Annotated in this window: 188 protein-coding genes, 1 tRNA gene and 1 pseudogene (2 of these 190 only partly in view); 100 read left to right on the forward strand and 90 right to left on the reverse strand. The window is 62.2% G+C overall.

Annotated elements, in window-relative coordinates; all coding sequences use genetic code 11:
• The 14 genes from ACR9Y2_RS07495 to ACR9Y2_RS07560 all read right to left on the reverse strand — a co-directional run.
• Nucleotides 1-1,850: the 5' portion of a Gfo/Idh/MocA family oxidoreductase gene (locus ACR9Y2_RS07495; protein ID WP_435040448.1), read on the reverse strand. It extends 331 nt beyond the left edge of the window; the window shows 1,850 of its 2,181 coding nt (coding positions 1-1,850); the start codon lies at nucleotides 1,848-1,850; its stop codon lies beyond the left edge, outside the window.
• Complete coding sequence (locus ACR9Y2_RS07500; RefSeq protein ID WP_435040449.1) at nucleotides 1,847-3,229, reverse strand: hypothetical protein; 1,383 nt, start codon at nucleotides 3,227-3,229, stop codon at nucleotides 1,847-1,849. The genes ACR9Y2_RS07495 and ACR9Y2_RS07500 overlap by 4 nt, the downstream gene beginning before the upstream one ends.
• Before the next feature lie 30 nt (nucleotides 3,230-3,259).
• Entirely contained in the window at nucleotides 3,260-4,276 is a 1,017-nt protein-coding gene (locus ACR9Y2_RS07505; protein WP_435040450.1) for a hypothetical protein, read from the reverse strand.
• 17 nt (nucleotides 4,277-4,293) lie between these two features.
• Entirely contained in the window at nucleotides 4,294-5,253 is a 960-nt protein-coding gene (locus ACR9Y2_RS07510; RefSeq protein WP_435040451.1) for a hypothetical protein, read from the reverse strand.
• Nucleotides 5,250-5,936 (reverse strand): hypothetical protein, encoded by a 687-nt coding sequence (locus ACR9Y2_RS07515; RefSeq protein ID WP_435040452.1) that lies wholly within the window; start codon nucleotides 5,934-5,936, stop codon nucleotides 5,250-5,252. Before ACR9Y2_RS07515 ends, ACR9Y2_RS07510 begins: the two co-directional genes overlap by 4 nt.
• Nucleotides 5,929-6,390, reverse strand: a complete 462-nt coding sequence (locus ACR9Y2_RS07520) for a hypothetical protein (RefSeq protein WP_435040453.1) — start codon at nucleotides 6,388-6,390, stop codon at nucleotides 5,929-5,931. The genes ACR9Y2_RS07515 and ACR9Y2_RS07520 overlap by 8 nt, the downstream gene beginning before the upstream one ends.
• 289 nt (nucleotides 6,391-6,679) lie before the next feature.
• Nucleotides 6,680-8,164, reverse strand: coding sequence for a hypothetical protein (locus ACR9Y2_RS07525; RefSeq protein ID WP_435040454.1), 1,485 nt, complete (start codon nucleotides 8,162-8,164; stop codon nucleotides 6,680-6,682).
• 214 nt (nucleotides 8,165-8,378) lie between these two features.
• Nucleotides 8,379-9,311, reverse strand: coding sequence for a hypothetical protein (locus ACR9Y2_RS07530; RefSeq protein WP_435040455.1), 933 nt, complete (start codon nucleotides 9,309-9,311; stop codon nucleotides 8,379-8,381).
• 1,028 nt (nucleotides 9,312-10,339) lie between these two features.
• A complete protein-coding gene (locus ACR9Y2_RS07535) occupies nucleotides 10,340-11,203 on the reverse strand; it encodes a hypothetical protein (RefSeq protein ID WP_435040456.1) in 864 nt (287 codons plus the stop codon).
• 42 nt (nucleotides 11,204-11,245) lie between these two features.
• Entirely contained in the window at nucleotides 11,246-11,773 is a 528-nt protein-coding gene (locus tag ACR9Y2_RS07540) for an RNA polymerase sigma factor (RefSeq protein ID WP_435040457.1), read from the reverse strand.
• A 50-nt stretch (nucleotides 11,774-11,823) separates the two neighbouring features.
• Nucleotides 11,824-14,916 carry a CHAT domain-containing protein gene (locus tag ACR9Y2_RS07545; protein ID WP_435040458.1) on the reverse strand — a complete coding sequence of 1,031 codons (3,093 nt, stop codon included), beginning with the start codon at nucleotides 14,914-14,916 and terminating at the stop codon, nucleotides 11,824-11,826.
• A gap of 12 nt (nucleotides 14,917-14,928) precedes the next feature.
• Complete coding sequence (locus ACR9Y2_RS07550) at nucleotides 14,929-15,084, reverse strand: hypothetical protein (RefSeq protein ID WP_435040459.1); 156 nt, start codon at nucleotides 15,082-15,084, stop codon at nucleotides 14,929-14,931.
• A 1,335-nt stretch (nucleotides 15,085-16,419) separates the two neighbouring features.
• Nucleotides 16,420-17,436, reverse strand: coding sequence for a hypothetical protein (locus tag ACR9Y2_RS07555; protein ID WP_435040460.1), 1,017 nt, complete (start codon nucleotides 17,434-17,436; stop codon nucleotides 16,420-16,422).
• On the reverse strand, nucleotides 17,433-18,917 hold the full coding sequence (locus ACR9Y2_RS07560; protein WP_435040461.1) for a hypothetical protein: 1,485 nt from the start codon (nucleotides 18,915-18,917) through the stop codon (nucleotides 17,433-17,435). Before ACR9Y2_RS07560 ends, ACR9Y2_RS07555 begins: the two co-directional genes overlap by 4 nt.
• A 1,504-nt stretch (nucleotides 18,918-20,421) precedes the next feature.
• Here ACR9Y2_RS07560 and ACR9Y2_RS07565 point away from each other — a divergent pair.
• Together ACR9Y2_RS07565 and ACR9Y2_RS07570 are read left to right on the forward strand one after the other, a co-directional pair.
• Nucleotides 20,422-21,042, forward strand: coding sequence for a hypothetical protein (locus ACR9Y2_RS07565; protein ID WP_435040462.1), 621 nt, complete (start codon nucleotides 20,422-20,424; stop codon nucleotides 21,040-21,042).
• Nucleotides 21,043-21,073: 31 nt separating this feature from the next.
• A complete protein-coding gene (locus tag ACR9Y2_RS07570; RefSeq protein WP_435040463.1) occupies nucleotides 21,074-21,211 on the forward strand; it encodes a hypothetical protein in 138 nt (45 codons plus the stop codon).
• A gap of 252 nt (nucleotides 21,212-21,463) precedes the next feature.
• Here ACR9Y2_RS07570 and ACR9Y2_RS07575 read toward each other — a convergent pair whose 3' ends face one another.
• Nucleotides 21,464-22,321 carry a hypothetical protein gene (locus ACR9Y2_RS07575; RefSeq protein ID WP_435040464.1) on the reverse strand — a complete coding sequence of 286 codons (858 nt, stop codon included), beginning with the start codon at nucleotides 22,319-22,321 and terminating at the stop codon, nucleotides 21,464-21,466.
• A gap of 935 nt (nucleotides 22,322-23,256) precedes the next feature.
• On the opposite strand from ACR9Y2_RS07575, the gene ACR9Y2_RS07580 reads away from it, so the two are divergent.
• Nucleotides 23,257-25,818 (forward strand): hypothetical protein, encoded by a 2,562-nt coding sequence (locus ACR9Y2_RS07580; RefSeq protein WP_435040465.1) that lies wholly within the window; start codon nucleotides 23,257-23,259, stop codon nucleotides 25,816-25,818.
• A gap of 2 nt (nucleotides 25,819-25,820) precedes the next feature.
• The gene (locus ACR9Y2_RS07585; protein WP_435040466.1) at nucleotides 25,821-27,350 is read left to right on the forward strand and encodes a ComEC/Rec2 family competence protein; all 1,530 of its coding nucleotides are present in this window, start codon (nucleotides 25,821-25,823) and stop codon (nucleotides 27,348-27,350) included.
• Nucleotides 27,351-28,918: 1,568 nt separating this feature from the next.
• Here ACR9Y2_RS07585 and ACR9Y2_RS07590 read toward each other — a convergent pair.
• From ACR9Y2_RS07590 to ACR9Y2_RS07605, 4 genes are all read right to left on the reverse strand, one after another.
• Nucleotides 28,919-30,133: an MFS transporter gene (locus ACR9Y2_RS07590; RefSeq protein ID WP_435040467.1), complete on the reverse strand. Its 1,215-nt coding sequence runs from the start codon at nucleotides 30,131-30,133 to the stop codon at nucleotides 28,919-28,921.
• A 5-nt stretch (nucleotides 30,134-30,138) separates the two neighbouring features.
• On the reverse strand, nucleotides 30,139-31,026 hold the full coding sequence (locus ACR9Y2_RS07595) for a dihydrodipicolinate synthase family protein (protein WP_435040468.1): 888 nt from the start codon (nucleotides 31,024-31,026) through the stop codon (nucleotides 30,139-30,141).
• Between the two features lie 10 nt (nucleotides 31,027-31,036).
• The gene (locus ACR9Y2_RS07600; RefSeq protein WP_435040469.1) at nucleotides 31,037-31,669 is read right to left on the reverse strand and encodes a GntR family transcriptional regulator; all 633 of its coding nucleotides are present in this window, start codon (nucleotides 31,667-31,669) and stop codon (nucleotides 31,037-31,039) included.
• A 65-nt stretch (nucleotides 31,670-31,734) separates the two neighbouring features.
• On the reverse strand, nucleotides 31,735-32,649 hold the full coding sequence (locus ACR9Y2_RS07605) for a dihydrodipicolinate synthase family protein (protein ID WP_435040470.1): 915 nt from the start codon (nucleotides 32,647-32,649) through the stop codon (nucleotides 31,735-31,737).
• 139 nt (nucleotides 32,650-32,788) lie between these two features.
• Between ACR9Y2_RS07605 and ACR9Y2_RS07610 the strand changes: the two genes are divergently transcribed.
• The 7 genes from ACR9Y2_RS07610 (at nucleotide 32,789) to ACR9Y2_RS07640 (ending at nucleotide 43,415) form a co-directional block, all read left to right on the forward strand.
• Nucleotides 32,789-35,932 (forward strand): TonB-dependent receptor domain-containing protein, encoded by a 3,144-nt coding sequence (locus ACR9Y2_RS07610; RefSeq protein WP_435040471.1) that lies wholly within the window; start codon nucleotides 32,789-32,791, stop codon nucleotides 35,930-35,932.
• Entirely contained in the window at nucleotides 35,933-37,144 is a 1,212-nt protein-coding gene (locus tag ACR9Y2_RS07615) for a sialidase family protein (RefSeq protein ID WP_435040473.1), read from the forward strand.
• A 112-nt stretch (nucleotides 37,145-37,256) separates the two neighbouring features.
• A complete protein-coding gene (locus tag ACR9Y2_RS07620; protein ID WP_435040474.1) occupies nucleotides 37,257-38,585 on the forward strand; it encodes a DegT/DnrJ/EryC1/StrS family aminotransferase in 1,329 nt (442 codons plus the stop codon).
• Nucleotides 38,586-38,605: 20 nt separating this feature from the next.
• Nucleotides 38,606-39,928, forward strand: a complete 1,323-nt coding sequence (locus ACR9Y2_RS07625) for a putative oxidoreductase C-terminal domain-containing protein (protein ID WP_435040475.1) — start codon at nucleotides 38,606-38,608, stop codon at nucleotides 39,926-39,928.
• Nucleotides 39,925-41,274: a hypothetical protein gene (locus tag ACR9Y2_RS07630; RefSeq protein WP_435040476.1), complete on the forward strand. Its 1,350-nt coding sequence runs from the start codon at nucleotides 39,925-39,927 to the stop codon at nucleotides 41,272-41,274. The genes ACR9Y2_RS07625 and ACR9Y2_RS07630 overlap by 4 nt, the downstream gene beginning before the upstream one ends.
• Nucleotides 41,271-42,614, forward strand: coding sequence for a neutral/alkaline non-lysosomal ceramidase N-terminal domain-containing protein (locus tag ACR9Y2_RS07635; protein WP_435040477.1), 1,344 nt, complete (start codon nucleotides 41,271-41,273; stop codon nucleotides 42,612-42,614). Before ACR9Y2_RS07630 ends, ACR9Y2_RS07635 begins: the two co-directional genes overlap by 4 nt.
• 264 nt (nucleotides 42,615-42,878) lie before the next feature.
• The gene (locus ACR9Y2_RS07640; protein WP_435040478.1) at nucleotides 42,879-43,415 is read left to right on the forward strand and encodes a PIN domain-containing protein; all 537 of its coding nucleotides are present in this window, start codon (nucleotides 42,879-42,881) and stop codon (nucleotides 43,413-43,415) included.
• 12 nt (nucleotides 43,416-43,427) lie between these two features.
• Here the strand turns inward: ACR9Y2_RS07640 and ACR9Y2_RS07645 are convergent, their stop codons facing one another.
• Nucleotides 43,428-44,405 carry a replication protein RepA gene (locus ACR9Y2_RS07645; RefSeq protein WP_435040479.1) on the reverse strand — a complete coding sequence of 326 codons (978 nt, stop codon included), beginning with the start codon at nucleotides 44,403-44,405 and terminating at the stop codon, nucleotides 43,428-43,430.
• 806 nt (nucleotides 44,406-45,211) lie between these two features.
• Between ACR9Y2_RS07645 and ACR9Y2_RS07650 the strand changes: the two genes are divergently transcribed.
• Nucleotides 45,212-45,661, forward strand: a complete 450-nt coding sequence (locus tag ACR9Y2_RS07650; protein ID WP_435040480.1) for a DUF6223 family protein — start codon at nucleotides 45,212-45,214, stop codon at nucleotides 45,659-45,661.
• Nucleotides 45,658-46,653 (forward strand): RNA polymerase sigma factor SigJ, encoded by a 996-nt coding sequence (gene sigJ, locus ACR9Y2_RS07655; RefSeq protein WP_435040481.1) that lies wholly within the window; start codon nucleotides 45,658-45,660, stop codon nucleotides 46,651-46,653. The genes ACR9Y2_RS07650 and sigJ overlap by 4 nt, the downstream gene beginning before the upstream one ends.
• Nucleotides 46,654-46,696: 43 nt before the next feature.
• On the opposite strand, the gene ACR9Y2_RS07660 is transcribed toward sigJ, so the two are convergent.
• The 4 genes from ACR9Y2_RS07660 to ACR9Y2_RS07675 all read right to left on the reverse strand — a co-directional run bounded on the left by ACR9Y2_RS07660 (nucleotide 46,697) and on the right by ACR9Y2_RS07675 (nucleotide 51,117).
• Complete coding sequence (locus ACR9Y2_RS07660; RefSeq protein ID WP_435040482.1) at nucleotides 46,697-47,176, reverse strand: DinB family protein; 480 nt, start codon at nucleotides 47,174-47,176, stop codon at nucleotides 46,697-46,699.
• Between the two features lie 46 nt (nucleotides 47,177-47,222).
• On the reverse strand, nucleotides 47,223-48,899 hold the full coding sequence (locus ACR9Y2_RS07665) for a carboxylesterase/lipase family protein (protein WP_435040483.1): 1,677 nt from the start codon (nucleotides 48,897-48,899) through the stop codon (nucleotides 47,223-47,225).
• A gap of 153 nt (nucleotides 48,900-49,052) precedes the next feature.
• Nucleotides 49,053-50,228 (reverse strand): acetyl-CoA C-acyltransferase, encoded by a 1,176-nt coding sequence (locus tag ACR9Y2_RS07670; RefSeq protein WP_435040484.1) that lies wholly within the window; start codon nucleotides 50,226-50,228, stop codon nucleotides 49,053-49,055.
• Nucleotide 50,229: 1 nt separating this feature from the next.
• On the reverse strand, nucleotides 50,230-51,117 hold the full coding sequence (locus ACR9Y2_RS07675) for an SDR family NAD(P)-dependent oxidoreductase (RefSeq protein WP_435044833.1): 888 nt from the start codon (nucleotides 51,115-51,117) through the stop codon (nucleotides 50,230-50,232).
• Between the two features lie 95 nt (nucleotides 51,118-51,212).
• On the opposite strand from ACR9Y2_RS07675, the gene ACR9Y2_RS07680 reads away from it, so the two are divergent.
• Complete coding sequence (locus ACR9Y2_RS07680) at nucleotides 51,213-52,565, forward strand: acetyl-CoA hydrolase/transferase family protein (RefSeq protein WP_435040485.1); 1,353 nt, start codon at nucleotides 51,213-51,215, stop codon at nucleotides 52,563-52,565.
• Between the two features lie 48 nt (nucleotides 52,566-52,613).
• A complete protein-coding gene (locus ACR9Y2_RS07685) occupies nucleotides 52,614-53,285 on the forward strand; it encodes a TetR/AcrR family transcriptional regulator (protein WP_435040486.1) in 672 nt (223 codons plus the stop codon).
• A 5-nt stretch (nucleotides 53,286-53,290) separates the two neighbouring features.
• Here the strand turns inward: ACR9Y2_RS07685 and ACR9Y2_RS07690 are convergent, their stop codons facing one another.
• From ACR9Y2_RS07690 to ACR9Y2_RS07705, 4 genes are all read right to left on the reverse strand, one after another.
• Entirely contained in the window at nucleotides 53,291-54,916 is a 1,626-nt protein-coding gene (locus ACR9Y2_RS07690; RefSeq protein ID WP_435040487.1) for a carboxylesterase/lipase family protein, read from the reverse strand.
• Nucleotides 54,913-56,208 (reverse strand): spinster family MFS transporter, encoded by a 1,296-nt coding sequence (locus tag ACR9Y2_RS07695; RefSeq protein ID WP_435040488.1) that lies wholly within the window; start codon nucleotides 56,206-56,208, stop codon nucleotides 54,913-54,915. Before ACR9Y2_RS07695 ends, ACR9Y2_RS07690 begins: the two co-directional genes overlap by 4 nt.
• Before the next feature lie 112 nt (nucleotides 56,209-56,320).
• The gene (locus ACR9Y2_RS07700; RefSeq protein ID WP_435040489.1) at nucleotides 56,321-57,871 is read right to left on the reverse strand and encodes an MFS transporter; all 1,551 of its coding nucleotides are present in this window, start codon (nucleotides 57,869-57,871) and stop codon (nucleotides 56,321-56,323) included.
• A gap of 2 nt (nucleotides 57,872-57,873) precedes the next feature.
• Nucleotides 57,874-58,986 (reverse strand): peroxidase family protein, encoded by a 1,113-nt coding sequence (locus ACR9Y2_RS07705; protein ID WP_435044835.1) that lies wholly within the window; start codon nucleotides 58,984-58,986, stop codon nucleotides 57,874-57,876.
• Nucleotides 58,987-59,485: 499 nt separating this feature from the next.
• On the opposite strand from ACR9Y2_RS07705, the gene ACR9Y2_RS07710 reads away from it, so the two are divergent.
• Nucleotides 59,486-59,962 carry a carboxymuconolactone decarboxylase family protein gene (locus ACR9Y2_RS07710; RefSeq protein ID WP_435040491.1) on the forward strand — a complete coding sequence of 159 codons (477 nt, stop codon included), beginning with the start codon at nucleotides 59,486-59,488 and terminating at the stop codon, nucleotides 59,960-59,962.
• Between the two features lie 76 nt (nucleotides 59,963-60,038).
• On the opposite strand, the gene ACR9Y2_RS07715 is transcribed toward ACR9Y2_RS07710, so the two are convergent.
• The 7 genes from ACR9Y2_RS07715 to ACR9Y2_RS07745 form a co-directional block, all read right to left on the reverse strand.
• On the reverse strand, nucleotides 60,039-61,193 hold the full coding sequence (locus ACR9Y2_RS07715; protein WP_435040492.1) for a sigma-54 interaction domain-containing protein: 1,155 nt from the start codon (nucleotides 61,191-61,193) through the stop codon (nucleotides 60,039-60,041).
• Nucleotides 61,194-61,415: 222 nt separating this feature from the next.
• Entirely contained in the window at nucleotides 61,416-61,844 is a 429-nt protein-coding gene (locus ACR9Y2_RS07720; RefSeq protein ID WP_435040493.1) for a DoxX family protein, read from the reverse strand.
• Between the two features lie 229 nt (nucleotides 61,845-62,073).
• Entirely contained in the window at nucleotides 62,074-62,688 is a 615-nt protein-coding gene (locus ACR9Y2_RS07725) for a response regulator (protein ID WP_435040494.1), read from the reverse strand.
• Nucleotides 62,685-65,705 (reverse strand): sensor histidine kinase, encoded by a 3,021-nt coding sequence (locus ACR9Y2_RS07730; protein WP_435040496.1) that lies wholly within the window; start codon nucleotides 65,703-65,705, stop codon nucleotides 62,685-62,687. Before ACR9Y2_RS07730 ends, ACR9Y2_RS07725 begins: the two co-directional genes overlap by 4 nt.
• Nucleotides 65,680-66,690, reverse strand: a complete 1,011-nt coding sequence (locus ACR9Y2_RS07735) for a glycoside hydrolase family 16 protein (protein ID WP_435040497.1) — start codon at nucleotides 66,688-66,690, stop codon at nucleotides 65,680-65,682. Before ACR9Y2_RS07735 ends, ACR9Y2_RS07730 begins: the two co-directional genes overlap by 26 nt.
• A gap of 207 nt (nucleotides 66,691-66,897) precedes the next feature.
• Nucleotides 66,898-67,161, reverse strand: a complete 264-nt coding sequence (locus ACR9Y2_RS07740; protein ID WP_435040498.1) for a hypothetical protein — start codon at nucleotides 67,159-67,161, stop codon at nucleotides 66,898-66,900.
• 149 nt (nucleotides 67,162-67,310) lie between these two features.
• Nucleotides 67,311-73,148, reverse strand: coding sequence for a sigma 54-interacting transcriptional regulator (locus tag ACR9Y2_RS07745; RefSeq protein ID WP_435040500.1), 5,838 nt, complete (start codon nucleotides 73,146-73,148; stop codon nucleotides 67,311-67,313).
• Nucleotides 73,149-73,512: 364 nt separating this feature from the next.
• On the opposite strand from ACR9Y2_RS07745, the gene ACR9Y2_RS07750 reads away from it, so the two are divergent.
• Together ACR9Y2_RS07750 and ACR9Y2_RS07755 are read left to right on the forward strand one after the other, a co-directional pair.
• On the forward strand, nucleotides 73,513-74,019 hold the full coding sequence (locus ACR9Y2_RS07750) for a hypothetical protein (RefSeq protein ID WP_435040501.1): 507 nt from the start codon (nucleotides 73,513-73,515) through the stop codon (nucleotides 74,017-74,019).
• 2 nt (nucleotides 74,020-74,021) lie between these two features.
• Nucleotides 74,022-75,284: a hypothetical protein gene (locus ACR9Y2_RS07755; RefSeq protein ID WP_435040503.1), complete on the forward strand. Its 1,263-nt coding sequence runs from the start codon at nucleotides 74,022-74,024 to the stop codon at nucleotides 75,282-75,284.
• Between the two features lie 33 nt (nucleotides 75,285-75,317).
• Here the strand turns inward: ACR9Y2_RS07755 and ACR9Y2_RS07760 are convergent, their stop codons facing one another.
• Both ACR9Y2_RS07760 and ACR9Y2_RS07765 read right to left on the reverse strand, forming a co-directional pair.
• A complete protein-coding gene (locus ACR9Y2_RS07760) occupies nucleotides 75,318-75,986 on the reverse strand; it encodes a hypothetical protein (RefSeq protein WP_435040505.1) in 669 nt (222 codons plus the stop codon).
• A gap of 1 nt (nucleotide 75,987) precedes the next feature.
• Nucleotides 75,988-77,727: a CHASE2 domain-containing protein gene (locus ACR9Y2_RS07765; protein WP_435040506.1), complete on the reverse strand. Its 1,740-nt coding sequence runs from the start codon at nucleotides 77,725-77,727 to the stop codon at nucleotides 75,988-75,990.
• A 76-nt stretch (nucleotides 77,728-77,803) separates the two neighbouring features.
• On the opposite strand from ACR9Y2_RS07765, the gene ACR9Y2_RS07770 reads away from it, so the two are divergent.
• Entirely contained in the window at nucleotides 77,804-78,799 is a 996-nt protein-coding gene (locus ACR9Y2_RS07770; RefSeq protein WP_435040508.1) for an alpha/beta fold hydrolase, read from the forward strand.
• Here the strand turns inward: ACR9Y2_RS07770 and ACR9Y2_RS07775 are convergent.
• A complete protein-coding gene (locus ACR9Y2_RS07775; protein WP_435040509.1) occupies nucleotides 78,796-79,485 on the reverse strand; it encodes a MarC family protein in 690 nt (229 codons plus the stop codon). The two genes, ACR9Y2_RS07770 and ACR9Y2_RS07775, sit on opposite strands and share 4 nt — an antisense overlap.
• Nucleotides 79,486-79,516: 31 nt before the next feature.
• Nucleotides 79,517-80,209 carry an L-ribulose-5-phosphate 4-epimerase AraD gene (araD, locus tag ACR9Y2_RS07780; RefSeq protein WP_435040510.1) on the reverse strand — a complete coding sequence of 231 codons (693 nt, stop codon included), beginning with the start codon at nucleotides 80,207-80,209 and terminating at the stop codon, nucleotides 79,517-79,519.
• A 60-nt stretch (nucleotides 80,210-80,269) separates the two neighbouring features.
• On the opposite strand from araD, the gene ACR9Y2_RS07785 reads away from it, so the two are divergent.
• Entirely contained in the window at nucleotides 80,270-81,850 is a 1,581-nt protein-coding gene (locus tag ACR9Y2_RS07785) for a ribulokinase (protein WP_435040511.1), read from the forward strand.
• A 57-nt stretch (nucleotides 81,851-81,907) separates the two neighbouring features.
• Here ACR9Y2_RS07785 and ACR9Y2_RS07790 read toward each other — a convergent pair whose 3' ends face one another.
• Entirely contained in the window at nucleotides 81,908-82,525 is a 618-nt protein-coding gene (locus ACR9Y2_RS07790) for an outer membrane beta-barrel protein (protein ID WP_435040512.1), read from the reverse strand.
• 138 nt (nucleotides 82,526-82,663) lie between these two features.
• On the opposite strand from ACR9Y2_RS07790, the gene ACR9Y2_RS07795 reads away from it, so the two are divergent.
• From ACR9Y2_RS07795 to ACR9Y2_RS07835, 9 genes are all read left to right on the forward strand, one after another.
• Complete coding sequence (locus ACR9Y2_RS07795; RefSeq protein ID WP_435040513.1) at nucleotides 82,664-83,476, forward strand: glucose 1-dehydrogenase; 813 nt, start codon at nucleotides 82,664-82,666, stop codon at nucleotides 83,474-83,476.
• 9 nt (nucleotides 83,477-83,485) lie between these two features.
• Nucleotides 83,486-84,181, forward strand: a complete 696-nt coding sequence (locus tag ACR9Y2_RS07800) for an SDR family NAD(P)-dependent oxidoreductase (protein ID WP_435040514.1) — start codon at nucleotides 83,486-83,488, stop codon at nucleotides 84,179-84,181.
• Between the two features lie 16 nt (nucleotides 84,182-84,197).
• Nucleotides 84,198-84,419 carry a hypothetical protein gene (locus ACR9Y2_RS07805; protein WP_435040515.1) on the forward strand — a complete coding sequence of 74 codons (222 nt, stop codon included), beginning with the start codon at nucleotides 84,198-84,200 and terminating at the stop codon, nucleotides 84,417-84,419.
• 141 nt (nucleotides 84,420-84,560) lie between these two features.
• Nucleotides 84,561-85,592: a Rieske 2Fe-2S domain-containing protein gene (locus tag ACR9Y2_RS07810; RefSeq protein WP_435040516.1), complete on the forward strand. Its 1,032-nt coding sequence runs from the start codon at nucleotides 84,561-84,563 to the stop codon at nucleotides 85,590-85,592.
• The gene (locus tag ACR9Y2_RS07815; protein ID WP_435040517.1) at nucleotides 85,579-86,301 is read left to right on the forward strand and encodes a hypothetical protein; all 723 of its coding nucleotides are present in this window, start codon (nucleotides 85,579-85,581) and stop codon (nucleotides 86,299-86,301) included. Before ACR9Y2_RS07810 ends, ACR9Y2_RS07815 begins: the two co-directional genes overlap by 14 nt.
• 44 nt (nucleotides 86,302-86,345) lie before the next feature.
• A complete protein-coding gene (locus ACR9Y2_RS07820; RefSeq protein WP_435040518.1) occupies nucleotides 86,346-88,112 on the forward strand; it encodes a lysophospholipid acyltransferase family protein in 1,767 nt (588 codons plus the stop codon).
• On the forward strand, nucleotides 88,099-88,518 hold the full coding sequence (locus ACR9Y2_RS07825; RefSeq protein WP_435040519.1) for a DoxX family protein: 420 nt from the start codon (nucleotides 88,099-88,101) through the stop codon (nucleotides 88,516-88,518). The genes ACR9Y2_RS07820 and ACR9Y2_RS07825 overlap by 14 nt, the downstream gene beginning before the upstream one ends.
• A gap of 64 nt (nucleotides 88,519-88,582) precedes the next feature.
• Complete coding sequence (gene msrP / locus ACR9Y2_RS07830; RefSeq protein ID WP_435040520.1) at nucleotides 88,583-89,518, forward strand: protein-methionine-sulfoxide reductase catalytic subunit MsrP; 936 nt, start codon at nucleotides 88,583-88,585, stop codon at nucleotides 89,516-89,518.
• Nucleotides 89,519-89,523: 5 nt separating this feature from the next.
• Nucleotides 89,524-90,150, forward strand: coding sequence for a sulfite oxidase heme-binding subunit YedZ (locus ACR9Y2_RS07835; protein ID WP_435040521.1), 627 nt, complete (start codon nucleotides 89,524-89,526; stop codon nucleotides 90,148-90,150).
• On the opposite strand, the gene ACR9Y2_RS07840 is transcribed toward ACR9Y2_RS07835, so the two are convergent.
• From ACR9Y2_RS07840 to ACR9Y2_RS07850, 3 genes are read right to left on the reverse strand one after another with little or no spacing between them, the layout of a single operon-like run.
• Nucleotides 90,084-91,766 (reverse strand): VTT domain-containing protein, encoded by a 1,683-nt coding sequence (locus tag ACR9Y2_RS07840; RefSeq protein WP_435040522.1) that lies wholly within the window; start codon nucleotides 91,764-91,766, stop codon nucleotides 90,084-90,086. The two genes, ACR9Y2_RS07835 and ACR9Y2_RS07840, sit on opposite strands and share 67 nt — an antisense overlap.
• On the reverse strand, nucleotides 91,763-92,494 hold the full coding sequence (locus ACR9Y2_RS07845; protein WP_435040523.1) for an NRDE family protein: 732 nt from the start codon (nucleotides 92,492-92,494) through the stop codon (nucleotides 91,763-91,765). The genes ACR9Y2_RS07840 and ACR9Y2_RS07845 overlap by 4 nt, the downstream gene beginning before the upstream one ends.
• Nucleotides 92,494-93,066, reverse strand: a complete 573-nt coding sequence (locus ACR9Y2_RS07850) for a hypothetical protein (RefSeq protein ID WP_435040524.1) — start codon at nucleotides 93,064-93,066, stop codon at nucleotides 92,494-92,496. Before ACR9Y2_RS07850 ends, ACR9Y2_RS07845 begins: the two co-directional genes overlap by 1 nt.
• Before the next feature lie 144 nt (nucleotides 93,067-93,210).
• On the opposite strand from ACR9Y2_RS07850, the gene ACR9Y2_RS07855 reads away from it, so the two are divergent.
• The 9 genes from ACR9Y2_RS07855 to ACR9Y2_RS07895 all read left to right on the forward strand — a co-directional run bounded on the left by ACR9Y2_RS07855 (nucleotide 93,211) and on the right by ACR9Y2_RS07895 (nucleotide 103,879).
• Complete coding sequence (locus ACR9Y2_RS07855; RefSeq protein ID WP_435040525.1) at nucleotides 93,211-94,053, forward strand: MIP/aquaporin family protein; 843 nt, start codon at nucleotides 93,211-93,213, stop codon at nucleotides 94,051-94,053.
• A 66-nt stretch (nucleotides 94,054-94,119) separates the two neighbouring features.
• Nucleotides 94,120-95,688 (forward strand): GMC oxidoreductase, encoded by a 1,569-nt coding sequence (locus ACR9Y2_RS07860; RefSeq protein WP_435040526.1) that lies wholly within the window; start codon nucleotides 94,120-94,122, stop codon nucleotides 95,686-95,688.
• A gap of 1 nt (nucleotide 95,689) precedes the next feature.
• Nucleotides 95,690-96,694 carry a VOC family protein gene (locus ACR9Y2_RS07865; RefSeq protein WP_435040527.1) on the forward strand — a complete coding sequence of 335 codons (1,005 nt, stop codon included), beginning with the start codon at nucleotides 95,690-95,692 and terminating at the stop codon, nucleotides 96,692-96,694.
• Between the two features lie 49 nt (nucleotides 96,695-96,743).
• Nucleotides 96,744-97,142, forward strand: coding sequence for a hypothetical protein (locus tag ACR9Y2_RS07870; protein WP_435040528.1), 399 nt, complete (start codon nucleotides 96,744-96,746; stop codon nucleotides 97,140-97,142).
• A gap of 114 nt (nucleotides 97,143-97,256) precedes the next feature.
• A complete protein-coding gene (locus ACR9Y2_RS07875; RefSeq protein ID WP_435040529.1) occupies nucleotides 97,257-97,946 on the forward strand; it encodes a sigma-70 family RNA polymerase sigma factor in 690 nt (229 codons plus the stop codon).
• Complete coding sequence (locus tag ACR9Y2_RS07880; protein ID WP_435040530.1) at nucleotides 97,943-98,812, forward strand: anti-sigma factor family protein; 870 nt, start codon at nucleotides 97,943-97,945, stop codon at nucleotides 98,810-98,812. Before ACR9Y2_RS07875 ends, ACR9Y2_RS07880 begins: the two co-directional genes overlap by 4 nt.
• Before the next feature lie 156 nt (nucleotides 98,813-98,968).
• The gene (locus tag ACR9Y2_RS07885; protein WP_435040531.1) at nucleotides 98,969-101,599 is read left to right on the forward strand and encodes an MGH1-like glycoside hydrolase domain-containing protein; all 2,631 of its coding nucleotides are present in this window, start codon (nucleotides 98,969-98,971) and stop codon (nucleotides 101,597-101,599) included.
• Nucleotides 101,600-101,601: 2 nt separating this feature from the next.
• Nucleotides 101,602-103,632 (forward strand): amylo-alpha-1,6-glucosidase, encoded by a 2,031-nt coding sequence (locus ACR9Y2_RS07890; RefSeq protein ID WP_435040532.1) that lies wholly within the window; start codon nucleotides 101,602-101,604, stop codon nucleotides 103,630-103,632.
• Nucleotides 103,633-103,771: 139 nt separating this feature from the next.
• On the forward strand, nucleotides 103,772-103,879 hold the full coding sequence (locus ACR9Y2_RS07895; RefSeq protein ID WP_435044836.1) for a hypothetical protein: 108 nt from the start codon (nucleotides 103,772-103,774) through the stop codon (nucleotides 103,877-103,879).
• Nucleotides 103,880-104,924: 1,045 nt separating this feature from the next.
• Here the strand turns inward: ACR9Y2_RS07895 and ACR9Y2_RS07900 are convergent.
• Entirely contained in the window at nucleotides 104,925-106,436 is a 1,512-nt protein-coding gene (locus tag ACR9Y2_RS07900) for a sulfatase family protein (protein ID WP_435040533.1), read from the reverse strand.
• A gap of 143 nt (nucleotides 106,437-106,579) precedes the next feature.
• Between ACR9Y2_RS07900 and ACR9Y2_RS07905 the strand changes: the two genes are divergently transcribed.
• Nucleotides 106,580-107,401: a DUF4159 domain-containing protein gene (locus ACR9Y2_RS07905; RefSeq protein ID WP_435040534.1), complete on the forward strand. Its 822-nt coding sequence runs from the start codon at nucleotides 106,580-106,582 to the stop codon at nucleotides 107,399-107,401.
• Here the strand turns inward: ACR9Y2_RS07905 and ACR9Y2_RS07910 are convergent.
• From ACR9Y2_RS07910 to ACR9Y2_RS07925, 4 genes are all read right to left on the reverse strand, one after another.
• Complete coding sequence (locus ACR9Y2_RS07910) at nucleotides 107,398-108,450, reverse strand: sialidase family protein (RefSeq protein WP_435040535.1); 1,053 nt, start codon at nucleotides 108,448-108,450, stop codon at nucleotides 107,398-107,400. The genes ACR9Y2_RS07905 and ACR9Y2_RS07910 overlap by 4 nt on opposite strands.
• Nucleotides 108,447-109,553 carry a sialidase family protein gene (locus tag ACR9Y2_RS07915; protein ID WP_435040536.1) on the reverse strand — a complete coding sequence of 369 codons (1,107 nt, stop codon included), beginning with the start codon at nucleotides 109,551-109,553 and terminating at the stop codon, nucleotides 108,447-108,449. Before ACR9Y2_RS07915 ends, ACR9Y2_RS07910 begins: the two co-directional genes overlap by 4 nt.
• 94 nt (nucleotides 109,554-109,647) lie before the next feature.
• Nucleotides 109,648-113,136, reverse strand: coding sequence for a TonB-dependent receptor domain-containing protein (locus tag ACR9Y2_RS07920; protein ID WP_435040537.1), 3,489 nt, complete (start codon nucleotides 113,134-113,136; stop codon nucleotides 109,648-109,650).
• A gap of 296 nt (nucleotides 113,137-113,432) precedes the next feature.
• The gene (locus ACR9Y2_RS07925; RefSeq protein WP_435040538.1) at nucleotides 113,433-114,380 is read right to left on the reverse strand and encodes a dihydrodipicolinate synthase family protein; all 948 of its coding nucleotides are present in this window, start codon (nucleotides 114,378-114,380) and stop codon (nucleotides 113,433-113,435) included.
• Nucleotides 114,381-114,477: 97 nt separating this feature from the next.
• Between ACR9Y2_RS07925 and ACR9Y2_RS07930 the strand changes: the two genes are divergently transcribed.
• From ACR9Y2_RS07930 to ACR9Y2_RS07945, 4 genes are all read left to right on the forward strand, one after another.
• Complete coding sequence (locus ACR9Y2_RS07930) at nucleotides 114,478-115,335, forward strand: IclR family transcriptional regulator (protein WP_435040540.1); 858 nt, start codon at nucleotides 114,478-114,480, stop codon at nucleotides 115,333-115,335.
• A 17-nt stretch (nucleotides 115,336-115,352) separates the two neighbouring features.
• The gene (locus ACR9Y2_RS07935; protein WP_435040541.1) at nucleotides 115,353-116,177 is read left to right on the forward strand and encodes an HAD family hydrolase; all 825 of its coding nucleotides are present in this window, start codon (nucleotides 115,353-115,355) and stop codon (nucleotides 116,175-116,177) included.
• Nucleotides 116,178-116,262: 85 nt separating this feature from the next.
• Entirely contained in the window at nucleotides 116,263-117,252 is a 990-nt protein-coding gene (locus tag ACR9Y2_RS07940) for a bifunctional heptose 7-phosphate kinase/heptose 1-phosphate adenyltransferase (RefSeq protein WP_435040542.1), read from the forward strand.
• Between the two features lie 7 nt (nucleotides 117,253-117,259).
• On the forward strand, nucleotides 117,260-117,826 hold the full coding sequence (locus tag ACR9Y2_RS07945) for an SIS domain-containing protein (RefSeq protein ID WP_435040544.1): 567 nt from the start codon (nucleotides 117,260-117,262) through the stop codon (nucleotides 117,824-117,826).
• Between the two features lie 76 nt (nucleotides 117,827-117,902).
• Here ACR9Y2_RS07945 and ACR9Y2_RS07950 read toward each other — a convergent pair whose 3' ends face one another.
• The 3 genes from ACR9Y2_RS07950 to speA form a co-directional block, all read right to left on the reverse strand.
• Nucleotides 117,903-118,700, reverse strand: a complete 798-nt coding sequence (locus ACR9Y2_RS07950; RefSeq protein ID WP_435040545.1) for an ABC transporter permease — start codon at nucleotides 118,698-118,700, stop codon at nucleotides 117,903-117,905.
• Entirely contained in the window at nucleotides 118,663-119,604 is a 942-nt protein-coding gene (locus ACR9Y2_RS07955) for an ABC transporter ATP-binding protein (RefSeq protein ID WP_435040546.1), read from the reverse strand. Before ACR9Y2_RS07955 ends, ACR9Y2_RS07950 begins: the two co-directional genes overlap by 38 nt.
• A gap of 196 nt (nucleotides 119,605-119,800) precedes the next feature.
• Nucleotides 119,801-121,747 (reverse strand): biosynthetic arginine decarboxylase, encoded by a 1,947-nt coding sequence (speA, locus tag ACR9Y2_RS07960; protein WP_435040547.1) that lies wholly within the window; start codon nucleotides 121,745-121,747, stop codon nucleotides 119,801-119,803.
• Nucleotides 121,748-121,868: 121 nt separating this feature from the next.
• On the opposite strand from speA, the gene ACR9Y2_RS07965 reads away from it, so the two are divergent.
• On the forward strand, nucleotides 121,869-122,639 hold the full coding sequence (locus ACR9Y2_RS07965) for an SDR family NAD(P)-dependent oxidoreductase (protein WP_435040548.1): 771 nt from the start codon (nucleotides 121,869-121,871) through the stop codon (nucleotides 122,637-122,639).
• A 53-nt stretch (nucleotides 122,640-122,692) separates the two neighbouring features.
• Entirely contained in the window at nucleotides 122,693-123,766 is a 1,074-nt protein-coding gene (locus ACR9Y2_RS07970) for a mannonate dehydratase (protein ID WP_435040549.1), read from the forward strand.
• Here the strand turns inward: ACR9Y2_RS07970 and ACR9Y2_RS07975 are convergent.
• Together ACR9Y2_RS07975 and ACR9Y2_RS07980 are read right to left on the reverse strand one after the other, a co-directional pair.
• Nucleotides 123,753-125,120, reverse strand: coding sequence for a hypothetical protein (locus ACR9Y2_RS07975; protein WP_435040550.1), 1,368 nt, complete (start codon nucleotides 125,118-125,120; stop codon nucleotides 123,753-123,755). The two genes, ACR9Y2_RS07970 and ACR9Y2_RS07975, sit on opposite strands and share 14 nt — an antisense overlap.
• 4 nt (nucleotides 125,121-125,124) lie before the next feature.
• On the reverse strand, nucleotides 125,125-126,078 hold the full coding sequence (locus tag ACR9Y2_RS07980; RefSeq protein ID WP_435040551.1) for a P1 family peptidase: 954 nt from the start codon (nucleotides 126,076-126,078) through the stop codon (nucleotides 125,125-125,127).
• 77 nt (nucleotides 126,079-126,155) lie between these two features.
• Between ACR9Y2_RS07980 and ACR9Y2_RS07985 the strand changes: the two genes are divergently transcribed.
• From ACR9Y2_RS07985 to ACR9Y2_RS08000, 4 genes are read left to right on the forward strand one after another with little or no spacing between them, the layout of a single operon-like run.
• Nucleotides 126,156-126,914 (forward strand): MlaE family ABC transporter permease, encoded by a 759-nt coding sequence (locus tag ACR9Y2_RS07985; RefSeq protein WP_435040552.1) that lies wholly within the window; start codon nucleotides 126,156-126,158, stop codon nucleotides 126,912-126,914.
• Nucleotides 126,915-126,921: 7 nt separating this feature from the next.
• On the forward strand, nucleotides 126,922-127,737 hold the full coding sequence (locus tag ACR9Y2_RS07990) for an ABC transporter ATP-binding protein (protein ID WP_435040553.1): 816 nt from the start codon (nucleotides 126,922-126,924) through the stop codon (nucleotides 127,735-127,737).
• 37 nt (nucleotides 127,738-127,774) lie between these two features.
• Nucleotides 127,775-128,848 carry an MlaD family protein gene (locus tag ACR9Y2_RS07995; protein ID WP_435040554.1) on the forward strand — a complete coding sequence of 358 codons (1,074 nt, stop codon included), beginning with the start codon at nucleotides 127,775-127,777 and terminating at the stop codon, nucleotides 128,846-128,848.
• A complete protein-coding gene (locus tag ACR9Y2_RS08000; RefSeq protein ID WP_435040555.1) occupies nucleotides 128,848-129,678 on the forward strand; it encodes a ChbG/HpnK family deacetylase in 831 nt (276 codons plus the stop codon). Before ACR9Y2_RS07995 ends, ACR9Y2_RS08000 begins: the two co-directional genes overlap by 1 nt.
• A 240-nt stretch (nucleotides 129,679-129,918) precedes the next feature.
• Here ACR9Y2_RS08000 and ACR9Y2_RS08005 read toward each other — a convergent pair.
• Nucleotides 129,919-130,113, reverse strand: a pseudogene (locus ACR9Y2_RS08005) (helix-turn-helix transcriptional regulator); the annotation flags it as partial.
• A gap of 93 nt (nucleotides 130,114-130,206) precedes the next feature.
• Here ACR9Y2_RS08005 and ACR9Y2_RS08010 point away from each other — a divergent pair.
• From ACR9Y2_RS08010 to ACR9Y2_RS08020, 3 genes are all read left to right on the forward strand, one after another.
• Complete coding sequence (locus ACR9Y2_RS08010) at nucleotides 130,207-130,995, forward strand: SDR family NAD(P)-dependent oxidoreductase (RefSeq protein ID WP_435040556.1); 789 nt, start codon at nucleotides 130,207-130,209, stop codon at nucleotides 130,993-130,995.
• A 25-nt stretch (nucleotides 130,996-131,020) separates the two neighbouring features.
• On the forward strand, nucleotides 131,021-131,398 hold the full coding sequence (locus ACR9Y2_RS08015) for an MmcQ/YjbR family DNA-binding protein (RefSeq protein ID WP_435040558.1): 378 nt from the start codon (nucleotides 131,021-131,023) through the stop codon (nucleotides 131,396-131,398).
• A gap of 73 nt (nucleotides 131,399-131,471) precedes the next feature.
• The gene (locus ACR9Y2_RS08020) at nucleotides 131,472-133,916 is read left to right on the forward strand and encodes an ABC transporter permease (protein WP_435040559.1); all 2,445 of its coding nucleotides are present in this window, start codon (nucleotides 131,472-131,474) and stop codon (nucleotides 133,914-133,916) included.
• Between the two features lie 8 nt (nucleotides 133,917-133,924).
• Here the strand turns inward: ACR9Y2_RS08020 and ACR9Y2_RS08025 are convergent, their stop codons facing one another.
• Entirely contained in the window at nucleotides 133,925-135,781 is a 1,857-nt protein-coding gene (locus ACR9Y2_RS08025; protein ID WP_435040560.1) for a tetratricopeptide repeat protein, read from the reverse strand.
• 158 nt (nucleotides 135,782-135,939) lie between these two features.
• Between ACR9Y2_RS08025 and ACR9Y2_RS08030 the strand changes: the two genes are divergently transcribed.
• The 10 genes from ACR9Y2_RS08030 to fliD all read left to right on the forward strand — a co-directional run bounded on the left by ACR9Y2_RS08030 (nucleotide 135,940) and on the right by fliD (nucleotide 147,395).
• Nucleotides 135,940-137,460, forward strand: coding sequence for a cobyric acid synthase (locus ACR9Y2_RS08030; RefSeq protein WP_435040562.1), 1,521 nt, complete (start codon nucleotides 135,940-135,942; stop codon nucleotides 137,458-137,460).
• A 47-nt stretch (nucleotides 137,461-137,507) separates the two neighbouring features.
• Nucleotides 137,508-138,587 carry a Gfo/Idh/MocA family protein gene (locus ACR9Y2_RS08035; RefSeq protein WP_435040563.1) on the forward strand — a complete coding sequence of 360 codons (1,080 nt, stop codon included), beginning with the start codon at nucleotides 137,508-137,510 and terminating at the stop codon, nucleotides 138,585-138,587.
• A complete protein-coding gene (locus tag ACR9Y2_RS08040) occupies nucleotides 138,584-139,435 on the forward strand; it encodes a sugar phosphate isomerase/epimerase family protein (protein WP_435040564.1) in 852 nt (283 codons plus the stop codon). Before ACR9Y2_RS08035 ends, ACR9Y2_RS08040 begins: the two co-directional genes overlap by 4 nt.
• A 60-nt stretch (nucleotides 139,436-139,495) precedes the next feature.
• Nucleotides 139,496-140,101 (forward strand): sigma-70 family RNA polymerase sigma factor, encoded by a 606-nt coding sequence (locus tag ACR9Y2_RS08045; protein ID WP_435040565.1) that lies wholly within the window; start codon nucleotides 139,496-139,498, stop codon nucleotides 140,099-140,101.
• Entirely contained in the window at nucleotides 140,098-140,871 is a 774-nt protein-coding gene (locus tag ACR9Y2_RS08050) for a hypothetical protein (RefSeq protein WP_435040567.1), read from the forward strand. The genes ACR9Y2_RS08045 and ACR9Y2_RS08050 overlap by 4 nt, the downstream gene beginning before the upstream one ends.
• A 118-nt stretch (nucleotides 140,872-140,989) precedes the next feature.
• A complete protein-coding gene (fliS, locus tag ACR9Y2_RS08055; RefSeq protein WP_435040568.1) occupies nucleotides 140,990-141,529 on the forward strand; it encodes a flagellar export chaperone FliS in 540 nt (179 codons plus the stop codon).
• 88 nt (nucleotides 141,530-141,617) lie between these two features.
• A complete protein-coding gene (fliW, locus tag ACR9Y2_RS08060) occupies nucleotides 141,618-142,070 on the forward strand; it encodes a flagellar assembly protein FliW (RefSeq protein WP_435040570.1) in 453 nt (150 codons plus the stop codon).
• A complete protein-coding gene (locus ACR9Y2_RS08065; protein WP_435044837.1) occupies nucleotides 142,070-142,372 on the forward strand; it encodes a carbon storage regulator in 303 nt (100 codons plus the stop codon). The genes fliW and ACR9Y2_RS08065 overlap by 1 nt, the downstream gene beginning before the upstream one ends.
• A 154-nt stretch (nucleotides 142,373-142,526) precedes the next feature.
• Nucleotides 142,527-145,628 (forward strand): flagellin, encoded by a 3,102-nt coding sequence (locus tag ACR9Y2_RS08070; protein WP_435040572.1) that lies wholly within the window; start codon nucleotides 142,527-142,529, stop codon nucleotides 145,626-145,628.
• A 66-nt stretch (nucleotides 145,629-145,694) separates the two neighbouring features.
• The gene (gene fliD / locus ACR9Y2_RS08075; protein WP_435040573.1) at nucleotides 145,695-147,395 is read left to right on the forward strand and encodes a flagellar filament capping protein FliD; all 1,701 of its coding nucleotides are present in this window, start codon (nucleotides 145,695-145,697) and stop codon (nucleotides 147,393-147,395) included.
• A gap of 361 nt (nucleotides 147,396-147,756) precedes the next feature.
• Here the strand turns inward: fliD and ACR9Y2_RS08080 are convergent, their stop codons facing one another.
• The gene (locus ACR9Y2_RS08080) at nucleotides 147,757-149,931 is read right to left on the reverse strand and encodes an alpha-amylase family protein (protein ID WP_435040575.1); all 2,175 of its coding nucleotides are present in this window, start codon (nucleotides 149,929-149,931) and stop codon (nucleotides 147,757-147,759) included.
• Nucleotides 149,932-150,024: 93 nt separating this feature from the next.
• Here ACR9Y2_RS08080 and aac(3) point away from each other — a divergent pair, with 93 nt between their 5' ends.
• From aac(3) to ACR9Y2_RS08095, 3 genes are all read left to right on the forward strand, one after another.
• Complete coding sequence (gene aac(3), locus ACR9Y2_RS08085; protein WP_435040576.1) at nucleotides 150,025-150,807, forward strand: aminoglycoside 3-N-acetyltransferase; 783 nt, start codon at nucleotides 150,025-150,027, stop codon at nucleotides 150,805-150,807.
• A 32-nt stretch (nucleotides 150,808-150,839) separates the two neighbouring features.
• Nucleotides 150,840-151,523: a hypothetical protein gene (locus ACR9Y2_RS08090; RefSeq protein ID WP_435040578.1), complete on the forward strand. Its 684-nt coding sequence runs from the start codon at nucleotides 150,840-150,842 to the stop codon at nucleotides 151,521-151,523.
• Nucleotides 151,524-151,593: 70 nt separating this feature from the next.
• Nucleotides 151,594-153,021 (forward strand): radical SAM protein, encoded by a 1,428-nt coding sequence (locus ACR9Y2_RS08095; protein WP_435040579.1) that lies wholly within the window; start codon nucleotides 151,594-151,596, stop codon nucleotides 153,019-153,021.
• Nucleotides 153,022-153,431: 410 nt separating this feature from the next.
• Here the strand turns inward: ACR9Y2_RS08095 and ACR9Y2_RS08100 are convergent, their stop codons facing one another.
• From ACR9Y2_RS08100 to ACR9Y2_RS08115, 4 genes are read right to left on the reverse strand one after another with little or no spacing between them, the layout of a single operon-like run.
• A complete protein-coding gene (locus ACR9Y2_RS08100; protein WP_435040581.1) occupies nucleotides 153,432-153,806 on the reverse strand; it encodes a VOC family protein in 375 nt (124 codons plus the stop codon).
• 57 nt (nucleotides 153,807-153,863) lie between these two features.
• Nucleotides 153,864-155,153 carry a Gfo/Idh/MocA family protein gene (locus ACR9Y2_RS08105; RefSeq protein WP_435040582.1) on the reverse strand — a complete coding sequence of 430 codons (1,290 nt, stop codon included), beginning with the start codon at nucleotides 155,151-155,153 and terminating at the stop codon, nucleotides 153,864-153,866.
• 43 nt (nucleotides 155,154-155,196) lie between these two features.
• Entirely contained in the window at nucleotides 155,197-156,276 is a 1,080-nt protein-coding gene (locus tag ACR9Y2_RS08110) for an acyltransferase family protein (protein WP_435040583.1), read from the reverse strand.
• 6 nt (nucleotides 156,277-156,282) lie between these two features.
• Nucleotides 156,283-157,305, reverse strand: a complete 1,023-nt coding sequence (locus ACR9Y2_RS08115; protein WP_435040584.1) for a sugar phosphate isomerase/epimerase family protein — start codon at nucleotides 157,303-157,305, stop codon at nucleotides 156,283-156,285.
• A gap of 135 nt (nucleotides 157,306-157,440) precedes the next feature.
• Here ACR9Y2_RS08115 and ACR9Y2_RS08120 point away from each other — a divergent pair, with 135 nt between their 5' ends.
• Nucleotides 157,441-158,682, forward strand: a complete 1,242-nt coding sequence (locus tag ACR9Y2_RS08120; protein WP_435040585.1) for a Reeler domain-containing protein — start codon at nucleotides 157,441-157,443, stop codon at nucleotides 158,680-158,682.
• 43 nt (nucleotides 158,683-158,725) lie between these two features.
• Complete coding sequence (locus ACR9Y2_RS08125; protein WP_435040586.1) at nucleotides 158,726-160,600, forward strand: choice-of-anchor V domain-containing protein; 1,875 nt, start codon at nucleotides 158,726-158,728, stop codon at nucleotides 160,598-160,600.
• 72 nt (nucleotides 160,601-160,672) lie between these two features.
• Here the strand turns inward: ACR9Y2_RS08125 and ACR9Y2_RS08130 are convergent, their stop codons facing one another.
• From ACR9Y2_RS08130 to ACR9Y2_RS08150, 5 genes are all read right to left on the reverse strand, one after another.
• The gene (locus ACR9Y2_RS08130; protein ID WP_435040587.1) at nucleotides 160,673-161,662 is read right to left on the reverse strand and encodes a c-type cytochrome; all 990 of its coding nucleotides are present in this window, start codon (nucleotides 161,660-161,662) and stop codon (nucleotides 160,673-160,675) included.
• Nucleotides 161,663-161,788: 126 nt separating this feature from the next.
• Entirely contained in the window at nucleotides 161,789-163,210 is a 1,422-nt protein-coding gene (pyk, locus tag ACR9Y2_RS08135; RefSeq protein WP_435040588.1) for a pyruvate kinase, read from the reverse strand.
• Between the two features lie 87 nt (nucleotides 163,211-163,297).
• Nucleotides 163,298-164,122 carry an undecaprenyl-diphosphate phosphatase gene (locus ACR9Y2_RS08140; RefSeq protein WP_435040590.1) on the reverse strand — a complete coding sequence of 275 codons (825 nt, stop codon included), beginning with the start codon at nucleotides 164,120-164,122 and terminating at the stop codon, nucleotides 163,298-163,300.
• Nucleotides 164,123-164,187: 65 nt separating this feature from the next.
• Entirely contained in the window at nucleotides 164,188-165,399 is a 1,212-nt protein-coding gene (locus tag ACR9Y2_RS08145) for an MFS transporter (protein ID WP_435040591.1), read from the reverse strand.
• Nucleotides 165,383-166,294 carry a dihydrodipicolinate synthase family protein gene (locus ACR9Y2_RS08150; protein WP_435040592.1) on the reverse strand — a complete coding sequence of 304 codons (912 nt, stop codon included), beginning with the start codon at nucleotides 166,292-166,294 and terminating at the stop codon, nucleotides 165,383-165,385. The genes ACR9Y2_RS08145 and ACR9Y2_RS08150 overlap by 17 nt, the downstream gene beginning before the upstream one ends.
• A 138-nt stretch (nucleotides 166,295-166,432) precedes the next feature.
• On the opposite strand from ACR9Y2_RS08150, the gene ACR9Y2_RS08155 reads away from it, so the two are divergent.
• From ACR9Y2_RS08155 to ACR9Y2_RS08180, 6 genes are all read left to right on the forward strand, one after another.
• Complete coding sequence (locus ACR9Y2_RS08155) at nucleotides 166,433-167,833, forward strand: DUF6298 domain-containing protein (protein ID WP_435040593.1); 1,401 nt, start codon at nucleotides 166,433-166,435, stop codon at nucleotides 167,831-167,833.
• A 5-nt stretch (nucleotides 167,834-167,838) separates the two neighbouring features.
• Nucleotides 167,839-169,074, forward strand: a complete 1,236-nt coding sequence (locus ACR9Y2_RS08160; protein ID WP_435044838.1) for an FG-GAP repeat domain-containing protein — start codon at nucleotides 167,839-167,841, stop codon at nucleotides 169,072-169,074.
• A 64-nt stretch (nucleotides 169,075-169,138) separates the two neighbouring features.
• Complete coding sequence (locus tag ACR9Y2_RS08165; protein ID WP_435040594.1) at nucleotides 169,139-169,618, forward strand: rhodanese-like domain-containing protein; 480 nt, start codon at nucleotides 169,139-169,141, stop codon at nucleotides 169,616-169,618.
• 78 nt (nucleotides 169,619-169,696) lie between these two features.
• On the forward strand, nucleotides 169,697-172,186 hold the full coding sequence (locus ACR9Y2_RS08170) for a DNA translocase FtsK (protein ID WP_435040595.1): 2,490 nt from the start codon (nucleotides 169,697-169,699) through the stop codon (nucleotides 172,184-172,186).
• 223 nt (nucleotides 172,187-172,409) lie between these two features.
• Nucleotides 172,410-173,030 carry a PRC-barrel domain-containing protein gene (locus tag ACR9Y2_RS08175; RefSeq protein WP_435040596.1) on the forward strand — a complete coding sequence of 207 codons (621 nt, stop codon included), beginning with the start codon at nucleotides 172,410-172,412 and terminating at the stop codon, nucleotides 173,028-173,030.
• A 47-nt stretch (nucleotides 173,031-173,077) separates the two neighbouring features.
• Nucleotides 173,078-173,899, forward strand: a complete 822-nt coding sequence (locus ACR9Y2_RS08180; protein ID WP_435040597.1) for a hypothetical protein — start codon at nucleotides 173,078-173,080, stop codon at nucleotides 173,897-173,899.
• Nucleotides 173,900-173,903: 4 nt separating this feature from the next.
• Here the strand turns inward: ACR9Y2_RS08180 and ACR9Y2_RS08185 are convergent, their stop codons facing one another.
• From ACR9Y2_RS08185 to ACR9Y2_RS08210, 6 genes are all read right to left on the reverse strand, one after another.
• On the reverse strand, nucleotides 173,904-174,275 hold the full coding sequence (locus tag ACR9Y2_RS08185; protein WP_435040598.1) for a hypothetical protein: 372 nt from the start codon (nucleotides 174,273-174,275) through the stop codon (nucleotides 173,904-173,906).
• A 35-nt stretch (nucleotides 174,276-174,310) separates the two neighbouring features.
• Nucleotides 174,311-175,834, reverse strand: a complete 1,524-nt coding sequence (gene amaB / locus ACR9Y2_RS08190; protein ID WP_435040599.1) for an L-piperidine-6-carboxylate dehydrogenase — start codon at nucleotides 175,832-175,834, stop codon at nucleotides 174,311-174,313.
• A gap of 51 nt (nucleotides 175,835-175,885) precedes the next feature.
• Nucleotides 175,886-176,347, reverse strand: coding sequence for a hypothetical protein (locus ACR9Y2_RS08195; RefSeq protein WP_435040600.1), 462 nt, complete (start codon nucleotides 176,345-176,347; stop codon nucleotides 175,886-175,888).
• Nucleotides 176,348-176,373: 26 nt separating this feature from the next.
• The gene (locus ACR9Y2_RS08200) at nucleotides 176,374-176,835 is read right to left on the reverse strand and encodes a hypothetical protein (RefSeq protein ID WP_435040601.1); all 462 of its coding nucleotides are present in this window, start codon (nucleotides 176,833-176,835) and stop codon (nucleotides 176,374-176,376) included.
• A 76-nt stretch (nucleotides 176,836-176,911) separates the two neighbouring features.
• On the reverse strand, nucleotides 176,912-179,278 hold the full coding sequence (locus tag ACR9Y2_RS08205) for a prolyl oligopeptidase family serine peptidase (protein ID WP_435040602.1): 2,367 nt from the start codon (nucleotides 179,276-179,278) through the stop codon (nucleotides 176,912-176,914).
• Nucleotides 179,279-179,410: 132 nt separating this feature from the next.
• Nucleotides 179,411-181,633, reverse strand: coding sequence for a penicillin acylase family protein (locus tag ACR9Y2_RS08210; RefSeq protein WP_435040604.1), 2,223 nt, complete (start codon nucleotides 181,631-181,633; stop codon nucleotides 179,411-179,413).
• A gap of 34 nt (nucleotides 181,634-181,667) precedes the next feature.
• Between ACR9Y2_RS08210 and ACR9Y2_RS08215 the strand changes: the two genes are divergently transcribed.
• The 7 genes from ACR9Y2_RS08215 (at nucleotide 181,668) to ACR9Y2_RS08245 (ending at nucleotide 188,201) form a co-directional block, all read left to right on the forward strand.
• The gene (locus ACR9Y2_RS08215) at nucleotides 181,668-183,026 is read left to right on the forward strand and encodes a hemolysin family protein (RefSeq protein ID WP_435040605.1); all 1,359 of its coding nucleotides are present in this window, start codon (nucleotides 181,668-181,670) and stop codon (nucleotides 183,024-183,026) included.
• A gap of 120 nt (nucleotides 183,027-183,146) precedes the next feature.
• On the forward strand, nucleotides 183,147-183,962 hold the full coding sequence (locus tag ACR9Y2_RS08220; protein ID WP_435040606.1) for a hypothetical protein: 816 nt from the start codon (nucleotides 183,147-183,149) through the stop codon (nucleotides 183,960-183,962).
• Between the two features lie 15 nt (nucleotides 183,963-183,977).
• A complete protein-coding gene (locus ACR9Y2_RS08225) occupies nucleotides 183,978-185,027 on the forward strand; it encodes a type III polyketide synthase (protein WP_435040607.1) in 1,050 nt (349 codons plus the stop codon).
• Nucleotides 185,028-185,031: 4 nt separating this feature from the next.
• Nucleotides 185,032-186,144 carry an NAD(P)/FAD-dependent oxidoreductase gene (locus ACR9Y2_RS08230; protein ID WP_435040608.1) on the forward strand — a complete coding sequence of 371 codons (1,113 nt, stop codon included), beginning with the start codon at nucleotides 185,032-185,034 and terminating at the stop codon, nucleotides 186,142-186,144.
• A 14-nt stretch (nucleotides 186,145-186,158) separates the two neighbouring features.
• Nucleotides 186,159-186,737: a YceI family protein gene (locus ACR9Y2_RS08235; protein WP_435040609.1), complete on the forward strand. Its 579-nt coding sequence runs from the start codon at nucleotides 186,159-186,161 to the stop codon at nucleotides 186,735-186,737.
• A gap of 1 nt (nucleotide 186,738) precedes the next feature.
• Nucleotides 186,739-187,011, forward strand: coding sequence for an acyl carrier protein (locus ACR9Y2_RS08240; protein WP_435040611.1), 273 nt, complete (start codon nucleotides 186,739-186,741; stop codon nucleotides 187,009-187,011).
• Nucleotides 187,008-188,201, forward strand: a complete 1,194-nt coding sequence (locus ACR9Y2_RS08245; protein ID WP_435040612.1) for a beta-ketoacyl-[acyl-carrier-protein] synthase family protein — start codon at nucleotides 187,008-187,010, stop codon at nucleotides 188,199-188,201. The genes ACR9Y2_RS08240 and ACR9Y2_RS08245 overlap by 4 nt, the downstream gene beginning before the upstream one ends.
• 4 nt (nucleotides 188,202-188,205) lie before the next feature.
• Here ACR9Y2_RS08245 and ACR9Y2_RS08250 read toward each other — a convergent pair whose 3' ends face one another.
• Complete coding sequence (locus ACR9Y2_RS08250) at nucleotides 188,206-188,529, reverse strand: hypothetical protein (RefSeq protein WP_435040614.1); 324 nt, start codon at nucleotides 188,527-188,529, stop codon at nucleotides 188,206-188,208.
• A 100-nt stretch (nucleotides 188,530-188,629) separates the two neighbouring features.
• On the opposite strand from ACR9Y2_RS08250, the gene ACR9Y2_RS08255 reads away from it, so the two are divergent.
• Nucleotides 188,630-188,863: a hypothetical protein gene (locus ACR9Y2_RS08255; protein ID WP_435040616.1), complete on the forward strand. Its 234-nt coding sequence runs from the start codon at nucleotides 188,630-188,632 to the stop codon at nucleotides 188,861-188,863.
• Between the two features lie 43 nt (nucleotides 188,864-188,906).
• Complete coding sequence (locus ACR9Y2_RS08260; protein ID WP_435040617.1) at nucleotides 188,907-189,413, forward strand: class I SAM-dependent methyltransferase; 507 nt, start codon at nucleotides 188,907-188,909, stop codon at nucleotides 189,411-189,413.
• Here the strand turns inward: ACR9Y2_RS08260 and ACR9Y2_RS08265 are convergent.
• From ACR9Y2_RS08265 to ACR9Y2_RS08305, 9 genes are all read right to left on the reverse strand, one after another.
• Entirely contained in the window at nucleotides 189,410-191,680 is a 2,271-nt protein-coding gene (locus tag ACR9Y2_RS08265; RefSeq protein WP_435040618.1) for an SBBP repeat-containing protein, read from the reverse strand. The two genes, ACR9Y2_RS08260 and ACR9Y2_RS08265, sit on opposite strands and share 4 nt — an antisense overlap.
• A 130-nt stretch (nucleotides 191,681-191,810) precedes the next feature.
• Complete coding sequence (locus tag ACR9Y2_RS08270; protein ID WP_435040620.1) at nucleotides 191,811-194,315, reverse strand: ABC transporter permease; 2,505 nt, start codon at nucleotides 194,313-194,315, stop codon at nucleotides 191,811-191,813.
• Nucleotides 194,316-194,382: 67 nt separating this feature from the next.
• The gene (locus ACR9Y2_RS08275) at nucleotides 194,383-195,567 is read right to left on the reverse strand and encodes a mandelate racemase/muconate lactonizing enzyme family protein (protein ID WP_435040621.1); all 1,185 of its coding nucleotides are present in this window, start codon (nucleotides 195,565-195,567) and stop codon (nucleotides 194,383-194,385) included.
• Nucleotides 195,564-196,799 (reverse strand): MFS transporter, encoded by a 1,236-nt coding sequence (locus ACR9Y2_RS08280; RefSeq protein ID WP_435040622.1) that lies wholly within the window; start codon nucleotides 196,797-196,799, stop codon nucleotides 195,564-195,566. Before ACR9Y2_RS08280 ends, ACR9Y2_RS08275 begins: the two co-directional genes overlap by 4 nt.
• A 17-nt stretch (nucleotides 196,800-196,816) precedes the next feature.
• The gene (locus tag ACR9Y2_RS08285) at nucleotides 196,817-197,728 is read right to left on the reverse strand and encodes a dihydrodipicolinate synthase family protein (protein WP_435040624.1); all 912 of its coding nucleotides are present in this window, start codon (nucleotides 197,726-197,728) and stop codon (nucleotides 196,817-196,819) included.
• Between the two features lie 143 nt (nucleotides 197,729-197,871).
• Entirely contained in the window at nucleotides 197,872-200,067 is a 2,196-nt protein-coding gene (locus tag ACR9Y2_RS08290; RefSeq protein ID WP_435040625.1) for a hypothetical protein, read from the reverse strand.
• 15 nt (nucleotides 200,068-200,082) lie between these two features.
• Nucleotides 200,083-201,966, reverse strand: coding sequence for a hypothetical protein (locus ACR9Y2_RS08295; protein WP_435040626.1), 1,884 nt, complete (start codon nucleotides 201,964-201,966; stop codon nucleotides 200,083-200,085).
• 229 nt (nucleotides 201,967-202,195) lie between these two features.
• A complete protein-coding gene (locus ACR9Y2_RS08300; RefSeq protein ID WP_435040628.1) occupies nucleotides 202,196-202,618 on the reverse strand; it encodes a bacteriohemerythrin in 423 nt (140 codons plus the stop codon).
• A gap of 261 nt (nucleotides 202,619-202,879) precedes the next feature.
• Nucleotides 202,880-203,302 (reverse strand): bacteriohemerythrin, encoded by a 423-nt coding sequence (locus ACR9Y2_RS08305; protein ID WP_435040630.1) that lies wholly within the window; start codon nucleotides 203,300-203,302, stop codon nucleotides 202,880-202,882.
• Nucleotides 203,303-203,513: 211 nt separating this feature from the next.
• Here ACR9Y2_RS08305 and ACR9Y2_RS08310 point away from each other — a divergent pair.
• The 5 genes from ACR9Y2_RS08310 (at nucleotide 203,514) to ACR9Y2_RS08330 (ending at nucleotide 207,747) form a co-directional block, all read left to right on the forward strand.
• Nucleotides 203,514-203,602: transfer RNA gene (locus tag ACR9Y2_RS08310), tRNA-Leu, on the forward strand.
• A gap of 172 nt (nucleotides 203,603-203,774) precedes the next feature.
• Complete coding sequence (locus ACR9Y2_RS08315; protein ID WP_435040631.1) at nucleotides 203,775-205,340, forward strand: alpha-N-arabinofuranosidase; 1,566 nt, start codon at nucleotides 203,775-203,777, stop codon at nucleotides 205,338-205,340.
• A gap of 45 nt (nucleotides 205,341-205,385) precedes the next feature.
• Complete coding sequence (locus tag ACR9Y2_RS08320; protein WP_435040632.1) at nucleotides 205,386-206,117, forward strand: SDR family oxidoreductase; 732 nt, start codon at nucleotides 205,386-205,388, stop codon at nucleotides 206,115-206,117.
• A gap of 60 nt (nucleotides 206,118-206,177) precedes the next feature.
• Complete coding sequence (locus ACR9Y2_RS08325; RefSeq protein ID WP_435040633.1) at nucleotides 206,178-206,723, forward strand: hypothetical protein; 546 nt, start codon at nucleotides 206,178-206,180, stop codon at nucleotides 206,721-206,723.
• A gap of 151 nt (nucleotides 206,724-206,874) precedes the next feature.
• Complete coding sequence (locus tag ACR9Y2_RS08330) at nucleotides 206,875-207,747, forward strand: sugar phosphate isomerase/epimerase family protein (protein ID WP_435040634.1); 873 nt, start codon at nucleotides 206,875-206,877, stop codon at nucleotides 207,745-207,747.
• On the opposite strand, the gene ACR9Y2_RS08335 is transcribed toward ACR9Y2_RS08330, so the two are convergent.
• Nucleotides 207,721-208,257: a GNAT family N-acetyltransferase gene (locus ACR9Y2_RS08335; RefSeq protein WP_435040635.1), complete on the reverse strand. Its 537-nt coding sequence runs from the start codon at nucleotides 208,255-208,257 to the stop codon at nucleotides 207,721-207,723. The two genes, ACR9Y2_RS08330 and ACR9Y2_RS08335, sit on opposite strands and share 27 nt — an antisense overlap.
• Nucleotides 208,258-208,260: 3 nt before the next feature.
• A complete protein-coding gene (locus ACR9Y2_RS08340) occupies nucleotides 208,261-211,176 on the reverse strand; it encodes an alpha/beta hydrolase family protein (RefSeq protein WP_435040636.1) in 2,916 nt (971 codons plus the stop codon).
• 106 nt (nucleotides 211,177-211,282) lie between these two features.
• On the opposite strand from ACR9Y2_RS08340, the gene ACR9Y2_RS08345 reads away from it, so the two are divergent.
• Nucleotides 211,283-212,590, forward strand: coding sequence for a citrate synthase (locus tag ACR9Y2_RS08345; protein ID WP_435040637.1), 1,308 nt, complete (start codon nucleotides 211,283-211,285; stop codon nucleotides 212,588-212,590).
• Between the two features lie 54 nt (nucleotides 212,591-212,644).
• Nucleotides 212,645-213,820: an ankyrin repeat domain-containing protein gene (locus ACR9Y2_RS08350; RefSeq protein WP_435040638.1), complete on the forward strand. Its 1,176-nt coding sequence runs from the start codon at nucleotides 212,645-212,647 to the stop codon at nucleotides 213,818-213,820.
• 118 nt (nucleotides 213,821-213,938) lie between these two features.
• On the opposite strand, the gene ACR9Y2_RS08355 is transcribed toward ACR9Y2_RS08350, so the two are convergent.
• Nucleotides 213,939-214,658, reverse strand: a complete 720-nt coding sequence (locus tag ACR9Y2_RS08355; protein WP_435040639.1) for a hypothetical protein — start codon at nucleotides 214,656-214,658, stop codon at nucleotides 213,939-213,941.
• On the opposite strand from ACR9Y2_RS08355, the gene ACR9Y2_RS08360 reads away from it, so the two are divergent.
• Nucleotides 214,657-215,523 carry a CPBP family glutamic-type intramembrane protease gene (locus ACR9Y2_RS08360; RefSeq protein WP_435040640.1) on the forward strand — a complete coding sequence of 289 codons (867 nt, stop codon included), beginning with the start codon at nucleotides 214,657-214,659 and terminating at the stop codon, nucleotides 215,521-215,523. The two genes, ACR9Y2_RS08355 and ACR9Y2_RS08360, sit on opposite strands and share 2 nt — an antisense overlap.
• Here the strand turns inward: ACR9Y2_RS08360 and ACR9Y2_RS08365 are convergent.
• Entirely contained in the window at nucleotides 215,516-216,778 is a 1,263-nt protein-coding gene (locus ACR9Y2_RS08365; protein ID WP_435040641.1) for a trans-sulfuration enzyme family protein, read from the reverse strand. The two genes, ACR9Y2_RS08360 and ACR9Y2_RS08365, sit on opposite strands and share 8 nt — an antisense overlap.
• Before the next feature lie 252 nt (nucleotides 216,779-217,030).
• Here ACR9Y2_RS08365 and ACR9Y2_RS08370 point away from each other — a divergent pair, with 252 nt between their 5' ends.
• The 3 genes from ACR9Y2_RS08370 to ACR9Y2_RS08380 all read left to right on the forward strand — a co-directional run bounded on the left by ACR9Y2_RS08370 (nucleotide 217,031) and on the right by ACR9Y2_RS08380 (nucleotide 218,196).
• Complete coding sequence (locus ACR9Y2_RS08370; RefSeq protein ID WP_435040642.1) at nucleotides 217,031-217,255, forward strand: hypothetical protein; 225 nt, start codon at nucleotides 217,031-217,033, stop codon at nucleotides 217,253-217,255.
• A gap of 79 nt (nucleotides 217,256-217,334) precedes the next feature.
• The gene (locus ACR9Y2_RS08375) at nucleotides 217,335-217,808 is read left to right on the forward strand and encodes a DinB family protein (protein WP_435040643.1); all 474 of its coding nucleotides are present in this window, start codon (nucleotides 217,335-217,337) and stop codon (nucleotides 217,806-217,808) included.
• A gap of 31 nt (nucleotides 217,809-217,839) precedes the next feature.
• Entirely contained in the window at nucleotides 217,840-218,196 is a 357-nt protein-coding gene (locus ACR9Y2_RS08380; protein ID WP_435040644.1) for a cupin domain-containing protein, read from the forward strand.
• Between the two features lie 75 nt (nucleotides 218,197-218,271).
• Here ACR9Y2_RS08380 and galU read toward each other — a convergent pair whose 3' ends face one another.
• Nucleotides 218,272-219,156, reverse strand: a complete 885-nt coding sequence (galU, locus tag ACR9Y2_RS08385) for a UTP--glucose-1-phosphate uridylyltransferase GalU (protein ID WP_435044839.1) — start codon at nucleotides 219,154-219,156, stop codon at nucleotides 218,272-218,274.
• Between the two features lie 69 nt (nucleotides 219,157-219,225).
• Here galU and ACR9Y2_RS08390 point away from each other — a divergent pair, with 69 nt between their 5' ends.
• The 6 genes from ACR9Y2_RS08390 to ACR9Y2_RS08415 all read left to right on the forward strand — a co-directional run bounded on the left by ACR9Y2_RS08390 (nucleotide 219,226) and on the right by ACR9Y2_RS08415 (nucleotide 224,198).
• Nucleotides 219,226-219,747, forward strand: a complete 522-nt coding sequence (locus ACR9Y2_RS08390) for a tetratricopeptide repeat protein (RefSeq protein ID WP_435040645.1) — start codon at nucleotides 219,226-219,228, stop codon at nucleotides 219,745-219,747.
• Nucleotides 219,748-219,847: 100 nt separating this feature from the next.
• Nucleotides 219,848-220,108 carry a 4Fe-4S dicluster domain-containing protein gene (locus ACR9Y2_RS08395; RefSeq protein ID WP_435040646.1) on the forward strand — a complete coding sequence of 87 codons (261 nt, stop codon included), beginning with the start codon at nucleotides 219,848-219,850 and terminating at the stop codon, nucleotides 220,106-220,108.
• 136 nt (nucleotides 220,109-220,244) lie between these two features.
• Entirely contained in the window at nucleotides 220,245-220,832 is a 588-nt protein-coding gene (locus ACR9Y2_RS08400; RefSeq protein WP_435040648.1) for an RNA polymerase sigma factor, read from the forward strand.
• Entirely contained in the window at nucleotides 220,829-221,563 is a 735-nt protein-coding gene (locus ACR9Y2_RS08405; protein WP_435040649.1) for a hypothetical protein, read from the forward strand. The genes ACR9Y2_RS08400 and ACR9Y2_RS08405 overlap by 4 nt, the downstream gene beginning before the upstream one ends.
• Nucleotides 221,564-221,634: 71 nt before the next feature.
• Nucleotides 221,635-223,161: a HEAT repeat domain-containing protein gene (locus ACR9Y2_RS08410; RefSeq protein ID WP_435040651.1), complete on the forward strand. Its 1,527-nt coding sequence runs from the start codon at nucleotides 221,635-221,637 to the stop codon at nucleotides 223,159-223,161.
• Nucleotides 223,158-224,198 (forward strand): HEAT repeat domain-containing protein, encoded by a 1,041-nt coding sequence (locus ACR9Y2_RS08415; protein WP_435040653.1) that lies wholly within the window; start codon nucleotides 223,158-223,160, stop codon nucleotides 224,196-224,198. Before ACR9Y2_RS08410 ends, ACR9Y2_RS08415 begins: the two co-directional genes overlap by 4 nt.
• Nucleotides 224,199-224,264: 66 nt before the next feature.
• Here ACR9Y2_RS08415 and ACR9Y2_RS08420 read toward each other — a convergent pair whose 3' ends face one another.
• The 4 genes from ACR9Y2_RS08420 to ACR9Y2_RS08435 form a co-directional block, all read right to left on the reverse strand.
• Entirely contained in the window at nucleotides 224,265-226,916 is a 2,652-nt protein-coding gene (locus ACR9Y2_RS08420; RefSeq protein ID WP_435040654.1) for an ADOP family duplicated permease, read from the reverse strand.
• A gap of 10 nt (nucleotides 226,917-226,926) precedes the next feature.
• Complete coding sequence (locus tag ACR9Y2_RS08425; RefSeq protein WP_435040656.1) at nucleotides 226,927-227,262, reverse strand: PadR family transcriptional regulator; 336 nt, start codon at nucleotides 227,260-227,262, stop codon at nucleotides 226,927-226,929.
• A gap of 190 nt (nucleotides 227,263-227,452) precedes the next feature.
• Entirely contained in the window at nucleotides 227,453-227,857 is a 405-nt protein-coding gene (locus ACR9Y2_RS08430; protein ID WP_435040658.1) for a type II toxin-antitoxin system MqsA family antitoxin, read from the reverse strand.
• A gap of 225 nt (nucleotides 227,858-228,082) precedes the next feature.
• Complete coding sequence (locus ACR9Y2_RS08435; protein ID WP_435040659.1) at nucleotides 228,083-229,021, reverse strand: bifunctional helix-turn-helix transcriptional regulator/GNAT family N-acetyltransferase; 939 nt, start codon at nucleotides 229,019-229,021, stop codon at nucleotides 228,083-228,085.
• A gap of 139 nt (nucleotides 229,022-229,160) precedes the next feature.
• Here ACR9Y2_RS08435 and ACR9Y2_RS08440 point away from each other — a divergent pair, with 139 nt between their 5' ends.
• Nucleotides 229,161-230,686 carry the 5' portion of a nitrite/sulfite reductase gene (locus tag ACR9Y2_RS08440; protein ID WP_435040660.1) on the forward strand. The gene runs 724 nt beyond the window's last position, so 1,526 of the gene's 2,250 nt are visible here — the first part of the coding sequence; its start codon is at nucleotides 229,161-229,163; the stop codon falls past the right edge of the window.

The raw sequence follows: 230,686 nt of genomic DNA on the forward strand, positions 1-230,686 counted from the left end.
ATTCCCTTCCCGGCACAAAAGCTGGCGCCCAAGAAACCACTTCCATAGTCCCTGATCCGGCAACGGCCGGCCAAACCGGTTTCGTTATCGAATTGGGAGCAATCGAGCGGATCGTATTGAATCGCGCACAGGACCCGGACCAGATCGACGTCGTTCAATGGGCCCAGCAAGACCAGCAGCGCGGCAAAATGGGGCAGCAGATCCATGCCGAGCCCCAGGCTCAGAGTTCGCTCACGTTCGGGCTCGACCGGATTCTTCTCCGTCATCTCAAAAGCTACATCCTCAAGTCCGTCGCCCAGCGCCGTCAAGATCGGGCCGAAGTATCTGAGGAGCGGGCTCAGACGCAGCAGGTAGTGGTCGATACCGACGACAGCAGTTTTGTAGGCGCCCTCCACCTCGCTGAGCGCCATGGAATAGAGAAGGCCGCGAAAACGCTCCGCCTCGGTGTCGAACGGCTTTTCCACGAAGATGACGGGGGTCTTGCCGAGCCAGTGCTTTGCAATTTCGACGTGCGTGACGTCCGGCGTAACAATGAAAACGGCGTCCACCTCTCTGAGGTGCTCATACTGCCTAAAGTCGACAGGGTCCGCCTTGTTCCAATAGTGTTCAGAGAGCCATGGCATCTCTTTGCTCCCTCGGGAGCGTAGCGACGAGCGCCATGCCGGGGCGGCGGCCCAGGTTTCATCGTTGGCATAGAAGATGTTGAATCTCCGCGTCGCGTGTTGGGCTATGTCCCGCGCCGCGGGCCGGTAGACTTTCTCGGCCCACTGACCGACTCCCTCAATGACGATATTGAACGGCCGTCGCCGATCTGGCCTTTGATCCACGAGGCGACTGGCAGCATGAAGTCTTGCTTTGAGCTTCTTCTCGAAACCATGTCGCCACGACGGCGTCGGCTTCACGGCTATTCTGTCGCCGAAGAGGTAGGAACGAGCCAGCGAGCCAGATTCCGGCTCATCTTTCAACCGACCGGAGTAGTGGATGGGAGTGGGGAAGTCTTGGGCGCGTAGCGGATCTTCCGGCAGGATCGCTTCCGAAGTGGCGTGGCGCAAACGCAGGCCGAGGGACCGGAAACGCATCACCAGATCCAAGTTGGTCGTCAACTCGCGATGGAGGAATGGCGCGAGGGCCATCCTGCCGCTCCGCGGCACACGCACGGACCTGGCCTCGGGACCAGGTTTGGCCGGCAACCGAACGCCGAACCGATGCGCCCGGGAATTCACGCAAAGGCGGTTCAGCAGGAAATGCGCTTGATCGCGATCGTAGTAGAGAAGAAGAGGCGGTCCCGACTGACTCAGGCAATTCCGCCATTCGTGATCCGGTTCAGGGACAGGGCCGTCATTTGCCAGTTCGAGTGTGATCAGAGTTTCTCCGGCGCAATAGAGCGCGCAGTATGCGCGAGCCGGAATCAGCAGCTTGTCGCCCGGTTCCGCCAGCCAGAGATCGAGAAGTCCATTGCCCATGTCTATCACGGCCATTCCGAACGTCTGGAACTCGCAGAGCCGGTCGATGGGGGAGGTCGGCGCTTTCGCCGGGAAGCGATCCACGCGCGCGCCACAGAGGACGGGATCCGGATCACCCGGGCAGATTTCGGGGACTACTTCGATGCGGAAGCTTCGGTTCCAGGCGGCGGCGTATGACGGAGCGGCCTGCGGACCTCCGCGACCCAGAATGCATGGGTGCAGGGCAGCCCAATCGTGCCAATCACCGTTTAAGTACGGCACCAGCGCCGTTTCGAGGCTGACTTGGGTGTGATCATATCCGGGCGGCACTCGGATCAGGCATCCGACGCCGTGCCCGCATAGGGTAGTTTCCTTCGCGCGGTAGGAAACGCCTTCAGGAAGATTCATGATCGCTCGCTCCCTCCATCGATAGCCGGCTCGCGTTCGGCGACTACAAAACAAGCCCTGACCCTGCGCCGGTTCGGCCGCGGGATCTGGTCCACTCCATTCACGATTTGGAATGCATCTTCCCCCTCGTCGATCAGCAGAGCTTCGGCCGCCCCCGCCCCACAGAATATGGCGGCAGCTTCCTCTAACGTGTAGCCGCGTTGTTCCCCGGGAAAGCCTTTACATGCGAGCGCCAGCACGCGCCGGCCGTCCGCGCTGACGCCAACCAACGTCCACCCGTAGCAGTTGCGGCGAAAGCAGATTTCCAGGCCGACGACCGTCCTGCGTTCGTGGCGGAAGCGCCATTCGCCCGGGCGGAGGAGGCGGCTTGTGCCCCCGACCTCGGAGTATCGGCCGAGCATCAAAGCCCCACGCACCTGCTGCTCGGTGGCGCCGCCGATGGGCCACGGCAGGACCACAGGGCCGGAAAGCGCGGCGCGCAGCAGGTTGCGATTCAAGTCCGCGATGAACTCGTTTTCGCCGAGCCAGATGTGATCCGTCTGGTCATGATCGAAGAACCTGCGCGGCAAATAACGGCCGCAAGTCGGCCTTTCTCCGGGGTAGAGCGGCCCGGGCGGATTCAGGGTCGGCGTCTGGAGAAGGTGCCGCACATCGCCAAACTGCTCACAGCTTTCCAAGGCCGGGACCACCTCACTGTCGCGAAGGACTCGCTGATTCGAAATTGCGAACTCGATCTCGCTGCTGCGATCGAACCAATGTCCATCCCGGAGGACCTCCGCGGTGACGTCCAGACCTTCCGTGTGGGCAAATCTCATCTCTTCGATGGACACCAGTTGCCGCGTTGTCACACGCGCCTTCCATTTGACAAGACAGGTGTAAACCCGGCCCAGAACGTGTTCGCCCCGCAGACATACGAAGTGGCGCCCGGGGGCCAGATGGCCATTGAGGTAGGCGACATTCCAGTAATTCATGGTCAGGTCGCCGCATCCTTGCATACCCTTGATTCGCCACTCTGGAAAGAGATAGGGAAAGAGAAGTTGATGGCAGTTATTCCATTCCTTGTCTCGCAGCATGGCTTCGAGGTCGGCCTTCAGCAATGGGTCAGCCGCTTTGCCGAGGCGCTCGCGCGTTATCATGTGATCCGCAGCTGCGTCCCCGTCCCAGATGAACCAGGCGCCCCGTCGTTGGGCGTGCGGGTCGGTGATGCGGTGGGGCGGGTCGAGCCAGTCCACGGTGGGAGGGCGGTCGCCGGTCCGCTCAATACCGGTCCCGTAATCGCCCACCCCAGAGAGGCGCATGGTCAGAAACAGTTCTTCACCAGCGTCAAACTCCACGACACTCAGCGGAACGGGATTCTCCAGCTTCAGCACGGTCTTCATAAAACTGAATCTGTGAATTGGTCTCGTGACCTACTGTAACCCCGCCGGGCAACCGTCCTCGGAGAAGTGAATATCGTCCAGATAGACTACGGCGCCATTCGGATTGCCGGCGCGCTCCATCACGATCGTGAACGCCGAGACCACGTTCCTCAGCTTTTTGTCCCGAAGGCTAAGACAATATTCCGTCCATCTCGGCGTCAGCGGCCGGAATTGATCAACTACTTCATAGGATGCCCGCTGACCTTCCGGCAGGCCCCGCTTGGTTCCGCCTCCGGATTTGAATTGGACGACCGGTGGCTTTCCGGAAGTGAGATCTCCCCTTGCCCAGATGCGGAGTGACCGAAAGCGGGAAGACTCGTCGACGCCGCTCTCGAGATCTTTGCCTGGGGAATCGCCGAAGTTGGGCTCTCCGTTCGTGAACTGCCAGGCAATGGCGAACCACGTCACTTTGCTCTGTGGCGAAGCCGATTGCGCGGGCTCCGGCGTGTAAGCAAGCCTGATGCACGTCGGCGGTGAGTGCGGGTCTTCCGGGTGGCCCTGATTCAAGTCGACGGTAGCGCCTTCCTGGGCGGAGCCCATGAATCCGGCGGGAATAAACCCAAGTTGCTCGATGTAGCCATCGGTACTGGGCGCCGCGTGTTGCGGTGGAGGATCGATTGCCGGCTTGACGGAGCCGGGCGGCGGGACGACTGCCGGTGAAGCCGTCGATGCCGAGACGGAACCGGAACCGCCAGCCTGGAGCTTGATCTGGGCAATCGCCTCTTTTTTGGAGCCGTGCAAAGGGACAATGACGCATACCACGATGATGTCTTCCGAGGCCGCGTCCGGAGTGAATTCGATCGTCCTCGGATCACTTCCAACGCGGATGGTCCCCTTGCCGCTTTTGGTTGCCCAGGAAAGCACGTCGCCCTTGCCGCCGGCTCCCACCAGTTTCAGGGTGATCGTCTGTCCCGGCTTCGCGTTGTCGGTCTTGTCAGGAACAATCTTCTGGGCGTAGATCGCCGGCGCCAGAAACAGCGCGAGCGTCATATTAAACTTGCTTTTCATTGCTGCCTTTCTCCATATCAATGCACAAACGCTTTCGCGACCACTGTTACAGAGTCGCGTCGAAACAGAGTCAGTTCCATCTGCAGATCCAACGACCCCTCGGCTGAGCGCCAGAAATCGATGGTGGCAGTCCCGGCGCGCACGGGTTTGAGGGTGACCAGGCCAGGCTCGACCCGGGGGTCGGGCGCGACCACGCAGCCTGAAACTTCGCCCAGGGAGAGCGCCTGAAGCCTCCGATAGACGCGTGGAAAATCGGCGGGGAATGTGGTGAGCCAGCCTAGGGGGAACTTCGCTGGTGATTGGATGTACCACTCGTTCTCGTCGCCTTTTGCCAGCAAGTCCTCCTCGATCAGCCCGATCTTGGCATCTACGCGGCCCACCTTCATTCTCTCGACGCCTGCCGGCCTGTCCGCGAGAATAGCAGCGAGCGTCTCCATCGGAGGCGAAGAGAACGGACTACACAGATACACCAGGAGGGTCGGAAACCAGGCAAGGGCTAGCGCATGCCGGAAAGTTCTCCGCCAGACGCGCGGAAGCTGCGGGCGCGGGAGAGGGCCAACCCCCGCCCCATAACGGACCAACAGCCGCGCCTGCCAGCGCAGGAAGCTTCCCAGCAGCAGTCCGCGGCGGTTCCGCGCCGCTTCGCGAAGCATCGAGACCCATGCCGCGACCGGCACGGCCATCTTGGCGGGATCGCGCTCGTCAAAGGCCATCGGAGACATTGGCGGTCGAATCCTCTCCAGACGGCAAACCCCGTAGGCGGAGAGAACGGCAGGGAGTCCGAAGGCCGGAACAAGGAAGGCGTATTCCCACCACCCCTGCCACCAGGGAAACCTCGCTGCAAGGTAGTATTCCGTAAGAAACAGCCAGAGCAGCACGACATAACAGCCCAAAGCGCATGCCATGCGAAAGCCGGCCGTGAGGAAGTACTCGAAGAACAGCAGGAAGCGAGCGAAAAGCTCAACGACACTGTTCATAACAGCACCTGTCCGGACTGCAGCCGAAACAGCTGGCGGTAGCAGTCGTCCGCATTCGAGGCGCGGAGCACCGGAACAGGACCGTCCGGCACTCCGGCGTCGAACAAGAACAAACCAGGTATTTTGGGAGCAGGGGCCAGGGGGACATCCCCTTGTTCTTGAGCGATTGCTGCCACGCGAACGCGTGACTCGGGACGCTCATCCGCTTGAGCCTTCAGTTTGAGAATCAGCGCCCGCGGATCCACGGGCAGGAACTTCCCGCACTCATCAATGGCCGCTGACGCCGCCACCCACTCCAGCCGAACCGCGGTAATGGCCTCTTCGATCTCGCCAAAGTGCGCCAGGGCCCGCCGGTTGAAGTCGCCGAAGCCGACTTTCAAGAGCGCCAACAGGAAAGCGGCACCGGCTGATCCTCCCTCAAGACCCGGGAAATTGAGGCCGTGGCAGGGGCATAGACACCACTTGATCGAGAGACCGGCGCTCAACGCGAAGTGGGTCATGGCGACGCGATGTGCAAGCTTCGCTGTCGAGAGGAATCCGGGTTCGCCTTGCATGACCACACCATTCATACACGGCCCCCGATGTAGACCTGGTTCGAGGGCGGCGTCGAGTTCCAGCGACAGGCGCCCGGTCCGGCCGGCGACGCCGAACTCCAGGGGAACCAAGGTCGTCACCTTAGACATTTCCCTCTCCTTCCTGCGGCGGAACCGGCAGGACTTGAAACTCGAAGGTCAGTTTCTTTTCTGGAACTCCTGGAGGGGCTGCTCCGCCCGGGCTCAGACTCGTCTGGTTCTCACTCCAGAACGCCGCCAACTGGCCCTTGTTCGCTTCATCGGACCGCAGTTCCTTCCTGCCCTTCAATTCTTTTCCCTCGTCCGTCGAGAACTTGAAGGTGACAACGGCCCCCAAGAGGTCGGCGTGCTTGGAAGAGGCTATGAACACAACGCTCAGATCGCCTCCCTTTGCGCAACGGACCGTGGCACGGACCCGGCCGTCGGCGGCCTGGAAGCCCTTTTCAATCTCATTGAAGAGTCTTCCGACGTCCGTTTTGGCCGCAGCCGGGAGTACGATGAGTTCGTCTTCCTGTTCACGACCTTCCTTCGTGAACGGTATCTCGGCAATTCCGACGCCGTGCAACACCACCTCGTGAGGCAGGAGCCTCACAAGGGCTCCGCGACCCAACCGGTCGAGAGGCAGCGGGTATTGCGCACCCGCGGAATCCTTGAGAACCACGCGATAGGCGCTCCAATCGGCCTCAGTACTTCCGAACGCATGGCACAGGACTTCGATGTGGTATTCCCCGCTCTTGACAGGCTCGACCCGGACAGCAATACCTACTCGCTTTCCGAGGGCATATCGCGGTCGGTCTGGTGTTACGGTCAGGCGCTGAAGAAGGTCGTGAGCCTCGTGACGGAGTTCAGTTGCTTCATTCATCCTTGTCATCCTCCACCTCCGGTACGCTCCAGCCCTGGCTGCGCGCGTACTCGATGAGTTCGGCAGCGCGCACCAGGTCGGACCGTCGAAATGCTTCCACGACTTCCTGATAGGTTTCGCGTTCGCGGCGCCGCTCAGCCGATCGTCCGGGCGGATCCGCCGTGTTAATCAAGCACATCCAGCGGTCCAGAAACTCGCTCATGAGCCCCCGCACCAAGGGGTCGCCATCCGGAGGCGGGCCTGCCAGAGGCCGGAAAAGCGGAAGCGGCGCCCAGACAGCCGCGGGCGCGCCCTTCGGCTCTTCCGCTCCACAATCGCAAATCACCTCCTCGACGTGACGGAACCTCCCGCAGCGGCCGCAACGCACGACTCGCACTGGCCCGAAATCGCCGTATGCGCTGAGCAATAGGAAGTTTTCCCGGAGGTCCTGCTTCTCTTCAACCTGGCCCGTTGTCGGATTGATGGCGGTGGTTACGCGGACCATGAGCACGCGCCGGATGCGAGGCAGCCCAGCAGAGTCGGGGCCGGGCGAGCCGCCCCAGCCCTCACGCGAGAGATAAGAGTAGTACATCGCGGCGATCAACGCCTTCGGTTTCAGCGGAAAGTCCCGGCCGTTGATCGCCGAATTCACGAAGTCCTTCAGACCCAGTTTGGGGTCGGGAACCCAAGAAGCCAGGCGATGTCGTTCGGCGCAGGCCCACGACCCGCAACCGCACTCCCACTGGGCCAGTGAGACCGGACCCACGGCGGCGCGGACTAACGCCTCACGCCCGGAATTCAGGCGCAAGAAGCGGCTGAGATTCGCGTCCACCGGAAACGCCACCTCCACCGTCGCAAAGTCCCCCGCGCGGATGACGATCCGCCCCCCCGGTCCGGCCGCCAGAACGCGCGCTTCGGAGACCGCTACGGCATTACCGGACATCACGTCAAAGATGTATCTGGACCCGGCCGGCAACGGAATCAGAGAATAGCCCTGTCCCTGAACCCGCGTGAAGTCGCGACGCGGCGCATCTTCGGCGATCGGGGCGCCATTGATGTCGCGGTTGCCCGCGATGGCGAAGAGATTCTCGGCGGACTCGTGCCTGGAGTGCAGCGGTTTGATCAGCCGGAATGCTAGCGTGGAGGCAATCACCCAGCGGGATTCCCGCAAGTCGTCCATCGCGGAGATTTCGTTCGGGTCCTGCAGGAGTGGCGTCAAAATGGCTCCCAACCGATCGTTTGCCACCATGATCGCCGCTGTGATTTGCCCAACCAGGAGGCGAAAGGCCGATTCCCACAGTCCGTTCACCCCGCAGTCGCCGGTGTCTCGTAGCGTTCTGCGCCAACCGCAGCCATAAGCGATTGCGCAGTCGACGATGAGGCGTCGTTGCGCGCCATCGTCAGGAATGGCACCGACGAGGCCTGCCAGGGCAATGCAATGCGGGAGCAATTCTTCGTCCGAGCAGTCCATCGGCGCCGTCAGAATGGAAATCGCCATGAGTAGGGCCACTTCGCCCTTGCCAAGGCTGGCAAGCGCCGCCGCGTTTCGACTGCGGACTGAGTCGACTCTAGCACTGAATTCCTCCTGTCCCGCCGGACGGAGAACCTCGACATCGACGCCGCGCATCAGAGGCCTGAGAGCTGTTAGTTCGCGTATGGTTGGCATGAGCATGTGAATGAGCTTCCTCTCCCGCCCACTACTGGCACGGCGGCTACCAATACCACAGTCCCGTGCTGAACGTGACGCCGATCCGCACCTCGTAATTCGGTGTGGAAACCGGCGCCCGGTCGCGATAATAGGCGCCAATATGGAGGTACTCGCCATAGATCGCAAACCGGTTGATCCTGGTGACGTCCTGCAGCCGGCCCCGCAGCGACGGGGCAAACCGCACGCCGCCGCCCACCAGCAGCCGATTCTCCCAGTAATAGGTCTGATTATCTGTTAGCGAACTTTCCAGGGCCCCATACGGAGTGATCGCCGAGAGCGCCCCCTTCTGGCTGGCGCGTATCCCGGATCTCAACGCGTTGGCGAATATCCAGCTTCGATAGGTCGGGGTGAATTCATTCGCCGATTGCCGCCACAGGCCGTGCCAGGTCTCGGCCCACCAGGACGATTCCGTGTTGTTCACACGCAAGGAGCGCCAATACTCGGCTCCGAAGCGCGTCTCTTTGTGCGGTCGCCACCTGTTCTCCGCGCCCCAATAGTCCAGGCGGTTGTATTCAGCGAAGACTCGTGTGGGGCCAAAGACCTTAACCCAAGGACTCGAGGAGCCGCGCCGAATGTCAAACGGATAGACTTGCAGACCGACGCCGGGGCCGCCGAGCCACGCGTTTTCCCACGCTTCGGATTTCGAAGCCATGATTCCGCTCAACCGCAAGTACGGCCCCCACGCAAAGTGCTTCCGGTTCGGGTACAACCACCATTCGACTCGCGAATCCCACTGGCCGACAGCCACGTTGTGGTTCTCTTCGAAAAACTGGGTCTTGTGGTATCCGGCGTCGAAGTTGCCGGCAAACGTGAGGTGCGGATCCCAACCCAAGGGACTGTCCGTCTGCGCGAGACAACAACCGGCAGAGGCAATCAAGATCAACAAACGGCCAGTCAGCAAGACGAGCCGTGAATCGGGTATTGTGAGAGCGGACATGTATACTCCAAGAGCGGTCGGCTCTTCTCTGACTCTCTCCTTCATCTATGAGAATCGGTGAACCAATCTTTCAGTAGGGGGGTGGGGCGCCGTTGGATGAGAGCCATCATTGCGCCTCCAACCTTCACGGCGAGAATCGACTGGTTCTGGGAGCGGTGTCCGTAGACGACCAACGTTTAAATGGTGTCTACGAAGAGACTTGCGGTCAAGGATCCGTTCAGCGGCAAGGATCCGGGGACACCGGAAATCGGGATCTGAGTGGCGTGCTGCGTTGTCCAGGACAGCGTCACCGGATCGCCAGGCTTCCTACTGTTGGCCGGAATTGGCGACCGGCTTTCGCTTGCCGCGCCGGACGAACCGCGCAGCAGCCTCCTAGCGCATTCGCGGCACGATGACCGGCACCGGGCCCGCTTCCAAGCCGGGCGGATTACACGGCCAGTGGACGATCCGCAGCCCCAGTCCGACTGGCGCCGGGTTAGCGCCGTTGCACATGAACGCCTCGTCATACCCGGCTTCGGCGAAAAGCGCCGGCTTTTAACCCAAGGGGCGGACATATCGGACCGCGCCGCTACCGGCGCGCTTCAGCCAGGTCGTTTCCAAGAGCCCCACGGTTGCCTACACGTACTCTCGCGACCCGGCCTTCATCGGAAGATTGATGCCGCCTGGTTGCCTTTCGGGGCTATCGGTGGCGCAACGTCCACGGCTTGTCGATCCACTTGGACGGCGAGCCCCTCCACTGCCAGAGCGCCACCCGCCACCAATACGACTCCTCCCCTGGACCCAATGCGGGCCGACCTCTCCGCCGAAGAACACAAACTGCGTGCCGCTCACGAGGCTCGCAGCCTTGATGGCCATGGCATAGAAATGGAGCTTGAGTAACGTCTTCTGTAAGTCGTTGACCTGCAAAAAATTCTCTTTCTCCTTGAGCCCAACAGACATTTCCATTGCGGCATTAAGTTATCGGTGGAGCGGGACCGAAAAACTTTCGCCGCGCGCAAGAAGCGCGGTCGCCTATAAGGAAGTGGGGGCTAGGGGCGCACGACCGTCCACGCGAACGACTCCAGTACGTCGTCGGAATTCTCCACACTACGCTTCACGAATGCTAGATAATTTCCAGGGCCGAGTTCTTCCGGACCGGCGGCCCAGACCAGGCAACGGCCCGATGTCGTCGGAAAACTATGCAGGCCAGCGCGATGGAGGATGGCGCGGCGCCCTTCCGACTCGAGCCGGAAGACGTCCAGCGCGAGAGAAGCATCTCCGGCCAAGCCAGGCAGGTCGAATTGGATTCGGATTTCCTTCAGTCCGGTGCTCAAGGCGACGCGGCGGTCCTGATCGCCGGCAAGTGACTTGGTAACGCCGGGGAGCAGGATCAGGCTCGCAACCGCTTGCGAAGAAACTGCCAATGACGCGGCCGGAACCTGGTTTCGTTGCAGACCCGGCTTGTTGTGGAGGCGGAGAAGGTCGGACCGAAGCCTGGCGTTCTGAAGGACCAGCGCAGCCACAACCATAATTAGGAACGGTAGGCAGGCGAACACCGGTCCTCTGATCTGAGGGTGAAGAAGGCGCTCCCACCAGGACTCCGCGGCGGGGCGCGAAATCCAGGATGAGGCCACCTCTCGTCCCTCCTCACGAAGTTGTTTGGCCACTTCGATCTTCTGTCGCAAGTGAGGATTGGCCAGGTACTTACGCTCGAAGAGGGACGAGTCGGAGGGGGACAACGTCTGGTTCATGTAGCTGCAGATCAGCTCTTCCTCCAGCTCCGCAACGCGATCAAAGTAGACGGTTTCGCAGACGTACTGCTCCTCAATCCTCTCCGCCTCGTCTTCGGGCAGGTCCTTCAGAAGATATCGGATGATCCGGCGGTCTTGCTCAGATTCCCAGCTTGTGCTCACACGGGGCCTCTGCATAAGGATGGCGCAGAATGAGCTCAGATTTCATGCTCCACCCGGCAAACCGAGGGCCGATCGCAATCCCCGTCGAAATCGCTGCCTGGCGCGGCAAAGCCTGAGGTTGATGTTCGGCACGGACGTTCGAAAAACCGCGGCCATGGCTGCTGGCGTCATCAGCTCCGCGCTTAGAATGATTTCTCTGTCGGGCCCGGGGAGTCTCCCCAGCACCTGGCGGACAAGAATCGCGGTTTCGCTACTGGCGAGACCAAAAGACTTATTTGGGCGTTCTGGAATGTCCGAATCGATCGGATCCGTCTGTTTCGGGCGGCTTGGTCGTTGCTCGCGCAGAACGTTGCGGGCAAAACCGTAGCAGAGCTTCGCCAATCCGTCCTTGCCTTCGATCCGGTTGCCATCCTGGAGCCAGACGATCACGCGGCTCAGCGTGTCCTGCGCGAGATCCTCCGGATCGGCGGTGCCGTGGTGTGCAAAGTAGAAGCCCAATCTTGACCGAATCTGCTCCCATTCCTGATCGGGAATATTATTCAGTTTGTATGGTTGGGCGGTATCTCCCATGCCGGTACCCAGTATGTCATCATGCACCGGTATATAGAAGGGAATTTCGGTCAGTCCAACCCCGACACGAGCACGAATGAGCTCCAGTAATACGGGTCTTGCCAGCGGGTCGATTGTCCGATCCGGATCCTGGCGCGCAGCAGCGCGGTAGAAGGCGGCACTGCTCCCCGGTTCAGAACGTTGTCCAGAAAAGCAGCGACGAGGGCGGCGGAGGACTCGGCATCGACGCGGTTGAGCGGTGCCAGCAAGGCCGACGCGCCGGCGAACAGGAAGGCGCGCGAGATGCTCACCAAGCCCTCGCCGCGCACCTGGCGTCCGCGCGCGGTTTCGCAAGCAGAGAGCACAACGAGGGACGACGCGACGGGCAAGTCATATATCTCATAGAGTCTGACCATGCCATCGATTGCCGTGCCTCGTTTCCCCATCATGGAGAAAACGATGGCGGAAAGCTCCGGTTGTATGTCGTCGACAAAGGCGTGAGTCGAGGCAAGCACGTGCGATGATTGCCAGAGTCGCTGATCGAGAAAAGCCTTGCGGGTGCTTTGAAAGCCGCGAAGAACGGTCCGCCGGTCGGGAGGCACGTGTCGAAGAATGGGGGCCAGTTCTTCGTCGGCAAAGGGCAACCGCGCCAATCCGAACCCTGGGCCACCTTTGAGGACGGGTTTCGGGACAGCCTCAGGCAGAGGCTGTCCCGCCAGTCGCGCGTCGGTGGCGTCGAAGACCGGATCCACAAGCGCGGTTACGCGGATCGGCATCCGGCCAGCGATGCGTCGGCGTTCCTGGAGCAGGAGGAACACAGATGCGGATGGCGCCTGGACGAGCTCCCAGCGCATTCCCATCGCGTTTTGCGGATAGGACGACGGGCGCGAGCCGTCGCCCGGGAGAGCCGCGAATGGGGCACGGTGAAGGATGCCGTCAGGAACAACTAGAATCCGGCTTCCGGCTTCCGTGGTTCCGAAAGGCAATCCCAAGGCTTCGGCGAGTTGGCGGATAGCCACCAGGAATTCCACGCGTTTGAGGGGATATGCTTTGCGTTCCTGCGCGTTCTCCATCTGGTCAATGATGGCGCGGGCGCGGGCCTCGATGCGGCTTCGAGGCGCTAATTCCCTCGTCTGGAAGGAGTTTTGCCCGATGATCCAGACATAGCTCCGGCGCTCGCCCAAAGAGTATTCCACGAGTAAATCGTGGGCTCCGAGCAGCCGTTGCGCCTCATCGACTCCCAGGGACGGCGCGGCGAGCGCATCACATTTGGAGTTGACATTTCGAGCCCGCACCCCGAGTTCTTCGTCCTCCGCCAGCAACTCATCGATCTCGCGGCGGAGGAGCGCATCGGATACCGGATCCGGTTTCGGCCGGACTGCCAACTGGGCGGATTTGAAGTTCAGTCGACGGCGGACGGATCGCAGCTGAGCCGCCAACTTCGGATTGTCGAACGGAACAACGAGCGGGCTGCAGGACATACCCTCGATCAGGGTCCGCGCCCGAAGCCGCTCCGCGACCGAGAAGGCGCGTTTCGCGAGCGTGTCGTGTTCGGAAGAAGCGCGGTGGGACATAAGCATCCCGATCAGAAACTCGCCATAGGCCTGCTTGTCGGCGAAGTAACTTCTGCGGAGCGCTTCGCTCTCCACATTCGTCCGCAGCGATTCGACGACGTCGATCGCCTGTCCGGCATGGCGTTCCGCGTCATCGATCTTGCCCTCCTGATTCTCGACCACAGCCAGTTGATAAAGCGTCTCCGCCCGCTGGTCGTGGAGGCGCCTTTCGTTCCTGATGGACAGGGCCTCCTCCAACCGGCGTCGCGCCTCCTCCAGGTCGCCAGAAGCGGCAGCGAGCACGCCGAGATAGTGCAGCGCACTTGACAAGCCGCGCTGGTTCCCTAGGTCTTTGTACAGAGCCAGCGCAGCCCGAATGGACGTCTCCGCCGCGGAGAACTGATTCATCCGAAGCAGAATCTGGGCAATATTGTTGTGAACGTCGGCCACGCCGCCTATATCTTTTGCTGCTTGCAGGATCCTCAGGGCCGCCTGTTCCTGACGGAGGGCAGCTCGCAAATGGCCGGCCAGCATCTGCGCGCGTCCCAAGTTCAGACGAAAGCGCCCTATATCGCGCTGCGACGCATTCGCTTTCCGCGCTATCGCCAATGCTTGAAGGAAACAGGAAGCGGCCCGCTCGTGCTCGGCCATCGACAGGTAGACGAGTCCCAGGTTGTTGGTGACGCGCGCGGCGGAAAGTGGATTCGCTCGTTGGAAGAGCAGGCTTGCTTTGCGATACTCGTCGAGAGCTTGCTGCCATTCGCTGCTCTGCCAGTGGAGAAGGCCCAGATTCGACCGCGTAACCGCCTCGCCGAATGACATGCCGAGCTGCTTCCAGGCACCGCTCGCGTAGGCAAACTGTTGCAGAGCTTCATCTACGTCGGTGAGTCTCAGAGCGGCCAACCCGACATTGTTCGCGGCCTCGGCCTCGCACCTCAGATCCGAGGCCGCGGCGCAACTCGCACGGGCCTCCCGGAACGAGTCCCGAGCCGAACGATCATCGTTATGCGAAAGCAGGACATCGCCGAGCCGGAGACGCGAGCGCGCAACGGACAGCACGTCCTGCAGCTGCCTCCAGGCCTCCATGGAATTCTTGGCCAGGGCCACCGCGTCGGTGAGCGTCGTGCCGTCGTGGACCGACCGTTTGGATCGAGTGGCCAAGTCTTCGGCTACCTTGGCCCGATCGTCGTCCGGCCTGCGAGGGGTTACGGACAACAGGACGATCGAACCCTTCGCCTGCCCGGCATAGCGGACGGAAGGAGCGACGTCAATCTGGTACTCGCCCCCGACGATTGCATCTACCGTGAGATCTTCCGGTCCAAAATCGAACTGATCAACCTCGCGCCGCGACCCGGCCGGTCCGATGATGACTTCGGCCAGATCTCCCTCCAATTGCTCGACGCGCACATGGGCCGCCGTTCCTGGTGACAGTGTGATCGTAAACGAAGCGCGGCCTTGCGGCGTCAGGTAGATGGAGCGTGAGACACCGGGCGATAACTGATGAGTGTCGGCGGAGCAGAATGGAGGCAGAAAAAAGGACGCCCATATCGCGGCCAACCGCAATGAGGGCGTCCCCATGGTGATCATCGAACTCAATTGTAACGGATACACGGCCCCGTCAGCCTAATTGCACGTGGCAGTGCCGGTCTCCTGGTGGATTTCGCAGGACATCGCCTGCGCGCCACCGTCGACAGGCTTCTTTTGCGTGGGGGTGAACGGATAGAGCTGGTTACCCAGGCTCGCAATCAACAGCATCACGATCTGAATCAATTGTTCCATGCCCTAACGTAGGGGGCCGCCGTCTCAAGAGTCCGTCGAGCACGAGTCGTTTGACCGCAACAACCATGGCGCTTGGCAAATCACCCACGGCGCAAGCAGCGCAGCGCGGAAGTTGATGTTCCTGGGCACCATTGCCGGCGCTTAGCTCGTAGCCGTTGACAGTCGGGATCATCAGGTGGACAGCTTCGAAGGCGAGCAGAGCCGAATCTGGATTGCCCTCCATACCGGATTCCGCGGATTCGGCCATCGGCTATATGATCACCACACGTTCCTGAACCGCGCAGTCGCACAGGACGATGTGCGCTCAGCTCCCGCAGCGCTCGATTCCCGCACATCGTAGGGACAGAACAACGTCGCAGTCTGAATCCCGCCGGATGTTAGGCATATACTCGACGCCATCGGGTCTGCGGTCACTGGATGCGCGTGTGCTCGACGCTGGTCCCCAATCATCAGAACTTATCCGGCGGAGAGGCACAATGGCATGATTTATGGGTTGTACGTAACGGGGTGAATCCGGCCTTGCCCGGCAAGCGCAGTTGCGTTAGCGGAACGATCGGGGAGGTGTCGGTAATTCCAGAAGGCGTCAAGAACGATCCGGCTTCGGTGTCTCTGCGCGACCGTCCACGGCGCCGACGCCGTCATGAGCCGGATGGAAGCGAGGGGAAGTGGGTCAACACTGGCCAGCAGACACTGGCGCCGATGCTCAGTGTGGACATGATGGACGCCTGCGCGCCGGGGTGAAGGTCGGCATTCGTGAGGCGGTGTGGGCGAATCGCCGCACTGTTACACGCGGCTCACTGACATTCTCGCCAACTGACAGACTCTGCGCGTGTTCTCCATTCGCTCAATCCATCTGGTGTCGCGATGCCCGCAAAGATGTTCACGTTCCATTCAGGGACAGAGTTGCCCATGGCCTCGTAGCCAGTAGGGAGCTGGGGAAGTGGAAGAGTTCTTGACATTACACCAGCGGGCAACGTCGTGCTCATGCGCAGGGCACCAATTGTGGCGGCAAGCGGGCTGGACGTCACCGGAAGGGATCTCCCTACTATAAAGGGGCTCGTCACGCGTCCCGAAGCGGTTGCGCCGGGCCGCGGCGTTGATGCTCATATCTTTCTCCCCGCGTACAATGTCGACAATGCCCTCGATCCAAACGCTTCGGATACCGTTGCAATCTTCTCGGAGGTCGTCGGCATTGAAGTCCCACTCGCGGAGAGGCTCGACGCGAAGCCGAAGAGTGTTTCGGTGTGCTGTGTCTCCAAGTGCACGCCGTGGACCTTGAGGCGGCAAGTTTATCGTTGGGTGCGCGTCCGATGTCCTGCTGCGAAACGCCGCCTCTTAGATGATCTTGACGCTAAAGTGGCTCAGCACGTTCATCATTGGCACGCTCCAGGCGATGTCACGGTTGTCGCCGCCGATGTGCATGGAAACGACGGGGTTCTCCGGTATGTCAATCACCACCGGAGAACCCGAGTCGCCACCCGCGTTGAACAGACGCGATTCCACCAGGCCTGAGAACGAGAAGCTGCCGACACCGGGGTAGCTGATCAACCGGGTTACGTTTAGCTGCCGTATTATTCCTGAGGTCCAGTTCCCTGTTGTTCCCCGGAACATCCGCACCTGCCGCTGAAGCTGATCGCCACTCGTTACAATAGGCCCGAACGTCGACCCATCGGGGAAGCGGTTCGTCACCTGCGACGCTCTCGTCGGATCCAGCTCCACCAGCGCCGCATCGAGGAAATTGGCTCCAGTAGAATTGAATCCCGTGAACTGCCGCAGCACACCCACCACATTGCCGAGCGACTGAGGATTGTTGTCCGGAGGAGCTTCCACCGGCTGCCCAGGCGTATTCAGTCCAGGCGGCGCCAACACGTGTGCGCATCCGAGTGCGAACACCGTACCAACGGGTGAGTTCGCCTGGACAATTGCAGTTATGGTTCCGGTGGGCCCCACGTTCTGCGCGGCGGGCAATCCGGGCCCGATCGCCTGCATCGCCGCAACTGAGTCGTGTTCCACAACATCGGTGAGAATGCGGCGCCCGAGGTGCTCGAAGCGCAGACGTTTGGGGATCCGGTGCTCCTTGGTGAGCCGCCGGTCCGGGACCTTCCGGCGCACGGTGAACCTGAGGCATAGCGTGCTTTCGTCGATCTTCTCATCCTGACCGGATTGTTTGGCCGCGATGCCCACGCCGACGATCTGTCCTCCCCATGCGAGGCCCGTTAGAAAGCTGCGGTTCTCCGCGCTGAGCTCTTTGCCGCCTCGAAACCGCTTTCCGAGCAAGGCAGACGAGAAGAACCTGCCTACCAAATTGGTCACGTCCCAAAGCAAGTCGAAATTCTGGTCGTTCCGCTTCATTTCGCCGCTTCCTTCTTCTTAGCAAGCCGCTCGACGGCGCTCTTGACGGGAATGTTGATGCCAATCGCGAGCTTCCACGCTGAGCTCGATTTCACTTGGCCCGTCGCGCTCTCGGTCACGCGAGTGACTGTCCGCTGCAGGCCCGCATAGGGCTGGAATGCCTGTAATATTGCATTGTTCTTGAACGGGCCTAGAGCGAAGCCCATGCCGAAGCCGAAGAAGGTGCGGTCAAGAACTCTGCCGCGCAAACCCAAGCCAATGATAAATCTCGGGTGCCAGGTCGTTTTCGGATCCTTAATGTCGATCTTGTGCGGGATGAAATTGGCGAGGCCTAAGATGCTCTCCGCGGCCACCTCGCGTGTCTGGAGCCGATTGTCCGCGCGCACATACTCGAGTTCATCGACCTTTTTGACGGGGAGACCGATGCTGGCGTCAAACCAGTACTTGCCTTCGTTATCAACCTCTGTCTCCCCGGTCACGGGAGTAAACAGGGTATTCGGATCCGCACCGACGGTCCTCCAATCCGCATCCCTTATGATGGAGATTCCTGCCTGCACCCACATATCGCTCGGGACAGGGATATCGGGCATTTGCCCCATCCCGTAGAGGGCGACTCGCACGGGGTTAAGCTCGGTACCCTGCGCGCCTTGAGCGAACTTGGCGAGGCCAAGCACGTCAAGGACGTGGGTGAGCCATGCTGGGTCCTTTTTCTTCGACGCCATAAACTGCGTCAGGCGCGCTATGTCCTCTGGCACGGCGAACACGCGCCCGCCCCGATCTGCAAACGGAACGAACCGGTTGACAAACCATTGGCTGAAGTTGTAGTTCTTCTCCAGCTCATCCTTGAGTGCCACCGTTGCCATTTCGCGCCATTCTTGCGTTTTTGCCGGCTCGCCTATTCGGAGCGCGGCTGTACTCGCCGTAATCTCTCCAGCCAGTGCGTCGACCACCAGGAGCGTCCGAACGCTACGCACGCCCCAGAGGCGCCTGCCTTTGATCTCTGCGAGCTTCTGGCCCCGCCAGTAAAGAAACACGCGGTTGCCGAACGGCCGCGGGCAAAGCGTCAATTCGAACTTCTTGGCATCTATTCCTTGCGCGTCCTTCAGGTCCTTCCGCTCGAAACGCACGACCTGAATGATCCACGTGTCGTCAGCGGAACCGCCGATCCGAGCGAGCAGCAGCCTCGCCGCGTCCACCGGGGAAATGCCTTCCTTGCATTCCACCACCTTGGCGTCCGGTTTGGCCTCGCCGGCGAGGAGCATCGCGGCTAAGCACGGCGCTGCAACCTCCGGCAATACATTCGTTAGGCCAACCGAGGGCCGCCAGTTGCGCTCTACCGGCATCTTCTCTTTACTATCTTCTTCCTCCATCACAGAGGACCTACCCCCGACTTTACCTTCCTTCGACTGCGAACTCGTCTGGGCGAGAGCCACAACGCAGAGCAGCACCGCAAAGCCGAACCCTAGACAGCAGGACTTCATAGATCTCATCTCCTTCGTCATCTCTAAGCGCAATCGCGCTGCAGAAGCGGACACATCGCTGCAAAAGCGAGTCGCTAGCCTGGTAGTCTGCTGCACGGCATCACTATCGTGTGGCGCGTCATCCGCCTCGTTGCGAAGAACGAGTACGTACGTTGCCGCCTCTTCTTGCGGCTTCAAAAGTTTGACCAATTCAGTTCTGAGGTTCAGGCGTTGGAGAACTGACCACTCCGGCGCTAAGCATAAACGATCGCATGTGTCGCCTGACGTGATGGGCAGCCTCGCTCACCGTACTCTTCCGATTGGCCTGGAGCACTGTAGCAAGTTCTGTCAATGTGCCCTCCCGAGCGGACATAGGCGCATGGCAACCCGGTATTGCGTTAACTCCCAAAGCACATCGTTCCATCTGATTGCTAATCCAGGGCGACCGATTAGTCGTCCCGACTCATGGACCAATTCCCCTTGAAGCAGTCCTCTCCTAGTCGGCCGACGGCCGATGGCGGGAAGCGGAGGACAGAAGCCGATCATTCCCGTTGGTCACTTTCCAGTCTTCAGCTCCACGTGTGGGTCGAGCACTGACTAGGACGCAGTGGATCCCCCTTGAGCTAAAGTCCCGAAGCCGTAGTCAATCTTGTAGCTGTTCGTTGCTTCCAGTCTCCTAATCCTTCCACGGGCTTCAACGGGTTGGCCGTATCTAGTTGAACCGTAAGCAGCTGAAAACGGGGCGCTTCGTCGGGCGGCCGAGAACCGACTTGGGCGCAGTGGATCCCCCCGGAATTGTGTCTTTGTTTTCAACAGGTTGCAAAACCGCCCTATTGAGCCTTGAGGAACCTTTAGCTACAAAACCGCGGTCGAGCCTGTTCTCCTCACTGCCGAGGCGTCTCTGAGCGGCTCCAACTGATTGATTCTAAGCGCCGTCTTGCCGGCACCATGTGAAGTAGCGCACCTGCAATTGCGGCAGGTGCTCTCCTCGGCATAACACCCTTTCTTGTTGCCAGAGCCGCAGAGCGACAACGAGGCAGCTCTCACACGCACTACCCAGGGACTGCGAAGAGGCGCAACTGCGCCAGAACCTTGGCGTTGAACATCTTCATAAGAGCATCCCACTGGGCCAGAACTGTGATTTACGAACGACTATTTTTGTGGGAAACGCGCCGTCGTTCGATTCAGGTTTTGAGGTGTCCCTCATTGGCCGGTTTTCAGGTGTCCCCCGAGGTGATGAAACCTCCACGATCGAGATGCCGGTGGCTAACGTCTCTTCGAAGATGCGCAACTTCCGCTCGATCGGCCAGCGCCGTCCCTCTGCAGAATCACTCGTCGGTTGGAATCTCGATCATGTTGATTGTGCTGATGACGGCCAGCATCAGCGCCTGCACCCCACCAGTAACAGGCGGCTATGATCGTATGACTACGGAGCATAGACAAGGCCGCGCTTACACTTAGACGCAATACGGATACTTCCACAATTTTCTTGCACGTTGTATAAGACTTAGTCTAAGATCGTGCTATGGCAACTGACTATGGCGCGTGGCTGAAAAATGCACGAGCAGCACTCACCGAACTGCAGCGCCAGAAGGACAGTTTGCGCGCTCAGCAGGAGAGTCTGCGACTCGAGGAGCAAGAGGTCGACCGTCAGATCAACGGCATGGCGCAGACCGTGAGTGGACTCGCGTCACTGGTGCCTGCGGAGTTGCCAGAGCCGAGTCTTATGGGCGTCCTTGAGTTGGTCGGCAAGACAATTGTCGACGTTGGAATCACCAACCGCATCCGCGCCATTCTAAAGGTGTCCGCTTCACGCCAGTTCTCGGCCGTTGAGGTTCGTGATGAGCTGCGTCGCACCGGCTTCTACGTTGGCGAATATGCCAACGCACTTGCCACGATCTACACTACGCTCAGACGCATGGTCGTGGCTGGCGACGTCGTAGAACATGCAGGTGGGGACGGGAGGCGGTACCAATGGAATCCGGTTCCCTCAGCCCTGAGGTCATTGCCGAATGACTCCGATCCCAGACCTGTAGCAGTCCTCAAGTTGCCTCCCGTAGAAAAAGTGGCGTCACGGCGGCGACGGATTGCGAAGAAGACCATGCGGCGTCCTGTTGTTCCGACGCCACCGAGCGGAGAGGCCTAGGAGTGAACAGGGTAGAGAGACAGGTATGCGGATGAGGCTACCAGCTAAAGAAGAATTCGACGCTATTCGCTTTGTGGTCTGGAGCGTCTTCGAAATCGTGCTCATGCTCATCGCCATGGCAAGCGTCCTCGTGTATTCGTTCGACCACATTCCCCATTTTGGGAAGTAGCCGGCCGTACCTTCAGACGAACAGCATCATGTCTCCAGCCCCTAGACCATTCTGTAGCTGTCCTAAACTTCAACTTCCGGGTTCAGGCAGAATCCAGACTCCTCAACACGCTACCCGCAACCCACCAGACTGTAGGAATTTGAAGTCAAGGGCATCCACGGAGCATGCGGTGGCGGCCCCGGACGAAGTGAATCCACCTCAAGCTGTGTCCAACGCACTCAGCAGGGACAGTTGCCCCAACGCAACTCAGAGTCATTCGTCCGGAACCTGTTCAACCGGAATCGTTTCGACGGAGACTCTCCCTCTGCAGTACGCCCCGAAGCCATCCAGTAGCCTGTGTATCATGTCAAAACAGTGAATGATGAATTCCTCGGTCATAAAGAAGATCCATGGCTCACCGCCGCGAGTTGAGTTCGAAAACCACGCCTGCCAACTCTTCTGCTCGACATGAGCCGCAAACTCCTTACATCTCTCTCTTGGCCATTCAAAGCCATTGTGAAACATGAAATTCCTGTAGTCGAACAGGGCCTCAAGCATCCGGGGGAGGCCATCCGGCAGGTGCTTCTTTAGGCCCACTGCCTTTGCAAGTTGTAAGATTCCCGAGACGAGGTTCTCCGTAACCACTGTCGTCTTCCGTTCGTAGTGGTAGTGACAATTCCAGAAGGATTCCGGATCTGTCATTTTGCAGCGATGATGATCCGACGAAATCCCCGCAGTCACAAAGTACCGCGTCCTGATGCCCTGAAACGCCTGATAGAACATGGACTCGTACATCGGCGCAAGCATCCCGAGCGCCGCCATACTGTGAGCAGCACTTTGGTAGACGGAAAGATAAAACGTCACGCCGAACTCTTCCATTGCCCGTTCGTTGCGCCATCCGGAGCTCTTCCGCGCGTATTCGTCTAGCTCCTTCATTGCAGCATCCACTCGCTTGTCGGCTTCAGCGTTACGCTGCAACAGACCTGAAATGGCGATAAGTTGCTGCTCATAGTCCAAATGCTCAAGGATAAGGCCGGCCATGTCCCGTTCGGTCACTTCGGGGATGCCGATCCCGGCGTCTTGCAGGAACATGTTGTTGAGCGTTTCGGCGTCGTTGGCCTTTTCTTCCATCACCTGTTCACTATCTCATGGTGTGACGATTCCGTGGACCTGCAACCCATGGATTGGCCTGCTGAACGTCAGCATCGAGCAGACGGTGGAATTCTTCCTAGATACGAATGGCGGCACCACTGATGGCGCGTTTGCGCGAATCTGAAGGGGCATAGAGATCGAGGGCTGCGCTGGGTGGTCGGGATCAAGGGCAGGTTCACTAGCCGTACCGATTACGTCCTGAGTGCCCTGATCTGAAAGACGAAATGCAACGGAAACAGGGTGGCGCGAGTGGCATTGGCTATATTCAGATCCGAGTTCGAAATCTCAGGCTGTAGATCATTCTGTAGCTGCTTGGAGCTTCTGGATTCAACCTGCCCCCACAGACTTCAACGGGTTGGCCGTATCTGTTTGAAACGTAAGCAGATGAAAACTGGGCACTTCGTCGGGAGGCCGAAAACCGACTTGGGCACAGTGGATCCCCCTGAAAATAAGTCTTTGTTTTCAACAGGTTGCAGAGCAGCCTTGTTGAGCCTTGATGAACCTTTAGCTACAAAACCACGATCGAGCCTCTTCTCCCTACTGCCGCGGCGTCTCTGAGAGGCTCCAACTGGTTGATTCCAGACGGCGTCTTGCCGGCACTATATGAAGTAGCGCACCTGCATTTGTGGCAGGTGGTCGTCCAGGGAATGCCTCGCAAGAATACCTAGTCTGCGGGTTACCAACTATCCGTCGGCACCCGTCAAGGCAGCGCTTCCACGAGTAGCGCGTTAGGACTTAGAGTTATGCGTTGGCCGACCTCACCCATTACGGGCCGTTGTGAATACCGCAAGTTCCATGCCGAGCTAGATCCGCCCGTTCGACCAGGCCTGGCTCCAAACACGGCACCGAAAGAAACTCGGCAAGCCATGTCACTAAGCGTGACGCGTTCTCGCTTTAGTGTCTGAGAGGCTTAAATGAACGCTTTGACTCGCACCGGAAGCCGCCAGCGGTGTCGGACCCTTGCGGCTTTGATCACGCTGGCATTGATCATTGAACCCGTCCCGGCCGGAACTAGATCCGGCGCCGTCCGCGTAACGGTTGGAGAACCGAGCGTCTGGTCGCTTGAACAGGCTCACTATCTTCTGGAGCGCCTCAGAAACAAGAACGGCAAAATCGAAGCTGCGCCGTTCACACAAACGGATCCCAACGCCGTGAACAGCAGCCGTTTGGATGCCGTGAGACGCCTCTTTGGATTGCGGGTTGAATACGACCAGACGGTTGGCGCGAAAAATCGGGCATTGGAGGGACAATACGAAAGCAACGTCGCTATGCACACGGTTTTCGAATCGCAATGGCGCGAATCTCTCGACGAGCAAGGGAAAGTGAACGCCGCGCTTCATGCGGCGCGAGTTGAGCTTGCGCGTATGGGCACTGCGGCGTCAACTGCGGAAGACCGGCAGGTCAAAACCGCCGAGATCGCCGCGCTTGAGAAGAACAAGGCAGAGATTGAAGCGCGGATCACGACAGTGCAGGAGGCGATGGGCTCCGTCGTTGCCGCGCCTGCATATACGAGACCTGATGCAGGCGGAGTCTTCCCGACCCTTCCGGACTCCATGGATCCGACGGTGATCAAGTCGGTTCTGAAGCGTGCGGCAGACCACCAACCGAGCCTGGATGCTTCCGCAGCTCTCGACAACCACATTCAATTCAACTACGAGTTGATTTCTAAACAGCTCACTCTCCTCAGGGACGAGGTTGGACCTGGCAAACGGATCCTGTTCCTCGAACTGCCGCAAACCGTTTTGGGCGTGCCTGGCAAGGGCGACGATCATCTGGCCCAGTCCTGGTGGCGTGTGGCGGGAGTACTGCGAGGACGACTTGAGGACGGTGACTCTGCTGAGAGCAAGAGGCTGCCGGGCAGATTGCCACCGGAAACCTGGACACAAGCCAAAGAGAACAAGCTGACGACTGGTTCGGTTGACGCAGGAGGCGACCGCTATCGCAGGTGGAAGTATCTCCGCTATGAAAGAGTCGCTAGCGATGACCCAACGTCCCGCTTGGTCGGCTCGGTGCGCAGCGTCGAACTGATTCCACGAATCAGCGCACTGAACGTCGCCGACACCCATTCCGTAGTCAAGACCTCGGCATTCAGTGTAATCGGCAGTTTCCTTTGGGGATTAGGCGCGCAAATGAACTACCAGAAGCAGCGCGAAACATTCGAACAGTTCCTTCAACAGGAAGTCTACGCATCGGGCCACGGAAAGGGCTTGCCGGAATTCGGCTGGATCTTTGGACCGAAACCCGGCTCGAAGGCGATTGCGCCCGGTATTAGGACGACGTACGCGGTGCTAGTCGTACCGGATGACGCGGCCTATCTGGAACTTACAGGACGCGGATGCCAATATCACCGAAAGACGACGCCGGCAGTCGTCTATCCGGACCTCTCCAAATTCCACCTCTATCAAAAGACAGACGACATCGAGTGCGGTGTTGAAACGTCATTTCAAGTCCAAGTACCGCCTGTTGAAGAAGGCTTTTCCATCTACGAGATCGACTACATGCCCGCCAAGACAGGGGAACGCGCGACTGTGATACTTCGAGGTTTCGACATTTCGCCGCAGATCAGCGTCCTGATCAACGGTATTCCGCTCACCAAAGTTCTTGCCCTTGGCAGCCCCAGAGCGTGGGTCGACGAGCACGCCGAGAACAATGAGTCGATTCGCGGGCAGGTGGAATACTTGAGCTCCAACGAGCTGGCGTTTACAGTCTCGATGCCTGCCGGTTATGTAGGCACGCCTAAAATTACACTGGTAACGCCAACCAAGGCGTACACGCTAAACCGACTTCGATTCCGAAGGGTCGCCGGTTGCGGCGTCACCACTAATCGCACGGGCTGTCCAGCGTTTCCAGAAGACGGCATCGTTCTCGACGAGTTCACAAAGGATTCATCACGGCAGCTATTCCAGCCCGCTCTCTCGATCAGTAGGGTAGACGCCGTGTCGTTCGATAGCTCGACACAAAGGATCGGGCTCGCTGCTAGAGGACGAAGGTTCGACGAAAAAGTTGTATGGCTTCTCAACGGGAACAACACGGCATGCCAAGCAAGCAGCATCACCGCCGTAACAGCTCGCCTGGACTGTGACCGGCCTGACGCCTACACATGGATCGCCGGAGCGATCGGCCACCACGCGGATACTCCGGAAACGGACAGTTACTCGCTGAACGACCCATATCCGCCAGTCATTCAGAAGTTCGAAGTTCTGGAGACAAAAGCGGAAGTGGTGAACGAGAAGGACCCGTCCAAGAGCAGCCCTGCAACGGCCAAGATCCTGTTCACCGGGAAATTCTTCAACGCCAAACAGGTCTGGAAACTGGCCGGCGTCGGCGAGATCACTCAACTGGAGTTTCGCTCGTCAAAGGAGGTGGCCGTCTCCATCAGCTTGAAGAAACAGGCACTCAAACTGGAGTTTCAAGCCGCCGGCGCGGTAAAGGACCCCATTGAACAACACTTTGTAACGATCAAGGAGTGGAAATAGCCATGCCTAGCAGTGACTTCACGCACTACGTCAAAGCCGATCTGGCGCGGGTTTACGATTCGACGGAAACGGAAAAGAAACTCCTCGCGACGCTCGCCTGGGGAGACAAGGTCGAAGTTATTTCGGAAAACGCGAAATCCGTGGAGATCAACATCGACGCCGCCACGGAGGACGCCGACGGATCGTTCAACATCGTGAAACGCTCGGGTTTCATTTGCACCGAACCTAGGAAGGTGATCGCTCCCCTCAAAAATAACAAAGTCCTGAAGTTCGACTTCGTCGACGTGCAGCAGGGCGACGGCATGGTGATCGAGACGCCCGGCGGAAAGATCATGCTGGTGGACGGTGGAGACAACCAACTCTTCGCCAGGTACCTTGCGGCGCGATTCCGCGGCTCATCGGATGACCAGCCCAAGGAGATCGATTGCATTCTGGTTACACACGGAGACGCGGATCACTTTGCAGGATTGGTCGAGATTCGCAAGTCGGAAAAGAACTCGAACCCGGCCAAGCGGTTGTTCATTCATCCTTCCCGGATTTTCCACAACGGTCTGGTGAAGCGCCCTTCGGATCGCGAGCAAAAGGACCTACTCGGCCCGACCGTCAAGAGCGGCGATGAACTTCTCTTGACCGGCTTGGTAGACGACCTTGTGACCGATGTGACGGCCGAAGAGATGAACAAGCCGTTCCGCGAATGGCGCAAGGCCATCGAGACGTTCCGATGTCGCGGCGGAGTGCAGATGCAGCGCCTTCAGCGCGGCCGCGACGATGCCTTCGGGTTTCTGTCCGACGGTGAACCTGAGTCAATAAAGGTGACGGTGCTGGGGCCGATTCCTGTGCGTCATCAGGGCAAGGACGCGCTGAAATTCCTCGGCTCTCCTTCAAAAGTGGCGCGCCAGGACGGGGACGGATTGAATCTGAACCTTAAAGAAAGTAGGGGCTTGTCCGCTTCGCACACAATCAACGGGCACTCGGTCGTGCTGCATCTTCAGTACGGCGATTTCGGTTTCATGCTCGCAGGAGATCTAAACGCCGAAGCGGAAACGGTGCTCGTTCGCGACCACAACAAAGGAGAGATATCGCTAAAGGCGGACGTCCTGAAAGTGCCTCATCACGGCTCGGCGGATTTCAAGAGTGCATTCCTCAAGGCCGTGGCCCCGGCGATTTCGGTAGTGTCCTCCGGTGATGAATCGTCACGAAAGGAGTTCATTCACCCGCGGGCAAACCTGGTGGGAGCGCTCGGACGCTTCTCAAGCCTGGACGAGCCGCTGGTCTTCGTCACCGAAATGGTGGCGTTCTTCGAGATGGTTGGCTTCGTGTCGCCGAAGGAAGCGGATGCCAACAAGAAGGACAGTCCTCCCGCTAGATTCTTCGCCTTCCGGCGCTCCGCGTTCGGAATTGTCAAGGTGAGAACGGACGGAAAGCGAATCCTCGTCTACACCAACAGTGGCATGAAGAAGTTGAACGAAGCGTATGCATTCACGCGCGGCACGGACAGGGCGTTGAAAGCCGTGAGTGTCACCCAGGTGTAGCGCCGAACATCACTTAACAGCCAGAGGTCGCTGCCCTGCTGTCATGACTCAATCAAGCCCGGGGCCGCGCTGTCGACGGAGGCGGCGAGGTGGGCAATTCTCAAAAGGGGCGGGGTGCCGGCGGGTGCGCCTGCAAGCGGAGCAAGACCACTGTATTGTTGACTGTCAATATGAAACGGTCAAACGGCGTCTGGCTTTCGCACATCCGGCTGGAGCCGTTGGCTCCTAGCATCCGTTCGCCGGCGCCAAGGCCTCGTCCATCGCGGATTTAGCGGAGCGGGCCCTCGCGTCGGGCTATCGTCGCTCCGGTTGACCTGCAAGGTCCAAGACTCCGTGGGCGGTGGTCGATCCAGACAGCATTAGGCAACCCCAGACTGGGAAGTCAGAGGCCGAAAAGAAGCTGTTTTCTCAATGTTGTGCGACGCTATCAACAAATGGAGAACTACATGCAACGTGCCAAGGAGCGCAAATGCAATCGCCAGTTCCCGTCCGAAATCATATGCTGTAGATCATTTTGTAGCTGCCCGGTGCTTCCGGATTCAACCGGCTTCCACCGACTTCAAGGGGTTCGCCGTATCTGCTTGAAACGTAAGCAGATGAAAACAGGGCGCTTCGTCGGGAGGCCGAAGACCGCCTTGGGCGCAGGGGGTCGGGCGTTCAAATCGCCCCGCCCCGACCATTTACTATCAACCACTTACACGCGTACTTGGACACAAAAAGCAGGGGCTGTGTCAAAATGAGCGCCTGCTTTTCACGTCACTTGCGGGGCACTGTGTCAAAACCCGGCTGACACTCGGCTTACTGGTCGAGGTTCATAAATGGCAGCGTTGACTCGTGGCTGAAGTATCAGCCCTCTGTCTGCAGGATCGTTCGCGTCGTCCGTTCGTGTGCTCGAGGTTCGGATCCCAAGCTAGTCACGCGGTTGGACCCCGTCTCCGCTCCAAAAAATCAATAGCCTGCAGGGAATTCGGACGAGCGAGCGAACACTCACGGAGTAATCGCATTTACTGATTCCGTCGAAGCCAACGCTTATAGGCCTTCGCTGAGACACCCTTGGCGTCGAGGCTGGCATGCCACTGTCGAAAAACTGTGGAAGACATCTTTGCGGCCGATCGCCGAGTAAGCAGAGCAATGTTGTAGACAGCCTTGTTCGGCGACGACCCGCGATGCTGAAGAACACCCAGTCAAAGCCCTTTCACCTACAGGCAGATGTTCCGTGCTCTCTGGAGGTAACGTTCCCAAAACGTCCTCGCGGATGTCGGCCCGAGTGCTGGCGCAAAATGGGAAAAGAGCGCCTCTACTTCTGCCGGTGAACAACTTCCCTCTGTTCGGCCCGAGGAAACCGGATCTTATTTTCCAGATGAATGTGCAGGTGGAGGTCGTGTTCGAGTTCGTTGAGGCTGCTCATGAGGGCGCGAAACGTAACACAGGCGTATTCAGGTAACTCGAAGTGCTTGGTGATGCTCCTGGTCTCTAGCAAAGCTGCGCCCGCATTCTCGTGCTCAAACTCCGTCATGAGCACGTTTGGAAGCTGAGTAAATCCTAGCGGTGGGAGCCTGGCGACAAGATTAGGACCCAACGGCAACGGAACGAAACGCCGCCGCGAGGATGCGCTGGCGGATGGGTCCGAGTAGCAGCACGGTCGCAAAGAAAAGAAGCACGGCGGTGCAACGCAGCGCACCGTCGATGCCAATGTGGGACTTTAGCATGCCAGCCCCTAGTGCGGTAACACCGCCGGTGAACGCTCCGACAAAATTGAACAGCCCGTACGCCGGCGCGCGCTGCTCGGGAGTGGCGGTCAGGCAGAGCAACGGCATGATGTTCGCATCATAAAAGCCGCGGCCGAGTCCATAGGCCGTGATGGCTGCTAACACGACAGCGGCCTCGTTGGCAGCGCCGGCCAAGAACAGGAAAACCGCCGAGATCACGAAACCGACCGCCGGCAGGTACACGCGTGCGAGCGAGTTGACTCGGCTCCACCGGTCGCTTGCCCAACCGCTCGCAAAAATCCCCGCAAAGCTACCAGCCTGCAGGAAGAACGCCGAGGAAAAGCCGGCTTGAACCAAACTCATTCCGAATCGCTCATACAAATACAGCGACATCCACGTCATCACGACCCAACCCGCCATTCCGAACAGGGCGAACACTGCGATCATCGCCGGCAAACCCGGAATGGCTACCACGCTGCGGAAACGAATTGCGGACTGCAGACTCACAGACCTCTTTTGAGCGGAGGACGGGAGGGACCAGGCGAGAAACGCAGTATATATCAGCCCGACCAGACCGAGGAAAATGAACGGCGGTCGCCAACCAAAATGTTCGCCCATCCAACCGCCCAGCGCGCCGCCCAAAACCACGCCCATGTAGATACCCGACTGGTGAAGCGCGGTAGCGCGGCCTCGACTGCGATCATCGTGAAACTCGGCGACCAGCGCCAGGCCTGCCGGCAGGTAGAACGCTTCGCTCAAGCCCATCAGCGCTCGAGCCGCGATCAGTTCCACAGGAGTGCGAACGATGCCGGTGAGCAGCGTGACCGCTGACCAGAAGAGCAGACTCAACAGAATGACACGGCGCACCCCGAGCCGTGCGGCGACGAAGCCGCTGACCAAACTGGCGGCAGCGTAGAACCACAGGAACGAGGTAGCCAGGAGGCCCAGTTGTGCATCGCTCAACCCGAGGTCCCGACGCAACAAGGGCAACAGGCTGAAAACCACCTGCCGATCCAGGTAGTTCAGCAACGCAACAAACCACAGCAGCCAGACGAGACGCCAAGCAGTTGCCATTGAGTTCAGCGCGGTGCAATCACCTCGGCGAAGCCCTCCCGTAGTAAGTCCGTACGCAACGATTCTTCCTCCGCCGTAGTCATATTCACGCGAGGCGACAGCACTGGACCGCAGTCGAAACCCTGCCACCGAAGGATCACTTTGCAGGCAGACAGGATGTCGTAATGCAGGCAGACGTGGATCAGCCGCCGAATCCGCTCACCCGCTCGGGCAGCCGCGGACCACCGTTCAGCCTGGCATTCCGCGTAAAGCTCGAGCACCCATTCCGGCACAACGTTATAGAACGTTCCGATGCCGCCATGGGCGCCGAGCAGGAGTGCGGACGCAAGCACTTCGTCGCGTCCAAACAGAATGTTCGCGCCCGCCCGTACGGTTTCCGACATCCAATCCAGGTTGTCGGCGGTGTACTTCAACCCCGCGACATTAGGCAAAGCACACAGTGCCAGAAGATCGTCGCAACTCCTGACGGCCGGCGACAGACTCGGGAAATAATAGACATACAACGGCAGCGGCGAGGCTTGAGCCAAACGGCCGTACCAGTCCAGCAGTTGGCCGCCATTGCTCGCTCCGGGAGGAGGGAGACTGCTGATTGCGGTTGCACCGATCTTCGCAGCATGGCAGGCAAGATCGATTGCGTCGGCTACCCGCATCGCACCCACGTGGACCACCACCTGTGCATGGGCCGGGGAGTTGCGAACCGCAATTTCGGCCAGCCGCTTGCGCTGGGCACTAGCTAGCTGCCAGCCCTCGCCGGTCTGGCCAGCCACGTATAAGCCGTGCACTCCGCTACGGTATAGACGGCCGATGAGAGCTTCAAGCGGAACGGATTGAACGACTCCGGAACTGTCCATCGGAGTCGGAATGGCGGGGAGAATTCCTCGAATGGTAATCAATCGGCTGTACTCACAGGTTTAGATGATAGCGGACGCATTCGGCGGCAGATTCAGGGACAATTCCGGCCAGATATCCTAAGTACTGCTGATGCTGCGCGTGAAGCAGTTCTGCGGTCATGTCCTTACGGCCGAGGTTGAATGCCGAGACGTAGGTGAAATAAGGGCGGCAGACCCGGCGCAACGCTGCCGCCAGCCAGGCGTTTCCCGACAGTTCCCAGATCTCCTGGTGGAACGCAAACTCAGTTAAGGAGCAGTTGGCTGCTCCTCCTTGCGCGTATGCGTCGTCGATGTCGCGCTGCTTGACCGCGAGGCGGACAAGATCTTCTTTTGTGACTAGCTCCCTGGCCGACTCCAGCGCCATCACTTCCAGGGGTTGCCGCACCTTGACGATCTGCTGCAGATCCTTCATTGTCAAAGACGGTACGCGAAAGCCACGATTATGTTCGTGGCGCAGCAGCCCTTCTTCGGCAAGGATAAACAGCGCCTCGCGGACTGGCCCGCGCGACACCTGGAACTCGGAGGCGAGCAGCGAGTCGGAGATCTCCTGGTCGGCTTGGAACCGTCCACTGATCAAGGCATTGCGCAGGGCGTCCAGGATATTTCGCCGAATCGCAGCTGGCCGTGCTGGCGCGAATGAACTCATTGGCAACCTCAGGTTACGTCAAAGGGAATGGATTGTCAAACGTCAACTGCTGACATTCGCTCCCATCACTTTGCCCAGTCGGCGTACTTTTCCCGCAAGATCGCCTGACATTCCTCGAATACCTCCTCGGAAAAGGTCTCGTAAGGAGAAAGCAATCGAAGGGGCATCGCGATGCCCGCAAGACGGACGATCGCCTTATCATAGGCGCCATCGATCAGGTTCTGCCGGCGCATCGGCGCAATCACCTCTTCGACCGCTCGAAGGTACTCGGATTGAAATGTGAAGAGTCTGTCCCACTGATGGGTACGCCCAAGATCGAACAACTCCCGAGTGCGCTGTGGGATCAAAGGGCCGAACGGAGCGAGGAATGAACACTCGCCGTGGAGACAACCGGTGGGGAACATCGACTCACCCAGAAAGTGCTGCAGATCGGGCGCATTCCGGAGCAGATCCATCGTAGTGAGGACGTTGGTGCCCATGTTCTTGGTGGCCACCAGATTGGGGACCGCATCAGCGATACGGCGATAGTCGGAGCCCGTCAGGACGCGCTTACTCCGCATCAGGTTGTAGTGAAGAAAGTTGCAGTCCGGGAACGACGAACACACGTCAACGAAGAACCGGAGCAGCTCAGTGTCGTTCAGCGCTCCCCAGAACGGCAGCGAGATTTGGAAGTCGCGGAAGCCGAGGTTGTAGGCAATGTGAAGGCGCTCCCGTACCTGAGCTGTCGATAACGCGATCACGCCGACCTGCGCTCGCACGCCCTCCACGGACGTCTCTGCGCGGAACAGCTCAGCCACCTGCCGGAAGCGCGAGGTGTCGACCGCATAGCCCTCACCCGCCGTGCCGAACGTGTAGAGATGCGTGAATCCTGACGCCAGCACATGGCGTATCTCCTGCCGGAATACCTCTTCCAGTAGGTTCTCTTGTTCATCCCACGGGATTTCACAACTGATGAGTATCGCCTGCGGGTAGCGCGCCACGTTTGTCCTCGGTCCAGCGTAGGAGATTACTTTCAAATTGTCAACTGTTGACATTTAACTCCGTGCGAGTTACATTCAAGCTGCTCCCTGGCAATCCAAGGATGTAAATACGAACTTCTATGTGAGGCGACCGATGTGGATGCGAAGCATATTCGTTGCGGCTCTTTTCCCGGTGTGCATGCTGGCGCAAATGGCCGAATTGAATGGACGGATCACCGACGAGAGCGGCGCGAGCGTGCCAGAGGCTTCAGTTCGAATCACCAACTCCGACACGGGCCTGGAAAGGCACACCGTCACAAATGAGCGAGGAATCTACAGCGTTCCGAACCTCGTTCCCGGGCCGTACCAACTCTCCATCAATAAGGACGGCTTCCGTCCGATTACTCGGAGCGGAGTCACCCTGGCCGTGCGGCAGACTGCCGCCATTGACTTCACGTTGACGGTCGGTGGTGTCACCGAACACGTGGAGGTAACAGCCGAGGCGCCTTTGCTGGAGACTGCTCGCACATCGGTGGGGCACGTGATCGAGAACCGCAAGATTAACGAACTGCCGCTCGTCGGCCGCCGGTTCCTGGAATTCGCTTTAATGGGCGCCGGTGTCAATCAGGGTCGACCGGGCGACGTGCGCGCATCGCAGCAGGGCGTCGCGATCAGCGCCAACGGGCTCTACACGAAGAACAACAACTTCATGCTTGACGGCGCCGATAACAACGAGAGTTATCAGAACCAGTTCGGTGTGTCTCCTTCGGTTGACGCTATCGCCGAGTTCAAGGTGGAGACGGGTTTGTATTCAGCCGAATTTGGCCGCGGCGGCGGCGCTATGGTGAGCGTCGTCACGAAGTCCGGCACGAACGACTTCCACGGCGTGCTATTCGAATTCCTCCGCAATGACGTGCTGGACGCCCGCAACTATTTCGCATCCAGCAGCGAACGGAAGCCGCCGCTGCGCCGCAACCAGTTCGGCGGATCGATTGGCGGACCGATACGCCGCAATCGGGCGTTCTTCTTCGCCAACTACGATGGAACCCGGCTTCGCAGCAATGGCACCAGCACTTCCGTCGTGCCTAACGAAGCACAGCGCAGCGGCGACCTGTCGTCGTTCAAGGCAGTCATAGACCCGCTGACACGCGCCCCCTTTCCGGGCAACCTCATTCCAGCCGATCGGGTCTCGCCGGTTTCTCGCAAGCTGCTCGCGTACTGGCCACTCCCGAATGCAACTGATCCAGCCCGCAACTATGTGTCGTTCCCGCGCACGGTGAATGATCTCGATAATGCGCTGGGCCGGGTGGACCTGGCAATGACCAACGCCGACACAGTCTATGTGCGTTTCGCGATCAATCGCAACCCCTATACATCGGCCGGCACCGCGCCCTTGGCCGGCGGTAGGCGCAGCGAAGACACCGCGCACGGAGCCGTACTCAACTGGACGCGCGTGGTCAGTCCAAAAGCTCTGAACTCCGCCTCAGTCAGTTACAACCGATTTCTGCAGGACAGCTTCGGCCAAAACAATGGGCAGCCCTTGGCGGCCGGGGCGGGCGTAACTGGAATCTCGACGAACCCGCGCGACGTCGGATTCGTCGAGAGCATCGGCTTCTCCGCCGGTACGGGCTTTCTCAGCCTGGGGGAGGCGGCTGTACGCATCCGCCACGTTACCACCTACAATGCCAGTGACACGTTCAGTTGGATGACCGGCGGCCATTCGATCAAGGTCGGCGGCGAATTCCGCAATGCGCAGGTCAACGTCTTTCAGACTGCCGGAACCCAGGGACAGTTCACGTTCAACGGCCAGTACACTGGGGGGAACGGGTTCGCGGAGTTCCTTCTGGGCATCCCGTCCAGTTCCTCGACTTCAGTCACTGGAGGCCTGTTGTACCCTCGGCGCCGGGCCATGGCTGCGTTCGTTCAGGATGACTGGAAGGCTTCGTCACGGCTCACCCTGAATCTTGGTCTGCGATACGAGCTGAACTCTTCGCCCAATGACAAGCGCAACCAGCTTTCCAGTTTCGATCACACAACCGGCACGTTGATGTTTCCCCAAGATTCCGAGTTGGGCGATTTCTTTCAACGCGTGCGCCCGGACCTGAAGATAGGGCGCCTCTCGGGGAATACGCTTTACGATACCGACAGCAACAACTTCGCTCCTCGAGTCGGGCTCGCTTACCGGCTGACGAACAAGACCGTGTGGCGGTCGGCATTCGGAGTGTATTTCCTGTCGCCCGAGCTGAATTCCGAAGGGAACACGGGCAATTCGCCGCCCTTCCAACTTCGCGTTGACCAGGTAGGTAACCAGGGCACGCCGAATCTTTCGTGGAACCTGCCCGGCGATCCGATCCTGCTGCGCAATGCAGAGTTTGGGATTTTCACGTTCAACGCCGACCGCGCCTTCCGTCTCGGCTACATCACGCAGTGGATGGGCGAGATTCAGCACGAGCTTGGACGCGGATGGGTGGTGCGGACTGGCTATGTGGCGAACAAAGGGACAGCGCTCGATACGCACCTTGTGCGCAACCAGCGGGAACCCGGCGCCGGTACGGCGTCATCGCGACGGCTGTTTGCCGGCTTCGCCCGCATTCGGTCCTACGAATCGAACGGCTGGAGCAGGTACAATTCCTGGCAAACTACCGTCGAGAAACGAATGGCCCGCGGTCTGAGTGTGCTTGGCACTTACACCTGGGCGAAAGTCACCGACTTCGGCTGGACGCAAGACATCTGCTGTCAGCAGGACATCAACAACCTCGCAGCCGAGAAAGCACTCGCGAGTCATGATCAGCGCCACCGATTCACTACGAACGTGCTTTACGACTTACCCTTTGGCGGAGATAGCCGCGGCGTGCTGAAGAAGGTGATTGCGGGCTGGCGCAGCGGGGCGCTGTTGACGATAGCCAGCGGCTTCCCTGGCAACCCCACCGTGTCCGGCAATCCCGACAACGTGCCCGACAACACCGACCGTCCGAATCGTATTGGCGATGGGAGCGTCAGCAACCCCTCGCCCAATAAGTGGTGGGACGTGACAGCGTTCCAGAAGCAGGCTCCATTCACGTTTGGGAATTCAGGTCGGAACGTTCTAACGGGACCGGGATCGTTCAACATCGACTTCATCGTCAGCAAGGACACGACCATCGGTGAGAGCAAGCGACTGGAGTTCCGATCCGAGTTCTTCAATCTAACGAACACGCCCAACTTCGGCCAGCCGAGCGCCGACATCTCGAATGCAAACTTCGGACGCATCACCAGCGCTCGTTCTGCCCGTCAGATGCAGATGGGGCTTAAGCTCTACTTTTAGATGATGATGACCCGTCGTGATTTCACATTCGGCGCGCTGGCGGCTCCACTCGGTGCCGCGAGCTCAAGCGGTGCCGATCTGGTGGATAGTATCGAAACCGCCACCCTGTTCCGCTATGAGGATTTCGGAAAGAGCTGGTTTACGCCGCGAGCCTGCGTCGTGCCGGGCCGCACCCCGAAACTCGTCATGACAATGCAGCAGGTGACCGGTAGCGACGTATTCCATCACGTGCAATGGCTCGAATCCTCCGATCGTGGGCGAACCTGGTCCAAGCCCGAGCCTATTCCCGGAATGGGGCGGCGGCAAATGGGCGACGGTCTGGAGGAAGGCTACTGCGACACCGTTCCGGAATACCACGCGCGTACTGGCACGGTGCTGGCCATGGCCCACAATGTTTACTACAAAAACAACGTGTTGACGATGCCGTGGGAACGCCGCTGGCCGGTGTACGCCATCCGGACAGCGAAAGGGCAGTGGCTCCCCCCGAAGAGGCTGGAGTGGAACGACCCGGACGCGACCGGAATGTATTCGGCGAACTGCTCTCAACGGGTCACCTTGGAAGACGGCAACGTCATAGTGCCCATCACCTATGGTCCACTGGGCAGGCCGGATCACGGGGTGACGTCACTCCGCTGCGGGTTTGACGGTGAGCGCATGAAGGTGATTCAACGCGGAAGTGAACTTCGGTTGCCGGTCAAACGAGGCTTGCTCGAGCCCTCCATAACACGGCGTATTAAGAGCAGGTTTTGGATGACAATGCGGGCTGAAGACAATCGAGGCTATTTCACAACGTCTAGGGATGGCTTGAACTGGGAGAAGATGCGACCCTGGAGCTGGCAGGACGGCACGCCGCTCGAGATGTCAACTACCCAGCAGCATTGGGTCACCCATAGCGACGCGCTGTATTTGTCTTACACGCGAAAAGCGCCGGGCAACGAGCGAGTGGTCCGTTGGCGAACGCCGCTTTGGATGGCGCGGATTGATGAAGAAAAGGGATGCCTGATCAAGGAGACCGAGCGGGTGGTCCTGCCTCAGCGCGGAGACGGCGGCGCCAACGGATACGATGCCTGGTTTTCCGGTAACTTCAACGTGACTCCACTCGACGCGCATGAGTCCATCATCACCGACGGCCAGTCGAATCCCGCCCGCGGCTACGTCGGAGATGTGCTCATTGCGCGCATCCGTTGGAAGAAGCCAAACCGCCTGGCTTGATAACTGGCTGCAGGAATGCCGCCGCTCCTGCGGCCCCGTTTTGTTCGCGCATGGATGCTGTGTAAGCGGCCCGGAAGGCTCAGGTGTACACTGCCGAGTTAGAGGTGATCTCGTGAATCGACGTAAATTCCTCGCTGGTTCAGCTGCCGCTGGTGCCATATTGTCGACAGCGCCACGCGTGCAAGCCGCGGCCAGCGACAGACCCGCCATTCTCGGCGGAACGCCCGTCCGGCGCAACCCATTCCCGTCGTGGCCCATTACAGACGAGCAGGAAGAGAAGGCCATCCTATCTGTACTGCGCAGCGGGAAGTGGAACCGCGGCATGGGCCAGGTCGTGAACCGGTTTGAGGAGAGCTACTCGAAGCTCATGGGCTCGCATCGCTGCCTCGCCACCGCGAACGGCACCTCCGCCCTTCTGGTCACACTCAACACGATGGGGATCGGTCCGGGCGACGAAGTAATCGTACCCCCGTACACTTTCGTAGCCACCATTAACGCGATCCTGCAGGTGGGAGCGTTGCCTGTCTTTGTCGATAGCGATGGCGAGACGTTCCAGATTGACGCACGGAAAATCGAAGCGAAGATCACGTCCCGTACGGTCGCGATCATGCCCGTGCACCTGGGCGGCAATGTCGCAGACCTCGATACCATCATGGCGATCGCGAAGAAGCGCAATCTGCCGGTGATCGAGGATGCCTGCCAGGCGCACCTCGCCGAATGGAAAGGCAAAAAGGTGGGCACGTATGGAAAAGCAGGCTGCTTCTCGTTCCAGGCATCGAAGAACCTGAACTGCGGAGAAGGCGGCGCCATCATCACGGATGACCCGGAGTTCACCGAGCGGTCCTATGCATTCCACAACAACAGCCGGCGGCGCGCGACGGCAGGCTACGACTTCAGCTACGTCGCGAAAGGCTTGAATCTTCGGCTTACGGAGTTCCAGGCCGCGCTCTTGTTAACGCAGATGACCCGCCTTGGCAAGCAGGCCGGCACGCGCGAACAGAATGCGCAATACCTGACGCAGATGCTGACGGAAATACCCGGCATCGCGCCTGCCAGGATGTATCCTGGCTGCACCCGCAACGCGTACCACCTCTACATGTTCCGGTACGATCCAGGGCACTTCGCCGGCCTCACGCGAGCAAAGTTCATGGAGGCCATGGCAGCCGAGGGCGTCCCGGTGTCGGGCGGATATGCGCCGCTCAACAAAGAACCCTTCATCGTGAACACGATGGAGAGCCGCGGCTTCAAGCGTGTGTACAGCGATAGGCAGCGCTCGCAATGGGCGGAGCAGAACCAGTGCCCGGTAAACGACAAGCTGTGCTCCGAAGCCGTCTGGCTCACGCAGACGCAACTGCTCGGACCCCGCTCGGACATGGCTGAGATTGCTACGGCCATGCGCAAAATCAGGAACTCGGCAAGCGAGATCGCTAAAGGCTCATGAGATTTATAGGTCTGCTCTTGATGGCGGCTGCAATCACGACCGGAGCCGAGTTGCGCTTGATCACTCTGGATCCCGCCCATTTCCACGCCGCGCAGATGCACACCGGACCGCTTGAGGGCTTCTCGCGCGACGCCTACATCTACGCGCCGGTTGGGCGCGATCTCGCGAGCTTCTGGACGGCCGTCAGCGGACTCACCGCGCGCAGTAATGCCCCGGATCACTGGCGCTATATCACTTATGTCGGGCCGGACTTCTTCGAACGCATGATGTTGGAGAAGCGCGGCGACGTAGTGATGTTGTCTGGTCGCAACGCACGAAAGATTGAGTACCTGCGCGCCAGCATCAATGCAGGATTGCACGTGCTCGCCGACAAACCCTGGATCATTGAGCCTGCGGACCTTCCGAAGCTCGAAGCCGCGCTCGACGATGCCGACAGGAGAGGCGTCATCGCGTACGATGCGATGACCCAGCGCTTCGATATTGCATATCAACTTCAACGGGAAATCGTAAACGATCCGGCCATCTTCGGCAAGCGCGACCCGGGTTCACCTGAGCAGTCGGCTGTCGAGATGGTCAGCTCGCATTCCCTGCTGAAGACGTTCAACGGCGTCACCAATTTGCGCCCGGCCTGGTACTTCGACATTCACCAGCAGGGCGAGGCGCTCGCTGACGTCGGGACACATGTAGTCGATCTCGCACATTGGACGCTGTTTCCAGACCAGTCGCTCGATTACAGGAAGGACATCCGTTTGCTTCAGGCGAAGCGGTGGCCGACCACGCTAACGCTGGACGAGTTCCGGAGAGTGACTGGCGAGCCAGGATTCCCTGACTACCTTCGCGACAGCATCAACGACGGCAGGCTCGACTACTACACCAACAACAGCCTTCTCTATACCGCCCGCGGCCTCCACATCACGCTGCGCGTGACGTGGGAGTACGCATCTCCAGCGGGCGATCGCGATTCGATGCTTGCGATCTATCGCGGTGGCCTTGCGGAGGTAGCAGTCCGCGCGGGCAAGGAGCAGAGGTACCTGCCCGAAGTGGATGTCACGCCGAGAAGGACCGCCGACGCGCTCGTCGTGCGCCGCGCGCTCGAGTCAAGGTTGAGTGTACTCTCGGGCCGTTACCCTGGGTTGACCGTGCGCGAAGACGGAGGCCGGCTGCACGTCGTGATCCCACCCGTCTTGCGCATCAACGACGCAGAGTATTTCCTGCTGCTGGCGCAACGGTTCGCCGGCTACATCCGAAATCCAGGCACACTACCCAAATGGGAGAGACCAAATATGGTGACGAAGTATTATGTGACAACCCACGGCGTCGAGCTCGCGCGGAGATCGCGATGAGAGCCGTCTTCAACGTCCTCGCCGGAGTCGCCATTGTCCTCGTGACTTCCTTTGCTCAGCCCGCCGAGCAGAAGCGGTTGATCGCGCAGACGTTCAACTCCGGCTTCGACCTCGCACACGACACTTACAATGCCATCTCGACCGGGAGCGATGGCCGCATCTACTATGTCCTGAGCTCCGAATCGATCGACGTAGGCGCGAAGATGTTCGTTTTCGATCCCGCCACTAAAAAGATCGAACTGCTCGGCGACATCACTGAAGCCAGCGGAGAGAAGGGTAAGCAGGCGATCGCTCAAGGCAAGAGCCACGTCAACTTCGTCGAGTCCGAAGGCAAGTTGTATTTCGCCACTCACGTCGGCTACTACAGCATCGTCGACGGCATGGAAAAGATGGGCATTCCGCCGTCGGGCTACAAGCCTTACCCTGGCGGACATCTTCTTGCCTACGATATGAAGACGCGCAAGTTCGAGGACCTTGCCATAGAACCGCACGGTGAAGGCATCATCACCATGAACATGGATCCCGTCCGCCAGCGCATATACGGGATTTCCTGGCCGACCGGATACTTCTTCCGCTATGACGTAAAGAAGCGCGATTGGAAGCACCTCGGCCCCGTCGCGAACAAGGGCGAAAACGGAAAGGATAAGGAGTATCAGACCATCTGCCGGTCGCTCGCGATTGACCCGCGCGACGGCTCTGTCTATTTCAGCAACTCGCTCGGCGACATCAGCCGATATCGGTACGATACGGATACGCTCGAAAAAGTCACCGGAGACGATCTGCGGAAGGACTATTTTGGCCTTTACGATCCGCACTCAGCGGGTCACATGGGCTACAACTGGCGGCAAACCGCCTGGCACGCTGGCACGCAGATGATGTACGGCGTGCATGGCAACTCCGGTTATCTGTTCCGCTTCGATCCTAAGGCTTCGCGCATCGACGTGTTGTCGCGCATCACATCGCAGCCTTCGCAACTCAGCGGCATGTTCGACCAGTTCAGCTACGGCTATCTCGGCTTTGCACTGGGTCCGGACGGCCGCACCTTGCACTATCTCACCGGCGGTCCTGTATACGAAAGCGGCCTCCGTGTGAAAGGCAAGGACTCCTCGGCCAAGGGCGAATCCAAGGGCATCGAGAACCTGCATCTGATCACCTGGGACATCGAGATTTCGCGCTACACGGATCACGGACCGATCTTCTTCTCCAACGGCGATCGTCCGGCATATGTGAACTCGATGGCTGTAGGGAAAGATGGCACAGTCTACGCACTGACTCGCGTGACCGAGAACGGCCGCACCCGAGCTGACCTGATGGCCATTCCCGCTCCAGGGAAACCGCGCAAATGAAGCTGCTCGTCGCACTGCTGATCGCCTCTTGCGCGCACGCAGCGGGGTACCGGGCAGGTGTCGCGGCCGTGGAAATCACGCCGGAACTGCCGTTCTGGTTAACGGGATTCGCTGCCCGCACGCGTCCCGCTGAGAACGTCACGCTGCCCATCTATGCGAAGGCCCTGGCGCTCGAGGACGGCGAAGGCGGGCGCGTCGTCATCGTCACGGCGGATCTGGTCGGAGTCACTGCCGAGATCACCTCCGAGGTCGCCCGCCGGCTGGAGCAGTCGCACAAGATCCGTCGCGATCAACTCGTGTTCAACGCGTCGCACACGCACTCCGGGCCCGCGGTATGGCCGCGCCTCCACATCGCCCCGGTCACCGACCCGCGGGTCGACCGCCAGGTAGAAGCGTATGGCCGCCGTTTGATCGACGAGTTTACAAAGGTAGCTCGGCAGGCGCTCGATCAGATGTTCCCGGCCACGTTGTCGTTCGGTCAAACCGAAGCCGGGTTCGCGACGAACCGCAGAGTCGATCATCTCGCGCTTGTGCGTCCAGGAAGAAGTTACCCCGCGCCTGTTGATAATGCCGTGCCTGTTTGGAAGGTGACCGCGGCTGACGGCGGGGTGCGCGCGCTCATATTCGGATACGCCTGTCACAACACGGTTCTCACGGCAGGGTTCACCGCCATCAACGGTGACTATGCCGGATACGCGCAGCAGTCGCTCGAGCGCGCATATCCGGGAGCGAAGGCGTTGTTTCTCTCCCTCTGTGCGGGAGATCAGCGTCCAGCCCCGCGGGGCAAGGCGGAGCTTGCAGTGCAGCACGGCGAAACGATCACTGCCGCTGTGCGCAAAAGAGCTTCCTCGCGCATGACCCCGGTCAAAGGACGCTTCCGGTCGGCGTATGAAGAGATCCGGCTTCCGTTTCAGGCTCACACTCGCGAGGTGTATGAGGCCGAGGCCAAGAGTTCTGATTTCTATGCTGCACGCCGCGGCAAAGCAATGCTCGCGGCGTTCGATGCAAAGCGGCCCATCGTGGACACAGCCTATCCGGTAACTGCAATCGCCTTCGGTGATAGCGCCGCATTGGTTGCGTTGGGCGGTGAAGTGGTGGTCGATTACGCACTCCGGCTGAAGAAGGAATTCGGCCCGGATCGCCTCGTTGTGGCAGCGTATTCGAATGACGTAATGGGCTACATCCCCACGCATCGCATTCTCCGCGAAGGCGGGTACGAGGCGGGGGACAGCATGGTGTACTTCGTTCAACCGGGTTGGTTCACCGATGAAGTAGAAGAACTCGTTCTCGACAGCGCCCGCCGCCTCCTAAGGAGAATCGGAGTGCGGGCTGCGAAGTAACCGTCTTCAGGTCTAGCAAGTGGCGGAATGCGCGGGCAGCGCCGAACGGCTGGTGCTCGTGGGCAGTTGCGGCGGTGATACTCACTCTGTAGAAGAAAGTGCGACGCCGACTCTGACCTTTCCGAACCGCAGGCCAGCCGGTTCATCCTCGAAAAGCGCTATCGGGAGCACGGCATACGCGCCGCCGCAGTCCATCCAGGGGCGGCACCAACGGAACTGAACCGTCACCTGGACCCTCGCGACGTTCAAATAACGATCGACCGAATGAACGCGCAACCGGAGCCCGTGGGCACCGCAACCGTTACATGGATAACAATTCCGCAAGGCCCCGCGACCTCGGTTTGGGCCGCGGTGGTTGCTTCGGCAAACGAAATCGGTGGCCAGTACAAGGCACTGGTCCTGGATGCGAACATTCTGATTCGCACGGTACCGGGACAACGCGTTCGCCGCATCCTCGAGTCTCATGCCGATAGCATCTCCTTCTTCATTCCCCAAAGCGCATACGCGGAAGCCGACGAGCACTTAGCCGCCCTTGTGGTCAAGCGTGGTGGCGAGCCCGAAAAAGGGTTGCGCTTGTTGCGATCGCTGGCCGCACTCGGGACAGTCATGACTCACGACACCTACGCCGACTACGAAATTGAGGCTCGAAAGCGCCTGGCGTCCCGCGACCCGGACGACTGGCCGATTCTCGCCGCAGCGTTAGCGCTTGGTTGCCCGATCTGGACAGAAGAGACTGATTTCTTCGGCTGCGGCGTCGCCACGTGGACATCCGCGAGCATCGGCAGCTTCCTCACGCAGTAGCGACCCTGGCGGTCATTGCGTTTTGATCAATGGCTTGACTGCCATCGATCGATCCACAATCAAAGCGATTCCATCCTGATCGATGTGGGCTGGGCAATCGGGCCACATTGCCCGGACTAGTTTCAGCCATCCTTCCAACTTCTCACGGAACTTTCGCGGACGAGCATAGTCGGTGCTACCGAGTTGGCTAACAAGCCCGAATTCACCGAACAGAGGAACGCGCTCTCCACCGCGAGCTGTGAAGCAGCGATAAGACAGCCAGGTGCAGAGGTCCAGCGCAGCTGGGCTGGCGGACAGGGCCTTCGCCGCCTCAAGGTCTGTCGGAATTGGATGGGCAGAGATCTCGCCGTAGAACTCGTCGCTAAGAACGATTAGGTTCTGACAGTCGCCTGGCAGGGACTGCTGGTCAGGGGCTCGGGAATACCAAATACGCGCTTCCGTCATGAAGTTGAAGCGGGCGCAATGGACCACGGCGGCCCGGTCTCTCTGAGTGTCGGACCCGAAGAAGATCGTAGCGCCGAAGATGCGCTGAAATGACGCGACCAGTCGACGATATTGAGAACCGCCCTGCTGGATACCGAATATGTCCAGCATTTCAGCAGCGCTGTTGAACGTAATCCGCGCGGTTTGCTGTCGAACTGCCATAGTCGCGAGAAAGATCGGAACCAGCCGATCTTGCCCCCACGGTAGTCCATAGCTCGGGTGGCCGGTGACTTGGAGCACGAATCGTCCATTCCGCCGTTCGTGAAGAAGGCATCCGGCAGGCGGGCGCTTGACCGGGAGCCCACAGAGTACAAAGGGCCGCGATGAGAAGCCCAGGTTCTGCGCTTCGCTTTCCCTCTTCTGCCGGACCATCTGTATGGCCTCTGCCTGCCGAAGTTTGCGTTTGGAGATGAGCAGCGTCGGGTGCTGTAACAACAGCAGATCACCGGCGCGTTCCAGGCCCGAATCGTTGAAGTCCTCGGCCGTGTACTGTGTTCTGTGATGCAAAGTGTCGATCCTCGGGTAAGTTCCCGGTTAGCGACACAGCGACCGAACTGTGGCAGAACTGTGCCAAAACTCAATCTGTTGACACTGCTGGGGTTAGCTTTCGAGCGAAAAGCAGATTTCCTATCTTGTTGGAAACAATGAAAACGGAATGGAGACGATGGAGCAGTTGGAAACCACGCCAATTCGTTGGGCGCAGGGGGGCGGGCGTTCAAATCGCCCCGCCCCGACCAATAGAATCAGCAGTTTGCAGATTGCCTCTCTGGCGCATTTGGGTACTGAGCATCAGGCGCTACCCAGGTCAATCGAATCTCCACCTTGCGAGACTCACTGTGTCAGAACTCCGAGTCGCGGGCGCTGGCGGGTTATGTTCGATTTCCTCCAACAACATCCCGGGTGGGTTTGCGCAAACCCGAGATCGCGCGAGCCAGTACTGGAAACGGCCAGGCGCGAGGCGATTCAGAATGCAACGACAGCACTTCATCCAATTTGGGTAACGGCGAAAGGATCGCGGAGGGAAACGCGACACTTCGGGCGGGACCGTAAGCACCGGGGCGGGATAAAGTGCTTCTTGGGCAGGTGGCTGCGTAGCAACTAGAATGCGTTCGTCTTCGTGCGACCGACAGAACCAAACTTCGCGAGCACGCCACTGCTGGTTGATGCGTTCTCCCCTGAGAGTCTAGGAGAAGGCTTTGGCGTCTCTCCTCGCATCCGCAACGCCTGGCGCCTACAAACCAATCCTCGGCTGCTGCAATGTCACACTCTAGCGACCTGTCCCGTCTCACAGATGTAGGCTGGAGAAAGAATCTGTGAGACGAATCTTCACCATGATACTCACCGCCGTGGCCGCAGCCGGCCTATTTGCCGGGCTCGTGCATGCCGTGTTGGTTGTGGCGCACGTTTCCGAGCCATCCGCCACCACGGTTTACGGAATGACCCCACGGCGTCTCTGGGCAACCACGGCTGCTGTGATGGGACTGGTTGGCGTGCTTGTTGGCAGTCTGGCCCTGGTGCGCCCCACTAGTCGATTCGGGGCCGCCTCCGGGCGGCTCGGAGCTATTGTTGCTCTGGTCGCTGGATTCTTCGCAGTGGTCAATGGCGGCCTGAATGTGGCTATGGCCAATGGAGGTCCCGGCACCGGCAACGGGGTAGTGGGCGGCGCCGCGGCGTTCGTTCTTGGCATGATTGCCGTCGCCCTTGGCGTGCCGGGGCTGACCCGTCGCCGTCGCGCGGCCTTTGAACCGGGACGAATGACGTGAGCTCGGTGAGTTCAACAAATTCAGATCCGGCCGCGAGCTTCGAGTCCTACCGCCGCCGGCTCCTGGGCCTCGGCTACCGGATGCTCGGATCGATGGCTGACGCCGAGGATGCGGTGCAGGAGACGTACCTGCGTTGGCATGCGGCCGATCGCGGCAAAGTGTCAGATCCGCGGGCATTTCTCATGAGCATCACAACAAGGATTTGTCTCGACATCCTGACCTCGGCGCGCGCACGACACGAGGAATACGTTGGTCCATGGTTGCCGGAGCCGGTTTTGGACACGGCCGCCCTCCTGCCCGACAAACGCACGGAACTGGCTGAGGATTTATCCATCGCGTTGCTTCTGACGCTTGACCGGTTGTCGCCACTTGAGCGCGCAGCCTTCCTGTTGCATGACGTGTTCGATTTCTCCTTCACCGAAGTGGCCGGCACATTGGAGCGAAGCGAGGCCGCGTGCCGGAAGCTCGCAACCCGCGCTCGCGCGCACTTACGGACCTTGCGGCCACGGGGCGTGGGCGCACCGCAGGAAGCGGTGGGCGGGATCGATGCGCAGCACGCGCGGCTCATCTCAGCATTCGCAGCGGCAACCCAGTCAGGCGATCTCAATGCATTGAGGCAGTTGCTAGCCAGTGACGTACGCATCGTCACGGACGGCGGCGGCAAGCCGGCAGCGGCTCTGACCAACGCCAACCGGCACGGGGGCGGCCACGAGATCACCGGCGCCGATCGCGCGCTACGATTCCTGGTGGGCGCCACGCGGGAGCGCCTCGCTCCGGAATGGCGCAAGGACGTCAGGTTCCGCTTTGCACCTGTCAATGGATTGCCGGGCGTTATCGTGGAGGCACCCGAAGGCCCGGTTCAGGCTGCGGCGTTCGAGATTGAGGGTGAGGTCATCCGGGCGTTGTATGTGGTGCACAATCCGGATAAGTTGCGTCACTTGGTGTGTGCGCTTGCAACCGCGGGAGCCGATCGCCAACCGCGATGCCTGTGAAGCGACGCACTGCTTCTTGATGGCCGAAGGGCGGACAAGCCGTTTAGGCCGATCCTCGCGACGCCGCGAGTGCCTTCTTCAGAATAGTGATCTGGCCCGCATGGTAAAGGTCGTGTTGGGGTGCTCCGCAGAACTGGGTATAAGCCGAGTACTCAGAGCCGAGCGCTTCCGAAAGGCGTTCCGTTGGGAACGCGCGCACGGCGCTCTGGAGCTGCTGATTCAGTTCCTCCAAGGTGCGCTGGCACTCAAGCCAGGACTCCGCACTCAGCGCAGGCACTGGAGGCCAACCTTCCTCCAGCGAAAACTGCGCATTCTCGCCGCGAACCCGCCGCAGAACCAACCTGTATCCAGCGGTCATGTGAAGAACAATTCCCCAAATGCTATGAGCGCCTGCGACCGGGTGGGCCGCGGCGTCTTCGGCCGAAACACCCGCCAGCACCTCGAGCACCGACGGCCCATGCCAGGACTCGCCCCGAAAGGCTCGACGGATCTGGTCTGCCATGATTTCGACATCGAGAGTCATTGATGGTCCCCCTGCCGCACAACGCCGTCTCTAGCCGGTCTTTCGATCAGGCAAGCAACAGCTTGCGCACTTCGCCTTCTGGATCGTTTATCATCCGGCAATTGCCATCGAAAACCATCGTCTGCCCGCGCTCCGGCTCGAATGGCTCCCACTTCAAGCCGGGCTGGCTCGGATTGCCCGTCCTGGCGAAATTCGCCCAGGCCGTTGCCATTTTCCTGGCGAGTGCCTGCGCTTCCGGCCCATTGCCGGTTCCTTGGTCGCAGCGCCTGGTATTGTCGAAGCAGAACGCCAACTCCGCCGTGTGCCAGGCGCCCGCATCCTCCAGCATCGGCGACTGCCACGTGAAGTACCACGCATAGGCGGCCGCGGCCTTCTGGTTGTACTTCATGTTTGCCATTCGCGTAACGTTGTTGCGCATGTTCAGGCTGTTCAACCCTGAGCCGCTGCACATATACGACAGGGTGCGGATGCTTTTCTCCGGGTGTGCCTTCTTCAGCCCCTCCACCAGCGACCTGGCCTTGGCTTCCCCATAAGCCTTGGTGAGATTGGCAAGCCACTGGCTTTCCGTTGGCCGCGAGGACATGATGTTCCCTTCCTCGCTGACTGAGCCGAACAACAGCGGCACATTCTTGGAAATCTCCGGAGCGGCATCGTAGAAGGACCGCATGGTAATCAGGCGGCCGTCGACAGTCGGCCCTGGACCGACTCGTGGTTTGGCCGTGCCCGGCGTTGGAGTCGGACCGCCAGCGCCAATGGGCGGATTCATCCGGGCCGCGACAGCATTGGTGACTTCATTGAGTTTCGCCCACTCGATCTTTTGAAGCGCGGCGATATCCTTCACGCCCAACTCCGCGATCACCTGTTTGGCATACTCTTTTGACTCCTCGGCGCCCGGAGGATTGCCGCCCCCGCCCGACTGCGCCGACGCTCGGTGGATCAGACCCTCCGCCGAGGGCATCCCGAGGAGCGTGGTCACCTTGGAGCCCCCGCCGGACTGGCCGTAAATCATGACACAGTTCGGATCGCCACCGAAATTGGCGATATTGTCCCGCACCCAGCGCAGCGCTGCCACTAAGTCCGTCATCCCGACGTTCACGGAGTCGGCATAGGCCGGCCCGCCGATCGAGGACACATCAAGGAATCCGAGAACGTTGAGGCGGTGGTTAACTGTGACCGAGACGACGTCGTGATGCCGGGCCATCTGCGCCCCGTCCTGGGAGGCGAGTTCATAGGCCGAACCGAAAGTGAAGCCGCCGCCATGCAGGTAGACCATCACGGGACGCTTGCCGCTCAGGCTGGACGTCCAGATGTTGAGCTTGAGCATGTCCTCGCTCTGCCATCCATCAGTCCACTGGAAAAGGAAAGTCTGTTCGCTCGTCCAGTTGTGCAGGCGTTGTGGACAGTTGGCGCCATAAATCAAGGTCGGATACTCACCGTCCCACGACTTGGGCGCCTTGGCCGGAAGCCATCGGTTCTCGCCGCCGGTGTCGGCGCCATAGGGCACGCCCTTAAAGGTCAGCACGCCGTCTTCAACGTAGCCGCGCACCTTTCCGTACTGCGTTTTCGCAACTGCCGATCGCGGCGTACTGCAGCTTGCACCCGCGGTAGTGGCAGCTTTGACTTCCGAAGCCGAAGTTGCGCCCGTCAGCGCGACCACTCCCGAGGTGGCCGACAGAAGCGCCTGGCGGCGGTTGAATCCGAAACCTTTATTAGAAGGCGACATGAGATCTTCCTCTCCTCGTTAAAAGGCGGCCGGCTGTCGACGGTCTTTGCGTTTGCCCGCGCCCTCCGACACGGCTCAGTATATAACCATCACGATTGCGGCTCTATGAGTTGATTCCGCGGAGGCGCTGCGGTGTGAGGGTTCCTGCTTACCTCACAGAACTTCAAAGAGGCCGGCCGCGCCCATACCGCCTCCGACGCACATTGTCACGACCACGTAGCGGACGTTTCGTCGACGGCCCTCGATCAACGCGTGGGCCACCAGGCGATTGCCCGACATGCCGTAGGGATGACCAATGGAGATCGCGCCGCCGTTGACGTTCAACTGGTCGCCGGGAATGCCGAGACGATCGCGGCAATAGATCACCTGCACGGCGAAGGCTTCATTCAACTCCCACAGCCCGATGTCCTCCATTGTGAGGTCGAAGCGCTTGAGGAGTTTGGGCACGGCAAACACCGGCCCGATGCCCATCTCATCCGGTTCAGTACCGGCGACGGCCATGCCACAGTAACGGCCAAGCGGCCTCAGACCGCGGGCAGCCGCCAGGCGCGCTTCCATCACCACACAAGCCGAGGCGCCGTCCGATAACTGGCTGGCATTGCCCGCCGTAATGCACCCGTCCGGACGCACTGGCTTCAAGGCGGCGAGCCCCTCCAGTGTGGTGCCGGGACGGTTGCCTTCGTCGCGGTGCAGCACGACCTCTTCCAGCGAAGCCGCGCCGGTGGCCTTGTCGGTCACCAGTTTGTTCGCTCGCACGGCGACGATCTCCTGGTCGAAGCGGCCGGCTTCCTGGGCCTCCGCCGTACGGCGTTGCGACTCGCAGGCGTAGACATCCTGCTGCTCGCGCGAAATGCCATAGCGCCGGGCCACCACCTCGGCCGTGTCGATCATCGGCATGTAGATGTCGCGATGCAGGGCGAGCAGTGCCGGATCGGAGCCGGCGCGGAACTCCGCCGTCTGCACCAGGGAGATGGAGTCCACGCCAGCAGCCACCACGACGTCCATGCGGTCCATCACGACCTGTTTGGATGCCATGGAGACGCTCATCAGGCCTGAAGAGCATTGCCGGTCGATAGTCTGGCCGGCGACGGAGACGGGCAGGCCGGCGGTGAGGGCGGCGGTCCGGCCGATGGTGTGTTGCAGCCCTTGGGGCATGGCGCACCCGACGATGCAGTCCTCGATCTCGCCAGGGTCGACTTTGGCCCGCTCCACTGCGGCACGAATCGCGTGAGCGGCCAGCGTGGGCGCGGGGGTCGCATGGAACGCGCCTCGGTAGGCGCGGCCGATGGCAGTCCGCGCAACCGAAACGATCACGGCTTCGCGGCTCACGTCAGGCCCCCTCCGCATCGGCCGAGTCAGACCCGGCCTTCTTTAGCTCGATCTCGGACTGGACCAGGCCGTATCCCGGTACGATTTCGCCGCTGCGATCGGTCACTGCCCCCCACCGCGCCACCAGTTCTTCGGCTGGGGGCGGATCGCCGGCGACGTGGATCCCTCTCGTCAGGGTGATGTTCGCCACTTCGAAGCTGCCTGCGCCCGCGCACAGGATCGTTCGTGTCGGCGCGCTCTCCGACACCAGCGCGAGCAGGCCGGGGGCCACGAATTCGGGTCGGATTCTCGTCAATTGCTCTTCGGGCAGGATGCCCTGGGTCATCTGCGTGGCGGCCGTCGGCGCGATGCAGTTGACGTGGATTCCATACTTGGCCCCCTCCAGTGCGAGGGTCTGCATCAGGCCCACCAGCGCGAGTTTCGCCGCACTGTAGTTCGACTGTCCGAAGCTGCCGTAGAGTCCCGACGAGGACGTGGTCATGACGATGCGGCCATACTTCTGTCCGCGCATCGCCTCCCAGACCGCCTTGGTGCAGTGCACCGCGCCCATCAGGTGAACCTCGACCACCAGGCGAAAGTCATCGAGCGTCATTTTGGCGAAGGACTTGTCGCGCAGCAGGCCAGCGTTGTTGACGAGGATATCGACGCGGCCCCACTCCGTGAGAGTCTGTTGCACCATCCGCTCGACCGCGTCGGCATCGGTCACCGAGCAGATCGCCGCGCTCGCCTGTCCGCCCGCGTCCACAATCTCCCGCGCTACCAGTTCGGCAGCGTCGCCGAGGTCGTTGACCACCACGCGGGCGCCGCGTTCGGCCAGCAACCGGGCGTAGCATCGGCCGAGCCCACCGCCCGCTCCGGTGACGATCGCGACACGATCCTTCAGCTGGATCACCTGGACCTCCCCTGCGGCAAGATCTTCACTATTGACAGAATGAGTATTGCATGGAGAGGGAAGTTGGGCAATACTGAACTCTCCAACCTGCCATGGATCACCGCACTGCATCCACGCCTGCCCGCACAATCACCGCCGCCGAAGCCGCATCCCTCGTGAAATCGGGGTTCTGGCTGGATTATGGCGCGTGTCTCGGCCAGCCGGATGTCTTTGACCGCGCGTTGGCGGCTCGCGTCTCTGAGTTGACCGATGTGAGCTTCCGGTCCAGCCTGGCTCCACGACCGCGTGCGGTGGTGGAGAGCGATCCGGAAGGGGCGCATTTCCACTGGTTCAGTTGGCACTTCACGGCCTGGGAGCGGGCCAGGTCCGACGCCGGCGTCTGCTACCACATGCCGCCCAACCTGGGCGAGCTGCACGACTACTACCGGCGCTTCCTCGATCCCATCGACATAGTCGTGCTCAAGGTGCGGCCGGCGGGACCTGACGGCTTCTTCAGCTTCGGTCCGACGAATACCTGGCACAGAGCCCTGGTGGAGCGCGCCCGGACGCTGATCGTGGAGACCTCTACCGCCGTGCCCTTCGTTCATGGGGTGGACAACGGAGTCCATTTCAGCGAGGTCGATTACATCATCGAAGGCGACAATGCGCCGCTGCCGGAATTGAAGAGTCCGCCGGTGACGGAGATCGATCGCGCCATTGCGCGCACCATCGCGGCGGAGGTGGAGGATGGCGCATGCCTCCAGATCGGGATCGGCGGCATGCCCAACGCGGTCTGTTCCCTGCTGCGGGATTCGGGCGCCAAAGACCTGGGGATCCACACGGAGATGCTCACCGACTCGCTGATGGAGTTGTACCGGGCGGGCGTCGCCAACGGCGCACGCAAGAACCTGGATCGTGGAAAGGCGGTGTTCACCTTTGGCTGGGGTTCCCAATCAATGTACGACGCCATCGACGGCAATTCCGACATGCTGTGCTGCGGGACCGAACACACCAACCTGCCGCACATCATCATGCAGAACGACCGGGTCTGCTCCATCAACAGCACGACGCAGACTGACCTGCAGGGACAGGCCGCCTCGGAATCGGACGGCCATCGCCACATATCCGGGACCGGCGGCCAGCTTCAATACGCGCGCGGCGCTTATGCCTCGCGGGGCGGCAAGTCGTTCATGTGCCTGCCCTCGGTGTTCGAGAAGAGGGGCACGCGCAAGAGCCGCATCCTCCTGGAACTCACGCCGGGCAACATCGTCACCACGCCACGGACGGACATCATGTATGTGGTGACTGAATTTGGGATGGTGAACTTGAAGGGCAAGTCCGTGCCGGACCGCGCTCGTGCCATGATCTCGCTGGCGCATCCGGACTTTCGTGAGGATCTGGAGCGCCAGGCCTTTGAGAACCGGTTGATCCCGCGGGCGCTGTATCCCGCCTTACGGGGAACTTGATCGCTGCCGGTGGTCAATGGGACCCTGAGGGAATGAAGGTTGGACGTGATGCCGGCCGGTGCTAGCGCGAAGCGCCCGAGCCGTACGAAGGCGCAGCAGCGGGCCGAGAGTCTGGAGCAGATCCTGGATGCCGCCGAATATCTGTTTTCGAGGAACGGCTTCCACGGAGTGACCCTGCGCGATGTGGCCGAGCGCGTGGGCATCCACACGACGCTGCTGCATTACTACTTCCGGGACAAGCACCATCTGTTTGACGCGGTGTTCAAACGCCGGGCCGGCGCCACCTGCGAACGGCGCATGGCCGCACTCGAGCGTTACGAGCAGGAAGCCGGCGATCACCCGACCGTGGAAGGCGCGCTGCACGCCTTTCTCGACACGGATCTCGACCTCTACTACGACGGCGGCGAATCCTGGATGAACTACGGTGCGTTTGTCGCGCGCGTCAGTAACAGCGAGGAGGGAGCGGCCATGATGGCGGTTCACTTCGACCCCGTCGTCCTGCGGCTCATAGGCATTCTGAAACGCGCCCTGCCGGACTACAGTGAACAGGATCTCTTCTGGGGCTATCACTTTGTCACCGGCGCACTGATGAACACGCTGGCGCGCACCGGGCGGATCGATCGCCTGTCGGGCGGACGGTGCCGGTCTGAGGATTTCCCGGCGGTCAAGCAGCGCCTGGCCCGCTTCATGGCCGCGGGATTCTTAGCCTTGAAGGGCTGACTCCGTTACTTGCACTCCGCCGTCTGCGCCGGCAGTTTGGGCGACCAGAGCCCGGCATTCCAATTCCACGGCGAGAGACCTTCCGCGCGGCGCCTGCACATCACCTGCTCATTCAGCTCATACATTCCTGGCAGTAAATGTTCCGCGGCGTGCGGAGCATCGGTGAAGGCCAGGTAGGCGCCCATGGCATTGAACTGCGGCCAGCCGGGCTGCTTCGCGGCGGCCGGGCGGCCGGTGCGCGCGAACGTGCTCCAGTAGCCGATCATTGCGTCGGAGAGGTGGGTCTCCACCGGAGTCGAGGGAATCTTCGGCCAGTTCTGCGGAGTGCCCTCGAAGGTTCCGAACACGAACGGCAGTTCACTCGCGTGGAAGGCGTGAAGGCCCGCTGATTCGGTGGCCGGGTAGCCGTGGTCAAAGAAGTAGAGGAACGCCGGCACACCGAGTGCGGTCTGCTTCCGGACCAGGCGCTGCGCCGTCCAGCCGTAGAGGGCATCGCGCGTTGTGGCCAGGATGCTCTCCTCTAGGTTGATGGCCGGATAGAGACGCAGGAATTCGTTGGCTAGATCGGCGTAGCGCTCGCGGATGGCCCGCTCATAAGCGGCGGCATCGGCGGGAGGCTGCGGCGCGAGACTTCGCAACGACCGGATTTCGCCGCTGTTGAAGCCGGCAAGCAGCGGCACGCGCGCCTGCTCCCCACGGTCGAACACGTCCACCAACTGGCGCTTCAGGACGTGTCCGTCGATGGCGCCCCAGGGACCGAACCCGGCCGCCGGCGCTTTGGCGCTCAGTTCGGCGCCATCCATCGCACGCAAGGCGGCGAGGTTCGTCGCGTGCAATGCGGCGCCGAGGCGTGTCCCGCTTTCCTCGGCGGAGGGCAACCCGAAGCAGCCCGTCTTCAATTCTGGGGTCGTGATCATGTACGCACTCTCGGCGATCGCCTTCGAAAACAGGCCTTGCGCTGCGGGCGAGGCCATCAGGTACATGATGCTGAGGGCGCCCGCGGATTCCCCAGCCACGGTGACGCTCGCGGCATCGCCGCCGAACGCGCCGATGTTCCGCCGCACCCAGCGCAGCGCCTCGATCTGGTCCAGCAAACCATAGTTGCCCGAAACTCCGTCCGCCGACTCGGCGCTCAGTTCCGGATGGGCCAACCATCCCAGCACGCCCAGCCGGTAGTTGATGCTGACCACAACGAGCCCGCGCTCAGCCAGCCGCGCGCCGTTGTACATCTCCTCGCGGCTGGATCCGCCCGTGAGGGAGCCGCCGTGGATCCAGAAGAAGACCGGCGCACGCCGGGCGTTGGCAGGTGCCCAGATGTTCAACGTCAGGCAATCCTCGCTCATCGGCATGGCATCGCGCGCATAGATGTTCGAGAGCTTGGCCTGTGGCTGGTGGCAGGCCGGTCCGAACTCCGCCGCGTTCCTGACGCCCGTCCAGCGGCGTATGGCGACGGGTGGCTTCCAGCGGGCCGGTCCCACCGGAGGCATCGCGTAAGGGATCCCTTTGAAGACGCGCATCTGGCCTTCCAGGCGGCCTTGCAGTTTGCCGGCCGGAGGGTTCACAGTCGCCGGATCAGCCCCGTGTGCCAGGGCGGCGAATAGCAGGCACGTGGATGCCGCGCGAGGAATCATGGGGCGGTTTCTCCAGAGGTAGCAGCACTCTCTTTTCGAAGCACTCGGGCCAACATCAGGAACAGAAACACAGCGACGAAATAGAACGGCGTGAGGGCGTAGAGGGCAAGCTGGAGCGAGTGCTGCGGATGCGTCGCGCGAAAAAACTGGCTGATGGCGCCCACGTAGGTGGGGCCCAGCCCGAGTCCGATGAAGTTCATGACCAACAGCAGCAATGCGCCCGACATGACGCGCTGATCCGCCCGCACCTGTTCCTGGACCAGGGTCACCATCGCCGAGAGATAGAAGTAGTTCAGGAAGAATGTGACGGCCAGCAGGGGGAGGGCGAGGCGCCAGGCGGGCGCCCAGACGAATGCGAGATACCAGGGGATCGCCAAGCTCAGCGATACGGCGGGAGCCAGGGCGTAGGCCAGTTTCGTTCGCCGCGCAAACCGGTCGATGATGCGTCCGCAAACGAACATGCTGGCGCCCATGGCGATCACGACGGTCAAGGCATACCAGACGGCGACCTCCCGCAGCGTCATGCCCTTTTCCCTCATGAGAAAGAGCACGGAGAAGTTGCCGAGTCCATAGGTGACCAGTTGGTTGGCGCCGGCTGCAAGCCCGGCCAGCACCAGCGAAGGCCGCGAGAAAAACAGACTCAGGCTCTTCCCGAAACTGGTCCTGGTGGAGGACAGCGGCCGGTTTGCGACGCCATCCAGTGCGCCCCGGCGGGGTTCGTGGACCACGAACGGGATAGCGATGGCGGTGAGAACACCGGCTCCACCCAGGAAGAGGAAGGCGTAGCGCCAGCTGTAAGCGGCGGCGATGGATGCCCCAAAGGCGATACCCAGGGCGGCTCCGAGGGCCGGGCCGAAGTTGAACACGCCCAGCGCGCTTCCGCGGCGGCCGGTTGGAAAGTAGTCGCAGATGATGGAGTACGAGGGCGGCACACCGCCGGCTTCGCCGAAGCCAACGGTCATGTATCCGCACACGAACTGCAGATAGCTGCCGGCAGTGCCGCAGAACATCGTGGCTGAGCTCCAGACGGCGCAGGCGGCAGTCAGCACCAGGGAACGGTTGGTCCGGTCGGCGAGCCGCGCGACGGGCACCGAGATGCCGCAGTAGAACAGGGCGAAGTAGAGTCCGCCGATCAGGCCCAACTCGGCGTCGGAGACGTGCAGGTTCTCCTGGATCTTGCTCGCCAGGATGGACGGGAGCTGTCGCGAGAGGAAATTCAGGACGTAGACAAAGGTGAGCATGCCCAGCGCAATCCAGGCGCGAGATCCGGAAGTGGCACCCTCTGGCTGCATGGCTCAGGAAACGTTTATTGACTATTGCATGAGTGAATGTCTTTGGTCAACGGAAGCGGAGCGAGTTCCAGCGTCACGGAAGCCGTCGACCCTATGAGACGCGGTCTGCTGCTCAGGCCTTCTCGCTCCGTGGATCATCGAGTCGCTTTTTGGTGGAGATCAGCATCGCGGCTGTCAGCGAACTTGCAATCGCCAGCCCGGCAGCCAACCACAGCACTTTGCGATACCCCGAAACGAATGCCTCCTTCACCGCTCTGTGCGCCCGCTCATCCTGCGTCTCAATCGCACCGAGCTTCGAACGCTGCGCCTCGATGTCCATGCGTACCGCGGGAGCCAGGGTAAGCTGCTGCAGCCTCTGGGTCAGCGCGTCCTGGAAGGCGCCGTTCAGCACCATTCCGAAAACGGCCACCGCTAACAACGCGGCGATGCGCGAGACCGCATTGTTGATTCCGGAGGCCACGCCCGCCCGGGCCTGGTCAACCGAGTTCATCACCGTCGTCGTCAGTGGGGCCACGCTCACCGTCATCCCGAACCCAAGCACGGCCACAGCCGGGAAATACGTCGTCCAATAAAAGGCCCCGACGCCCGGAACCGCCAGCAGCGCGAAACCCGCGGCAGCGATCAAGGGTCCGATCACAAGTGGAGCCTTCGCTCCGTACCGGTCGAGTAGTCCGCCAGACCAGCGCGACAGCACGAACATCAACACGATGAACGGCAGCAGCGCCGCGCCCGCTTCGGTTGCTGAGTAACCCTGCACCTGAATCAGGCTCAGAGGGAAGAAGACCAGTGCGCCGCCCAGCGCCGAATAGAGCAGCAATGTGAGAAGATTCGTGCCCGCAAAATTCCTGGACCGGAACAACTGGAACGGCACCATCGGCGATGGCGCATGCGCCTCCCAGAATAAGAATCCGATCAACGCCGCCGCACCGGCAACGGCCACCCACGGTGCCGATTGAATCAGACCAAAAACGATGCCGCCGAAGGCGAGGACAGCCAGCGGACCGCCCAGCCAATCAGGACGGGCGCTCGCGTCACCGGCGCGGCTCTCCGGTACCTTCCACAGCGTCAACACCAGCACCGCAAGGCCCACCGGAAGGTTGATGAAGAACACCCATCTCCACCACCCGTGTTCAATAAACCATCCGCCCAGCACAGGACCGATTGCGGCGGTGATCGAGGTGAAACCAGACCAGGTACCAATCGCACGCCCGCGCCGCTCCTCGGGAAAACTGGCGCTGATCAGGGCCAGGCTGCCCGGAACAAGCAGGGCGCCACCCACTCCTTGCAGCCCTCTGGCGAGAATCAGTTGTCGGATATTGGGCGCCATTCCGCACCAGGCTGAGGCGATGGAGAATACCGCAACACCCAGGGCGAACACCTTGCGGCGGCCGTACAGGTCGCCTGCAGCTCCGCCCGTGAGCAGCAGCGCTCCCAGCAGCAGCGCATACGCTTCCAACACCCATTGAACCTCTGCCATCGTCGCCGACAAGGCCGTTTGCAGGGTCGGCAGCACAACGTTCACCACAGTGCCGTCGATGTAAGCCATGCTGGAACCGAGAATCGTGGCGGCCATGATCCACCCGGTGCTGACGGCAGGCCGCCCATCACATCGGCCGGCCAGAATCACGCCTTCATCGCATGGGGTGGGTACGATATTCGCCATCGCTAGGAAAGGGCCAGCAACTCGTTCAGCGTTCTTCTCGGCCGCCATTGCTGATGGCTTCGACGGAACGATGTTGGGTCCGCCTCGATCAGCCCAACCAATACCTCCGCCACAATCCTGCCGCCCACTGGACCCAGGCTGCGACCCCCTGTAAAGACATCGGCCTCGCGGAGAATGTAGTACCACAGCGGGGTTTCGTCATGCCAACCGTTGGAAGCGAGGCCCACCTGCTCCGCGGTCAGGGGGGCGAATCCGAGGTGACGGGCGATGGCCTCGCCTGACGGTAATCCGACACCTTGCCCGCGCTGCAGGTCACGGACGGCGAGAGAATGATGCTCCGTAATCTCGCACTGGCCGGTGATGGCTACGGGCAACTGAACCAGTGCGCGCACGATCCTCCCGTCGATCTTCTTGCATCGCTGCGCCGCTGTCGTGCCTGGCGGGTCAAAGAACTGTGCCCAGTCGACCGTACATTCACGCGGCACCGCTCGAAATCCCAGCAGGTCGGGGAAGAGGGGCATTGGATCAGTGCGCGGATTCATTCTGTAGCGGTGCCGAATCTGGGAGTGGCCATACCGGTATGCAGCATCGGCGAACTCCAGCGGTATACACACCCCGCGCTCTGGCCGAAAATACTGCGGGCCATCCCGAAGCACCTGCTCTGCCAGCGACGGTCCAACCAGCCCGGGCAGGAACTCGTGCAGGACGATCCATTGATAATGCCACTGCAGCTCGCGCACTGCTTCGTCAAAGACATTTGCTGCTCCACTCCTCCGCGCTTCATCGACAAACGCATTGTGGGCTCTGAGCAGGGCGAGATGGAGTTGCGAAATGATCATGTGCGAGTCATTACGAGGGTCGCCGATCATGGCAATGCCCTGGGCGTTCCGTTGGAGGTCGGCTCCGTCCAGGCCAAGCAGAAACTTCGCCGGATCTTCACGCTCAAACAGGAAAGGATGGCCAGTCGGACCATCGCCGTACAGGCATTCCAAATTGAGTCGCGGGCTGCGGGCATTCCTCAGTTCCGCGGTGATCGTGCGGGATCGCAGTTTTGACCGGTCAGCCGTAATGTCGTGAGCCACCAACTGCCCGAAGATGGGCCATCCAGCCGCCACATCGCCCAAAGAGTCGGGAGAATCCTCGCCATTTCCGCAATCGCAGGGACCTCCTGCGCGGCCCAGCGCATGTAGGAACGGCTCATCTGCCTCAAACGGAGGAAGTTCGGGAAACATCCGAACATAGCTTGCTGGGACAACGGGTCCTTTGCTGGCCGCGTCCCCGCGTGCCGGCCACGGACATTGACCTGAGGCCGCTGTGGCGAACTGATTCATGGGTGCCTCGATTATTGGCTGGCTGTTCGATCTGCACGCCTGTGCCCAATCAAGCCTCAAGCCTCGGATGCCTGCTTTCAACTCGGCGGCGAGTCGATTGCCGGCACAAGCTCAGGCGCCAGGCGATCCATCCCGACGCTATTTCGTGAGCCGCACCGGACGAAGCATGCCGCCCCTCCGATATAGCGTGAACCCCAGGGGCGCCTCTGTTGTAAATACGTCTTCCACGCCAACTGCTGGAATTGGGCCTGTGTTTGCTCAGTGACCAGCGGGAGTCTCCATCATGCAACTTCGCTTGAATTTCGCACACGCTGCACCGGCAGCAATCCGCACGATGAACAGTATGGAAGCTTACATTCGAAAATCGTCCGGCCTGCAGCCGTCTCTCCTTGAGTTGGTCCGCCTGCGAGCTTCGCAAATCAATGGCTGTGCCTACTGCATCGACATGCACACCAAGGATGCGCGCGCATCCGGTGAAACCGAACAACGTCTCTACACACTCTCCGCCTGGAGGGAAACACCGTTCTTCACTGATCGTGAGCGAGCGGCACTGCTTTGGACTGAGCAAATCACCCTCATTAGTCAGGAGCACGTTCCTGACGGGGTTTATGCCGAGGTCGACCAGTATTTCAGCGGCGAAGAACTCGTCAACCTCACGCTGGCGGTCATTGCCATCAATGGCTGGAATCGGCTGTCCATCGCGTTTCGCGCCCTGCCTGGCGAATACCAACCGCAACACGCTGCCGCCGTAAACTCGTAAGAGCCGATCCGCGGGGGCGGCGGTTTTGCCGTCGCCCTCAGCCGAACCCCCACAGACTCTTCGCGAACCGCGTCGTTCACCGGTGGATCGCCGCGTGCGCGGCAGCCTGCGGCACACGCCGGATGCCAAGTCGGTTCATCAGACTGCGCAGGGTGTTTGGGTGGAGATCCAGAATCGCGCCGGCGCCGTTGGGTCCGCTGATCACTCCGCCTGTTCTCTCCAGCACTCGCAGAATATGCTGTCGTTGGATCTCCTCCAGCGAATCACTGGATCCTGTCTCGATATTTGACCCGGCTTCGCAGACCGGGTCCGGCCCTTCAATCGGTAGAAGATCCGGTCCGAGTTGGAGCATGGAGCTCTTCGTGAGGACGACACCCCGCTCAATAACGTTTTGAAGTTCGCGGATGTTTCCGGGCCATGAATGCTCCACCAGCAACCTCATGGTCTCCGGCGATACCACTTGAACCGGCTTCCCCATCCGCCTCGCAGACTGCTCGAGGAACGCCATCACCAGCTCAGGGATATCCGATCGGCGCTCTCGCAGCGCCGGCACACGCAGCGGTATCACATTCAGGCGGTAGTACAGATCAGATCGAAATCCACCCGACTGGACGGCCTTATCCAGGTCCCGATTCGTCGCGGCGATAATCCGCACATTGACGTGGATGGGGCGGCTGCTGCCCACGGGTTCGAACTCCTGCTCCTGCAATACCCTCAGCAACTTCACTTGGGTCTCGAGTGGCAGCTCACCCACTTCATCCAGGAATAGCGTGCCGTTGTTGGCTAGTTCGAACCGCCCGATGCGGCGGTCGGATGCGCTGGTGAATGCACCCTTCACATGCCCGAAAAGCTCACTCTCCACCAGGCCGGCTGGAATGGCCCCGCAGTTTACCTTCACCAGCGGGTTGTTCCGCCGCCCACTGCGGCTATGGATCGCACGCGCAACCAGCTCCTTTCCACTACCCGTCTCGCCGGTAATCAGAATGGTCGCATCCGTCGGCGCCGCGGCCTGAACGCGGTCCAGTAGCTTGAGCAGTTCCGGACTCTGCCCCAGCATCTCCTCAAAGTCGTGATCTTTCCGAAGGCCCCCCTCCGGCTGGATACTCTCGCTTTCGTAAGCCAGCGGTTCGGGCTCGCGAAGGGCGGCCGAGCCGAACGGTGCCAACCGGCCGATACCTTCCGGCAATGCCGGATAATTGGCGCTGGACCCAACCCAATTCATGCTCGCCATCGTGGTTCTCCTTGTTCTAGCGGCATCGCTAGGCGGCTCTCAAACTTCTTCTGCCGGATCGCTTTCATCTGTCCTGGATTCTGGCGCTTCTCACCCCCGGAATCGTCACCGGATCGATCCCGATCACACCCCTGGAAGGTCTGATGCGCTCCTCCCTCTTTCGGAGCATGTGCCGGTACCTCGCCCAACAATCACCGGCGATGGAAGCCCCTGGCGCCGCTGTTAGCGTTGTGGCTTCCGTGTCTGGATTCGATCGATGTCAAAGCGCCTCCGCCCGAACAGGCGGGCATCGATCGACCACGCCCCGGGGCCGAGCATGGCCAGGCTCACGGACAGTATTGCCACGAATAGGCGAATCCACTGGTCCCCTGGCGGAGCCGGGGAGTCCAGCAGCGCAATCGACGCCTCGTCGAGGGCCACTAGCACTGCCATTACGGGGGTCCATAGGCCTGCAATCAGAAAGATGCCGGCGACGGCGGCGATCAGGTCTTGTGCCGCCAGGCTCGTCTCGGGCGAATTTGGGACATCGGCAATAGCGAACTTCAACAGGGCGAAGGCCAGGCAGAGCCTCAGCAGCAGAAGGCCAAGGCCCGGCCAGCTATTGGGAAAGGTTGAGAATAGACGTTGCAGAATGCTTCCCAGCTCAAGCATATTGAGTTTGCGCCGGGGATCGCCTCCCGAGAAAGAGGCCGTGGCCTTACCTCTTTCAAGGGATGCCGCTGGCCGCGCGGCAAGGGCTCGCAAGCCCGGGAGCGAAGGGCCGGTCGGACTACTGCCGGCCACCCGGAGATCTAACCGGCAGTAGCCCCAGCCGCAACCCCTTGTCGTCCTCGAGCTTCCATCCAGTTACCGGTGCCTACGCGACTCCTGGCACAGGCTGCTACAGCTCGATGATTCCGCGTTTGATGCCTATCGTCCAGGCCTGGGTCCGGTCTCTTGCGCCCAGTTTGGCAAGAATACTCCGCACATGGCTCTTTACTGTTTCTTCACTAAGGAATAGCCGCGCCGCTATCTCTTTGTTGGCATTGCCGCCGCCAAGCAACCGCAGCACATCGATCTCTCTTGGAGTCAAAGCGACCTCGGCCGCATGCTCGACGATCTCAACAGCGAGTTCAGGGGAGACGCGCTTCTGGCCGGCATAGACAGCCCGGATCGTCTCCAGCAGTTCTTTGCGCAACGAGCCCTTCAATAAGTAACCCCTCGCGCCCGCCTTGAGGGCCCGGGAAACCTGGACATCGCCGGCGTGAGTTGTCAGAACGATAATCAGCGCGTCCGGGAACTCGGCGCGAATGGAAGTCATCGCCTCGATGCCGCTCGTCTCCGGCATCTGCAGGTCCATCAACGTGATGTCGGGACGATGAGTTCGGAATACTTCCACTGCTTCCCGTCCATTGGACGCCTCGGCCACGAGCTGCATATCAGTCTGGTTATTAATCATTGCGGCAAGGCCTTCACGCAGAAGGGGATGGTCATCTACTGACAGCACTCGAATCACTTTTCAACCTGCTTTCTCCCGAAGAAACGAAATAGTGGCCGGCCGGCCGGTGAACGATACGCAATCGCGCCGGCCACGGTCAACTCAATCTCAGTTCCAGCTTTGGCTCCGCTCCAGATCTCCAGCTTGGCGCCGATCTGGTGGGCGCGTTCCCGCATCCCGGAAAGTCCGTAATGACCGGAACGGCCCGCTTCCAATATTTCGCGCGGAATGCCTCGCCCGTCATCCCGGATACGCAGTCGAAGCATCCGTTCCCCATAGGCAATCTCCGTTTCGACATGACGGGCTTCCGCATGTTTGAAAGCGTTGCGGACCGCCTCCCGGGTGATGGAATAAAGCTCGTCTCGAATAATTGGGTGCAGGCCCCGCACTGACCCTTCCACCAGCAAGTGGAATGCCGTCGCATCCGGTGTGGTTAGTTCGTCACCCAGTGCCCTCACCGCCTGGGGCAGGTCATTCGCAGCGGTGGCCGATGATCTGAGGTCGTACACGGCCTTGCGCCCCTCTGCGATCGCCTGGTCGGCCCGCTCGAGGCTCTCTTCGAGTTGCTCCTTCGCCCTGCCCGGTGGCAGCAGATCCTCCACCACCTGTAGGCGAAGCATCAGGCCCTGGAAGCTCTGCAGCAGCGTGTCGTGCAACCCGCGAGCGATCCTGGTTCGCTCTGCCAGGCGCTCCTCAAAGCGCAAGTTCAGTTCGGCGTGGACACGCGCCAGGCGATACCGCAACCCGGCGAGAATCACCGCCCCCGTCAGGCACAACGCAGTCACTTGGAACCACCGCGTTTCTGTCAGCTGCGGCTCCACCACCAGCGCCACAGTGGCCGGGACTCCGTTCCACAACCCCTCGCTGTTGCTGGCCATGACACGGAAGGTGTAGCGGTCGGGCTTCAGGCTCGTGTACGCTGCCTCCCGCGATTCGTTGGGGTCACTCCAATCGCTGTCGTAACCGTCCAGCCTGTAGCGATACCGTACGCGCCCCGGCACCGCCAGGCTCAGGCCGATAAAGGCGAAGACTACACGCCGGCTGTTGGAAGGGTAGCGGACGGCCGGACCCTGGCCCAGTGGACGCCCATCTACTGTGACCGATTCCACCTTGACCATCGCCGGCGCCAGCGCGGACGGCAACGACGGATTCACCACGCACAATCCGCCCTGGAGTGAAAACCAGATTCGTCCCGCGGCGTCCTTGGCGACCGAATGATCCCGCCGGATGCCCCGCGTCGAAGGCAAACCGTCCGCGAGCCCAAATTGGCGCACCGTCGCCGGCCCCTTCGACTCACCCAGCAGGGACGCCAGCGAGACACTCACTACGTTGCGGTCCATGGTCGCCCAGAGGTTGCCGGAATCGTCCGCCGCCAAGCCGTAGATCTCTCCACGCAGCGAACCGGCAACGTTCTGCGCGCCTTCCAGGCGCGATCCCGACCAGTAAAACAGACCAGAGGCGGAGCCGATCCACAGCCTTCCCTCTTTATCGAGCGCGAGACTGTTCACTCGGCCGGGTGGTAATCCATCCTCGCCGCCGTACCTCCGCCAGATGCCCTTCCGGTATGCCTCCAGCCCTCCAGTGGTGCCCACCCAGATCGTTCCGTCCGGCGTCTCTTGAATCGTCGTTACTCCATCGGCGCTCAAACCGTCGGCGGTGGTGAAAGTCCTGGCACGATCGTTCTCGATATGGCTCACCGCGCCGTTCAGGTTGCCCGCCCAGGCGGTTCCGTTGCGGCTCCGCTTCACCGCGTAAACCGCTCCGGGCGCCAGGCCGTCACGCGCCGTATACGTTCGCGTTTGCAGCAGGCCGGCTTCCTCCCGCAATCGCGTGACTCCTCCGGTCCTGCGGGCAATCCAAAGCTCGCTGGTCCCGCCAGACAGGGAGTAGATCACATCACCGTCCAGGCCAGGGATCGAGATCGCGCGCTGTTCCCTGCCGCGAATCCATAACAGCCCTCCAGAGGCCGGCCCAACCCAGGTGCGCCCTGCCGTGTCGATGTACAACGACCCGCCCTCACTCGCCACACCCGGATAGCTGAGAAAGGGAGCATCGCGGAGTTGCACCAGTCCCTCGGTGCCGCCTAACCACAGGTTGCCCTCGCGGTCCTCAAAAATGACGTGCGCCCCACCAGGCAGGCTTGCGCCAGTCCCACGAATGGTGAAATGGTCCGGATCCATCACGGTGATTCCGGCCGGAGTCGAGATCCAGAGATTGGCATAGCGATCGCGCGTCAGCGCCAGAATCCGGCTGCGTGCCAGTGCCTCCGGGATGCGTTCGCGCGAGATCGTGCGGCCGTTCCAATGCAATAGCCCGGAATCTGTCCCCACCCACAACTCCAGGCCGGCGCCTGGCAGCAACACATTCACCTTCTGGTCGGGCAACCCAATGTGCTCTGCCCGGCCGTCTCGCACGCGGAACAACCCGGTATCGCGCATGCCCACCCACACGGCCCCATCCGTCGTTTCCGCCATCGACATCGGATTGCCATTCGCCGTACCCGCGGAAACCACCGGCGTGAACTGCCCGCCCACCTTGCGCAGCGGCCCGCCAGGTGTAGCGATCAGCGCTTCACCGCGAACACCCCTGGCGAGGGCGGCCGCACCTTCCTCGCGGGCAAAGGTAAACTCCGGTGGAACTTTCTCGGGGTACATCTGCTCAAAACGCCCGTCGCGATAGCGCATCAGGTAGGGACTTTGCATGCGCACCCAGAGCGCGCCCTCAGAATCCACCACCAGGCCCAGGACGGGGCTCGGTGGCAGCGAGGGCGTGCTGGTCTGATCGATCAGGCGGAAGCTGATCCCGTCGAACCGCACCAGGCCGTTCTCCGCGCCAATCCATAGGTAACCATCCGGCGTCTGCGCGATGGCATTGATTGCTCCGCCGGGAAACGAGTCCCGGCCCCATCGAGTCACGATGTGTTGGCTCAGCGTGCGGTTCGGGTCCAATGCCGAAAGCGTGTACGGACTTAGCACCACGCAGGTGAAAAGCAGTAGCGCCCGGCGGCACTCATGGATAGTACGTGAACCGCTCAATCACGACCTCCATCGGGTGCAGCAGTTTGACTTCGGCTGCTCGGTAGACATAGAACGCCACACGCATCGATTCGATTCCAGGAGGCGGTACACCCACCGTGAAGGCGTGCTCCGCAACCGTCGTAGACCCGCGCAAGGTGCGAAAAGTAATCCGGCCTGGCTCCCAGCGCATCGAGAATGTGAGCTTCCCGGAGGGGATGTTGAACCGGTACACGTTCGTCGCAACATCGAAGGGCTGCAAGGCATACTGGGCGTTTTTGTTCACGGGGTCGCCCCAGCGGCCGATCTCGATGTTCATTTCGCGGTTGCGCAGCGAGCCGCTGGCGTAATCGTAAGTGAACATACTGAAGACCGCGGCAGGCTCGAGCTTCTCCAGCCCGCGCACCACGAATTCGTACGTGCCGTATCCAAGATTCCGGGTCAGGCTGGCTTCCGCGCAGCTCCAGTCCTTCTCCGTCTTGGAGATCCGCACGTGCATGGCGCCTTGCTCGTCAACCGAGATGTTGGACGAGGAGTAGACATTCGTCCCGCCTCGTGAACTCGGTGCGTCTCGCAAACGCCACTGGTAGCCGCTGAAATCGACAACGGGCGAAGGCGGCCGTTTCGCGCCGGGCGCCACCGCAATCGCCAGAACACTGCCGCCGGTTTGCGGCAGCGAATCCAGGACATTCTCCACCCGGTAGCCCTCCTTCACCAGCAGGGCCGCATAGTCAGTGCCGAGATGCGTCGCATTGGTCCACTTGGAGTTCGGGCGGATGCTGGTCAGGGGTTGATCGACCAGGGGCTGCACCCACCATTGCCCGGTTTTTGCATACAGCACGATCTTCTGCCCCGGCAATCCTCCCGTCACCCGGCCCTCAATGATATCGTTGCGTGCCGATCCCGCCGCATCCGCCTGCGGTATGCGGGTGAATTGGATCGAAGGCGCGTCGCTGCTGCGCTCTCGCCGGCACGCCTGGCACACCACCGCGGGTACGATCGCCAACACACGTCGCCGGCTAAGCCTCTCGCACACACAATTGACACACGTTGTCTTTCCCATGGCCTTTCCTCTGATCCCCACGTCATCCTCCTTGCTGGAGCGGCATCGAACAGGCCTGCTGATTCTCTCCGTCATTGCGCTGGGGGCTGCTTGTGACGCCCCATCCGTGAGAGGTGCAACCGTGTACCTGGCTCGGTCCCCGGCCGCTGCTCAACTTCCCTGGCGCTGCCTCCTGATCCACTCCCGGATATAGGGCGGGCAATCCTGCAGCGTGATGCCGTTCGTTTCACAGCGCTCCAGGAAGAGGACCGCGGCTTCGTTCACCAGCGTCAGGTCTTTGAGATTCAGGGCCACGCGGCGGCCGTTTTCTTCCGCACGGAGGAGTGCCTCCATCTCGGCCATCGTTTCTTCGTCCATCTGGCCGCTCAGCGTAAAAACCACAGCCCCGTTCTCTGACCTTTGAATCCTCAGCATTCAAATCCTGCTCGGTTTGAATGCAATCCCAAGGCCAGTCGTAACGCACTGAAACTGCTGCGATTGGTGGACAAGGCAATTGGTCAGGTTGGCCAATTGTCCAAAATTGGACAGTTTTGCGCGGCGGTTGCCAACCCAACCCGCAGAGCCTAACCGGCTTCTGGGGGATCGTCGATTTTGAAGCGGTTCTTGTTGATCCGGAACGACCGGATCTTGTGCTCCAGGGTGGATCGGGGAATGCCGAGCCTGGCGGCCGCGCCGGATGGCCCGTACACCCGTCCTCTGCTCTCTCTCAGCGCAGCCTCGATGATCTCCTTCTCCTGGGCGGGCAGCCTCCTCAGCGACTCATGTCCACTGGCCGGTACTGGCGCCGCCGGCTGCTGCGAGAGCCAACTCTCGTCCACCGCGAATTCTTCCGTGTCGCAGACAATCACCGATCGCTCGATCACGTTCTGCAGTTCTCGGATATTGCCCGGCCACGGGTACGCCTGAAGCAGATCGAGACTTCTCTTGCTCAACGTCCGAAAGCTCTTTCCTGCCTGCCTCGCGAAACGATCAATGAAGTACCCCACCAGCAGGGGGATGTCTTCCCTTCGTTCGCGCAGCGATGGTATTTCAATCGGAAACACGTCCAGCCGGTAATACAGGTCGCTGCGGAACGTCCCCGCGGCGATCGCCGCCTTCAAGTCGCGGTTCGTGGCGGCAATAACCCGAACATCCGCACGAATCGTTCCCGCCCCACCGATGCGCTGAAACTCGCGTTCCTGCAAAACGCGCAAGAGGGCAATCTGGGTTTCGGCGGGTAGTTCTCCCACTTCGTCCAGGAAGATCGTGCCTCCTTCGGCCAGTTCGAAGCGCCCCTGCCGGCGCTGTGTTGCCCCCGTAAACGCGCCCTTCTCGTGGCCGAACAATTCCGATGCGATCAGGTCGCGTGGAATGGCTGCGCAGTTCACACTCACAAAGGCGCGCTCGGAACGCCGCGAGCGCTTGTGGATGGCACGGGCCACCAGCTCCTTGCCCGTGCCGGTCTCGCCGGTGATCAGGACGCTCGAATCTGTCGGAGCCACTTTGGATATGCGGGACAGCACCGCGCGCAGGGGCGGCGAAGTGCCCACAATCTGCTCGAACATCGATGCCTTGTCCACCTCTTCACGCAGCACGATGTTCTCCGACTGGAGTTGATCCTTCAGCTTCTTGATCTCAAGAAACGCCTGCTCCAGCGCCTGCTGCGACTGCCTCGCCGCGGTGACGTCCATGATCGCGCCCACGAAACGCACCTCGTCTGTCGAATCCTCCCTGATGGCGTGCGCCACCACGTGGATGTGTTTCACGGCGCCATCCGGCATCAACAACCGGTGGTCGATATTCCAGTCAGCTCCGGTACGGGAAGCGCGGTCAATCATCTCCTGGACTAGGGCACGATCCTCGGGATGGACTCTCGCCAGGACCAGTTCCGCTGTCGGCGTGATCGCCGGGTCGTATTGGAAGATACGATACGTTTCGTTGGACCAGATCAGTTCATTGCTCGCTGGAATCCAGCCGACGCTGCCGGTTTGGCTCAGCCTTTGCGCCTCCGACAGGTAGGTCTGGGCCTGGTCCAATTCTCGATAGAGGTGCGCATTCTGCAGGGAGATCGCCGCCTGCGATGCCAGCAGCTTCAATACCTTGATCCGGTCAGCGGTGAAGGCGCCCACCGCCAGCTTGTTCTCAAGATAGAGCACGCCCGCGATCTTCGCCTGGTTGATCAACGGCAGGCACAGCATGGATCGCACGCGCGAGGCAGGGATGTAGGCGTCTCCGGAAAACGGGTTCTCGGCGGCTGCATCATCGAGAATCACATCCTCTCGAGCGCGCATGGCATACCGTACGACCGACTCCGGGAGAACTGCCGCGCTCACTGATGTCTCTCGCTGGTCGACCCTGATATCGTCTCCGCCGGTGTGCGCCTCCGCCTCAATCAGCAGGTGATCGCCTCGCGGAAGGATCAGCAGTCCTCGCTCAGCACCGGCGTGCTCGATCGCCGCCCTCATCAGGCTGTCGACTAGTTTCTCCAGAACCACTTCGCCCGAGACTGCTCGCGAGACCTTGATCACCGTGGCCAGGTCCAGCAGGTCCGTAGGCGCCAGGATCGTGCCGGTCGCTGCCGGGATCGGCGATTCCTGCTTAAGTTGCGGGTACAAATGGTCCAGCTGTGCCACTTTGCCGTCGGCGCCCCAGCGTTGATAGCAATACCGCGCTTCCAGCAGATATGCGTCTGCGAACTTCTTTAAGCCCCGCCCTGCGTAGAAACGCGCCGCGGCTTCGTAGGCAATCGCCTCGTTATTGACAAAGCCGTTGCTGTGCGCCGACCGGATGGCCTGTTCGTATAACTGCTCGGCCTCCAGCACGCGGCCTTCCAGGCGCGCAATCTCAGCGCCCACCACGGCCACCCGGTTCTCAAAATTGTCCGGGCAGTGTTCTGCCCATGCCAGAAGCTGTTTGTGGCAGCCGGCCAGCGCCTCGACATGTTGCCGGTATTCAACAGGGTGCGCAGCATCGCAGGCTGCCGCATGGCTCAGTGCGGTATAGAAGCAGGCTTCCGCCTCTTCCAGAAAACGCTCCGATGTCCAGAGCAGGGCTTGTGCCTGCGACGCAGCATCGACGGCGGCCGGATAGTCTCCGGCGAAGAAACGCGCCTGCAGCTTCCGCACCCAATACCAGCACGCGGCGAATGCCGATCCAGGGTCACTCGACAGGCGGCGCTCGACCTGTTGCTCATCGAAGTCCGCTTCGTGGAAGCAGCCGAAAGGCGCCGTAGAACCGCGGAGCGTGTGGATCAGCGCCAGTTGTGTCGAGATGTTGTCGATCACCAGGCCGAACCCGGTCTTCCGGACAAACTCCAGTCCTTGCTCAGCTTCCCGTTGGACGTCGGCCAGCGGTTCGCCCGTCGCGATCAGGTTCCCAATCAGGTTGTGCCACGAATAGGCCGCCCACGTGACATCCCCAATGGTTTTGGCGGCATCAAACCCATTCCGGATCAATTCGCGAGCCATCCGCCAGTGTCTGGTCCAGGATACGGTGTAAACGCCGAACCCGATGTGCGTCCGGGCCTTGAACCTTTTCAGCCCCCGCTTCTCGACCAGGTCGTAACCCACTTGGCCCAACTGGAACCCCGCTCGATTGTTGCCGAAACGCGCACCAGCCAGCGTGCCGCCGTGCACATAGGCATAGCACGACGCATCGGTGTTGCCGTGTTCCAGGCTGAAATTCACGATGCGCCAGAGCAGCAGCGGAAACAGATTCGTGTCCGTGAATAGTGCCGGCGGCAACGCCTTGTCCATCACTTCCACCGCCGCCACCGATTCTGGTTTGCTCATCACGGGCAAATCGATGAGCTCCTCGATCCTGCGGCCCGCCAACAACGACCAGATCCGGTCGTACTCTCGCCGCATCTCCTCTTCCGTCGGGTGCGGCGGCCACGCCGCGCCCAGATGCCGCAGGTAGCTGAGGGCCACCTCGATCGCCAGGTCGCTCCGGTTGAGCGTCGTATAAAGATCAATGCGTACGCAGGTCACGGCTCCCTGGTCCACGGGGCCCACGGCGCAAGTGGCGAGCATCTCCAACCGCGCCTCCGCCTCCGCCAGTTCGCCCGTCAGGAACTCGCACTCAGCACGGTGGAACTCCAGGGCGAACATCAGCTCCGGCCTGCGCTGCCAACCTGCGTCTCCCAGCAGTGCCGCGCCGGCGCGGAGATAGTGCAGCGCCGAAACGTAGGCCGTGGAGGCTTTCGCTCGCTTGCCGGCAACCAGGTTGAACTCTGCCAGCTGGTCCTTCTCCTCTCGCGAGCCAATCAGGGCGGATCCGCGATTCAGCTGGTTGACGATCTCGAAGATCCCCTCTTCGCGTTCCTTCTGGGAGCCATGCGCCGCCAGCCGCCTGCCGATTCGCAGATGAGCCTGCGCCCGCTCTTCCTCAGGGATCAGGGAATAGGCGGCCTCCTGAACACGATCGTGAAGGAAGCGATACGAGTCCTTTAGGCGCAATATGAAACCAGCCCCGGCCGCTTCCTCAAGTTGTGCATGCAGCTGCTCCATGGAGTCCTCGCAGACTACCTGCAGCATCGTGAACTCCGCGCTGTGGCCCAGGCAGGCGAGCTGCTTCAAGGCATTCCGGGCCTCGGGGATCAGGCGGCTCAGCTTCCTGACCATCAGCTCCACGACATTGTCGGTATACCCTTTGGCGTGAATGCCATCCAGATCACAAAGCCATCGCCCCTCGACATGCTCGAAGGTGAGCAGTCCCTCTTCAAAAAGCGCGGAAAGAAATTGGATGGCGAAGAAGGGATTGCCGCTCGTCTTGTCGTGAAGCAATTGCGCCAGCGGGCCAGAGTAGCTCGTGTCGCAATGCAGGGAATCCGAAATCAACTGCTCCAGGTCTTCACGAGTGAGAGGCGCCAGGACGATGTCCTGCAGCAAGGCTCCTGCCTCGCGCATGGCCCCCAACTTGCGCACCAGCGGATGGCCAGCGTCCACTTCGTTGTCCCGATAGGCCCCGATCAACATCAGGTGCCTCATGTCCGGGCTCGATAACAGGTCCTCCAGCAGGTCCAGCGTCGCCGCGTCGAGCCACTGCAGATCGTCCAGAAACAAGGCAAGGGGATGCTCCGGCCGTGCGAAGACACTGATGAACTGACGGAATACCTGGTGGAACCGGCGCTGGGCGTCCTGCTGCGGAAGTTCTGGAACCGGCGGCTGTTCTCCAATGATCGCCTTCAATTCCGGCACCAGGTCCACCATCAGTTGCCCGTTCGCATCCAGCGCCTCATGCAGCGCTTTCCGCCACTGGCCCAACTCCGCTTCACTTTTGCTCAGGAGTGGACGGGTCAGGCTCTGAAAGGCCTGCGCGAGGGTGGCATAGGGGATGTCGCGCTTGTACTGGTCGAACTTGCCGGATGCAAACAGTCCACGCGGAGGAACCAGTGGTCTGTGCAGCTCATTCACTACGGCCGATTTGCCGATTCCGGAATAACCCGAGACCAGCACCAACTCCGGCCTGCTGCCCGCCACCACGCGATCGAACGCGCCAAGAAGCGTCTCGATCTCTTTCGCCCGCCCATACAACTTCTCAGGGATCAGCAGCCGGTCCGGAGCGTCGTGTTGGCCCGGTAAGAAATCCGCGATGCACCCGTGGGCTTCCCATTCAGCGAGGCAATGCCGCAAATCGCTCTCCACCCCGGACGCAGTCTGGTAGCGCTCCTCTGGCGTTTTCGCGAGCAACTTCATCACGATCGCGGAGACACAGGCCGGTATGCTTTTCACTTGTGCGTGAGGCGGCGGCGGGTGCCGTGCAATGTGGCAGTGTACCCACTCAATCGGCTCGGAAGCCGCAAACGGCAGGCTGCCGGTCAGCATCTCATACAGCGTCACCCCAAGGGCATACAGATCGCTGCGCGAGTCGACCGATCGATTCATGCGCCCGGTCTGCTCCGGTGCCATGTAAGGCAGCGTGCCGGCAATGAACTCGGGCGGTTCTGGCGCCTGATGTTCCCGGCGCAGGCGGGAAGCGATCCCAAAACCGATCAGCCGGACCTCGCCTGTGACGGAATTGACCAGGACATTGCTCGGCTTTACATCCTTGTGGATCAGCCTCCTTCCGTGCAACCCGCTGAGCGCTGTTGCGAGGCTGACAGCAATCCGTAGAAACTGCGTCAACTCCATCGCCCCTGCCAGCAATCCATCGAGAGTCTCGCCGCCAGGATCTTCCAGCACCAGCGTGAGCTGCGCGTTACGATCGGAAAGTTCCATCGGCCGCGCCGCCCAGGCCGGGTCCAATTCGCTCCTCAATGAGTATTCGTGATCGATCTTCCTCAGCGTCTCTGGGCTCGGTCGAGTGGACGCCGGGGCCAGCAGGAGAGCGGAAGGCAGCTCTGGCTCCGCCGCGCGAGCGCGGTACAGGACGAGTTCTCCGTCATCACGGAGGCGTTCCAGTGAGTACTCCGAAAGCTGCACGACTATGCTCCGCCGCATCATCGCGCTGGTTGGCTTTCGAGTGGTTCGAGAAGATCCGATGATGCCTATTGAGGCGATTGTACAACCGGATTTCCACAGGAATCAAAAGCGAGTATCTTCGACGCGTAGTGTGGCTGACACCCTCTCTCCACAACCACTCCGCCAATCCTAAGACAAACCACACTCAAAAATACTGATTCCCTCACTTCCCTCCCCTCACACTATTCGTCGAAAAGCGCCGGCGAAGAAAAAGCGGTCACAGTCGGAGGGAATATTTTTTGCGTTATTCTTTTCATTCACTTACACGAAAACCAGCCGTCCATGCCGAGGACCGCCCCTCTATCATCGCTTCGGAGCACGAACTATGAAAAAAGACGATGCCCGATTCGATGCGATGGCCGCTGCCGCCCTCGCTCGCAACATCCGGCTTGCGGATGACCAACTCTGCCTCTCCTCCGCCGACGAGGCCGGAGTGTGCTCGTACGAAGACCCCGCTCGCTTCCACGCCTACTGCGACGACGTGCTCCAGGACTTCCAGCCCCACTCCCTCCACGAGCAGATCGTCGCCAACTCCGTCGCTGCCCATCTGTGGAGCCTCAAGCGCTACCGCGGCGTCGAGAGCGGCCTGATCGATGCCAACCTCCGCGACTCGTGGCACAAAGTCGCGCCCGGTGATTCCGCCCCTACACCCGCCCAACGGCTCCATCAGGCTTTGCGCCCCCTCACCTCGGACGAACGCACTACTCTGACCGTCCTGGACCAACTCCACGACCAGCTCCACCGCGCTTCTCGCGCCAATGCCGATCGCCTCGCGAAAGCACGCCGCCGCCGCGACACTGCCGCGAAAAAGGAAGCCACCCGGGGACGCTAGCCATGTCAGCCACCACTCCACAACCCGCCCTCTCCCCGCGCCGCCTCGACGCTAACCGCGCCAATGCCCGCCGCTCCACCGGACCGCGCACCGAAGCCGGCAAACGCATCTCGTCTCAAAACGCACGCAAGGCGCCGCCCTGCCCCATCGACTACGACCTGCCCAGGCAGTTCTCCCTCGAATGGTTCCAGGAAGCACTCCGCCTCACCGCCCCCTGCGTCTCTGACCGCGCCCGCCTCCTGCTCATCAACCGCTGCATGCTCCAGGCGCACGAGATCCGCTGGCGGACCCTCGAACGCACCCTATTCGACACTGCCTGTGCCGAAACCGGCGGCGACCGCGAACAAGCCGCCCGCTGGGTCGCCCATCAGCCGTCCTTCGTCAAAGCGCTCAAGACTTATTACCACTGGATCGCCCGCCGCATCCTGAACGTCGAACGGCAACTCGCCGCCATCGCCGCCTCAGCCGAGGCGCCCGCTGCGGAATCGGTCAAAGTGATGGCCGCCGGCTCATCTTCGGAGAGGACGGGCGGCGCGTCTGACCTTCAACCGGATGGCTCTTTCGTCATCGCGTGGAATCGAAGCCAATCCGCCGGACTGCTCGATCTGGGTCGAGGCTGGCGCCCGGTGCCGCCCGTACCCCCGGTGCCCCCTGTCCGGCCGGTGCCGCCGGTCTCACCCATCAGGGGACGCTACCGCCTTTACCCCCACTGCCCCGCCGGTCCTCTCGGCCAGTCCGCCGGCCAACAAAACGAAGCCATGCCGGCCCAACCCGTGAGCGCGCACCGCTTCCCAAACGGAGCCGCGAATGTAAATGAGCGGATACCCCGCCCTGAGACTCCAATCAACTCAGCCATGGGACCCCAACCACCCATAGTCCTAAGCGATAGGGAAACGGCTCCAACAAACACTCCGCCGAGCAACCGCGAGACCGGAGCAATCGAACCCAACCGAGCAGCCACCGAGGACCAACTCCCAAACGGAGCCGCGAATGTAAATGAGCGGGTATCTCGCCATGAGGCCCCAATCAACTCAGCCATGGGACCCCAACGACCAATAGTCCTAAGCGATAGGGAAACAGCCCCAGCAAACACTCCGCCGAGCAACCGCGACTCCGGAGCAATCGAACCCAACCGGGACTCAACCGAGGCCCTCCGAGCAGCCACCGAGGACCAACCCCCAAACGGAGCCGCGAACGTAGGTGACTGGATACCCCACCCCGAGGCCCCAACCGGCCCTCCCGAGCAGTCCTTCGACACCTCTTGACAGCTGCAGCGAGCTCGGCGAGAGGCTGAAACCCTAGTGCGCCTGCTGCTTGAGCAGCGCGTCCTCGATCTCCACGATCTTCTTCTTCAGCCAGGCAGCATCGGTCCAGTGATTGGCCGCTTCGCGGTAGAGCTCACCCGCATCGTAAAGCAGGCCAGCCTTTTCCAGCGCGGCTGCGCGGGCCACCACGGCCACGGGGTCAGGACCTGCCGCTGCGGTCAGGACCGGCTCCAGTTCCTTGCGCTTGTCATCGGGCAGGGCCTTCACGCGGTCGGCCATGGTCCCTTTGGGGGCGGCGGCGCTGCTGCCGCGCGTCATCATCACCCCGTAGTGCTGCTGGCTGGCCAGGGAGAGCTTCTGGACTTCCGGAAGATAACAGGCGGCCACACTCTTGCGGCCCACCAACTCACCGGACTTCACCTGCACCTGCGATTCCGTCAGCGCCGCTTCACCGTTGGCCGACAGCGCGGCGGAGTACTTCTCAGGACAGAACAGGAACGCAGCCGAAGCCGAACCAGCCTTCAGGACATCGCCAGCGAACAGGATTTCGCCGGGTTTCACGGCCGCCGCTGCTGTTTTGCCGCGCGCCACCGTGGCTCCGGCGCCCATCACCAGGCCCACTGGCTGTGATTTTCTGACCTGGGCCGGCGCCACCGGCAATAACAATGCCAGCGATGCCCACGCCAAACGACTGCCTTGCATCTCAAACCTCCGCAACGGTGTAGATCGACTGTTCGACACTTTTGCCCCGCACCGTAACCTGGCCAAGACGCCGGGCCTCGACGGAGCCCTTCACGCGGTCCCATGTGGCCGCACTCATGAGAATGCGCGTTTGGAACTCCTTGTTCAAGCCCTCGAGCCGGGCGGCCAGATTGACGGTATCACCCAGAGCTGTGTAATCCATCTTATCGCCTGAGCCGACATTGCCGACGATCGCGTCGCCGGTGTGAATGCCCGCGCCCGTGCGGAACTCCATTGGCTGACCAACCATCTCAACAGCGCACCGGACAGCGCGCAAAGCGTGGTCGCCCAGGGCGGCTCCTTCGGCATCGCTGAAAATAGCCATGATCCCGTCGCCAATGAACTTGTTCACCTGGCCGCCGTGGCGCACGATGCAGGCCGTCATCACGGCAAAGTACTCGTTGAGACGCGCAACGACGGTCTCCGGTTCCTGCGTGTCGCACCACGCCGTGAAGCCACGGATGTCCGTGAACAGGATCGTCACCGCTTCACGCCGGCCGCTCAGCGCGATCTTGCCGGACGCGTCCAGCGCCTCCGCTACCTGCTTGCCCACGAACACGCGCACCGCATTCCGGAAAGTGTCGCGCCCACGGGCAGCGAAGAAGTAGCCGAAAACCAGGGAGAGCAAACCGGAGATCAGCAGCGGCAGCAGGATCTCTGAGGGCGCCACCAGCCAGCCCCCTCCGAACAGGAGAAAGCCGGCGCTGGTGCTCAAGGCGGCCAGCACCACCAGGTAGCCGAAGAGCGGCCAGCCCGCAACCAGTAGGGTGACCAACGAGGCGGCCAGGCTGACCGCGGCCGTCAGCGTGACCTTCAGCGGCAGGCTCAACGGGACGATGTGGCGTCCGCTCAACAGGGTCCACACAGCGTTGGCATGGATCTCGACCCCCGCTGTGTTCGCCGGCGTGCCGGCGCGGAAGGCGTAAAACGGCGTGGCATGCCGGTCTGTAATGAGGTCCGGACCCAGCAGCACGGCCTTCCCGCCCACCCAATCCTGCAACTGCTTGCTGCGCCCGGCGCGGGCGGCATCGACGAAGTCGCATAGGGACACCCTGGGGAAAGTCCCGGCCGGGCCGACATAGTGGATCAACATGTTGTGCTGCGGATAAGTGAGCGGACGGCCCATGAAACGCTCCGAGACCGCCAGCGACATGCTGCGCGAACCTTCGGCTTCCGCCAGTTCAATCGACCGGATGAAATCATCCTCGTCGGCGCGCAGGTTCACATACGCCGTCTGCCCCATCGCAGCAGCAGCCATATTCATGGGCACGGGCCACTTCCTCTGCTGGGATAGCGTAGAAGCGGCATATCCGCACATCACCGGCATGCGGCTTGAGGTGGAAATCACCGCCTGCGCCATCCGTTCGTCATACCCGGCGGCCCATTGATTGACCGGGATCGGGAACGCCACGTCGAGGCCCAGGACTTTGGCGCCGGCATCCGCGGCTGCCTCGATCGCTTCGGCGTAGTAGCCATGCCAGAGGAGCAATGGTTCCGGGAAGCGGTCGAGCGATTTCTGGTCAACCACAATCAGGACAATGTCTTTGGGCTGTTCAGGCTGCGCGGCTACGAAGTAGAGATCGCCGGATTTCAGGTGCAGCAGCCGGATGATGCGGGTTTCGCCCAGGGCGAAGGCGAACACGCTCGCGGCCATCCCAATGAAAAGAACCGCTGAAATCAACCGCCATTTACCGCCCGGCACGCCACCCTTCCTTTCGGCTTAAACCCAGTGTAGACGAAGTGCCCGCAGGCTCCGGCCATGGTATAAGCTCAAGCCCATGCGGTCTCTATTCCTCCTGTTCGCGGCGTCCGTGCTGTGTGCGCAATCCGGCCAGAAGTTCGCCGAGGTGAAGAACCTGAAGCTGGAGGGCGGACAGACGCTGGCGTCGTGCAAGGTGGGGTATCAGACCTACGGCACCCTGAATGCCGCCGGCACGAACGCGATCCTGTGGCCCACCTGGTTCTCGGGCAAATCCTCCGATCTGTCAGGCTTCATCGGCGCCGGACGGATGGTCGATCCCCACAGGTTCTACGTGATCACCGTGGACGCACTGGGGAACGGGGTAAGCTGCTCGCCCTCGAACACCCAGGGCGCCTTTCCGGCCATCACCATCGGCGACATGGTCAATGCCGAATACCGTTTGCTGACCGAGAACCTCGGAGTGAAGAGCCTGCACGCCGTGATGGGCATCTCAATGGGCGGCATGCAGACATTCGAATGGATGGTGGCTTACCCGTCGTTTCTCCGCAGGGCGGTCCCCATCGTCGGGTCGGCCAAACTGACCTCGGCGGATCTGCTGCTGTGGCAGGCCGAGCTTTCTGCGATCGAAGCGGTGCAGAAGGCAGGCGGGGATCCCAGAACCGCCATGCCGGCCGTGCTGGCGATGCACGAGTTCGCCTTGAGTACGCCCGGGCACATGGTGGCCAAGACCTCCGCGGCGGAGTTTCCGGCCCTGAAGAGCCGGCTGGAGGAGAACGCCCGGACGGGCATGGATCCGCGCGACTGGGCGGCGCAGTTGCGCGCGATGATGGCCCACGACGTGTCGAGGAAGTTTGGCGGATCCATGGAGAAGGCGGGCGCGGCGGTCCAGGCCAAAGTGCTGGATGTCGTGGCGCTGCAGGACCACATGGTGAACCCGGCGTCGGCGCTCGTCATGGCGGAGACCGCTGGGTTCGAGGTGCTGCGGTTGATGGGCGACTGCGGGCACGGTGCGCCGGGCTGCGAAGAGGCGAAGTTGAACGCGGCGGTGTCGGAGTTCCTCGGCCGTCCTTAATGCACAGTGCCGCGGATCAGGGGGCCGGCCAATCCCTGTAGGCCGTTCCAGGCGATCTGGACCCCGATGCAGAACAGGATGAAGCTGGACAGCCGCATGACCACGCTCATCCCCGTGGGGCCCAGCGCGCGGCTCATCCGCTCGGCCGAAGCGTAGCAAATCCAGATCAGGATGCAGATGGCTCCGGCGCCGATGATCGACGCCACCAGCGCCTCCAGCGACAGCAGCGACGACGTGTCCAGGCGCTTGGGCAGATTCGCGCCCAGCGTGATGGCCACCGAGATGGAACCGGGGCCGACAGTCAGCGGCAGCGTGAACGGGTAGAACGAACGCGTCAACAGATCGACATCCGTGACGCTTTGCTGGTCCTTATTGGGGCGGTCCGGCTGGTTGAGCAGCGCCCATCCGGCGGCCGCCACCACAATGCCGCCGCCCAGTTGGACGGCGGGCAAGGAAATACCGAAGAATGCCAGCACCTGCGCCCCAATGAACAGCGACGCCATCAACAGGGCGAAACTGTTCAAGGCAATCTTACGGGCGAGGCGGTGCTGGACCTCGTGCGAGTGGGATCCGGTCAGCGTCAGAAAGATCGGCGCTCCGCCCAATGGGTTGACGATCGGGAATAAGGTCGCGGCAATGAATACCGCGGCCTTGGCGACCTCTGGTGCGGAGAACTGGATGAGCATGGGCCTCTCTCCAGTCTAAGCCGCGTGCACTTCAGTTCTGGCCGTAAGTGGCGCCGGGGCCGTGCTTCCGCAGAAAGTGCTCATCGTGCAGGGCCTGGCCGATGGCGGTCAGCGCGGGGTTCAGGCCCACGGTGATCGAGGCCATGCGGGCAATCTCCTCCAGCAGGACGGCGTTCATCGCCGCCTTGGCCGGAGAGGCGCCCCAGGCGAAGGGGCCGTGGCTGGAGACGAGCACGCCGGGGCGGGTGAGGGGATCGATGTTCTCAAAGCGGCGGATGATCGCCTTGCCGGTGTTCAATTCGTACTTCGACTGGATCTCTTCATCGGACAGTGGAGCCGTGACCGGGACGGAACCATGAAAGTAGTCGGCGTGGGTGGTGCCGAAGCACGGAATCTCGCGTTTGGACTGGGCCCAGGAGACGGCGTAGGTGGAGTGGGTGTGGACGACACCCTTCACGCCCGGAAAGTGACGGTAGATTTCGAGGTGCGTGTCGACGTCGGAGGAGGGCCGCAGCGTGCCCTCGACGATGCGGCCGTCGAGGTCCGTGACCACCATGTCTTCCGGCCGCAGTTTCTCGAAAGGGACGCCGCTCGGTTTGATCGCCATGAGACCTTCCGCGGGTGAGAAACCGCTTGCATTTCCAAAGGTATACATCACCAGTCCACGGCGGACGATTTCCAGATTCGCTTCCAGGACTTCAACTCTGAGTGACTCGAGCAGCATGAATTCTCCTCCTTCCAGCGTATGCGATAAGATCCTCTAGACGGAAGGAGCATTCATTTCATGGCCATCGTAGCCGGAGTTGATTTCGGAACCCAAAGCGTCCGCGTGTCCCTGTTCGACAGCGAGCGTGGGCGGTTGGGCGCAGCCGCGGCGGAGTACCCTGTGCTGAGAAAGCGCGACGATCCGGACTATGCGACACAGCGTCATACAGACCACATGAATGCGCTTGCAGAAGCGACCCAAAAAGCGCTGGCGGCAGCCGGTATTTCGGGTGACCTGGTGGGCGCCATCGCGCTCGATACGACCGGCTCGACCGTGATCCCGCTGGGCGAGGGCCTGCAGCCCCTGGACGACTACTATCTATGGTGCGATCACCGCGCCAAGAGCGAAGCAGCCGAGATCACGAAACATGCCCGCGAGTCCAGCCTGGAGGCGCTGAACTGGTGTGGCGGCGTCTACTCGTCCGAGTGGGGCTTCTCCAAGCTGCTGCACTGGCTGCGGCACAATCCAGACAAGCGCGGCTCGATGGTCACCGCGATGGAGCATTGCGACCTGGTCGCGGCCGACCTCTGCGGCATCACCGATCCGGCCGAAGCGCCCCGCAGCATCTGCGCGATGGGCCACAAATGGATGTGGAACGCGCACCTGGGCGGACTGCCGCCGGAAGAGTTCCTGGTGGGCGTGGATCCGCTGCTGGCCGGCGTGCGCGCGCAGCTGGACGGCCGCTATGAAACTTCCGACGTGCTGGCCGGGCATTTATCCGCACCCTGGGCGGAACGGCTGGGCCTGCCCACCGGTATACCCGTGCCGGTGGGCGCCTTCGACGCGCATTGGGACGCCATCGGCGCCGGCATCCGCGAAGGCGACGTAGTGAACGTGGTCGGCACGTCCACTTGTATGATGGCCATCGCTCGCGAAGTGGGCCTGATCCCGGGCGTCTGCGGCGTGGTGAAGGGCTCGATCCATCCGGACTACTACGGCATCGAGGCCGGGCTTTCGGCGGTAGGCGATATCTTCGAGGCGATCGCGCGGCGCGCTGGCTCAACCGTGGCGGAACTCTCGAAGGGGCTTGGCTCCTACAAGGCGGGCTCGACCGGCCTGTTGCGAATGACTTGGGACAACGGCGACCGGACGGTGCTGGTGAATCCCGAGTTGGGCGGCGTGACCCTGGGCTGGACTTTGGGTTCCACCGCGGCCGATGAACTATTTGCCGCGATTGAGGGCACAGCCTTCCATACGCGGATCATCCTCGAACGCATGGCGGGCCATGGAGTCACCATCCACCGGGTGATCAACGGCGGCGGCATTCCCCAAAAGAACGCGACCCTGAACCGGGTATACGCGAACGTATTCAACAAGCCGGTGCTGGTGCCGACGCAGGAGGTCACGAGCCTCGGCTCGGCGATCTTCGCCTTCATGGCGGCGGGCACGTTTAAGAGTATTGATGAAGCGCAGGCGGCGATGTGCCCGACTTACCACGTGATTGAGCCGGACCCGGCGGAAGCGGCAGTGTACGAGCAACTGTTCCAGCTCTACCAGAAGCTGTACTTCGCGCTGGGGCAGCCCGGCTCGGATGCCGTCCATCTCGGAGAAGTGTTGCCGGCATTGCGGAAGTTGCGCGGCCAGTCTTCCGGTGTCTAGACTGGGTTACTCCCATTGGCGTGCCGGAACCACCGGCACGCCGCCAATTTTACACTCCTACTGAAACCGCAGGACAATTCCGCCACTGGCCACGATGTTGTGTTGGCCACCTGACTGTGCGGCGATGCTGTAAAGCGGGCTGCCGGAGTAGAAATCCCGGATCTCCGCGCGCAGGCCCACAAAGCGCCAGAGCTTCGAGTCGACACCGCCGCCGAAATCGAAGACACCGCGGTGGACACGCCGTGCGGCCGGGTTCAGCTCACCATTCACCAGGTAGGTGCTCTGCTCAAACTGGGCGTAGCCGCCACCCACGACAGCGTAGGGCGAGAGACGGCCCGCGGGCCGCAGTTTGACACGGATGCCGGGTGTGACGAAGAGGCTGGCGAAGTCGCGCGTGGCGGCCACGCTGGTAGTGTTCACCGTCTGATTCGGACTGGCGAGGAGATGAGCCTCTCCATAGACGGCGGCCACGCGCCCGCCCCAGAGACGATAGCCGTAGTTGGCCTGAAAGGCGACCCCGGTGCTGGGGCTGAACCTGGCGTTGCCCAGCTCGCGAGTTGGTCCGAAGAGTCCGCCGAGAGTCAGGCCGATCTCGTGACGCGGCCCGGATTCCTGGGCCAGGAGAGCCGTTGCCGCCACCAGACCGGCGGCGAGTATCCGTGGAAGGTGTTTCATGCCGGTGAATGGCCGTTGCGGCGCCGAAAATTCCCGGAGTCCGAAGCGGGAATAACGATGCGGGCAGTGCGGATTCCAGAGGCGCCAGCTGATTTGCGCGCCGCCGCGAATTGAATCGGCTACTCGAAAGGAACGCCCATGCCTCAATTGATAGGGAAGAACGTACTCATCACCGGCGCCTCGTCCGGTATTGGCCAGGCCATCGCCGTGCGCTTCGCGCAGGAAGGCGCGAACGTGGCTATCAACTACAGATCAGGCCCGGAACAGGCGGAGGCCACGGAAGTCCTGGTGAGCGAAGCCTGCATGGCGGTGCGCGACTCCGGCTGCAGGGATCTGGTGATCCAGGCCGATATCTCCAAAGAAGACCAGGTGCGGTCGATGTTCGCACAGGTGATTGAGGCCTTCGGGTCGATTGATGTCCTGGTGAACAATGCCGGGATCCAGAAGCCGTGTTCGACACACGAGATCGAATTGGCGGACTTCGACCGCGTCCTGGGCGTGAACTTGCGCGGGGCGTTCCTGTGTTCCCGGGAGGCCATCCGGCACTTCCTGTCGCGCGGCGGCGGTGGAGTGATCCTGAACAACTCGAGTGTTCACGAGATCATCCCGAAGCCCAAGTACCTGCCCTACTCCATCAGCAAGGGCGGCATGGAGAACCTGACGAAGACGATGGCGCTGGAGTATGCGAGCCAGGGCATTCGCGTGAACGCCGTGGGGCCGGGCGCCGTGGTCACACCGATCAATAGCGCCTGGATCGACAACCCCAAGGCACGCATGGACGTGGAGAGCCACATTCCCATGGGCCGCGCGGCGCGGGCGGAAGAGATCGCCTCGGTCTTCGCGTTTCTTGCCTCGGACGACGCGTCGTACATCACCGGGCAGACCATCTTCGCGTGCGGCGGCTTGACGCTGTATCCGGAGTTCCGTGTGGCCTGGTCGTCGGGCGAGTAAGGAGCAGCCATGCAACTGACAGGCAAAGTGATTCTGATTACCGGCGCCAAGGGCGGCCTGGGCTCGTTTGTGACCAACGCCTTTCTGGCGGCCGGGGCGCAGGTGGCCGGCGTCTCGCGCTCGATCAGGGATGCAGACTTCGACCATTCCTCGTTCCATGCCTTTCCAGCGCAGTTGTCGACCGCCGGGAAGAGCGGCGTGCTGGTGGACGAAGTGTTTGGACGGCTGGGGCGGGTGGATGCAGTGGTCCATCTGCTGGGCGGGTACGCCGGCGGACGAAGCGTGGCGGAAACGAACGACGAGACCTTCGAACAGATGCTCGATTTGAACCTGCGGTCGTTCTTCTATCTGGCGCGAGCGGTCCTGCCGCGCATGCGGGCGCAGGGAACAGGACGCCTGCTGGCGATCGGCAGCCGTGCGGCCGTGGAACCGGTAACGACGGCAGCGGCTTACTCCGCGTCGAAGGCCGCGCTGGTCTCGCTGGTGCGCTGCATCGCGCTGGAGAACCAGGACGCGGGCATTACCGCCAATGTCATCCTGCCGGGGGCGATCGACACTCCAGCCAACCGCGCGGCCATGCCGGAGGGAGACGCGTCGAAGTGGGTGCAACCGGAGCAGATTGCGAGCCTGCTGGTATACCTCGCGGGGGAGGGCTCGCCCCAACTCAACGGGGCCGTGATCCCTTTCTATGGCGGGGCGCTGTAGTTTCCAGGAGATGGCCATGCTGATCATTGAACGGGTGTTGCTTGGTTTCGCCGCGTATCTGGCGGCTGGAGTGATCTTCGGATTCGCCTTCGTGGCGTTAGGCATCCACCGCATCGATCCGATTGCACGGGGCTCCAGCCTCGGGTTCCGCCTGGCTGTCTTTCCCGGTGTAGTCGTGTTCTGGCCGCTGCTGCTGCGGCGCTGGGCCGGGGGTGGGACGCAGCGGGTGAGGGCTTGAGATGATCCAGCCACTGCGGCGGTCTCATCGATGGATCTGGCTGGTGCTGGCCGTGTTGTTGCCAGTGCTGTTCACGGCTGCGTTACGGGCCAGGCGGGCTACGACGCCGATCAATGCCGGCTTCTCCGGGGAGGAACCGCGATGAGCCTGCAGTACACCGCCGTCGGCTGGAATCGCCAGAAGCGGCTCTACGACACGGTGCTGGGCTGCTGTGCGGCCGGGTACCTGCTGGTGTTCACCGGCGTGAGCGCGGCGCTCCATCCCAGCGCCACCTTGGAGACGCTGCTGATCCGCGGGCTGGGCACGCTGGCGCTGTTGATGCTGCACGTGATCCTGTGCATCGGGCCGTTGTGCCGGCTGGATCCGCGCTTCCTGCCGCTGTTGTACAACCGCCGGCACCTGGGCGTCAGCATGTTCGTGACGGCGCTGGCGCACGGGGTGTTCTCGCTGGTGCAGTTCCATGCCCTGGGTGACGTCCCGCCGCTGGTGAGCCTGTTCGTTTCGAACACGCGGTATGACAGCCTGGCCCAGTTTCCCTTTCAGGCATTGGGTGCGGTGGCGTTGGGGATCCTCTTTCTGATGGCGGCCACCAGCCACGACTTCTGGCTGCGCAACCTCTCCGCCCCGGTGTGGAAGCGGCTGCACATGGCCGTTTACCTGGCCTATGCCTTGCTCATCGGGCATGTCGTTCTCGGCGCCTTGCAGTCGGAACCGAGCCTTCTGCTCTCGGGCTTCCTGGCCGCCGGGATGGCCCTGGTAGTGGGGCTGCATTTGGCGGCAGGCTTTCAGGAGCGCAGGATCGACGCGGCGCGCGGGGCCGCCCAGGCGCATGGGTTCGTCGATGTCTGCGATATCAAGGCGATACCGGAGAAGAGGGCGCGCATCGTCTCGCTCGCGGGCGAGCGCGTCGCGGTCTTCCGCCATGACGGCCGCGTCTCCGCTGTTTCCAACGTCTGCCAGCACCAGAACGGGCCGCTGGGCGAGGGCCGGATCATCGACGGCTGCATCACCTGTCCGTGGCACGGCTACCAATACCTGCCCGAGACGGGTGCTTCGCCGCCACCCTTCACGGAGAAGGTACCTGTGTTTCGCACACAGGTGATCGGGGACCGGGTGTTGGTGCATCCGCAGCCGCTGCCGGGCGGCGGGAGGAGCTGCGATGCACGAACCTGAATTCTATGTTGGGTACCTGACACACGCTCCGCCACGCCTTTCGAGGTTTCTTCGTCGGGCCGTGGCTGCGATTGCGGCCGCGGCGGCCGCTGGCGCCGTGCTTCTCGCGCTGGGCCAGGCGCCGTTTGCCGGCTCCACTTTCGAGTACGGGCAGGTGAGAGCGTATGAGGGGCTGATGATGGACTGGCCCTACCCCATGCTGATCACGCCGGCCGGGCGCTATCTGCTAGTGGCGCCTGGCAAGCATGGACTTCACGTGCCGGAGCTGGATGGACAGCAGGTCCGGCTGCAGGGGACGCTCATCCGGCGGGGGGAAGACCGGATGCTGGAGGTGCTGCCTGAGACCCTGGAGCCGCTGGCGGGCCGGGCCCTGGGTGCGGAGCCGGCGTGGACGGATCTCGGCGACGTTGTCCTGACCGGTGAGGTCGTGGATAGCAAGTGCTTTTTGGGAGCGATGAATCCGGGCCAGGGGAAGGTCCACCGCGACTGCGCCGTGCGGTGCATCAGCGGCGGGGTGCCGCCTGCATTCCTGGTGCGGGATGCGGGCGGAGCGGCTCGGGTGCTGCTGCTCACCGGCCGTGACGGACGCAGGTTGGGACGGGAGATTCTCGACTTCGTGGCGGAACCGCTCACGATCCCGGGGCGGCTGAAGAAGCAGGGCACGGCGCTGGTGCTACAGGCGGACCCTTCCGATTTCCGGCGGGAATAAACGAGACAGGCAGTGCGATCTCCCAGGCAGTGGCGACAACAGCTTTGCAACCTGCCATTTCGAGTCTGCTGCCGGTGCCGGCTCCATTTTCCGGATGGGCCGCGAAACTCTTCGCATTGGACCGTGTGGAAGAGGCTTACGCCCGGTTGCGCCTGAGCGACGACGGGCGGCCCTTCCTGCAGCGGTTGCTGGAGCAGTTGGAGATCAGTTGCCAGGTGGCCGGGCGGGACCTGGGGCACGTGCCCCGCACGGGTCCGGCCGTCCTGGTGGCGAATCATCCCTTTGGCATCCTGGAGGGCGCGGCTCTGGCGACCGTGCTGCGAGGCATTCGGCCGGACGTCCGATTCCTGGCCAACGGGATTCTTGGTGTCTTTCCCGAGCTGCGCGACCTGCTGCTGCCGGTGAACCCGATGGGGCGCGCGGAGCGGAGCAATGCGGCCCCGTTGCGGCAGGCGATTGAATTCCTGAATGGCGGCGGGCTGCTGGTGGTGTTTCCGGCGGGCGAGGTGTCGCACTTTCAATGGAAGCGGCGCGAGGTGACGGATCCGGAGTGGAATCCCGCGATCGTCCGCATCATCGCGCTCTGCGCGCGGAAGGGTGTCAGCGTGCCCGTTATCCCGGCCTATGTGGAAGGCAGCAACAGCCTGCTGTTCCAGGCGGCCGGGTTGCTGCATCCGCGGCTGCGCACGGCCCTGCTGGCGCGCGAGTTGTTCAACAAGCGCCGGCAGAGTGTGGACCTGCGCATCGGCTCCCCCGTGGAGAGCGGCAAGCTGCTGGCGGTGGAGGGGGACGGCGCGCGGATCGCTTATCTGCGGTGGCGCACCTATCTACTGGGACAGCGGTGTGCGTTCAAGCCGCTGTCGCGCAAGCCGTTTCCCGCGCGCACGAGTCCAGTGGGCAGGGCTGCGCTGGCCGAGCCTGTGGATTCCTGGCTGCTGGCCGCCGAAGTGGAGTCGCTGCCCCTGGAGGCGCGGCTCGCCACGTCCGGCGCGCTGACGGCGTGGATCGCGCGCCGCGGCCAGATTCCTAATACCCTGCTCGAGCTGGGGCGCCTGAGGGAAAAAACATTTCGCGCGGTGGGAGAAGGGACCGGACAGAGCAGGGACCTGGACCGTTTCGACAGCGAGTACCTGCATTTGTTTGTGTGGAACAGCGAACGCAAGGAGCTGGTGGGCGCCTACCGGTTGGCCGCGACCGACCAGGCGCCAGGCGGGCTCTACACAGCATCGCTGTTCCGCTATGGCGACGCCTTTCTCGAGCGGCTGGGCCCAGCCTTGGAACTGGGCCGGAGCTTTGTACGTGAGGAGTATCAGAAGGGTTTCGCGCCGCTGCTGCTGTTGTGGAAAGGCATCGGCAAATATGTGGCGAAGAATCCGCGCTACCGGACGTTGTTTGGGCCGGTGAGCATCAGCAACGACTATCAGGCGCTGTCGCGGGAGCTGATGGTGTCGTTCCTGGAAAGGCACGCTTTTCTACGCGACTGGGCCGGGCTGGTGCGGCACCGCCATCCTTTCCGGCGCCGGTTGGCCCTGCCGCTGCCCGAGGCGGGGTTCGATGCGGAGGAGCTGTCGGAGGTCATCTCGGACATCGAGCCGAATGGGGCCGGCATCCCCGTGCTGCTGCGGCAGTATCTCAAGCTGGGCGGCAAGCTGCTGAGCTTCAACGTCGATCCGGAGTTTTCCGACGCACTGGACGGCTTGATTCTCGTCGATCTGACGTGCACCGAGCCAAAGCTGCTGCGGCGCTACCTGGGCGCGGAGGAGGCGGCGGTGTTTCTGCATTATCAGAAAGGACAAGATGGAACCATCTAAAGGCCTGAGGATCGCCAGTTGGGTGTTGCGCGGCATTGCCGCCGTCATCCTGCTGCAGACATTGTTCTTCAAATTCAGCGGAGCGCGGGAATCCGTGTATATCTTCTCGACGCTTGGAATGGAGCCGTGGGGACGGATTGGATCCGGCGTGGCGGAACTGATCGCCTCGATTCTGCTGCTGCTGCCGGGCACGGTTGTATTGGGCGCGGCGCTGTCACTGGGCGTCATCAGCGGAGCCATCTTCTTCCACCTGACCAGGTTGGGAGTCGCGCTGCCGGCTGTGAACGATCATGGCGAGCTGTTCGGGCTGGCCGTGGTAGTCTTCGTTTGTTCGGCGGCGCTACTGGTGCTGCACCGCCATCAGATTCCACAACTGCGTGCGGCCGCCGCCGGGCTGCTTGATTAATCACCAGGCGGCGTGGAACCGCAACGAGCGTAACTGCATCAGAAATATGGAAGAGGGGCCGAGAATGATTATCAAGTCCAGACAGCCGGGCGACCTTCGCTATTCGCAGGTGACGCCCAGGGAGCAGTACCTGAACCGCCGCCGGTTCCTATCGGCCGGCTCGCTGGCGCTTGGGGCGCTGGCGCTGCCGAACCAGACTGCCCTGGCGGGTACGAAGCTCGAAGGGGTGGTGAAGAGCAGCTACACCGTCAGCGACAAGCTGACGCCCTACAAGGACGTCACGACGTACAACAACTTCTACGAGTTCGGCACGGACAAGGAGGATCCGGCGGTGAACGCCAGGAACTTCCGGACTTCGCCGTGGACGATCTCAGTGGAAGGCGATGTGGCCAAGCCGAGAAAGTTCGACATCAGCGAGATCCTGAAGATCGCTCCGCTGGAGGAGCGGATTTACCGGCACCGGTGCGTCGAGGCCTGGTCGATGGTGGTGCCGTGGATCGGCATCCCGCTGAGTGCCTTGCTGAAACTGGTGGAGCCGACGGCCAAGGCGAAATATGTCGCCTTCCAGAGCCTGTATGACCCCCGGCAGATGCCGCGCGCGGGTGCGCTCGACTTTCCGTACATGGAAGGCCTGCGCCTGGACGAGGCCATGCATCCGCTGACGATGCTCAGCGTGGGGCTGTATGGCGAGGTGCTGCCCAACCAGAACGGAGCGCCGCTGCGCCTGACGGTGCCGTGGAAGTATGGCTTCAAGGGCATCAAGTCGATCAACCGCATCCGCCTGGTGGGCAGCCAGCCGTCCACGAGCTGGAACACGATGGCGGCGCGCGAGTACGGCTTCTATTCGAATGTGAATCCGGGTGTGGATCATCCGCGCTGGTCGCAGGCCAAGGAACGCCGGATTGGCGAGTTCTTCAAGCGTGACACGCTGATGTTCAACGGGTATGGCGACCAGGTGGCCGGGCTCTATTCCGGCATGGACTTGAAGAAGAACTACTAGCTGCCATGAAGCGCATCCTTACCAGCCGCTGGGCGAAGCCAGTGGTTTTCACGGCGGCACTGACCCCGGTGCTGCTGCTCGTCTGGCAGTTCTTCCACGATGGCCTGGGCGCGAATCCGCTGCAGTTCATCACTTACGCCACCGGCGACTGGACGCTGCGCTTCCTGGTGTTCACGCTCGCCGTCACGCCCCTGCGCAAGCTGCTGAACCTGCCGGACCTGATCCGGTTCCGGCGCATGCTGGGGCTGTACGCGTTCTTCTACGGCTGCCTGCACCTGATGACCTACCTGTGGTTCGACAAGTTCTTCGACTGGGCGGAGATTGTGAGGGACATCGCCAAGCGGCCCTACATTACGATTGGGACGCTTGGCCTGGTCTTGATGCTGCCGCTGGCGATTACCTCCACGGCGGGCTGGATCCGGCGGATGGGCGGCAAACGCTGGCAAATGCTGCACCGGCTGACCTATGTCAGCATCGTGGCCGGGGTGATTCACTACTACTGGCTGGTGAAGCTGGACGTCAGCAGGCCTTTGTTCTACGGCGGGCTGGCGGCCGTGCTGCTGCTCTACCGGTTGGCCGCCTGGATCTCCAAATCACGGTCACGGCGTGCGCCAGTTGGGGTGGCCGCCTGAGCGGTGTGGGCCGGCACACACTGCACGGCACCGGGGCTTCGAATGCCGGGACGCTGACGCCATAGCCGCAGCAGCGTCCCCAGGCTCACCGGTTGCGCGCCGCGCCTGCGCTGCACGGCGCCGATCTCAAAGGCCAACCGCCAGTGCGTGTACATGGCGGAATAAGCGGCCCACAGGCTGACGGAAGGATCGTAGACGTGTGTTGCTTCCGCGCCGACTCCATTGAGCTCGATCACCTGAAGGTTGCGCCCCGAGCGGAAATCCTCCGCGGAGGGCACGCGCAGATCGAACCGGCCGAAGGCAAAGCCGGGGTGGAGCTTGCTGATGCGGTCGATCTCAGCCTCCAGGGCGGGGGTCCACAGAGGGGCGCCGTTGGAGAAGATGGCGCCGCGGCAGTGGGAGCCGATCTCAACGAGCTGCACTGTCTCGCCCCGGGCTGGGACCTCGTGCATGGGGCGGCGGCAGAGTTTCTGGTAAGCGGCGGCCATGCAGACGGCGCGAGCGTCGCGCAGGATGAGGTCGCGCAACGGGGTCTGGCCATCGCCGACGACGACAGGGAAGGTCTTCGCGGTGATGGAGGTGACGCTTCCGGATTGCGAGCTGGGCAGGCGGTGGTAGAAGACGCCGAATTCCAGACCGCCGACATAGCGCTGGATGATGACATCGCCGGACATGCCGTGGAGGTAGAATTCCAACTCTTCGCGGGTACGGGCGATCATCACGCCCTGGCCGCGTTCGCCCACATCGGGTTTCAGGACGACTGGGAGTTGGAGGTTGTGCCGGGACAGGAATTCCTGGGCCGCGGCGACTCGCGCCGGTCCGCTGAGGCCGTGCCGGATGAGATCCCAACTGGCTGCGGCGCTGCCCAGGGGTGAGAGAATCTGCGACTTCGATTCACCGAACAGGCCGCCAGTGGGGATGCCGGGGTTGGCGGCTGTGAATAGCGTCAGGGAACGGTGCCGCCAGGCCAGCCAGAGCAAGCCGGGGATCAACGGCAGATAGGCGGCCCAGGCGGGCCAGAATTCCCAGCGCAGCAGGCGCTGCAGGCGTCCGGAGAATCGACGACGACGTTGAGCGCTGAAGGCGATCCGGGCAGCTTGCAGCAACAGCAGGGCCAGGCTCACGAGAGCAGCGGAGGCCAGCAGGCTTTCGCCTTGGTGAGTAAAGAAGGCACGCAGGGCCGCCTGGCCGAAGAACATGGCGGAGGCGACGAGGAGCGGGGTCCAGAGTGCGGCAGCCAGGGCGAATAAGGCAGTGAAGCGCCAGAATCCGGTGCGCAGCAAGCCTGCGGCGAAATACGTGGGGAGCCGCAGGCCTGGCGTGAAGCGGCTGAGGAAGACCACCGCCAAGCCGCGCCGGTTGATCCACTGTGCGGCGTGTTCCACGCGCGCGGGCGGCAGGAAGCGAGCCAGGGGGGGCCACTGCAAGGCGGTCGCGCCGGCCAACCGGCCCAGCAGGAAGAGCATCACATCGCCGGCGAGAATGCCGCCGGTGCAGGCGAGTACGCCTTCAGTGAATCCGAGCTGCCCCTGGGCGATCAGCACGCCGGTGGCGATGCAGGCGAGATCTTCGCTGGCGAGTGTTGCGAGGGCGATAGCGAGAGGCTGCGGAATCATGCTCGGCGCTCCAGTCGCAGGGTCTGGCCGGGCTGCCACTGGCAGGGGGCGGCCGGGGAGTAGAAGAACTCGATGGAGCGATCATCCACCTTCACCCAACTGAAGCTGACGGTCTGGGCGCCGGGCCGGTGCATACAGGGCGTATAGGCGCTGGCCCCGCTGCCGTGGCTTTCGTGGAAGCGATAGAGAGAGGGAGCATCCAGGCGTGCGCGCGTGCGCAGCGCGAACTCAGTGCGTCTTTGCCGCTGAACGGCGTGAGTGTCGAAAGAGGAGGAGATCAGAGGCATGAAGGGGTCGGCATTGGGGAGGATTGCCAGCTCGGTACCGTTCCACTCAGCGACGGAGGCGGGCAGGCCGGGCTCCAGGGCGACGAGTGTGAACGGCGGCGTCTGGAGCAGGTCCATGCGGGCCAGTTGCTCGCAGGCGGCCATGGCGGACGGCGCGGCGGCCAGTTGCAGGAGGATCAGGCCGCGGCTGGGACCGGCTGCCTTGCTGGCAGGGGTGCTGGCGCCACCGAGGTTGGCGCCGTTGAGCAGGCACAGAGCGACGCCGTGTTCGTTGGCGGTGATCCAGGAGCCGCCGTGGTCTCCGTCGACAGGGGTAAGGAACCGCATGCCGCCGCGCCGCTGCACGCAAGGCGCAGCCGCCGGCTTACGCGTGAGTTTCTCGTCGCGATTGCAGAGGAGCTCGAAACCGGTCTCGTGATGCAGCCAGCTGACCGTGCACATCAGGCGGCCTCGGCTTTCTTCGTCGCCAGATGCCGCAGTGTCGAGGGCGCCATGCCGAAGGAGGGCTCCACGGCCACTCCGTGCGCCAGCAGCGTGACGGCGATTAGGGCGAAGTGATGAACGGTGTGGCTGCTGAGGGTCTGCAATTCGCGACTGACTGAGGACATCAGGAAGCTGTCGTGGACCACGCCGGGCTGGGCGTCTTCCATGCGCACCCACACCGCGCTATCGCAGCGCAGGGCGGGCAGGGTTTCCAGCCGGTGCATGATGGAGAGGGTTCGGGTGGCCGCGGCGGAGCGGCTGTGTTCCACGGTTTCGTCCCGGCGGCGCGCATCGTAATCAATGTGCGCGGCCTCGACCCCTTCCAGGAAGCACTCATAGAACTCAAGGATGTGGCGCAGGTGGCCGCCGGCCCGGTGAGGCGCCAAGCCGGCGGGCATCGTGGAATAGGCCGCGTCGCTGAGGCGGCCCAATAGGGTGTGGGCCTGGCGCAGCCAGCGCAGGTTGGTGGCAATCAGGGAATCCTGCCGTTCGCATACGCGCGGCACGCAATAGGGTGTGGATGTCGCCATGTGGTTCACACCAGCCTCAATCCGTGCGGCGGCCGGGTTTATTCCTGGCAGGCGCTTTGCGCAACGAGCGGGAAAAGAGGTGTGGGCGGATGGAATACTCGCGCCGCCGGCGGTGATTACTTCAGCGGCCGAACGAGTTTTCCGATGCAAGCCGCCAAGTCAATCGAAACCACCCCTGCGCAGGAACGGTCGCTGCTGGAGGCGCTTGCGGCGCACTGGCCGGAGTACCTGATGGAAGCCGCCAACCTGGGGCTCTTCATGATCTCGGCCTGTGTCTTTGGCGTCCTGCTGGATCATCCTTCGTCGCCGCTGCACCAGGCCATCGAGAATCCGGCGTACCGGCGGATGGTGGGCGGCGTGGCGATGGGGCTGACGGCCATCGCCATTATTCATTCACCATGGGGGCAGCGTTCCGGCGCGCATATGAATCCGGCGGTAACACTGTCTTTCTATTTGCTGCGCAAGGTCGAGCGCTGGGATGCCGTGTTCTATGTGGTCTCGCAATTCGTGGGCGGAGTGATTGGAGTGGGCCTGGCGGACGTGTTTCTGGGTCTTCCGCTGCGGCACACCGCGGTGAACTACGTGGCCACGGTGCCCGGGGAGAATGGTCCGCTGGCGGCTTTTGCCGCGGAACTGCTGATCTCGTTCCTGCTGCTCTATGTGGTGTTGAATGTCTCCAATCGTGCGCGCTGGGCTAGGTTGACGCCCTTCCTCGCCGGTGCGATGGTCGCGTTGTTCATCAGCATCGAAGCCCCGGTTTCCGGCATGAGCATGAACCCGGCGCGCACGTGGGGCTCCTCGCTTTTCGCCGGAGAGTACACGGCAGTTTGGGTCTATTTCACAGCGCCGCCGTTGGGCATGCTGCTGGCCGCGGGCCTCTACCGGAGCCAGGGCAAAGTCTTCTGCGCGAAGTTTCACCATCACAACGGGCAGCGCTGCCTGTTCCGCTGCCGGATTCACGAACTCGACGACAACCGGCCTGGTTGACCCCCAGCCAGGCCTGAACCGGGATCCACACACTACCACTGTGCCCATGCGCAGGAAGGACGCCTCATGAACAACAACCACTACGACGTCATCATCATCGGCACTGGCGCCGGCGGCGGCACTCTCGCCCACAAGCTTGCGCCCACCGGCAAACGGGTGCTGGTGCTGGAGCGCGGCGGCTTTGTCCCGCGCGAGAAGGACAACTGGGACCCGGCGAGCGTGAATCTCCACGGCAAGTACCAGACGCGCGAGGTGTGGCGCGACCGCAACGGCAAGGCGTTGCATCCGCACACGAACTACTGCGTCGGCGGCAACACCAAGTTCTATGGGGCGGCCCTGTTCCGTCTGCGCAAGGAGGATTTCGGGGAGCTGCGCCATCATGGCGGGGTCTCCCCGGCCTGGCCGATCTCCTATGACGACCTGCAGCCTTACTACGCGCAAGCGGAGCGCATGTATCACGTGCATGGGGAGCGCGGCGAGGACCCTACTGAGCCGCACGCGTGCGAACCGTATCCGTATCCCGCGGTGAGTCATGAACCCCGCATGCAACAGTTGCACGAGGACTTCCAGCGCCTGGGCCTGCGGCCCTTCCACACCCCACTGGGCGTGATGCTGAATGAGAAGGACAGCCGCGCCAGCAAGTGCATCCGCTGTTCGACGTGCGATGGGTTCCCGTGCCTGGTCTATGCGAAGGCGGACGCCCAGGTGCTGGCCATCGACCCCAGTCTGGGCTATCCGAACTTCACGCTGCTGACGGGCGCCAAGGTGGAGCGGCTGGAGACGAGCGAATCCGGGCGCGAAGTCACGCAGGTTCACGTGGAGCGGGATGGCGTCCGAGAGCGGTATTCCGCCTCCATCGTTGTTGTTTCCTGCGGGGCGATCAACTCGGCGGCACTGCTGCTGCGCTCCGCTTCGGCCCGTCATCCGCACGGGTTGGCGAACGGCTCCGGCGTCGTCGGGCGCCATTACATGGGTCATACGAATTCGGTGCTGATGGCGCTGTCCAGGTGCCCGAATCCGACGGTCTTCCAGAAGACGCTGTCGGTCAACGATTTCTATTTCGGTGCTGAGGATTTTCGGTACCCGATGGGGCACATCTCTTTCGTCGGCAAACTCGATGGTCAAACGCTGAAGGCGGGAGCGCCGGCGATTGCCCCGGGCTTCACGCTGGACCTGATGGCCAGCCACTCACTCGATTTCTGGCTCACCTCGGAAGACCTGCCGGATCCGAACAATCGCGTCACATTGGATCGGGACGGCAACATCGTGCTGTCTTACCAACCCAACAATGAAGAGGGCCACAAGCGCCTGATCGCGAAGCTCAAGCACCTGATGCAGCAGCAGACCGCCTGTCCGGCGCATGGCCACGAATGCCATCAAGGCCTGTTCGCCCGCAACCTGTTTCTGAGTGAGCGCATTCCGCTGGCCGGCGTGGCGCACCAGAACGGCACCATCCGCTTCGGCGCCGAGCCCGCGGCTTCCGCCCTGGACGTCCACTGCAAGGCGCACGAACTGGACAACCTTTACGTCGTCGATGGCAGCTTCTTCCCTTCCAGCGGCGCCGTGAACCCGGCGCTCACCATCATGGCCAACGCCCTGCGGGTGGGCGACCACCTGCTTGAGAGGCTGAACTAGCATGCTGCGCCGCACAATTGTCTCGTTGATTCTGGCGGCAGTCAGCGCCGCGGCCGGGGGTGAACCACCGCTGGTACGGGCCGTCGATTCGATTGGCCTCACGGTGTCTGACCTCGACCGGTCAGTCGACTTCTATACCCGGGTGCTGAGCTTCCAGAAGGTGAATGAATACGAAGCCGCGGGCACTGAAGTGGAACAGGCGAACGGCGTCTTTGGCGCGCGGGTGCGGACGGCCCGGTTGCGCCTTGGCGGCGAGTTCATCGAGCTGACAGAGTTTCTGGCACCGCAGGGGCGTCCGGCTCCGGTGGATGCGCGCAGCAACGATCAGTGGTTTCAACACATCGCCCTGATCGTGAGTGACATGGATCGCGCCTACCAGTGGCTGCGGCGGCACAAGGTGCGGCATGCGTCCAGCGGTCCACAACTGCTGCCGGCCTGGAACCGGAACGCAGGCGGCATTCAGGCGTTCTATTTCCGCGACCCTGACGGGCATCCGCTGGAGATCCTTTCGTTTCCGGCGGACAAGGGCGATCCCAAATGGCACGGTGCGTCCAGCGAGCTGTTTCTGGGAATAGACCACACAGCGATCGTGATTTCAGACACTGAAGCGAGCCTGCGGTTTTACAGGGACATCCTGGGCCTCAAGGTCGCCGGCGAAAGCGAGAACTACGGTCCGGAGCAGGAGCGATTGAACAATGTGTTCGGCGCGCGGCTGCGGATTACGGCTCTGCGCGCCGCGGCTGGGCCCGGCGTCGAGTTCCTCGAATACCTCGCCCCGGCCGGCGGACGCCCGTATCCGGCGGATGAGAAGCCCAACGATCTCATCCACTGGCAGACCAGATTCCTGGGGATGAGCGCGGAAGATGCCGCACGGACTCTCCGGAAAGCCCGGTCCCCCTTCGTGTCCAGCGGAGTTGTGGAACTCCACGGCACGGAAGCGGGTTTCCGGAAGTCCTTCCTGGCTCGCGATCCCGACGGCCATGCCATACAGGTCGTGGAGCGCTAGCCGAACCTCTCGTCCGTAAATTCAACGAACCGACACAAGGAGAAAGACCATGAAACTGATCACCCGAATTCTGCCTGTTCTCGCGCTGGCCGCCCTCTACCTGGGCACCAGCGCCACCTATGCCGCCGACGCCCATAACATGCACACCACGTCCGGCTTCCAGGGACCCAAGGCCAACACCGGAATGGCGGTCCACACACGTGACGGCAACAGGAGCATGTTGAAGGTCACCGACGACTTCAAGGTGCCGGACACGCCCGCCCCCACCTGGCGGGTAGTGGATTCCAAGGGCAACATCTACACGCTGGACGCCTTCAAGATCAAGGGCGGAGAAAAGCGTGAAGTGGTGGTGCCCAACTATGTGCCCAACATCGCCAAGGTCCAGGTCTGGTGCGCCTTCGCGGAAGTCCTGCTGGGTGAAGCCAGCTTCTCTACTGCTGTGAAGTAGCCGGCCCGCGGCGTTCGTTCACCAGCCTCGCCAGACAGGGGACGAACGCCCGCCTATCCAAAGAAAGCTACGTCGAGGGAATATTCTCTCCCGGGAAAGGAATTTCATCCACGTATGGCAGCCGGAGCAATGGAAAGTTGGATGGACGAGAACGTGCCCCAATTCCCGCATAACACTGCGCCCAACTCCGCCGCCCTGCCTCCGCTCCACGCCGGGCTGAGGCAGGATCCGGAAACCGAAGTCCGACTGATCACGGCTGGGCTGGCGCCCGAGCGGCGATTCGAGCTCGAGGCGATGCCGCATCTGCGCGACATCTTCCAGACGGCCACGCGCATTCTGGGTGACCGCAACCGGGCGGAAGACGTGGCGCAGGAGGTCTTCTTGCAGGCGTGGAAATCCTTCAACCGCTTTGAGCCGGGCACGAATTGCCGGGCGTGGCTGTTCAAGATCCTGTTTCACTGTGTAAATCACCATCGCCGGAAGTGGTTCCGCTTTCCTCTGCTGAAGGAGACGGAGGAGTTCATTGAAGCCAATCTGACCTATGTGCCGCCGGTACCCGAGAAGTTGACGGACGAGGAGATCCTCTCCGCGCTTGACCGCATTCCGGGGGATTTCCGGGCCGTTGTGCTGCTCGTCGATGTGGAGGAGTTTGCTTACAAGGACGCGGCGGAGATCCTGGCGGTCCCCATCGGCACTGTGATGTCGAGGCTGAGCCGGGGCCGCAAATTGCTGAGGGAGCAACTCGCCGCGGTCGCCCAGAGCTATGGCATCGGGAAGCCGGCGACGGAAGGGAAGCAGTCATGAAGCAGACGGAATTGAATTGGAACTGCGAGACACTGCGCGAGAATCTCGATCTCTACATGGACAATCATTTGCCTGCTGACGCAGGCCTGGCCGCGCAGATGCACCTCAACCACTGCGTCGATTGCGCCGCCGAATGGCAGTCCCGGCGGATGATCCGCGGGCGGCTGCGCCAGGCGGTGCGCTCGGACACGACGCCACCGTTCCTGGAAGCCCGTATCAAGGCCAATCTGCGCATTGCCCACAGGCCTTCGTTGTGGCAGCGCACCTGGGCGCCGGCCGCGGCCGCGGTCCTGATCTGCCTGGGCTCCGTGATCGCCTACCAATTGGGTGCCTTGCGGTTGACCACCTCATCGCAGGAGTCCTACATTGCGTCCGTCTCCAGCCGGATTCCGGCGCTGATGCGAGTGGGCCTGGGTGACCACATCCATTGCTCAGTGTTCCGCAAGTTCCCGAAGGACGCACCGACGGTGGAGGAGTTGACCCGCAAGATGGGTCCTGAGTATGCGGGGTTGATTCCCATCGTCCGCAAGCACGTGCCTCGCGAATTCACGCTGATGCAGGCGCACCAGTGCCGCTACCATGGGCGCCGGTTCGTCCACCTGTCGTTGAAGAGCGGCGCGCGGCTCATCTCGCTGGTCATCGCGAAGAAATCGGATGGCGAATCGTTCGAGGCGCAAAAGGTGATCCCGGAATTCGTCCACACGGACATCCCCATGTACCAGGCCGGAGTGCAGCGCTTCGAAGTCACGGCGTTTGAAACCGGCAGCCACCTGGTGTACCTGGTCTCTGACCTCGCCCAGAGCAAGAATAACGACCTGATGCTGGCGATGGCCCCTGAAGTAAAAGCCTACCTGAGCTCGCTGTAACTTCCTCCCCAGCCCGGGATCGTGCGGTCCCGGGCTCTTTTTTATTCCCCTCTCCTTCTCCGCTGGCCGGCCCCAAAAATCGCAGTTTCCCCAGGAATACACGCCCCGCTTCGCGGCCTTCCATCACTGCAAACCAACGCAAGAAGGAGCCCCGCAGTGACCGCTGAAGAAGCACGACTCCAACAAATACGCGACCGCCGAGCCCACTGGAACCGCTGGGGTCCTTACCTCAGCGAACGCGCCTGGGGCACGGTGCGCGAAGACTACAGCGCCCATGGGACGGCGTGGGAATACCTGCCGCACGATCACGCCCGTTCCAAAGCCTACCGCTGGAACGAGGACGGCCTGGCCGGCATCTGCGACCGCCACCAGCGCATCTGCTTCGCTCTCGCCTTGTGGAACGGACGCGATCCCATCCTGAAGGAGCGCATTTTCGGCCTCACCGGCAATGAGGGCAACCACGGCGAGGATGCGAAGGAGTGCTACTTCTACCTCGACAGCACGCCCACGCATTCCTACATGAAGTACCTCTACAAATATCCGCAGGCGCCCTTCCCCTACGAACAACTGGTGGCGGAGAACCGGCGCCGCGGCAAGGATGAGCGGGAGTTCGAACTCATCGACACGGGCGTGTTCCACGACAACCGCTACTTCGATGTGTTTGTCGAGTATGCTAAAGCCTCGCCCGACGACATTCTGGTTCAGATCACGGTGGCCAATCGCGGCATGGACGACGCGCCCATCCATGTCCTGCCCACGGTCTGGTTCCGCAATACTTGGTCTTGGAGTGGGGCCGCCCACCGGCCCAGCCTGCACGCTTCCGCGGACGGCGTGATTGAGCTGAATGAACCGAAGTACGGCAAGCGCTGGCTGCTGTGCGACGGTTCGCCCGCCCTGCTGTTTACGGAGAACGAGACGCACTCGGCGCGCCTGTACGGCTACGACGATGGCGCGCGCTTTGTGAAGGACAGCATCCACGACGCGATTGTCCACGGTGCGGCGGACCGTGTGAATCCCGGGCAGCGCGGCACCAAGGCCGCCGCGCATTACCAGGTTACGGTTCCCGCCGGACAGGCCGTGAGCTTGCGTCTCCGCCTGACCGATGCAGCCAGTCACGAAGGACTGCTGGATCGCGCCTTTGACGAAGTGTTCGAGCAGCGCCGGGCCGAGGCGGACGAATTCTACAACACCGTCATCCCGGCCGGTCTTTCCCCGGATGCCCGCAATGTGATGCGCCAGTCGTTCGGCGGCCTGCTGTGGTCCAAGCAGTTCTATCACTACGTCGTCGGAGACTGGATCAAAGGGGACGCCGCCGCTCCTCCACCGCCCGCGCAGCGCCGCCACGGCCGCAATCACGAATGGGGCCACCTCTACAACGCAGACGTCATTTCGATGCCTGACAAGTGGGAATACCCGTGGTACGCGGCATGGGACCTCGCCTTCCACTGCGTGCCGCTGGCGCTGGTCGATTCGGAATTCGCGAAAGACCAGCTCACTCTGATGGTGCGTGAGTGGTACATGCACCCGAACGGCCAGCTCCCCGCCTACGAATGGGCCTTTGGCGACGTGAATCCGCCGGTGCATTCCTGGGCGGCCCTGCGCGTTTACAAGATCGAGAAGAAACGGCGCGGAGTGGGCGACAGGGCCTTCCTGAAACGAATCTTCCACAAGCTGCTGCTGAACTTCACCTGGTGGGTCAACCGCAAGGATGCAGAGGGCCGCAACGTCTTCCAGGGCGGGTTCCTGGGTCTCGATAACATCGGAGTCTTCGACCGCAGCGCCCCGCTGCCCACCGGCGGCCACATCGAACAGGCTGACGGCACCGGCTGGATGGCCATGTACAGCCTCAACCTGCTCGCCATCGCGCTGGAACTGGCGAAGGAGGACCCTTCCTATGAGGACGTCGCTAGCAAGTTCTGGGAGCATTTCCTCTACATCGCCCACGCCATGAACCACCTCGGTCACGACAGCGCAGGCATGTGGGACGAGCACGATGGCTTCTTCTACGATGTCCTGCACCGCACCAACGACGGTCACCTGCCGCTGAAGGTGCGCTCGATGGTCGGGCTCATCCCGCTCTTCGCGGTCGAGACGCTGGAGCCGCAGCTCGTCGACCGGTTGCCCGGATTCCGCCGGCGCCTGGAGTGGTTCGTGGAGAACCGGCCGGACCTCTGCGCGAACGTCGCCTGCATGTGTACTGAAGGCGCCGCCCAACGCCGCCTACTCTCGATCGTCGATGAGGATCAGCTGCGGTCGGTGCTGCGCTTCATGCTGGATGAGAGCGAGTTCCTGTCGCCCTACGGGATCCGGGCGCTCTCCCGCGTGCACAAGGATCAGCCCTACTCCCTCCAGGTCGACGGACAGGAATATCGCGTTGGGTACGAGCCCGCCGAGTCCAGCACGGGGCTCTTCGGCGGGAACTCCAACTGGCGCGGCCCCATCTGGTTCCCCGTCAACTACCTGTTGATCGAGTCGCTGCAGAAGTTTCATCACTACCTGGGCGACAGCTTCCAGGTGGAATGCCCCACCGGCTCCGGGCAGTACATGAATCTCTGGGAGGTCGCGGCCGAACTGTCGCGCCGTCTCACCCACATCTTCCTGCGCGGCCCGGCGGGTGCACGTCCGGTTCACGGCCCGAATGGGGTCTACCAGACCGATCCGCATTGGCGCGACCTCGTGCTGTTCTACGAATACTTCCACGGCGACGATGGTTCCGGTGTCGGCGCCAGCCACCAGACCGGTTGGACCGGACTCGTCGCGAAACTCATGCAGCAGAGCGGAGAATAGCCATGTACACTCAACCCATCCTGATACCCGGATCCATCTGCGCCGACCTGCCTCGGGCATCCACCCGCGAATGGCTCGAGACGAACGGCCTGGGCGGCTTCGCCTCGTCCACCATTACGGGTCTCAACACGCGCCGCTATCATGGCCTGCTATGCGCCGCCACCAAGCCGCCGGTGGGCCGGCTGATGCTGCTCTCTAAGGTGGAAGAGACGCTGGTCGTCGATGGCCGCCGCTACGACCTGTCCGTCAACCAGTACCCGGGCGCCGTGCATCCCACGGGCCACCAGTACCTGCGCGAGTTCCGGCTCGACCCCTATCCTGTGTTCGTTTACCAGGTGGAGGGGCTGGAGCTCGAGAAGCGCCTGTTCATGGTTCATGGCGAGAACACCACCGTACTGGAATACGAACTCCGCGCACTGGATCGCGACGGGCTGCCGGCCTGTGAACTGGAGTTGCGGCCCCTGCTTGCGTTTCGCGACTACCACGCCACGACGCACCAGAATGAGGCCATCCACGGCGGCTTCGACTGCACGCCGGGCCTGGCCGTCCTCACTCCTTATGCGGGCCTGCCGTCGCTGTTCCTCGCGCACGATGCGGGACAGGTGGAGGCCGCGGGCCACTGGTACAACAACTTCGAATACGCGGTCGAGCGCGAGCGCGGCCTCGATTTCCAGGAGGATCTTTTCCAACCGCTCGTCCTCCGCTACGCATTCGACCGGCGCGCCCAGGCGACACTCATCGCCTCCACCGGCCCGCGCGACGCCGCTTCCGCGCCTCAACTGCGCCGCGATGAACAGGCCCGGCGCTCCGCGGTCCTGACCGCCGCACCCTCCCCTGAACCCATTGTCCAGGCACTGGTGGCGGCGGCCGGCCAGTTCATCGTCCAGCGCGGCTCGCTCAAGACGGTAATCGCCGGGTATCCCTGGTTCGCCGACTGGGGCCGCGACACGATGATCGCCCTGCCCGGCCTCACCCTGTGCACCGGCCATCCTGAAACCGCGCGGCAGATATTGCAGGCCTTCGCCGAAAGCGTCGATCAGGGGATGCTGCCCAATCGTTTCCCCGACGCCGGCGAAGCGCCCGAATACAACACCGGCGATGCCACGCTCTGGTTCTTCGAAGCGATCCGCGCTTACCTGGCGGCCACGGGGGACTTCCCCTTTGTCCGCGACCACCTCTTCGCCGCGTTGCAGGACATCATCAATGCTCACTTGCGCGGCACGCGCTACGGCATCCGTGTGGACAACGATGGGCTGCTTCACTGCGGCGAACCCGGGGTCCAGCTCACCTGGATGGACGCCAAGACCGGAGACTGGGTGGTGACCCCGCGCACCGGAAAGCCCGTCGAGATTCAGGCGCTGTGGTACAACGCGCTGAGTATCATGGAGGACCTCAGTCATCGCTTTGGCGATCTCGGAGCAGAGCTGTTTCTCCGCAAGCTGGCGGATCGCACGCGTTCCAGTTTCAACGAGCAGTTCTGGAATGACGAAGCGGGTTGCCTGTACGACGTGGTGGACGGTTCCGGTCACGACGCGTCCGTCCGGCCCAACCAGATTTTCGCCGTCAGTCTCCACCACTCGATGCTCTCGGCCAGCCGCGCCAGCCAGGTGGTGCGCACTGTTCATCGCGACCTGCTCACCCCGCTGGGCCTGCGGTCGCTTTCCCCTCGCGATCCTGCTTACCGGGCGCGCTATGAGGGTGGCGTGCATGAGCGTGATTCCGCTTACCACCAGGGGACCGTCTGGCCCTGGCTCCTGGGGCCGTTCATCTCGGGCTATGTCCGCGTGCATGGCGGTTCCTCGCAGGCAAAGGCCGAAGCGTCCGCGTGGCTCAAACCGATTTCCGCACACCTGTCCGAGGCCTGCCTGGGGCAGATCAGCGAGATCGCCGATGCCGATGCGCCGCATACGCCCCGCGGCTGCCCGGCGCAGGCGTGGAGTGTAGCCGAGATCCTCCGCGCCGCTCTCGAGGACGTCTTTTCGCAGCCCAGTCCTGCCGCCGTTGGCGAGCGGCAAACCGCGCTCGTCCGCTGATTGCTGGCCTGGCGCGAGGCGTCCGTCTTCACTTCCTGTAGACACGGCCGGAATCCGGCCCTACTACGGCGTCTTCGACAACCTGGCTTACCGGGTGGAGGATGGCAGGGTGACCCTGCTCGACCAGGTTGTGCGCCCGGTGCTGAGAGACTCCGCTGCCCGCGCCGTCAAGGAGATCGAAGGGGTGCGGGAAGTCCGGAACGAGATCGAAGTCCTGCCGTTGTCCCGAGGGCGACGCCAACATTAGGAAATATTTACCATTCGTCCTGCAATTCCGTCATGGCGAAACTCCCTGCAGTCGGCGCAAGTCTTTCATTTTAAACAGAAACAACTCTGGCACCCGGCGTGCATCAATTCGAGGGGTGTCATACTCAGTCACACGCGGAGTCAACCTGTGACAGCTCCAATGATGGGAGAAACCCCCCACACGAACCAATCAATTAGAGGCCTCACGTGCCCGCGCTGTGGTTGGAATAGCGTTCGCGCTTCCCTACAGCAAGGCCCCGGTGATACCCTCTTGGCCCTGTTCTGTCTTGAGCCCAAGCGGTGCAGCAAGTGCCTTCACAGGTTCTTCCGCTTCAACCGCCATGCCAAGTATGTTCTGCCTCTCGTGATCTGCTTACTGGTTGGAGGCATGGAACTTAAGAGGCAAATCAAGCAGTACCGGATGGATGAAGCCCGGGAGAGAGCCGTGCAAACCATGGCGATGCCGGGCGGTACCCAGGAGGTGTCCACTCCGAATCAGACATCCCGGGCGGCCACGAAGCCGGAAACGAAACCAAGCCGTTAGTTGGTGCAGGATCCCCCTATCTGCGGGGATCGAATGTTCACTTCGTCTTCCCCCTTGTGCGGGGACTCCCCCTAAGTGGTAAATATTTCCGACCTAGGGACCAGTTCGCACAAATCTACCGGTACCTCAGTACTTCGAGGGAGGCTATCTCCCTAGTTTTCAATCTGACGGTTTTGGCCGGAAAAATGCTTATTAATCTGACGATGCCTATCACAAACGCGTGCTCCATGGATGTGAAATCGCGGCGTAGCCTCCCGTCGAAGGAAGCTGCCAGGCCGCTTGCTTCAAAACAGCGTCCTCACCGTTGCACGAGCACCGAGCGGCTTGCCGAGAAGCTCCTGCAGAGCCCCAAGTTCCTCACTGATCTGCGTATTGTGATGCAGCGCATGGAAGCGGGCGAGTAGTCCGCGCACGAGAACTGACGACTGATCTCTCTCCTCCCTGCCGGGCGGTTCGTCGACCTTACCAGGAAATCGAATCGTCCGGCCTCCCTTTTCGCTCCTCAAGCCCGCGTCCTGCCCGCCTTCTTAATCTTCTCCAGCGTCTCCAGCATCTGCTTCACCTTGTCGGGAAACTGCCCGGCCAGATTGTGCTGCTCACCCGGATCCTCTGAGAGGTGAAACAGTTGGGGCTTGGGGTCGTTGCCGAGTTCGATGTGCGTCTCGTTCGTCTTCGGTCCGGCTTTCGCTTCGATTACCTTCCAGTCGTCCACAATTAGAGAGAGCGATCCGGCATGCTCCACCAGGGACTCCCGCCCTTTCTTCGTCTGGCCCAGCAGTACGGGCAGCATGTCCAGGCTGTCGGGCGCAGCTTCCGCGGGCAGAGCTTGCCCTGTCAGGTTCGCGAACGAGTTCAGCAGATCAACCTGGCAGAAGAGGGCATCGGAGACCGTGGGCTTCACATGGCCCGGCCAGCGCAGCAGGAACGGCACCCGTGTCCCGCCGTCATAGGAACTGTACTTCCCGCCGCGCCAGGGGCCGGACGGCTTGTGCCCGCCCAGTTTCTCCACCGCCTGGTCCTGGTAACCGTCATCCACCACGGGCCCGTTGTCGCTGGTGAAAATGATCATCGTATTGTCGGTCAGCTTGTTCCGGTCCAGGGCGTCCATCACCTGCCCGACGGTCCAATCGAGCTCCGCGATCACGTCACCGCGCGGCCCCATCGGAGTCTTGCCCACGAATCGCTTGTTGGGCATTCTCGGCACGTGGATGTCGTGCGTCGCGAAATAGAGGAAGAACGGATTGGCCTTGTGCTGCTCGATGAACGACACAGCCTTACCGGTGATCGTATCCGCGATATCTTCGTCCACCCAGCGCGCCGACTTGCCGCCGGTCATGTAGCCGATGCGGCTGACCCCGTTCACGATCGTCATGTCGTGACCGTGGCTGGGGTGCATCTTCAGCAGTTCGGGATGAGCCTTGCCCGTCGGTTCGTTGCCCACCTGCTTCTCGTAATTCACGATGATCGGATCCTTCGGATCCAGCCCGACCACCCGGTGGTTCTCGAGGTACACGCAGGGTACGCGATCGCCGGTCGCCGGCAGCAGGAAAGAGTAATCGAACCCAATCTCCAGCGGACCGGGTTTGACCTCTCCATTCCAGTTCACATTGCCCTTGCCTAGCCCCAGGTGCCACTTGCCGACCGCTCCGGTGGAGTACCCGCTCTTCTTCAGCATCGCCGGCAGGGTGTAGCGACCCGGCTCGATGATGAGAGAGGCGTCTCCCGGCAGAATGCCGGTGCCCGGCCTGCGCCAGGCGTATTCTCCGGTCAGCAGCGCATAACGGGACGGAGTGCAGGTGGCGGAGGGCGAATGGGCGTTGGTGAACCGGACGCCGCTCCCGGCCAGGCGGTCGAGATTCGGAGTCTTCACGCGCGTCGCGCCGTAGCAGCTCAGGTCTCCATAGCCGCAATCGTCGGCATAGATGTAGACGATGTTGGGCTTCTGCGGCGCCGCCATCGCCCGGCCCTGGGACAGCAGCGGCAGGGCGGAGCACAGGAACTGCGAACGCGTCATTTGCATAGGGTTACCTCGGAACCCTTCCAAAAGATCGCATTTCGATGCAGCCCGTCAAGCGGGGCGCGTCTAGAATATAGTCAAACCACACGGGCGGTGCAGGCCGTCTGAGAAGTGGAGTGGTTCCGAAGAGAGGCGGATTCATGCGGGCTGGCTGGGTCGCCGCAGCGTTGTTGTTTTGCGCCGCCGCCGGATTGGCGCAGCGCTACTTCCCGTTTGCCCGCCGGGCAGAGGGTCCGCGTCCAGTCTTCGAAACCAAGACGGAGTTCCATTTCGTCCGCCTTGAATACACAGACCTGCCCCAATACCACCGCCGCTTCGGCTTCTCCTCCCGCAGCGCCAGCGGCAATGGCTGGTGGATGATGGACTGGCCCGATGCCGATGAGCACTTCACGCAGGGCATCCAGCGCCTGACGCGCATTCATACCGGCGACCCGCACCACTTCAGCCTCACCGACAAACAGCTCTACGACCACCCCTGGATCTACGCGACACAGGTGGGCTGGTGGGGGCTCTCCGACGCGGAAACCGCCAACCTGCGCGAGTACCTGATGCGCGGCGGCTTCCTGGTGGTCGACGACTTCTGGGGTGACGAGCAGTACGAGACCTTCCGCCGCACCATGGAGCGCGTCCTGCCGGGCGAACCCATCGTCGATATCGAAGAGACCGATTCAGTCATGCACGTTCTCTACGACATCCGCGAGAAAGACCGTACCATCATCCCCGGCACACGCCACCTGCGTCCGGGCCCTAATGGCGCCGCCAGCGCCCAATACCCGCCCGGAGCCGTGCCCGCCTGGCGTGCCATGACCGACGGCAAAAAGCGCATGGTGGTGGCCGTCAACTTCAATACGGACGTGGGCGATGCGTGGGAGTACGCCGATGCGCCGGAATACCCCGAGGCCATGACTACGCTGGCTTACCGGTATGGCATCAACTACATCGTTTACGCGATGACGCACTAACGGCCGGCCTGGATCCATCCTTCATCCAGCACCGCATGCACGATCACCGTTCGGCCCTTCGTCGTATAGACCAGGTGGATCTTGCCGTCCTTCGTCTGGATCGCAACAGGGTAAGCAAACCCGTCCTTGCCCGTCCCGACGTCGCGCTTCCACGGCCACGTCTTGTCCTTGTCGGCGGACAGCGCCACTGTCAGCGGTGTCCGGTCTTCCATCGAGTTGTTGTAGACGAGGAACAGCTTTCCGCTCTGCAGTCGGATGAAATCCACGGCCGCATTGGGATTCGGGAACTGCGAGTCCTGCCCTTCCGTCCAGGTCTTGCCGCCATCCTTCGATTCGGCCCGGATCACGTAGCCATCCTTCACGGGCCCATAGCCGCCGCCCCGCCGGCAGTAAGCAACCAGGTGCCCGGGCTCGATCTCCGCCGCCGCCGGCTGAATGTTGCCCTTCTTTGACCGCACCTGCCCGCTCTCCAGCCACTGCCGCTTCTTTACGTCCCAGCGCAGGAACCACGACGTCGAATCCGGTCCCACGTTCTCGGTATCGCGCCCCGTCTCGTGATAGGCCGGCAGCAGGTATTCGCCGGAAGCCAGCACAATGGGCCGGCCGCGCACCATCATCCCTTCGCGTTCCGACACGACGAAGCTCTCTGACCACGTCTTCGCCTGGTCGTGCGACACCTTGGCCTGGATCCGCGACGTCGACCACGTCTCGCCCCAGCGCACCACGTAGAACAGCCACACCACGCCATCGGGCGCCTGCCAGACCACTCCGTTGCCTACGGACCGGAACGGATCCGAGGCAATCAACTGCGGGGCCGACCATTTCTTCGACGCCTGGTCGAAGCGCGAACCGAACACGCCGGTTTTCACCGCGTACTCATCCGCCCCGCCGTAGTAGACGAGGTAGAGATCGCCGTTCGAAAGCTCCGTGATCGACGCCGGGTGCTTGTAGGGTCCGGTCTTGACCTCGGGCCCGAAAACGCGTTCCGTCACGAGTTCACCCGACCACCCCAGCGTCAGGAAAAGAAAGAAAGCTGCAATGAGTCTCATAGACCTTTATCCGCACTCCAGATTGTGGCCGCGATCACGCGTTCCGTCTGCGCCTGTTCGGGGAAGTAGTACACGGTGACCAACTGGCCGTCCGGCCGCTGCACGGTCCGTGTGTAGCCCAGGTCCCAGGCCGCGCCATCCTGGCGCAGGATGATGTCCTTGCTCCACGTTCTGCCGTCGTCTTCACTCAGCACCGCGCGAATGCCGTAGGGCTCGCCCCGATACCCGTACGTGAGGCACAGCCGCCCGTCTTTCAGCCTCAACATGGACGGCGGATTGCCGCTGAACCCGCCCGTGAACTGCACCGGCCGCGTCACCAGCGTCCAGTTGCTGCCCAGGTCGTCGGAAGCCCAGAGCTCGATCCAGTCCGTCTTGTCGTCCTTCTTGACCCGCACCGCGGTCAACAGCCGCCCGCCGGGCAGCCGTACGGTGGAAGGCATGATGGAGAACAATGGCGGCTCCGGTCCGATCCAACCCTGGACCTTCCAGGTCACGCCGCCATCCTGGGTCCGGATACACAGCGGCCGTCCCTCGCGCCCGTTCTCCTTGGCCGCCGTGACAAAGGCCAGCGCGTCCCGCCGGCCCAGCACGACATAGTCCGTACGCGCCGCGATCCCCTTGCGCCCGAACATGGGCAGCTCAAACGGACCCGCCCAATCCTTGCCTCGATTCGCCGTATGCCAGAGCCGCGACGGCCCCGTATGCACGCCGCTGAACCGCAGCGTCATCGCAAATCCGGGAGCCGTGAAGTCCATCGGCTGGGTCAACGCCACGGCCGCCGGGCCGCCCTGTTCCGGTGGCAGCAGGCTCTTCGGAGCCTCAATCGACCACGTCTCGCCGCCATCCAGGCGGCGCGCCAGCCTCGGCTCTTCCGGCTTGCTGCTGTCGTACTGATGCCGGTCCATGGGCATCTGCTTGAAGTAGGCGGCGCTGAAGCCCACCAGGATCTCCTGGCCCCAGCTCCAGATGCCATGATTCGCCGGCCAGCCGCCAAAACGGCCGCTCTCGCGGTAAACCACCTTGTGACGCGGAGCTGCCGGCGCCGCCCACAGCGCGCTGCCCATTCCGGCCAGGACGGTTCGACGTGTCAATCGCAAAGCCATGGTCCTCCACTCTATATAAAAAATGCCCCCGGACACGAGGTACGGGGGCACGGAGAAGCGATCTGCAGCCAGACTTCTGAGAGATCCGCCCCGGCTAGAAGATGATCTTCATCACCAGGGAGATGATCCTCGTCTCATTGTTCATGTCCGCCTTCAACTGGCCGAAGCGCGAGTTGGTGACGTCCACCGACTGCGGCTGCCCAAACCAGGGGTGATTGAAGGCGTTGTAGGCGTCGGCGCGGATCTGCCACTTCACACGTTCCTTGATGAGGAACTGCTTGTAGACCGAGATCTCGGCCGACTTCACGCCCTGCGCCCGCACGTCGGAGAACCGCGTGGGGAAGTCGCGGACGGTATAAGCCGCCTGCGCCTTCTTCGGGAACAGGGTCACGTCGAACCACTTGTCGTAGGACGGATCCCAGTAAGTGCGCCCGTTGGCCTTCGCCAGTTCAGTGCGCTGGTCGTTCGTCAGCTTGGCGCTGCGAGCGGCGATGTTGGCGGCGTTCGGGAAGTCCATGATGAAGCCGGACTGCAGCGCGTACTGCGCGCTCAGGTTCCAGCCGCCCACGATGCCGTTCACCACGGCATTCGAGTGGCCCAGCACCGGCTTGCCCTTGCCGAACGGCAGTTCATAGATCGCCTGGATCGTGAACTTGTGCGGGATGTCATACTGCGCCAACCGCTTCTCCAGCTTGGTGGAGAGCAGGTCGTTGGTATTGGTGTCGGTCTGGTCCAGCACGCTCACCTGTTCCAGGGTCTTTGACCAGGTGTAGGCCGCCTGCATCATGAAACCCTTCGAGAACCGGCGCGTGAGGCGCGACTGCAGCGAGTGGTAGTTCTGCTTCCCGATGGGCACGTCGGTGATGGTCACCTGCGAGAACTGCGGGAAGGCATACAGCAACTGGGCGCGGGGAATGGTGGCGCCGTTCAGGCCGGAGTTCGGCAGCAAACCCGCCATCGGGTTGTCCACCTTGGCCGTGAAGTACGCCGCGCGCTGATCCACCGGAATCTTCGCCAGCTCGCTGGCAGGAATGAAGTTCTGGTTCAGGTTCACCGGCAGCCGGTTGGTCAGGTTGCCGACATAGGAGATGTCGGTCACCATGTTGAACGGCAGTTCCCGCTGGAAGCCGATGCTGAACTGGTGCGAGTAAGGCAGGGGGCGGTTGATGTACTGCCCGGTGACCGCCTGCCCCAGGTTGGTGGACAGGCCCTGCGTGCTGCCGATGGGCTGCAGCAGGCCGCCCGGATAGATGGACGACGGGAACGGATCGCTCAGCGAGGCCGCCGGCGTCAGGTTGCCGTCGGTCGACGCCACCAGCGGAGTCTGCCGGCTGAAACCGGTTGCCTGGCCCCAGGAGGACTGGCCCAGCATGCTCAAGCCGTAGCCGCCGCGGATCACCCACTTCGGCATCGCGTTCCAGGCGAAGCCCACACGCGGCTGGAAGTTGTTGCGCTTCGGCTGGAAGGCCTGCGCGCTGACACCGTTGACGCCGGCGTAAACCAGGCCGCCCTTGACGTTCAGGCCCGCCACCTTGCTGGCAATCGGGCTGGCCGTGGCTGTGTCGAACGTGCGGATCATGCGGTTGAAGCGTTCCTGCGCGGGCGCTTCATAGTCCCAGCGCAGCCCGATGTTCAGGGTCAGCTTCGACGTCAATTTGAAGTCGTCCTGGACGAATACGCCGTAGTACTGGCTGCGGTAGGCGGGGTCGATGTTGCGGTCCACGTAGCCGCCTGTCGGATAGCCCAGCAGGAAGGTGGCGAAGTCGTTGCCCGACAGGTCGTCGCCCTGCGTCGGGTTGGCCTGCGTCCACGAGGGGTTGAAGTCGTAGCGGCCGCTGGCCAGGCCCGGCTGCAACTGGTTGCGGTTATAGCGCCGGATGTCGCCGCCGTACTTGATGATGTGCCGGCCGCGGACCCAATTCATCGTCGGCGTGATGCTCCACGTGTCGCTGGCTTCATAGCTCTTCACCGTGTTGGCGCCCACTTCTGTGGAATTGCTGAAATTGAAGCGCGGGAACTGGATCGTCGTGAACTGTCCCACCAGCGCGTCGGAGAAGCCCAGCTTGCGCGGGTCGAAGTCCTCGGCGTAGGTGTTGCCGCCGAAGCCCTCATAACGGGCCAGGCCGCCGCGGACACTCAGGACCATCGTCGGGCTGAGCGTGTAGGTCCATTCGGCGCCCCAATTGCGGGAAACGCGCGTCGAGGGCCATTCCGTGCTCGGCTCCGCCGCGTTGGTGCCCCACACGCGGCCGGCATGGTTGATCCAGGGCGTTTCGCCGTAGCGGAACGCAATGCTGCTCTTCTGGGTCAGCTTCAGGTCCATGCGGCCCAGCCAGCTGTTGTAGCCGTTCATGTCCGGCGTGAAGCTGCCGTAGTTGTCGCTGTGCGCCGCGTCGGTGCCGTTGCTGGTGGGCAGCGGGATGTAGGACGTCACGTTCTTGGCGATCGCGCTCATGCGGGTGCCCGGGATGATGTTGCCCGTGAACGGCGTACGCACATACTTGCCGTTGGTATCCAGCCGCGTGGTCGTCGGATCGTAGATGGTCACCATGTCGCCATCGCCGTTCAGCGTCTTCGAGAAGTCGCCGCCGCGTTCGGCTGCCGTCGGCACCGTCCTGATTTCGCCAGAGGTGTTGTGCTCCCGCAGGCTCTCCAGCGACAGCATGAAGAACGCCTTGTTGCGCCCGTCGAACAGCTTCGGCAGGATCACCGGACCGTCGACTTCAAAGCCGTAGGTGTTGTTGCGCATCGGATTGCGGCCATCGCCCTGCGCGTTCGCGATCCAGTCCGCCGAGTTCAGCTTGTCGTTCTTGAAGAACTCAAACAGCTGCCCGTGCAGGTCGTTCGTGCCGGACTTGGTCGTGATCAACGTGACGCCGCCGCCAATGCGCCCAAACTGCGCGTCGTAGGAGTTCGTCTGCACGGTCACTTCCTGCGTCCCGTTCAGCGCCGGGGCGTAGGCCACGCCGCGATCGAGCTTCGTATTCGAGACACCGTCGATCAGCGTCTCGTTCTCACCGCTGCGGCCGCCGCCGATGGAGACGCTGTTGATGTTGCCGAAGGCGTACAGCTCCATCGAACCCCAGTAGCGGCTGTTCTTGATGACACCGGGCAATGTGTACTGAAACTGGTACAGGTTGCGGCCCGCTGTCGGGATATCTTCGATGGCCTTGGTTTCGATCGTCGCCGACCGGGTGGACGTTTCCGTCTGCAGCAGGCTCAGGTCGCCTGTCACCGTAACGGAATCGCTGGTCTGGCCGATCTCCATCCGGAGATCCAGGGCCGGGTGATCGGCGGCCGCCAGGTTGATGTCCGACTTCACCATTTTCTTGAAGCCGGCCTTATCCGCCGACAGATGATACTTGCCGGGCAGAAGAAACTGAACGAGATAGAACCCTGACTCGTTGGATACTGCTTCGGTCGTGGTGCCACGTTCGACGCTGGTGACTCGAACCTGAACGCCGGGCACAATTGCGCCGGTCGGATCCGTCACGATGCCAGACAGGGATGCGCGCACATCCTGGGCCACCAAGCCCAGTCCGGATGCGCACAACAAAACACACAGGGAGAGAAGTCGCTTCACAAGACCTCCGGAAGCATAGTGGATGGTTCTTCATTTCACGAGGTTGAAATAATCGAACCTCGTATCAAAATTCTGTATTGAAGTATAGGTTCTGAAACAAAATCCTGTCAATCGACATTTGTGTATCATTTTCCGGTATTCGCTTACATGTACAGTAAGTGACCGAAAAGTATCGAAAGGTAGGAATTTGGAGGCGTTCAGCCGCCCCGGACAAGCATGAAGCGTTGAAAAATACTACACACCGCCTGTGGAACACGGGCGGTGTTGGCGGTCTTGTTGGACCCGGATTCGGGCTGCTAGCTCTGGCGCAGGCTCAGCGTTTCTGAAGCAGGCACGCCCAGAATCTCGCTTGCGCCCGGCCACCATTCACAGAACCAGGCCTGGAACTCAGCGCACTGTTGTTGACGCGCCGCCGAAGCCGGCAGCGCAAACGTGGCGGTGCCGAATCCGCGCACCGCGGAGACCAGCTTGATGCCCCACGGAATCGGGAAAGGTTCCAACTGAGCCAAAAGTTCGTCCAGGAGTCCGGAAATTCTCTCGAAGAGCCCCGTCTGGCCCGCGACGCCCGCTTTCCACAGCCCGATGGTCAATTCGGGTAGCACTCCAGCCACTCCGGAGATGCTGCCGTCGCAGATTTGCCGCCGGATCGCCTCGGCCAGCACCGTGTCGTTGCCCACCAGGCGTACCCCGGACGGGCCGTCGGGCGTAGTCAGCGAAGTGAGGATATCCAACTGGCCGCTGCTATCTTTTATCCCAGCCAAACCAGGCAGGTCGCGGATCAGGTCCAGGCATAAAGAAGAGTCCAGCCGCGCCGTGAAGGACGGCAGGTTGTAGAGCAGGGCGGGCACACGCAAAGCGCCCACAGCCTGCCGGTAAAACTCCGCCAGATCCTCCTGCGCATAACGGAAGAAGTGCGGCGGGGGGATCAGGATGACGTCAGCGCCCTCCTCCTGGGAAACATGGGCGAATGCGATGGTTTCACGCAGGCTGGCCGCGCCCACTGCGCTGACAACCAAACCACGGCTGCCCGCAATCCGTCTCGCCCGGACCACTGCTTCGATCCGCTCCGATTCCGAGGCGGCGACATACTCACCTGTCGCTCCGTTGACGCACAACCCCACTCCGCCAGCACTCATCAACAGCTCGGCATTGCGTTCAAACAGGTCCCACGCGGGTCCACCTTCGGCATCGCGGGGCAGCAGCACCGCGGGAATTATTCCACCTATCTGTTGATTCCGTAGCATAATACTGAACGGGTACCCCTACAGCCGGTGATACACCGGCGGGAGTGTTCCCGAAATTGTATAATAGATTCAATTGTTGTGATCGTCAAACAATAAAATGAAACGACGTTCCATCGCCAAGCCGGCGCCCGTCGAAGCCGTACAGGAATCCAGGTCGTTGGCCAAGGGTCTGCAGATCCTAGAAACCCTCGCTCGCAAGGGCAACCCCATGAATCTACGGGATATTTCCGAGTTCGCGGGGCTGGGCAAAGCCTCCACCCTACGTTTGCTCCGGACTTTGCAGGCCACCGGCTACCTCGCCCGCGACGCCAACGACAATTATGAACTCGGTCGCGACTGGCCCTCCATCCAGCAGCAGAACCGGCTGCGTTCAGTTCGCGAGCTCTCGCTGCCGTTTCTACAGGGCCTCAACGCCGAACTGGGCGAGACGGTGGCCCTCGCCTTCCTGTTCGAAGACGTAATCCGCGTCGTCGAAGTCATGGACGGCACCCATCACATCCGGATGTCCAACTACCGCGGCGGCATCCTTCAGCCTTACGCCTCGTCGCTGGGCAAGTCCATCACGGCCTATCAGACGCCGGATGTGGCGCAGCGGCTGCTCTACACCTACGGGATCTTTTCCCTGACCCCCAATACACTCACCGACTTCCGCGCCATCCAGGACGACCTCACCATGGTTCGCCAGCGCGGTTATGCGTGGGACCGCGAGGAAACTGTCCCTGGCGGAACCTGCATTGGAGCGCCCATCATCTGCGGCAATGGGGAGGTATTCTCCTCCGTGTCGATGTCGATGCCCAAGGCGCGCTTCAGCAAACAATTGGAAGAACTTCTGCCGGGCATGATCACTGACTATGCTTCCGGTATCGCGAAAGCGCTGAAGCAGGCTGGTGTGTGCGAAGGCGCCCCGGCCAAGCCAGCCGCAACCGTGCTCGCTCCCGCAAAGAGCGGCGCCTGATCCCTGTCTGTCCAACAATGAATCCAACTCTTCCGCAATCATTAGAAATCCTGCCCGGCGCCGGCTCAGCCTCAGGCGCCAAAGTTGCTCTCTTCGATTTCGACGGTACGCTCTCCCTCATCCGGGCCGGCTGGGCCGACGTCATGGTGCCCATGATGGTCGAGGAACTCGCCTCTACGAAGACCGGCGAATCTGAGGCCGAGCTCTCCGCCATCGTGCGCGACTTCGTCGACCGCCTCACCGGCAAGCAGACCATCTACCAGATGTTTGAGCTCGCCAGCCAGGTGGAGAAGCGCGGTGGCACGCCGGCCGAGCCCCTCGTCTACAAACGGCGCTATCTCGACCTGCTCCAGGAGCGGATTGCCGGCCGCCTGAAGGAGCTCGAGGACGGCGGTTCGAAGGAAAAGTACATGGTGCCCGGCTCCCTCGAATTGCTCGAACTGCTGCGCAGCCGCGGCATGACGCTCTATCTCGCCAGCGGCACCGACGAGAGCTATATGAAGGCTGAAGCCGACCTGCTGGGTGTCACGCCCTACTTCAATGGCGGCGTATTCGGCGCCCTGGACGACTACAAGAGCTTCTCCAAGAAGATCCTCATTGAACGCATCATCGCCGGGGCTGAGTGCGACGGCCACGAGATCCTCGGCTTCGGCGACGGCTATGTCGAGATCGAAAACGTGAAGTCCGTGGGCGGCGTCGCCGTTGGTGTCGCTACCGACGAAGGCGAGTGCCTGGTCATCGACGCCTGGAAACGCAACCGCCTGGCAGGAGTCGGCGCCGACTACATCGTGCCCAACTACTTAGGTCTCGCGGAATTGGGCCGCCACCTTTTTCCTGCTTAGCCGGGTGCAGTGTAACCGCTCCGACATGATAGAAAGAATGGAGCGCCCGGCGGTCTCGGGCGCCTCCCTGAGTACAGGACACTTCATGAGCCCCGCTGACATACTTCACGCGCTGTCCGGTCTGTCCGCCCTGGTCGTGGGCGACGTCTGCCTCGATCGCTGGTGCCGCTACGATCCAGCGCTGTCCGATCCCTCGCGCGAAACCGGCATTCCCCGCATCGCGGTCATCTCCCGCGAAACCACCCCGGGGGCCGCCGGCACCGTGGCGTCCAACCTCAAAGCGCTCGGCGTCGGCCGCGTCTCCATCCTTGGTGTCCGCGGCGACGACGGCAACGGCTATGAACTCATGCAGGCGCTGGCGCGCCGCGACATCGACGCCTCTGCCGTGCTGCAGGCCGCCGAACTGCCCACGTTCACCTACACCAAGCTCATCAACGACACCAACTCCGTTGAGGATAAGCCCCGCGTCGACTTCGTCTACACCGGCGACATCCCGCTGAGTGTGGAGTCGGCCGTAGTGCAGCGCCTCAATCAGCTCGCGCCCGAATTTGACGTGATCATCGTCTCCGACCAGGCTGAAACCGAGTCCGGCGGGCTGGTTACCGCGAAGGTCCGCGAAGCCCTCACCGCCATCGCCGCCCAGGATCCGGGCAAGATCATCTGGGTCGACTCCCGCCGCCGCGGCGCGCTGTATCGCAAGGTGCTCGTCAAGCTGAACGAGCAGGAGGCCGAAGAGTCGTGCCTCGCCTACTTCGGCCAGCTCGACTACCAGGCCCTGCGGCAGCACATCGGTCATTCCACGCTCATCGTCACGCAAGGACCCAAAGGCGCGGTCATCGTCGGCGAAGGGTCCACGCAAACCATTCAGACCCGGCCCGTCGAGCATCCCGTGGATATCTGCGGCGCGGGCGACAGTTTCAATGCCGGCGCCTCCGTGGCTCTGGCTCTTACGCGCGACCCTGCCAAGGCAGTCGAATTCGGCAACCTGGTCGCGTCCATCACGATCATGAAACCCGGCACCGGAACGGCGTCGCCGGAAGAAGTGCTGGCTGCTTCGGCGGCCCTACAGAAATAGCAAAAACATGGAATTCTTCACCACTTATCGGAACACTCTGGAAGCCACGCTGAACAAGCTGGATCTCGCCAAGGTCGAACAGGCCGCTGACTGGCTGCGCGAAGCGCGCGACGAAGGCCGCCAGATTTTCGTCTTTGGCAACGGCGGCAGCGCCATGACCGCGTCACATTTCGTCACCGACATCGTGAAAGGCGCCAGCTTCGGCCGCGACAAGCGCTTCCGCGCCATGGCGCTGACCGACTCCCTGGGCACGCTCACCGCCTACTCGAACGACGTGTCGTATGAGTGCGTCTTCGTCGAGCAGCTCAAGAACTTCGCCAACCCCGGCGACGTGGTCATCGCCATCAGCGGCTCTGGCAATTCGCCCAACGTGCTGCGAGCCCTGGAGTACGCCAACTCCATCGGGTGCAAGACGATCGCCATGACGGGCCGTGACGGCGGCAAACTGGCCCCGCTGGCGCAGGTCAACATCCTCGCCGCGGAGCCTCACATGGGCCGCATCGAGGACGTCCACATGATCGTCTGCCACATGCTGGGCTATTCGTTCATGGACCGCGAAATGGCCAAGGCTTAACCCCACTCACGCGTTTAGAATCGAAGGGCGTGCTTCCTCCGGGCGGTACGCCCTTTTCACGTCTGGGTGAGCCGTTTCAGGTCACTTCCCGTCGGCAGAAATCCGCGCAGCCCGCCACGGCTGCCAGCATGCCCAGGGCGGCGCTGATGGAGAGTGCCGCCGCCACGTTCTCCGGTTGCCTGGCCAGCACCAACATCGGCAGCGCCCACGGATAGTATTGGGGCCAGGCCCCAAACTGGCCGGCCGCCAGCAGCATCGCAAAGCTGGTTACCGTCGCGACGATGCCAACACCCGTGGCGGCCGAGAACGAACGCCAGCGCAGCGCCACCCAGGTTTGAATCGACAGGTAGAAAAACGCCAGTCCTGTCATCTGTGCGGCCTGCAGAAGAATCGACGAAAGCGGTACCGCGCCGCCAAACCGGACCTCCGAAGTGAGCAGGTGGAGAATCCCGCCAGCCGCCACCACGCCGGCTACCAGCAGCATCGCGCTCGCCGCCGTCATCGCCATCACAATCAGCAGTTTTGAAACGTAGAAGGTCCAGCGTGGCACCGGCCGCGCCAACAGGGCCTTCCACTGGTTGTCGGTATGGTCCAGCCCCGCCATCAAGGCGGTCTGCAAAGTGACGAAGAGGGGCATCATGAGCAGGCCCCAGAATTGGAAATTCACGCGTGCCAGCGCCTTCCAATCGTCGCTGGCGGCATTCCGGCGCAGCGTGGAAAACGGAGCCTGCGACGCCATGAAGATCGTCAGCAGGACAACTGCCAGGGGTGCCAGCACCACCATCTTTAGCGCGATGGTGCGCTTCATCTTTAGGGTCTCGGCCCGCAACACCCTATTAAGCACCATAGGCCGGCACAGGCTCCCTTCCCGCATGACTCGGGGCGGTGAGTTCGAGGAAGGCTTCTTCCAGCGTCGGGTACTTCATGGCCAGGTGCGAGACGGCAATGCCTGACTGCACCAGCATCGCGTTGATGTCCGCCGGTTCGCACGTGCCCAGCCTGATCCGCAATCGCCGGGAGTCTGCCGGTTGCACGTCGATGCCCGCCCGGACCAGCACGGCTAGGGCCCGCTCGCAGTCATCGACCTCCGTCTCCAGCCAGGGTTTGCTGCGCTGGCGAAGATCCTCGGCTGTACCCTCAAATCGCGACTGCCCCGCCGAGAGGATGGCGAAATGCGTGGCGACCTGTTCCACTTCGGCCAGCAGGTGGCTGGAGACAAACACAGTCACACCGCTGCGCTTCGGCAAGTCCTGGATGAGGGTCCGCACTTCCTGGATTCCTGCCGGATCCAGCCCGTTCGTCGGCTCGTCCAGCAACAGCAGTTCGGGATCGCCCAACAACGCCTGCGCCAATCCAAGCCGCTGTTTCATGCCGGAGGAGTAACCGCGCACAACGCGATCGGCTGCCGCGGTCAGGTCTACCGCCCCCAGAACACGGGCGATTGCCTGCCGTGGTCCATTCAGAAGCCGGCGATGCACTTCGAGGTTCTCGCGGCCGGTCAGGTGTCCGTACAGCGAGGGGGTTTCGACCAGCGAACCAATGCGCGCCAGCAAGGCGGTGCGGTGCGGCTCCAACGGCTGGCCGAATAGGAGAATGCGGCCCCGGTCCGGGCGTTGGAGCCCGAGGATCATTCGAATGGTTGTGGACTTACCCGCCCCGTTGGGCCCCAGGAATCCGTAAACACTCTGCTCGGGCACGCTCAGGCTGAGCCCGCGCACAGCCGCCGTGCTCCCGTACGACTTCCAGACCTCTTCAACCTGAACGAGTGGTGTCGTCATCGCACCCCGTGTCCCCAGGCTTGATCAGACACCAGCGATGAGCTTGTGGTTCCACCAGCAGCGCCACGCCGCGGTGTGCAGTCGCGTTGGGGACGTTTAGCGCCTGTCCCGAGACGCACACGGCCGCAAACGAAAAAGAGGCCCCAGGTGGACGGGCCCGAACGTGCCCACCCACCGAGGCCCCTGTGAACTCCAACTACGCTCCGTGCGTGTCCTCGAGGTACGTGTACCCGTACAGCCCGTCCTCGTAGAACTTCAACAGCCGGCCCGATTCCTCGTAGCCGATCTTGCCCTGCAGCACGGCCGTCTCGATATCCTGCCGGAACTGTTCCAGCAGGTCCCGCGCGTTGAACTGCACGTAATCGAGCACTTCCTTGACGGTGTCGCCGCGGATTACCGCCTCCAGCACCGGCTGGTTCTCGTTGTTCACGCGTACATGCACGGCATGCGTGTCACCCAACAGGTTGTGCAGGTCGCCCAGGATCTCCTGGTACGCCCCGACCAGGAACGTGCCCAGATAGTACGCCTCGCCGTTCACCGGGTGCAGCGGCAGCGTCTTCTTTACGTCGCGCCGGTCGATGAACTGGTCCACCTTGCCGTCGCTATCACACGAGATGTCGCCCAGCACGGCGCTGCGCGTCGGCTGCTGCTCCAGTCTGTGTATCGGCATGATGGGGAACAACTGCTTCACCGCCCAGCTGTCCGGCATACTCTGGAACAGCGAGAAGTTGCAGAAATACGTGTCCGAGAGCATCGCGTCGAGCCCTTCCAGATCCTCCGGAAAGACATCCAGCTGCTTCGCCATCGAGAGAATTCGCCGGCAGATCAGCCAGTACAGATTCTCGGCGACGCAGCGCTGCTTCAACGGCAGATAGCCCAGGCTGAAGAGGTTCAAGGCGGAATCGAGAGCCTGCTGGGCGTCGTGGAACGACTCCAACAGATTCTTCGAACTCATGTTCTTGTAGCTCTCCATCAGGTCGATCAGCGGCTGCTCGGATTCGTCCGGCAGCTCCACCGGAACCTCTTCCTCCCCAAAGCCGCTCACGCCCAGGACATTGAACACCAGCACGCTGTGATAGGCCGCAATCGCGCGGCCGCTCTCCGTGACGATGGTCGGGTGCTGCACCTCGGCTTCGTCACAGACGTTCTGGATGTGATACACGATGTCGTTCGCGTACTCCTGCAGCGTGTAGTTCACGCTCGATTCGAAGTCCGTCTGCGATCCGTCGTAATCGATGCCCAGCCCGCCGCCGACATCCAGGAACTCCAGGCCCGCGCCCTGCTTCTTCAGGTCCACATATACACGCGCCGCTTCGATCACCGCGCCCTTGATGTGGCGAATGTTCGTGATCTGGCTGCCCAGGTGGAAATGGAGCAGCTTGACGCAATCCTCCATGCCCACTGCCTTCAAGGTCTCCAGCGCGCGCACGGCCTCAGTGACCGTCAGGCCGAACTTCGAGCGGTAGCCGCCCGAAGACTTCCAGCGCCCCGCGCCGCGGCTCGCCAGCTTCACACGCAGGCCGATGGCCGGCCGCACGCCCATGGAGGCGGCGTGCTTCAGGATCAGTTCCAGCTCTGTAAACTTCTCGACGACGGGTGTGATGTCGCGGCCCACTTTGCGGGCCAGCATGCACATCTCGATATACTCATCGTCCTTGAAGCCGTTGCAGATGATCGGCGTCTCGTTGTCCGCAATCGCCGCCACGGCCAGCAGCTCGGGTTTGGAACCGGCTTCCAGGCCGAACCCATACTGGCGGCCGTACTTGTTGATCTCTTCCACTACCTGCCGCTGCTGGTTCACCTTGATCGGATAAACGCAGCGGTATTTGCCCTGGTAGTTGTGCTCGCTGATCGCCGAAAGAAAGACCTTGTTCAGCTCCGATAGCTGGTTCGCCAGGATCTCGGGAAACCTCAGCAGGATTGGCGGGTCGATACCGCGCAGCACGAGGGTGTCCACCAGTTTCTTGAGGTCGACGAATTTGTGCGGCTCGGCCGTGGGGTGTACCAGCACGTGACCTTCGTCGTTGATCGAGAAGTAGCCCTTCCCCCAACGATCGATGTCATATAGTTCCTTGGCGTTGACAACAGTCCAGCGGTCGGACGGCTCCCACACGGGGGGCGAGTCTGGCAGTTTCAGGTTCAATTCGTTCGAAGGCCTCTCTCACCACCAAGTGTGAATAAAAACAGAGGAGGGGGCAACTGGAAATTGGTTACATTCGCGCAAGCCACCCCGCCTCAGCTCGATCCAGTAGAATCGACAGGGTATGGGCAACCCATTGGAAGGCAAGTTTGCGCTGGTCACCGGAGCCAGCAAAGGCGTCGGCAAAGGCATCGCGCTCGAGCTGGCACGGCAGGGCTGCGCCGTCGCCGTGAACTACAACAGCGACGAGCCCGGGGCCATGGCGACGGTCGAAGAAGCCACCGCCATCGGCGCCACCGCCTTCGCCGTACAGGCCAATGTCGGCCTTAAAACCGACATCGACGCCATGTTCGACAAGGTGTTTGAACGGTTCCCCAAACTCGATGTTCATGTGAACAACGCCGGTGTTCAAACCTGGAAGCCGTTGCTGGAATTGACTGAAGCCGAGTGGGATCGCGTTCTGGCCGTGAATCTGAAGGGCTGTTTCCTCTGCACCCAGCGCGCCGCCCTCAGCATGAAAGAGACCGGCGGCGGCTCGATCATCAACATCGGCTCGGGCTGCAACAAGTGGGCCTTCCCCAACCTGGTGGACTACACCGCCAGCAAGGGCGGCATCGAGCAGTTCACCAAGGTGGCCGCCGTGGAGCTGGGCAAGTACAAGATCCGTGTGAACTGCGTGGCCCCCGGAGCGATCGAGATCGAACGCACCAAGCATGAGGCCGGAGACTACGGCGCCACCTGGTCGAAACTGACGCCGCTGGCGCGCGTGGGCCTGCCGGTCGATATCGGCCACACGGTGGCCTATCTCGCCTCCAGCCACGCCGACTTCGTCACCGGCCAGACCATCTGGGTCGACGGCGGCCTATTTACCCGCCCCGCCTGGCCGTACGATTGAGGCCTGCTTCCAGCGGGCGGTTGTTATAGACTGCACGCGAAGAGGTGATGCCCATGACGCGCCGTTCCCTGTTTCAATCGGCCGGTTTATTCGCCCTGCCGCTCGCCGCCGCCCCCTCCAAATCGTGGCCGATCCAGGAGAGCGCCACGACCCCCAAGCTGTGCCTGCCCTCCGCCCTGGACGAGAAAGCAATGCGCCGTGTCACGCAGTTGGGCGTGTCGCACATCCTCGGAGGCGGCCCTCGTGCCCCCTGGACCGAGGAGGAGATGCGGCACCGCATGGATGCTTACAAGGCCGGCGGATTGACGCTCTACAACCAGATGATCGGCGGGTTCAACAACGCCATCTACGGCCGGCCCGGACGCGATGAAGAGATTGAGAATGTACGCAAGTCCATCCGTGTCGCCGGCAAAGTGGGGCTCGCCGTGGTCGAGTACAACTGGTATGCCCATCGCGCCATGGAGGGCTACTACGAGGAGACAGGCCGCGCCGGAGCGGGCTACACGGCCTTCGACTACGACCGCATGAAGGACCTGCCGCCACTGCCCGAGGAGGGCGCCCACACGCTCGACGAGATGTGGGCGACGATCACTTACTTCCTCAAAGCCGTCATCCCCGTAGCCGAGGAATCAGGCGTCAAACTGGCGTTGCATCCCAACGACCCACCCTCGCCGATGAGCCGCGGTTCGCAGCAGATCATGGGCACCCTGGCGGGCTGGAAGAAGCTGATCAGCATCGTCGACAGCCCGGCCAACGGCATCACCTTCGACTGCGGCGTGACCCGCGAAATGGGTGAGGATCCGGTCGCAGTGGGCCGCTACTTCCTCAGCCGCAAGCGCGTGAACCACATCCACTTCCGGAATGTGGAGGTGCGCAAACCGTACGAGAAGTACGCCGAGGTATTCATTGACGCCGGCCAGGTGGACATGTTCGGGGTGATGCGCGAGATCGTCAACAATAAGTACACCGGAACGATCTACCCCGAACATCCCAGAGCCCTGGATTATGACCGCGAGCGCGGTCCGATTAGAGGCTATCCGGGCGGCGGCGGCTATACCGGCGATGTGTATGATGTAGCGTATACGCGGGCCATGCTGCAGGCGGCGCTGTCACTCAGCGGAGCTTAGCCGGCTTCAAGGTCCAGGCCTGCAGGCGCGCGAGTTCCAGCAGGTTCTCGGGGGCGTAGCCTTCGGGGTGGATTACCCAGTTGTACTGTTTCGCGGCGTTGGTGCCGATGCGGCTCTCGATGGCCAGTTGACCCTTTCGAGCCAGCACGTTAGCGGCTCCGGTGTCGGCCGCGAGGGTAGCTGCGAAGTCGGGCAGGGCGAGCTCCTGGCTGCCGATCCAGACGGAATCGGGCAGGCGGCCGAACTGGGTGATGGCCCGGACCGCATCCGCCTTGGCGCGGTCGAACACGGCTCGCGGGATCTCTTGTGTTTTCAATGTAGTAGAGATGCGGTGCAGCGGCCCGTCGACGTGGCGGGGCGGCAGGCCCAGCAGCGCCTGCAACTGGTCAGCCGGGGAGTATCCGTCGTGAACTTCAATGCTTTCAGCGAGTTTGCGGGCCGCATCCAGGGCGACGGGCTGCTCGCGGGGCTGGAACACATCGACGGCTTCACGCGCGGTGATGATCTTCACGCCCGGCGTCTTCTGAACATGGTCGACAAACGCAAGAAACAACTGGAACGCCTGCTCAGTCGACTCTTTGGTACGGAGTTTCGGGCGCTTCCAATCGGCCCGTTCGGGGTTGGCTCCGTGGCGGAAATTCACTCCGTCCCAGAACTCGGTGGTGACGAACTCGGTGGGGTGGTAGTAGGTCTGGATGACGCCGCCGGTGGCACGGAGGCGGTCTACCGCACGGTCAAATGCACGGTTAGCGTCCGGTAAAAGTTCCGGTTTGTCGAGGTTCGCGCGCATGGTGTTCGGGCCCAGGTTGAAGATGTACAGCATCGACCCGAACCAGAACGGCTGCTGATCGTAGCCCACCTGGCCGCCGTCGTCCATGTAAACGCGGGCGCCCCACTGCCGCAAAACCTTGTTGGCCTGCGGTCCCCAGGAGTTGCCGGGCTGTCCGTAGCAACTGGGCCGCATCCCGAAGAGTTTCTCAACTGCTTGAAAACCCGAGAGTTCCCGCATGGCGAACTCCTGCTCGCCGTCAATCATGCCCTTGCCGTTCAGATACTCGGCCGGTGCGGGATGAATGCTGTGGTAGTTCGAGTGGTAGCCGATGTCGTGTAATTTGAGCGCAGCTACGACATCTGTCCGATTTCGCTGTTCCAGTACCCTGGCTTTCTCTCCAACGACTTTAAAAGTGGCTTTGATGCCTCTTTTTGTGAGTTCCTGGGCGATGCGGAGGGCGGCATCATCAGCCGCGGGCTCGATGTAATCTTCGGTATCGAACCACAGCAGGTAGTAGATGGGCGGGACTGCCGCCTGTGCTCCAAGAGTAGCTAAGAGGAATATTATCAGTAGTTTGCGCATTGGATTAGCCTGCCAGACCGGGCACGCCGCCTATGGATTTTGCCGACTTCACAGCCCGGACAATCGCCTCGGCCACGGCTTCAGCGGCGGCGACACTCACCGCGTCGACCGAGGCGGTGAGCTTGCCGTAGGACAAACATATCGTCATATCGCCATCCATCGATGTGTGGACCGGCGAAATCGCCCTCACGAACCCCTGGTGGGCGTGGCGCGCGACGGCCGTCGATTCCACTTTGGAGAACTTCGCGTTGGTGGCGACGACCGCCAAAGTCGTGTTGCCGCGTCCGAGCCCGCCGGTGGGTCCAAGCTGTTTCATGAGGTCCGAAGATCCGGCGAATTTGCGGGAGCCGGGTTGCTTGCGGGCGCCGGCCAGGATGCGCCCGGTGGCGGGATCGAGGACGTCGCCGAGGGCGTTTACGGCTACTAGCGCGGAAACCTTGACTCCATTGGGCAGATTCACGGTGGCGGAACCCAGGCCGCCCTTCATGGCGTTCTTCATGCCGAGGGCCTTGCCGATGGTGGCTCCGGTGCCGGCTCCGATGTTGCCCTCGCGGACAGGCTCAGAAGTGGCGGCTGAGGCGGCGGCTTCGCCCATTTCGCGAGTGGGCCGGATGTTCGCCTTCCCTATGCCCAGGTCGTAGAGGATGGCGGCGGGCACGATGGGGACGATGGCGGCTCCGGTGGGGAAGCCGACGCCTTTGTGCTCCAGGAAGCGGCGTACGCCGCTGGCGGCTTCGAGGCCGAAGGCGCTGCCGCCGGCCAGGACGATGGCATGAACGACGGGGGCGATGTGGAAGGGGCTCATCACTTCCACCTCTTCGGTACCGGAAGCTCCGCCGCGGATATCGTAGCCGGCGACGGCGCCTTGTTCGCAGAGAATGACGGTGCAACCGGTGAGCGCTTCGAAGTCTGAGGCATGACCGACGATGATGCCGTCGATGTCGGTAAGACCCTTCATATCCAATTCCAATTGTTACAGAAAGAGCCGTTCACGCCCCGTATGGTAGCATCAGATTTCAAGGGGATCGCTGCGCTTTGCTGGAATTCCTGAAAGCTCCTGTCCTTACGTTCCAGGAGTTCGTCCAGTTGTCGGCCCGCGCCTCCCGTGGCATCGTCCGGAAACCCTACTACTGGGACGATGTTTTCACGCAGATGGACCTCATTGGCGTCGGCAGCCTGCCGGTCGTCATTCTCACCGGATTCTTCAGCGGCGCCGTCATGGCCCTACAGATGTCGCGCGCCCTGCAGACTTATGGCGCGACGAGCCAGGTGGGCATGATTGTCGCCATCACCCTGGTACGCGAGATGGGTCCGGTGCTGACCGCGCTGATGGTGGCCGGCCGGAACTCGTCAGGCATGGCGAGCGAATTGGGCTCCATGAAAGTCACGGAGCAGATTGACGCCATGCGGGCGCTGGGCACAGACCCGGTGATGAAACTGGTGAAGCCACGGCTGCTGGCGACGGCGGTCGTACTGCCTCTGTTGACTGTCCTGGCCGACTTCGTGGGGCTGGTGGGCGGGTATATCGTGGCGTGCGTGATGCTGCCGCTGACGACGGGCGCGCAGTATTGGAATACGGCATGGCGGGCGCTGGGGTACGACGACATCGCCCAGGGCTTATTGAAACCGTTCATTTTCGCTCTCGTGCTCTCGCTGGTGGGCTGTTTCTACGGCATGAGAACGACCGGGGGCACACAAGGCGTAGGCCGTGCGACCACCCAGGCTGTAGTCGTAGCGTCGGTGTGGGTTGTGGTGTTGACCTTCATCATCGGCCGGATCTTCGTCTCGATGTGACGCCGTCATGAGCACGCCACAGGAACCGCCGATTCTCATATTCGACGACGTCAGCTTCGGCTTTGACGACAACCTGTTCCTGCGCCACGTCAGCTTTGAGCTGATGCGAGGGGAAACGCTGATCATCCACGGAGCGGCCGGAAGCGGGAAGACGCTGCTGTTGAAGCTCGCGTTGGGCCTGCTGCCCGCCACCTCGGGGCAGATTCACCTGTTTGGGCAGGAAGTGACGAGGCTGCCAGAGCGCGATTGGTTCGACGTGCGCAGCCGGATCGGGGTGCTGTTCCAGGAGGGCGGGCTGTTTGATTCCTTCACGATCGAGGAGAATGTGGGCTACCCGCTGGTGAACCAGAGGCTGCTGAAGATTCCGCCGGAGCAAGTGCAGCCCAAAGTGGAGCAATCCCTGGAGTTTGTCGAGCTGGGGCACACGATGGACAAGTTTCCCAGCGAGCTTTCGGGGGGCATGCGGCGCCGCGTAGGGATTGCGCGGGCGATCGTGACGCAGCCGGAATTGTTATTGTACGATTCTCCAACGGCCGGCCTGGATCCGATTACCGCGAACAACATCATCGCGCTGATCGTAAAAGGCAGAGACGTGCGTGGGGCGACGACGGTGATTGTGACGCACCGGCACCAGGATGGAGAAATCCTGGAACGATACCGATATAACGAGAATGGCGGCGGTTTGCGGCCGGTGGGGGCGAACGGAGATTCCACACGGACCCGCTACATGGTGATGAAGGAGGGTGCAATTGCCTTTCTGGGGGCATCGAACGATTTTGACTGCTGCAAGGATCCCTATGTCGCCAAGTTTGCCAGCCGCTGAGCCGGGGACTGCTTTCGTGGGAAGCTAAGGAGGAGGAATGCCGGCGTCGAATAAAGTTGCCTGGTCACAGCTTCGGGTGGGCATCATGTCGCTGATCGCCCTGGTGCTGCTGGCCGTCCTGATCTTCCTGATGACGGGTGCGGACAATCCCTTCGAAGAGAAGGCGTCGCTGTACACGTACATGCAGGACTCGGGGGCGATGAGCGAAGGCGCGGCCATCCGGCTGAACGGCATACTCATCGGCAAGCTCAAAAAGATCGATCTGACGGGTGACAAGAACAACGACCGGGCGATTCGCATGACGATGGCGATCGACCGGCGCTACATGGCGATGATCCCCGAGGATTCGATCGTGGGTTTCAGCGCGGAAAACGTGCTGGGCGCGAAGTTCCTGAACATCAAGCGCGGCTCGAGCCCGGTGGCGGTGAAGCAGGGCGGCGAGTTGAAGGCGCGGGACGAAAAGGATTTCCTGGAGATCATGCAGTCGGCGATGCCTCTGCTGGATTCCGTGCAATCGATCCTGAAACGTATCGACAAAGTCGTTTCGCAGGTGGAATCGGGCAAGGGCAGCATCGGCAAGCTGCTGTACGATTCCGAGATCTACGACAAAGTGAACGGGATCATGGGCGATGCCCAGAAGATCACGAAGGCGATGAGCGAGGGCAAGGGCACGATTGGCCACCTGCTCTACGACGAGGGCCTGTACAACGACCTGCGCCAGACTCTGACCCGCATGGATAACCTGGTGGCCGGGCTGGAGCGCGGCGAAGGCACGGCGGGCAAGTTGTTGAAGGATCCGGCCTTGTTTGACGAGCTGAAGAAGTCGACGACGGATCTGCATGTGCTGCTTTCGGACCTGAACGCCGGCAAGGGTACGGCGGGCAAGTTGTTGAAGGACGAGGCGTTGCACAACAAGCTGGTGGCGACGCTGGACAAGATCAACACCACGATCGACAGCGTGAATTCCGGCCGCGGGACGATTGGGCAGTTGATGGTGAATCCGGCGCTGTACCAGAACCTGACCTCGACCACGGCAGAGATCCAGGCCATGATGAAGGACTTCCGGGCCAACCCGAAGAAGTTCCTCACGATTCAATTGAAGCTGTTCTGATGGGCCGCAGACTGCTCGCCGTGAATGCCGACGATTTCGGCTTTACCCGGGATGTGAATGCCGGGATTGTGGAAGCCCACACCAAGGGCATTCTCACCTCGACCACGCTGATGGCGAATGGCGCCGCCTTTGACGATGCGGTGCGGCTGGCGGGCGAGGTGCCGACGCTCGACATTGGCGTACACCTGGTGCTGGTGGGGGGCGAGTCGCTGCTGGCCGGGGGGCGGAGTTTCCCCAAGACCGTCTCCGAGTTGATGAAGGCTGTCACGCTGCGGCAGGTTCGGGTGTACGACGAGCTGCGGGCGCAGATGGTGAAGATCTTCGACGCTGGGCTGCGGCCTACGCATCTCGACACGCACAAACACACCCACCTGTTTCCGCCTGTGCTGGATGCCGTCGTGCGGCTTTCCGAGGAGTTTGGCGTGCACTGGGTGCGGCGGCCGTTTGATCTGCCGATTACGGGGTCACCGCGGGCTGTGCCGCTGACGAAACGGGTGGTGAGCCGGATGTTCGGGTCGGTACGCGGGCAGTTCCACCGGAAGCTGGCCCGGCATGGGTGCCGGACGACGGACTGGTTTGCGGGATTCCAGATTACCGGGCGGTTTCAGGCAGAGGATGTGGTCCACCTGCTGGAGAATCTGCCGGAGGGGTCTACGGAGTTCATGGTGCATCCGGGGTTCTGTACGGCGGAACTGCAGGCGGCGCGGACGCGCTTGAAGGAGAGCCGGGCGGAGGAGTTAGCTGCCCTGGTGGATCCTCGGGTGATGGAGACTGTGAAACGGGTGGGGATTGAGCTGTGTGGATACGGGGATGGGTTGGGCGGGGGGTAGGATTGTTCGCGGGGGACGCGCGGGAGGGGACGTTCACGCTCTGTCCACCTGCTGTCTTTGTTTTGCTTTCTGCCTTATTCGTTTTTGGGACAGAGGATGAACGTCCCCGGGTTCGGTTAGCCCGCCCTTAGGGAGGACATGCGGTCGGCTTTAGCTCGCGGTCGAGGTCCCGCTCGACGGTATTGCGGCGGAAGAGGGAGCGGGCGCGATGGAAGAGGATCTCGAGCGAACGGCGGAGGTTCATAGGGCGGCTCCGGGGGCCAGGCGGATGGCGAGGCCGACGGCGTGGGAGAGATGTTCCCACTGGTCGAGTTCCTTGCGGAACTGGGTGCGGCCGGCTTTGGTGAGCGTGTAGAACTTGGTGTCTCGGCCGCCCTCGGTAGTGCGCCAGTCGGATTCGATCCAACCTTGTTGTTCCAGTCGATGGAGGGCGGGGTAGAGGGCGGTGGGAAGTTACCTCGCCGGAGCAGGTTGGCTTGTAAATTGTGTAGCGCGCCGGTGCGCGGTGGGCGTGAGAAGATGGCAGCCATGACAAGCCTGGATGGAAGGGTCGCGGTGGTCACCGGCGGGACGGCCGGCGTGGGCCGGGGGATTGCAGGTGTTTTGGCCGAGCAGGGAGCGCGGGTCTTCGTGACCGGGCGGTCCGTGCCGGAAGGCGGGCTGGGTGAGGGAGGGATCACAGGTCTGCGCTGCGATCACCGGGTGGATGAGGAGGTGATCCGGGCGTTCGAGCGGATCGTGGCGGAAGCCGGGGCGATCGACATCCTGGTGAACAACGTCTGGGGTGGGTATGAGCGGATGGTGGAAGATGGCGTCTTTACGTGGAGCAAGCCGTTCTGGGAGCAGCCTCTCTGGCGATGGGACGCGATGTTCCAGGCGGGTGTGCGGGCATCTTATCTGGCCAGCCAACTGGCGGCTCGAGGGATGGTGGCGCGGCGCATTGGCTTGCTAGTCAACATCTCGTTCTGGGCGGCACAGAAGCATATGGGGAATGCGGCTTATGGGGTATCGAAGGCGGCGACGGACAAGCTGACCGCGGATATGGCGGTGGAGTTGAGGAGCTTTGGCGTGACGGCGGTGTCGTTGTATCCGGGGCTGGTGCGTACGGAGAAAGTAATGCAGGCCGCGGCGTGGCTGGACCTGAGCAACTCCGAGTCGCCTGAGTTCATTGGGCGGGCGGTGGCGGCGCTGGCGGGCGATCCTGACGTGGCGCGGTTTAGCGGTGCGGTGCTGGTGGCGGCGAGTGTCGCGCAGGAATATGGGTTTACGGACATCGATGGAAAGGTCCCGCGGGCGCTGACACTGGCGGACGTATAGGCGGGTCCGGGAGGAGGCGCTGTCGATGGAGTGTGGGGCAATAGCGGCACAGGATTTCGAGGTAGTGCGGCGGATTGGATTGGCTCTACCTGGGGTGGAGGCGCTGACGAAGTACGACGGGTCGCCGGTTTTGAAGGTGGGCGGCGTGTTTGTGGCTGGGCTGGCGCTGCATCCTTCGGCGGAGCCGGGCACGCTGGTGGTGCGGGCGCGGCTGGACGAGCGCGACTTGTTCGTGGAAGAGGCTCCGGAGACGTATTACCTGACGGATTACTATCGAAGCTACCCGCTGGTGTTGGTACGGCTGACTCAAATCCGGGAAGACGCCCTGCGCGATCTGCTGACCGTGTCGTGGCGCATGGCGAAGAAAAAGGGGAAAAAGACCCGCCGGCCGGACCCACTCTGAACATACTTGCGCTGGGCGGAAAGTTTACACGCACATACTGCCGGATGGGACGTATCTACTGCCGGAGGTCCGTGTGCGCGATTTCTGGCAAGACATTCAATATGGGTTGAGGACGCTGCGAAAGAGTCCTGGATTCACCGTGGTTGCTTTGCTGACGCTGGCCATAGGCATTGGGGCGAACACGGCCATCTTCAGTTTTGTGGACGGGGTGCTGTTGAAGCCGCTGCCGTATGCGAACGCGGACCGGATCATGCGGGTGCTGGAGAAGCCGCCGGGATCGCCGGATGCGCGCAACGGCATATCGACGCTGAATTTCCTGGACTGGCAGCGGCAGAACACGGTGTTCCAGTATATGGCGGCGCGGACCGGCGGGTCGGTGACGCTGACAGGCAACGGCAATCCGGTCCAACTGCGCGGACAGCGCATGTCGGCGCACGGGTTCGACATCCTGGGCGTACAGGCCGTGCTGGGCCGTACGTTCGCCGCGGATGAGGATCAGCCGGGCAAAAGCAAGGTCGCGGTGCTGAGCAACGCGTTATGGGCGACGCAGTTCGGCTCGGATCCGACGGTTGTCGGGCGCGTGATCCAGTTGGACAACGAACCGCACGTGGTGATTGGAGTGCTGCCCGCGGGCAGTGCGTTCGACCGCACGTTTGCACAGATCTTCCGGCCGCTGGTGTTCCAGCCGGAGAATATGACGCGGAACTTCCACTGGTTTGGAGCGATGGCGTTGTTGAAGCCGGGCGTAACGGTGGAAAAGGCAAAGGCGGAGATGGATGCGATTGGCCAGCGGATTGCGCGCGATTACCCTGATTCGAACAAGGGCTGGAGCGTGGCGGTGGATCCGCTGACCGAGGTGACGGTGGGCCCGCAGCTCAAGAAGTCGTTGTATGTCCTGCTGGCCGCGGTGGGGATGGTGCTGTTGATCGGCTGTGCGAATCTGGCGAACCTGACGCTGGCGCGGGGCACGGTGCGCGAGCGCGAGGTGGCGATCAGGGTATCGGTGGGGGCGAGCCGCTGGCGCCTGATCCAGCAGTTCCTGACGGAGAGCGTTTTGCTGTCGCTGCTGGGCGGCTTGCTGGGCGTGGCTTTGGGTTATGCGTTGATTGCCGGGTTGAAGGCCGCGCTGCCGCCGTTCTCGTTGCCGTCGGAGGCGACGATCACGCTGGACTCGCGGGTGCTGTTGTTTGCGATTGGGCTGTCGATCCTGACCGGGCTGGTGTTTGGGTTGGCGCCGGCGATCCAGGCGACGCGGTCGGACCTGGCGGGCAGCATGAAGGAAGGTAGCCGGGGTTCGAGTACAGGCGGAGCCAAGCACCGGCTGCGGTCGGCGCTGGTGGTGACGGAAGTGGCGCTGGCGTTCCTGCTGCTGGCGGGGTCGGGGCTGTTGATTCGGAGTTTCTTTGCGATGCAGCAGGTGGAGACGGGGTTCAACTCGGAGAATGTGATTACAGCGGGGCTGCCGACTTCGGAGAAGCGGTTTGTCACGACGGAAGCGCTGAATACGTATCTGCGGCAGGTGGTGTCGAATCTGGAGAGCCTGCCGGGCGTGCGGGATGTGGCGTTGACGTCGGCGCTGCCGATGCAGGGGTGGGGCTATGGCATGCCGTTCCAGATCGCGGACAAGCCGATCGTGGATCGGGCCAACCGCAAGGCATGTTTCTTCAAGATGGTGAGCCCGTCGTATTTCCGGACGATTGGGATGACGTTCGTGAAGGGCCGTGGACTGGCGGACGGCGATGTGAAGGGCGCTCCGCCGGTGACGGTGATCAACGAGACGATGGCCCGCAAGCACTTTCCGAATGAAGAGCCGGTGGGCAAGCGCATCCTGATCCAGGAGATTGTTCCGGGGAAAACGGCACTGGGGCCGGAGATTCCGTGGGAAGTGGTGGGCGTGGTGAAGGACGAGAAGGTGGGCAGCCTGGACGAGACTCGTGACAATCCGGGGATGTATGTGAGCAAGGAGCAGAGTCCGACCTTCGGGCAGGCGCTGGTGGTGCGGGCAGCGATGGATCCGCTGCGGCTGCAGAATGCGATCGCCGATGCGGTGCACCAGGTGAACAAAGACCAGGCGTTGACCGATTTCAAGACGCTGGACCAGATCAAGATGGAGTCGATGGCCGGCAACCGGCTGAACTCGATCATGCTGGGGGGATTCGCGATGGTGGCGCTGCTATTGTCGGCGATCGGGATTTACGGCGTGATCTCGTACTCAGTGGTACAGCGGACGCACGAGATTGGGATTCGCGCGGCGATGGGGGCCCGGGCCGCGGATGTAGTGGGGTTGATCCTGAAACGGGGCGTGTTGATGGCTGGCCTGGGACTGGGCATCGGGCTGCTGGGTGCGCTGGCGTTGACGCAATTGCTGACGACGCTGCTGTTTGGAGTGGGGGCGCGGGATCCGCTGACGATGGCCGGGGTGGCCGGGGTGCTGGCCGTGGTTGCACTGCTGGCGAGTTATCTGCCGGCGCGGCGGGCGGCGAAGGTGGATCCGATGATCTGCCTGCGGTATGAGTGAATGGCTGGCTAGCGCAGGCCCATCTGGCGCAGGAGGTCCTGGAAGCGCGGATCCTTGTGTAGAGGGTCGAAGGCCGGATCGGCGGCAATTTGCGTAACGACTGGGACGTGGTTGGTCACGGCGATGTGGAGTTGGCGCAGGGCTTCGTTGGTGTCGCCGAGGCCGGTGCTGATGAGGGCCAGGGACATAGGCGGGACGTAGGTTGTCTTTGCCCTGGCGGTGAGCTGATCCCGGATGGCTTTGGCCTGGGTAGGGTCGCCATGGCGGGCGAGCAGGTAAGCACGAAGAGATAAGCCCATGGGGTTGCCGTCGGCGTCCGTGCGCGACATCTCGGCCAGTGCGCGCTGGCCTTGTCCGGAGAGGCTGAGTGAGAGCAGATAGGCGCGGTCGGCTGGGGGGCCGGACCGGGTTTTGCGGAGATCCTCGGACTCGGCCATGGCGCGCGCGTAATCACGGTTGAAGTAGAGCACCTCGGCCAGCATGGAGCGGGTGATGCTGGTGAGGGGATCGAGCGAATGGGCGCGGAAGGCCTCCTGAACGGCTTCGGGGAACTGGCGCGTAGGCACGAGGTACATGATGGAGAACATCAGGTGGCCCTGGGCCCAATCGGGGTTGAGCTCGACGGCGCGGCGGAAACGGTGATCGGCTTCCCGCCAGTTCCAGTCGAGGGCGGCGTAGCTGCCGACGGCGGCGTGGGCCTCAGCGAGGCCAGGGTCGAGTTCCAATGACTTCGCGGCGGCCTGGCGTCCCCTGGCGAGGGCCTGGGGGTTGCGGCCGTCTTCATGAAAGACCATCAGTAGGTAGCTTTGCGAGAGCCAGGCCCAGGCGGGCGCGAAGTTGGGATCGCCGCGCAGTGCTTCGTCAAACAGGGCCAAGCTTCTAGCCAGGCTGTCGCGATCGCCCTGATACCAGTAGTATTGGCCCTTGAGGAACGCTCCGTAGGCCTGAGGCGAGCCGGCCGGCCGCTGAGGGGCGCGGCGGGCACCGGGCGGAGGTCCGGGCACACGGATGCGCGAGAGGATGGCGCGCGTGAGCTCGCGTTCGAGGTCGGTGAGTTTGGCCGTTTCGGTCTCGCGTGTATCGGCCCAGAGGTAGGACTGGGTGCGGACGTCGGTGAGCTTGGCGGAGACGGAGGCGCGGGGGCCGGTGACGCGGACGCTGCCTTCGACGATGAAGTCGACGCCCAGGCTGGAGGCGCGTTCGAAGCGCGAGCCGCCGGACTCGTTGAACTGGATGGAGGAGCCGCGGGAGATGACGCGCAGGCCGGGATTGCCGGCGAGGCCGGAGATGATGGCGTCGGCGAGGGCGCTGCCGAGTTCGGGGTCGGTGGCTCCAGCGAAGGTCTGGAAGGGTAGGACGATGATGGACGCGGTGGAGGGTGGGATGAAGGGCCGGGGGCGGAGGGAGAGAAAGACGGCGGTCCCGGCGGCGCCCACGAGAAGGGCAGCGAGGGCGACGAGCCAGATGCGGCGGGAGTGGAGCCAGGAAGCTGCAGTGGCGCCGGTTGCGGCGGAAGGTGCGTGGCGCTGGGTGAACTCGGGGACGAAGCTGCGCGGGCGCAGGGTGACGATGAGCGGGTCGGCCTGGCCTTCTTCCAGGTAGTACTTCTTGAGGCGTTCGCGGAGGCGGCGGGCTTCGACACGGACGATCGAATCGATGCGGGGATCGAAGGACTCGTTCTTGTTGAAGACTTCGAAGCCGAGGACGAACTCGTTCAGTTTCTCGGTGTCGCCCTTGAGTGCCTGTTCGACGACGAAGCTGAGAAAACGGCGGTGCCGATCGGAGCCGGAGAAGGCGGTGCTCGCCAGGATTCGCTGGAGCTCTGCCCGGATCGAGTCTTTCTGGTCTTCCGCTGGTCCGGTCATGGGGACTACAACAAATTCCAGTCTAGCGCCGGGACCGGGGACCCGCCAGCAATTCCTGGTGTCCTGTGGCCCCGAACTGATTGAGCGGGAGGGGTTTGCGAAATCGCGCGGGGCCCGAGCGCACGGCCGGCCGGCTGCGGCATGCTGGTAGCAGCCTTATGAGAACACCCGCGCTGATGATCCTCGGCACCGCTTCGCACACCGGTAAGTCCATTATTACGGCTGGATTGGGGCGCATTTTTGCGGATGAGGGGCGTAGGGTGGCTCCGTTCAAGGCGCAAAATATGTCGCTCAACTCGGCTGCGACTCCAGACGGGTTTGAGATTGGACGGGCGCAGGCGCTGCAGGCGGAGGCGTGCCGGGTGACGCCGCGGATGGAAATGAACCCGGTGCTGATCAAACCCTCATCGGAGACAGGGGCGCAGATTGTGTTGCAGGGCCGGGTGTGGGGTCAGGTGACGGCGGCCGACTACTTCAAGCACCGCACGGCGGCGTTATTTCCGTCCGTGCTGGAAAGCTACCGGAAGCTGGCCGCAGAGCATGATCTGATCCTGCTGGAGGGTGCGGGCTCGCCGGCCGAGATCAACCTGCGGGCGTACGACATCGTCAACATGCGGATGGCGCATGCGGCGGAGGCGGACTGCCTGCTGGTGGGCGATATCGATCGGGGCGGGGTGTTCGCGTCGCTGTTCGGGACGGTGGAACTGCTGTCGGCGGAGGATCGTGCGCGGATTCGCGGCTTCATCATCAACAAGTTCCGCGGTGACGAATCCCTGCTGTACTCGGGCGTCGAGATGATGGAGCAGCGGCTGGGGATCCCCTGCGTGGGAGTCGTGCATTTTCTGAGGGATCTGGGGTTGGAGGAGGAGGATGGGGTCGCGATCGAGGACCGGAGAACAGCGGGCCGGCAGTGGAGCGGGCCGCGCGATGGCAGGCTCCGGGTGGGTGTGGTGGCGCTGCCGCATATGGCGAACTTCACAGACTTCGATGCCCTGGGGATGGAACCGGCGGTATCGCTGGCCTTCCTGGAGAATCCGGAGGAGGCCGCCCTGGCCGATGTGTTGATCCTGCCCGGGACGAAGCAGACTGTCGACGACTTGAACTGGTTGCAGGCGCGCGGGTTCACGGCGGCGCTGGCAGCTCACACGGGCCCGCTGCTCGGCATTTGCGGCGGGTTCCAGATGCTGGGGCTTTCCATTGAAGATCCCAGGGGTGTTGAGAATGGCGGTGTTGCGCGGTCTACGGATGGCTTGGGCGTGTTGCCGGTCCGCACAGTGATGGATGCGGAAAAGACCGTGCGACGGGCAACCGGCCGGGTGGAGGGTTGGGGCGCTCCGGCGTTCGCGGGGTATGAGATCCACATGGGTGAGACGGTCTACGAGGAGGGGAGCCGGCCATTCTCGCGGATCGTGCGCGAAGGGGATCTCGCGGAACTGGCCGACGGCGCGCACGATTCTTTGGGCCGGGTGTGGGGCAGTTATGTGCACGGGCTCTTCGACGACGATGCATTCCGCCACAGCTTCGTGGACCAGGCGAGGGCGCAATGCGGCCTGCCGCCGGCAGAGGGGCATCTTGCGGTGACCGCACAGCGACAGGCGCGGATCGACCGATGGGCCGCGCACTTGCGGAAATCGTTGAAGATGGATCTGATTCGCGGCTGGATTGCGCAGCAGGTGTGAGCCGTCGCGGCACGCCATTGCGGTGCCAAGTGTCAGAGAATCCATACATGCCCCCCAAGGAGCAACGCCTGCTCAAGATTGGAGTCCTCGGCTGCGGACCCATCGCCCAGGCAGCCCATTTCGAAAGCTGCGTCAAGGCCCGAAACACGGAGCTTTACGCGATCTGCGATGTAGCGGCCGACCTGCTGGAACGCATGGCCGCGACGCACCAGCCGCGCCGCGCCTACTCGGACTATTCCACGATGCTGGCGGATCCGGAAGTGGAGGCGGTGATCGTCGCAACCTCGGATGCCTTTCACGTGCCAGCGGCGGAACTGGCCCTGCGGGCGGGTAAGCACGTCCTTTGCGAAAAGCCGCTTGGGCTGACGGTGGAGGAGGTGGAGGGGCTGCGGGCGACGGTGGAGAAAACGGGGCTCGTGCTGCAGGTGGGGCACATGAAGCGGTTCGATGCCGGGCTGCAGGCGGCACGCGATTTCATCGAGAACGAGATGGGCCAGATGCTGGCGCTGAAGGCGTGGTACTGCGATTCGACGCACCGCTATGCGATGACCGATGCCGTGCAGCCGGCGATGGTCAGCAGCCGGTTGGCCCGGCGTCCGGAGGGCGACCCTAAGGCGGATCTGCACCGCTATTACCTGCTGACGCACGGCAGCCATCTGGTGGATACCGCACGGTATTTGGGCGGTGAACTGGTGGAGGTGGAGGCGCGGCTGAGCCAGCGTTTCGGCGCCTATTGCTGGTTCGTGGATGTTTCCTATGCGAATGGCGCGCTGGGCCACCTGGATCTGACGGTAGCCGTCAGGATGGACTGGCACGAGGGGTTCCAGGTTTACGGAGAGCGCGGGAGCGTGGTGGGGAAGACGTTCAATCCATGGTTCTACAGGTCGAGCGAAGTGGATATCTTCCACGAAGCCACGGCGTCGACGACGCGCGTGCTCGGGGCGGACGGACACTTCTACCGGCGCCAACTGGAGAGTTTCGCGGATACGATTCTGCACTCGTGGCCGATGCTGGGGGCGGGCATAGAGGATGGTGTGGCGTCTGTGCGCGCGATGGTGGCGATTGCCGAGTCGGCCCGCACGGGACGTCCGGTGAAGCTGGCGGACGTGCAGGGCGGTGTCGAATGATTCTCGGGATCTTCGCCAAGACGTTTGCTGAGAGGCCGTTCGAGAAGGCGCGGCGGGCGGGGTACGCGGCAGTGCAGTACAACATGTCCTGCGCGGGCCTGGATGCGATGCCGGACGCAATTCCTGCCGGATTGGCGGCTGCGATCCGCGCGGATGCGGAGGCCGCGGGCATCCAGATTGCCGCGCTGTCCGCCACTTACAACATGATTCACCCGGATGTCGAGGTACGGCGGAAGGGGTTGCAGCGGCTCCGCGTACTTGCGGAAGCGGCACCTGGAATGGGTACGCGGCTGTTGACGTTGTGCACGGGTACGCTCGACCCTGAGGATCAGTGGCGCCGCCACCCGGGGAACGACGGGGCTGAGCCTTGGCAGGCCTTACTCGAAAACATGGAGCAAGCCATCCGGATTGCCGATGAGTATGACGTCGAACTTGGCATCGAACCAGAGCATGCCAATGTCGTCAGCTCCGCGCGAAGGGCACGCCGGCTGATCGACGAGCTGGGGAGTCCGCGTGTGCGGATCATACTCGATGGAGCGAACCTGTTCGAGGCGGAGCCGCTGGACCGGCAGCGGGCCATTGTGGCCGACGGTATTGAACTGCTGGCTGACCGGATTTCTCTGGCTCATGCCAAGGATCGTCTGGCGGACGGGACGTTCACACGGGCCGGTGCCGGCGTCCTGGACTATGGGCACTATCTCGCCCGGCTGCATGCCGCCGGATTTCGGGGTCCCCTGGTGACGCACGGACTGGCAGAGGACGACGCCGCGACGGTGGGCCGGTTTCTGGACCTGCACTTGCAGCAGTTGTCCCCCGCGGTGGACAATTTCCGGGTCAACCGGGAATAGATCGCCTATCCTGAGTCATATCTCACTGTCGGGCCGTTCGCGGACGCGATGGAGAGTGGCATGGAGCATGGGCTGACTGGACGCCAGCTATTCGTGAAGCAACTGATTCCAGACGTAAAGGCGGAGCTCACCCGGGCCGAGTTCGAGGCCGAGGCGATGCCGTATATGAACGATCTGTTCCGGACGGCTACGCGCATTCTGGGTGACGCTGCCCGAGCCGAGGATGTGGTGCAGGAACTGTATCTGCAGGCCTGGAAGTCGTATCACCGCTTTGAGCGAGGCACGAACTGCCGTGCCTGGCTGTTCAAGATCCTGTTCCATTGCATCCAACATCACCGTCGGAAGTGGTTCCGTTCTCCTGTGTTGAGGGAGTCAGAAGAGTTCCTGGAAGCGAACCTGGTTGCGCCTGCTCCGGTCTTCGACGAGCTGAAGGACGCCGATATTCTAGGCGCCCTGGACCGGATCCCCGACGATTTCCGAGCCGTGATTCTTCTGGTCGATGTCGAAGAGTTTGCGTACAAGGAGGCCGCCGCCATTCTTTCCCTACCGCTGGGTACAGTAATGTCCCGCATCAGCCGGGGCCGCAAGTTGCTGCGCGCACAGCTGCAGACCGTGGCTGAATCATATGGGATTGGACGGAAACCGGCAAAGGAGCAAGGGCTATGAGTGCCGAGCCGATGGATACGACACACGAGGATGATCATCTGGCCGGACGCGTGCGTCACGCGGTGCGCAGCCAGGCGGTTCCGCCCGAGTTAGCTGCGAAGATCCGGCAGCGGATGGACGCGGAACCGGAGCACGCCTGGCGTGGCCGGTGGCGCTCTGTCGTGTGGTTGCCCATTGCCGCCGCCATTGTGATCAGCATTGCCGCGGGGATCGCTTTCCGGCAGGGCCGTCCGCGGCTGACTGCGGGTCAGCGTGAAGCGTTCATCTACTCGGTGCTGGTGAAGGTCTCAAATGCGATGCGGCCGGGGCTCGACGATCACCTGCATTGCTCAGTTTACGGGCGCGTGCCGGAGACGGCTGTTCCACTGGCCCAGGCTGTGAAAGACTTGCCGCCGCAGTTCGCCGAGGTTCTGGCCGTGGTGCAGCGGCAGGCGCCGCAGTCGTTCCAGCTCTACTCGGCCCACCTGTGTACGCGACACGGCCGCAAGTTTGTTCACTTCCAATTGAAGTCCGATTCCAGGCTGCTGTCGGTAATCATCACCCGCCGGAGTGTGGAAGAGTCATTTGTGCGTGATCAGATCGTGCCCGGGCTGAAGGAGCACGGGGTGGCTGTGCACGAGGCGCGCGCCGCGCAGTTCCAGATGGCTGCGATTGAGACGCGCGACTATCTGGCCTATCTGGTCTCGGACCTGGATGGCGAGGCGAATCGGGACCTCATGCTGGCGCTGGCGCCGGGCCTCCAGTCGGCGTTGCGGAAACTGGAGAGCTGAGTTTGGCGGCACCCGCCCTATGGAGCGCGATTGTCTCCAGCCCCCGCTTGCGGCCCGTTCTCTTTTCTCTCAATTGGCGGCTCTCTACCGATGAGGCTTTTGAAGGAGAAACACAGCTTTGCCGATTGATGTCCAGGACTCATATTTCGAGAGCCGCATTCTGAATGCCGATGGTGTCCAACTGGTCCAGATCCTGTACCAGGCGGCGATTGATTCATCCGAACTGGCGCGAGAGTGCCTGCGGCAGGGCGACATCGCCGGACGTTCGAAGGCGATCTCCAAGGCGCACGAGATCATCACGGAACTGGAAGTGTCGCTGGATCACGAGGTAGGCGGAGAGATAAGCCGGAATCTGGCGGAGACATATTGTTATCTGCGCGGGCGGCTTCTGACGGCGAACCTCGAGCAGACTGACAGCCCGTTGGAGGAAGTGACTCGCCTGTTGCGCGTCATTCAGGAAGCTTGGCTTGCATGCGAGGCGACTGTTCCAGCGCGAACCGGCGATTGCGACGCGTCTGCGGTTGAACTAGAGCCTGAGCCTCAATCGGAGCCCGTCCCAGATACGCAGTATGGCTGGTCAGGCTATTCCGGTGGCTATGCCCCGGCCTATCCGCCGCCCTGCGAGCCGCAGGAGTATCACCTCTCTGTCAGCTACTGACCAAGGGGGGCGAGCAGATCCGGAGCGGGTTGGAGGATGGATTGCAAGTATTCGGACAGATGTTCCGATTAGGGACGGATTTGTTCAAATGCAAGCAATTCAGACAGCATATTTCGGCGAAGTGAGTTTTCCCGAGGCCAGCGTGATCCGTTTTGAACGCGGGCTTCCCGGATTTGAACACGAGACGCAGTTCGTGTCGATCTCGAGGGAGGACTGTGAGCCGTTGATCTTTTTACAGAGCCTGGCCACACCGCAATTGTGCTTCGTCACAATGTCGGTGTTGCCGCTCTGCGCGGACTATAAGTTCGACCTGCAGCCGGATGATCGTGCTGCCCTCCAACTGCCCGAAGATTGCCAGGCGGGTATCGGCAGCGATTTCGCATGCCTGGCGATTATCTCGGTGAGCGAGGATGGTCCGCCTACAGCGAACCTGATGGCTCCGCTGGTCATCCACGTTCCGGCCGGCCGGGCCGTCCAGAGTATCCAAAGGGAGCCGGCCTACGAACTGCGGCGGCCCATTGGAGGTCCGCCGTGCTCGTGATGCAGCGCCGCGAGGCGGACACCATCCTCATTGGAGACGAAATCGAAATCCAGATCCTGGAGTGTGCGCGCGGACACGTGAAACTTGGCCTTGTCGTGCCGAAGCGGCTTGCGATCGTGCGGGGGGAAATCCGCCAGGTGAGCGAGCAGAACCGTTCGGCCGCCAGGGGTGCGGGGGCGGAATTGCCTACCATGCTGGCGCGCAGGCTACGCGCGGAGATGGGAAATGGACCTGACGCATGCGTCCCTGATGCTCATCCGATTGCGGCAGTGTCCTGCTTCCAGCCACGCGACGGGGATTGATCGGACGACCGTTATGGCCTGATCGGCACACCGCCCGTTTTTTTCTCATCTTCTCGCGGGGCGGCCGATATGGGCAGTGACACCGAACTGAATTCCGTTCGGGATCGCCGGAAGGAATCTCCGGCATTGCACGCATAAAGGATTTGCCAATCGTATGTTTTCAATTCAGACCAACGTAAATTCGCTCATCGCGCAGGAGAACATGCGCGTGAACAGCGACTTCCAGAGCAAGACCATCCAGCGTCTCACCTCCGGCTACCGCATCAACCAATCCGGTGACGACGCCGCCGGCCTGGCAGTTGCCAACAAGTTCCGCAGCGATGTGGCCGAACTGTCCCAGGGCGTGCGCAACGCCAACGACGGTATCAGCACGCTGCAGATCATTGACGGCGGCATGAACAACATCTCGAAGATGATCGACCGGTTGAAGACTCTGGCTTCGCAATCCGCGTCGCAGACGTTCACCGGCGACCGCACGGTGTTGAACGATGAATTCCAGACGCTGATGAAGGAAATCGACCGCCAAGCACAGGCCGTTGGTCTCGATCAAGGCGGTCTCTACGCGAAGTCGCTTTCCGTGTTTGTGGGCGGCGGCCGCACGGCCGGCCTGGGCGCCGTCGACACCTCGAACGGCACGGTGAGCCTGGACCTGGCTGGGGCCGCGGTGGATACCAAGAGTCTCAACCTCAAAGGGATGCAGGCGCTGGCCGGCGGCGATACGACGGATATCGGAACCGGTTCCAGCACGCACACCGTGTCCGACATTCTGGCGGACACCGGGAACACGACAGATATCGCAGGGTATACGGACTTCTACATCTCGGGTGCTGGCTTCTCCGATGCGAAGAAGATCAAGGTTTCGGTGAACCTGACCGGGGTCAGCGACATCGACACTCTTTCGACCGCCATCAACGACGCCATTGAGCAGGCCGGCGCCAACGCCACTGCGGCCGGCAAGGCGTTCAAGGATGCCGGCGTTTCGTCCTCGGTCTATACCAACGAGAGCGGTGGCAAGCAGTTGGCTTTCAACTCCTCTTATGCGCCGATCCAGGTGCAGGCCGGTGACGTAATGGCCAATGCCTTCATGGGCAATTTCAGCGTTCAGAACGGCGACCCGGCCACTCGTGGCGCCGCGATCTCCTCGACCGTACATGGCGTGAACACCCAAGTCGGCACGCTGGCGAACGACGTCACAGTGCGCATCAGCGGCGGCGGCCTCAGCAGCCCGGTGGACATTACCGTAGCGTCCGGTTCGACGACAGCAGCGGCGGTCGCCTCTCTCACAGCCCAGATCGGCTCCAATGAGAGCCTGGTAGCGGGGGGCATCAGCGTGAGCAGCGGAACAGTGGGCTCCAGCCCGCTCACGTTCACGAACGATCGCGGCGACAAGTTCTCCGTCATGGCGTCCGGCGATTCCGCGAACCTGCTGGGCCTCGGGTCATTCCAGAGCGGTGCGGCAGGGGCGGTGGATTACAGCACGCTCACGGGGAGTGTCTACAGCGGCTCTACCACCAGCGACACTTCGACGCTGGAAATCTCGCTGGGCGGCGGCGTCGCACGGCAAGTCACGGTCGATCTGACCGATGGCGATGCGTCGGCGGCCAAGTCTGTGTCAACGGCGCTGGCCGCGGTTAACACAGTCGACAACAGTAACCACACGCTGACCCTGGCGATCGACAGTCAGAATGTTACCGTGACGTTGTCCAACTCTACGGCTGCTACCAAGGGCTTAGTCGACGCCTCGGGCGGCCTCTTCGCCGGCGCCGGGACGCTCAGCGTCACTGCCGCGGCGAACAACAATCAGTTCGACCTGACGGTTGACGGTGTCATGCATACGGTCACGGTTGCGGACAATGTCGCCTACAGCAGCAGCAACATTGTGGCCGCCGTCCAAGCTGGCATCAACACTGCCTTTGGGATGAACATTGCCACCGCATCGCTGGATGCCGGTGGGAATCTGCAGATCGAAAACTGGTTCGGACCAGGAGCCGGCCAAAGCGTAGCGATCAATACCACCACGGGCAAGACCGGGGCCGCCCACCTGGGCTTCACGCCCGGAGACATCGGCTACGGAGCAGACGCCAGCGGGGGCAGCGCCATCAGTATCGCCGGCCAGATCCAGACGCAGATCAATTCCGCCGGCCTCACGGGCGGTGCGCATGCAACCGTGTCCGTCACCCAAGACGGCAAGATCAGCATTGAGAACGACAACAAGGGCGGGGCTCACACGCTGGTTGCCGCAGGCAATGCGGTTACCAGCGGACTGCTGACCTTTACTGCAACGGCCGGAGCCAATCGTTCCGATACCAGCATTGCCGCCAATCTCAATGAGCAGTTTGCGGCTGACACCAATCTGCAAAAAGCGGGGTTGAAGGCCACGGTCAGTTCAGGCGCGCTGAAACTGGACTCCGACGGGACGTACTTCCGTGTGAACGGCGGTGCGGTAACTGATGATGCGGATATCGGGTTTGGAGCTTCGGAGTCGTCGTTTACCGGCGCTGCGGCCACGAATCTGGCGGCCGCCAGTTCCGCCCGTTCCTCCATCGATTCGAATGGGGCGCAGCAGAGCGCTTCGCTCGCCTTCACGGCGCCGGTGTATGCCGGCGACGCCCAGACTCTGACGGTCTCGGTGAACGATTCCGATGGGAAGATGCAGTCCCAGGTGATCTCCCTGCGGAACGACGCCACGTCGCGTTCCGCGCGCAGCATTGATGAAGCGATCAACACCATCAATCAGCAACTGCACCAGTCGAATATCGCTTCCCTGCAGGGTATTGTAGCTGTGAAAGAGAACGTCTCCGGTGTGGAGAAGATCAACTTCCTCAGCAGCGGTAGCTCCTTCCAGGTCAGCGCAAGCGGCACGACGAACGGCACGGGCGTGGATGCGAATGGCGTGGTGGCGGGCACGGCAGGCTCAGTGAAGTCGAGTGTCGTGGGCGACGTCAGCAGCACGATTTCGATCGACTCGATGTCCAATGCCCTCAAGGCTGTCACATCGATCTCCGCCGCCATCTCGAAACTTGGCTCCGCCCAGGCAGCTGTCGGCCGCGGCCAGAACCAGTTGAGCTATGCGCTCTCGCTGGCTCAGTCCCAGATCTCCAGCTTCTCGGCCGCCGAGTCCCGCATCCGGGACGCAGACGTGGCCGCCGAAGCCGCCAACCTGACCAAGGCACAGGTACTGCAGCAGGCCGCGGTGGCCGCCATGGCGCAAGCCAACTCGGCGCCGCAACTGATTCTGTCCCTGCTCCGCGGTTAACAATCCACTGTCGATAACAAGCCGAGTCGAACCGGGCGGCCCTAGGCTGCCCGGTTCGAATCCAATATGAGCAGCACCATCTTCAACGGGAACAGCCGCTACGCCAGTGACTTCCAGACGATTATCGACCGCACGGTGGCGATCGCGTCGATGCCCCTCAACCAGTTGAAAACGCAGAAGACAAGCCTCACGGACGAGTCGACCGCATTGAACGGGCTGGACACGAAATTCCAGGCAGTGCAAGCGGCGCTCGAGGGACTCAATGATGCGATGGGCAGCGGTGCCATCAAGGCAACCTTGACAGACACGGCCACGGTCAAGGCCTCGGTCTCGAGCGGGGCCATCGAAGGCACCTACGATATTGAAGTGATAGAGCAGGGAGCCTACACGACAACGCTCACCTCGGATGCGGGACCACGGCCGGTCACAAACCCGGCCAGCCAGAGCTTGAGCAAGGCGACGACGCCGGCATTCCGGCTGACCGTCGGGACGAGCACCTATGATCTTAGCCCGGCCTCCAACACACTTCAGGGGCTGGTGGATGCGATCAACGCCCAGAGCGGCGCGAATGTCCAGGCATCCAAGGTGAACGTTGGCACGACGGCGGCGCCGGACTACCGGTTGTCGGTGGTCAGCACGGTGCAGGGCGATCTGGGCATCCAATTGAACGACGGCTCGATGAACCTGCTGGCTGAGCAGGTTCGCGGAAACGACAGCGGCGGAGTGACCTCCTCGCGGAGTTCCGAGCCGGGGCCAAATGTCGTTTCCAATCCGGATTCTCAGAGCCTGAGCAACCAGGCGGTACCCTCGTTCCGTCTCACGGTGGGGACCAACACCTTCACCGTCCAGCCGGCCAAGAATACGCTGAGCAGTCTGGTTGAGGCCATCAACGCAAACACACTGAACGGGGTTCGGGCAACGATGGTGAACGTGGGGTCCAACTCGGCGCCAGACTACCGGTTGTCATTGAAGGCCTCGAAGCTCGGGGATTTCGCGGTGTCTTTGACCGATGGCGTGATCCAACTGCAGTCGGAGCAGGTGCGGGGCGAGGTGGCGACATACAAGGTGAACGGGTCCGGCAAGATCTCCGAGAGCGATTCGCGTTCCGTGACGATCGCGCCTGGCCTCAGCGTCAACCTAATCGGTGTCAGTGCGGCTGATGAGTCGACGAGCATCACCCTCACTCGCGAGAGTTCCGTGGTTTCCAGCGCGCTGACGTCGCTGGTGAACGCCTACAACGCGGCGGTGGATGAGGTAGACAAACACCACGGAACGGCCGGCGGCGCACTGGCAGGTCAGGCTGTGATCCGCAATCTGAGCAGTGCCTTGCAGGAGATGACGAGCCATGTGGAATCGGGAGCCGGGGTGAATTCTCTGGCTGCCCTGGGTGTGAGTCTCGACCAGACAGGCCACATGGCGTTCAACGAAATGTCATTCTATGCGGCCAACTTCGCTGATTCCGCCGGTGTGACGAACTTCCTGGGCAACTCCGCGTCCAAGGGCTTTCTGCACGACGCGGTTTCCGCGCTGGACAGCGTGGAAGATACGGTGACCGGTACGCTCGCGACTGCGAAGAAATCGGTGGATGCGCAGGCGACGGCGCTTGATAACCAGATTGCGGACAAGCAGAGCTACATCGACAGCATGCAGGCGGACCTGGAACAGCGGATGGCGGCTGCCGACGCTCTGGTGGCCACACTGGAGCAGCAGTACAACTACATTAGTCAGGTATTGGATGCGATGAGCGCCCAGAACTCGAGCAACTAGAATCATGGACGAGGAAATCAACAGATTGAAGGCGGAGTTTCGCGCGGCGATGGCTGCGGAGCGGCACGCTGCGGCCGCAAGCGCATCCAGGGATATGCTGGACATTCTGACAGTGAGCTACCGCTCGGATGTGAGGCAGTGGGAGGAGGCATTGGAGCTGTGGCATTGGGCCCAGCGCACGGCCCGGGCCCAAAGATCGCATCTCGACCAGGAGAGAAACGCTGTACAGGCCGCGCCTGCCTACGGGAGCTGTAAGTTTCGGATTACGAGTACGTTCAGCCTGGATGGCTAGCCTTCCGGTGCAAATGTCCGGTGCCACTGATGAAGGCCAGGTTGTTCGGGCTCGCCCGACCCAGCTTCGCTAGCCGGCAAAGTCTATCGCGATCACCTCGTTAATGCCGATCGGCGGCACTTCAATTTCGATGCCGTCCACGGTGCGCTTGGGCGACACTGTGCGGTCCGCCACCAGCAAGCGCACGGCAGCAGCCGTCTTGCCTTGCGGCAATCGCACGGTGACGATTTGCGGCGGAGAAGGGATCACCTCGCGGATAGGCCCCTTCATCATCATCGGATTTGTCAGATTGACCAGGTGCACCGTTATGGAGTTCTTCTGGGTCCAGATCGCCAGATCGAAGAGCCCTTTGCCCTCGACCGTCACGGGCTGAGGCTCGTTGTGGGCCCAACGGACGGCGTTCTGCAGCAGGCGGCCATGATCCAGGGACATCACCTCCCAGAAAGTGCGGTCAAGGTCCCAGGGGAAGTACACGATCCGGCTCTTTCCTTTCTCCTGAAGGAATACGCCAGGCTCCTGGCCCGGCGCCTTTCGGACATAGACGGATTCCATCGGCAGGTCAGGATAGGTGGGAACCACGGTCAGGGGTGAGATCGCCGATCCGGCGGCGGCCCGGACCGGTACACGGAACGTCCCGTTGATGATCCGACCCGCATCCTCCATTCCGGACAGCAGAGGATGGAAGCGGCCTGTGGCGGGATGCTTCGCGAGGCTGAGGTAGGAGTTCTGGAGCGGGCCTTCCAGGGCTCCGGTGACTGAGGCTCCGAAGAGGCTGGCGAGACCCAGGTCCTCACGCCGTTTGCCCCACTCATCGTAGAGCGAAGTCTCGTGGGTGGCGACGATACTCCCGCCGGCCGCGGCGAAGGCTGCGAGCTGGTCGCACTGGGCGGTGGAGAGCGCGGCGATGTTGGGCAGAATCAAGGTCCGGAAGCGGCTCAACTGAGCCGGTTCCAGCATACGGTCGTGGACCATTTCAAAGGGGATCCGCGCCTCGAGCAGCGCCTGGTAGAAGCCCAGGGTGTGATCTTCGACCTTTGCGTGAGCGCGGTCACCACCATAGAAAGTGGCGGTCTGCTGGGAGTAGACCAAGCCGACACGGGCCAGCGATTCCTCATTGCGGAGATAACGCTCGTTGCGGTGATGCCAGGTGTATAGCTCCTCGACGACAGGCAGCCAGCGGCGGTCGAGCGGTTTCGCGTTGAATTTGGTGAACCACGGACGCAAACCCTGCGCGACCCCGTCCATGACCCAGAGGCGGATTTCGTCGCCGCTCTGTACGGAGTCTTTCCAGCGATAGGATTCCTCAATGCCGACACTGAAAATGCCGGCGATCGGTTTGCGTCCGAGAGCGGCTCGGTACTCCTTGCCATTCTTGCCGTTGGTCCAGGGTGGCATGAGGCCGTGGCGAGCCTGTCGGTCCGCGAAGAGCGTGGGCGCGAGGGTGCCGATCGTCTTCATGTCGAGGTCGCTCAGGGCTCCGCCACCTGCGTTGGCGATGTAGGCGGCATTGGGGTTGATTGCCTTGATGCGCGCATCCCACAGATGCCACAGGTCGAAGAGGCGTTTCTCTTTCCAGACGATGTACTGGCGGCGCGCTGGGTCCTGCGGATTGTTGGTGCGGGGTAGGTCCAAACCCGAGAAGTCGCGGAAGTTTCTGGCGCAATGGGTGCAGTAGCACATGCCGGAGCCGGCCCAGCGATTGGAGAAAATGCCGTCAACGCGATAAAGGCTGACAATCTCCTCGGTGACGCGGGTCATGAAGTCGAAATTGTACGGACCCAGGGCGCAGGAGACCCAGTAGTCGGGGTCGGCCCAGTGTTTCCGGGGTCTCCCATTGGCCCCGACCAGAACATAGTCCGGATGCGCGTCGGCCATATCCTGATGTAGCCCGTGAGGATCGGTGCGGGCAACGATGTTCATGCCCAGGCCGCGGCAGCCTTTCACCAGGTCACCGAACGCATCGCCATCCTTGAGCCATTTGCTGCGGTAATGGAGTGGAATCTTCGTGGGATAGAACGCCACGCACCCACCGGCACTGAGGCAGGCTGCGTCCGCATGAATGCGGCGGAAATAGTCAAGCCAGAAGACCTGGTCGTATTGGCCAGGGTCGTCCTCCACAAACGCGAGCTGGGCCCAGCGCATGGGCCGGTCGTACCAGGTGGGCGGCGTCACCGAGACCGGATTCTGGGCGGCGGCCGGCAGGGCGAGGCCGGCTGAGATCTGCATGAAGTCGCGTCGATTCATAAAAACGTCCTGCGAGGATTCTATGCCCTGGCGGGGCCACGTGGGCGGCCCCGGTGACCCGAGGGCCCAGCAGCGGGATTGTACGATCGAATAATGATTTCTACCCGCGCCTCATTGTGTACTGACTTTGCCAGTTTGGGTATCCGTCCGGGTGAGGTGCTGATGGTCCACTCCAGTGTGCGTGCCGTGGGCGAGGTGCGGGGCGGAGTGAACGTCATCGTGCAGGCGCTGCTCGACGCTCTCGGGCCAGCCGGCACCCTGGTGGCGTATTTGGATTTCGAACCCTGCTTTGAGGACGAGGACATGGAAGATGTTCCCGTCTTCGACAAACGGATCGCGCACGCAGCCCGCGACCACGGAATTCTGCACGAGACAATCCGGAATTGGCCCGGAACGCTGCGCAGCGATCATCCGGATGCAGGGGTCGCCGCGCTGGGCGCACAGGCGGAGTGGATCACAGCGGAGCATCCCTTCCACTACGGTTACGGTCCTGGCACGCCCCTCGAGAAAGTGCTGCTGGCGAAGGGGCGGGTGTTGATGCTGGGCGCTCCGCTGGACACCATCACCCTGCTCCACTTTGCCGAGCATCAGGCGCAGTTGCCCGACAAGCGGATCCGTCGCTACCGTCGGCTGATGCCCGGTACGAACGGTCCCGAGTGGGTGGAGTTTGAGGAGTTCGATACGGCCGACCCGGTTCATGACCTGTTGCCCCAGAACTGCTTCGAGCAAATTGCGAAGGCCTATCTCGCAGCGGGAGGGGGTGTGCAAGGCCGGGTGGGCGGTGCCGATGCATTCCTGTTTGACGGTTCGAAGCTGGTGCAATTCGCCATCGCCTGGCTGGAGCGGTTCGCAGCGAATGGCTTCCGGTTGGTGTGAAAGCGCCGCTCGGAGAATGAGAATCTACACTCATGCGGATGATTTCCCTGCTGCTGCTCTGCCCGCTCGCGGCCCAGACGTTCGATGCGGCTCGGGTCCAGCCTGGGGTGTTCGACTACACGATTACCGACCAGCAGAAGGAAGTTGCCCGGCTCTCCCTGAAGATCGCACGGACCGATGCCGGCCGGTATGAGTTCTCGGCCGATGCCACGGCAGCGGTCTGCCAGCGCTGGGAGTCCACGGCAACCGCCTCACTGGAGCCCATTGCGGCCCTGCTGAGATTCTGCAAGGACGGGCCCGACCGCCCGATCTTCCAGTTGGACTATGCAGGCCGGCATGTCTCGGGTACGAGGTACACCGGGGTGCCGCCGACGCAGCAGAAGCACGCAGTGGATGCGAATGTGCCGGACTTGACCGTCGACCAGCGGATCGACTGGGCCGCGGTGATGGCCCTGGACCTGAAGCCCGGTCTGCGCTTCGGTTTCAACGTCTATGACCCGGTCACGGGCGTTAGCAGGCTGACCGGACAAGTGGACAGCGTGCAGCCCGTGACGGTGCCGGCGGGCCAATTCACGACGTACCGGTTGCTCTATCAGATGAATAAGCAGGGGCGTGTCGAGCCGTACGAGTCACTGGTGAGCAGGGATGCGCCTCGGGTCCTGCTGAAGATCCGCTTTCCGAACGGATCCTGGAGCGACTTGGTCGGTATGCGATGAGCGACTGGGCGTCCAACTGCCCCTGGTAATCTGCCACTCTGAAAAGCAGGAGGCCCGGCTTCGGGCACCCATGTTAATCGACACGGATCGGGAATACCGGCAGAATTTGCGCCTCAGCCAGTTGGAGTATGAGCAGGGGCAGGTCTATCTCTACAGCCGGCCGCGTTGCCTGGGCCTGGTGCTGGGGAACGCCTGCAATATCGATTGCATTCACTGTTATCAGTCGAAAAACGGGGCCAATCTGTTGCGGCCGGCGGAAATTGGCATCCAGCTGCGACGCGAACTGATGGCGTTTTATCCATACTTGTCCACGCTTCGGATCCAGGGCGGCGAGGTCCTGGCGATGCGCGGCTTCCGCGAGCTGGTCGACGACGTGACGGGGTTGGTAGACCGCAAGCTGATCAGCATCAGCACCAATGGCACCCTGCTGGACGACGCCTGGGCGGAACGATTGGTGCGCGGACCGTTCGTCAATATCACCGTTTCCATTGACGGAGGGACCCGTGCCACCTACAACCGGCTGCGTCAGGGCGCGGATCTGGACCAGGTATTGGCGAACATCAACCGCGTGCGGAACTGGAAGCAGCAACTGCACAGCGACATGCCCTACCTGGATTCGTTCTTCGTCATCATGCGCTCGAACTTCCGCGAGATTCCACGCTATCTGCAGCTAATGGCGGAACACGGCATGGGTGACGTGACCCTGCAGACCATGGAGCTATCCACGGAGAACACCTCCAGGCATCCGACTTTGGAAGCGGACGAAGCCATCCGCGACCGGGGTGAGGTGGAGGAATTGTACGCCCTGATGAAGGAGACGTTGCCGCACCACCGGCAGGTCTTCCGGACACTGCGCGTCACCGGGCTGCAGTCGCTGTTCGAGAGTCACGGACTGGAGACTGCTTTTCTGGAGGAAGGCCGCTTGGGGCTCTATCCGGACAGCGACGGCCTCTCTGAGGGTGCGTTCGAGCTCTGCCCGAATCCATGGACAACCCTGTTCATCGCGGAAAACGGGGACGCGCATGTCTGCTTCATTGCGAAACCGATCGGCAATCTTTACGCAGCTTCGCTTTCAACTCTCTGGAACTCGCCTGCGGCGATGGCCAAGCGTAGCGATATGATCGCGGGCCGCTACCTGGTATCCGGCTGCTCCGCCCAATTCTGCGGCTGGCGGGAAGGGCATGCGGCGGCGCGGGGTGAGGATCCGGCGATTGATGTCGAACGCCGGGCACTGATTGCGGACACCTTCGAACCGGCGCCGGTTGCCGTGTCACCGGATGTCCTACAGTTCGTCAGGCAGCAGGTGGCCGAAGCACGCAGGCAGAAGGAACAGTCCGATGTGCTGTTGACGGCAGGCCAGTCACAGATCGATCACCTGGAGGCCAAGGCGCAAAAGGCGATCACTGATTTTCGCGAACTGCAGGCGGAGTTCGCGCGCTACCGCGACTTCTGGCCGCTGCGTTGGGTGTCCAGAGTGAGACGTCTGCTGCGAGGCTAGTCCCGCATTGTCTCGATTTGGATTGTTGAAAGGGGAACGGCGGCCAGCGAGGAGGAAGGTACGCTGGCCGCCGCAACTTCGGAGGAACCCGGCACAAGCTGTCGAGTTTCCTGGATCAGGTCAATGCCCCGAGTCGGAGAACCCATCCCGTTCTCGAAGTGACCTGAGGGGGTTGACCTTTCTATTACACGTTTATTGCCAATCCTGTCAATTGACGTAAGGTGCCGATTATCAATAAATTGCGATTTAATGCCAGCGCCTGGGGCAGATCCGCCAGGTGATTCGGATTGAAACACTTTACGGCGGGTTGACACAAAACGGGACAGTTCGACAAATATGTACAGCTTCCCGTCATACATAGGGCGGGCACAGCCGGATCGGCTGGCTCCGATCATGAGCGTCCCTTCGGTTCACCCTAGGGGAGTGGCCCGGTACAGCAGGTGGAGAATATTACCCTCCGGATCAGTGAAGAATACGACCTTGTTGCCCTTGCTCTCACTGGGCTCGCTCAGGAAATTGACGTTCTTGGCCCGGAGTTCGGCCAGCGCGGCTTCGAAATCGCCAACGGTCAGGGCCAGGTGGCGCAGGCCGGGCGTTTTGAGGGTATTCTCGCCGCGCGCGCCATCTGAGGGGATGATCTCGATCATCGTGCCGTTGGGGGCCTTGACGAAAAAGGCGGTGCTGCCGCGGTAGTTGATGACGAAGCCGAGGGTATCCACGTACCACTGGGCGAGGGCCGCCGGGTCAGGGGAGGCGATAGCGGAATGTTCAATGCCTAGAATCATGGCATCTCCATCATATCCGCTGGCCCCGTCCCCTTAACCCGGAGCTTGGTGTACGGTTTACGCGACGATATATGGCGCGCGGTATTTACGGGTGAGCAGTTCGTTTGCCGCGGTGTCCGGGCCGAAGTTCATGCCGGCGGCGTTCCACTTCACCGTGTGCTTGACCCGGTAGCTGATGTTGGCCAGGTGACACAGCGACGCCGACATGGCGCCGATCTCGATCTCGGCGTTCAGTTCCTTGTATTTGCGGCTGCGGCAGGCGGCGAGGAAGTTCGTCATGTGAGCGACGGTGCCGTCGGCTCCACGCTCAGCTTTCTCCTCGTGCGTCTTCTCGCTCTTCTCACCCTTGTAGATCTGGAAGCAGGTAGAGTCCACCCACATCCAGCCCTCTTCGCCGTAGAACAGGTTGCCCACTGCGTAGTTGCCGACGGGTTGGCCGCCTTCGGGGCCCGTGAGCAGGCCGCGGACTTCGAAAACAATCTCCTTGCCGGGATACTGCATCGAGGCGAGTTGGGTGTTGGGCGTCTCCTGGTCGTCGTCGTAAGCGTACTTGCCGCCCGTGGACGAGGTGGATTCGGGCCACGTAACCTCACCCAGGCCCCAGCGGCAGATGTCCATCTCATGGACGCCCTGGTTGCCGATGTCGCCATTGCCCGTATCCCAGAACCAATGCCAGTTGTACTTGTAGCGGTTCATCGTGAACTCACGCATCGGGGCAGGCCCGAGGAACTGGCTCCAGTCGATGCCGGCCGGCACCGGCGTGACCGGCGATTTGCCGATGCTCTTGCGGCGCTTGAAGCACAGGCCCTTGGCCATGTAGAGCTTGCCGATTACGCCTTCGTGCAGCATCTGCATGGCGCGCATCTTGTAGGGCGTGCTGCGGCTTTGCGAGCCAATCTGCACCATACGGGCCGTCTTGCGAGCCACGGCAACCATCGCGCGGCTTTCGTGAATGTTGTGGCTGGCCGGCTTTTCGCAATAGACGTCCTTGCCGGCCTGGCAAGCCCAGATGGTGGCCAAAGCATGCCAGTGGTTGGGTGTGGCGATCGAGACTGCGTCGATGTTCTTATCGGCGAACATCTTGCGCATGTCGTCATACTCGGCGGCTTTTTCCAGCGAAGCGCCGGTGAGCCGGGTTTGCGCACGTTCGCGGGCTGCCTGGTTGACGTCGCAGAGCCCCGCGATGCGGGCCTCCGGAATCTTCATGTAGTTCGACTCGTGGTCGTTGCCGCGACCGCCCAAGCCGATGATGCCGACGTTGACTTTGTCGTTAGCGCCCATGACGCGGGTCGCGGAGGCAGCCAGTACGGCGCCCTGGAAGAAATGACGGCGAGAGACGGAACTCATGACAATACCTCGCTGAAAAAATGATAATCCCAGATGCACAATATCACGCCTGGAAGCGGTCTTTCCAAGCCAGGAAACGCCGTTCCAACAGCAGCCAGGAGAGCCGGGCCAATCCGAGCGAAAGCGCCGAGCCCAGAACGAAGGCGACGCAGGCCGCGGGCACCCTGCCAATCACGCGAGCGGCTGGTTCCATGGCGAGGTAGAAGTAGCCGACCAGCGGGAAATGCAGGACATAGACTCCGTAACTGTATTTGCCGAACGTGCGTAGCACCGTGGCGCGCAGCAGGGGCCAGCCCCTGAAGCCAAAGAGCACGACACAAAAGTACAGAATGCCAAAGAGAGTGTAGCCCGTCACCGCCACCACAGGCTCGGAGTTCTTCGTTCCAAACAAAGTCAGGATGACAGCCAGGCCTGTTGCCGCCGCCGCGCCTACGAATTTGGCCCAGTGCAAAAGCCGGTGGAGCCCCGCCTCGTTCCTGACGATCACCGCCAACAAGGCGCCCCACGCGAGTGTGTCGACGCGGAATGGCGTCAGGCGGTAGAGAAACTCCGGTGAGTAAGGATGCACCCGCCAGGCGAACCGCAGCACCGGAGCGGCCACGATCAGCAACCCACACAGCCACGGCAACCGCCGCCGGCCCAGCCAGAGAACCAGCGGCGGCCAAACGAGGTAAAACTGCTCTTCAATCGAGAGCGACCAGAGGTGGCTGAGGAACGCGTAGTCCGGACCCAGTGCGCTGCGCCAGTTTGAGAGATACAGCCAATACCAACCCTGTGCGGGACCGGGCGGCACCGGCCGGTTGAGCGCGTGGGCCAACGGCAGCACCGCGAAGAAGACGGCGATGTAGACGTAATAAAGGGGGAAGATACGCAACGCCCGGCGTGCATAGAACGCGCGGAAGTAGTTCGGCGAGGCAGCGGTATCCAACAGGATTCCGGTGATCAGGAAGCCGGAAAGGACAAAGAACAGGTCGACCCCGCTCCAACCCAGGCGTAGCAGGGAGTAGAGCGGCTCCGGCGGATTGGCCGTAAGGCCGAAGTGGACGGCGAGGACCAACAGGATAGCCAGCCCGCGCACACCGTCGAGTTCGGGAATGCGGCGGGTTGACAACGGCTCGGGCACTACCAGTTATCCTCGCCAGCGCACGCCGAGATCGAGCACCTTCTTGCCGTACTCCACGCTCCGCTCCATGTGCTCTTTCTGCTGGAACTTCAGGGCCTCGACAAACTCCGGCGGCACCGGACGGCCGGGCACGTCTTCGATCACCACGTGTCCTTCGTAAGGGTGGCCCTGCCGTGCGAGTGCCAGGAAGCGCGCCAGGTCAGAGCCGCGCATGTCCGGATACATCTTCCAGAAGCCGGGTTCCAGATAAGGCAGTATGGCAGGCGGACGTCCCGTAATCGGCTTGATGTAGACATAGACGTTGGGGCACAGCTCGCGGGCGCGGGCCATGATGGCTTTGAAGTCGACGACACCTTCACCCAGCGGCACCCACTGAACGGCCACGCCGCGCGGAGTCTCATACACCACGGAGTCGCGCAGGTGCAGGCAGCAGATGTGGGGCGCGAGCGTCTCCAGCGTCGTCATCGGGTGTTCCAACACAAAGACCGGATTGCCCGTATCCATGTAGACGCCCACGAATTCCTTGCCCGCTGCTTCCACCACCTGCTTCAGTTCCCACGCCAGCAGGTCCTTGTGGACCTCGATGATGATCTTCATCCCCGCGTCCATTACCTGCGAGCGCACCGCTTTCAACAACTTGACCGCCGTCTCCATGTGCTGTTCCACCGGGCCGGGCGGGAAGGCAGCGCGTTCACTGGCCAGCACGCCGCGCATATAGGGCGAACCCATCGCCTTGGCGCGCTCGACGTTCTTGAGCAGCGAAGCGACCGCGGGTTGGAACTGCTCAGCCGTGCGCGGCATGATGCCGCCGCCGCCGGTTTCCAGATGCAGGCCCAGGCGCTCGCTGTGGGCGCGGACTTCCTTCCAGTGGTCGGGATCCATCGCTTTGGGATCCAGGGAGTCCTGCAGGAAAACGGCATCCAGCTTGAGCGACGCGGTGTAGTCCAGCAGTTGGGCGTCGTTCCAGCGCAGCGCGCGCAGACAGTATGTGTTCAGCCCCAGCTTCATGGGGGGCAAGGCGTTGGGCATGTGAGCGTCTCCTGAATGCGTCCGCGGCGGATTGCTGTTCCAACTGGAACGAGCATTTGTCCTACCCCACAGGATAGATGCTTTCACGGGGACGCCGGAAATGTCCCTGGAGAGTAGAAAGGGTAAAGATACACAATGGGCCGCAGGGCAATTCAGTTGTTGGTGTGTTCGGCGATGCTCGGGGCGTCGCTGTGGGCAGAGGTGAATGGAGCGCCGGCGTTCACGACAAACGCTCCAGGAGACGGCATCTGTACGGATTGCCACGGCGGGACCATCAATTCAGGGACCGGCCAGCTGACCGTATCCATGGTGGATGCGTCCACCTGGACTCCGGGACAGCAGGTGCGGCTGCGCGTGACCCTGGCCGATCCGCAGGCGCGGCGCTGGGGCTTCAACATTACGGCGCGCCTGACCTCCAATCCAAACTCGGGCGTCGGCACACTGGCCGTGGCCGACACCGCCACCACCAAGCTCAATAACGGCGGCGGCGGGATCCAGTTTGTGACGCACACCTCCGCTGGCACCAGGCTGGGCACTACGGGTTCCTCTACCTGGGAGTTCTTGTGGACGCCACCGGACAATGCCTCGGCCGGAGAAGTCACCTTCTACGCGGCCGGCAATGCGGCGAACGGGAATAACCAGCCCGACACGGGCGACAAGATCTACACCACCACCCTGGCGGTCTCCCCTGCCGGCACGACGCCCGATACGCCCGCGCCGCCACCCCCGCCCACCATCAACCGCATCGCGCCGAGGTTTGTTTTCGGCGAAAACTGGTCAGCCCGGTTGTATCTCTACAACACCTCCGATACGGCGGCTAAAGCGCTTGTCTTCTTCACCGGCAACGACGGTACGCCCATGAGCGGAGTGCCCGGAGGAGCCGCGCCCGCCGTGGACCTGGCAGCTCATGGCAGCGCGGTCATCGAGGCCCCCGCGGGCGGCGCCGTGACGGAAGGGTATGCTTCCCTCGCCCTGCCGGACGGCGTTTCGGGTTATGTCGTGCTCACAAAGTCACCGCCGGACCAGCCGGCGATGGAAACTGTACTCAACTTCTCCGCGCCCGGCGTCAGAAGCAGTACGCTGGCGTGGGACGATACGACGCTCACGACTCAGCTGTCGCTCAGCAACCCCGGGTCAGAGAACACCACCGTGCGCTTGACCCTGGCGGATCCTGGCGGTCAAGCCGTGGCTGGTTCCAGCATCGCTCTGCCCGCCAAAACTAAACTGGAAGTAAACCTGAAGGACATACCTGAGTTCACCGCCGCCGCCGGCAATCGCGGTACGGTTCTACTTACGGTGGACTCCGGCAGCTTCTCGGTGGCGGGTTTCCGCGTTGGCACCACGTCGTTCAGTGCGATTCCCTCAACCGATAAGTAACCAAAAACCAAATTCCGGCATCTGGGTTTCTATCGATATGAGGATGGGGAAAATTCGAATCACTACAAAACTGTCAATTTGCGCCTTCTTTTTTGGCGCTTCTTTACTGGCAAATATCACAGGAGCTCCGACGTTCGTTACAGGGGCTCCGGGCGATGGTATCTGCACAGACTGTCACGGAGGCGTAGCGAATAGCGGAACCGGCAGTGTGAAGGTGGAACTGGTGGATGCCAGTCACTGGACACCCGGACAACAACTGCGCTTGCGCATCACACTAGCCGATCCGTCGGCCCGGCGGTGGGGCTTCGAAATCTCGCCCCGTATGGCGTCCGATGCAAACAGCAGCGCGGGTACCCTGGTGGTGGCCGATTCGACGAATACACGGAGGATCACCTCCGCAGGCATCCAGTTCATCACGCATACCTCCACCGGAACCATGCAAGGCCAGGCGGGCTCCGCAAGCTGGGATGTTCTGTGGACACCGCCGGACGATCCGAACTTCGGCGACGTCACGTTCTATGTGGCCGGCAATGCGGCCAACAACAATGGCCGGCAAGACCCGGGCGACAACATCTACAACAACCTCCTGACTGTCTCGGCGGGTACAGGTCCCACGCCCACCACGACCACCTACGCCTTGCCCCAGCTTGCCTTTGGCGGCGGCTGGTATACAGCGTTGTACTTCAACAACTCCACCGGCAGCGCAGTTTCCGTGAAGGCCAGTTTCTTCGGCCAGGACGGGAATCCGCTCACCGTACCGGACGCGGGCGGAACTACCAAGACACTGGCAATCGCCCCCAGCGGAACAGCCATCTTCGAGGCAACGAACACGGGTTCCCTCACACAGGGCTGGGTGAAGGTCGATTTGCCGGAGGGTGTGACCGGCTATGCGATCTTCCGGCAGAGTATCCAGGGACGCGCGAACCAGGAAGCGGTGGTCCCCCTCACCGGGGTCGTGGACTCTACGAGTACGCTCATCTGGGACGATACGGCGTTTGCCACCGCTGTCGCCATCGCGAATCCAAATGCCAGCGCAGTGACCGTGAACGTGAATGTCCTCGACTCGGCTGGGAACTCCATCGGTGCGTCGACCATCGACGTCCCGGCCAACGGCAAGACCGCCGCATTGCTGCGGGATCTGCCCGGCCTGGGTGGAATGACGGGCTCCAGGGGATTGGCAAAGCTGTCAGTGCCCTCCGGAGGCCTGTCTGTCCTGGGTTTGCGGTTTGGCGGCGAGGCCTTTACTTCGATCCCCACCGCCCCTCCTGTGGGGACTGCCTTCGCGCTGCCCCAGTTGGCGTTCGGGGGCGGCTGGTACACGGCGCTATACTTCAGCAACACCACCGGCAACCCGGTTTCCGTCACCGCCAATTTCCTGGGGGAAGACGGTAATCCACTCTCCGTTGCGGCCGCTGGCGGCACTTCGAAAACGCTGAACCTCAGCGCCAATGGCACGGCCATTTTCGAAGCTCCTAATAGCGGAACGCTGACACAAGGATGGGTGCGGGTCGATTTGCCCAACGGGGTAATCGGCTATGCCATCTTCCGCCAGAGCATCCAGGGTCGCGCGGACCAGGAAGCAGTCGTCCCGCTCACCGGCACCACGCTGCCCACCAGCACGCTCATTTGGGACGACACCGCATTTGCGACAGCCGTTGCAGTGGCCAATCCGACCACGGCTGGGGCTCTGGTGAATGTCGAAGTGCTGGATGCGAACGGTGCTCAAATCGGCCTCACCACCATGGCGGTTCCGGCGAATGGCAAGACGGCGGCACTGCTGCGCGATCTGCCGGGCTTGAGCGGTATGGCCGGGCAACGCGGAGTCGCCAAGTTCTCTGTACCCTCGGCGGGCCTGTCCGTGCTGGGTTTGCGCTTCGGCGGCGAGGCGTTTACCTCGATCCCGGCCGTTCAGCAGTAGAGATTACAACCAGAGGAACTGAGCTTCGATTCGAATCGGGGGGCACCATCACGGCGCCCCCTTCTTCTTGGCCTACTGCACAGGCGCAGCCAGCGCCGGATGCACTTCCACCGGGTTGTGCACCGGTTTGATGGTCCGCAGATAGGTGTAGATCGCCCGCAGGTCCTCTTCCGGCATCTGCGACATCGGCAGCCAGGGCATCAGCGTGAAGTTGCTCTGGTTCATCTTCGGGGCATTGTCGTAGGTCATGTTGGCAAAGCCCTTGAACTTGTCGACGAAACGCTGCTCGCTCCACTTGCCCAGGCCCGTCTCTTCGTCCGGCGTGATATTGGCCGATCGCACCAGCTTGCTCGCGAAGTTGAATTCGTGGCCTCCGGCGAACTCCTTGCCTTCGATAGCTTGGCCCTTCTCCATCTGGCTATGGCATTCGGCGCAGCCGCCCAGTTCGACCAGATACTCGCCGTACTTCAGCCGGTTCGAACGATCGGGCATGGGCACCTTCGCCGTCACCGGCTGCGGCGAGAACTTGATCATCAGGTTGACGGGAAAGTTGAGCTCAGTCCGCGGCAGGCGGTTCTTCACCGGTGGCAGCGAGTTCAGGTACGCGACCACTGAGTACGCATCCTCGTCGCTCATCCTGCTGAAATGCGTGTATGGCATGAAGGGGAATAGCGCACGCCCATCCTTGGAGACCCCCTCCCGAATCGCGCGCAGCTTCTCTCCATCGCTCCAGGAACCGAGGCCGGTTTCGGCGTCCGGTGTGAGGTTGGGCGCCACCACTTTACCGGGAAAACCGAGCTCCGGCGGGAAGACAAATCCGACGCCGGTACGGCCGTCGTACACCGGCGCTCCGAACTTATCCCAGTTCCGTTCGCTGTGGCACCCTTCGCAGTCCGACACGCTCTCGAAGACGTACTTCCCACGCTGCAGGCGTTCCGCCGTGGCTTCCACTTTCTCAGACACGGGTGGATTCATGGCGGGTTTCTTGAGCACCAGGGCGGCATAGCCGCCGCCGACAATCACCACAATGGCGATCACAACGTAAAGCAGAATTCTCTTCACTGCGGGAGCCCCTCCTACCGGGTCCTTCAACCACTACGCGCAAACCAGGCGCTGATGGGGTCGAACCGTAAGGTATTTTACAGGTGTCGGGGCCCAGCGCAATACGGAGTTGTCCGGACGTGCGTGTCAGCCGATCTCGCCGACACGGTGGAGCTTCATCATGTTCGTACTGCCGGGGCGGCCGATGGGCATGCCCGCCACAAAGACCACACTGTCGCGCGGCTTCAGTAGCCCCTTTTCGACGAGGACCCGGTCCATCTGCGCCATCATCTCATCGGTCGATGTGGTATGCGGCGCCACAATCGCGCTGATGCCGAAGACGACGGAAAGAGAGCGCGCCACTTGCTGCGTCTGCGTGAAGACGAAAATCGGAACAGGCGGGCGGAAGCGGGCTACGTGACGGGCGCTGGAACCGGAGGAACTGAACACCACAATGGCTTGCGCGCCGGCCATCTTGGCGGCGTGATAGGCCGAATCGGAGACGATTTCGGCGTGTGTGACGTACTCGCGGCTGGGCAGTTCGCGGAATCCGTACTTTCGCGTAGATTCTTCAGCCTGGGCGGCGGTGCGGTCCATCATCCGGACGGCTTCGACCGGATACTTGCCCACCGAGGTTTCACCTGAGAGCATGACGGCGTCGGTGCCGTCATAGATCGCATTGGCCACGTCGCTGACTTCCGCGCGCGTGGGGAACGGATTCTCGATCATCGATTCCAGCATCTGCGTGGCCGTAATGACGAACTTGCCGGCTCGCCGCGCCGATTCGATAATCGACTTCTGGATGAAGGGTACCTTCTCCATCGGGCATTCCACGCCCAGGTCGCCGCGCGCCACCATCACGCCGTCGCTCTCGCTGAGGATGTCCTTGATGTTCTCGACGGCCTCGGGCTTTTCAATCTTGGCGATGATGGGCAGATTCGAGCCCTTCTCTTCCAGGAACAGCCGCAGCCGCAGCACATCGCTGGAGCGCCTGACAAAGCTCAAGGCCACCAGGTCAACTCCCACCTGGAGCCCGGCCAGCATGTTCTCCATGTCGCGTCGGGTCATGGACGGGGTGGACAATTGGACGCCCGGCAGGTTGATGCCCTTTTTGTCCTTGATTACGCCGCCCGTGACGACGCGGCAACGGGCCCGGATGCCGTCGGAATCGATCACCACGAGCTCGAGAGCCCCATCGGCCAGCAGGACACGGTCGCCGCTCTTTACGTCGCGCGCGAAGTCCTTGTAAGTGGTTGAGGCGCCTTCCGCATTGCCCACCAGGTCATCCGTAGTGATGACAAACTCCGCGCCAGGCACCAGGACGGCTGAGCCGCCTTCAAAGGTGCCGATGCGGATCTTTGGGCCCTGCAGGTCAAGCAGGATGCCTGTGTTCAGTTTGAGCTCTTCGGCTGCTTTGCGGATTTCGATAACGGCTTCGTGGCGCTGTTCCACAGTGCCGTGGGAAGCATTCAGGCGAAAAACGTCGACGCCGGCCTGAATGAGCTTGCGGATCATCTCCGGAGAGCTGCAGGCCGGCCCCAGTGTGGCAACGATCTTGGTGTTGGTCATGCGGATTGGTGAGTGGTTTCGCCCAACGGTGGCCCTCACACCATTATGCCCCGTAATGGGCTCCAATCCCCAGCAACCAAACCGTAATCAGCGGGCGGTCCAGTTCACCAGGCCCATGTAAGCCGTTGCCAGCACGGCCACACCGAAGACAATCCGGTACCAGGCGAAGGCTGTGAAGTCGTGGCTGCTGATGAAGCGCAGCAGCCAGCGGACGCACAGGAAAGCTGAGATAAAGGCGGCGATGGAACCTACGCCAAACCAGCCGGCATCGGCCACTGAAAGCAGCGCCCGCTCTTTATACAGCTCGTACGCACCCGCAACCATCAGCGTGGGCACGGCCAGGAAAAACGAGAACTCGGTGGCCGCCTGGCGGGACAGCCCGAAGAACAGGCCGCCGATGATGGTGGCGCCGGAGCGGGACGTGCCCGGGATCATGGCCAGGCACTGCGCCAGTCCGACCTTGAGGGCATCTGTCCAGTCCATTTCATCGACTGTGTGGATGCGGATCTGGTGTTTGCGCCGCTCCGCCCACAGAATCACGATGCCGCCCACAATGAATGCCAGCGCAACCGGTACCGGTTTGAACAGATGGGCCTTGATGATCTTGTTCAAGGCCAGGCCCAGGATGGCGATCGGCAGGAAGGCGATAAAGAGGTTCACGACAAAGCGCTGCGCGCGCCGCTCGGAGAATAGGCCGGTGAGGATTCCAAGGAACTTTGTACGGTATTCCCAGATGATGGCGAAGATAGCGCCGGTCTGAATGACGATCTCGAAGACCTTGCCCTTTTCCGAGTTGAACGACAGCAGATCGCCCACAAGAATGAGGTGTCCGGTGGAGGAGATCGGCAGGAACTCGGTGAGGCCCTCCACAATTCCCATGACGAGGGCTTTCAGCAGCAGAATCAGGTCCATCGCCGGATTGTAGCGAATCGGGCTGGTCCGGCACGATCACGCCGGGCGGATCTTGTGATCCCTGTCTATTGATTTGGCCGGGGCTTCAGCACTGACAGCAGGATCACCGCCAGCAGCAGCACGCCCGCGCTGCATTGGAAGGCAGCCGCGAGCCCCAGTTGGCTCTTCAGGTATCCGGCCAGGCCGGCCATCACTCCGCCCAGCAGGCACGACAGGCAGTTCATCAGGCCATACCCGGTGGATCGTAGCCCCGGGCTCACAAACTGGCTCAGCACCGGCATCGTATTGCAGTCATACAATCCGCGGCCGAGGCCGAACAGGATCAGCCCCACTACCAGGATGGGAAAGGACTTAGTCGTTCCCATGAGGAACAGGAACGGCGCGGCCACGCCAAGGCCAATCACCTGGGTCAGGATGCGGCCCCGCGAAGATACCTGCTGCCAGCGATCCGAGGCGAAACCACCGGCGAGAATGCCGGCATAGCTGGCCACCTGCAGGTAAAAAGTGGCCGTGAAGCCGGCTTGCGCCAAGCCCAGTGAGTAGTTCTCCACCAGGAATGCCGGTAGCCAGGTATAGACCAGCCAGTTGGCTACGCCAACCAGGCCAAACGCGGCGCCCAGCCGCAGAAAGGCCGGATTCCGCAGCAGTTCCCCGAAGCCATGCAGCGGGTGGGGGACGGTCCCCGGGGAGGGCTCAGTGTGACGCCGGAAGAAGGCGAAAAGGATCACGAAGTATACGATTCCGACCGCGCCGAGAACCGTGAACGCCATCCGCCAGCCGTGCGTCTCGCCCATCCAGCCGCCCCATACGCCGCCCAGAATCACGCCGCTGTAGAGCCCGCTCTGGTGAATGCCGGCGGCCAGCGAGCGGGTTTTCTCGGGATGCGCGGCCACGACCAGAGCCAGGGCGGCGGGCAGGTAGCAGGCTTCACTCACGCCCATCAGGGCCCGCGTCCACAGAAGTTCTTCCACCGTGCGGACATGTCCCGTCAACCAGGTGACCGCGCTCCAGACGATTAAGCCGAACAAAATGATGCGGATGCGGCCGAAGCGGTCGGCCAGGTAGCCGGCGGCGGGCGACAGCAGGCCGTAAGTCCACAAAAACACGGTGCCGACGAGCCCAAGTTGGGTGCTGGTGGCGCCCAGGTCGCGCTGCAGCAGCGGGAACATGGAAAACGCCACCTGACGGTCCAGATAGTTCAGGGCGGCCACCACCCACAGCAAACCCACCAGGAGCCACGGGTGCAGGCTGTGCGCGCGGCTACCGGATTCTGGCAACTTGGGGGTCCGCCGCAAGCAAGTCCAGATGGGGCGCGTAAGCGTGGAGTTGGGCCACCAGATCCTGCTCCTGGTCGGGCGTCAGCCGGACCGGATCCTGCAGGGAAATGCCGTAGTCGAGGCCGCACCAGCCCAGCATCGTCTTCAGCGCCGGGATCATCGGGAAACGCAGGACAATCTCGATGAAATGGTTCAGATGATGCTGGATCGCGCGCGCTTCGGCCCAATGGCCTGAGTGGGCAAAGTTGTAGATGTCCACCACCATCCTTGGGAAGACGTTGTAGAACGAGCCGATTCCGCCGCTGGCGTTCATCAGCAGCCCGGCCGCCAGCACTTCATCGCGCCCGTTGAACACCGGCAGCCCGGCGCGCCGCAGCAGCGACAGCCGGTAGATGTCGAAATCGGTGAACTTCAGGCCCACCACATTCGGGATGGTGCAGAGTTCCAGCACCTGGTCGGTGGTCGAAATGGCGGAGCTGAACTGGGGGAAGTAGTAGATGAGAACCGGCAGGTCGGAGGAGGCGGCCAAGTCAGTGTAGTAGCGCTTCACCCCGGCGAAATCCGCGGCATCGCGGGGCGGCAGGCTGCTGACGGCGCTGGCTCCGCAACCAGCCGCATGGGCCGCCAGTCCGAATGCCTCCGCCGGATCGTAGGCGCCGACGTGGACGACGGTCAGTGCACCCGACGGTGCGTTGCGGCACGCAACTTCCGCCGCCTCGCGCCGGGTGGCAGGCGGCAAAGCGAGCCCTTCTCCCGTATTTCCGCAGACATAGACGCCGTGACAGCCGGCGCTGTAGACCCGTTCCAGGAGCGCCTCATACGGACGGTTCAACAGGGAATGGTCCTCCGCCAACGGCGTGACGAGGGCCGGTAGGATGCCGGCAAACTTAGGCATGGTACTCCTTGGAACGGGCAATCGATGTAACTATCGATAATATGGCCCTCCTGACTGGGCGTCAAGCCAATCGACAATCGGAGCACAAATCCGGATGCGCTTTCTGGTCCTCTTTGACATACTCCGCTTGGGGTGCCCATGCGGAGAACATCGCTTTGGTTGGCTTCGATTGTACTTTTGAGCGCCGGAACCGGCTTGGCCCAACAGCAGGTCAAAGGCCCGCTGCGGGTCCTGAAGTCCAATCCGCGCTGGTTCGAGGACGGCACGGGCAAAGCGGTACTGCTCACCGGGTCTCATACCTGGCAGAACCTCCAGGACAACGGCCTGCTGATCCGTGGCGCCGTTGAAGATCCACCCACCCGTTTCGACTACGACGACTATCTGGCCCGGTTGAAGAAGTACAACCACAACTTCTTCCGGCTGTGGCGTTGGGAGACCACCAAGTGGACCGATGGGTATACCGGCAACGAGGTGAAGTATAGCTGGCCGCACCCATGGGTGCGGAGCGGTCCGGACTCCGCCACGGACGGCAAGCCACGGTTCGACCTGGAGCGCTTCGACGAGTCCTACTTCCAGCGCATGCGGACCCGCGTGGAGAAGGCGGGCGCCCAGGGCATGTACGTCTCGGTCATGCTATTCGACGGCTGGGAGATTGAGTTCACCGACGCCTGGCTCAACCACCCGTTCCATAAAGCAAACAACATCAATGGAGTAGAAGCCGATACCAACGGTGACGACAAGGGTCTGGAATACAACACCCTGGCAACCGGTTCCGCGGCAAAGAGGGTACTCGAGCTCCAGCAAGCCTACGTGCGCAAGGTCGTCGACACGGTGAACGACCTCGACAACGTCCTGTATGAGATCTGCAATGAGGGCTATCCGGAGTCGACCGCCTGGCAGTATCACTTGATTCAATACATCAAGGAATATGAGGCGAAGAAGCCGAAGCAGCATCCGGTCGGAATGACTTTCCAGTACAAGGGCGGTACGAACGCGACTCTCAACCAGAGCCCCGCCGACTGGATCTCGCCCAACTCGGGTGACGCCAAGGAGAGCTACCGGGACGAGCCCTGCGGCGACTGTTCCCCAAAAGTGGTGGTGAATGACACAGATCATCTCTGGGGACACACTGGCGGCGACAACATCTGGGTTTGGAGAAGTTTCACCCGCGGCCTGAACGTCTTATTCATGGAAGAGATGCTGCCGTCGCCCACCTGGCAGGACTCTGCTCGTCTCGCCATGGGGCAAGCCAGGCGTTACGCGAACCGCATGAACCTGGCGGCCATGAAGCCCGAGGGCAAGCTCTCGGGCACCGGCTACGCTTTGGTGGAGGAGGGTCGGGAGTACCTGATTTTTCAGTCGAATAAGGGCGAGTTCACCCTGGACCTGACCGGGGTGAAGGGCACCTTCCAGGGTGAATGGCTAGACGTGAGCGCGGACCGCACCCTGCCCGCGAAGTCAGTGGAAGGCGGCGGAATCCGGACCTTCACCACACCGTTTCCTGGCCCGGCTGCCTTGTACTTGAAGATCAGGGAGTGACCCCCATGCGCCTGCCGCTGCTGATGACCTTTGTCCTGTCCGTGCCATTGCTCGCGGAGATCGGCCCCGCGAGCTTCGCGCACCACTTCATCGCCCGTGAAATGCCCGGCCGCGCCGTAGGCATCGGGTCGAGCGCCCTGGCCGACTTCGACAAGGACGGCGATCTGGATTTTGCCGTCTACAATCGCGGAGACGGGAAGATGTACTGGTTTGAGCAGCGCGGCAAGGACGACTGGGCACAGCATCTGGTGGGCGAATTCAGGATGAGCCAGTTGGGCGCCGCGGCTGTGGATGTCGACCACGACGGCTGGATCGACCTTGTCATCGGAGGCTATTGGTTCCGCAATCCGGGCCGGCCCCGGACAGCCCCGTTTGAACGGTATACCTACGATTCCAGAATCACACGCGAGATCCACGATGTCGTGCTGGCCGATATGGATGGCGACGGGCGGTTGGATGTGGCGGCTATGGGCGACGGAGACGGCTGCTTCTGGTACAGCATGCCCGATCAGCCCGCCCAGGATGCCGATTGGCCCCGGACGACAATCACGCTGTCCGTGAAGGACGACCAGGACGACATCCACGCCGGGATTTACCCGGGTGGAATCGGTGACCTCGATAACGACGGCGACGCCGACGTGGTGCTGCCGGACCGCTGGCTGGAAAACTCGGAGAAGGGGACCAAGTGGGTGCGCCACGGCCTCCCCTTCGGAAGAAAGGGTCCGTGGGGCCTCTCCGCGCGCAGTTGGATCATCGATTTGGATGGCGATGGATTCAAGGACATTGTCATGGTGGACGGCGACGGGCAGAACTCCGGCTTGGCCTGGCTCCGCAACAATGGCAGGAAACCGGCCGGCTTCTCAGCCAGTTACCAGGCGAACCGGGTGCCCGGTACGCGAGGCTCATTCCACTCGCTGAGAGTGGCCGATTTCGACGGCGACGGCGACGGCGACATCCTGGTCGTCGAGCAGGAAGATCCATCGATTCTGCCACTTGGGGCTACGCCACGCTGGTTCATCTACGAGAACCTGACCACCGCCGGAAACGTGAGATTCGAGGAGAGGGTGATCCTGGATGAACGCCTGGGCGGCCACGATGCCTGGATCGGAGACATCGATGGCGACGGGGATATCGACATCGCCGCCAAGATCTGGAGCGTCTGGAGCGGCAACAGCAACGGTGGCCGCGTTCACGTGGATTGGATGGAGAATCTCAGCCGGCGCGCACAGCCCGCACGCTGAAACGGCTTTCCAGGCCACAAAAATCAGCTGTTTGATTGCAGAGTCAAAGGTCTAGAATTAGAGCATGTGCACCGAAGCAACTCCGCGCGTATCGCGCCGGGGCCTGATGCGGACTTCGTTGGCCGCTTTGACTGCCGTGGCCGCTGCCGCGGCGCCCGCCGGATGGAATGATGCGGATCTGATCACGCCGGCTGATTTTGCCAAGCGCCTGGGCCAGAAGGACGCGAACAAGATCGCCATCTTCCATGTAGGGTTTGGGGTGCTGTACCGCAGCAAGCACATCCCGAACTCGGTTTACGTTGGCCCGTGCAACAAGCCCGAGGGCATCGAGCTCCTAAGGAAAGCGGCTGCCAGGCTGTCGAAAGACCAGGAGGTGGTCATCTACTGCGGTTGCTGCCCGTGGGACCACTGCCCGAATATGAAACCGGCCTTGGCGGAACTGAAGCTTTTGGGCTTCAAACGCTTGAAAGCACTGATGATTCAAACCAATTTCTCGGCCGATTGGATCCAGCACGGCTACCCTGTGGAGAACGGCCAAGGCTAAGAGTGCAGGGCGGGCTTGCCTGCCCCCGGGCTTCTGTTATACTTACGTTGCTCTGGCTTTCGCTCGCCGGTAAGGCGGATGAAGGTAAAACTATTTACACGCTTTCCACGCCTCAAAGAGGTGACGGGCATTGTATTGCTCCTCGCCGCTGTGGGGTTTTTGTTTGCTCTGGCCTCCTACGATCCGACTGATTCCAGTTGGAATAACGCCACTTGGCGGACCCCCGCGCACAATAAGATCGGCAGCGTCGGTTCCCACTTCGCCGACTTCCTGTTCCAGTCGATCGGGCTGACGGCCTGGGTCGTGCCCTTCCTTACGGCTTGGCTCGGCTTGCGCTGGATGCGCGCCAAGAGCCTGCGGTCTCCCGTAACGCGCCTCGCAGGCTATTGCCTGATGTCCGTCTCCATCTCCGGCGCTTTGGACCTGATGCACCCGCTTAATCCCTACGACGGCGCCTTTGCCGTGGGCGGCGTGGCCGGGTTTCTGGTCTCCAGCAGCATGATCCGGATTCTGAACGTCACGGGTACGGCTATCCTGTTGACCTGCCTGTTCATTCTGTCCATTTACCTGGTGTCCACCTTCTCCATCGCGGCGATCGGCGAAGCCGTGGAGCAGTGGCTGACCCGGCAGATCAATAAGGTCTGGAAGCGTAAACCGAAGCCGGTGATGGATCCGGCGGATGCGCAAATGCAGGGCGAAGGCGCGGAAACTCCGGGCTTGCTGGCGCAGGCGATGGCCAGCCGCAAGCTGAAGGGTAAGGCCGCTGCCGCAGGCGCCGTGGCGCTGAGCCCGGCCGGCCTCAACGCCGACGTCGCGCAAATGGAAGGCGCTGACCTCGAAACCGAAATCCCGCACTATGTGAATGGCCACGGCGAAGTCTATGCCAACGGCCACTCGAATGGATATTCGAACGGCACTCCGGCTAACTTCCGGAATGGCGGCGCCGCCGTTGAGGACGCGCCCCCATGGGAAGCCGACATTCCCATTCGTTCGCTGGAAGACGATCTCACTCCAGCCGTAGTACCTGCACCGCCGCTGCCCAAGCCGCCGGTGAAGGCCAAGGAAGAACCGCCACGCCGGACCTCGTTCCGCGTCCCGCCCACCAACCTGCTGAACATCGTGCCGGAGCGCGAAGGCTACGACAGCGCCGAACTGAAGGATGTTGCCAGCCGCATCAAGTCGAAACTCGAAGAGTTCAACGTGCTGGGCAACGTGGTGCAGATCAACCCGGGGCCCGTCGTCACCACGTTTGAATTCAAGCCGGACGCCGGAGTGAAGATCGCCAAGATCACCACCCTGACCGAGGATCTCTGCCTGGGCCTGCAGGCGGAGTCGATCCTGATTGAGCGCATCCCGGGCAAGCCAACGATGGGCATCGAAGTCCCGAACTCGCGCCGCGAGATGATCAGCCTGCGCCAGATTCTGGAATCCGATGAATTCATAGAGTCGGCGTCGCGCCTGACCATTGCGCTGGGCAAGGACATCAGCGGCCGCATCCGCATCTCCGAGCTCGAAAAGATGCCGCACTTGCTCATCGCCGGCTCCACCGGCAGCGGCAAGAGCGTCATGCTGAACGCTTTGATCATGTCTGTGATCTACAAGTCCACACCGGACGAGGTCCGCATGATCATGGTCGATCCCAAGCGCGTGGAATTGGGCATCTACGATGGCATCCCGCACCTGCTGACGCCGGTGATCACGGAACCGAAGAAGGCCGTGAACGCGCTCCGCAATGCCGTGCTGGAGATGGAGCGCCGCCTGAAGCTGCTGGCCAGCTACGGTGTCCGGAATATTGACCAGTTCAACAAGAAGATCCGGCTGGCGAACGACAAGCCGATGTCGCTGTTCGACGAGAACAAGCCCAAGGATCCGGTCGAGGAAGAACGGCCGCTGCCGTATATCCTCATTGTTATCGACGAGTTAGCTGACCTAATGATGCTCGAGCGCGCCGGCGTGGAGGAGTCTGTCATCCGACTGGCTCAGATGGCGCGCGCCGTCGGCATGCACCTGGTGCTGGCCACCCAGCGGCCCAGCGTCGATGTCATCACCGGCCTGATCAAAGCCAATTTCCCGGCCCGCATCAGTTTCCGCGTGGCGACTCGCGTGGAATCACGGATCGTGCTCGATGTCATGGGCGCGGAGCACCTGCTGGGCAAGGGCGACATGTTGTTTCTGCCGCCCGGAACCTCGCGGCTGCTGCGCGTACACGGCGCCTTTGTGACCGAGACCGAGATCACCGACGTGGTCGACTTCTGGCGCAAACAAGGCTCGCCCGACTACGACCAGAGCTACCTCATCGCTCCGCCGTCTGACGACGATAATGACGAAGCGGAAGAAGCTGATGGCGAAGAAGACCCGCTCTACCGCGATGCCGTGCGCGTAGTCTGCGAGATGGGCAAGGCTTCGACGTCCATTCTGCAGCGGCGCCTGCGGCTGGGCTACGGACGCGCGGCCCGCATTTTGGATAATATGCAGCGGGAAGGGATCATCGGCCCGCCGGATGGTTCCCGCCCAAGAGACGTCTTGCGCCGGCCCGGCTGGATGGATGCGCCGGACAACGACGACTGAGTTTGTGGTTGAAGAAACCGTGAAAGCCTGGGGTCCGACTGAGCCCGGACCCCAGGCTCTTTTCATGTCTGACCGGGTCCTTCCTTGAAGATGTAGCGAAAATCATCGCATCAGGCTCCTCTCTGCCCTGAATTTCGTGCCCTCCTACCCTCTTCCCGGGATGCCTGCCTGCCCGGCCCTCGCAGCAAACTGGAGTTATAAAAACAGGTTCCAGGAGGAACTCATGCTGCGAAGCCTGAACTCTTTAATCGGTTCGACCATTCACGCGGAGGACGGCAATCTGGGCCATGTGCACGATTTTCTGTTCGACGACCGCGGCTGGACAGTTCGCTATCTCGTTGTGGAGACAGGGAGTTGGTTCTCCAGCCGGCAGGTGCTGGTTGCACCGGCGGCGGCCGGCCAGCCCGACTGGGACAAGCGAGCATTGCCCGTCAGCCTGACGATGGACCAGATCCGCAACAGTCCAGATGTCGACACCGCCAAACCAGTGTCGCGTCAGGAAGAAATCGCTGTCGCCGAATACTACGGCTGGCCTGCCTACTGGTCGATGGAGCCGCCTCTGGTTCCAGTCTTCGCCACAACCCAGACGGCGGTGATGGAGGAAGACACTCACCTGCGCAGCTCCAGGGACATCGTCAGCTATCAAGTGAAGGCGGCGGATGGAGAACTGGGCCAGATTGACGATCTCATCATGGAAGACACCAACTGGTTCGTCCGCTATGTGGTGGCGCGCACCGGCAGTTGGATGAGCGGCCAAAAGGTCCTGCTCTCCACCAGGTGGGTGGATACGATCTCGTGGGCGGACCGGCAGGTGGTCCTGGCCCAGGCGCACGACGACCTCTAGTTCCAACTCCCGGTGGCTGGGATCCCGCGCCTGCGCTAGAGTCAGACGTGCGCATTGTGCTGATCGTGACGCTCGCGGCCGTTGCCGGCGTGTTTATCTGGCTGGTCGGCCTGAGGTTGTTGAGCGGCCTGCTCGACCGCCTGTCCACTAACCGGGTGGCCGTCCAACCAGTGCATCAATTGCGTTTCGACAATGGTGTGCTGGAAATGGCAGGCAAGCGGCTCGACCTGCTCATACCCGGCAGCCTGCCGTCCGGCTTCACCGTATCGCTTTCGTCCAGCGGCCGAGTCTCCTTCGCTTACCAGGGTCAGCAGTTTCCGTGCGGACCCGGCCGCCAGCAGGGTGGTCCCGACGCATTGCCGGATTTCGAGTTCACGCCGGATTCAGGCGATGCAGTGACGTTCACGACCGAACAAAGCCGGCTGAGTTGGCCGACTCCGCTGGAAATGAACTTCATGACCGGGTCCGCGCCTTCCTGGCGCCGCCACCTCTACCACCGGCTGGCGTGGACGAAGCGCAGCGGCGCAAACGTGGAGATTCTGTGGCGTTTCCAACAGGGGTTCTTCCCCGCCGACGGCTGGCGGCCACCTACCGTGGAGTCCGGTTTCGCAGGGTTTTCCCGGATGAGCATCCTGGAAGCCAAAGATCTGCGCGCCGCGGCCAGTGAACATGTCGCGCGGACCAAAGGTTGGAAAGAGGGAGAATTCCGGTTAGAGGATCGCGGTCCGGCCGCCGACGGCAGCGGCGAAGTGATGGCAGTGATTCACCGCGACGACGAGACCGCGCAGCACCCTGGCTCCGGACGCTCGTTGGGGCTGGTATTGGACTACAAATCACGCCGCGTCGCCCGCGAGATCGCGTTTCAATGAGCAGCTACTTCGCGTGGGCTAACTGGTGCTGCTTGCAGTACTTGGAGGAGTCCGAGGTAGCCCGCGTGCAGCGCTTTCCTGAGGCCGTGAGAGCCGCGCAGCGCACGGCCGCCGGCTTCGCATCAGCAGCCGATTCCGGTTCGATGTTGCGCAACGCATTGTAGGCAGTGGGCTTAGTCTGCAAGGCGCCCTTCTGCTCACTCAGGCCGCGCAGGATCGTGTCGATGCGCGACTCCAGGGCGGCGACCTGCGTTTTCATCGCTGAGAGTTCCTCGATTAAGCTCTCCAGCCGTTCCACTTCGGGCTGCGTCCGCGCGGGCGATTGGGCATATACCAGGGGGAGAAGCAGGAATAGGCAAATGGCGATGCGCGGCATAGCACTGAACTAGTGCCGCGCATCCGGATTTATTCTCAGACCTTGAATTCGATGCCCTGCGCCAGCGGTAGGTCCTTTGACCAGTTGATGGTGACGGTTTGACGGCGCATGTAAGCCTTCCAGGAATCGCTCCCGGCTTCGCGGCCGCCGCCGGTCTCCTTTTCGCCGCCGAACGCTCCGCCAATCTCGGCTCCGCTGGTTCCGATGTTGACGTTGGCGATGCCGCAGTCGCTGCCACGGGCGGAAAGGAAGGTCTCCGCCGAGATCAGGCTGTTCGTGAAGATGGCGGAGGAGAGGCCCTGCGGAACGGAATTGTGCCAGGCGATGGCCTGGTCGAGGGTTTCGTACTCCAGTATGTACAGAATGGGCGCGAAGATCTCCTCGCTGACGATGGGCATGAACGCACTGGCCTTCACCAGGGTGGGCTGGACGAAGTAGCCGCCGTCCTGCTCCACCGCCGCGCCGCCATACAGGATTTCGGCACCCTGCGCCTTGGCGCGCTCCAGCCCGTCGAGCATCTCGTCCACCGCCGTCTTGTTCACCAGTGGACCCATGAGGGTCTGTGGATCGAGCGGGTCTCCAATCCTGACCTGGGCATATGCGGCCTTGAGCCGTTCGACGAACGGTCCAGCAATCGATTTGTGTAGGAAGAGGCGGCGAATGGTGGTGCAGCGCTGTCCGGCCGTGCCGACCGCACCGAAGAGGACGGCGCGCAGGGCGAGGTCGAGGTTCGCGTCCTCGGTGACGATAACCCCATTATTTCCGCCCAGTTCCAGGATCGTCCGGGCAAGCCGGCGGCCCACCACCTCGGCTACGCGGTAGCCCATCTGGCAACTGCCGGTAGCACTGACGAGCGGCACTCTCCTGTCCGCCAGCATCTTCTCGCCGACCGTGGAACCGCGACCGATGACGAGGGTAAACACGCCCTGCCAGCCGGTGCGCTCCAGTACGCGGTTGCAGATGTGTTGGACTGCAATGGCGGTGAGCGGGGTTTCCGACGACGGCTTCCATAGGACACAATCACCGCAGACGGCGGCGATCAGCGCGTTCCAGCTCCAGACAGCGACAGGGAAGTTGAACGCACTGATGACGCCCACTACGCCCAGCGGATGCCACTGTTCATACATCCGGTGGCCGGGCCGCTCGCTGTGCATGGTGAGGCCGTAGAGCTGGCGGGACAAACCAACGGCAAAGTCGGCGATGTCGATCATCTCCTGCACTTCGCCCTTGCCCTCGGCCAGGATCTTGCCCATCTCCAGGGAGACCAGGGCGCCAAGATCGTCTTTGTGAAGCCGCAACTCCTCGCCGATCAGGCGCACAATCTCTCCGCGCTTCGGGGCCGGCAGCAAACGCCAGCGTTCGAAAACAGCCGCGGCGTCGTCCATCACGGCGTCGTAGTCGGCGGCTGAGGCCATGGCGATGCTCGCAATGGGCGCACCTGTAGCCGGATTCAGGCTGCGCAGTTCTCCGCCGCCCGGGGCTTCCAGCCAGCCTGCCCCGCAAGCGCCGGAGTTCAAAGGCTGAATACCCAGTCTGTTCAGAATCTCTTCAACTGACATGAAGGCTCTCCGGCCTTCATTGTACGAAGCCGGACGCCGGGCCGGGCAGGGTTATTTCGTCAACCGCTGGACGGAACTCACCAACATTTCGGCCCGCCGCACGGCACAGGTGGCGTTCACCCGGGCATCCTCGCGGCGTTCTTTGTCAGCGAGCCCGGCCAGATCATCCTGCTGATTGTCGACATACGCGCCCAGCAGTTCACTAATAGTCCAGGATTCACGGACAGCCGAGCGCTGTTCATCATTCAGCGAGTCGTAGCGCGCATCCAACTGATCCAACAGCTCCTTAATGGTCTTTACCTTGACCTGCGCGGTCCTGACTAGCGATTCGGCCTGCTTGGGATCCGTTGTTTTGGACTCTTCCAGCAGGCCCTGCAGCGATTTCTCGGTTTGTACAATCGCTCCTGCTTCACGAACGACGTCAGAGACCACTGATTTCGAAGTCTGCGCGGCAAGAGTCCGGCCGACGACGATCAGGCAAACAGAGAGAACAAAGATCACGCGGTACATCATTTCCCCCCAACAACCTCAATCCACAGTTATTCGGCGAAGCGCGCGACGTCTTTTTCGATTTTTTCCGCAAGTTCTGAGGTGCTCTTCGCCTGACGTTTCAGCACACCCCATTTGGGTTTGGTTTCCCCGTCTCCCAGCGTGGAACGTTGCACGGCGGTGAGATCCGTCAGCCGATCGGCTGCTGATTTAAGACGGTCGAGCCGGCTGTCCTGATACAGCCCCCTGGCGCACTCGGCGCGTTCGACCTCGTAGAGCTTGGTTTGGATCCTGGCCGCTCTAACTTGTTGATTTTCAATCTCCTGCCGCACGGCAGCATGATCCACGGCCAAGCCGTAAGGCTTTGCGGCCACATCCTGCGCGGCCACCCGGATCAGGGCTGCTTCGCCTCTTATTTCAGTGGCGGCTGTTTTCCATTCAGACGCAGGGACTTCCGTCTGAGCTCCAGCAAGGCTTGCGGCGAGCGCCGCAGCGAATGCGATTCGCAACATCTGCCGTCCCTCCTATAAGGAATGACGAGATATTAACCTACCGCGGTTGCAGATAATTAAGATAGGCCCTTTCGAGTCACTTGGAACTGGATTCCGCCGGAGCATTTTTGACGTATTTATCAAACCACGTCAACATTTCCCAGACTGTGTGCTCAGAGCTCTCGCGGGCGGCGTAGCCGTGCGATTCGAAGGGCAGCATCACCAGGCGCACAGTGCCGCCGTTGCCGCGAATGGCCTGGTAGAGCCGCTCGCTGTTGATGGGGAAGGTGCCCGGATTGTTGTCCGCTTCACCGTGGATGAGCAAGATGGGCGTCTTGATCTGGTCGGCGTAGGTGAACGGCGACATCTTCATGTAAATGTCGCGGGCCTGCCAGAAAGTGCGGCGTTCGCTCTGGAAGCCGAATGGCGTGAGGGTGCGGTTGTAGGCCCCGCTGCGGGCGACGCCGGCGCGGAATAACTTGCTGTGCGCCAGCAGGTTACCGGTCATGAAGGCACCATAGCTATGGCCGCCCACGCCGACACGGTTGCGGTCCGTCACGCCCATTTCAACCGCTTTGTCGATAGCGGCCTTGGCGCCGGCCACCAACTGCTCGAGATAGGTGTTATTGACCGTCTCCGGGTTGCCCACGATGGGGATTGTGGCGTCGTTCAGGATAGCGTAGCCGGAGAGCAGCAGGAACAGTTGCGAGATGCCGCGCATCTGGACAAACCGCTGCGTCGAACCGCCGATCTGGCCGGCGGTATCGGCGTCGTTGTACTCCAGCGGATAGGCCCACATGATCGTAGGCAGGCGCTGGCCGGGCTGGTAATCCGGAGGCAGGAACAGGGTGAACGAGAGCTGCACGCCATCGTCGCGCTTGTAGGTGACCAACTGGCGCTTGATTTTGCGCAGGATGGGCGTGGGGTCCTGGAAGTTGGTGATGGCCGTGCGGGTTTCGCTGCCTTTTTGCCGGATGTAGAGGTTAGGCGGTGTATTCGGCGTCTCGTAGCTGGTGAGAAACCGGGTGCCCTCGGCATCCAGGAGGCCAACTACGGTTTCGTAGCCCTGGTCGCCGGCGCGGAACAGACGTTCCGTCTCCCAAGTCCTGAGGTTCATGCGATCGAGGAACGGCCGGTCGCCCTGCGGCGAGGCGCCGGTGCCGGAGAGGAACACGTAATCTCCGCTCTGCTGCAGCACCATGCCGCCGGTCGGCAGGCGCTTCAGCAGCGGCAGGCCTGGATCCTTGTAGCGGTCCTGTGCATTGCGGCTGGAAACGAGCTTGGCCTGCGCGGTCGGGTCGTCGAGATAAATGCGAAACATCTGCAGCCAGCGGCGGTCGCGATCGTAATCGCTCACCAGCGCCATGCCGCCGCTTTCGCCGTACATCAGGCCGCGGGCCCGATGCTGGGTCTTGAAGACTTCCACGGGCTGGCCGCTGAAGGGGGCACGCAGCATCATCAGCTTGTCGCGAAACGGCGCCTTGGTTTTGGGATCCCCGCCGTCCAGCGCCTCCCACCACATCAGCGTCGCCCCTTCCGTCGGCCTCCAGCCAATACTGCGGCGTCCGGTAGGTACCCCCTCGATGGGCACGGTGTCTTCCAGCGGGTGGCTGAAGACCTGATAGACAGTGCGGCCGGTGCGATCCCAGACTTCGGTTTCGTGCGGGAAGTTCGGGTATGCGTGCAGATAGGAGTAAGGCTTATGGATGCGGGCAACCAGCAGGTGCTTGCCGTCGGGCGCCGGATTGAGTGAGGAGAAGATACCGGCTTTGCCGATGGGCGTCACCCGTAGCGTGGCCACGTCGATGCTGGCCAGTTGCGAGGTGCAGTAGTAATCGAAGAGCTTCTCGTCATAGGGGCTCTTCAGCATGTCCTGGTAGGTGCGCACCGGGCCCGCATTGCCTGAAGACTCCTGGACATTGGGTCCGGCCGGTGCGGCGGGCGGCTTGGGCGCAGGTCCGCGGGCCGCCACCACCATGCGCACCAGCAGTTCCCTGCTGGAAGAGAACCAGGCGACCGGCTGGCCGATAGTGTCGTTCAGGATAACGCCGGGTACTTTGCGCAGGGCCGGGCTGGTGAGCGATCCGATGTAGAGCTCGATGGTGCTGGCCGTGGAATTGGTGACGGCGAAGTACTTGCCGTCCGGGCTCCAGACCGGGGTGTCGAGGCTGGCTCCTGGCGGCGTGGCGATCTTCACCTCTGCTCCGCCGGCGATCGTCTTGAGGGTCAGCCCCGTGGCTGTGCCCAGCGGCGCATGGGGGCCGTTGTTGGCGGGATTGATGCGCAGGCCGGCGATGCGGTGTACCGGCGCGGCGAGTACGGCGATGGAAGGATAGAGCTGCCGTTGGATGAGCAGGATATGGGTCTTGGCCGGACTGATGGAGGGCACGGGTGAGGCCGGCGCGTGCATGACGTCGAGGATGGCTTGCGGCGGCTTCTGGTAGTTGATTTCGGCTGTCGCCACGAAGGCGGAGCAAAGGAAAAGGAGAGCAGGAACTGTTCGTAGCAAAATGACCCTCGACGAGCTGGGAATTTTGAGACGAGTATATCAGCCGCCTGCACCAGGCTCAGCCAGTGGAGCGTCCACCGCCCCAGGTCACGGCTTGAGAATCAGCGTGCCCTTGCCCTTCACCTGGCTGAATTCCAGCGGGAAACTCAGCCCGGCATAGTAGTGCTCCCACTGATCCTTGTAGTGGCCGCTGAAGATGTGGGCGCTCTCGCCCACTGTGAGGTTCATCTGGCTGGCGTCCCAATTGCTGGTATCGGCCACAAAGCGCATCGAGGGGCCGATGCGTTCGCTGGTCGCGTTGATGGTGGTGCCGAAGCCGTTCAAGGGCAGTGGACCGATATTGAAGAACGACCCGACCCCTGGCACCAGGGAAGCGATGGGGTGCTTGAGCGTGAGCAGATTCTGCACGCCATAGCTCCACTTCGCCATATTGCGGCCCTGCATCCGTTTCCCTTCCTCAACTGCGTCGGCCAGCGACGTCGCCAGCCAAAGATCATAGTCGTTGAACCAGCCGGCCGGCCGCTGCCGCAGCAGCTTCTCCACCACGCTGTGGGCGATATAGGGCTTATAGTCGGCGCCCTCTTTGGGCGCGGCCCGGTCTGCCATGGAGCGCCGCAGGTGCTGGTAGAGCAGGGACGCGAGCAGGGGTGCGGCCTTGTCCCGGTTCATCTGCCCATCCCAGTCGCGCAGCAACTGTGCGCCTTCGCGGGCCATGGCGTTCTGGTCGCCGCGCTTGTCCACCGCCTGCACTGCCTGCGTGGCGAGGTACTTGAGGCTACTGGCATAGACGTCAGTCTGGATGCGCAGCATCTCCTCCGGCTTCCATTTCGGCTTGGAAAGCAGCCGCGCCGTGATCTGCCGGGCGCGGTGCGTGGAAGCGAAGAAGCCGCTCACCTGGTAGGGCGCATCTTCGGGAAAACCGTTCTGATTCGCGCTCACCAACATGCCGGACTTCGGATTGTAGTAGGAGGGTAGCTCTTCGAATGGGATAAACCCTTCCCACTCCTGGACTCCGGCTGAGCCGTCCAGGGGCACATCGCCGCGGAAGCCCTTCCGCTGGGGTAAGCGGCCGGCCACCTGCCATCCGATATTGCCATCCACGTCGGCATATAAAACGTTGATGTTGGGGCCGGTCAGGCGGCTCAGCGCGGCGCGGAACTCCGTCCAGTTCCGGGCGCGATTCAAATCGATCATGGGGAATTCGAACGGATTGTTGGTCGCCGCGGCCCAACGCAGGGAAATGTGAACCTCGCCCTCTGTTCGGAAGATGGGGCCATGCACCGTGTTGAAGGTCACCTCTTCCACGGGCTTGTCGCCCTTGACGGCGATCAGTTCCACTTCCCGGTGCGCCTGTCCGGTCTGGCCGCGGAAGGTGAAGGCGCCCGTACGCATATCAATGTTCTCAAGATAGAGGTCCTGGTTGTCGAATTGGAGGGCGGTGATGCCCCACGCAATTCTGTCGTTGTGTCCGATCACGACGGCCGGCACGCCAGGCAGCGAGGCGCCCACGACGTTCAGTCCCGGAGCCTGCAGCTGAATCTCATACCACGTGGAGGGCATCGTCCACTCCAGGTGTGGATCGTTGGCCAGGATGGGCTTGCCGGTAGTGCTGCGGGCGCCCGAGATGGCCCAGGCATTCGAGCCCGGCATGGGTTCGTTGCCAACGCGCGCCGGGAACAGAAACTCCACCTTGTCGCGATCGCCCAGCGCCAGCATCTTTGCCTTCAGCAGGTCCTGCTCCCAGTTGCCGCTCAGGGTGCGATGCATCTGCAGGGCGCAGAGCAGGGTATCGGAGATCAGCCAGGGGCGCGGTTGATACCCCAGAATGGTGAACTCCGGTGACCACTTGCCGCGGTTGGTTTCGATGTAGTGATTGACACCGCGGGCATAGGCGGCGAGCAAGGCGCGGTCCTTGGCCGGCATGTTCCTGAGCCACATCTGCGAGATCTGGCGCATGCGCAGGCGCCGCGATTTGCGGTCCAGTTCCAGGCCGGACTTGCCGATGATTTCGCTCAGTTCTCCGGCCGCCAACCGGCGCAGTGTGTCCATCTGCCAGAGTCGGTCCTGCGCGGTGGCGAACCCCTGCCCGAACAGTACATCGTCAATGTTCTCGGCGAAAATGTGAGGAACCCCGAGGCTGTCGCGTACGATGCGGACCGGCTTGGCCGTTGGCGCCTGGATCTCCCCTGACGTCTGGGGCGTAGGCCGCCACACAAACCAAAACACGCCCGCCAGCCCTGCGACAACCAGCAGGAGGATCAGGGCATTCACGGCACGCAGGATTCGCGACATCTCTACAATGGTACCCATAGGTCCGCCGCGGCGAGAAAATACCCGCTCATCCATGGAAGAACAACCAGCAAGCTACGGCTACCGCCTGATGCTGATGTTTATCATCATCGGTGTGAATGGCTTCTTTGCGGCCGCGGAAACGGCGCTCGTTTCCGTGCGGCCTTCCCGGCTGCGGCAGATGGCCGATCAGGGCGTCGTCGGCGCCCACGCCGCCATGTCCCTGCTGGCGAATCCGGAACGGCTGCTTTCGGTCAGCCAGGTGGGGCTCACCCTGGCGAGCCTGGCGCTGGGCTGGCTGGGCGAGGCGACCCTCGACGGCATGTTCATGACGCTGTTCGCGCCAGTGCGCACGCCGGCCACCGAGGCCGTGGTCCGCATTGTCAGCCTGGTCTGCGCCTTCGCAATCATGACGTTCACCCACGTCGTGTTCGGCGAAGTGGTGCCCAAGAATGTGGCCATCGACAAGTCAGACCGGCTGGCCGTAATCGTTGCCCCCGTCCTGCTGGTGTTCTACAAGTTGGTGGAGCCCTTCGTGTGGGTGATCGAACGCGCCTCCGGCATCTTTTCCCGCCTGATTGGCGTCCATGGCCACCAGCACGGCGCTCATTCGCCGGAAGAACTCAAGTTTGTCGTCGCGGCCAGCCACTCCGCCGGGCAACTGACCGAGTTTGAACGCGAAGCCATCAGCCGGATTATCGACCTGCAGGAGGTCAGCGTCCGGCAGGTAATGGTGCCGCGCAATCAGATGGTCACCGTGGAGATGGATGCGGACATCGACGAGGTTCTGCAGTTGATGAGCGGCAGCCGCTACTCCCGCCTGCCTGTCTGCCAGAAGTCGCTGGAGAATCCCATTGGCTTTGTTCACGTGAAAGACGTGCTCGATTTCTGGGCGCAGCGCCGTCAGTCGAACTCCCGCAGGCGGGCCGTGGAGCCGTTCAAGCTGAGCCGCATCGTACGCAAGGCCCCCATCGTGCCGGAGTCTCGCGCCTTGCACCTGGTCCTCGACGATCTTCGTGAGAAACACGCACACGTCGCCCTGGTCGTGGACGAGTTCGGCACGGTCAGCGGCCTGGTGTCCATCGAAGACGTGTTCGAACAGATCTTCGGAGAGATCGAAGACGAGTTCGATCTGCAAACGGTGCAACCGGCGCTGGAAGACGATGGCGGCTTCGAGGTTGATGGGGCGACCAGCCTCCGGGATCTGGAGACCCAGTTTGGGGTAGAACTCCCACTGGGCGATTCCTACGAAACGGTGGCGGGCTATCTGCTCTTCCGGTTTGGCCGCATCCCCAGCCCCGGCGACTCCGTCGAGTACGAAGACCGCCGGTTCACCGTAGCCCGCATGGATTTCAACCGCGTAGCCAGGATTCAGATCGATCGATTGGGTATGGAAAAGCCCGCCGTCCCGTAACCGATGTATCGTGCCGCGCATCCGATTAGGTGCCGGGTGTTGGGCCGGCTACATAAAAGCGACTGCTTCCTTTTGGAATAAGTTCGCCTGGGCTGTGCATCTGATAAGTAGTATTGATCTGTGTCATCCATCGCACAATTGTTACTGGCCTCTTTGCTGGCCGCCATTCCCGTTTGTGCTCAGCAGGTTCCGGGCATCGACCTGGGCTACCGGCAGATGTACAACCTGGAGTTTGAAGCAGCGCACAAAACTTTCGCCGAGTGGATGAGGCAACATCCTGAGGACCCGCTGGGACCGGTCTCTGATGCCGCTGCCTATCTATTCTCTGAGTTTGACCGGCTCCATATTCTCCAATCGGAATTCTTCCTGCATGACGATAATTTCCGCACCAGCCAGAAGTTGAAACCGGACGCCGCGGCGCAGCAGGCATTCCATCGGGAACTGGGGCGGGCGCAGGATCTTGCGGGCAAGGTCCTGGCGCGATCGCCCGGGGACTCGAATGCCGTCTTCGCGAAGGTCCTGGCGCTGGGCCTGCAGTCGGATTACGACGCCTTGATCGAGAAGCGCTACCTGAGCTCTTTGAATGCAACGAAGGATAGCCGCCTGCTGGCCGAGAAGCTCCTGCAGTCGGATCCGAAGTTCGCCGACGCATGGCTCGCCATCGGCGTCGAGAATTATTTGCTCAGCCTGAAGCCGCTTCCGGTGCGCTGGTTTCTCCAATGGAACGGCAATGCGACCAACAAGGAGCTGGGCCTGGAGAAATTGAAGATCACGGCGGAAAAGGGCCGTTTTCTGCAACCGTTTGCCCGGTTGTTGCTGGCCGTTGCCGCGTTGAGGGATAAGAACAGGCAACTGGCGCGTTCTATTTTGCAGTCACTGGTGCAGGAGTTTCCCCACAACCATCTCTATGCAGAAGAACTTGCCCGCCTCCGTTGAAAGTAGACTTCTTTAATGATCATCGCCAGCGCGGCCAGCGCCTTACCCAAACACAAATACGACCAGCGGGTGCTGCTCGCGGCCCTCAAGCAGTTCTGGGGGCCGAAGCTCGATAACCCCGAGTTCATCGAGCGCCTGCACCACCGTGTTGGCGTGGAGACTCGCTATCTCGCGCTGCCGATGGAGCAGTATTACGGCATCAAGACGTGGGGCCAGGCGAACAACCACTGGATCGATGTCGCCGTGGATCTCAGCGAAGAGGCCCTGACGTTGGCCCTGGAACGCGCCGGGCTCGACAAGTCAGCACTCGGCGCCATCTTCTTCGTCTCGGTCACGGGCATCGCCAGCCCGTCGGTGGACGCGCGTCTGATGAACCGCATGAGCCTGCCGGTGAACATCAAGCGGGTGCCGATTTTTGGACTCGGTTGTGTCGCTGGCGCGGCCGGCGTTGCTCGGGCAGCCGATTACGTAAAGGCGTATCCGAAGCAGGTGGCCGCCGTGATCGCCGTCGAATTGTGCTCGCTCACGCTTCAGCACGAGGACCTCTCCGTCGCCAATCTGATCTCCTCGGGATTATTCGGCGACGGCGCCGGCATTGCCTTGGTGGCTGGAGCGGATGTCCCTGTAGCAGGGCCGCGGATCCTGGCGACTCGTTCGGTCTTCTATCCGAACACCGAACACGTGATGGGCTGGGATATCTCCGAGAAGGGCTTCCAGATCGTACTTTCGCGGGAAGTGCCCGAAGTAGTGGAGCAGAACCTGGCCGCCGATGTGGACGCGTTCCTCGCCTCGGAAGGACTCTCGCGGGGTGACATCGGAAGCTGGGTGCTGCATACCGGCGGGCCGCGCGTGCTGGAGGCCACGAGCAGTGCCTTGCAACTTCCGCCCGACGCCCTGGATGCGTCCTGGGCGTGCCTGAAGCGTACGGGCAATCTCTCATCCGCTTCGGTGCTGCTGGTGTTGGAGGAGGTCATGATGAACCGCCGTCCGCAGCCGGGCACCTACAGCCTGATGGCGGCGATGGGCCCTGCGTTCTGTTCCGAACTGCTCCTGTTGCGCTGGTGAGGGTATGGAATTACCAACAGAAACCGATGTCTTCATTGCCGGAGGCGGCCCGGCCGGGCTGGTGGCCGCCATCGCCGCGCGCCGCAAAGGGTTCCGCGTCGTGGTCGCCGATAGCGCGCATAGCGCCATCGACAAGGCCTGCGGCGAGGGCCTGATGCCGGACGCCGTGGCCGCCCTGCGCAGCCTGGGTGTCACGATCGCCCCGGACGATTATGTTCCTTTCCGCGGCATCCGGTTCAGCAGCCATGGCCGTTCGGTCGCCGCAACCTTCCCGTCCGGCGTCGGCTTTGGTGTGCGCCGCACGACCCTGCACCGGATTCTGGCGGCCAAGGCCGAAGAGGCCGGAGTCACGCTGCTATGGAACTCTCCGGTCGTCGGGTTGGAAGGCCAGCGTGTGCTGCTCCGCAACCACTCCCTCACCGCCCGGTTTATTGTGGGCGCCGATGGCGCCGGTTCCGCCATTCGCCGCTGGGCCGGGCTCGATGCCAGGGTGAGGGACAGCCAGCGTTTCGGTTTCCGCCGTCACTTCCAGGTGGCTCCCTGGACCGATCATGTCGAAGTCCACTGGGCCTCCGGCTGCCAGATCTATGTCACCCCCGTGGCCGCCGATCGGGTGAACGTCGCTTTGCTCTCCTGCAGCTCCGATCTCCGGCTGCAGCAGGCTTTGCCTCTGTTTCCTGACCTGATGGAGAAGCTGCGCGGTGCGGCGCCGGCCTCCACCGAGCGCGGCTCCATTTCGGCTTCCCGCCGCCTGCGGAGAGTGTGCCACGACCGCATCGCGCTGATCGGCGATGCCTCCGGATCAGTTGACGCCGTCACCGGTGAGGGCTTGTCCCTCGCCTTCCAGCAGGCGTTGGCGCTGGCCGCGGCGATGGAGTTGGATGACCTGGGACTTTACCAGAAGGCGCACAATCGCATCCGCCGCCGTCCGGCTCTCATGGCCGATCTGATGCTGCTGATGGATCAGCGCGACTCCCTGCGCCGCCGCGTATTTTCCGCACTCTCGGCCCGGCCGAAGGTGTTTGCGGACATGCTCTCCATGCATGTCCACGGGTTCTCCCCCCGAGTGCTGGCGACCGCCGCCATTACGCTCGGTTGGAGTATGTTCACCGCCTGAGAAAGGCCACTGCCATGCGTTACCTCCTCTTCCTGTCGCTGCTCGCGGCGGGCCTGCTTGTTCCACTCCACGCGGCCGACACCGTGCTGGTGTTCGATCCGCCCCAAACTCAGATCCACTGGACCCTGGACGCTTTCGTGCATACGGTCCACGGCACCTTCCAGTTGCGCAGCGGGACAATCCACTTCGATCCGGCCACTGGGAACGCGTCTGGGGAGCTCATCGCCGATGCCCGCAGCGGCGCCAGCGGCAACGATAGCCGCGATGGCAAGATGCACAAGAGCGTGCTGGAAAGCGCCAAGTTTCCCGATGTGGTCTTCAAGCCGAAACATGTGGATGGACAGGTGCCAGTGCAGGGCAGCGCCACCCTCCAGGTGCACGGCACCTTCCTGCTGCATGGCAGTGAGCACGAGGCGACACTGCCCATCCAGGTGACCGTGGAACCAGGCCGCATCAGCGCCGACTCGAAGTTCTCCATCCCCTATGTGGCTTGGGGGCTGAAAAACCCGAGCACGTTTGTCCTGCGTGTCGGCGAGAAAGTAGACTTAGAGATTCACGCGGCGGCCCGGATCGTGACCAACGGAGCTCAATAGAATGCAGGAAACCACCAGCCAGCGCGTCATTCGCGTCATCGCCGAGAATCAGCGCATCCCGGTTGATACCATCCAGCCCGGGAGCACTTTCCAGGAACTCAACATCGATTCCCTGGACGGCCTGCATATCCTCTTCGCGCTGGAGGAAGAGTTCGACATCGACATCCCCGATGACGCCGGCAAGGAGTTCACCTCCATCCAGCAGGCCATCGCCGGAGTCGAGACGCTGTTGGCGCGCAAGCAGTCGGCTGCTTCCGCATCCGATCCGGCATGAGACGCGTCGTCATCACCGGCGCGGGGGTGATCTCCGCCCTGGGGCCCGACCTTCCCTCATTCTGGGCTGCGCTGGCGGAAGGCCGCAGCGGCATCCGTCCCATCAAAGCGGTGGACTGCTCGGCGCTTCGCTTCTCCAACGGAGCCGAAGTCCAGGATTTCGACCCCTTCCTCCACTTTGACCCCAAAGTAGCCTCCCAACTGGACCGCACGGTTCAGCTCGGCGGGGTGGCGGCGGCCGAAGCTCTGGGAATGTCTGGACTGACGCTCGATCCCGCCCGGACAGCGGTCGTGACAGGCTGCTGCGTCGGTGGAAAGACAACCGAGGACGAAACCTACCGCCAGCTCTTCGAGGAAAAGAAGACTCGCTTCGACCCGCTCACCATTCCCAAGGTGATGGCCAATGGCACGGCTAGTTGGATCTCCATGCACCACGGCATCACCGGGCCGGCCTATACCGTCTCCACTGCCTGCGCCTCCTCCGCCCATGCCATTGGCCAGGCGTTCTGGATGGTGCGGGCGGGTATGGCCGATGCCGCCCTGGCGGGTGGAAACGAGGCGCCCTTCTGTCTGGGCATGCTGCGCGGCTGGGAAGCGATGCGCGTCGTGGCCCCCGACACCTGCCGGCCGTTCACCGTGGATCGCAAAGGCCTGATCCTCGGCGAAGGCGCGGCCATCCTCGTCATGGAAACGCTGGAGGCCGCTACCGCCCGCGGAGCCCACATCCTGGGTGAGATCTGTGGCTTCGGGATGACCTCGGATGCCTCCCACATCACGATGCCCTCAGCCGAGGGCGCCGCCGCCGCCATGCGCGCCGCTTTGGCCGATGGCGGACTCGCACCCGAACAGATCGGCTACATCAATGCCCACGGCACCGGCACACCGGCCAACGACGTAACGGAGACCAGGGCCATCCGTTCAGTGTTTGCCCAGCCGCCGGCGGTGAGCTCAACCAAATCGATGCATGGCCATACCCTGGGTGCGGCCGGCGCGTTGGAAGCAGTGGCGTCGCTGTTGGCCATGGAGCGCGGCCTGCTTCCGCCCACCGCGAACTTCACCCAGGCCGATCCGGCCTGCGACCTGGATGTGATTCCCAATATGGCGCGGCCTGCCCAGGTGGAGGCGGTGCTCTCTAACTCGTTCGCTTTCGGCGGTTTGAACGCCGTACTGGCCTTCCGCCGTATCAGTTGATCCGCTACGCGTCGGGACGTTTTTCGCGGTGGACGATCACCGCATCCATCGACCGGTCCGGCGCGAGCTTCGCTTCCACAGAGACATACTCTCCCGGCTGCAGGTCCGTAGCCTTGATGCGCTTCTTGCCGTCCAGAAACTCCGTCTTGCGCGTGCAGGTGAACTGCATCGTGTTCCCGTCATCCGACTCAATCGAGAGGACTTTCCCGTCGCTCCCCTTCACCGTGCCCAGAAACGTGGGTAGCGGCATAGCCGACGGCTGGCACACCAGGACCGCCTGAAAACAGAAGATCAGGATCGCGGCGAGCAGAATCGAAGTCGTACGCATAGCTCAATTTCATTCTCCGACATTGGTGCAAACCCGTCGACACCACAAGTTTCCCTCAAACGGCCGCCCGTTTCCCCGATAAGAACTTCGAGGCAGACAAATGGCAGACCTGAGCGTCGCCCTCGCGGGCATCAACAACGGACTTCAGTTGGCATCGGCCACGGCGTCGCGCATTGCCAGAATGCCCACCTCCGTATCCGCACCCACCGACACAGTGGACCTCAGCGCCGAAGTCATGGCCATGCTGCAGGCAAAAATCATGGTGGACGCCAATGTCGAAGTCGCCAAGAACTTCGACAACCTGAACCAGGCGATTCTCAACATCCTCGCCTGACCCTCCGCCGACGCCGTTCGCTACCATGGGACTACCCGTCCTCATGGCCCTCCTCGAATCCAGAATGCGCGGCCTGCGCGCCCGCTACTTCCTTGACCGCATCCAGCTCGACGCCCGCGTGCTCGAGATAGGCTGCGGCTCAGGCTGGGCGGGCGGCTATCTGCGTGACCGGGGCGTTAAAGCATACACCGGCCTGGACTTACACGAGCCAGCGGACATCGTTGGGGATATCCTGGAATGGCCTCGACTGGGCCTGCAGGCCGCCTCGTTTGACGTGATTGTGGCCTTCGAAATCCTGGAGCACGTCGACTGTTTCGCCGCCTGCCGCCAACTGCTGAAGCCGAAAGGCCAGTTGATGCTCACCACGCCCGCGCCCGAATGGGACTGGCTCCTCAAGATCCTGGAAAATGCGGGTATCAATCAACGCCGAACATCTCCGCACTCCAATCTCTTCGACGCTCGCCGGGTGCCCGGCTTCCGGGTGGCTGAGTACCGCCGTTTCGCCGGCCTGGCGCAGTGGGCGGTCCTCGAGAACTCTTCACTCGGTTAGCGGAGGCTTTCGGTGATTAGCTCAACCGTGGCGGTGCCCGGTAAACTTGAAGATCTGGCCACGATCAATCCGCCACCAGGCCGCAAGGCCAGCCCCACCGGCCGCAGTTCGCCGTCGCCCGGCATATAGGTGGAATAAACGACATCAGAGCCGTCGGCGTTCAGGCGCGTCAGGAACGCTGCTGCCGGTGCGTCGCCCATCGGGTTGCGCACCGGAAAGTCGGTCGACCTGGTGTAACCGGCCACGATGACTTGTCCATTCTCGTCGAGCGCGATGCGCGTGGCGGAGTCGTTCGACGAGCCGCCCAGCAGCGTGGAATAGACCACCCCTCCATCGGCGTCAAGCTTGGCCACGAAACCATCCAGTTCAGGCGGGCTGAACCGGAAATCGCCCGGATTGATTCCGTAACTGGGGGGCGCATCGTGCTGGAACGCATTGGGCGTCGTGTACATATCCGTCCAGCGGGTGGCCCCGCAGACGTAGTAGTTGCCCTCTCTATCAATCACGCCGGACAGGATCTCGCCTGGTTGCAGGGTGGTGCTCCACAGAAACGCTGAGCCGTCGGCATTCAGCTTCCACACGCGGGTGCCGGCCGCGTAGGCATTCCCCTGCGAATCCACTGAGATCGTCCACGCGCGGTCGATTCCTCCGTACCCCATAAAGGTGGAGTAGACCAACTTGTCCCCTTCCCGGGTGATTTTCGCCATGAAGCCGTCATTGTGGGTGGGGCCCTGGGGCAGCTGCGGCCAGTCCGTGAAGTAGGGTTGAGCGGAGCCAGGAGTCGCATAGAAACTGCTGCCAGTCGTCCCGGCGAGATAGATGTCTTCGTTTGTATCCAGTGCTATCGAGTTGATGACCCCGCCAGGCGCCCAGGTGGCATACTCCATCTGGCTGCCGTCCGGCGAGAGCCTGAATAGAAGGGTGGACCCTGGAACCCCGCCAGTCAGGCTGGTCGCATTCGGGATCACCTCGCCGGAACTGAATCCGCCGACGATGGCCCGTCCCTGGCTGTCGACGGTGATGGCCGTGCCCGAACTCTGAAACAGGGCTCCGATGTATGTGAAGTACTGCAGGCGGCCCGCCGCGTCGAGTTTTGCCACGAACGCGTCTCCAGTGCTGACATTCGGAAACCGGACCAGCAGTTTGCCGCTGGAAACAATCGTTGCGGTGCCCAGATAAGCCTTGATCTTCATCTGGGTGACGCTCCGGAAACCGTCCGTGCTGCGCAAGATGCCTTCGCTTCCGGTCACCGCAAACACTTCACCCGACTGTGTGTCCTGCAGGAACTGTCCCGGAGCCGTGCTGATCCCCAAGGCCCAGCTCGCACCATTGTCTTCGCTGCGGTAAATACCTGGATCAGTGCCGAAGTCATTGTAACCACTGACGTAGATCCAGCCGGCCCGCTTGCCATCCAACAGAAAGGTCAGTGGTTGCGTCACTGGCCGCCCCGGTACTTGTTGAAACGATCTTCCGCCGTCCGTACTCCTCACCAGGACGTTTCTCGATATAGCCCCCGATTGCTCGGAGACCAGGGCGCAGACGACTCCGCGCTGTAGCGGGTCGAAGGCTGCCTGGACGAGCTTAGTAGGCCACTCGTGCCAAGTCTGGCCTCCATCCCGGGAGTCGTATGACTGGTAGCCATACGCCAGGACGTGGGCCGCATCAAACGGGTCGATCGCAAGACTGCTGACAACGGTCTTCAGATCGGGCGGCACCGATGCGGACACCGGCGGCGCGGCGCTCCACGAGCGGCCGGAATCAGTACTGCGATAGATGCCCTGGGCGAACAGAACGTACAAGACGTCCGGCTGCGATGGGGCGAAGGCCAGGAATAGCGGACCAGCTCCGGGGGGCAATCCGCCACCGACCAATACCCAGGTGGCGCCGGAGTCTGTGGTCTTCAGCAGACCGTCCGGGGTCAATGCGTAAGCTTCGCCATTCTGGCGTGGATCTCCTATCACATCACTGGCATAGCCGCTCCGGGTGGGGTAACTCGGCTCGAACGAGCCGTCGCTGATCGAGTAAGCATATAGGATCGAGCTGGTCCGCTTTGTGCGATATGCGCCCGGGGTCGCCAGGTCCGCTGAGGTCGTAGTCCCGGTCAGGTAAATGTTGCCCGAGGCGTCCAGTGCCATCGACTTCACTTGTGTTGCGCCGTCCCCACTCAGCGCCGCCAGACTCTCCAGGCGGGGCTGCGCGGTCAGGGTCAGGGTGAGCAGTGCAACAACGGCGAGGCACCCGCAACGTCTCGAAAAGGACGGTTTCATCTCAATTCAAAGACTCATGGAGCGTGGCATCACCTACACCGCCGCCAAAATGATGAGCGCGCGGTGCAGCTTCAAGGCCACACCGCGCGCTGAGGGTGCTGCCATCAGCCGCCCCGTCCGTTACCCGCGATTATTCTTCCCGCAAAGCCGACATCGGTTCCAGCGCCGCTGCCCGCCGGGCTGGTCCATACCCCGCGAACAATCCCACGGTCGCCAGCAGCGCGATCGAGACAGCCATCGACACCGGATCCCAGGGCTGCAGGCCGTACAACATGCTGGCCGCTCCGCGTGCCGCCCATTGCGCCAACAGCACGCCCACCACCAGCCCCGCCGCCAGCAGCAGGCCCGTCTCCGCCAGCACCAACCGGATCACCTTGCCCCGATCGGCGCCCAGCGCGATGCGCAGCCCAATCTCGTTGCGCCGCCGAGCCACCATGTACGCAATGACGCCATACAGCCCCAACGTGGCCAGCAGGCCGGCCAGCAGGGCGAACGCTCCGGAAAGCGTGGCCATCAGCCGGTCGCGCAACAGCGACTCCTCCAGTTGGGTCGAGAATGTCTTGAACTCGATCCCGATAGTCGGGTTGACCCCGGCAATGGCGCCCTTGACCCCATTCATCAAATCCAGAGGCGAACCCTGCACACGCAGCACCGTCGAAAGCCCGGGACCCGGTTCGTCGTCCTGCGCCATCGGGAAGAACCCGATCGGCAGGAAATCCTCCCGCAGCTCGTAATACTTCGTATTCTTCACGACACCCACGATCTGAATGAGATCCTCCTGCTTACCCGCCGGTGCCTCCATGTGGAACGTCCGCCCCACCACGTTCGCCTTCCCAAAGAACTTCTTGGCGAACACCTCATTGACCACCGCCACCTTGGGCGCCGACGTGTTGTCGCGCTCATCGAATTCACGGCCGGCCAGCAACTGCGTCCCCATCGTGTGGAAATAGCCGGGCCCCACGCGGTTGAAGAACGACTGCTTGCCGCTGGCCGCCGCCGCGCTGTTGTCAGGACCGATGTCGTTGTTCCAGCCCGAGCCGCTCATCGGCGTCATCATCACCTGCGCCGCCGCCTGCACACCCGGCAGCACCGCCAGCTTGTCCGAAAGCTCGCGGTACAAAGCCGGCCGCCGCTCTTTGGGATATTGGCCGCGGCTGAAGTCGAGGTCCACGGTCATGATGCCCTCCGGTTTGTAACCGGAATCCGTCGTCATCAGGTTGCGCAGGCTGCGGACAAACAGCAATGCGCCCGTCAGCAGCACCAGCGAAAATGCCACCTGGGTCACCACCAGGATGCGGCGCAGGCTGAAGCGCTCCGGCCCGGAGGTCACACTGCGTCCCCCTGCGCGGATCGCGGCCGACGGCGGCATGTTCGTGGCCCGCAACGCGGGCAGCAGCCCAAACAGCAGGCAGGTGGAGACGGCCAGTAGCGCCGTGAAACCCAGTACCCGCCAGTCCAACGTCAAATTCACGAACAGCGGATTGTCGCGCGTGCTGATGAAGGTGATGAGGCCTTTGCTCAACAACTGCGCCAGGCCAGCGCCCAAGGTCGCTCCCATGATCGCCAGCAGCAGGCTCTCGGCGAGCAACTGCCGCACGAGCCTGTTGCGCGAGGCGCCCAGCGCCAGCCTCACCGCGAGTTCCCTCTCCCGCACACTGGCCCGCGCCAGCAGCAGGTTCGCCAGGTTCGCACACGCAATCAACAGCACCAGCCCCGTGGTCGCCATCAGCAGCCACAACGGCTGTTCATACTGGCGGCGCAGGTTCGAAACGCCAGTTCCGCCCTCCTGCGCATCCATCTTGTTCGCCAGGTATTTCTTTGCCTGCTGTGCTTTGTAGGTGGGCGACATGGTGGCCTCCATCATGCCCGGCGACAACGCCTGCAACTGGGCTCGCGCCTTGTCCACCGTCACGCCCGGCTTCAGACGCCCCATCATCGACAGCCACCACGCGTGCTTGATCGGGATCCGCCCCTTGCCGTCGTCCGCCATCATGCGGTCGGCGCAAACCGGAATGGCCACGTCGTAACGCCGGCCCATCTCCACGCCAAAGAACTCGGGCTTGGTAATGCCGATCACGGGAACCGCATGCCCGTTCAGGCTGATGTTCCGCCCCAGGGCACCCTTGTCTCCGCCCAATTCCCGCTGCCAGAATGCATAACTGACCACTGCCCCCGGATTTGGGCACGTTTCTGTATCGTCCGCCGTGGTGATCGTCCGGCCAATCAGTGGATTCACCCCCAGCACGCGAAAGAAATCGCCGCTGACATACAACCCCTCAGCCCAACGGGCTTCCCCGCCGTCCGAGAGGTTGAACCGCGAGGCGCTCCACGCCAGCACTCCGCTGAACGACTGCTGGTGCTTCTGCAGGTGCTCCCAGTGCGCGGAAGTCAACCTGGCAGAGCGCGTCGAAAACCAGCCCGAGCGCGCTGATCCCTTCGCAAAATCGACAGAAACCAGCTCCTCGGGCTTCGCCACGGGCAGCGTTTGCAGTCGAATCGCCGCAACCAGTTCAAAAATGGCTGTATTGGCGCCAATGCCCAAGGCCAGGGAGGCCACCGCAACGAAGGTAAAGCCCGGACTCTTCTTCAGTTGCCGGATGCCGTAACTAATATCCTGCGCGAACGATTCAAACATGATTCACCTAGCCAGTAGTTACGGCCAATCATGCTTCGTGTTCGGAAGATGTTACATTCCCGACCAATTACCAACGGATCGCTGCCCGCAGTTCCGCTTCCTTCATCTGGATGCCCAGCCCCGGCCCCTTCGGCACCTGCCAGTGCGCCTCTTCCACCCGCAGCGGCGACTCCAGAAAGAGGTTCGCCATCCTGCAGACGGACGGGTTGAACTCCAGCAGCGGAGCATTCTCCAGCGCGGCCGCGAAATGAATCGCCGCCGCGATCTGCGGACCCAGGGCGATGCTCACATGCGGCAACACGGCCGCGTTGGCCTGAGTCGCCATCGCCGCAATCCGCAGACCTTCCGTAATGCCAGTCCGGCCCAGGTCTGGCTGCACAAATCGCAGCGCCGGCAATACTGGCGAAATCTCGTTCCGCGTGCGGTAGCTCTCCCCGGCCGCCAGCGGAGTCTGGATCGCCTCCGCCAAACGCAGATGCGCCTCCGCCTCTTCCGGCATGAACGGACATTCCAGCCAGACTGCGTGCCGCCGGTCCAACTGCCGCCCGAAAGCCGCTGCACGCGACTCCTCCAGCCGCCACAACGCATCCACCGCCAGTTGCGCCGATGCACCCAGTGCATCCCGCAGCTCGTCCAGCAGTTGGAAGAGTTCCCCTTCCGCCGCCTCATGAAAAAGCTTGAAACAGCCGAACCCTTGCGCCTGGTAGTCCCGTGCAAAGCGGCACCGGTCGGCGAACGAACCGGAAGGCAGGCCGCTCAGATACGCCGGCACCTTCGTTCGTGCCATCGCGCCGGCAATTAGTGTGGATACGGGCTGCTGCCGCATCTGCCCGGCCAGGTCCCACAACGCCAGGTCCACTCCGCTGATCGCATCCAGCATGAAGCCACCCGTCTGCCCGCGAACGCGCATCGTCCCGTAAAGGTTATGCCAGGTCTTTTCTATATGCCCGGGCTCCGGCTGAAACTCGGCTTCCACCAGGAGCGGAGCCAGCAGCCGCTCGACAATCGTACACGCCACCTGCGGAGCCAGCGGAGCCTGCGCCTCGCCCCACCCCGTCAGCCCGTTATCCAGCGTCACCTTCACCAGCGCCGTCTCGAAATGCCGCGAATAGATGGCGGGCACACTGGCCGACCAGCGGTAATCCGTCACGCCGCTGCGCAATACGGAAGGCGAGCCCGCAGTCCCCGTCGCCTCTTCCAGGTCCCTCGGCAGCCGCACCGGAATCGCTTCCACACTTTGGATTCGCGTCATTCGTCCCTCTTCTTCAGAAGTACACCCATCAGCAGCAGCGCCGCCGGATGCAGGAACCCCATGATGTAGAAGACCGACGTATACGAGTACCGTTCCACCAGTTGGCCGGTCAGATTCGTGAACAGCGTACCGCCCAGCCCCGTCCCAAAGGCGATCAGTCCGGAGACTGACCCCACCACAGCGCGTGGATACAGGTCATTCGTCATGGTGGTCAGGTTCGTCCGCCACGCCATATGCGCAAACAGCACGACGCAGATCAGTGCGATGGCCATCCCTGACGACGGCGTCAGCGCCACCGCAATGCTTAGCGGCATCGACAGCGCACAAGGCAGCATCACCGCCCGCCTGGCTCTTCCTGCCGCCCACCCGCGTTGAATCAACGCGCCCGACGCCAGCCCGCCCGCAATGGAGCCCAGGTCCGCGCACAGGTACGGCAGCCAAGCCAGCACACCCATCTGCAACAGCGTGAACCCGCGATGCTCCACCAGGTACTTCGGCAGCCAGAACAGGTAAAACCACCACACCGGATCCGACAGGAACCGTGCTCCCAGCAGTGCCCAGGTCTCACGCTGCGCCAGCAGTTGCAAATACCCCTGGGCAGCCACTGGAGCCACCGGCGCCGGAGCCTGGATCAGCGCCAACTCCTCCGCCGTGATCCGCTTGTGCCGCTCCGGCAGTTCATACAGCACCATCCACGCAATTAACCAAACGAACCCGGCAGCCCCCGTCGCCACAAAGGCGAACCGCCACCCATACTGCGTCGCCAGCCACACCACCAACGGCGGAGCCACCACCGCCCCGGCCGCCGCACCCGCATTCACCAGCCCGTTCACCACCGCCCGATCCTTCGCCGGATACCACTCCGACGCCACCTTGATCGACGCCATGAAACTGCCCGACTCGCCCATGCCCAACAGCCCGCGGAACACCGAAAGCGAAGCCGCGCCCGATGCCAGAGCGTGCGCCATGTTGCTGGCCGACCACCAGGCCATGAACACCGCCATCGACCGCCGCGTCCCAAAGCGGTCGACCACCCAGCCGTTGATCACATAGGTGATGGTGTACGCCACCAGGAACCACTGCAGGATGCCCGCATACTGCGTCGGCGACAGGTGCAGTTCCTTTGTGAGAATCGGCGCCACTACGGAAAGCGCCTGCCGGTCGATGTAGTTGATCATCGAGGCGGCAAACAGCAGCGCGGCAATGTACCAACGCAAATGCCGGATGCGCATGGCGGGTTGCCGCCGGATCAGGCGTCCACAGCCATCTGTGGCTCCGCCGCCACCCACGTCCGCAGGAACTCCAACTCTGCCAGGCTCTCGCTGGTCAGCGACGACGTCGGGTGCCGCACAAACGCGCTGTCGATCACACCCCGCGCCACCAGGTTGTGCTTCATCGCCGAGACGCCTAGCCCCGGCTGCAGTTCAAACCGGATCAGCGGCAACGCCTGCGTGAACACGCGCCACGCATCGTGCAGCCGGCCGCTCTCCACCGCGTTCCAAATGGCGACAAACTGCGCCGTCAGGTCGCTGCCCGGCATCACTCCGCGCGCGCCGCGCTGCATCTCCTCGATCATGAATAGCCCGTTCAAGCCCCCAAACACCGTCATCGCCCCGCCGCTCGCCTTCACCACCGCGGTCGTCTTGGTGGCCGTCGGCGGCGCTTCCACCTTGGCATAGCAGACATTCGGAGTCTCGTTCACCATCCGCGCCAGCAGTGCAGGCGGCATCGCCACCTGCGTCATCAGCGGAGCGTCCTGCACCATCACCGGAATCTTCACCGCCCGGCCGGTCTCGTTGTAGTAGTGCAACAGCCCCTCGCCATCCGTCTTCAGGAGATAGGGCGGCAACACCATCAGGCCCGACGCACCCATGTCCTCGGCCTGCCTGCCCAACTCCACCGCGGCCGCCGTACCCGTATGGCCGGAGCTCACCACGAGCGGGACACGGCCATCCACCTCCCGCACTACTGCCTGCAGAATCTCGCGGCGCTCCGCCGCGGTCAGCGTATACCCTTCGCTGGCGTTCCCAAACAGCCCGAATCCATGCGCCCCAGCGGCCAGGAGGTACCGCACCAATCGGATCTGGCTGTCGAGATCCAAGGCTCCGTCCTCACGGAACGTGGTCGCCAGGATCGGGAAAACTCCAGCAAGCTGCGGCATGCCAGCATTTTACATCGACACCGCTGAATTGCGCTGATCTGAAATTTTAGACTTCAGCTGGGACGCTGTGCCTTCCTCGCAAAGCAAACCGCCGGCCCAATTGGCGCCGGCGGCAGCTTCACACTCAAAATGTCCACCGGCCGTTAGTGCAGCGTCACCTTCCGCACCGCCAGGTTGTCATTCTCGTCCGCGACTTTCACAGCGACAGTGAACTCCGTCCCTGCCGGCTTATCCGCCTCCAGTTTGTACTCGTGCGACAGCGAGTCCATAAATTGGGTGGTCGGCTTCGCCGAAATCCACTCGCCGCCATTGATCGAATACTCGGCGAACTGCAAGGTCGTCTGCGCATCGCTGGCCTTGAACTCGATCCGCAGCTTGCCGCCGTCCACCCGCGCCGCCAATCCCTCGATTTGCGGTGGAGTGTTGTCGATGACGAACTCCTCGCTCTCCATCACCGTGGTCAGACCCTGCCCCGGATAGTTGTCCGTATCATCGGACGCGGTCACCCGCACCTTATACCGGCCGTCAGACATGGCCGTCGAATCCCAGTTCAGCCGGGCGTCCTTCACCTTGTCCTTGAGCAGCTTCCATTCCCGTTCTTCGGCTCCGCGGATCTCCACCTTGTAGTCCAGCGTGTCGCCATTGGCATCGTGAGCGCGCCAGCGGGCGCCCACTGTACCCTTGTCGAAGCTCAGCGTAGCCGCGCCGGCGCCGGTATCCGTGGCCGACGAAGGCGTCGCCCGCCGGGACTGTCCCAGCGGCGGCAACGACAGGGAGGACGAGGCAGTCAGCGAGGATGACGTCGTGGGGAACTTGTAGTTCGCCGGAGTCACTTCCACCGTCTCCAGCACCGGAGCCACATTCTTTGCCTGATACGCCGCTTCCACCAGTTTCAACACCGGCGACCGTCCGTCCGGCGCCGCGCTAAGCGTGGCCCGCCAGCCCAGGAACCTTGCCGCCGGGGCCGATACCCGCGAACCCGTCGACGCATCAACCGCCGCCCAGGGGCTCCAGTTCTTTTCGGCGCGATCCAGGTTGCCGCTGTGCGCTTCCAGGCTGATCTTGCCGCCGTTCAATTCCGACTCGTTCCGCAGCCGGCCCCAGTAGGTGAAGCCGCCCGCGTCGAACAACTCGCTCTCAATGCTGCCAGTCCGTTCCAGCGTCGGGCCCATCTGGAACACTTTCGCCGGATTCGCCGTCACCGCAATCACTGCACCGCCCGCCCCTGGCGCCAGCGCTGTCACCTGCTGCGGCTCGCTGTCCACCAGCCGCGTAAATGTGAAGTCCGTGTCGATGCGGTAGACCCGGCCCATGTTGCCCGTCCCGGCCAGCAGCTTCCCGGCCTTGTCGAACGCCAAAGCATAAACGGTCAGCAGCGGGTTCGACCAGATCCTGCGCGGCTCGCCATCGGCCGCAATCCGGTAGATCTCGCTGTTGCCTGGAGCGGAGGCCACCCCAATGCTCGGTGGAGCCGCCGCCTGGGGCCGCGCACCTCCGCCGCCGATCTGGATCTGTACTCCGCCGCCTGTGCCTGCCTGCGCCGCCGGGGCCGGAGTGGGCACCGGAGCGACCGGCACCGGCAACGCCGCCGCCGAACGCGTGCCAGATGCCGCCGCGTAGATCGCGCCGTCCTGCCCCGCCAACACCGCCGTCACTTCCCGCTTCGACGTCTGGTAGAGCACAAAGCCTGTTCCATCCGCACCCACGCGCAGCACCAGGCCGCCCGGCTCAGTACCCGCAATCAGGTTGCCCTTGCCATCCATCGACAGCGACCGCACGTGCGTCTCACCGGAGTCGAAAAACACCGTTGCCTTGCCGTCCGTCCCGATCTTCTGGATCTGGCCCGGATTGCCGGTGGCCGCATAGAAACCGCCGCCCGCCGCCGGTACCAGGGCCCATACATAGCCCGCCTTCAGCGTCGAGAACAACGTCGTCTTGCCGCCGCTTTCCACGCGGTAGATCTTCGCTTCCGGCGAAACCGCGGCATACACATCGTTCTTTGTCCCGGCCGCCAGCGCATACACCGCGCCGCCTTCCAACGTCGCGAGAGTCCGTCCCTTGCCTTGCGCGTCGATGGCGAAGACCTTGCCATCCGCGCCGCCCGCGAAGACCTCGCCCTTTGCGTTGGAGACCGCGCACCACAGGTGCGGCACTCCAGCGTCAAAGACCTCTTTCCATGTCGGCGCCAAGCTCAGCCGGCCCTCACTCGAAAGCGCCAGCCCTTTCAGCTTGCCCTTCTCGAACTCGGCCGATTCACTCTGCGTCCACGTCTTCGTCTCAACGGCAAACGCAGAGACAGCGGCCAGCGCCGCGGGCAATATCCAAAATCTGATCTTCATGTGTTCTGAGGCCTTCTACTTCACCGTGAAGCGCAGGGCGGCGTTGCCGCTCACAACCTGGTCGAATGGGATCGATTCCACCAGATGCGCTGTTTCTGCGGTCGCCGCCATCGGGCGTCCGCCCCTTCCGGACTGCATCACGTTTAACACCGACGTCGGTACGTCCGCCAGCGCCCGGTCGTCGGCGTACACCGTCGGCCGCGGATCCACCAGCGATACATACAACCGGTCGTTCGATCGTTCCTGATTGATCAGCGAGACTGTCTGCGTCAGGTCCAGCGTGCGATTCATCATGCCCGCCATCAACTGTGTACGGTTCAATGTGTCCGAGTCGCTCAGCAGCAGCCGGTGGTCGCCCCGCGTCATGCTCTCCGGCACTTTCACCTTGAAGTCGCGCAGCACCCGCTCGCCGCGCCATGGACGCAGCGCCACTTTGCCCGTCAGTTCTCCACCCGGCGAAACTTCCGAGCTGTCCAGCCACGCGCTCTCCACCGTCGTCATTCGCCGCTCCGCATGCATCTCCACTACGACTTCCACGTGTTTCACCTTCGGAATCTCACGCGGATTCGAGAACAGCCGGCTGAACTTCTCCGCCCACCACGAGCCGATCTGCATCGGCGCCGGCATCGGCGAATCACCGCTCACCACCGTCGTACTCGCCTGCAGCGTCTCCAGCCCGTCGAATTCCACTTTGCCATTCAACTTGAACGTGGCCTCATCCGCCGCCGCCGAGTTGATGTCGTTCAGCGTATTGAACGTCGTCAGCATCATCAGGAACGGAGTCCACTTCGGGTGAATGAACGCATCGAAGTGATACTTCTTCTCCACTATCGGGCCGCCTGGCATCGGCTGTACCCGCACCTTCAAATCCACCGGAATCGTCGTGGCCGACGCACCCAACTCGCCCATAATGCCGGAATGCCGGTCCTGGTACAGTGCGCCCGCAATCTCCGTCGCATTCGCGAATTTGTTCGGTTGGAACGCCGAGCTCAGCACCATCAGCACTTCACCCTTGCTCATCGGCATGCTCAACGGACCCAGGTTGAAGAAGCTGTGCCCAAAACCCAGCACCCGCTTGCCATCGTTATAGGTGACCGTGCCCAGGCCCGTGATACTCATGTCGCCGGAAACCAGCACCCCCGCGATCGCCTCACCCGGCTGCAGCGCATTCTGCCACCCGGCGGCAGGCTTCGAAGAGGTCACGGCGCCGGCTGCTCCGCCCTGCACCGCGGTGATGCCCATCTGGTCGAAATACGGTTTGAACTCGCGCAGCGTGGCTTCGTTGAAGCCCGAGAATGTCAACGGGGTGTCGATCTGCACCAGCCGCGCGGAAGGGTCCAGCAACGAAGCCGGAGGAGTCAGCTCCGCCCGCGCCGTCGGCTGCTGCGGTGACTTCGGATTCGCCGGCCGCGTCTCGTCAATCGCGTTGATCTCCAGCATCTGCTCGATCGGTGTGATGCCGCAGATCGCGTCCGGGGAGAACACACTGATGCGCAGCGCAATCGCACCCACCAGCTTCCCGTCAATATAGACTGGGCTCCCACTCATGCCGCCGGCTACATTCGTCTTCGCGGCCTTACCGCCCAGCTTGGCCAGGATCACATCCTGCCGCGGACCCCAGGCGTTCTTCCACGGACCAATGATCTCCACCGGAATCGCCTCCGGTTCTGTGCCCTGGAATACGGTCCACGCGATGCCGTGCATGCCGGCTTTGACTTCCGACGCGCGCATGATGGGCACAGGGCCGGCTTTGGGCCGTGCCGGTATGGTTGCGGGCAGTGTGGGCGCTTCGCCGTAAGGCGAGTGGACGGACGCGGATCGAACGGGCGGCGCAGTCTGCGCACAAACCGGGATGACCAGTGACACGGCGCCCAGTAACGCCGCGCAGAGCTGCTTCATGTGGGGGAGGTCCCTTTCCAGCCGATGTCGGATACTTTCATTATCCGTTACATTGGACGTCGGCGGAGGGTGTTCCGGTATCGCTTACTTTACGAGCTAAAGTCCTACCCGGACCTATCTCTCAATGGGAGGGCTCCATCGTACCTGAGCCAGGAGGAGTGTCGACCGCTGTCCCCCCCGGCCCCACAGTAAGCCTCCGGGCCGGGCACTCCCCTTTCCAGTTCGCAGCTTACTTCCCCATCGCCGCCACCATGTGCGTCGTGTAAGCCCTGTCTTCCTGCATGATGTGCTGCGTGAGCCAATCCCTCAGGAAATCCATCACCGTCACCGACATCGTCAGGGAGCCTGAGGTGTACTCCTGGTGGAACTTGTTCAGCTTCGCCTCGAATCCACGGTGCTGGGCTTCCTGCGTCAGAATCTTGGGGTACGAATGCCGCACCAGCAGCTCCTCTTCAAACTTGAAGTGGTACTTGGTGTACTCTTCGAGGTCCACCAGTACTGAATTGATCACAGTCTTGCCCTTCCCTTGGAGCATGGCGTCCTGCAGGCGATTGATGATCTCAACCAGCCGCTTGTGTTGCGCGTCAATCTCCGGCACCTGGACAGAATAGGCCTCTTTCCAGGGGAACCATACGTTGGTGGTGGCTTGCATGTGTCTCAGATCGTCAGCAGCCTTACACTGCTCTAGTGCATGTTTTTAAATAGTATAAAGAGGGCTAAATATCATTAGATAGGTTATGCTGGTACTGCGTCTAATCTGGTTATTCGTGCCACTCAGGGCGTCTTCTCGAATCTAAAGCGATGAAAGCAAATGGTGACAAGCCCGGAATCATGCCGGCCCTGCCGGTCCAGGACTCCGGGCACTGCGCTGGATGTGGATCTGGTCAAAAGGTGCGATCAGCGCGGAAAAGTCTCAATTGCTGAATGCCTTGACGAGGTGCGCGGAATACGCCTGGTCTTCCTGCATGATGTGCTGCGTCAGCCAGTCCTTCATGAACTCCATCACCTGCACCGACATCGTGATGGACCCGGAACGGTATTCCTCGCGGAGTTGCGTCAGCTTCCCGATAAACCCTCTGTGCTGCGCTTCGTGCCCGATCAGCCTGGAGTAGCCGTGCTTGGCCAATAGCTGTTCTTCGAAGGCGAAATGGGTCCTCGTGTACTCGTCCAGATCATTCAGGACCGACTCAATCACGGCCTTGCCCTGCCCCTGGAGCATTGCGTCCTGTAAACGGTTGATCAATTCAACCAGGCGCTTGTGTTGCGCATCGATCTCTGGCACCCGAACGGAGTAGGCATCCTTCCAGGGAAACCAGGTTGTGGCTTGTGCTTGCATTGTCTTCCCATCGGCGCGAGCCGCAGGCAGCTTCACTCATATCAGGACTTTAAGTTCTGAATCAGCCGCTTATCTTTGGATAGGTTAATCCGCCTTCAACAACCCTTGGAGCCGGTTCGAGCCGCAGGCAACCCGGGCAGTCTCCCCGGTTTCCGCTACACTGGAATCAACAGGCTCTGAACTTCGTCAGTAAGTCCTTTCTTTTCAGCTTGCCCGGGTGGCGAAACTGGCAGACGCAACGGACTTAAAATCCGTTGACCCGAAAGGGTCGTGCGGGTTCGATCCCCGCCCCGGGCACCAACCACCTCTTCTTCCCTCGCAAGCTTCCCCTCCACCGCCTCTCCTCTGCCCGTCTTCCCCCTGGAAGCCCTTTCAAAGAACCCTGCCTATCGACCGCTCCCATCGCCCCGTGCACCTGCCCCGCTTTCTCGATAGAATACCCAGGAATCTTCGCAGTCCTTCTGGAGGCCCTATGTTTCGTGCCCGGCACCTGGCGCTCACCGCCATCGCCTTGTCTCTCTCGTTAGCCCACGCTCAAAGCCCTCAGGCTCGCATCAAGATCGATACGGATCGCAAAGTCGGCGAAGTCCATCCCTACATGTTCGGCAATTTTGCCGAGCACCTCGGCCGCTGCATCTACGGCGGCATCTACGAGGAAGGTAGCTCGCTTTCTGATGCAAGCGGTTTCAGAAAAGACGTCATGGAGGCTACCAAAAACCTCGGCGTCTCCCTCCTTCGCTGGCCCGGCGGCAACTTCGCCTCCGGCTACAACTGGAAGGATGGCATCGGCCCCAAGGACCAGCGCCCCGTCCGCCCCGACCATGCCTGGGGCGACCTCGATTCCAACCGCTTCGGTACCGACGAATTCCTCCAATACTGCGAACGCCTCGGCGTCACTCCCTACATCTGCGTCAACGCCGGTTACGGCACCGTCAACGAAGCCCGCGAGTGGGTCGAATACGTCAACGAAAGCCGCAGCACCTACTGGGCCGACCAGCGCCGCAAAAACGGCCGCGACAAACCCTACAACGTGAAGATCTGGGGTCTCGGCAACGAGATCGACGGACCCTGGCAGCTCGGCCATAAGAACGCCGAAGACTATTCGAAATTTGCCCTCGAAGCCGCCAAGGCCATGCGCCGCGTCGACTCCTCCATCCAGTTGATCGCCAGCGGTTCCTCCAATTTCGGTCCCAACTCCGACTGGATCGCCTGGAACCGCGAAATCCTACAGCACCTGCGCACAGAAATCGACTACATCTCGCTCCACACCTACATCGGCAACAGCGACAATAACTTCGAGCGCTTCCTCGCCACCTCCCAGGACCTGGATGAACGCATTGAAGTCGTCGCCGGTCTGATCCGGGCCGCCCAGGCGGGACAGCGCAATCCGCGCCCCATCCACATCGCCTACGACGAGTGGAACGTCTGGTATCGCGCCCGCAGCAACAGCGAATTCGCGACCGGCGCCACCCGTCTGGAAGAGATCTACAACTACGAAGACGCCCTCGCCATGGGCATGTTCTTCAACTCGTTCATCCGCCACGCCGACGTCGTCAAAATGGCCAATCTGGCGCAGCTCGTGAACGTCATCGCCCCCATCTTCACCAACAAGCAGGGGCTCTTCCTGCAGCCCATCTTCTTCCCCATCGCGGAATACGGCAAACAGCGCAACAACATGTCGCTGAACGCGCTGGTCACCGCCCCCACTTATACGCCCGCCCCAGGCCGCAAACCGCTGGGCTACCTCGACGTCTCCGTCACCCACAACACCAAAGAGAACGCGCTCTACGTCAACGTCCTGAACCGCAGCGAGAAGCTCGACATCGCCACCCGCGTCGACAACGTCGAAGGCGCCGTGCAACCCGCCGTCGGCGTCTGGACCATGAACTACGACGACCTGAAGGCCACCCACACCTTCGGCGCCGATAAGAAGATCGTCCCCGTCAACTCCACCTACACCGCCAAGGTCGAGAAGAACGGCTTCACTTACACCTTCCCCAAGCACTCCCTCACCATCCTGAAAGTGAAGCTCCAGTAGCAAGGCGCGCCCGGACTCACGGGTCCGGGCGCTATCCTGGCTAACATGTCGTCACACAGTTTGCTCGGGAAGACCGCCATCGTCACCGGCGCGTCGCGTGGCATCGGGCGCGCCATCGCCTCCAGCCTGGCCTCCGCCGGAGCTCGCGTCGTTATCAACTACACTCGCTCCGCCGCCGATGCCGAATCCCTCGCGGCCGAAACTGGCGGCCTCGCCGTCCAGGCCGACGTCTCCGTGGTAGCCGACATCCGCCGCCTATTCGACACCGCCGAATCCACCCTCGGTCCCGTCGACTTCCTCATCAACAATGCCGGCGTCGCAAACTTCCAGCCCGTCGCGCCATCCACTGAGGAACAGTTCGACCAGGTTTTCTCCGTCAACGCCCGCGGCACTTACTTCTGCTGCCGCGAAGCGGCCCTCCGCCTCCGCAACGGCGGCCGCATCGTCTCAATCTCCACCGGAGCCACAGTCTCCAGCCCCGCCGGCGGAGCCATCTATTGCGGCAGTAAGGCCGCCATCGAGCAGTTCACCCGCGTCCTGGCCCGCGAACTCGGCCCCCGCGGCATCACCGTCAACACCGTCTCCCCTGGCTTCACCGACACGGATATGTTGAACCAGTTCCCCCCGCTCGTGGCCATGGCCGCCGGTATGTCGCCTCTTGGGCGCGTAGGCCAGCCCGCCGACGTAGCCGAAGTCGTGGCTTGGCTCTGTTCAGAGGAAGCCCGCTGGATCACCGGCCAGAACGTCCAGGCCGGCGGTGGCGCCAGCATGGTCTAGCCGTAGACCCTGACTCGCTCCTCGCCCACCCGCTCGTCCGGGGTGTAGGATGAATCCGTCATGCCCAGCGTTACGCTATTGCGCGGAGCCGTCGCCGCTGGAGAAGGCGTGGTCCGCCTCGCCCCTAATTTCGCCGAAAACGGAGAACGTTGGATCGCCTCCATCTCCGAACCTCACCTCAGTTGCATCGCTATCGGAGCCCGCCGCATCCCCCTCCGCGACGCCTTCGAAAAACTCCCCGACTGGTACCTCGGCGCGCACGCGCCCGGCTGGAATGTCCTCGCCCGGTGGAGCAACGACGACCTCACCCTCCAGCCCCTCGACGACGTGGAACTCGGCCCCTGCTCCGACCAGTGGAAGTTGCGGCCAGGCGAGTCTCGCCATCTCCAAGTCAACGGACCCGCGGCGCTGTTCTGCCTCCGCGGCCGGGGCCTTGTCTCCAAGGTCGATATCCAGGCCCCTCACGCCCTCCACGACGGCAAACTCACGCCCGACGAGCTCTTCATCACCGGCGAGCGCGCCCGCCGCGGTCTCGACATCCTCAATACCAGCGCCGATCAGCCCCTGGAACTCCTCCGCATCTTCTCCGGGGACCCCACCGCATGAACCGATGCGATAAGCTCGAAGGCGCCCTATGACAGCCAACGTCATCCCTGGTATCCGGGGCGTCGGCCCTTTCAATAGCCCGATCGAACCCTGTGCGGGCCGCACCCGCCAGTTTGTGCTCAGCTACCACCCATCCTAAGGACCCCGCATTATGAAATTCGGCATCAATACTCTCCTCTGGACCGCCGCATTTGATTTGGACCATCTGCCCCTGCTGGCAAAGATCAAGTCCTGGGGCTTCGACGGAGTGGAGGTTGCCCGGTTCGCCTTCGACGGCTTCCCCGCGCGCCTCATTCGCGAAGCCGCCCACAACGAAGGTCTCGAAGTGACGTTCTGCTCCGCCCTCACCGGCGACCTCAGCCTCGTCTCCGACGACCCTTCCATCCGCGATCGCGCCCGCGACTTCGTCAAACGCGGCATCGAAACCGCCGCCGAAATCGGCTCTCCCGTCTTCGTTGGCCCCTACCTCTCGCCTGTCGGCTACCTGCCCGGCCGCCGCCGCACCGAGGATGAATGGAAACGCGGCGTCGACGAACTCAAGGCCCTCGCGCCCATCCTGCGCGCCCACGACGTCACCCTCGCAGTGGAGCCTCTAAACCGCTTCGAAACCTACGTCCTCAACACCGCCGCCGACGGCGCCAAGCTCTGTGCCGAAGTCCACGATCCCTACATCGGCATCCTCTTCGATACCTTCCATTCCAATATCGAAGACAAACATGCCGGCGACTCCATCCGTGGCCTCGGCCAGCACGTCGCCCATGTCCACACCTGCGAAAACGATCGCGGCATCCCCGGCACCGGCAATGTGGAATGGACCGGCGTCTTCGCCGCCCTGCGCGACACCGGCTACGACGACTGGTGCGTCATCGAAAGCTTCGGCTCCCGGGTCAAGGAAATCGCGGCCGCGGCCTGCATCTGGCGCGACCTCGCCCCCACCGTCGACTCCATCGCCAGCGAAGGCGTAGCCTTCCTGCGCGAAGCCGCCGGCCAGGCGATCTCAACCACCGCTGCCCGAGCCGTCTGAGTTTGCCCCCAGCCACTCCTCCCGAGTGGTCGTATACACGACATGCTCCAGGCCGGCGTGCACCCGCCGGCCCTGGTTGCGCAGCCCGATCCGCTGCATCACCCGCTGCGACGCCTCATTCTCCGGTCGTGTAATCGAGATCACACTCGCCAGCCCGCACCGCGCAAACGCATCCCGCAGTGCCGCCTGCCCGGCCTCCGTCGCATACCCCCGCCCCCAATGCACCGGAGCCAGCCACCAGCCAATCTCCAACTCCTCCATGCCCGTCAGCCGGCCCACCCCCGCAAACCCGATCGTCTCGCGAGTCTCCTTCAGCTCCAGCCTCCAGCGGCATAGACCCAACTCGGCGTAAAGCGCCACCTGCCTGTCGACAAAGCCGTGAATCTGCTCCGCCGTCATCGGCGCCCCGCCGGTGATATAGCGCATCACCAGCGGATCCGTGGCCAGCGGCTCCAACAGCCACTCGTCGCCCGCTCGCCACGGCAGCAACTGCAGTCGCTCAGTCTCCATGGATCACCGCTGGTCCGTCAGCTTCTCAAACCGCTCTTTCTCTTCTTCGCGCTCGAGGAACGGAATCCCCTTCTCCATCCACTCCGGCTTCGCCGCATCCTTCAAAAAGTAATCGAAGAACTGCTGCATGCGGATCGCGTAGTCCTTCTGGTCCGGCCTCCGCCGCAGCCCGTGCAACTCGCCGTTGTAGTTCATCAGGTAAGCTTCCTTGCCCGTCCGCCGCAGTGCCAGGAAGAACTCGATGCCCTGATACCACGGCACCGCATCGTCGTTGTCGTCGTGCAGGATCAGCATCGGAGTCTGCACCCGCTTCACCTGGAAAATGGGCGAATTCTCGATATACAGCAGCGGATTGTCGTACAGCGACGGCCCAATGCGGCTCTGCGTCTTCTCATACTGGAACTGCCGCGGCATCCCGCTGCCCCAGCGGATCCCGCTATACGCCGACGTCATATTGCCTACCGGAGCCCCAGCTTCCGCCGCCCGGAACCGGTTCGTCTGCGTCACCATATACGCGATCTGATACCCGCCCCAGCTGTGCCCCTGGATCCCGATCCGCTTCTCGTCGATGAACCCCAGGTCCACCACCGACTGGATCGCCGGCAGCACGCACTTCAGCGCACTCGGACCCGGATGGCCCACCGAGTACACGATGTCCGGCGTCAGAATCACATACCCCTGCGACGTGTACTGGCTGAAGTTGATGCTGTGCCCCGGCCGCGGCTCCACAAACGCATGCACGCCCTGCGACAGCTTCTCGTAGATGTACACAATCATCGGGTACTTCTTCTTCGGGTCGAAGTTCGCCGGCTTGTACAGCGCCGCCCGCAGCGGCACCCCATCTGTGTTCTTGAACGACACCAGCTCACCCTGGCCCCACAGGAACCCCTCCATCTGCGCCCCGCCGTTGCTCACCTTCTTCGGAGACGCAAAACTTGTATTCGTCAGCTGCAGGTCCGGGAACTCGTCGAAACGCGACGCCGTAATCAGCACCACATCCGCATCCTTCGCCCGCGTCGCAAACCGATAGTTCTTCGCGCCCCACAACAGCCGCTGCGGAGCGCCCGTGCCCGCCACCCGGTAGAATCCGCTCTCCCTCGTCTCTTCACTCTCCGCACGGAACGTGAACGGCTTCGTCGCATCCACACCCCGGTCCTCGGTCTCGTCCACCGCATCCACGCGCTGCAGGCGGAACTGGATCTTCGACTTTCGGCCGTCGCCCGAAGTCAGGTTCCGCGCCGGCCGCCCATCCGTGAAGACCTGCCAAACGTCGTACTGGTCGTTCAGGAAGAAACTCTGGCTGTCCTTCGCCCAACCCGAATGCCCATACGACCCGGGCGGATTCGGCGTGTCGTCTTCCTCGTCGTAGAACGCTACCCCCAGTGACGAGCTCACGTTCTTCGACGCCCCTTCCGGCAGCGTCATCAGGTGCCACGCCTTGGCGTTGTAGTAGAACGCGTGCCTGCCGTCCGGAGCAATCTGCAGCACCCCGCCACCCGGCCCGCCGCCGCCCGGCAGTTGCCGCAGCATCAGTTTCCGCTGCCCGCTGTTGCCGTCCACCAGGTACACGTCCTGGTACGACGAATCGTAGTCGATCATCCGCCGCCACGGCCGGTCGTCCAGCCCCAGGCCCAACAGCCCATCGTCCGTCGTCAGCACCGTCTGCATCGCCGGCGTCGCCAGCTGCACATACTTCTTCGCCGCAATGTCATATACGCCGCGGTACGTCCGGTTCCGCTCCTGCGTCGCCCGCACCTTCTGCATCGGCTGCACCATGTCGTCGTTCCAGCGCCACAGATCCATCAGGACCTTGTCCTCCGTGGAACCCGCCTCTTCCGCCGGCTTCTCGGCCTTCGGAGGAGCCGCCACCGGAACATACAGCCGCTTCCCGTCCCTCGAAAAACTTACCCCGCCCTTGTCGCTCACCACCATGCCCGCCGGCAGTCCAGCCGTCTGGGCATTCACCACTTCCACTGCCTTGCCGGCCGACCCGTCCCACACCAGCGCGGTCTTCTCAAACAGGAACGCCAGCTTGTCCTGCTCGCGGCTCCACACAACCTTCGAGTACTTGCCCTTGCCCGACGCCAGCGCCGCCGGAGCCCCGTCCGTCCCCGTCGCCACCGCGAACACGCCGTTCTCCTCTTCTTTCTTCGAAGAAACCGCGTAAACCAGCGTCTTCCCGTCCCGCGCGATCGTGTACTCCGACGCGTTCGCAAACGTCCGCTCGCCGCCTTCCGCCTTCGTCAGGTTGCGCAGCACCAAATCCGTGCCGTACTCCTTTTTGCTCGCCGCGCCCCGTCCAGCCCCGCCGCGCGCCTGGTCCTCGCCTTCTCCATCCTGCTCCGTCGTCTTCACCGCATCCGTCGGCTTCGCCGCCACCGCGGCTTCTTTCAGATAAGCCAGCCACGGCCCGCCCTTCTCCGGCACCTGGAAGCTCTTCACGCTCTCCACGCGCACGGCGTCGCCGCTGCCCAGCTTCAGGATCAGCAGCCCCTGCTTCGGCATCTCCTCGGCCTTCTTCTTCGCCTTCTTCGCAGCCTCGGTCGCCGCCTTCGCCGGATACGTCTGCGCCACCAGATACTGCCCGTCACTCGTGAAACCGATCTTCACCGTACGCGGCGGAGGAGGCGTCTCCACATCCACCGGAACTATCGCCGGCGGTGGCAGCGCGCCTACACTCTGGCGCCATTCCTTTCCAGTCGCGAGCTCGCGGACAACCAGGTCCCCGTCTCCATCCTGCGGCATGTACGCGTAGGCAAGGTACTTGCCATCACGCGACAGCGTCTGCCCGGTAATCGACCGCCAGGCATCGAAATCCTTGTGCAGAATGGGCCTTTTCGCTTGCGCGAAGCCCAGCACGGCACACAAAACAGAAAGAGTGAGGACACGGGGAGCGAGGGACCTGAAACGTGCAGCCATGTGTCGGATTATAGGGCTTTTGCGCCAGCCTGCGCGTCCGAAACACCCGATGAGCTAGAATTGTCGTTGTTTCACCCCGGCACTAATTTTCGTTAGCGGTAGCCCTATGCCTGACACCCTCTCTATCACAGACAACCGAACCGGTAAGACCTACGAAGTTCCGATCGAGGATGGAACGATCAAAGCGCTGGATCTGCGCAAGATCAAGACCGACGCGGAAGACTTCGGCCTCATGGCCTATGACCCCGGCTTCATGAACACCGCCGCCTGCAAAAGCCGCATCACGTTCATCGATGGCGACAAGGGCATCCTGCGCTACCGCGGCTATCCCATCGAGCAACTCGCCGAACAGAGCGACTTCCTCGAGGTGGCTTACCTCCTCTACTTCGGAGAACTCCCCACCCGCTCCCAGCTCGACGATTTCAAGCGGACCGTGCTCAGCCACACCATCATCCACGAGCAGACTAAAAAGTTCATCGACGGCTTCCGCCACGACTCCCACCCCATGGGCGCCTTCCTCTCCACCGTGGCCGCCCTCTCCACCTTCTACCGAGAAGTCAAAAACATCTTCGACGCTCAGAACCGCGTCATCCAGTTCGAACGCATGGTGGCCAAAATGCCCACCATCGCCGCCTTCTGCTACCGCCACTCCGTCGGCATGCCGTTCGCTTACCCCGACAACGACCTCAGCTACGCCGGCAACTTCCTGAACATGATGTTCAAGGGCACCGAAACGAAGTTCAAGCCCAACCCGGTGCTGGAACGCGCCATGGATGTCCTGTTCATCCTGCACGCCGACCACGAGCAGAACTGCTCCACCACCACCATGCGCGGCATCGGCTCCAGCCATTGCGATCCCTTCACCGCCCTCGCCGGTGCAGCCGCCGCCCTCTACGGCCCGCTCCACGGCGGCGCCAACGAAGCGGTCCTCAAGATGCTGGTCGAAATCGGTTCCAAAGACCGCGTCCCCGAGTTCATCCGCCGCGTCAAAGCCGGCGAAGGCCAACGCCTCATGGGCTTCGGCCACCGCGTCTACAAGAACTACGACCCCCGCGCCAAGATCATCAAGAAGGTGGCCTTTGAAGTCTTCGAAGTCACCGGCCGCAACCCGCTGCTCGACATCGCCCTCGAACTCGAGCGCATCGCCCTCGAAGACGACTACTTCGTCGGCCGCAAGCTCTATCCCAACGTCGACTTCTACTCCGGCCTCATCTACCAGGCCATGGGCTTCCCCACCGAGATGTTCCCCGTCCTCTTCGCCATCCCCCGCACCCCCGGCTGGCTGTCGCAGTGGGAGGAACAGATCCTCGATCCCGAACAGCGCATCGTTCGCCCCCGCCAGGTCTACCTCGGCTACGACGAGCGCGAGTACGTGCCCATGGCGATTCGCGAAGAATCCACCCAAACCGTTTAGGACTACGATCGAATTGAGGCGGTGCCCCGAGCGGTGCCGCCTCCCGGTCTACCCATGATCGCCCCCCTGCTGCTGGCCCTCCTCTGTTGCTCCGACCTCCATACAGCCGCTCGCAGCGGAGACATCGAAACGGTGGGTACCCTTCTCTCCAAGGGCGCTGATCCCAATGCCTACGATTCCCTGGGCGGAACCCCCCTCCACGACGCAGCCTGGAGCGGTGAATCCGCCATCGTCGAACTCCTCATCAGCTACAAAGCCAACGTCAACGCCCGCCACAAAGAGGCCGGCTCCACACCCCTCCACTACGCCGTCCTCATGAACCGCCAGCAGGTCGTCGAAATCCTGCTCAAAAACGGCGCTGACCTCAACGCGGCCTACAAGAACGGAGCCACCGCCCTCCACCTCGCCGCCAATCGCGGTCACCTCGAACTCGTCCGCTTGCTGCTCGATAAGGGCGCCAACGTCAATATCCGCGATGCCAGCGGCTCCACGCCCCTCGACGAAGCCGCCTGGAAAGGCCACGCCGACGTAGCCAAGCTCCTCCTCGACCGCGGAGCCAAGGTCAACATCCGCAACGAAGAATCCGGCCAGACCCCGCTCCACGAGGCTGCCGTCAAAGGCCACTCCGACGTCGTCGAAGTCCTCCTCGCCGCCGGAGCCGATGTCAACGCCAAGGACAATTCCAACGCCACCCCCATGGACGAGGCCCTGCGCTACAAACACACCCGCGTCATGGAACTGCTCTCCGCCAAGGGCGCGCCCCTCAGCATGGAACGCCAGCTCCGCGAAGCCGTCCTGCGTGGTCAAACCGACGTCGTGGCCATGATGCTCTCTTTAGGAGCCAACCCGAAGCCCCTGCTCTCCGACGCCGCCCTGAAAGGCCATCGCCAGATCGTGGAACTCCTCATCGAGCATGGCGCTGATGTGAACGCCGTGACGCCATCGGGTTCTACGGCCCTTCACGACGCAGCACTGGCGGGTCAGAAATCCGTAGTGGAACTCCTGCTGGAAAAGGGAGCGAAACTCGACGTCCCCGACGCCGACAGCGGATCGACCGCACTCCACGTAGCGGCCAGTTGGGGCCGTCTGGAAGTCGTGCAAGTCCTCCTGGCCAAAGGCGCCAACCCCCGCCTCCGCAACAAAGCCGGCCGCACCCCCCTGGATCTGGCAAGAGCGGGAGGTTTCACCGAAGCCGCCGCCCTCCTGGAAGCCGCCCAAAAACCCAAATAGCCCCCGCCCCAACTTAGGTGAACCCCGCCCCAGCATTACCCCCGGTGTAACCGGGGGCCCGCCGCAACCAGGCAGACGTCTCCACCAAAACCACCAAACCCAAACAGCCAACCACCCCTCACTTCACCACCGGAGCCTCAAACGTAATCGTCGACTCACTCCCAAACTTCTTATACGCCGAATACCGGATCGTCAATTTGATCCGCAGCGGCCCCGTCTTGAACGGCAGCGTATCATCCGCATGCGTCAGCACCGGAAAGTAATGCACTCCATCCAAAGCCCGCCGCAACGTAGTAAACCGGGGAAACAGATTCTCCTGCCCCTGCGCATAAATCGGAGGCACCGCCTGCCCGTACGTCCGCACCACCCCCAGCGACTTCTTGTCCACCCACATCTCGCCCTCGAACAATCGCATCCCTCTCAGAATCTGCCGTGGCTGCAAGCTCAGCACCCAGCACTCCACCCCGTCCACGGTCTCTTCTCCCCGGAACTTCACCTGATACCGAGGCAGCAGCTCTGGAGTCAGCAGCAGCGGCTGGATATTGCGGATGTCCTGGAAATCCTCATCGGTCAGAATCAGCCGCTGCAGCCGCGACGTCGGCTTCTCCGCAAACTGCTCATTCCGCTCGCCTGTCGGCGAAAAAATCACCTCGCGCAGTTCCCGGTAACTCCCGCCCAGCCGGCCCCGCTCCGCGTACTCCTCGATGTTCACCGACTGCCGGTACAGATACTGGCTGCGCACCGACTCCGTCTCGGCCTCGCGCTGCGCCACCTGCCGCAATAAGTCGGGCGGTGGCTCCGTCTGTAAGGTTAGGATGGCTATGATGAGTGCGATCATGTGGCTGCCCACTGGAATGGAGGATATCGCAGGCTCGCTCCCCTGGGTAGCAGTCGCTGTCCTTCTCGAAGTCGCAGCCTACCTCAGCCTCGCCTCCGAACGCGCCCGCCAGGGGTGGACCCGCGAACGCGTCACCCTCCTCGCTCCCGTCCCTTACCTGCTTTACGCCTGGCCGCTCCACGTCCTCGATTGGGCCAGCGTCGTCGCCATCCTCACCGCCATCGCTGTCGTCTCTTACTGGTTCGTCCTGCTGCCGCGCAATCGCTTCACCGACACCGGCTTCGTCGTCCTCATGGCCGCGCCCCTCATCTTCAAGTCCTTCGCCTTCGTCTACGCCCGGCCCCATCCCGACATCCGCCTCGAATTCCTCGGCCAGCTCCTCTGGATCCGCGCCGGTGTCCTCGCCGTCCTCAACGACCGCAAGCCCGAAGGCATCGGCTTCGGCTTCTGGCCCAAACTCAGCGAGTGGAAAATCGGGGCCATCGCCTACCTCGCCCTCCTGCCCGTCGTCTTTGCGCTAGCCTCCCTCACCGGCTTCGCCACCTTCACCTGGCCCCCCTGGACCTGGCAGGAAACCACCCTCCGCGCCGTCGGTACCTTCGTCGGAATCTTCTGGGTCGTCGCCCTCAGTGAGGAATTCTTCTTCCGCGGCCTACTCCAACAGTGGATCGGCATCGCCGCCGCTTCCATCCTGTTCGGACTCGCGCACCTCGGCTTCCGCCAGTTCCCCAACTGGCAGTTCGCCCTCGTCGCCGGAGTCGCCGGCGTCTTCTACGGCGTAGCCTTCCGCCGCGCGGGCGGCATCCGCGCGGCCATGGTCACTCACGCCTTAACTGTCACCACCTGGCGCGTACTCTTCAGGTAAGCACGGTCGCCGCAATGTGGTCTAGCGCCTGCTCAAAGTCCCTCAACAGGTCCCGCCAGTCCTCCAACCCCACTGAAATCCGCACCAGCCCGCCCGTAATGCCCGCAATCCGCTGCTCCTCCTCCGAACAGCCCGAATGCGTCGTACTCCCCGGATGGCACACCAGCGTCTCCATCCCGCCCAGCGACACCGCATTGTGCGCCAGTTCCAGATGCCGCAGGAACTCAAACGCCGCGGTCTTCCCGCCCTGCAGGTCCAACGCAATCATCGCCCCCGGATAGTCGCACTGCGACAGCCGGATCTTGATCTGCTCTGTATCGTCGAACAGCGTCGGATAGTAAACCTTGCGGATCTCTTTCCGGTGCGCCAGGCTCTCCGCGATCCGCTGCGCGTTCTTGCTCTGCCGGTTCATGCGCAGCGACACCGTCGGCAGCCGCCCGTCCAGGATCCAGCACTCGTCCGGCTGCAGGATGTTGCCGAACAACCCGCGCCTCGACCGGATCTTCTTCTGGATCTCCGGATTCGTCCCCAACGCCACGCCCGCCAGCAGGTCACTAAACCCGCCCAGGTACTTTGTGGCGGAGTACAGCACCAGGTCCGCCCCCAACGTAATCGGGTGTTGGAACGCCGGCCCCAGAAACGTGTTGTCCACCATCACCACCGGCTTCGGATCCAGTTCGCCCGCCAGAATGCAGGCCCGCTTGATGTCCGTCATCACCATCGTCGGATTCGCCGGTGTCTCAATCAGGATCACCCGCAGGTTCGGAGTCGTCCGGATCGCTTCATCCAGGTTCGCCGCATGGCCCGCCACCACCGCCCTGCACTGGATCCCGAACGGCTCCAGCAGATCGTGCACCAGGTTCTGCGTCCCGCCATACAACGGCACCGTGTACAGCAGGCAGTCCCCCGGATGCAGCAGCGCCATCAGCGACGTCATAATCGCCGCCATGCCTGAGTTGAAGACCACCGCCCACTCCGACCCCTCTTCCAGGGGAATAATCTGGTCCTCCAGGATCTCCGCGTTCGGGTGATTGAATCGCGAATAAATCAGGTCCGGCACTTCTCCCGGTTCCACCGTCTTGCGGCCGGATACCAGGTCGAAAGCGCGCTCCGCCGCTTCGGGCGTAGGAAATACGTAAGTCGAGCTCCGGAACACCGCCGGCCGGGCTGAACCAACCGAAAGGCGCGGGTCGAATCCGCGGGTCAATACCGCTGTCGACGGATGCGCGCCTGGATTGCCACGTTGTTTGGCCATTTAGAGTTCTCCGCGCCCTCAGTGTACCGCCCCCCAACCTCCATCGCCCCACCGGAATCCCGCACACTCGCTCCGCACCATCTACGCACAGCGCCTGATTTGCGCCTCATTCGCCCGCCACCCCGTACTTAGTACATAGTCCGTCATGGTCCGGGTACCGGTGATGAACTGAGCACCGAACTCAGCCGATTCCCCGATTCAGGCGCGCCCACCCGGACTCATACAATGCCCACAGAGGCGGATTCCGAATCTATGTCAATCCCCCGGCCCGGCAAGGGTTATTACAACGAGACTGAAGCTGCTCAGGCGCTCGGCATCACCATCGACAGCCTGCGCGCCCTCGTGCGCCAGCACATCCTGCAGAGCGAGGATGAGATGGCCAATTTGCCCATGACCACCTTCCAGCCCTCCGATCTCCTGCTCCTGCGGCTGCTCTCTTCGTCCAGAGGGCAACAGACGCCCGTTGAGGTCCGCTGATCACGGTCATTGCACCAGCCCCTTGAGGCCCTAAGTCGAATCCGTCATGATGGATCTCCGTAAGGAGACCCGCGTCATCATGAAACAGATGCTTGCCGGCCAGATGGCCGCCATGAAGGAATACTTCGACCGCTCTACCCGCGCCCTGGATGAGGCCGATTCCGGCTTCGCGCCCCAGGCGGGCATGTTCACCTCAGCCCAGGTCGTCGCCCACGTCGCCCAGACCATCGAATGGTTCCTCGGCGGCGCGTTCGCGGCCGAAGGCTTCAGCCTCGACTTCGAGAAAATGGACTCCGAAGTCCGCGCCGTCACGTCCCTCGCCGCCGCCCGCGCCTGGTGCGACACCGCCTGTGCCACCCTCCAGGCCTCCATCGAAGCCCACTCCGAAGCCGATTGGATGGCCGAACTCCCGCCCGGCCCCATCATGGGCGGCCTTCCCCGCATCGCCATCTTCAACGCCCTCACAGACCACACCGCCCACCATCGCGGAGCCCTCACCGTCTACACCCGCCTCCTCGGCAAGATCCCGCCCATGCCTTACATGGACATGTAGAAACCGCACGCAGGCGTGTAGAATGAACTCCATGCAGCCAGTCAGCCTACGCGAAAAGTTCGCGCAGTTTCAGGAGCATTGGAGCCCGAAAACCGTAGGTGAACTCAACGGCCAGTCCGTCCGTCTCGTGAAGTTCCAGGGCGAGTTCGTCTGGCACCACCACGAGACGGAGGACGAAATGTTCCTGGTCGTCCAGGGCCGTTTCCGCATGGATTTCCGCGACCGCGCCTGCTGGCTCGAAGCAGGCGAATTCATCATCGTGCCGCGGGGCGTCGAACACCGCCCCGTGGCCGAGGAAGAAGTTCAAGTCCTGCTCTTTGAACCAGTCACGACGGTCAACACCGGCAACGCCGGAGGCGCCCTAACCGCCCCCACCACTCACCTCTAAACCAAACAGAGCCGCGAGCGTCAGCGAGCCGGGCAACAACCGTAAGCTCCCCCCTATCGGGAGATCACTTCCCCCCTACAACGCAATCGACTTCAAATACTCCCGGAACGGTCCGCCCAGATCTTCCCTCTTCAATGCAAATTCCACCGTAGCCCGCAGGAACCCCAACTTATCGCCCGCATCAAACCGCTGCCCTTCAAACTTGTACCCATACACCGGCCGGCTCGCCAACAAGTGCTTCAACGCATCCGTCAGCTGGATCTCCCCGCCGCGCCCCGGTTCAATCGCCTCAATCGATTGGAAAATCTCCGGCGTCAGGATATACCGCCCAATGATCGCCAGGTTCGAGGGCGCATCCTCCGCCTTCGGCTTCTCCACCAGGTTGTGGATCCGGAACAGCCGCCCGTTCTCCCCGTTATGCGACACCGGTTCGGCCTGGACAACGCCATACGCCGAAATCTGGTCCTTCGGCACCTCCATCAGCGCCAGCACCGAACACCCGAAAAACCCGTACACATTCAGCAACTGCTGAAGACATGGCGTAGGAGCGTCGATCACGTCGTCCGACAACACCACCGCAAACGGCTCCGGCCCCACCAGGTCTTTGGCCCGCAGCACCGCATGCCCCAGGCCCAACGCCTCCTTTTGCCGCACATAGGCGACATCGATCATGTCCGAGATCCCCCGGATCGCGGCCAGCACATCCATCTTCTTCCGCGTCTCCAGCAGATGCTCCAACTCAAAACTCACGTCGAAATGGTCTTCGATGGCCGTCTTACCTCGGCCCGTGACGATCACGATATTGTGAATACCCGAATGGATCGCCTCCTCGATGCCATATTGGATCAGCGGCTTGTCCACAAGGGGCAACATCTCCTTTGGCATCGCCTTAGTGGCAGGCAGGAATCGCGTCCCCAGTCCTGCGGCCGGGTAGACGGCTTTGCGCACTTTCGGTATCATGAAGACCATTGTAGCCGCCTGTGTAAGTTGATGAGGCGGCGGTGCTTGTAAGGTTCTTTGGAAGTTCGGATGCCGCGCCCCGAAGACAGCCTCGACAGCAAACTCGCGCCTTCCGCCGACCTGCGGAACCTCGCTTTTGAGCTTTTCCAGCGCGCCTGCCAGCTCCACCAGCAGTCCGAATTCGAACTCGCCGCCGAGCTCTATCGCAAGTCCATCCAGGTCCACCCCACCGCCGAAGCCTACTGTTTCCTCGGCTGGACTTACCACGCCCAGGGACGCATCCACGACGCCATCGAACAGTGCCACAAGTCCATCGAGGTCGATCCCGATTTCGGCAATCCCTACAACGACATCGGAGCCTACCTCATCGAACTCGGCCGCCCCCAGGACGCCATCCCCTGGCTCGAACGCGCCACCGTCTGCACCCGCTACCAGGCCTACCACTACCCCTGGTACAACCTCGGCCGCGCCTACCTCAGCCTCGAACTCTTCTCCCGCGCCCGCCATTGCTTCCAGAATGCGCTCGATATCGAGCCCGGCTATACCCTCGCCGACGAAGCCCTCCAACGCGTCCGGCGCCTCATCCAATAAGCGAAAAGACCCCCAAACACCGAAAATTGTGAGGGTTGCAGTGGTGTGCTATATTCCGATCAACGGCACCAAGCTGGAGAATTTTCAGAGAGGGATATTCATGGCGTACGTAATCGCTGAACCTTGCGTCGGAACGAAAGATACTGCCTGTGTGGATGCTTGTCCGGTCGACTGTATCCACCCCAAGAAAGATGAGCCGGCGTTTGAGACCAGCGAACTGCTCTATATCGACCCCGTTGAATGCATCGACTGCGGTGCCTGCGTGCCCGTTTGCCCCGTTTCCGCAATCTTCGCTCTCGACGATCTGCCGGAGAAGTGGGCCGAGTACACCGCTAAGAACGCTGCCTTCTACGGTCAATAACTTCACCTGTCAATCTGCATGAAATTGGAAGGGGCGTGGCTCAGGCCGCGCCCTTTTTCCATCTCCGCCCCTTCCCCTCGCAAAAAATCCTGGCCCGCCCCCTAACACCGCGTTGAAAACACGGTCCAATGGGCAGATGAAAGAAAGTGATGGCGCAGCCATCCAGCGAGTTCTCGCTGGTGACGGCGACGGGTTCCAAGTACTCGTCGAACGCTACAGCCATGCCCTCTTTCGTCTCGCGTACCGCATGACCGGCAACGAAGCGGACGCCGAAGACGTGGTCCAGGAGACTTTCTTGAGAGCCTATCGCAGCCTCGCCAATTACGACGGTCGAGCCGCCTTCAGCACCTGGCTCTATCGCATCGCCTCCAACTACACCCTCGACCGCATCGCCGCCACGAAACGTCGCGCTGAAATCCTCCACCCCCTCGACCAGAAACCCGAAGGCGAGGAAGACGGCCGCGCCTGGCAGCCCGTCGCCCAGGCCCCCGGCCCCGATCGCCTCCTGCTCAGCGGTGAAATTCAGGTCCGCCTCGCCGCGGCCATGGAAGAACTCACCCCCCAGGAACGCACCGCCTTCACCCTCCGCCACTTCGAAGACCTCTCCATCGAGGAAATCGGCGCCGCCCTCCAACTGGGCTCCAACGCCACTCGCAACAGCATCTTTCGCGCAGTCCAGAAACTGCGCCGCAACCTCGCCGGCTGGGCCGGAGTCGCATCATGACGCATCTGACCGAAGAACAACTCGTCCTCTACTACCTGGGTGAGTCCGAAGAACTCACCCAGGCCCGCGCCCATCTCGATGACTGCGCCGCCTGCCGCGCCGACCTCGCTGCCGTCCAGCGCACCCTCAACCTGATGGACACCTGGGAAACCCCTGAGCGCGGCCCCGAATACGGCACCCAGGTCTGGAACCAGCTCCGCCCGCGCCTCGGCCTCCGCGCCCGCTTCTTCTCCTTCCAATGGGTGAACTGGTCCCGCGCCGCCTCCACCGCCGCTGTCGCCCTGCTCATCATCGGAGCCTACTTCCTCGGCCGCGTCTCACCCCGGCCTACGCCCCAGCCCCGTACCGTCGCTCGCAACCAGCCCAGCGATGGAGCCGATCGCATGCTCCTCGTCAGCGTCGGCGATCACCTCGAACAGTCCCAGCGCGTCCTCCTCGAATTCGCCAACACCGGCACCGCCGACCTCCCCCTGGAACGCGACTCCGCCGAACAGCTTCTCCTCGATAACCGCCTCATGCGCCAGTCGCTGCAACGCGCCGGCGATCGCAACATGGCCTCCGTCCTCGAAAAACTGGAACGCTTCCTCACCGAAGCCGCCAACGCCAGGCCGGAAGAGCTCCCCGAAATTCAACGCCGCATGGCCGACGAAGGAGTGCTGTTCCAACTCCGTGTCGCCAACGCGAAAATCCGCGAACGGCAGCGCAAGTTCCTGCCTACCGCCAGCAATTAGCCGGAGCGCCCGCCGGCATGCGGCCCGGTCTTTTTATCAACGAACTGATTACACGAAGGGATGAACTATCTATGAAACGCTACTGCTCCGTCCTGGCGCTGCTGCTCTGCGCCGCCGTCCCGGGACGCGCTCAATCCGCCGCCCCGGCAAAGGCCCCCCGCGGCGAAGCCAGCGCCACGCTGGAATCGATGAAAGCCAAGGCCGCCGCCATGGCCTATACCTTCGACGCCGCCGAAGCCAAATCCCTGGCCGCCTTTCCCGCCGACCTGGCCCAGCTCGAAAAGCTCAAGGAGCTCTCCGGCCTGGATGCCATGTCCGGCAAACTGCAGGAAATGTCCGACCGCTTCCAGTACTCCGGAGAACTCCCCGCCGCCAAGGCGTTTGCCCCCCTGGCCAAGATGGCGCCGATGGGCGACGGCTTCTACGCCATGGCTCAGGGCCTCTCCGCCACTGCCGGCCTGAACTCCAATCAGAACATCAAGAACGGCAAACTCGACCGCACCTACTCCCAGGCCCAGCGCGCCCTCGATCAGCGCAAGTGGGAAGACGCCATCAACGGATTCCGCACCGCTTCCAACGACCCCGCCCGCGCCGATGCCTGCCTCTATTGGATCGCCTACGCCCAGGGCAAACTCGGCCATCGTGACGAAGCCCTCGGCACCCTCGGCGAACTGAAAAAAGCCCATCCCAACAGCCGCTGGAACAACGACGCCCGCGCCCTCGAAGTCGAACTCCGCCAGGCCTCCGGCCAGTCGGTCTCCACCGACGCCAGCGACGACGAAATCAAGCTTATGGCCCTCAACGGTCTCATGCACAGCGACCCCGAGCGCGCCCTGCCCATCCTCCAGAAGATCCTCACCGGCAGCGCCAGCCCCCGGCTCAAGGAACGCGCCCTCTTCGTCCTCAGCCAGAGCGACTCCCCCAAGGCCCGCGAAATCGCCCTCCAACTCGCCAAGGGCGCCAGCAACCCCGACATCCAACGCATGGCCATCCGCAACCTCGCCATCCGCGGCGGCGCCGACAACCTCAAGGTGCTCTCTGAGGTCTACGCCTCCAGCCCCGATATCTCGGTCCGCCGCGAAGTCCTCCGCAGCTACATGATCAGCGGAGCCAAGGATCAGATCGCCGCCGCCGCCCGAGGCGAAAAAGACGCCACCCTCCGCCGCGAAGCCATCCGCCAGCTCGGAGCCCTCGGCGACCAGAAACTCCTCGGCGAACTCTACGGCGCCGAAGGCGATGCCGCCATGCGCTCCGAAATCCTCAACTCCCTCATGGTCTCCGGAGCCACCACCAAACTCATCGAACTCGCCAACGGCGAAAAGGATCCCACCGCCCGCCGCAAAGCCATCCAGCTCCTGGGCGTCATGGACCGCGAAAAGACCGGGCCCGCCCTGCTGGAACTCTACGGCAAGGAGTCTGAACAGGACCTCAAGAAGAAGATCGTCTCCGCCCTCTTCACCCAGGGCAACGTGAAGCCCCTCATCGAACTCGCCCGCAAGGAGAAAGACCCCGAACTGAAGCGCGAAGCGGTCCGCATGCTCTCCATGATGAAGTCCAAGGAAGCGTCCGACTACATGCTCGAGGTGCTGAATCAATGAAACCCCTCATCCTCCTCCTCGCAGCCTTGCCCCTGCTGGCCCAGCAGCCCCGCATCGTCAACGCCAAATTCGAGAACAAGGCTTCTTCGAACCTCAAAGCCGATGTGGACGCCGCCACCACGCGCGGCGGCCCTCTCTGGATCGGCTGGTCCGTGCCGCAAGTTGCCGGAGGCGGCAACTCCTGCTGCAGCACCTCCCGTGACGGCCAGGTCGTCACCCAGGGCTGTGCGCTGGAACCCAATACCACCGTGACCCAGGTCGCCTCCGGACCAATTCACCTCGAAGGCGCCAGCCACTCGGCCATCCTGCTCCGCATCGAGGGCCGCAACATCGACAAGGTCCGCTTCTTCGGCTCCGACTGCAGTCTCGACGCCGGCGGCCTGCCCGTCATCTGGCTCAGCGGCGTGAAGCCCGCCGACAGCGTCAACTACCTCGCTGCCTACACCAGGCAGCACTTCGAGGAGCACCGCAAAGGCGGAGCCATCGCGGCCATAGCCATCCACGACGATCCGCAAGCCGACCGCGTCCTCAACGAGTTCGTTCAGCCCGGTCAGCCCGAGGAACTCCGCCGCAGCACGGTCTTCTGGCTCGGCAACACAAGAGGCAAGTCCGGCTTCGAAAGCCTGCAGCGCATCCTGAAAGACGATCCCAGCCCCAGGGTGAAAGAGCAGGCTGTCTTCGCCATGACCTTGACGAAGGATCCCCGGGGCATGGACACCATCATCCAGGCCGCTAAGTCGGATCCCAATCCGGAAGTCCGTTCGAAAGCCCTCTTCTGGATGGCGCAAAAGGCGGGCCGGAAAGCCCTGGGCGCCATATCCAGCGCGGTAGAGAACGACCCCGATACCAAGGTGAAGCGCCAGGCCGTCTTCGCCCTAACCCAGATGCCCTCGAATGAAGGCATCCCGGCCCTCATCGAGGTAGCAAGAAACAACAAAAACCCGGCCGTGCGCAAGCAGGCCTTCTTCTGGTTAGGCCAAAGCAAGGACGCACGCGCCACCCGCTTCCTCGAGCAGGTCCTGACCGCCAAGCAGTAAATCCTTCAACCCCGGACCCGCCGTCCTCGCACGGCGGGTTCCTCCTCCCAGGCCATCTCCACCCCTTCACTCATACCGGATCGAGCGCAAGGCATCCATCCCGGCTGCCCGTCTCGCCGGCAGCAGCACCGCCACCATCGCCACTCCGAACAGCAGCACCGAGACCCCCGCGAACGTCAGTCCGTCCCGCGCACTCACTCCATACAGGAAGGCCGTTGCCACCCGCGTGACGGAATACGCCAGCCCCAGCCCGATCGCCAGCCCCACGCTCACCAACCAGACGCCCTGCCGCGCCAGCATTCTCAGCACATCTCCGGGCCGGGCGCCGATCGCCAGGCGGATGCCAATCTCTTTCGTCCGCTGCCGCACCGAGTAGCTCATCACTCCATACAGGCCCACCGCCGCCAGAGCCAGCGCAATCCCGCCAAAAACGCCGAAGAGCGCACCGCACACGCGCGGCAACAACAGTGCGCGGTCCACGTGGTCGGCCATGGTCTCCACGTCATACACAGGCAATGCCGGGTCCATCTCGCGCAATAGGCCGCGAACCGGCTCCGCCAGCCTGGTGGCCGCGCCATCGGTCTTCACGCTCAGCACCACGCCCGCCATGCCCCAGAAGTAGGAGTATTCTTTTTCCAGCGAGACAAAGATCTGCGGCCGCGGTGTCTCCGCCAGCGTCCTCGACTTCGCGTTCCCGGCAATACCGATCACCTGGTGCGGCATGCCCTCCCAGTTCACCGTGCGGCCAACCGGATCCACGCCCGGGAAGACCCGTTCCGCCAGCGCCTCGTTCACAATCGCCGCCGGCAGTCCGGCCGGCTCATGGCGCGCGAAGTCCCGGCCGCGCGCCAGTCCGATCCCCAGCGTGCGGAAATACTGCGACGTCACCCCATAGATATCGGCCAGCACCGCATCCCTCTCCCCGGGCCGGGACACCCCCGCCCCATTCGGAGCCAGGCTCAACGGCGGTGTATCCACCAGCCCCGCAGAGCGGACATGCGGCAGCGCCCGCACCCCTTCCAGTACCCGTGCAAACAGCACCTCCGCCCGCTCGTTTGTGTAGCCCGCCGCGCGCGGATCGAAGCTCACCAGCAGCACGTCCTTCGTGTCCATCCCCAGCGGAACCGAGGCCGCGTTGCGCAGGCTCCGCAGAAACAGGCCCGAGGCCACCAGCAATACCAGGGACAAAGCCACCTGTGTCACCACCAGGCTGTTCTTCAGGCCGAAGCTACGCAGTGCCGCAAACCCCGTCGCGTCGCCCTTCAACGCGAAGCTCAACCCGGCGCGTGTTCCCTTCAAGGCCGGCGCCAATCCAAACACCAGCGCCGTGACGATCGACAGCGCGGCCGTGAACAGGAGCACGCGCCAGTCGAGTGTGAGATCCAGCGCGATTGGATACGGCACGCTACTCTGCAACCGCCCCAGGGTGTTCGTCGCCATCCAGGCCAGCACGGCGCCCAGCAGAGCGCCCCCCATCGACAGGAACAGGCTCTCCGTCAATAACTGCCGCACCAGCCTCGACCGGCCGGCCCCTATCGCCAACCGGATGCCGAACTCCTGCTGCCGCGCCGCCGCACGCGCCAAGAGCAGATTGGCCACATTCGCGCAGGCCACCAGCAGCACCAGCGCCACCACCACCATCAGCGTGCTCAACAACGATTTCGCCTGGGGCAGGCCCATCGCCAGCGCATCGGCCGCTTCCAGCCGTAGCCGCCGCTTCTCACGCCCCCTCGGGTAAGCCTCGTCCAGGCGGCCTGCCACCGCCTGCAGCGCGGCCTGGGCGCTCGCGGGCGACTCGCCGTCCTTGAGCCGGGCCGTCACATACAGCCAGCGCTGGTTCCTGTCCTGCTCCAGGCGCCCTCGAGCGCCTTGCTGCAACTGCGGCACCGACTGCTCATGCAGCCCAAGAGGGATCCAGAAGTCCGTCACCAGGCCTCGGATATGCCCCGAGAAACGCGGCGGTGCCACACCCACCACCACATAGCCCTGCCCGCCCAACCGGATCGTCCGGCCGACAATCCCCCGGTCAGCCCCGAATCGACGCTTCCATACCGAATCCGAAATCACCACAACGGAGGAGCGGCCCTCTTCGACAGTGAATCCACGGCCCAGCCTGGGCTCCGCCCCCAGCACAGGGAAGTAGTTCGTGGTCACCAACTGGCCCCATAGCCGCTCCGCGTCATCCTGCGCGCTCAACGACCGCGGCACTGCCGGATAGGCCGCTGCGACGTCCTCAAAGGCCGTCACCTGCCGCCGGTAGTCTTCATAGTCGGGATAGGACAACCGGGCTGCCCCGCTCGGTTGATGCAGCGAGACCAGGCGAGACGCAGCCCGCACCGGCAGGCCGCCCAGCAGGACCGCCTTTACCAGGCTGAACACGGTCGTGTTGGCGCCAATCCCCAACGCCAGCGAAACAACCGCTGCGGCCGCAAAACCCGGGCTGCGCCGGAACGCCCGGCCGCAGTAACTGACGTCGCGCGCGAGATCCTCCAGCCACCCGAACTGCCAGGCGGCCCGCGTCTCTTCCTTCGCCCGGGTGCCTGATCCAAACTCGCGCCGCGCCTGTGCCAGGGCCCCGGACCGCGCCAGGCCGCCCGCCTCCAACTCATCCGCCCTCGTCTCGATGTGGAACTCGATCTCCTCATCCAGTTCCCTGTCGAATCGGCCGCGCCGCAGCAGGTAGGAAAGCCTGTTCAGCAGTTCATTTTTGAGCGACATGGAGTACTCCTCACGCCGACTTCATTACTAATTGGATCGCCCGCACCAACCGGTCAAACTCGCCCGCCTCGCGCTCCAGTTGCTTCGTCCCCTCGGTGGTCAATTGGTAGAAGCGCGCCTTCCGGTTGTTCTCCGAGACACCCCACGCCGCCGTCAGCCAGCCCTTGACCACCATACGGTTCAGTGCCGGATACAGCGACCCCTCTTCCACCGCCAACCCTTCCTTTGACGCTTCCTTGATGCGCTTAGCGATCGCATAGCCGTGCAGCGGGCCACGCACCAGTGTCCGCAGCACCATCATGTAGAGTGTGCCTGGCAGCAATTCCGGACATTCCGGTTGTTTCATGCGGTTCTTCCCTTGTCCAAGCTATGCATAGCATGGAATAGGGAAACGGGCAAGGAAAATCCTCGCCGCGACGGTAGGAATGCGATCGTACTCGCGCTGCGAACCGAGAAAGGTGACGAGCGGGTGCTAGTTCCAACACCCCACAACGGCTCGTGATCACTGACCAAATCAGGCCCACACGCGGAGCCGTCTAGACCTCTGTCTGAACTTCCTTCAATAAGTGGGGATGCCGATCGAGCACGATGAACAGCTTCACCAGCGCCAGGGGAGGCTTGGTCTTCCCGTTTTCATAGCGTGAGAATGCATTGGCCCCACCCCCAAAGAGCTCGGCCGCCTGCCTCTGATCCAGTGCCAGCTTCTTGCGCACTCGAGCGATAAACTCGGGATCAACAATACTGGCATTGACCTGCTTATTGAATTCGAGCATCGCCGCACTCACCCGTTTGGACTCGTCGGACCCCAGCACGCCTTCCCCGCAGACCGGGCAGAACTGCCCGCGCACAGCCCGGATGGCCATCGTCTCGCCTTTGTACGTGTAAGGGAGGTCTCGAGTATCGCGCACGAGTTTCCCCTCGCCGCAAATTGGACACTTCATGCCGACTCCCCGCTGTTTCATGGTTGCGCGCGCCGAGTGCAAGTCGATCAACTCGTAGAAGCCAAGTCCAAGTGCGACGTCCACTCCTCGAATGCTTCAAAATAACCTACTAGGTTGAATTTGACAAGTAGGTTATTTTCAGTAGGTTATTTTCAGTCCGCGATCATCTCGCAGGCGCGGATCCATGGCGTTACATTGCGGAACCGCAGCGGAGCCCTTCGCAAATTACAGCCCCAGTTCCCAAGTCTCCGAAATCATCGAATGCCCGAAGCTCTCATGCGCCTCCTGGCCCACCTTCTGGTACCCGGCCTTCGCGTAGATATGCCTCGCTGCCAATAAAACATTGTTGGTCCACAATGTGATCTTGCGATACCCCGCCTGCCGCGCAAATTTGGTGCACTCATCCACCAGCCGCTGCCCCAACCCCAACCCCCGCGCCGATGGCTCGATCAGCAGCAGACGCAGCTTCGCCACCTCGATGTGCTCCGGATCCTGCACCAGAAACACCGACCCCACCGTCTCCCCAGCCCGCTCCGCAATCCAGCACCGTTCCTTCTTCGGGTTGAACCGGTCGATGAAATCCGCCGCGATGCGCGCCACCAGCGCCTCGAACCGCTCATCCCACCCATACTCCTGCGCGTATAGCACCCCATGCCGGTGCACCACCCAACCCATATCGCCCGGTTGGTGGTTTCGCAACAAATACGGTTCTTTCTGTTCCGGCACCGGCTCCAGCACCGACTCGATGTTCCTCATCGAATCCACCAGCAACCGCTGCTTCTGCTCGTTCAACCGCATTAGCATCGTGCCCACTTCGGCGTTCGCCAGAAACGTCAGATTGGTGAACTCCGTCCGGCCCGCCGGGGTCAGCCGCAGATGACTCGCCCGCCCATCCGCCTCCGACGTCACCCGCTCAATCATTCGAACTTTCTCCAGTTTGAGCAGCAGTCGGCTCAGATACCCTGCGTCCATCCGCAACTCCCGGCCGATCTCCGTCGCCGTCGGGTCCTCCCGATTCGCGATCTCGTACAGGATCCGAACCTCGGTCAACGAAAATTTACTCCTGAGTAAACCTTGCTGCAGCGTGCCAATCTCCCGCGTATAAAACCGGTTGAACCGGCGGACCGCAGCCACGCGATGATCCAGAATCGACGGTGTTCGCATACTTAAAATTACTTGACAGTGTCAACTAACTTACTTGCTTCTGTCAAGTAAATAGAATACGGTCAATCCCCATGACCCGCCGGGGGCTTGAAATATCTGCCCTGAACTCGATATGGTTATAGGTGTTTCCTCTCTTCCTATGAAAGCCAGCAACAGCCAGTGGAAAGACCACCTCGTCGGCAAGATTGAGCCAGGCTTGGCGAGCGAGATTGACGCCTTCGACAGCGAGATCGCCCTCAAGAAGCAGGGCAAGATGGAAGACAAAGTCTTCGCCGAAACCCGCCTCCGCCGCGGAGCCTACGGTCAGCGCTACGACAACGGTCAACGCCACGATGGCCTGGAAAGCCGCAAACTCGCCTACGCGAACCCCAACACCAAGGGCCCGACGACGCTTTGGGATGCGCCCGGCATGCAGCGCATCAAAATCCCCTTCGGCGGCCTGAATGCCACGCAACTCGAAGTAATGGCGGAACTTGCGGAAGAGTACTCGGATGGCATCGCGCACGTCACCACGCGCCAGGACATCCAGCTCCACTTCATCCACATCGAGGACACCCCCGCCATCATGCGCCGCCTCGGTGCGGCCGGCATCACCACTCGTGAAGCCTGCGGCAACACCGTTCGCAATGTCACGGCCTGCCCCCTCAGCGGCGTCTGCCGCGACCAGGCTTTCGACGTCACCCCCTACGCCAAGGCTGCGGCCTATTTCCTTTTGGGTCATCCGGATACGCAGGATTTCGGACGCAAGTTCAAGATCGCCTTCTCCGGCTGCGGCGACAACCCCTGCGCCCTGGTCCGGATTCACGACCTGGGCTGTGTGGCCAAGGTCAAAGACGGCAAGCGCGGCTTCGAAGTCTATGTAGGCGGTGGACTTGGCACCGTTCCCTACGTCGCCAAGCTGTACACCGACTTCCTCCCCGAAGAAGAATTGTTGCCCCTCGCCCAGGCCATGACACGCGTCTTTGCCCGCCTTGGCGAGAAGAAGAATCGCAACACGGCGCGCATGAAGTTCCTCGTCGTGAAACTCGGCCTGGACGAGTTCAAGCGCCTGGTGGAGGAGGAGCGCAAGCTGCTAACTCCCGATCCCCGTTGGACTTCCTACCTCGACGGCATCGAGAATCAGCAGGAAACGCCGCTGCGCGATCCGGGCCTGCTGCAGATCGAAACGGCCCAGCCCGAAGACTTCCGCGCGTGGCGCGAAACCAACGTCTACGCGCAGCGTCAGGCGGGCTATGCTACTGTCACCGTGGCACTTCCGCTCGGCGACCTGACGGCCGACCAACTCCGCGCCCTGGCCGATATCGCCCGCCAATACGTGAACGAGACCGTCCGCACGACAGTCGAGCAGAACATCGTCCTGCGCTGGGTGAGCGAGAGCGATCTGCCCTCTGTTTATAACGACTTAAAGGCCGCCGGCCTGCACCACGCGGGAGCCGGCACCATCACCGACACGGTCGCCTGCCCCGGCACCGACACCTGCAAACTGGGCATCTCCTCCTCGCGCGGCCTGGCTGGCGAACTGCGGATGCACATGGCCGAAAACGGCGCTGCCGGCAACGACGCCATCAGGAAGCTGCGCATCAAGGTCAGCGGCTGCTTTAACTCCTGTGGACAGCACCACATAGCGGACCTCGGCTTCTACGGTGTCAGCCGCAACAAGGGCGG

The sequence above is a fragment of the Paludibaculum fermentans genome (assembly GCF_051172195.1).
Lineage (GTDB): Bacteria > Acidobacteriota > Terriglobia > Bryobacterales > Bryobacteraceae > Paludibaculum > Paludibaculum fermentans_A.

Bases quoted from the DNA above. Each gene is read 5' to 3' on its own strand.
- ACR9Y2_RS08045 (WP_435040565.1), top strand. From the start codon at position 139,496: ATGGAGCATGGGCTGACTGGACGCCAGCTATTCGTGAAGCAACTGATT.
- ACR9Y2_RS08400 (WP_435040648.1), top strand. From the start codon at position 220,245: ATGAAAGAAAGTGATGGCGCAGCCATCCAGCGAGTTCTCGCTGGTGAC.
- ACR9Y2_RS08265 (WP_435040618.1), bottom strand. From the start codon at position 191,680: ATGAAACCGTCCTTTTCGAGACGTTGCGGGTGCCTCGCCGTTGTTGCA.
- ACR9Y2_RS07845 (WP_435040523.1), bottom strand. From the start codon at position 92,494: ATGTGCACGGTCAGCTGGCTGCATCACGAGACCGGTTTCGAGCTCCTC.
- ACR9Y2_RS07990 (WP_435040553.1), top strand. From the start codon at position 126,922: ATGAGCACGCCACAGGAACCGCCGATTCTCATATTCGACGACGTCAGC.
- ACR9Y2_RS08065 (WP_435044837.1), top strand. From the start codon at position 142,070: ATGCAGCGCCGCGAGGCGGACACCATCCTCATTGGAGACGAAATCGAA.
- ACR9Y2_RS07690 (WP_435040487.1), bottom strand. From the start codon at position 54,916: ATGATTCCTCGCGCGGCATCCACGTGCCTGCTATTCGCCGCCCTGGCA.
- araD (WP_435040510.1), bottom strand. From the start codon at position 80,209: ATGCTGCTCGAGTCACTCAGAGTTGAAGTCCTGGAAGCGAATCTGGAA.
- ACR9Y2_RS08290 (WP_435040625.1), bottom strand. From the start codon at position 200,067: ATGAAGATCAGATTTTGGATATTGCCCGCGGCGCTGGCCGCTGTCTCT.
- ACR9Y2_RS07750 (WP_435040501.1), top strand. From the start codon at position 73,513: ATGAAAAAAGACGATGCCCGATTCGATGCGATGGCCGCTGCCGCCCTC.
- ACR9Y2_RS08405 (WP_435040649.1), top strand. From the start codon at position 220,829: ATGACGCATCTGACCGAAGAACAACTCGTCCTCTACTACCTGGGTGAG.
- ACR9Y2_RS08335 (WP_435040635.1), bottom strand. From the start codon at position 208,257: ATGGAGACTGAGCGACTGCAGTTGCTGCCGTGGCGAGCGGGCGACGAG.
- ACR9Y2_RS07775 (WP_435040509.1), bottom strand. From the start codon at position 79,485: ATGCTCATCCAGTTCTCCGCACCAGAGGTCGCCAAGGCCGCGGTATTC.
- ACR9Y2_RS07790 (WP_435040512.1), bottom strand. From the start codon at position 82,525: ATGAAACACCTTCCACGGATACTCGCCGCCGGTCTGGTGGCGGCAACG.
- ACR9Y2_RS08015 (WP_435040558.1), top strand. From the start codon at position 131,021: ATGGAGTGTGGGGCAATAGCGGCACAGGATTTCGAGGTAGTGCGGCGG.
- ACR9Y2_RS07740 (WP_435040498.1), bottom strand. From the start codon at position 67,161: ATGCTGAGGATTCAAAGGTCAGAGAACGGGGCTGTGGTTTTTACGCTG.
- ACR9Y2_RS08285 (WP_435040624.1), bottom strand. From the start codon at position 197,728: ATGCCGCAGCTTGCTGGAGTTTTCCCGATCCTGGCGACCACGTTCCGT.
- ACR9Y2_RS08080 (WP_435040575.1), bottom strand. From the start codon at position 149,931: ATGAATCGACGCGACTTCATGCAGATCTCAGCCGGCCTCGCCCTGCCG.
- ACR9Y2_RS08120 (WP_435040585.1), top strand. From the start codon at position 157,441: ATGGGCCGCAGGGCAATTCAGTTGTTGGTGTGTTCGGCGATGCTCGGG.
- ACR9Y2_RS08305 (WP_435040630.1), bottom strand. From the start codon at position 203,302: ATGCAAGCACAAGCCACAACCTGGTTTCCCTGGAAGGATGCCTACTCC.
- ACR9Y2_RS07680 (WP_435040485.1), top strand. From the start codon at position 51,213: ATGGATCACCGCACTGCATCCACGCCTGCCCGCACAATCACCGCCGCC.
- ACR9Y2_RS08035 (WP_435040563.1), top strand. From the start codon at position 137,508: ATGCCCCCCAAGGAGCAACGCCTGCTCAAGATTGGAGTCCTCGGCTGC.
- ACR9Y2_RS07565 (WP_435040462.1), top strand. From the start codon at position 20,422: ATGGCAACTGACTATGGCGCGTGGCTGAAAAATGCACGAGCAGCACTC.
- ACR9Y2_RS07855 (WP_435040525.1), top strand. From the start codon at position 93,211: ATGCAAGCCGCCAAGTCAATCGAAACCACCCCTGCGCAGGAACGGTCG.
- ACR9Y2_RS07715 (WP_435040492.1), bottom strand. From the start codon at position 61,193: ATGGCGAGCATGAATTGGGTTGGGTCCAGCGCCAATTATCCGGCATTG.
- ACR9Y2_RS08095 (WP_435040579.1), top strand. From the start codon at position 151,594: ATGTTAATCGACACGGATCGGGAATACCGGCAGAATTTGCGCCTCAGC.
- ACR9Y2_RS08260 (WP_435040617.1), top strand. From the start codon at position 188,907: ATGGCCCTCCTCGAATCCAGAATGCGCGGCCTGCGCGCCCGCTACTTC.
- ACR9Y2_RS07905 (WP_435040534.1), top strand. From the start codon at position 106,580: ATGCGGGCTGGCTGGGTCGCCGCAGCGTTGTTGTTTTGCGCCGCCGCC.
- ACR9Y2_RS07685 (WP_435040486.1), top strand. From the start codon at position 52,614: ATGCCGGCCGGTGCTAGCGCGAAGCGCCCGAGCCGTACGAAGGCGCAG.
- ACR9Y2_RS08370 (WP_435040642.1), top strand. From the start codon at position 217,031: ATGTCAATCCCCCGGCCCGGCAAGGGTTATTACAACGAGACTGAAGCT.
- ACR9Y2_RS08175 (WP_435040596.1), top strand. From the start codon at position 172,410: ATGCTGCGAAGCCTGAACTCTTTAATCGGTTCGACCATTCACGCGGAG.
- ACR9Y2_RS08420 (WP_435040654.1), bottom strand. From the start codon at position 226,916: ATGTCGCTCAAAAATGAACTGCTGAACAGGCTTTCCTACCTGCTGCGG.
- ACR9Y2_RS07600 (WP_435040469.1), bottom strand. From the start codon at position 31,669: ATGAGTTCATTCGCGCCAGCACGGCCAGCTGCGATTCGGCGAAATATC.
- ACR9Y2_RS08155 (WP_435040593.1), top strand. From the start codon at position 166,433: ATGCGGAGAACATCGCTTTGGTTGGCTTCGATTGTACTTTTGAGCGCC.
- ACR9Y2_RS08390 (WP_435040645.1), top strand. From the start codon at position 219,226: ATGCCGCGCCCCGAAGACAGCCTCGACAGCAAACTCGCGCCTTCCGCC.
- ACR9Y2_RS07530 (WP_435040455.1), bottom strand. From the start codon at position 9,311: ATGTCCGCTCTCACAATACCCGATTCACGGCTCGTCTTGCTGACTGGC.
- fliD (WP_435040573.1), top strand. From the start codon at position 145,695: ATGAGCAGCACCATCTTCAACGGGAACAGCCGCTACGCCAGTGACTTC.
- ACR9Y2_RS08245 (WP_435040612.1), top strand. From the start codon at position 187,008: ATGAGACGCGTCGTCATCACCGGCGCGGGGGTGATCTCCGCCCTGGGG.
- ACR9Y2_RS08070 (WP_435040572.1), top strand. From the start codon at position 142,527: ATGTTTTCAATTCAGACCAACGTAAATTCGCTCATCGCGCAGGAGAAC.
- ACR9Y2_RS08040 (WP_435040564.1), top strand. From the start codon at position 138,584: ATGATTCTCGGGATCTTCGCCAAGACGTTTGCTGAGAGGCCGTTCGAG.
- ACR9Y2_RS08380 (WP_435040644.1), top strand. From the start codon at position 217,840: ATGCAGCCAGTCAGCCTACGCGAAAAGTTCGCGCAGTTTCAGGAGCAT.
- ACR9Y2_RS08240 (WP_435040611.1), top strand. From the start codon at position 186,739: ATGCAGGAAACCACCAGCCAGCGCGTCATTCGCGTCATCGCCGAGAAT.
- ACR9Y2_RS08395 (WP_435040646.1), top strand. From the start codon at position 219,848: ATGGCGTACGTAATCGCTGAACCTTGCGTCGGAACGAAAGATACTGCC.
- ACR9Y2_RS07825 (WP_435040519.1), top strand. From the start codon at position 88,099: ATGGAACCATCTAAAGGCCTGAGGATCGCCAGTTGGGTGTTGCGCGGC.
- ACR9Y2_RS07950 (WP_435040545.1), bottom strand. From the start codon at position 118,700: ATGCGGGAAGGGAGCCTGTGCCGGCCTATGGTGCTTAATAGGGTGTTG.
- ACR9Y2_RS07800 (WP_435040514.1), top strand. From the start codon at position 83,486: ATGCAACTGACAGGCAAAGTGATTCTGATTACCGGCGCCAAGGGCGGC.
- ACR9Y2_RS08340 (WP_435040636.1), bottom strand. From the start codon at position 211,176: ATGGCTGCACGTTTCAGGTCCCTCGCTCCCCGTGTCCTCACTCTTTCT.
- ACR9Y2_RS07555 (WP_435040460.1), bottom strand. From the start codon at position 17,436: ATGAAGCGGAACGACCAGAATTTCGACTTGCTTTGGGACGTGACCAAT.
- ACR9Y2_RS08235 (WP_435040609.1), top strand. From the start codon at position 186,159: ATGCGTTACCTCCTCTTCCTGTCGCTGCTCGCGGCGGGCCTGCTTGTT.
- ACR9Y2_RS07810 (WP_435040516.1), top strand. From the start codon at position 84,561: ATGAGCCTGCAGTACACCGCCGTCGGCTGGAATCGCCAGAAGCGGCTC.
- ACR9Y2_RS07510 (WP_435040451.1), bottom strand. From the start codon at position 5,253: ATGAACAGTGTCGTTGAGCTTTTCGCTCGCTTCCTGCTGTTCTTCGAG.
- ACR9Y2_RS08215 (WP_435040605.1), top strand. From the start codon at position 181,668: ATGGAAGAACAACCAGCAAGCTACGGCTACCGCCTGATGCTGATGTTT.
- ACR9Y2_RS07935 (WP_435040541.1), top strand. From the start codon at position 115,353: ATGAATCCAACTCTTCCGCAATCATTAGAAATCCTGCCCGGCGCCGGC.
- ACR9Y2_RS08165 (WP_435040594.1), top strand. From the start codon at position 169,139: ATGTGCACCGAAGCAACTCCGCGCGTATCGCGCCGGGGCCTGATGCGG.
- ACR9Y2_RS08350 (WP_435040638.1), top strand. From the start codon at position 212,645: ATGATCGCCCCCCTGCTGCTGGCCCTCCTCTGTTGCTCCGACCTCCAT.
- ACR9Y2_RS07525 (WP_435040454.1), bottom strand. From the start codon at position 8,164: ATGGCGATTTCCATTCTGACGGCGCCGATGGACTGCTCGGACGAAGAA.
- ACR9Y2_RS07720 (WP_435040493.1), bottom strand. From the start codon at position 61,844: ATGCTTGAGCTGGGAAGCATTCTGCAACGTCTATTCTCAACCTTTCCC.
- ACR9Y2_RS07575 (WP_435040464.1), bottom strand. From the start codon at position 22,321: ATGGAAGAAAAGGCCAACGACGCCGAAACGCTCAACAACATGTTCCTG.
- ACR9Y2_RS07515 (WP_435040452.1), bottom strand. From the start codon at position 5,936: ATGTCTAAGGTGACGACCTTGGTTCCCCTGGAGTTCGGCGTCGCCGGC.
- ACR9Y2_RS07865 (WP_435040527.1), top strand. From the start codon at position 95,690: ATGCTGCGCCGCACAATTGTCTCGTTGATTCTGGCGGCAGTCAGCGCC.
- ACR9Y2_RS07500 (WP_435040449.1), bottom strand. From the start codon at position 3,229: ATGAAGACCGTGCTGAAGCTGGAGAATCCCGTTCCGCTGAGTGTCGTG.
- ACR9Y2_RS08330 (WP_435040634.1), top strand. From the start codon at position 206,875: ATGAAATTCGGCATCAATACTCTCCTCTGGACCGCCGCATTTGATTTG.
- ACR9Y2_RS07560 (WP_435040461.1), bottom strand. From the start codon at position 18,917: ATGAAGTCCTGCTGTCTAGGGTTCGGCTTTGCGGTGCTGCTCTGCGTT.
- ACR9Y2_RS07930 (WP_435040540.1), top strand. From the start codon at position 114,478: ATGAAACGACGTTCCATCGCCAAGCCGGCGCCCGTCGAAGCCGTACAG.
- ACR9Y2_RS08210 (WP_435040604.1), bottom strand. From the start codon at position 181,633: ATGGGTACCATTGTAGAGATGTCGCGAATCCTGCGTGCCGTGAATGCC.
- ACR9Y2_RS07880 (WP_435040530.1), top strand. From the start codon at position 97,943: ATGAAGCAGACGGAATTGAATTGGAACTGCGAGACACTGCGCGAGAAT.
- ACR9Y2_RS08125 (WP_435040586.1), top strand. From the start codon at position 158,726: ATGGGGAAAATTCGAATCACTACAAAACTGTCAATTTGCGCCTTCTTT.
- ACR9Y2_RS07585 (WP_435040466.1), top strand. From the start codon at position 25,821: ATGCCTAGCAGTGACTTCACGCACTACGTCAAAGCCGATCTGGCGCGG.
- ACR9Y2_RS08000 (WP_435040555.1), top strand. From the start codon at position 128,848: ATGGGCCGCAGACTGCTCGCCGTGAATGCCGACGATTTCGGCTTTACC.
- ACR9Y2_RS07875 (WP_435040529.1), top strand. From the start codon at position 97,257: ATGGCAGCCGGAGCAATGGAAAGTTGGATGGACGAGAACGTGCCCCAA.
- ACR9Y2_RS08195 (WP_435040600.1), bottom strand. From the start codon at position 176,347: ATGATGTACCGCGTGATCTTTGTTCTCTCTGTTTGCCTGATCGTCGTC.
- ACR9Y2_RS07860 (WP_435040526.1), top strand. From the start codon at position 94,120: ATGAACAACAACCACTACGACGTCATCATCATCGGCACTGGCGCCGGC.
- ACR9Y2_RS07835 (WP_435040521.1), top strand. From the start codon at position 89,524: ATGAAGCGCATCCTTACCAGCCGCTGGGCGAAGCCAGTGGTTTTCACG.
- ACR9Y2_RS07975 (WP_435040550.1), bottom strand. From the start codon at position 125,120: ATGCGCAAACTACTGATAATATTCCTCTTAGCTACTCTTGGAGCACAG.
- ACR9Y2_RS07945 (WP_435040544.1), top strand. From the start codon at position 117,260: ATGGAATTCTTCACCACTTATCGGAACACTCTGGAAGCCACGCTGAAC.
- ACR9Y2_RS08320 (WP_435040632.1), top strand. From the start codon at position 205,386: ATGTCGTCACACAGTTTGCTCGGGAAGACCGCCATCGTCACCGGCGCG.
- ACR9Y2_RS07995 (WP_435040554.1), top strand. From the start codon at position 127,775: ATGCCGGCGTCGAATAAAGTTGCCTGGTCACAGCTTCGGGTGGGCATC.
- ACR9Y2_RS07850 (WP_435040524.1), bottom strand. From the start codon at position 93,066: ATGGCGACATCCACACCCTATTGCGTGCCGCGCGTATGCGAACGGCAG.
- ACR9Y2_RS07570 (WP_435040463.1), top strand. From the start codon at position 21,074: ATGAGGCTACCAGCTAAAGAAGAATTCGACGCTATTCGCTTTGTGGTC.
- ACR9Y2_RS07940 (WP_435040542.1), top strand. From the start codon at position 116,263: ATGAGCCCCGCTGACATACTTCACGCGCTGTCCGGTCTGTCCGCCCTG.
- ACR9Y2_RS08280 (WP_435040622.1), bottom strand. From the start codon at position 196,799: ATGCGCATCCGGCATTTGCGTTGGTACATTGCCGCGCTGCTGTTTGCC.
- ACR9Y2_RS07580 (WP_435040465.1), top strand. From the start codon at position 23,257: ATGAACGCTTTGACTCGCACCGGAAGCCGCCAGCGGTGTCGGACCCTT.
- msrP (WP_435040520.1), top strand. From the start codon at position 88,583: ATGATTATCAAGTCCAGACAGCCGGGCGACCTTCGCTATTCGCAGGTG.
- ACR9Y2_RS08355 (WP_435040639.1), bottom strand. From the start codon at position 214,658: ATGATCGCACTCATCATAGCCATCCTAACCTTACAGACGGAGCCACCG.
- ACR9Y2_RS07870 (WP_435040528.1), top strand. From the start codon at position 96,744: ATGAAACTGATCACCCGAATTCTGCCTGTTCTCGCGCTGGCCGCCCTC.
- ACR9Y2_RS07640 (WP_435040478.1), top strand. From the start codon at position 42,879: ATGAACGCGCAACCGGAGCCCGTGGGCACCGCAACCGTTACATGGATA.
- ACR9Y2_RS08300 (WP_435040628.1), bottom strand. From the start codon at position 202,618: ATGCAAGCCACCACCAACGTATGGTTCCCCTGGAAAGAGGCCTATTCT.
- ACR9Y2_RS08365 (WP_435040641.1), bottom strand. From the start codon at position 216,778: ATGGCCAAACAACGTGGCAATCCAGGCGCGCATCCGTCGACAGCGGTA.
- amaB (WP_435040599.1), bottom strand. From the start codon at position 175,834: ATGTCAGTTGAAGAGATTCTGAACAGACTGGGTATTCAGCCTTTGAAC.
- ACR9Y2_RS08315 (WP_435040631.1), top strand. From the start codon at position 203,775: ATGTTTCGTGCCCGGCACCTGGCGCTCACCGCCATCGCCTTGTCTCTC.
- ACR9Y2_RS07795 (WP_435040513.1), top strand. From the start codon at position 82,664: ATGCCTCAATTGATAGGGAAGAACGTACTCATCACCGGCGCCTCGTCC.
- ACR9Y2_RS07900 (WP_435040533.1), bottom strand. From the start codon at position 106,436: ATGACGCGTTCGCAGTTCCTGTGCTCCGCCCTGCCGCTGCTGTCCCAG.
- ACR9Y2_RS07710 (WP_435040491.1), top strand. From the start codon at position 59,486: ATGCAACTTCGCTTGAATTTCGCACACGCTGCACCGGCAGCAATCCGC.
- ACR9Y2_RS07700 (WP_435040489.1), bottom strand. From the start codon at position 57,871: ATGGCGAATATCGTACCCACCCCATGCGATGAAGGCGTGATTCTGGCC.
- ACR9Y2_RS07840 (WP_435040522.1), bottom strand. From the start codon at position 91,766: ATGATTCCGCAGCCTCTCGCTATCGCCCTCGCAACACTCGCCAGCGAA.
- ACR9Y2_RS07980 (WP_435040551.1), bottom strand. From the start codon at position 126,078: ATGAAGGGTCTTACCGACATCGACGGCATCATCGTCGGTCATGCCTCA.
- ACR9Y2_RS07505 (WP_435040450.1), bottom strand. From the start codon at position 4,276: ATGAAAAGCAAGTTTAATATGACGCTCGCGCTGTTTCTGGCGCCGGCG.
- ACR9Y2_RS08430 (WP_435040658.1), bottom strand. From the start codon at position 227,857: ATGAAGTGTCCAATTTGCGGCGAGGGGAAACTCGTGCGCGATACTCGA.
- ACR9Y2_RS08050 (WP_435040567.1), top strand. From the start codon at position 140,098: ATGAGTGCCGAGCCGATGGATACGACACACGAGGATGATCATCTGGCC.
- ACR9Y2_RS08010 (WP_435040556.1), top strand. From the start codon at position 130,207: ATGACAAGCCTGGATGGAAGGGTCGCGGTGGTCACCGGCGGGACGGCC.
- ACR9Y2_RS07770 (WP_435040508.1), top strand. From the start codon at position 77,804: ATGCGGTCTCTATTCCTCCTGTTCGCGGCGTCCGTGCTGTGTGCGCAA.
- fliW (WP_435040570.1), top strand. From the start codon at position 141,618: ATGCAAGCAATTCAGACAGCATATTTCGGCGAAGTGAGTTTTCCCGAG.
- ACR9Y2_RS07635 (WP_435040477.1), top strand. From the start codon at position 41,271: ATGAAGCTGCTCGTCGCACTGCTGATCGCCTCTTGCGCGCACGCAGCG.
- ACR9Y2_RS08275 (WP_435040621.1), bottom strand. From the start codon at position 195,567: ATGACGCGAATCCAAAGTGTGGAAGCGATTCCGGTGCGGCTGCCGAGG.
- ACR9Y2_RS08295 (WP_435040626.1), bottom strand. From the start codon at position 201,966: ATGAAGCAGCTCTGCGCGGCGTTACTGGGCGCCGTGTCACTGGTCATC.
- ACR9Y2_RS08185 (WP_435040598.1), bottom strand. From the start codon at position 174,275: ATGCCGCGCATCGCCATTTGCCTATTCCTGCTTCTCCCCCTGGTATAT.
- ACR9Y2_RS07890 (WP_435040532.1), top strand. From the start codon at position 101,602: ATGTACACTCAACCCATCCTGATACCCGGATCCATCTGCGCCGACCTG.
- ACR9Y2_RS07955 (WP_435040546.1), bottom strand. From the start codon at position 119,604: ATGACGACACCACTCGTTCAGGTTGAAGAGGTCTGGAAGTCGTACGGG.
- ACR9Y2_RS08250 (WP_435040614.1), bottom strand. From the start codon at position 188,529: ATGCGTACGACTTCGATTCTGCTCGCCGCGATCCTGATCTTCTGTTTT.
- ACR9Y2_RS08150 (WP_435040592.1), bottom strand. From the start codon at position 166,294: ATGCCTAAGTTTGCCGGCATCCTACCGGCCCTCGTCACGCCGTTGGCG.
- ACR9Y2_RS08230 (WP_435040608.1), top strand. From the start codon at position 185,032: ATGGAATTACCAACAGAAACCGATGTCTTCATTGCCGGAGGCGGCCCG.
- ACR9Y2_RS08225 (WP_435040607.1), top strand. From the start codon at position 183,978: ATGATCATCGCCAGCGCGGCCAGCGCCTTACCCAAACACAAATACGAC.
- ACR9Y2_RS07815 (WP_435040517.1), top strand. From the start codon at position 85,579: ATGCACGAACCTGAATTCTATGTTGGGTACCTGACACACGCTCCGCCA.
- ACR9Y2_RS08105 (WP_435040582.1), bottom strand. From the start codon at position 155,153: ATGAGTTCCGTCTCTCGCCGTCATTTCTTCCAGGGCGCCGTACTGGCT.
- ACR9Y2_RS07665 (WP_435040483.1), bottom strand. From the start codon at position 48,899: ATGTCGCCTTCTAATAAAGGTTTCGGATTCAACCGCCGCCAGGCGCTT.
- ACR9Y2_RS07925 (WP_435040538.1), bottom strand. From the start codon at position 114,380: ATGCTACGGAATCAACAGATAGGTGGAATAATTCCCGCGGTGCTGCTG.
- ACR9Y2_RS08360 (WP_435040640.1), top strand. From the start codon at position 214,657: ATGTGGCTGCCCACTGGAATGGAGGATATCGCAGGCTCGCTCCCCTGG.
- ACR9Y2_RS07970 (WP_435040549.1), top strand. From the start codon at position 122,693: ATGACGCGCCGTTCCCTGTTTCAATCGGCCGGTTTATTCGCCCTGCCG.
- ACR9Y2_RS08415 (WP_435040653.1), top strand. From the start codon at position 223,158: ATGAAACCCCTCATCCTCCTCCTCGCAGCCTTGCCCCTGCTGGCCCAG.
- ACR9Y2_RS08200 (WP_435040601.1), bottom strand. From the start codon at position 176,835: ATGTTGCGAATCGCATTCGCTGCGGCGCTCGCCGCAAGCCTTGCTGGA.
- ACR9Y2_RS08435 (WP_435040659.1), bottom strand. From the start codon at position 229,021: ATGCGAACACCGTCGATTCTGGATCATCGCGTGGCTGCGGTCCGCCGG.
- ACR9Y2_RS07965 (WP_435040548.1), top strand. From the start codon at position 121,869: ATGGGCAACCCATTGGAAGGCAAGTTTGCGCTGGTCACCGGAGCCAGC.
- ACR9Y2_RS08255 (WP_435040616.1), top strand. From the start codon at position 188,630: ATGGCAGACCTGAGCGTCGCCCTCGCGGGCATCAACAACGGACTTCAG.
- ACR9Y2_RS07590 (WP_435040467.1), bottom strand. From the start codon at position 30,133: ATGGCAACTGCTTGGCGTCTCGTCTGGCTGCTGTGGTTTGTTGCGTTG.
- ACR9Y2_RS08160 (WP_435044838.1), top strand. From the start codon at position 167,839: ATGCGCCTGCCGCTGCTGATGACCTTTGTCCTGTCCGTGCCATTGCTC.
- pyk (WP_435040588.1), bottom strand. From the start codon at position 163,210: ATGACCAACACCAAGATCGTTGCCACACTGGGGCCGGCCTGCAGCTCT.
- ACR9Y2_RS08375 (WP_435040643.1), top strand. From the start codon at position 217,335: ATGAAACAGATGCTTGCCGGCCAGATGGCCGCCATGAAGGAATACTTC.
- ACR9Y2_RS08140 (WP_435040590.1), bottom strand. From the start codon at position 164,122: ATGGACCTGATTCTGCTGCTGAAAGCCCTCGTCATGGGAATTGTGGAG.
- ACR9Y2_RS07660 (WP_435040482.1), bottom strand. From the start codon at position 47,176: ATGACTCTCGATGTCGAAATCATGGCAGACCAGATCCGTCGAGCCTTT.
- ACR9Y2_RS07910 (WP_435040535.1), bottom strand. From the start codon at position 108,450: ATGAGACTCATTGCAGCTTTCTTTCTTTTCCTGACGCTGGGGTGGTCG.
- ACR9Y2_RS07695 (WP_435040488.1), bottom strand. From the start codon at position 56,208: ATGCAGCCAGAGGGTGCCACTTCCGGATCTCGCGCCTGGATTGCGCTG.
- ACR9Y2_RS07785 (WP_435040511.1), top strand. From the start codon at position 80,270: ATGGCCATCGTAGCCGGAGTTGATTTCGGAACCCAAAGCGTCCGCGTG.
- ACR9Y2_RS08115 (WP_435040584.1), bottom strand. From the start codon at position 157,305: ATGCCCAACGCCTTGCCCCCCATGAAGCTGGGGCTGAACACATACTGT.
- ACR9Y2_RS07540 (WP_435040457.1), bottom strand. From the start codon at position 11,773: ATGGGAGATACCGCCCAACCATACAAACTGAATAATATTCCCGATCAG.
- ACR9Y2_RS08410 (WP_435040651.1), top strand. From the start codon at position 221,635: ATGAAACGCTACTGCTCCGTCCTGGCGCTGCTGCTCTGCGCCGCCGTC.
- ACR9Y2_RS07630 (WP_435040476.1), top strand. From the start codon at position 39,925: ATGAGAGCCGTCTTCAACGTCCTCGCCGGAGTCGCCATTGTCCTCGTG.
- ACR9Y2_RS07625 (WP_435040475.1), top strand. From the start codon at position 38,606: ATGGCGGCTGCAATCACGACCGGAGCCGAGTTGCGCTTGATCACTCTG.
- ACR9Y2_RS08325 (WP_435040633.1), top strand. From the start codon at position 206,178: ATGCCCAGCGTTACGCTATTGCGCGGAGCCGTCGCCGCTGGAGAAGGC.
- ACR9Y2_RS08425 (WP_435040656.1), bottom strand. From the start codon at position 227,262: ATGAAACAACCGGAATGTCCGGAATTGCTGCCAGGCACACTCTACATG.
- ACR9Y2_RS08030 (WP_435040562.1), top strand. From the start codon at position 135,940: ATGAGAACACCCGCGCTGATGATCCTCGGCACCGCTTCGCACACCGGT.
- ACR9Y2_RS08170 (WP_435040595.1), top strand. From the start codon at position 169,697: ATGAAGGTAAAACTATTTACACGCTTTCCACGCCTCAAAGAGGTGACG.
- ACR9Y2_RS07755 (WP_435040503.1), top strand. From the start codon at position 74,022: ATGTCAGCCACCACTCCACAACCCGCCCTCTCCCCGCGCCGCCTCGAC.
- ACR9Y2_RS07805 (WP_435040515.1), top strand. From the start codon at position 84,198: ATGCTGATCATTGAACGGGTGTTGCTTGGTTTCGCCGCGTATCTGGCG.
- ACR9Y2_RS07915 (WP_435040536.1), bottom strand. From the start codon at position 109,553: ATGGCTTTGCGATTGACACGTCGAACCGTCCTGGCCGGAATGGGCAGC.
- ACR9Y2_RS07615 (WP_435040473.1), top strand. From the start codon at position 35,933: ATGATGATGACCCGTCGTGATTTCACATTCGGCGCGCTGGCGGCTCCA.
- ACR9Y2_RS07760 (WP_435040505.1), bottom strand. From the start codon at position 75,986: ATGCAAGGCAGTCGTTTGGCGTGGGCATCGCTGGCATTGTTATTGCCG.
- ACR9Y2_RS07610 (WP_435040471.1), top strand. From the start codon at position 32,789: ATGCGAAGCATATTCGTTGCGGCTCTTTTCCCGGTGTGCATGCTGGCG.
- ACR9Y2_RS08270 (WP_435040620.1), bottom strand. From the start codon at position 194,315: ATGTTTGAATCGTTCGCGCAGGATATTAGTTACGGCATCCGGCAACTG.
- ACR9Y2_RS07550 (WP_435040459.1), bottom strand. From the start codon at position 15,084: ATGGAACAATTGATTCAGATCGTGATGCTGTTGATTGCGAGCCTGGGT.
- ACR9Y2_RS08345 (WP_435040637.1), top strand. From the start codon at position 211,283: ATGCCTGACACCCTCTCTATCACAGACAACCGAACCGGTAAGACCTAC.
- ACR9Y2_RS08025 (WP_435040560.1), bottom strand. From the start codon at position 135,781: ATGACCGGACCAGCGGAAGACCAGAAAGACTCGATCCGGGCAGAGCTC.
- ACR9Y2_RS08090 (WP_435040578.1), top strand. From the start codon at position 150,840: ATGCGGATGATTTCCCTGCTGCTGCTCTGCCCGCTCGCGGCCCAGACG.
- galU (WP_435044839.1), bottom strand. From the start codon at position 219,156: ATGATACCGAAAGTGCGCAAAGCCGTCTACCCGGCCGCAGGACTGGGG.
- ACR9Y2_RS08100 (WP_435040581.1), bottom strand. From the start codon at position 153,806: ATGATTCTAGGCATTGAACATTCCGCTATCGCCTCCCCTGACCCGGCG.